Annotated in this window: 190 protein-coding genes and 1 riboswitch (2 of these 191 running past the window's edge); of the genes, 130 read left to right on the plus strand and 60 right to left on the minus strand. The window is 73.8% G+C overall.

Annotated elements, in window-relative coordinates:
• The 4 genes in view from OG767_RS12300 to OG767_RS12315 are tightly spaced (each overlapping or abutting the next) and all read left to right on the plus strand, a layout consistent with a single transcriptional unit that may run on beyond the window.
• Positions 1 to 1,139 carry the 3' portion of a PfkB family carbohydrate kinase gene (locus OG767_RS12300; RefSeq protein WP_405093520.1) on the plus strand. It extends 352 nt beyond the left edge of the window, so the window shows 1,139 of its 1,491 coding nt (coding positions 353-1,491); its start codon lies off the left edge, out of view; its stop codon occupies positions 1,137 to 1,139.
• Positions 1,136 to 1,843: an SDR family oxidoreductase gene (locus OG767_RS12305; RefSeq protein ID WP_405093521.1), complete on the plus strand. Its 708-nt coding sequence runs from the start codon at positions 1,136 to 1,138 to the stop codon at positions 1,841 to 1,843. Before OG767_RS12300 ends, OG767_RS12305 begins: the two co-directional genes overlap by 4 nt.
• Positions 1,840 to 2,799, plus strand: coding sequence for a glycosyltransferase family 9 protein (locus OG767_RS12310; protein WP_405093522.1), 960 nt, complete (start codon positions 1,840 to 1,842; stop codon positions 2,797 to 2,799). Before OG767_RS12305 ends, OG767_RS12310 begins: the two co-directional genes overlap by 4 nt.
• Positions 2,783 to 3,775, plus strand: a complete 993-nt coding sequence (locus tag OG767_RS12315) for a DNA topoisomerase IB (RefSeq protein WP_405093523.1) — start codon at positions 2,783 to 2,785, stop codon at positions 3,773 to 3,775. Before OG767_RS12310 ends, OG767_RS12315 begins: the two co-directional genes overlap by 17 nt.
• Positions 3,776 to 3,949: 174 nt before the next feature.
• Here OG767_RS12315 and OG767_RS12320 read toward each other — a convergent pair whose 3' ends face one another.
• From OG767_RS12320 to OG767_RS12340, 5 genes are all read right to left on the minus strand, one after another.
• Positions 3,950 to 4,981 carry a helix-turn-helix domain-containing protein gene (locus OG767_RS12320; protein WP_405093524.1) on the minus strand — a complete coding sequence of 344 codons (1,032 nt, stop codon included), beginning with the start codon at positions 4,979 to 4,981 and terminating at the stop codon, positions 3,950 to 3,952.
• Between the two features lie 136 nt (positions 4,982 to 5,117).
• On the minus strand, positions 5,118 to 5,621 hold the full coding sequence (locus OG767_RS12325) for a hypothetical protein (RefSeq protein ID WP_405093525.1): 504 nt from the start codon (positions 5,619 to 5,621) through the stop codon (positions 5,118 to 5,120).
• Between the two features lie 63 nt (positions 5,622 to 5,684).
• Complete coding sequence (locus tag OG767_RS12330; RefSeq protein WP_405093526.1) at positions 5,685 to 7,316, minus strand: RecQ family ATP-dependent DNA helicase; 1,632 nt, start codon at positions 7,314 to 7,316, stop codon at positions 5,685 to 5,687.
• Positions 7,317 to 7,366: 50 nt separating this feature from the next.
• Positions 7,367 to 8,317, minus strand: coding sequence for a TIGR03557 family F420-dependent LLM class oxidoreductase (locus OG767_RS12335; protein WP_405093527.1), 951 nt, complete (start codon positions 8,315 to 8,317; stop codon positions 7,367 to 7,369).
• A 66-nt stretch (positions 8,318 to 8,383) separates the two neighbouring features.
• A complete protein-coding gene (locus OG767_RS12340) occupies positions 8,384 to 8,506 on the minus strand; it encodes a hypothetical protein (RefSeq protein WP_255563043.1) in 123 nt (40 codons plus the stop codon).
• A 137-nt stretch (positions 8,507 to 8,643) separates the two neighbouring features.
• Between OG767_RS12340 and OG767_RS12345 the strand changes: the two genes are divergently transcribed.
• Positions 8,644 to 10,143: a glycoside hydrolase family 3 protein gene (locus OG767_RS12345; RefSeq protein WP_405093528.1), complete on the plus strand. Its 1,500-nt coding sequence runs from the start codon at positions 8,644 to 8,646 to the stop codon at positions 10,141 to 10,143.
• A 46-nt stretch (positions 10,144 to 10,189) separates the two neighbouring features.
• Here OG767_RS12345 and OG767_RS12350 read toward each other — a convergent pair whose 3' ends face one another.
• Together OG767_RS12350 and OG767_RS12355 are read right to left on the minus strand one after the other, a co-directional pair.
• Positions 10,190 to 10,477, minus strand: a complete 288-nt coding sequence (locus OG767_RS12350; protein ID WP_281939550.1) for a GNAT family N-acetyltransferase — start codon at positions 10,475 to 10,477, stop codon at positions 10,190 to 10,192.
• Positions 10,474 to 11,700: a cysteine desulfurase-like protein gene (locus OG767_RS12355; protein ID WP_405093529.1), complete on the minus strand. Its 1,227-nt coding sequence runs from the start codon at positions 11,698 to 11,700 to the stop codon at positions 10,474 to 10,476. The genes OG767_RS12350 and OG767_RS12355 overlap by 4 nt, the downstream gene beginning before the upstream one ends.
• 130 nt (positions 11,701 to 11,830) lie before the next feature.
• Between OG767_RS12355 and OG767_RS12360 the strand changes: the two genes are divergently transcribed.
• From OG767_RS12360 to OG767_RS12390, 7 genes are all read left to right on the plus strand, one after another.
• Positions 11,831 to 12,196, plus strand: coding sequence for a hypothetical protein (locus tag OG767_RS12360; RefSeq protein WP_396770943.1), 366 nt, complete (start codon positions 11,831 to 11,833; stop codon positions 12,194 to 12,196).
• A 77-nt stretch (positions 12,197 to 12,273) separates the two neighbouring features.
• On the plus strand, positions 12,274 to 13,095 hold the full coding sequence (locus OG767_RS12365; RefSeq protein ID WP_405093530.1) for a DUF1206 domain-containing protein: 822 nt from the start codon (positions 12,274 to 12,276) through the stop codon (positions 13,093 to 13,095).
• A 76-nt stretch (positions 13,096 to 13,171) separates the two neighbouring features.
• The gene (locus OG767_RS12370; RefSeq protein ID WP_405093531.1) at positions 13,172 to 14,368 is read left to right on the plus strand and encodes a mechanosensitive ion channel family protein; all 1,197 of its coding nucleotides are present in this window, start codon (positions 13,172 to 13,174) and stop codon (positions 14,366 to 14,368) included.
• A gap of 275 nt (positions 14,369 to 14,643) precedes the next feature.
• On the plus strand, positions 14,644 to 15,078 hold the full coding sequence (locus tag OG767_RS12375) for a phage holin family protein (RefSeq protein ID WP_405093532.1): 435 nt from the start codon (positions 14,644 to 14,646) through the stop codon (positions 15,076 to 15,078).
• Positions 15,075 to 15,422: a DUF3618 domain-containing protein gene (locus OG767_RS12380; protein ID WP_405093533.1), complete on the plus strand. Its 348-nt coding sequence runs from the start codon at positions 15,075 to 15,077 to the stop codon at positions 15,420 to 15,422. The genes OG767_RS12375 and OG767_RS12380 overlap by 4 nt, the downstream gene beginning before the upstream one ends.
• Positions 15,419 to 15,691 (plus strand): DUF4235 domain-containing protein, encoded by a 273-nt coding sequence (locus OG767_RS12385; RefSeq protein ID WP_107160738.1) that lies wholly within the window; start codon positions 15,419 to 15,421, stop codon positions 15,689 to 15,691. The genes OG767_RS12380 and OG767_RS12385 overlap by 4 nt, the downstream gene beginning before the upstream one ends.
• Positions 15,692 to 15,980: 289 nt before the next feature.
• Complete coding sequence (locus OG767_RS12390) at positions 15,981 to 16,184, plus strand: cold-shock protein (protein ID WP_088962828.1); 204 nt, start codon at positions 15,981 to 15,983, stop codon at positions 16,182 to 16,184.
• Positions 16,185 to 16,286: 102 nt separating this feature from the next.
• Here OG767_RS12390 and OG767_RS12395 read toward each other — a convergent pair whose 3' ends face one another.
• Both OG767_RS12395 and OG767_RS12400 read right to left on the minus strand, forming a co-directional pair.
• Positions 16,287 to 16,478 carry a hypothetical protein gene (locus OG767_RS12395; RefSeq protein ID WP_405093534.1) on the minus strand — a complete coding sequence of 64 codons (192 nt, stop codon included), beginning with the start codon at positions 16,476 to 16,478 and terminating at the stop codon, positions 16,287 to 16,289.
• 91 nt (positions 16,479 to 16,569) lie between these two features.
• Positions 16,570 to 17,553, minus strand: a complete 984-nt coding sequence (locus OG767_RS12400) for an aldo/keto reductase (RefSeq protein WP_405093535.1) — start codon at positions 17,551 to 17,553, stop codon at positions 16,570 to 16,572.
• An 87-nt stretch (positions 17,554 to 17,640) separates the two neighbouring features.
• Between OG767_RS12400 and OG767_RS12405 the strand changes: the two genes are divergently transcribed.
• Positions 17,641 to 18,432 (plus strand): trans-aconitate 2-methyltransferase, encoded by a 792-nt coding sequence (locus tag OG767_RS12405; RefSeq protein ID WP_281939573.1) that lies wholly within the window; start codon positions 17,641 to 17,643, stop codon positions 18,430 to 18,432.
• Complete coding sequence (locus OG767_RS12410; protein WP_405093536.1) at positions 18,429 to 19,454, plus strand: adenosine deaminase; 1,026 nt, start codon at positions 18,429 to 18,431, stop codon at positions 19,452 to 19,454. The genes OG767_RS12405 and OG767_RS12410 overlap by 4 nt, the downstream gene beginning before the upstream one ends.
• Positions 19,455 to 19,666: 212 nt before the next feature.
• On the opposite strand, the gene OG767_RS12415 is transcribed toward OG767_RS12410, so the two are convergent.
• A complete protein-coding gene (locus tag OG767_RS12415; RefSeq protein ID WP_199199906.1) occupies positions 19,667 to 21,055 on the minus strand; it encodes a HAMP domain-containing sensor histidine kinase in 1,389 nt (462 codons plus the stop codon).
• A 29-nt stretch (positions 21,056 to 21,084) separates the two neighbouring features.
• Entirely contained in the window at positions 21,085 to 21,774 is a 690-nt protein-coding gene (locus tag OG767_RS12420; protein ID WP_107160748.1) for a response regulator transcription factor, read from the minus strand.
• Between the two features lie 73 nt (positions 21,775 to 21,847).
• Here OG767_RS12420 and OG767_RS12425 point away from each other — a divergent pair, with 73 nt between their 5' ends.
• Positions 21,848 to 22,777, plus strand: coding sequence for an ADP-ribosylglycohydrolase family protein (locus tag OG767_RS12425; protein WP_405093537.1), 930 nt, complete (start codon positions 21,848 to 21,850; stop codon positions 22,775 to 22,777).
• Positions 22,778 to 23,073: 296 nt separating this feature from the next.
• On the opposite strand, the gene OG767_RS12430 is transcribed toward OG767_RS12425, so the two are convergent.
• Positions 23,074 to 23,961, minus strand: a complete 888-nt coding sequence (locus OG767_RS12430) for a DUF1775 domain-containing protein (RefSeq protein WP_405093538.1) — start codon at positions 23,959 to 23,961, stop codon at positions 23,074 to 23,076.
• Positions 23,962 to 24,161: 200 nt separating this feature from the next.
• Here OG767_RS12430 and thrS point away from each other — a divergent pair, with 200 nt between their 5' ends.
• Complete coding sequence (thrS, locus tag OG767_RS12435; protein WP_405093539.1) at positions 24,162 to 26,171, plus strand: threonine--tRNA ligase; 2,010 nt, start codon at positions 24,162 to 24,164, stop codon at positions 26,169 to 26,171.
• 50 nt (positions 26,172 to 26,221) lie between these two features.
• A complete protein-coding gene (locus OG767_RS12440; RefSeq protein WP_281939582.1) occupies positions 26,222 to 26,767 on the plus strand; it encodes an HIT domain-containing protein in 546 nt (181 codons plus the stop codon).
• 61 nt (positions 26,768 to 26,828) lie between these two features.
• Here OG767_RS12440 and OG767_RS12445 read toward each other — a convergent pair whose 3' ends face one another.
• Positions 26,829 to 27,365 carry a hypothetical protein gene (locus OG767_RS12445; RefSeq protein ID WP_281939584.1) on the minus strand — a complete coding sequence of 179 codons (537 nt, stop codon included), beginning with the start codon at positions 27,363 to 27,365 and terminating at the stop codon, positions 26,829 to 26,831.
• Between the two features lie 81 nt (positions 27,366 to 27,446).
• On the opposite strand from OG767_RS12445, the gene OG767_RS12450 reads away from it, so the two are divergent.
• Together OG767_RS12450 and OG767_RS12455 are read left to right on the plus strand one after the other, a co-directional pair.
• Positions 27,447 to 28,079: a CG0192-related protein gene (locus OG767_RS12450; RefSeq protein ID WP_405093540.1), complete on the plus strand. Its 633-nt coding sequence runs from the start codon at positions 27,447 to 27,449 to the stop codon at positions 28,077 to 28,079.
• Between the two features lie 271 nt (positions 28,080 to 28,350).
• Entirely contained in the window at positions 28,351 to 29,409 is a 1,059-nt protein-coding gene (locus OG767_RS12455) for an aldo/keto reductase (RefSeq protein WP_405093541.1), read from the plus strand.
• A gap of 109 nt (positions 29,410 to 29,518) precedes the next feature.
• Here OG767_RS12455 and OG767_RS12460 read toward each other — a convergent pair whose 3' ends face one another.
• Positions 29,519 to 31,681: an elongation factor G-like protein EF-G2 gene (locus OG767_RS12460; protein WP_405093542.1), complete on the minus strand. Its 2,163-nt coding sequence runs from the start codon at positions 31,679 to 31,681 to the stop codon at positions 29,519 to 29,521.
• Positions 31,682 to 31,932: 251 nt separating this feature from the next.
• On the opposite strand from OG767_RS12460, the gene pgsA reads away from it, so the two are divergent.
• From pgsA to pdxT, 6 genes are all read left to right on the plus strand, one after another.
• Positions 31,933 to 32,553: a phosphatidylinositol phosphate synthase gene (gene pgsA, locus OG767_RS12465; RefSeq protein ID WP_405093543.1), complete on the plus strand. Its 621-nt coding sequence runs from the start codon at positions 31,933 to 31,935 to the stop codon at positions 32,551 to 32,553.
• The gene (locus tag OG767_RS12470) at positions 32,550 to 33,482 is read left to right on the plus strand and encodes a phosphatidylinositol mannoside acyltransferase (protein WP_405093544.1); all 933 of its coding nucleotides are present in this window, start codon (positions 32,550 to 32,552) and stop codon (positions 33,480 to 33,482) included. The genes pgsA and OG767_RS12470 overlap by 4 nt, the downstream gene beginning before the upstream one ends.
• 9 nt (positions 33,483 to 33,491) lie before the next feature.
• Positions 33,492 to 34,652: a glycosyltransferase family 4 protein gene (locus tag OG767_RS12475; protein ID WP_405093545.1), complete on the plus strand. Its 1,161-nt coding sequence runs from the start codon at positions 33,492 to 33,494 to the stop codon at positions 34,650 to 34,652.
• A gap of 82 nt (positions 34,653 to 34,734) precedes the next feature.
• Positions 34,735 to 35,238, plus strand: coding sequence for a hypothetical protein (locus OG767_RS12480; RefSeq protein WP_405093546.1), 504 nt, complete (start codon positions 34,735 to 34,737; stop codon positions 35,236 to 35,238).
• Between the two features lie 128 nt (positions 35,239 to 35,366).
• Complete coding sequence (pdxS, locus tag OG767_RS12485; protein WP_107161185.1) at positions 35,367 to 36,284, plus strand: pyridoxal 5'-phosphate synthase lyase subunit PdxS; 918 nt, start codon at positions 35,367 to 35,369, stop codon at positions 36,282 to 36,284.
• A gap of 78 nt (positions 36,285 to 36,362) precedes the next feature.
• Positions 36,363 to 36,968, plus strand: coding sequence for a pyridoxal 5'-phosphate synthase glutaminase subunit PdxT (gene pdxT / locus OG767_RS12490; protein ID WP_405093547.1), 606 nt, complete (start codon positions 36,363 to 36,365; stop codon positions 36,966 to 36,968).
• A 17-nt stretch (positions 36,969 to 36,985) separates the two neighbouring features.
• Here the strand turns inward: pdxT and OG767_RS12495 are convergent, their stop codons facing one another.
• Genes OG767_RS12495 through OG767_RS12505 form a run of 3 tightly spaced genes read right to left on the minus strand, consistent with a single transcriptional unit; the run spans position 36,986 to position 39,841 of the window.
• Entirely contained in the window at positions 36,986 to 38,368 is a 1,383-nt protein-coding gene (locus tag OG767_RS12495) for a type IV secretory system conjugative DNA transfer family protein (RefSeq protein WP_405093548.1), read from the minus strand.
• A 10-nt stretch (positions 38,369 to 38,378) separates the two neighbouring features.
• Entirely contained in the window at positions 38,379 to 38,918 is a 540-nt protein-coding gene (locus OG767_RS12500) for a hypothetical protein (RefSeq protein WP_405093549.1), read from the minus strand.
• Positions 38,915 to 39,841: a hypothetical protein gene (locus OG767_RS12505; protein WP_396770993.1), complete on the minus strand. Its 927-nt coding sequence runs from the start codon at positions 39,839 to 39,841 to the stop codon at positions 38,915 to 38,917. The genes OG767_RS12500 and OG767_RS12505 overlap by 4 nt, the downstream gene beginning before the upstream one ends.
• A 478-nt stretch (positions 39,842 to 40,319) precedes the next feature.
• Between OG767_RS12505 and OG767_RS12510 the strand changes: the two genes are divergently transcribed.
• Positions 40,320 to 41,069, plus strand: coding sequence for a YebC/PmpR family DNA-binding transcriptional regulator (locus OG767_RS12510; protein WP_107161195.1), 750 nt, complete (start codon positions 40,320 to 40,322; stop codon positions 41,067 to 41,069).
• Positions 41,070 to 41,131: 62 nt separating this feature from the next.
• Here OG767_RS12510 and OG767_RS12515 read toward each other — a convergent pair whose 3' ends face one another.
• The 3 genes from OG767_RS12515 to OG767_RS12525 are packed head-to-tail and all read right to left on the minus strand — an operon-like array spanning position 41,132 to position 41,753.
• Positions 41,132 to 41,395, minus strand: a complete 264-nt coding sequence (locus tag OG767_RS12515; RefSeq protein ID WP_405094205.1) for a hypothetical protein — start codon at positions 41,393 to 41,395, stop codon at positions 41,132 to 41,134.
• A complete protein-coding gene (locus OG767_RS12520; protein WP_158273891.1) occupies positions 41,392 to 41,568 on the minus strand; it encodes a hypothetical protein in 177 nt (58 codons plus the stop codon). Before OG767_RS12520 ends, OG767_RS12515 begins: the two co-directional genes overlap by 4 nt.
• Positions 41,565 to 41,753 (minus strand): hypothetical protein, encoded by a 189-nt coding sequence (locus OG767_RS12525; RefSeq protein ID WP_405093550.1) that lies wholly within the window; start codon positions 41,751 to 41,753, stop codon positions 41,565 to 41,567. Before OG767_RS12525 ends, OG767_RS12520 begins: the two co-directional genes overlap by 4 nt.
• Positions 41,754 to 41,948: 195 nt before the next feature.
• Here OG767_RS12525 and OG767_RS12530 point away from each other — a divergent pair, with 195 nt between their 5' ends.
• The 3 genes from OG767_RS12530 (at position 41,949) to OG767_RS12540 (ending at position 43,668) form a co-directional block, all read left to right on the plus strand.
• Positions 41,949 to 42,746, plus strand: coding sequence for a helix-turn-helix transcriptional regulator (locus OG767_RS12530; protein ID WP_405094206.1), 798 nt, complete (start codon positions 41,949 to 41,951; stop codon positions 42,744 to 42,746).
• Positions 42,737 to 42,928, plus strand: coding sequence for a DUF397 domain-containing protein (locus OG767_RS12535; RefSeq protein WP_405093551.1), 192 nt, complete (start codon positions 42,737 to 42,739; stop codon positions 42,926 to 42,928). The genes OG767_RS12530 and OG767_RS12535 overlap by 10 nt, the downstream gene beginning before the upstream one ends.
• Before the next feature lie 65 nt (positions 42,929 to 42,993).
• A complete protein-coding gene (locus OG767_RS12540; protein WP_405093552.1) occupies positions 42,994 to 43,668 on the plus strand; it encodes a GNAT family N-acetyltransferase in 675 nt (224 codons plus the stop codon).
• On the opposite strand, the gene OG767_RS12545 is transcribed toward OG767_RS12540, so the two are convergent.
• Complete coding sequence (locus OG767_RS12545) at positions 43,608 to 44,192, minus strand: hypothetical protein (protein WP_405093553.1); 585 nt, start codon at positions 44,190 to 44,192, stop codon at positions 43,608 to 43,610. The genes OG767_RS12540 and OG767_RS12545 overlap by 61 nt on opposite strands.
• Before the next feature lie 155 nt (positions 44,193 to 44,347).
• Here OG767_RS12545 and OG767_RS12550 point away from each other — a divergent pair, with 155 nt between their 5' ends.
• Positions 44,348 to 45,724 carry a serine/threonine-protein kinase gene (locus tag OG767_RS12550; RefSeq protein ID WP_405093554.1) on the plus strand — a complete coding sequence of 459 codons (1,377 nt, stop codon included), beginning with the start codon at positions 44,348 to 44,350 and terminating at the stop codon, positions 45,722 to 45,724.
• 8 nt (positions 45,725 to 45,732) lie between these two features.
• On the opposite strand, the gene OG767_RS12555 is transcribed toward OG767_RS12550, so the two are convergent.
• The 4 genes from OG767_RS12555 to OG767_RS12570 all read right to left on the minus strand — a co-directional run bounded on the left by OG767_RS12555 (position 45,733) and on the right by OG767_RS12570 (position 48,244).
• The gene (locus tag OG767_RS12555; RefSeq protein WP_405093555.1) at positions 45,733 to 46,293 is read right to left on the minus strand and encodes a hypothetical protein; all 561 of its coding nucleotides are present in this window, start codon (positions 46,291 to 46,293) and stop codon (positions 45,733 to 45,735) included.
• Complete coding sequence (locus OG767_RS12560) at positions 46,286 to 46,825, minus strand: RNA polymerase sigma factor (RefSeq protein ID WP_405093556.1); 540 nt, start codon at positions 46,823 to 46,825, stop codon at positions 46,286 to 46,288. The genes OG767_RS12555 and OG767_RS12560 overlap by 8 nt, the downstream gene beginning before the upstream one ends.
• A gap of 136 nt (positions 46,826 to 46,961) precedes the next feature.
• Entirely contained in the window at positions 46,962 to 47,906 is a 945-nt protein-coding gene (locus OG767_RS12565) for a permease prefix domain 1-containing protein (RefSeq protein ID WP_405093557.1), read from the minus strand.
• Positions 47,903 to 48,244: a PadR family transcriptional regulator gene (locus tag OG767_RS12570; RefSeq protein ID WP_405093558.1), complete on the minus strand. Its 342-nt coding sequence runs from the start codon at positions 48,242 to 48,244 to the stop codon at positions 47,903 to 47,905. The genes OG767_RS12565 and OG767_RS12570 overlap by 4 nt, the downstream gene beginning before the upstream one ends.
• 189 nt (positions 48,245 to 48,433) lie before the next feature.
• Here OG767_RS12570 and dnaE point away from each other — a divergent pair, with 189 nt between their 5' ends.
• The 3 genes from dnaE to OG767_RS12585 all read left to right on the plus strand — a co-directional run bounded on the left by dnaE (position 48,434) and on the right by OG767_RS12585 (position 54,368).
• On the plus strand, positions 48,434 to 51,967 hold the full coding sequence (gene dnaE / locus OG767_RS12575) for a DNA polymerase III subunit alpha (protein WP_405093559.1): 3,534 nt from the start codon (positions 48,434 to 48,436) through the stop codon (positions 51,965 to 51,967).
• Between the two features lie 38 nt (positions 51,968 to 52,005).
• On the plus strand, positions 52,006 to 52,911 hold the full coding sequence (locus tag OG767_RS12580) for a hypothetical protein (RefSeq protein ID WP_405093560.1): 906 nt from the start codon (positions 52,006 to 52,008) through the stop codon (positions 52,909 to 52,911).
• Positions 52,912 to 53,330: 419 nt separating this feature from the next.
• Complete coding sequence (locus OG767_RS12585; protein ID WP_405093561.1) at positions 53,331 to 54,368, plus strand: aminotransferase class V-fold PLP-dependent enzyme; 1,038 nt, start codon at positions 53,331 to 53,333, stop codon at positions 54,366 to 54,368.
• 54 nt (positions 54,369 to 54,422) lie between these two features.
• On the opposite strand, the gene OG767_RS12590 is transcribed toward OG767_RS12585, so the two are convergent.
• Both OG767_RS12590 and OG767_RS12595 read right to left on the minus strand, forming a co-directional pair.
• Positions 54,423 to 54,932 carry a peptidoglycan-binding protein gene (locus tag OG767_RS12590; protein WP_405093562.1) on the minus strand — a complete coding sequence of 170 codons (510 nt, stop codon included), beginning with the start codon at positions 54,930 to 54,932 and terminating at the stop codon, positions 54,423 to 54,425.
• Between the two features lie 90 nt (positions 54,933 to 55,022).
• Entirely contained in the window at positions 55,023 to 56,195 is a 1,173-nt protein-coding gene (locus OG767_RS12595; RefSeq protein WP_405093563.1) for an acyl-CoA dehydrogenase family protein, read from the minus strand.
• Between the two features lie 139 nt (positions 56,196 to 56,334).
• Here OG767_RS12595 and OG767_RS12600 point away from each other — a divergent pair, with 139 nt between their 5' ends.
• Entirely contained in the window at positions 56,335 to 57,411 is a 1,077-nt protein-coding gene (locus tag OG767_RS12600; RefSeq protein WP_405093564.1) for an alcohol dehydrogenase catalytic domain-containing protein, read from the plus strand.
• Here OG767_RS12600 and OG767_RS12605 read toward each other — a convergent pair.
• Positions 57,395 to 58,330: a TetR/AcrR family transcriptional regulator C-terminal domain-containing protein gene (locus OG767_RS12605; protein WP_405093565.1), complete on the minus strand. Its 936-nt coding sequence runs from the start codon at positions 58,328 to 58,330 to the stop codon at positions 57,395 to 57,397. The two genes, OG767_RS12600 and OG767_RS12605, sit on opposite strands and share 17 nt — an antisense overlap.
• 145 nt (positions 58,331 to 58,475) lie before the next feature.
• Between OG767_RS12605 and OG767_RS12610 the strand changes: the two genes are divergently transcribed.
• The 7 genes from OG767_RS12610 (at position 58,476) to OG767_RS12640 (ending at position 65,297) form a co-directional block, all read left to right on the plus strand.
• A complete protein-coding gene (locus tag OG767_RS12610) occupies positions 58,476 to 59,675 on the plus strand; it encodes an FAD-dependent monooxygenase (protein ID WP_405093566.1) in 1,200 nt (399 codons plus the stop codon).
• Between the two features lie 265 nt (positions 59,676 to 59,940).
• A complete protein-coding gene (locus OG767_RS12615) occupies positions 59,941 to 60,702 on the plus strand; it encodes an ABC transporter ATP-binding protein (protein WP_405093567.1) in 762 nt (253 codons plus the stop codon).
• A complete protein-coding gene (locus tag OG767_RS12620; RefSeq protein WP_107161231.1) occupies positions 60,689 to 61,381 on the plus strand; it encodes an ABC transporter ATP-binding protein in 693 nt (230 codons plus the stop codon). Before OG767_RS12615 ends, OG767_RS12620 begins: the two co-directional genes overlap by 14 nt.
• 43 nt (positions 61,382 to 61,424) lie before the next feature.
• Positions 61,425 to 62,681, plus strand: coding sequence for an ABC transporter substrate-binding protein (locus tag OG767_RS12625; RefSeq protein ID WP_405093568.1), 1,257 nt, complete (start codon positions 61,425 to 61,427; stop codon positions 62,679 to 62,681).
• Position 62,682: 1 nt separating this feature from the next.
• The gene (locus OG767_RS12630) at positions 62,683 to 63,564 is read left to right on the plus strand and encodes a branched-chain amino acid ABC transporter permease (RefSeq protein ID WP_281939640.1); all 882 of its coding nucleotides are present in this window, start codon (positions 62,683 to 62,685) and stop codon (positions 63,562 to 63,564) included.
• Positions 63,561 to 64,580: a branched-chain amino acid ABC transporter permease gene (locus OG767_RS12635; protein WP_405093569.1), complete on the plus strand. Its 1,020-nt coding sequence runs from the start codon at positions 63,561 to 63,563 to the stop codon at positions 64,578 to 64,580. Before OG767_RS12630 ends, OG767_RS12635 begins: the two co-directional genes overlap by 4 nt.
• A gap of 75 nt (positions 64,581 to 64,655) precedes the next feature.
• Entirely contained in the window at positions 64,656 to 65,297 is a 642-nt protein-coding gene (locus OG767_RS12640; RefSeq protein ID WP_405093570.1) for a transcriptional regulator, read from the plus strand.
• 128 nt (positions 65,298 to 65,425) lie between these two features.
• On the opposite strand, the gene OG767_RS12645 is transcribed toward OG767_RS12640, so the two are convergent.
• Positions 65,426 to 65,983, minus strand: a complete 558-nt coding sequence (locus OG767_RS12645; RefSeq protein WP_405093571.1) for a TetR/AcrR family transcriptional regulator — start codon at positions 65,981 to 65,983, stop codon at positions 65,426 to 65,428.
• Between the two features lie 55 nt (positions 65,984 to 66,038).
• Here OG767_RS12645 and OG767_RS12650 point away from each other — a divergent pair, with 55 nt between their 5' ends.
• The 3 genes from OG767_RS12650 to OG767_RS12660 all read left to right on the plus strand — a co-directional run bounded on the left by OG767_RS12650 (position 66,039) and on the right by OG767_RS12660 (position 69,611).
• Positions 66,039 to 67,100: an FAD-dependent monooxygenase gene (locus OG767_RS12650; protein ID WP_405093572.1), complete on the plus strand. Its 1,062-nt coding sequence runs from the start codon at positions 66,039 to 66,041 to the stop codon at positions 67,098 to 67,100.
• Between the two features lie 325 nt (positions 67,101 to 67,425).
• Positions 67,426 to 68,991: an MFS transporter gene (locus OG767_RS12655; RefSeq protein WP_405093573.1), complete on the plus strand. Its 1,566-nt coding sequence runs from the start codon at positions 67,426 to 67,428 to the stop codon at positions 68,989 to 68,991.
• An 11-nt stretch (positions 68,992 to 69,002) separates the two neighbouring features.
• Positions 69,003 to 69,611, plus strand: a complete 609-nt coding sequence (locus OG767_RS12660) for a TetR/AcrR family transcriptional regulator (protein WP_405093574.1) — start codon at positions 69,003 to 69,005, stop codon at positions 69,609 to 69,611.
• A gap of 66 nt (positions 69,612 to 69,677) precedes the next feature.
• Here OG767_RS12660 and OG767_RS12665 read toward each other — a convergent pair whose 3' ends face one another.
• Positions 69,678 to 71,597, minus strand: coding sequence for a helix-turn-helix domain-containing protein (locus OG767_RS12665; protein ID WP_405093575.1), 1,920 nt, complete (start codon positions 71,595 to 71,597; stop codon positions 69,678 to 69,680).
• Between the two features lie 14 nt (positions 71,598 to 71,611).
• The gene (locus tag OG767_RS12670) at positions 71,612 to 72,394 is read right to left on the minus strand and encodes a 3-hydroxybutyrate dehydrogenase (protein WP_281939652.1); all 783 of its coding nucleotides are present in this window, start codon (positions 72,392 to 72,394) and stop codon (positions 71,612 to 71,614) included.
• Between the two features lie 184 nt (positions 72,395 to 72,578).
• Here OG767_RS12670 and ruvC point away from each other — a divergent pair, with 184 nt between their 5' ends.
• The 8 genes from ruvC to OG767_RS12710 all read left to right on the plus strand — a co-directional run bounded on the left by ruvC (position 72,579) and on the right by OG767_RS12710 (position 81,943).
• Entirely contained in the window at positions 72,579 to 73,109 is a 531-nt protein-coding gene (gene ruvC, locus OG767_RS12675; RefSeq protein WP_405093576.1) for a crossover junction endodeoxyribonuclease RuvC, read from the plus strand.
• Positions 73,106 to 73,708 (plus strand): Holliday junction branch migration protein RuvA, encoded by a 603-nt coding sequence (gene ruvA, locus OG767_RS12680; RefSeq protein WP_357300388.1) that lies wholly within the window; start codon positions 73,106 to 73,108, stop codon positions 73,706 to 73,708. The genes ruvC and ruvA overlap by 4 nt, the downstream gene beginning before the upstream one ends.
• Positions 73,705 to 74,769: a Holliday junction branch migration DNA helicase RuvB gene (ruvB, locus tag OG767_RS12685; RefSeq protein WP_405093577.1), complete on the plus strand. Its 1,065-nt coding sequence runs from the start codon at positions 73,705 to 73,707 to the stop codon at positions 74,767 to 74,769. Before ruvA ends, ruvB begins: the two co-directional genes overlap by 4 nt.
• 138 nt (positions 74,770 to 74,907) lie before the next feature.
• A complete protein-coding gene (gene yajC, locus OG767_RS12690) occupies positions 74,908 to 75,252 on the plus strand; it encodes a preprotein translocase subunit YajC (RefSeq protein WP_278106464.1) in 345 nt (114 codons plus the stop codon).
• A gap of 224 nt (positions 75,253 to 75,476) precedes the next feature.
• The gene (gene secD, locus OG767_RS12695; protein ID WP_405093578.1) at positions 75,477 to 77,387 is read left to right on the plus strand and encodes a protein translocase subunit SecD; all 1,911 of its coding nucleotides are present in this window, start codon (positions 75,477 to 75,479) and stop codon (positions 77,385 to 77,387) included.
• A 1-nt stretch (position 77,388) separates the two neighbouring features.
• On the plus strand, positions 77,389 to 78,576 hold the full coding sequence (gene secF / locus OG767_RS12700; RefSeq protein ID WP_405093579.1) for a protein translocase subunit SecF: 1,188 nt from the start codon (positions 77,389 to 77,391) through the stop codon (positions 78,574 to 78,576).
• 97 nt (positions 78,577 to 78,673) lie between these two features.
• Complete coding sequence (locus OG767_RS12705; protein WP_405093580.1) at positions 78,674 to 79,240, plus strand: adenine phosphoribosyltransferase; 567 nt, start codon at positions 78,674 to 78,676, stop codon at positions 79,238 to 79,240.
• Positions 79,241 to 79,471: 231 nt separating this feature from the next.
• Complete coding sequence (locus tag OG767_RS12710) at positions 79,472 to 81,943, plus strand: RelA/SpoT family protein (protein WP_405093581.1); 2,472 nt, start codon at positions 79,472 to 79,474, stop codon at positions 81,941 to 81,943.
• 1,308 nt (positions 81,944 to 83,251) lie between these two features.
• Here OG767_RS12710 and OG767_RS12715 read toward each other — a convergent pair.
• Together OG767_RS12715 and OG767_RS12720 are read right to left on the minus strand one after the other, a co-directional pair.
• Positions 83,252 to 84,088, minus strand: a complete 837-nt coding sequence (locus OG767_RS12715) for a peptidylprolyl isomerase (protein ID WP_405093582.1) — start codon at positions 84,086 to 84,088, stop codon at positions 83,252 to 83,254.
• A gap of 83 nt (positions 84,089 to 84,171) precedes the next feature.
• Positions 84,172 to 85,023 carry a peptidylprolyl isomerase gene (locus tag OG767_RS12720; protein ID WP_405093583.1) on the minus strand — a complete coding sequence of 284 codons (852 nt, stop codon included), beginning with the start codon at positions 85,021 to 85,023 and terminating at the stop codon, positions 84,172 to 84,174.
• 259 nt (positions 85,024 to 85,282) lie between these two features.
• Here OG767_RS12720 and OG767_RS12725 point away from each other — a divergent pair, with 259 nt between their 5' ends.
• Genes OG767_RS12725 through OG767_RS12735 form a run of 3 tightly spaced genes read left to right on the plus strand, consistent with a single transcriptional unit; the run spans position 85,283 to position 88,359 of the window.
• Positions 85,283 to 85,996, plus strand: a complete 714-nt coding sequence (locus tag OG767_RS12725; RefSeq protein ID WP_405093584.1) for an MBL fold metallo-hydrolase — start codon at positions 85,283 to 85,285, stop codon at positions 85,994 to 85,996.
• 41 nt (positions 85,997 to 86,037) lie between these two features.
• Entirely contained in the window at positions 86,038 to 87,372 is a 1,335-nt protein-coding gene (hisS, locus tag OG767_RS12730) for a histidine--tRNA ligase (RefSeq protein WP_405093585.1), read from the plus strand.
• Between the two features lie 51 nt (positions 87,373 to 87,423).
• Complete coding sequence (locus OG767_RS12735) at positions 87,424 to 88,359, plus strand: acyl-ACP desaturase (protein ID WP_405093586.1); 936 nt, start codon at positions 87,424 to 87,426, stop codon at positions 88,357 to 88,359.
• Positions 88,360 to 88,495: 136 nt separating this feature from the next.
• On the opposite strand, the gene OG767_RS12740 is transcribed toward OG767_RS12735, so the two are convergent.
• On the minus strand, positions 88,496 to 89,002 hold the full coding sequence (locus OG767_RS12740; RefSeq protein WP_405093587.1) for a PaaI family thioesterase: 507 nt from the start codon (positions 89,000 to 89,002) through the stop codon (positions 88,496 to 88,498).
• 56 nt (positions 89,003 to 89,058) lie between these two features.
• On the opposite strand from OG767_RS12740, the gene OG767_RS12745 reads away from it, so the two are divergent.
• From OG767_RS12745 to OG767_RS12775, 7 genes are all read left to right on the plus strand, one after another.
• The gene (locus OG767_RS12745) at positions 89,059 to 89,532 is read left to right on the plus strand and encodes a winged helix-turn-helix transcriptional regulator (RefSeq protein ID WP_405093588.1); all 474 of its coding nucleotides are present in this window, start codon (positions 89,059 to 89,061) and stop codon (positions 89,530 to 89,532) included.
• A gap of 213 nt (positions 89,533 to 89,745) precedes the next feature.
• Positions 89,746 to 90,792, plus strand: a complete 1,047-nt coding sequence (locus tag OG767_RS12750) for a S1 family peptidase (protein WP_405093589.1) — start codon at positions 89,746 to 89,748, stop codon at positions 90,790 to 90,792.
• Positions 90,793 to 90,981: 189 nt separating this feature from the next.
• Positions 90,982 to 92,595 carry an MFS transporter gene (locus OG767_RS12755; protein ID WP_405093590.1) on the plus strand — a complete coding sequence of 538 codons (1,614 nt, stop codon included), beginning with the start codon at positions 90,982 to 90,984 and terminating at the stop codon, positions 92,593 to 92,595.
• An 81-nt stretch (positions 92,596 to 92,676) separates the two neighbouring features.
• Entirely contained in the window at positions 92,677 to 94,482 is a 1,806-nt protein-coding gene (gene aspS / locus OG767_RS12760; RefSeq protein ID WP_405093591.1) for an aspartate--tRNA ligase, read from the plus strand.
• 96 nt (positions 94,483 to 94,578) lie between these two features.
• On the plus strand, positions 94,579 to 95,406 hold the full coding sequence (locus tag OG767_RS12765) for an SDR family oxidoreductase (protein ID WP_405093592.1): 828 nt from the start codon (positions 94,579 to 94,581) through the stop codon (positions 95,404 to 95,406).
• A 73-nt stretch (positions 95,407 to 95,479) separates the two neighbouring features.
• The gene (locus OG767_RS12770) at positions 95,480 to 96,091 is read left to right on the plus strand and encodes an ArsR/SmtB family transcription factor (RefSeq protein WP_405093593.1); all 612 of its coding nucleotides are present in this window, start codon (positions 95,480 to 95,482) and stop codon (positions 96,089 to 96,091) included.
• Positions 96,088 to 97,461 carry an MFS transporter gene (locus tag OG767_RS12775; protein WP_405093594.1) on the plus strand — a complete coding sequence of 458 codons (1,374 nt, stop codon included), beginning with the start codon at positions 96,088 to 96,090 and terminating at the stop codon, positions 97,459 to 97,461. Before OG767_RS12770 ends, OG767_RS12775 begins: the two co-directional genes overlap by 4 nt.
• Here OG767_RS12775 and OG767_RS12780 read toward each other — a convergent pair.
• Positions 97,458 to 98,198 (minus strand): GNAT family N-acetyltransferase, encoded by a 741-nt coding sequence (locus OG767_RS12780; protein WP_405093595.1) that lies wholly within the window; start codon positions 98,196 to 98,198, stop codon positions 97,458 to 97,460. The two genes, OG767_RS12775 and OG767_RS12780, sit on opposite strands and share 4 nt — an antisense overlap.
• A gap of 26 nt (positions 98,199 to 98,224) precedes the next feature.
• On the opposite strand from OG767_RS12780, the gene OG767_RS12785 reads away from it, so the two are divergent.
• The 12 genes from OG767_RS12785 to OG767_RS12840 all read left to right on the plus strand — a co-directional run bounded on the left by OG767_RS12785 (position 98,225) and on the right by OG767_RS12840 (position 112,477).
• Complete coding sequence (locus OG767_RS12785) at positions 98,225 to 98,794, plus strand: GNAT family N-acetyltransferase (protein ID WP_405093596.1); 570 nt, start codon at positions 98,225 to 98,227, stop codon at positions 98,792 to 98,794.
• A 63-nt stretch (positions 98,795 to 98,857) separates the two neighbouring features.
• On the plus strand, positions 98,858 to 99,070 hold the full coding sequence (locus OG767_RS12790) for a hypothetical protein (RefSeq protein WP_018785054.1): 213 nt from the start codon (positions 98,858 to 98,860) through the stop codon (positions 99,068 to 99,070).
• A 74-nt stretch (positions 99,071 to 99,144) separates the two neighbouring features.
• The gene (locus tag OG767_RS12795) at positions 99,145 to 100,647 is read left to right on the plus strand and encodes a replication-associated recombination protein A (protein WP_405093597.1); all 1,503 of its coding nucleotides are present in this window, start codon (positions 99,145 to 99,147) and stop codon (positions 100,645 to 100,647) included.
• Between the two features lie 1,118 nt (positions 100,648 to 101,765).
• Complete coding sequence (locus tag OG767_RS12800; RefSeq protein WP_405093598.1) at positions 101,766 to 104,150, plus strand: hypothetical protein; 2,385 nt, start codon at positions 101,766 to 101,768, stop codon at positions 104,148 to 104,150.
• Between the two features lie 158 nt (positions 104,151 to 104,308).
• Positions 104,309 to 104,770 carry a DUF948 domain-containing protein gene (locus OG767_RS12805; protein WP_107160180.1) on the plus strand — a complete coding sequence of 154 codons (462 nt, stop codon included), beginning with the start codon at positions 104,309 to 104,311 and terminating at the stop codon, positions 104,768 to 104,770.
• A gap of 31 nt (positions 104,771 to 104,801) precedes the next feature.
• Entirely contained in the window at positions 104,802 to 105,107 is a 306-nt protein-coding gene (locus tag OG767_RS12810; RefSeq protein WP_107160014.1) for a hypothetical protein, read from the plus strand.
• Positions 105,104 to 107,785: an alanine--tRNA ligase gene (alaS, locus tag OG767_RS12815; RefSeq protein WP_405093599.1), complete on the plus strand. Its 2,682-nt coding sequence runs from the start codon at positions 105,104 to 105,106 to the stop codon at positions 107,783 to 107,785. The genes OG767_RS12810 and alaS overlap by 4 nt, the downstream gene beginning before the upstream one ends.
• 247 nt (positions 107,786 to 108,032) lie before the next feature.
• On the plus strand, positions 108,033 to 108,506 hold the full coding sequence (gene ruvX / locus OG767_RS12820) for a Holliday junction resolvase RuvX (RefSeq protein WP_405093600.1): 474 nt from the start codon (positions 108,033 to 108,035) through the stop codon (positions 108,504 to 108,506).
• Positions 108,490 to 109,689: an endolytic transglycosylase MltG gene (gene mltG / locus OG767_RS12825; protein ID WP_405093601.1), complete on the plus strand. Its 1,200-nt coding sequence runs from the start codon at positions 108,490 to 108,492 to the stop codon at positions 109,687 to 109,689. The genes ruvX and mltG overlap by 17 nt, the downstream gene beginning before the upstream one ends.
• Positions 109,689 to 110,501 carry a shikimate dehydrogenase gene (locus OG767_RS12830; protein ID WP_405093602.1) on the plus strand — a complete coding sequence of 271 codons (813 nt, stop codon included), beginning with the start codon at positions 109,689 to 109,691 and terminating at the stop codon, positions 110,499 to 110,501. The genes mltG and OG767_RS12830 overlap by 1 nt, the downstream gene beginning before the upstream one ends.
• A 173-nt stretch (positions 110,502 to 110,674) precedes the next feature.
• A complete protein-coding gene (aroC, locus tag OG767_RS12835; protein WP_405093603.1) occupies positions 110,675 to 111,853 on the plus strand; it encodes a chorismate synthase in 1,179 nt (392 codons plus the stop codon).
• A gap of 114 nt (positions 111,854 to 111,967) precedes the next feature.
• A complete protein-coding gene (locus OG767_RS12840) occupies positions 111,968 to 112,477 on the plus strand; it encodes a shikimate kinase (RefSeq protein ID WP_405093604.1) in 510 nt (169 codons plus the stop codon).
• Here the strand turns inward: OG767_RS12840 and OG767_RS12845 are convergent.
• Positions 112,467 to 113,270, minus strand: a complete 804-nt coding sequence (locus OG767_RS12845) for a cytochrome c oxidase assembly protein (RefSeq protein ID WP_405093605.1) — start codon at positions 113,268 to 113,270, stop codon at positions 112,467 to 112,469. The two genes, OG767_RS12840 and OG767_RS12845, sit on opposite strands and share 11 nt — an antisense overlap.
• Positions 113,249 to 113,749 carry a DUF2243 domain-containing protein gene (locus OG767_RS12850; protein WP_405093606.1) on the minus strand — a complete coding sequence of 167 codons (501 nt, stop codon included), beginning with the start codon at positions 113,747 to 113,749 and terminating at the stop codon, positions 113,249 to 113,251. The genes OG767_RS12845 and OG767_RS12850 overlap by 22 nt, the downstream gene beginning before the upstream one ends.
• Before the next feature lie 92 nt (positions 113,750 to 113,841).
• Here OG767_RS12850 and aroB point away from each other — a divergent pair, with 92 nt between their 5' ends.
• Genes aroB through nusB form a run of 4 tightly spaced genes read left to right on the plus strand, consistent with a single transcriptional unit; the run spans position 113,842 to position 116,397 of the window.
• Entirely contained in the window at positions 113,842 to 114,918 is a 1,077-nt protein-coding gene (gene aroB, locus OG767_RS12855) for a 3-dehydroquinate synthase (protein ID WP_405093607.1), read from the plus strand.
• Positions 114,915 to 115,361, plus strand: a complete 447-nt coding sequence (aroQ, locus tag OG767_RS12860) for a type II 3-dehydroquinate dehydratase (RefSeq protein WP_405093608.1) — start codon at positions 114,915 to 114,917, stop codon at positions 115,359 to 115,361. Before aroB ends, aroQ begins: the two co-directional genes overlap by 4 nt.
• Positions 115,362 to 115,405: 44 nt before the next feature.
• A complete protein-coding gene (efp, locus tag OG767_RS12865; RefSeq protein ID WP_281939722.1) occupies positions 115,406 to 115,963 on the plus strand; it encodes an elongation factor P in 558 nt (185 codons plus the stop codon).
• Between the two features lie 23 nt (positions 115,964 to 115,986).
• On the plus strand, positions 115,987 to 116,397 hold the full coding sequence (gene nusB / locus OG767_RS12870; RefSeq protein WP_405094207.1) for a transcription antitermination factor NusB: 411 nt from the start codon (positions 115,987 to 115,989) through the stop codon (positions 116,395 to 116,397).
• Positions 116,398 to 116,462: 65 nt separating this feature from the next.
• On the opposite strand, the gene OG767_RS12875 is transcribed toward nusB, so the two are convergent.
• Positions 116,463 to 116,951 carry a transcriptional regulator gene (locus OG767_RS12875; protein WP_013285505.1) on the minus strand — a complete coding sequence of 163 codons (489 nt, stop codon included), beginning with the start codon at positions 116,949 to 116,951 and terminating at the stop codon, positions 116,463 to 116,465.
• Between the two features lie 286 nt (positions 116,952 to 117,237).
• On the opposite strand from OG767_RS12875, the gene pyrR reads away from it, so the two are divergent.
• From pyrR to pyrF, 8 genes are all read left to right on the plus strand, one after another.
• A complete protein-coding gene (gene pyrR, locus OG767_RS12880) occupies positions 117,238 to 117,822 on the plus strand; it encodes a bifunctional pyr operon transcriptional regulator/uracil phosphoribosyltransferase PyrR (protein WP_405093609.1) in 585 nt (194 codons plus the stop codon).
• Positions 117,819 to 118,745, plus strand: a complete 927-nt coding sequence (locus OG767_RS12885; RefSeq protein WP_107160042.1) for an aspartate carbamoyltransferase catalytic subunit — start codon at positions 117,819 to 117,821, stop codon at positions 118,743 to 118,745. The genes pyrR and OG767_RS12885 overlap by 4 nt, the downstream gene beginning before the upstream one ends.
• Positions 118,742 to 120,019 (plus strand): dihydroorotase, encoded by a 1,278-nt coding sequence (locus tag OG767_RS12890; RefSeq protein WP_405093610.1) that lies wholly within the window; start codon positions 118,742 to 118,744, stop codon positions 120,017 to 120,019. Before OG767_RS12885 ends, OG767_RS12890 begins: the two co-directional genes overlap by 4 nt.
• Positions 120,016 to 121,164, plus strand: coding sequence for a glutamine-hydrolyzing carbamoyl-phosphate synthase small subunit (gene carA, locus OG767_RS12895; RefSeq protein WP_405093611.1), 1,149 nt, complete (start codon positions 120,016 to 120,018; stop codon positions 121,162 to 121,164). Before OG767_RS12890 ends, carA begins: the two co-directional genes overlap by 4 nt.
• On the plus strand, positions 121,157 to 124,504 hold the full coding sequence (gene carB, locus OG767_RS12900; protein WP_405093612.1) for a carbamoyl-phosphate synthase large subunit: 3,348 nt from the start codon (positions 121,157 to 121,159) through the stop codon (positions 124,502 to 124,504). The genes carA and carB overlap by 8 nt, the downstream gene beginning before the upstream one ends.
• Before the next feature lie 94 nt (positions 124,505 to 124,598).
• Positions 124,599 to 125,612, plus strand: coding sequence for a quinone-dependent dihydroorotate dehydrogenase (locus tag OG767_RS12905; protein WP_405093613.1), 1,014 nt, complete (start codon positions 124,599 to 124,601; stop codon positions 125,610 to 125,612).
• 176 nt (positions 125,613 to 125,788) lie between these two features.
• Positions 125,789 to 127,063, plus strand: coding sequence for an adenosylmethionine--8-amino-7-oxononanoate transaminase (locus OG767_RS12910; protein ID WP_405093614.1), 1,275 nt, complete (start codon positions 125,789 to 125,791; stop codon positions 127,061 to 127,063).
• Between the two features lie 154 nt (positions 127,064 to 127,217).
• The gene (pyrF, locus tag OG767_RS12915) at positions 127,218 to 128,084 is read left to right on the plus strand and encodes an orotidine-5'-phosphate decarboxylase (RefSeq protein ID WP_405093615.1); all 867 of its coding nucleotides are present in this window, start codon (positions 127,218 to 127,220) and stop codon (positions 128,082 to 128,084) included.
• A 126-nt stretch (positions 128,085 to 128,210) separates the two neighbouring features.
• Here pyrF and OG767_RS12920 read toward each other — a convergent pair whose 3' ends face one another.
• Positions 128,211 to 129,209, minus strand: coding sequence for an IS481 family transposase (locus tag OG767_RS12920; protein ID WP_405094185.1), 999 nt, complete (start codon positions 129,207 to 129,209; stop codon positions 128,211 to 128,213).
• 145 nt (positions 129,210 to 129,354) lie between these two features.
• Here OG767_RS12920 and mihF point away from each other — a divergent pair, with 145 nt between their 5' ends.
• From mihF to OG767_RS12980, 12 genes are all read left to right on the plus strand, one after another.
• A complete protein-coding gene (gene mihF / locus OG767_RS12925) occupies positions 129,355 to 129,672 on the plus strand; it encodes an integration host factor, actinobacterial type (protein WP_018785079.1) in 318 nt (105 codons plus the stop codon).
• A gap of 25 nt (positions 129,673 to 129,697) precedes the next feature.
• The gene (locus OG767_RS12930; protein WP_405093616.1) at positions 129,698 to 130,231 is read left to right on the plus strand and encodes a guanylate kinase; all 534 of its coding nucleotides are present in this window, start codon (positions 129,698 to 129,700) and stop codon (positions 130,229 to 130,231) included.
• A gap of 39 nt (positions 130,232 to 130,270) precedes the next feature.
• A complete protein-coding gene (rpoZ, locus tag OG767_RS12935) occupies positions 130,271 to 130,537 on the plus strand; it encodes a DNA-directed RNA polymerase subunit omega (protein WP_405093617.1) in 267 nt (88 codons plus the stop codon).
• Positions 130,538 to 130,551: 14 nt separating this feature from the next.
• Positions 130,552 to 131,760 carry a bifunctional phosphopantothenoylcysteine decarboxylase/phosphopantothenate--cysteine ligase CoaBC gene (gene coaBC, locus OG767_RS12940; RefSeq protein ID WP_405093618.1) on the plus strand — a complete coding sequence of 403 codons (1,209 nt, stop codon included), beginning with the start codon at positions 130,552 to 130,554 and terminating at the stop codon, positions 131,758 to 131,760.
• 80 nt (positions 131,761 to 131,840) lie between these two features.
• Positions 131,841 to 133,046 (plus strand): methionine adenosyltransferase, encoded by a 1,206-nt coding sequence (gene metK / locus OG767_RS12945; protein WP_405093619.1) that lies wholly within the window; start codon positions 131,841 to 131,843, stop codon positions 133,044 to 133,046.
• A gap of 59 nt (positions 133,047 to 133,105) precedes the next feature.
• Positions 133,106 to 135,154, plus strand: a complete 2,049-nt coding sequence (locus tag OG767_RS12950; protein ID WP_405093620.1) for a primosomal protein N' — start codon at positions 133,106 to 133,108, stop codon at positions 135,152 to 135,154.
• A 229-nt stretch (positions 135,155 to 135,383) separates the two neighbouring features.
• Entirely contained in the window at positions 135,384 to 136,349 is a 966-nt protein-coding gene (locus OG767_RS12955; protein ID WP_405093621.1) for an AAA family ATPase, read from the plus strand.
• 50 nt (positions 136,350 to 136,399) lie between these two features.
• Positions 136,400 to 137,692 (plus strand): cytochrome P450, encoded by a 1,293-nt coding sequence (locus OG767_RS12960; protein ID WP_405093622.1) that lies wholly within the window; start codon positions 136,400 to 136,402, stop codon positions 137,690 to 137,692.
• 42 nt (positions 137,693 to 137,734) lie between these two features.
• On the plus strand, positions 137,735 to 138,295 hold the full coding sequence (gene def / locus OG767_RS12965; RefSeq protein WP_107160071.1) for a peptide deformylase: 561 nt from the start codon (positions 137,735 to 137,737) through the stop codon (positions 138,293 to 138,295).
• Between the two features lie 5 nt (positions 138,296 to 138,300).
• Entirely contained in the window at positions 138,301 to 139,227 is a 927-nt protein-coding gene (gene fmt, locus OG767_RS12970) for a methionyl-tRNA formyltransferase (protein ID WP_405093623.1), read from the plus strand.
• A gap of 182 nt (positions 139,228 to 139,409) precedes the next feature.
• On the plus strand, positions 139,410 to 140,924 hold the full coding sequence (locus tag OG767_RS12975) for an RsmB/NOP family class I SAM-dependent RNA methyltransferase (RefSeq protein WP_405093624.1): 1,515 nt from the start codon (positions 139,410 to 139,412) through the stop codon (positions 140,922 to 140,924).
• A gap of 272 nt (positions 140,925 to 141,196) precedes the next feature.
• Positions 141,197 to 142,948 (plus strand): M28 family metallopeptidase, encoded by a 1,752-nt coding sequence (locus OG767_RS12980; protein ID WP_405093625.1) that lies wholly within the window; start codon positions 141,197 to 141,199, stop codon positions 142,946 to 142,948.
• A gap of 42 nt (positions 142,949 to 142,990) precedes the next feature.
• Here the strand turns inward: OG767_RS12980 and OG767_RS12985 are convergent, their stop codons facing one another.
• Positions 142,991 to 143,881 (minus strand): septum formation family protein, encoded by an 891-nt coding sequence (locus tag OG767_RS12985; protein WP_405093626.1) that lies wholly within the window; start codon positions 143,879 to 143,881, stop codon positions 142,991 to 142,993.
• Positions 143,882 to 144,002: 121 nt separating this feature from the next.
• Positions 144,003 to 144,890, minus strand: a complete 888-nt coding sequence (locus OG767_RS12990; RefSeq protein ID WP_405093627.1) for a septum formation family protein — start codon at positions 144,888 to 144,890, stop codon at positions 144,003 to 144,005.
• Positions 144,891 to 145,151: 261 nt separating this feature from the next.
• Here OG767_RS12990 and rpe point away from each other — a divergent pair, with 261 nt between their 5' ends.
• From rpe to pheT, 17 genes are all read left to right on the plus strand, one after another.
• Entirely contained in the window at positions 145,152 to 145,832 is a 681-nt protein-coding gene (gene rpe, locus OG767_RS12995) for a ribulose-phosphate 3-epimerase (RefSeq protein WP_107160083.1), read from the plus strand.
• 1 nt (position 145,833) lies between these two features.
• Complete coding sequence (locus OG767_RS13000; RefSeq protein WP_405093628.1) at positions 145,834 to 146,790, plus strand: response regulator; 957 nt, start codon at positions 145,834 to 145,836, stop codon at positions 146,788 to 146,790.
• 79 nt (positions 146,791 to 146,869) lie between these two features.
• A riboswitch (FMN riboswitch) is annotated at positions 146,870 to 147,043 on the plus strand.
• A gap of 171 nt (positions 147,044 to 147,214) precedes the next feature.
• Positions 147,215 to 148,276, plus strand: coding sequence for a bifunctional diaminohydroxyphosphoribosylaminopyrimidine deaminase/5-amino-6-(5-phosphoribosylamino)uracil reductase RibD (gene ribD / locus OG767_RS13005; RefSeq protein WP_405093629.1), 1,062 nt, complete (start codon positions 147,215 to 147,217; stop codon positions 148,274 to 148,276).
• A 1-nt stretch (position 148,277) separates the two neighbouring features.
• Positions 148,278 to 148,874, plus strand: coding sequence for a riboflavin synthase (locus tag OG767_RS13010; protein ID WP_405093630.1), 597 nt, complete (start codon positions 148,278 to 148,280; stop codon positions 148,872 to 148,874).
• Positions 148,871 to 149,563: a nicotinamide riboside transporter PnuC gene (gene pnuC / locus OG767_RS13015; RefSeq protein ID WP_405093631.1), complete on the plus strand. Its 693-nt coding sequence runs from the start codon at positions 148,871 to 148,873 to the stop codon at positions 149,561 to 149,563. The genes OG767_RS13010 and pnuC overlap by 4 nt, the downstream gene beginning before the upstream one ends.
• A complete protein-coding gene (locus OG767_RS13020; RefSeq protein ID WP_405093632.1) occupies positions 149,560 to 150,825 on the plus strand; it encodes a bifunctional 3,4-dihydroxy-2-butanone-4-phosphate synthase/GTP cyclohydrolase II in 1,266 nt (421 codons plus the stop codon). The genes pnuC and OG767_RS13020 overlap by 4 nt, the downstream gene beginning before the upstream one ends.
• Before the next feature lie 5 nt (positions 150,826 to 150,830).
• Complete coding sequence (gene ribH, locus OG767_RS13025) at positions 150,831 to 151,328, plus strand: 6,7-dimethyl-8-ribityllumazine synthase (protein WP_405093633.1); 498 nt, start codon at positions 150,831 to 150,833, stop codon at positions 151,326 to 151,328.
• A 505-nt stretch (positions 151,329 to 151,833) separates the two neighbouring features.
• Positions 151,834 to 152,115, plus strand: a complete 282-nt coding sequence (locus OG767_RS13030; RefSeq protein WP_396771233.1) for a phosphoribosyl-ATP diphosphatase — start codon at positions 151,834 to 151,836, stop codon at positions 152,113 to 152,115.
• A 43-nt stretch (positions 152,116 to 152,158) separates the two neighbouring features.
• On the plus strand, positions 152,159 to 153,004 hold the full coding sequence (hisG, locus tag OG767_RS13035) for an ATP phosphoribosyltransferase (protein ID WP_405093634.1): 846 nt from the start codon (positions 152,159 to 152,161) through the stop codon (positions 153,002 to 153,004).
• Positions 153,001 to 153,963, plus strand: coding sequence for a DMT family transporter (locus tag OG767_RS13040; RefSeq protein ID WP_405093635.1), 963 nt, complete (start codon positions 153,001 to 153,003; stop codon positions 153,961 to 153,963). Before hisG ends, OG767_RS13040 begins: the two co-directional genes overlap by 4 nt.
• Positions 153,960 to 154,433 carry a PH domain-containing protein gene (locus tag OG767_RS13045; protein WP_405093636.1) on the plus strand — a complete coding sequence of 158 codons (474 nt, stop codon included), beginning with the start codon at positions 153,960 to 153,962 and terminating at the stop codon, positions 154,431 to 154,433. The genes OG767_RS13040 and OG767_RS13045 overlap by 4 nt, the downstream gene beginning before the upstream one ends.
• 326 nt (positions 154,434 to 154,759) lie before the next feature.
• Positions 154,760 to 155,410, plus strand: a complete 651-nt coding sequence (gene infC, locus OG767_RS13050; RefSeq protein WP_405093637.1) for a translation initiation factor IF-3 — start codon at positions 154,760 to 154,762, stop codon at positions 155,408 to 155,410.
• Between the two features lie 18 nt (positions 155,411 to 155,428).
• Positions 155,429 to 155,623: a 50S ribosomal protein L35 gene (gene rpmI, locus OG767_RS13055; RefSeq protein WP_107160101.1), complete on the plus strand. Its 195-nt coding sequence runs from the start codon at positions 155,429 to 155,431 to the stop codon at positions 155,621 to 155,623.
• Positions 155,624 to 155,655: 32 nt separating this feature from the next.
• A complete protein-coding gene (rplT, locus tag OG767_RS13060) occupies positions 155,656 to 156,048 on the plus strand; it encodes a 50S ribosomal protein L20 (protein WP_222957518.1) in 393 nt (130 codons plus the stop codon).
• 31 nt (positions 156,049 to 156,079) lie between these two features.
• Entirely contained in the window at positions 156,080 to 156,961 is an 882-nt protein-coding gene (locus OG767_RS13065) for a TrmH family RNA methyltransferase (protein ID WP_405093638.1), read from the plus strand.
• Positions 156,962 to 157,134: 173 nt separating this feature from the next.
• Positions 157,135 to 158,196 carry a phenylalanine--tRNA ligase subunit alpha gene (gene pheS, locus OG767_RS13070; RefSeq protein ID WP_405093639.1) on the plus strand — a complete coding sequence of 354 codons (1,062 nt, stop codon included), beginning with the start codon at positions 157,135 to 157,137 and terminating at the stop codon, positions 158,194 to 158,196.
• Positions 158,197 to 158,222: 26 nt separating this feature from the next.
• Positions 158,223 to 160,805 (plus strand): phenylalanine--tRNA ligase subunit beta, encoded by a 2,583-nt coding sequence (pheT, locus tag OG767_RS13075; protein WP_405093640.1) that lies wholly within the window; start codon positions 158,223 to 158,225, stop codon positions 160,803 to 160,805.
• 74 nt (positions 160,806 to 160,879) lie between these two features.
• Here the strand turns inward: pheT and OG767_RS13080 are convergent, their stop codons facing one another.
• Positions 160,880 to 162,727 (minus strand): beta-1,3-glucanase family protein, encoded by a 1,848-nt coding sequence (locus OG767_RS13080; protein ID WP_405093641.1) that lies wholly within the window; start codon positions 162,725 to 162,727, stop codon positions 160,880 to 160,882.
• A gap of 206 nt (positions 162,728 to 162,933) precedes the next feature.
• Here OG767_RS13080 and argC point away from each other — a divergent pair, with 206 nt between their 5' ends.
• From argC to argH, 8 genes are read left to right on the plus strand one after another with little or no spacing between them, the layout of a single operon-like run.
• Positions 162,934 to 163,935, plus strand: a complete 1,002-nt coding sequence (argC, locus tag OG767_RS13085) for an N-acetyl-gamma-glutamyl-phosphate reductase (RefSeq protein ID WP_405093642.1) — start codon at positions 162,934 to 162,936, stop codon at positions 163,933 to 163,935.
• Positions 163,932 to 165,101 carry a bifunctional glutamate N-acetyltransferase/amino-acid acetyltransferase ArgJ gene (gene argJ, locus OG767_RS13090; protein ID WP_405093643.1) on the plus strand — a complete coding sequence of 390 codons (1,170 nt, stop codon included), beginning with the start codon at positions 163,932 to 163,934 and terminating at the stop codon, positions 165,099 to 165,101. Before argC ends, argJ begins: the two co-directional genes overlap by 4 nt.
• Complete coding sequence (argB, locus tag OG767_RS13095) at positions 165,098 to 166,036, plus strand: acetylglutamate kinase (protein ID WP_405093644.1); 939 nt, start codon at positions 165,098 to 165,100, stop codon at positions 166,034 to 166,036. The genes argJ and argB overlap by 4 nt, the downstream gene beginning before the upstream one ends.
• Positions 166,033 to 167,340 (plus strand): acetylornithine transaminase, encoded by a 1,308-nt coding sequence (locus OG767_RS13100; protein WP_405093645.1) that lies wholly within the window; start codon positions 166,033 to 166,035, stop codon positions 167,338 to 167,340. The genes argB and OG767_RS13100 overlap by 4 nt, the downstream gene beginning before the upstream one ends.
• Positions 167,337 to 168,263: an ornithine carbamoyltransferase gene (argF, locus tag OG767_RS13105; RefSeq protein ID WP_405093646.1), complete on the plus strand. Its 927-nt coding sequence runs from the start codon at positions 167,337 to 167,339 to the stop codon at positions 168,261 to 168,263. The genes OG767_RS13100 and argF overlap by 4 nt, the downstream gene beginning before the upstream one ends.
• Entirely contained in the window at positions 168,260 to 168,775 is a 516-nt protein-coding gene (locus OG767_RS13110) for an arginine repressor (RefSeq protein ID WP_281939801.1), read from the plus strand. The genes argF and OG767_RS13110 overlap by 4 nt, the downstream gene beginning before the upstream one ends.
• Positions 168,772 to 169,983 (plus strand): argininosuccinate synthase, encoded by a 1,212-nt coding sequence (locus tag OG767_RS13115; protein ID WP_405093647.1) that lies wholly within the window; start codon positions 168,772 to 168,774, stop codon positions 169,981 to 169,983. Before OG767_RS13110 ends, OG767_RS13115 begins: the two co-directional genes overlap by 4 nt.
• Before the next feature lie 8 nt (positions 169,984 to 169,991).
• The gene (gene argH / locus OG767_RS13120) at positions 169,992 to 171,455 is read left to right on the plus strand and encodes an argininosuccinate lyase (protein ID WP_405094208.1); all 1,464 of its coding nucleotides are present in this window, start codon (positions 169,992 to 169,994) and stop codon (positions 171,453 to 171,455) included.
• A 40-nt stretch (positions 171,456 to 171,495) separates the two neighbouring features.
• Here the strand turns inward: argH and OG767_RS13125 are convergent, their stop codons facing one another.
• From OG767_RS13125 to OG767_RS13145, 5 genes are all read right to left on the minus strand, one after another.
• On the minus strand, positions 171,496 to 171,849 hold the full coding sequence (locus OG767_RS13125) for an MmcQ/YjbR family DNA-binding protein (RefSeq protein WP_405093648.1): 354 nt from the start codon (positions 171,847 to 171,849) through the stop codon (positions 171,496 to 171,498).
• A gap of 63 nt (positions 171,850 to 171,912) precedes the next feature.
• Positions 171,913 to 172,347, minus strand: coding sequence for a DNA-binding protein (locus tag OG767_RS13130; RefSeq protein ID WP_405093649.1), 435 nt, complete (start codon positions 172,345 to 172,347; stop codon positions 171,913 to 171,915).
• A gap of 143 nt (positions 172,348 to 172,490) precedes the next feature.
• Complete coding sequence (locus OG767_RS13135) at positions 172,491 to 173,108, minus strand: DNA-3-methyladenine glycosylase (RefSeq protein WP_405093650.1); 618 nt, start codon at positions 173,106 to 173,108, stop codon at positions 172,491 to 172,493.
• An 86-nt stretch (positions 173,109 to 173,194) separates the two neighbouring features.
• Positions 173,195 to 173,368, minus strand: coding sequence for a type II toxin-antitoxin system HicA family toxin (locus tag OG767_RS13140; protein WP_405093651.1), 174 nt, complete (start codon positions 173,366 to 173,368; stop codon positions 173,195 to 173,197).
• Complete coding sequence (locus tag OG767_RS13145; RefSeq protein WP_405093652.1) at positions 173,365 to 173,577, minus strand: type II toxin-antitoxin system HicB family antitoxin; 213 nt, start codon at positions 173,575 to 173,577, stop codon at positions 173,365 to 173,367. The genes OG767_RS13140 and OG767_RS13145 overlap by 4 nt, the downstream gene beginning before the upstream one ends.
• 143 nt (positions 173,578 to 173,720) lie before the next feature.
• Between OG767_RS13145 and OG767_RS13150 the strand changes: the two genes are divergently transcribed.
• Both OG767_RS13150 and OG767_RS13155 read left to right on the plus strand, forming a co-directional pair.
• Entirely contained in the window at positions 173,721 to 174,821 is a 1,101-nt protein-coding gene (locus OG767_RS13150; protein WP_405093653.1) for an LLM class flavin-dependent oxidoreductase, read from the plus strand.
• Entirely contained in the window at positions 174,818 to 175,444 is a 627-nt protein-coding gene (locus tag OG767_RS13155) for a CE1759 family FMN reductase (protein ID WP_405093654.1), read from the plus strand. The genes OG767_RS13150 and OG767_RS13155 overlap by 4 nt, the downstream gene beginning before the upstream one ends.
• A 30-nt stretch (positions 175,445 to 175,474) precedes the next feature.
• On the opposite strand, the gene OG767_RS13160 is transcribed toward OG767_RS13155, so the two are convergent.
• Both OG767_RS13160 and OG767_RS13165 read right to left on the minus strand, forming a co-directional pair.
• Complete coding sequence (locus tag OG767_RS13160) at positions 175,475 to 176,353, minus strand: universal stress protein (protein WP_405093655.1); 879 nt, start codon at positions 176,351 to 176,353, stop codon at positions 175,475 to 175,477.
• 145 nt (positions 176,354 to 176,498) lie between these two features.
• Positions 176,499 to 177,398, minus strand: coding sequence for a universal stress protein (locus OG767_RS13165; RefSeq protein ID WP_405093656.1), 900 nt, complete (start codon positions 177,396 to 177,398; stop codon positions 176,499 to 176,501).
• 154 nt (positions 177,399 to 177,552) lie between these two features.
• On the opposite strand from OG767_RS13165, the gene OG767_RS13170 reads away from it, so the two are divergent.
• Entirely contained in the window at positions 177,553 to 178,023 is a 471-nt protein-coding gene (locus tag OG767_RS13170) for a cyclic nucleotide-binding domain-containing protein (protein ID WP_107160149.1), read from the plus strand.
• A gap of 1 nt (position 178,024) precedes the next feature.
• Here the strand turns inward: OG767_RS13170 and OG767_RS13175 are convergent, their stop codons facing one another.
• The 5 genes from OG767_RS13175 to ppdK all read right to left on the minus strand — a co-directional run bounded on the left by OG767_RS13175 (position 178,025) and on the right by ppdK (position 184,759).
• Positions 178,025 to 178,291: a hypothetical protein gene (locus OG767_RS13175; protein WP_405093657.1), complete on the minus strand. Its 267-nt coding sequence runs from the start codon at positions 178,289 to 178,291 to the stop codon at positions 178,025 to 178,027.
• Positions 178,292 to 178,344: 53 nt separating this feature from the next.
• On the minus strand, positions 178,345 to 179,118 hold the full coding sequence (gene pflA, locus OG767_RS13180; protein WP_405093658.1) for a pyruvate formate-lyase-activating protein: 774 nt from the start codon (positions 179,116 to 179,118) through the stop codon (positions 178,345 to 178,347).
• Positions 179,115 to 181,361, minus strand: coding sequence for a formate C-acetyltransferase (gene pflB / locus OG767_RS13185; protein WP_405093659.1), 2,247 nt, complete (start codon positions 181,359 to 181,361; stop codon positions 179,115 to 179,117). The genes pflA and pflB overlap by 4 nt, the downstream gene beginning before the upstream one ends.
• A gap of 180 nt (positions 181,362 to 181,541) precedes the next feature.
• Positions 181,542 to 182,084: a hypothetical protein gene (locus OG767_RS13190; RefSeq protein ID WP_405093660.1), complete on the minus strand. Its 543-nt coding sequence runs from the start codon at positions 182,082 to 182,084 to the stop codon at positions 181,542 to 181,544.
• 11 nt (positions 182,085 to 182,095) lie between these two features.
• On the minus strand, positions 182,096 to 184,759 hold the full coding sequence (gene ppdK, locus OG767_RS13195) for a pyruvate, phosphate dikinase (RefSeq protein WP_405093661.1): 2,664 nt from the start codon (positions 184,757 to 184,759) through the stop codon (positions 182,096 to 182,098).
• 135 nt (positions 184,760 to 184,894) lie between these two features.
• Between ppdK and OG767_RS13200 the strand changes: the two genes are divergently transcribed.
• Positions 184,895 to 185,398: a GNAT family N-acetyltransferase gene (locus OG767_RS13200; protein WP_405093662.1), complete on the plus strand. Its 504-nt coding sequence runs from the start codon at positions 184,895 to 184,897 to the stop codon at positions 185,396 to 185,398.
• A 10-nt stretch (positions 185,399 to 185,408) separates the two neighbouring features.
• Positions 185,409 to 186,035, plus strand: a complete 627-nt coding sequence (locus OG767_RS13205; protein WP_281939815.1) for a hypothetical protein — start codon at positions 185,409 to 185,411, stop codon at positions 186,033 to 186,035.
• Between the two features lie 7 nt (positions 186,036 to 186,042).
• Here OG767_RS13205 and OG767_RS13210 read toward each other — a convergent pair whose 3' ends face one another.
• Positions 186,043 to 187,581: an FAD-dependent monooxygenase gene (locus OG767_RS13210; protein ID WP_405093663.1), complete on the minus strand. Its 1,539-nt coding sequence runs from the start codon at positions 187,579 to 187,581 to the stop codon at positions 186,043 to 186,045.
• 83 nt (positions 187,582 to 187,664) lie between these two features.
• A complete protein-coding gene (locus OG767_RS13215; protein WP_405093664.1) occupies positions 187,665 to 188,279 on the minus strand; it encodes a TetR family transcriptional regulator in 615 nt (204 codons plus the stop codon).
• A gap of 186 nt (positions 188,280 to 188,465) precedes the next feature.
• Between OG767_RS13215 and OG767_RS13220 the strand changes: the two genes are divergently transcribed.
• Complete coding sequence (locus tag OG767_RS13220) at positions 188,466 to 189,833, plus strand: hemolysin family protein (protein ID WP_405093665.1); 1,368 nt, start codon at positions 188,466 to 188,468, stop codon at positions 189,831 to 189,833.
• A gap of 70 nt (positions 189,834 to 189,903) precedes the next feature.
• On the opposite strand, the gene OG767_RS13225 is transcribed toward OG767_RS13220, so the two are convergent.
• The 4 genes from OG767_RS13225 to OG767_RS13240 all read right to left on the minus strand — a co-directional run bounded on the left by OG767_RS13225 (position 189,904) and on the right by OG767_RS13240 (position 192,284).
• A complete protein-coding gene (locus tag OG767_RS13225; protein WP_405093666.1) occupies positions 189,904 to 190,221 on the minus strand; it encodes a PRC-barrel domain containing protein in 318 nt (105 codons plus the stop codon).
• Positions 190,208 to 190,588 carry a hypothetical protein gene (locus tag OG767_RS13230; protein WP_405093667.1) on the minus strand — a complete coding sequence of 127 codons (381 nt, stop codon included), beginning with the start codon at positions 190,586 to 190,588 and terminating at the stop codon, positions 190,208 to 190,210. Before OG767_RS13230 ends, OG767_RS13225 begins: the two co-directional genes overlap by 14 nt.
• The gene (locus OG767_RS13235) at positions 190,585 to 191,811 is read right to left on the minus strand and encodes an NRAMP family divalent metal transporter (protein ID WP_107160173.1); all 1,227 of its coding nucleotides are present in this window, start codon (positions 191,809 to 191,811) and stop codon (positions 190,585 to 190,587) included. The genes OG767_RS13230 and OG767_RS13235 overlap by 4 nt, the downstream gene beginning before the upstream one ends.
• A gap of 83 nt (positions 191,812 to 191,894) precedes the next feature.
• Positions 191,895 to 192,284, minus strand: a complete 390-nt coding sequence (locus OG767_RS13240) for a PaaI family thioesterase (RefSeq protein WP_405093668.1) — start codon at positions 192,282 to 192,284, stop codon at positions 191,895 to 191,897.
• 102 nt (positions 192,285 to 192,386) lie between these two features.
• On the opposite strand from OG767_RS13240, the gene tyrS reads away from it, so the two are divergent.
• Positions 192,387 to 192,912, plus strand: the start of a protein-coding gene (tyrS, locus tag OG767_RS13245) for a tyrosine--tRNA ligase (protein ID WP_405094209.1). Its footprint extends 758 nt past the window's final position; 526 of the gene's 1,284 nt are visible here — the first part of the coding sequence; its start codon is at positions 192,387 to 192,389; its stop codon lies off the right edge, out of view.

The raw sequence follows: 192,912 nt of genomic DNA on the forward strand, positions 1-192,912 counted from the left end.
TGCCGGGGGAGCCGGGCGAGGCCGTGCGGCGGCTGCTCGCCGGCGCGTCCGCGGTGCTGGTCAGCGACTACGGCCGGGGCGTCGCCGGGCAGCCCGCGTTGCGGGCCGCGCTGGCCGCCACCCGGGCGCCGGTGGTGTGGGACCCGCACCCGCGCGGCCCGGCGGCCGTGCCCGGGGTGCACCTGGCCACCCCGAACGAGCCGGAGGCCCGGGACCTGGCCAAGACGCCGCCGGGCGGGTCCCGCCTGGCGAACGCGTCCCGGAGCGCGCAGGCGCTGCGCCGGCGCTGGCAGGCCGGCGCGGTCGCGGTCACGTTGGGCGGGGATGGCGCGTTGCTCTGCCACGCCGGCTCCACCCCGCTGGTGGTCCCGGCGCCGCCCGCCGAGGGGGACACCTGCGGCGCGGGGGACCGGTTCGCCGCCGCGGCCACGTTGGCGCTGGCCCGGGGCGCGCTGGTGTCCGAGGCGGTGCAGGAGGCGGTCGCCGAGGCGTCCGCGTACGTGGCCGGCGGGGGCGTGACCACGGCGTTGCCGGCGCCGGTCCGGGCGGTCGCCCCGACGGTGGTCACCGCCGGCGGGGACCGGATCGGCGCGGTCGCCGCCGGCGAGGTGCTGGCCCGGGTACGCGCCGCCGGCGGCACCGTGGTGGCCACCGGCGGCTGCTTCGACCTGCTGCACGCCGGGCACGTGGCGACGCTCCAGGCGGCCCGGCAGCTCGGCGACTGCCTGGTGGTCTGCCTCAACTCCGACGCGAGCGTGGCCGGGCTCAAGGGGCCGGAGCGCCCGGTGGTGCCGCAGGGCGACCGCGGCCGGCTGCTCGCGGCGCTCGGCTGCGTCGACGCGGTGCTGATCTTCGACGAGCCGACCCCGCACGCGGCGTTGTCCTGGGTGCGTCCGGACATCTGGGTCAAGGGCGGTGACTACGCCAGCGGCGGCGGCGCGGAGACGCTGCCGGAGTCGGCGATCCTGGCCCGCTGGGGCGGCCACACGGTGGTGGTGCCGTACCTGGCCGGGCGGTCCACCACCGACATGATCGCCGCGGCCCGCGCCGGCCGCGGCAGCGCCGGCTGGCCGGCCGGCCCGGTCGCGGAGACCGGTTCGGAGCCGGTCGTCCGGTCCACGGCGAAGGGAGCACGATGAACGCGCCACGCAACCGGCCCGGAGCCGGGCCGACCGTGCTGGTCACCGGCGGGTCCAGCGGCCTCGGCGCGGCGGTGGTCGCGGCCGTGGCCGGCGCCGGCGGCCGGCCGCTCGTGCTGGACCGGCAGCGGCCCGCCGACGGGGTGCCGTGGGCCGAGTGCGACCTGGCCGACACCCGGGCCGCCGAGGCCGCCACCCGGGACCTCGCGGAGCGTGCCGGCGGCCTGGACGCGGTGGTCACCGCCGCCGGCCTGGACGTGCCCGGAAAACTGGCCGACGTGCCGGCGGAGACCTGGGAACGGATCGTCACGGTGGATCTGCTCGCCACCGCGGCGGTGATCCGGGCCGCGCTGCCCTTCCTGGAGGAGTCCCGGGGCACCATCGTCACGGTCGCCTCCACGCTCGGCGTCAAGGCGGTCGGCGACGCGACCGCCTACTGCGCGGCGAAGTTCGGGGTCGTCGGGTTCACCCGGGCGCTCGCCGCCGAACTGGCCGGCGCGGTCGGGGTGACGCTGCTGATCCCCGGCGGCATGCGCACCGCGTTCTTCGACGAACGCGACGAGCAGTACCGGCCCGGGCCGGACGCCGTGCTCAACGAGCCGGCCGACACCGCCGCCGCGGTGCTGTTCGCGCTCTCCCAGCCCGCCGGCTGCGCGGTCCGCGAGCTGGTGGTCTGCGCCGAGCGGGAGTCGTCGTACCCGTGATCCTGGTGCTGCGCGCGCTCGGGGTCGGTGACCTGGCCACCGCGGTCCCGGCGCTGCGCGGTCTGCGCGCCGGGCTGCCCGGCCGGGAGGTGGTGCTGGCGGCCCCGGCCTGGCTGGCGCCGCTGGCGGCGCTGACCGGGGCGGTCGACCGGGTGCTGCCCACCACGGGACCGGACCGGATCCGGTGGACCGGGCCGCCGCCCGAGGTGGCGGTGAACCTGCACGGCCGGGGACCGGAGTCGCACCGGGCACTGGCCGCCGTCCGGCCGGGCCGGCTGCTCGCCTTCCGGAACCCGTCGGCCGGCCACCTCGACGGTCCGGCCTGGGACGCCGACGAGCACGAGGTGCGTCGCTGGTGCCGGCTGCTGCACGCGTACGGCCTGCCGGCGCATGCCGGGGACCTGGCGCTGCGGCGGCCGGCCACGGTCGGCGTACCGGCCGGGGTGACGGTGCTGCACCCGGGCAGCAAGGTGCCGGCGAAGCGCTGGCCGGCGGACCGCTTCGCGGGGCTGGCGCGGGCGCTCACCGCGCGCGGCCACCGGGTGGTGTTGACCGGTTCGGCCGACGAGCGGGCGCTGGCCGCCCGGGTGGCCCGTGACGCCGGCCTGCCGCCGACGGCGGTGCTGGCCGGGCGGACCGGCCTGACCGAGCTGGCCGCGCTGGTGGCCGACGCCCGCGTGGTGGTGAGCGGCGACACCGGGGTGGCGCACCTGGCCACCGGGTACCGGACCGCCTCGGTGGTGCTGTTCGGCCCGGTGCCGGCGGCCCGCTGGGGTCCACCGCCGGACCGGCTCCGGCACCTGGTGCTCGGCCGCGTCGAGGCCGCCGGATCCGACCCGGATTCGACCGGTTCCGGCGGGGTGGGAACGCATCCGACATTGGATGCCATCGGGGTCGACGAGGTGGTGGCGGCGGTGGCCGAGGTGGAACGGGTCTCCGGTGCGGTTGCGGCGTAGCGACCCGGGCCGGCCGGGGTACGCCCGGCGGCGGCGCGGCAAGGGCTGGCTCTTCCTGGACGCGACTGGCCAACCGGTGCGCGATGCCGACGAGCTGGCCCGCCTGCGCGAGCTGGTGGTCCCGCCCGCGTGGCGGGACGTGTGGCTCTCGCCGCACCCGAACGGGCACATCCAGGCCACCGGCATCGACGCGGCCGGCCGCAAGCAGTACCTCTACCACCCGCAGTGGCGGCGCAAGCGGGACGAGGCGAAGTTCGACCACGTGCGGGAGGTGGCCCGCCGGCTGCCGGCGCTGCGGGACCGGGTCGCGCACGACCTGGCGCTGCGGGGTCTGCGGCGGGAGCGGGTGCTGGCCACCGTGGCCCGGCTGCTCGACATGGGCGCGTTCCGGGTGGGCAGCGACCAGTACGCGACCGGCGACGACCCCACGTTCGGCGTGGCGACGCTGCGACCGGAGCACGCCCGCTCCCGCGGCGGGTGCGTGGTGTTCGAGTTCCCGGCCAAGGGCGGCATCGACCAGGTCCGCCGCGTCGAGGACGCGGAGCTGTGCCAGGTGCTGCTCAACCTGCGCCGGCGGCGTCGCGCCCAGGAGCGGCTGTTCGGCTACTGGGACGGTCGCGGGTGGCGCGACGTGCGCAGCGACGAGGTGAACGACTACCTGCGCGACGCCAGCGGTGGGGAGATGACCGCGAAGGACTTCCGCACCTGGCATGCCACCGTGCTGGCCGCCGCCGAGCTGGCCTCGGTGGGCCCGCAGCGGTCCGTCACCGCGCGCCGCCGGGCGGTGGCGGCGGTGATGCGCTCGGTCGCCGAGCTGCTCGGCAACACGCCGACGGTGGCCCGCACGTCGTACGTGGACCCGCGCGTGGTCGACCTGTACCACGACGGGGTGCTGGCGCCGGTGCAGCCGGAGATGCCGCGCGAGGCGGTGGAGAAGTCGGTGCTGGCGCTGCTGGAGGAGGAGGCGGCCGACTGACCCCGACCGGCCCCGTCGGTCCTGGGGGGAAAGCGACGGGGCCGGAATCCGGGTGCCGTCCGATGCGGCGCGAGGGGGTCACCGGGCGTCCGCCCGCGGCTGGACCGCCGCGGGCGCCACGCCACGGCCCCCCGTTACCAGCGGGTCGTCACCGTCGCCGGTGCCGGCCCGGGTTCATTGTGTCCGGGTCGAGTTGACTTCGGATGCCGGGCTGTTGACGATCCGTGCCTGTTCCAGGTGACGCGCCCGGAACGCCTGCGGTGTCTCCGCCTGGGTGGCCCGGAAGGCGCGGCTGAAGTGGGCCTTGTCCCGGAACCCCCAGCGGCCGGCGATGACCTGGATCGACCGGTCGGCCAGCGCCGGGTCGGCGAGGTCGCGCCGGCACCGGGCCAGCCGCTCGTCCCGGATGTACGCCGCGACGGTGGTCTCCTCGTCCTCGAAGAGCCGGTGCAGGGACCGTACCGACAGGTGGTGGGCGTCGGCGATCGTGCCGGGGCCCAGCGTCACGTCGCCGAGGTGCTGCCGGACGTACGCGTGCACCTGGGCGAGCAGCGCGCGGCGCCGGACCTCGGTCGGCACCGCCTCCTCGGAGACCAGGTGGCGACCGAGCAGCGTGGCGATCAGGTCGAGCGCGACGCCGCCCAGCCGGTCCGCGTCGACCGCGTGGTACTGGTCCGGATGGCTGGTGATCCGGATGAGGTAGTCGGCCAACAGTGCGCCGATCCCCTCGGCGCCGGACATCCGGCTGGCGAACAGCGGGGTGAGCCGGCGGTGCGGCAGCGGCAGCGCGTCGTGCGGGATGAGCGCCACGATCGACGCGGCGGACCGGTCGTCGGCACGGTCGGTGTGGTGGCTGAGTTCCTGGGGCCGGGCGCAGTCGTAGAAGGTGAGGTCGCCCGGTGGGCAGATGCCCCGCTGCCCGTCCTGGTCGGCGATGCCGGTGCCGTTGAGCGTCAGCGCCAGCAGGTAGCAGTCGGCGTCGGACCGGCTGATCAGCTTGCGGGTCCGGATCCCGTGCAGCGGCGGGTAGCGGTGCCGGATGAGCTGGATCGGCCCCAGTTCGAGGAACTCGGCCCGCGCCTCGAAGTTGTCGGCGTGCTCGGTGCGGATCCGCATCAGCGTGGGCGTCTGGGCGAGCATCTCCAGCCAGAGCCCGAAGCGGTCGGCCGCGGGTATCTGCGCCGTGTCGAAGATCTGCGGTTGCATCGGTGTGTCCATGAACGACCCCCGTGGTCTGTCGACATCCCTCCACAAACACGACGCCCCACGGGGCCGAAATGCGGCACCCGTGGGGCGTGACGTCCGTCATTGACGAACGTGGAAGCCTCTGTTAAGTCTGCGTTCAGTCGTTGAGCACCTGGGACAGTCGGTCCCGGAACCGGCGCTCGGAGTCGCTCACCACGTCGCCGCCGATGCCCAGGATGCCGCCGGTGGAGGCGGCGCCCACCACCTGCTCGGCGATCTCCACCAGCCAGTGCCGGTACGCTCCGGCCTGCCCCTCGTCCACCTTGCCGGTGAGCAGGGCGGAGGCCTGGCCGGCCCGGGCGAGCACGTCCTCGATCATCGCGGTCGGGTCGTCCGGCGTGATGACCGGCAGCTCCGCGCCGGTCTCCGGGTCGCCGACCCGGGAGACGATCTCGCCGGCCACGGCGGCCACCAGCGGGCTGGCCGACTCCCGGCCGGCGGCGATGGTCTCCAGCCCGGCGGCGTTCTCGGCCATGGTGCGCCGGGTGCCGTCGGACTCGGCGGCCGCCGCCGCGGTGAGCACCGACTGCGGCAGCCCCACCAGCAGCCCCCACTCCTCGTCCGAGACGCCGAACCGGGTGTACGCCGGCTGCTCGATCACGATCAGGTTCCTTTCGCCGCGGTCGTCGTTGTCGACGGGCACCGTCGCGGTGCCCGGATCAGGCTAGTCCAGCTCCAGCAGGCCCTGTTCGGACACCACGCGCACGGACAGCGTCTTGTAGCCCACCTCGTCGAAGAGCACCGTCATCCGGCCCTCCTCGTAGCTGAGCACCAGGCCCGAACCCCACTCGGCGTGGCGGACCTGGCTGTGCACCGGGAACGGCCCGACCGCGCCGTCGTTGGCCACGCTGGTGCCGGCGTGGCAGTTGTCGCAGTGGCCGCAGACCTCGCTCATCTGCTCACCGAAGTAGGCCAGCAGCGCCTGCCCGCGGCAGCCGGTGGTCTCGGCGAACGCGCGCATCATGTCGGTCCGCGACCGGGTCACGGTCTGCTGCCGTTCGGCCTCGGCGCGCGCGGCCCGGCCGGCCTCGGCGGCGTCCGGCGCGTAGCGGGGCGCCCCGACGCGTTGCCGGGCGCGGGGCTCGGCGGCGCCGATCTGCTCCAGCAGGGAGAGGTACTGGCCGAGCTTGCGCGGGCCCAGCCCGGTCAGCTCGCGCAGTTCCTTGCGGGTGCGGGCCTTGCTCCGCAGCACCGCGGCCAGGTCGGACAGTTCCTTCTCGTCCGGCAGCCCGCCGCTGAAGTAGCGCTGGAGGCCGACGTCCTCGGAGCGCCACAGCAGCAGCACCCGGGACGGGGAGCCGTCCCGGCCGGCGCGGCCGATCTCCTGGAAGTAGCTGTCCGGCGAGTCGGGCAGCGCCATGTGCACCACCCAGGCGATGTTCGGCTTGTCGATGCCCATGCCGAACGCCGAGGTGGCCACCATGATGGGCACCCGGTCGGCGAGGAACGCCTCGTGCAGCTCGTGCCGCGCCGCGGTGGGCATGCCGCCGTGGTAGAACTCGGACGGGAAGCCCGCCTTGGTCAGTCGCTCGGCCAGCTCCTCGGCCGCGCGCCGGGTCGGCACGTAGATGATGCCGGGCCGCTCGTCGTCGCGCAGCAGCGCGATCAGCCGCCGCCACCGGTAGTCGTCGGTCGGGCAGTGGGCCACCTCGAGGAACAGGTTCGGCCGGTCCAGCCCGGAGACCACCACCTCGGGCTCGCGCAGCCGCAGCCGGGCGATGATGTCGTCGCGCACCGGGGGCGAGGCGGTGGCGGTCAGCGCCACCACCGGCGGCCGGCCGAGCCCGTCGATCAGGTGGCCGAGCGCGAGGTAGTCCGGCCGGAAGTCGTGGCCCCAGGACGAGATGCAGTGCGCCTCGTCGATCGCGACCAGCGCCGGGGACAGCGAGCGGACCTCGGCCAGCCGGTCCGGGTTGCTCAGCGCCTCGGGCGTGATGAACAGGAACTCGGCCCGGCCGGCCCGGATGTCCTCGATCGCCTCGGCCTGCTGCGCGGCGCTCTCGTCCGAGCTGATCCGGACCGCGCGCAGCTCGGGCCGTTGCCGCTCGTTGAGCGCGGCGATCTGGTCCTGCTGGAGCGCGAGCAGCGGGGAGATGACCACGGTCGGGCCGGGGATCAGGCTGGCCGGGATCTGGTAGATCGCCGACTTGCCGGCGCCGGTGGGGAGCACCACCAGGGCGTCGTGGCGCTGCATGACGGCGCGCATGGCGGCCAGCTGGTTGGGCCGCAACGCGGTCCAGCCGAACAGGTTCTTCGCCGCGCGGCGCAGAGTGGTGGCGTGCCTGGTCAGTTTCATCAAGCGCCTCAGCTACCCCCGGAGTCCGACCCCGAAACCGGCTGCCCTGATCACCGCAGTCGGGGCAGCACGTCGCGCTGGTAGAGGTCGAACAGGCCCTGCCAGTGCGGGCCGGTGTTGGCCACGTAGACCTCGTCGAACCCGGCCTTGGCGTACCTGTCGATCATCTCCAGGTGGGCGTCGGCGTCCGGGCCGCAGACGAACGCCTCCCGCACCTGCTCCGGGCGGACCAGCTCGGCGGCCTGCTCGAAGTGGCGCGGCGAGGGGAGCACCTGGGACAGCTCGCCGGGCACGCCCGCGTTGGGCCAGCGCTCGTACGCGATCCGGGCGCCCTCGTCGGCGGTGTCGGCGTACGCGGCCTTGAAGCCGCCCTGGCACGGCTTGTCGCCGCCGCCGGCGTCGCGGAACCGGCGCACCATGTCGGCGTCGGGCATCATGCTGACGTACCCGTCGCCGATCCGGGCGGCCAGCTCGATCGCCTTCGGGCCGAAACCGGAGACGTGGATCGACGGCGGCGTCTCCGGGCGGGTGTAGATCCGGGCGTGCTCCACGGTGTAGTGCCTGCCGTGGTGGTTGACGAAGTCGCCGCGCCACAGCTCGCGGATCACCTCGACCGCCTCCGCCAGCATCTCCAGCCGCACGTCGGTCTGCGGCCAGGCGTCGCCGAGGATGTGCTCGTTCAGCGCCTCGCCGGTGCCCACCCCGAGCACGAACCGCCCCTCGTGCAGCACCGCGCTGGTGGCCGCCGCCTGGGCGACGACCGCCGGGTGGATGCGCATGGTGGGGCAGGTGACGGCCGTGGTCACCGGCAGCCGGCAGACCTGGCTGAGCGCGCCGATGGTCGACCAGACGAACGGGCTCTGGCCCTGCGCGTCGACCCACGGGTGGTAGTGGTCGGAGATCCACAGTGCCTCGAAGCCGGCCTGCTCGGCGCCGCGCGCCTGGGCCAGCAGCTCGGCCGGGGTGTACTCCTCACTGGACAGGAAGTAACCGATCTTCATGCGCCTCACCTCCGCCGTGTCGGGACACCGACACCCCTACCCCGGCGGCCCCTGTCGAACCAGGTGTCAGCGGCGGAACATCGCGCGGATCGCGATCAGCAGGAAGAGCGCGCCGACCACCAGGCCGAGCAGGCGTACGCCGGGGATGTCGGCGGCGCCGGTGGCGTCCGCGAGCGGCAGGGCGGGCATGGACGAACTCTCCCACGGGGCGGGGCGGGGCGCCAGCAGCTAACAGTAAGGATTGTTGACTATTTAGCTGCGCGGTGTGACCATGTCAGCACCCGTCGATCCCCGGCGGGACCGTGGGGATACGGGGGTAGCACAGCGTGAGGGAACGGATCGTGGGCGCCAGCGGAGACCTGGCGGCGCTCGCCGCCGCCGTCCTGCAACCCGGGTTCGTCGGCACCACCCCGCCGCCCTGGGTCTGCCGCTGGCTCGGCGAGGGGCTCGGCGGGGTGGTCCTGTTCGCCCGCAACGTCGTCGACCACGAGCAGGTCGCGACGCTGACGGCGAACCTGCGGGCGGAGCGGCCGGACGTGATCGTGGCGATCGACGAGGAGGCCGGCGACGTCACCCGGATCGAGTCGGCCCGGGGCAGCTCGCGGCCCGGCAACTTCGCGCTCGGCGCGGTGGACGACGCGGCGCTGACCGAGGACGTCGCCCGCGACCTGGGCGCCGAGTTGGCCGCGGTCGGCATCACGCTCGACTACGCCCCGGACGCCGACGTCAACTCCAACCCGGCCAACCCGGTCATCGGGGTGCGCTCGTTCGGCGCCGACCCCGAGCTGGTCGCCCGGCACACCGCCGCCTGGGTCCGCGGGCTCCAGGCCGGCGGTGTCGCCGCCTGCGCCAAGCACTTCCCCGGGCACGGCGACACCCGGGTCGACTCGCACCTCGACCTGCCCCGCATCGGCGGCGACCGGGCCCGGCTGGACGCGGTCGAACTGGCCCCGTTCCGCGCCGCGGTGGCGGCCGGGGTCCAGGCGGTGATGACCGGCCACCTGCTGGTGCCGGCGCTCGACGAGGAACTGCCGGCCACGCTCAGCGCGCGCATCCTGGGCGGGCTGCTCCGCGAGGAGCTGGGCTTCAACGGCGTGGTGGTGACCGACGCGGTGGAGATGCGCGCGGTGTCCGACCGGTACGGCTTCGCCGGGGCGGCGGTGCGGGCGCTCGCCGCCGGCGCGGACGCGATCTGCGTGGGCGGGGAACGGGCCACCGAGGCCGACGCCCGTGAGCTGCGCGACGCGATCGTGGCCGCGGTGGTGCGCGGCGAACTGCCGGAGGAGCGGCTGGCCGAGGCGGCGAAGCGGGTCGGTCAGCTCGCCGCGTGGAGCGTCGCCGCCCGCGCCCACCGCAGCGGTGGCCGGCCGGCCGCCGACGGGTCGCCGATCGGGCTGGCCGCCGCCCGCCGGGCCGTCCGGGTCACCGGTGACGCCGGGCTGCTGCCGCTGGCCGGGCCGGCGCACGTGGTGGAGTTCGCGCCGCCCCGCAACATCGCCATCGGCGAGGAGACCCCGTGGGGGATCGCCGCGCCGCTGGCCCACCTGACGCCGGGCACCACCACCGCCCGGTACGCCGCCGACGCCGTCCCGGCCGACCCGGCCACCGGCCCGGCCGACCGGCCGCTGGTGCTCGTGGTCCGCGACCTGCACCGGCACGGCTGGATGCGGGACGCGGTGACCCGGGCGCTGGCGTCCCGCCCGGACGCGGTGGTGGTCGAGCTGGGCGTGCCCGAGCTGGCCGCCGGTCGGGTGCACCTGGCCACCCACGGCGCCACCGCGGCGGCGGCCCGGGCCGCCGCCGAGCTGCTGGCCGGCGTCCGCTGAACTCCCGGCCCGGCCGGGTGGGGAGGTCCCCCGGTCGGGCCGGGCCTCAGGGCGCGTCGACCACCAGGTCGGCGTAGTCCGGGTGCCGTTCGATGAACGCGGCCATGAACGGGCAGCGGGGCACCACCCGGCCACCGTTGGCGCGCACCTGGTCCAGCGTGCCCCGGATCAGCGCGGCGCCCACGCCCTGCCCCTGGTAGCGGTCCTCGACCTCGGTGTGCGTGAAGACCAGCACCTCACCGCGCGGCAGGTACGCGGTGAAGCCGGCCAGCGCGTCGTCGACCAGGATCTCGAAGCGGTGCTTGGCGGGGTTCTCCTCGACCAGGAAGCTCACCGGACCATTGTCCCCTCGCCGTCGGCCAGCCGGTCGAGTTCGGCCAGCAGCCGGTCCACCTCGGCGATGGTGTTGTAGTGGTAGACGCTGGCCCGCACCGCGCCGCCGCTGTCGCGCAGGCCCATGGCCTGGAAGAACTCGTAGGCGTAGTAGTCGCCGGAGGAGAGGCAGAGGCCCGCCTCGCCGAGCGCCGCGGCGGTCTCCGCCGGGGTCCGCCCGGCCACCCGGAACGACACCGTGGGGCAGCGCCGGGCGGGCGCGCCGTACACCGTGACGAAGGGGCGGGCCGCCAGCCCGGCGAGCAGCCGGTCGAAGACCGCCTCCTCGTGCGCCTGGGCGGCGGCCAGGCCGGCATGGACCCGTGCCCGGCGGTCGCCGGTCGCGGCCGGGTCGAGCGACGCCAGGTGGTCCACCGCGGCGGTCACGCCGGCCAGCAGCGGGAAGCTGGGCGTGCCGTACTCGAAGCGGTCCGGGACCGTGTCGGCGGAGGGCAGCAGCTTCGCCGGGCGCAGCGTCGCCCACCACGCCGGGTCGGCGACCATCGCCGCCAGGTGCGGGCCGGACCACTTGTACGCGCTGGTGACCAGCACGTCCGCGCCCAGTGCGGCCAGGTCGGTGGGGCCGTGCGGCACCGAGTGCACCCCGTCCACGCAGACCAGCGCGCCGACCGCGTGCGCGGTCTTGGCGATCGCCGACACGTCCGGCGCGGTGCCGATCGCGTTGCTGCCGGCGGTCACCGCGACCAGCCGGGTGCGCTCGCCGACCAGGTCGGCGTACTGGCCGGCGGGCAGCTCACCGGTGGCCCGGTCGAACTCGGCCCAGCGCACCGTCGCGCCGGCCGCCTCGGCGGCCTGCACCCAGGGCCGGACGTTGGCGTCGTGGTCCAGCCGGGAGACCACCACCTCGTCGCCCGGTCGCCAGCCGGCGCCCAGCGTCCGGGCCAACGTGTAGGTCAGCGCGGTGGCGCTCGGCCCGAGCACCACGCCCGACGGGTCCGCGCCGAGCAGGTCGGCGACCGCGGCCCGGGCGTCGGCGACCAGCTCCAGCGCGCGCCGGCCGGGCCGGAAGGCGGTGCTGCGGTTGCCCATGGCGGCGCGCATGGCGTCGGCCACCGCCTCGATCACCCCGGTCGGGGTCTGGGTGCCACCGGCGCCGTCGAAGTGGGCGAAGCCCTCGCCCAGCGCGGGATACGCCCCCCGCACCCGCCCCACATCAAAAGCCATCCCCGCACCCTAGCGTGAAAGGACGGGCCCCTTCTTAACGCCTTCGGTAGAGGTGGGGCCCCTTCTCAACGCCCCACCTCGGCGCGCCCGCCGCCCGGGAGCGTGGCCGGCGGGCGGTACCGTTGGGGAGGTGACGAACCGACGTGCCACCTTCCCCCCGACCCCCACCCGTCGTGCCGCCGGGCTGCTCGCCGGTCTCGCCCTCGGCGCCGCGTTGCTCGCCGGGTGCAGCTCCAACGGCGCCGACACCGACTGCGGCCTGGACGCCTGCACCATCACGTTCGACCGTGGCGTGGACGCCAGCGCCACCGTCCTCGGCGTCGAGGCCAAGCTCATCGGCGCCCAGGACGACCAGGTCACCGTCGAGGTGGCCGGGGAGCAGCTCTCGCTCACCACCGGCCAGCAGGCCACCGAGGTCGGCGGCTTCCAGGTCAGCCTGGACAGCGTCACCGACCAGAACGTCACGCTGCGGGTGGCCCGCAACCCCAACAACTGATCGGATTCGGCCGGGCGGCGGTCGGCGGCGGCGGGCGGTGACGTTTGGAAAACTGCACGTCGGGAGATTGAGGGCCCATGTCTCTCACCCGGAACGCCGGAGCCACCGCCGCCCAGGCCAAGAACAGCCGGTGGCTCGAACTGCTGACTCGCGCCGGTTTCATCGGCTACGGAATCGTCCACCTCCTGTTCGCCTGGCTGGCGCTACAGATCGCCTTCGGGAATTCCGGGGAGGAGGGCAACCAGAACGGCGCGCTGCGCACGCTCGGCGAGCAGCCGCTCGGCAAGTTCGTGTTGGTGGTGATCGCCGTCGGCCTCTTCGCCATGGCCCTCTGGCAGGCCAGCGAGGCGCTTGTCGGTCACCAGTCCAGGACCGGCAAGGAGCGCACCTTCGAGCGGATCGCCTCGGTCGTCCGGGTGATCATCTTCGTCTGGCTGGGCTGGACCGCGATCAAGGTCGTCCAGGACGCCAGCTCCAACTCCTCGGACCAGCAGCAGCAGCTCACCGAGAAGCTGATGGCCTCCGACGGCGGCCGGTGGCTGGTCGGGCTGGCCGGCCTGGTGCTCGCCGCGGTCGGCATCGGCATGGTGATCTACGGCCTGAAGAAGAAGTTCGAGCGCAACCTGAAGACCGGCGAGATGAGCCCGAAGACCCGCCAGCTCACCCGCCGCCTCGGCATGGCCGGGTACGCCGCCCGCGGCGCCGTCTTCGCCATCGCCGGCCTGCTGATCGTGGTCGCCGCCGTCAAGTACGACCCGGAGAAGGCGCGCGGTCTGGACGCCGCCCTGCGGACGCTGCGCGACCAGGCGTACGGGCCGTGGCTGCTGGCGCTGATGGCGCTCGGCATCGCCGCGTTCGGCGTCTACTGCTTCTTCCAGTCCCGGTACCGCAAGGTCTGATCCTGGTCGATATCCGGACCGCCGGGCACCATTGGGCCTTTGCCCGATTCCGCCCGGGCCGGAGGGAGAGAATGTCGTGCAGAGCTATCTGGTGACGGTCGCCGCCGCGCTCGCCGCGGCGGCGGTCGCGTTGGTGCTGGTCGAGGTGGTGCACCGGGTCACCCGCCGGCTGGGCCGTCGCTCGCTGCTGATGACCGAGCTGACCGAGCACTCGCACCGCGCGTTCCAGGTCGCCGCCACCGTGGTCGGCGTCCAGCTCGCGGTCCGGTTCACCACGCTCTACGCGGTGGGCAGCCCGTGGCGGCAGTTCGTGCTGCACACGCTGGTGCTGGCGATGATCGCCGCGGCGGCCTGGCTGGTGGCCTCGTTGCTGGTGGTGGCGGAGGACACCGCGCTGGCCCGGTTCCGGGTGGACGTGCCGAACAACCGGCACGCGCGCCGGGTACGGACCCAGGTGGTGCTGCTGCGCCGGTTGACCATCGCGGTGATCGTGATCCTCGCCGTCGGCGTGATGCTGATGACGTTCCCGGCCGTACGCGGCGTCGGCGCCGGCGTGCTCACCTCCGCCGGTGTGGTCGGTGTCGTCGCCGCGCTCGCCGCGCAGAGCCTGCTGGGCAACGTCTTCGCCGGCCTCCAGCTCGCCTTCAGCGACGCGGTACGCCTCGACGACGTGGTGGTGGTCGAGGGGGAGTGGGGCCGGATCGAGGAGCTGACGCTCAGCTACGTGGTGGTGCAGATCTGGGACGACCGCCGGTTGATCCTGCCCACCTCGTACTTCACCAGCAAGCCGTTCCAGAACTGGACCCGCACCGAGGCGGCGGTGCTCGGCACCGCCGAGTTCGACCTCGACTGGGCCATCCCGGTGCAGGCCATGCGGGAGGAGCTGCGTCGGCTCTGCGAGGGCACCGAGCTGTGGGACGGCCGGGTCTGCGTGCTCCAGGTGACCGACGCGACCGGTGGGATGGTCAAGGTCCGCGCGCTGGTCAGCGCCGCCGACGCCGGCAGCCTCTGGGACCTGCGCTGCCTGGTCCGCGAGCACCTGGTGACCTGGGTACGCGACCACCGCCCGACCGCCCTGCCCCGGCTGCGTGCCGAGGTGGGCGACGCGACCGGCCCGCTGCCCTGGCAGGTGGTGCAGCCGCGCCGGACGGCCCGTCGGCCGGCCGACACCGAGGCGCACGACGACGCGCGGGTCTTCGGCGGCAGCGACGACGGGGACGCCCGCAGCGAGGTGTTCGTGGGCCGCGAGGACCACGCCGAGGCCCGCCGCTGAGCCGTCGTACCCCGATCGGAGCCCCCGGCCGCCCGCGCGGCGCCGGGGGCTCTCCGTGCGTGCCGAGCCTGGGGCCGGACGTCCGGGGTTCGTAGCGGGCCGGGCCGGACGGGTTTGCCCGGCGGAGTTCCGGGGACCTGCTGCGCACGCCCCGGATTCCGGCTGGTCGACGCCGGGCGCCGGTGGCGCGCGGCCGGGCCGACCGGCCGCCCCGCGCAGGATTGACGGGCGGCGACTCCGGGCATACAGCGCGGTGATGAAGAAAGGAGGACAGCATGGCTGACGTCGCGAGTCACAGTACGTCCCGGACCGGGCACGAGCCGTCCACCGCGGAACTGGTGCAGCGGGCCACCGAACAGGTCACCCGTCTGGTACGGGACGAGTTGACGCTGGCCCGGGCGGAGCTGACCCAGAAGGGCAAGCACGCCGGGATCGGGATCGGTCTGTTCGGCGGCGGCGGGGTGATGGCCCTCTACGGCGCGGGCGCGCTGGTCGCCACCGTGATCCTGCTGCTGGCACTGGTCATGCCGGCGTGGCTGGCCGCCCTGATCGTGGCGGTGGTGTTGTTCCTGCTCGCCGGGATCCTGGCGCTGGTGGGCAAGAAGCAGGTCAGCCGTGCCGTCCCGCCGGTGCCGGAGGCGACGGTCCGCAGTGTCCGGGCGGATGTCGAGACGGTCACCGCCGCGGTGAAGGACGGGAGGCGGGCATGACCGGGAACGGGAACGGGACCGGGGACGTGGCGGCGCTCCGGGAGGAGATCCGCCGGACCCGGGTGGAACTCGGTGAGACGATGGAGCTGCTGGCGGCCCGGGCCGACCCGAAGGCGCTGGTGCGGCACTCCGCCGAGCAGGCCAAGGCGCGGCTGCGTCAGGAGGCGGCGCTGACCGTCGCCCGGGTGCGCACGCGGGCCACGGAGCGGGCCCGGCAGGTCCGGGCGCAGGCGTACGAGTCGGGTGAGGCGGTCGGGCGCAACCCGTTGCCGTGGGCGGCCGTCGCGGCCGGCGCGGTGGTGACCGTGGTGGTGCTGTTGGTGGTCCGAGGGAGGCGCAGGTGAGCGGCAGGATCGGCAAGGCGGCCTACAAGCCGGTGGGGGTGCTGCTCGGCCTGGCCGCCGGCACGGTCGCCGGAATGATCTTCCGGCAGGTCTGGAAGCTGACGGCGGGCGACGGCGACGCGCCGAGCGCCACCGACGAGGACCGCGGGTGGGGCGAGGTCCTGGCCGCCGCGGCGCTCCAGGGCGCGATCTTCTCGGCGGTGCGCGCCGCCGTGGACCGGGGCGGCGCGGTCGGCGTACGCCGGCTGACCGGGCACTGGCCGGACTGAACCAGCTCGATCGAAGGCCCCTTTCCCGTTGCGTGGGAGAGGGGCCCTTCGCGTTTCCGGACCCCGGCCATCCGTCGATCTCCGGACAACTTTCAGGTCACATGTCGGAGAACTTCGTCCGGTAGGCTGTGCGAAGTTTTTGCGTACGTGGTTTGCTGTCTCACGCTGTTGCGAGACGCGTGGGTTGAGGGACGTTCCCCTGCACGGGGGCCGCCTCAGGCGCCGCTGCTCGAAAACGGCCAATCGGCCGCACGGCGTGCTCGGCCGCCAGTTTTAGAAGGAGTTGCACATGGCGCAGGGAACCGTGAAGTGGTTCAACGCTGACAAGGGCTTCGGCTTCATCACCGTCGACGGCGGGGGTGCTGACGTGTTCGTCCACTTCTCGGCCATCCAGTCCAGCGGCTACCGCTCGCTGGAGGAGAACCAGCGGGTGGAGTTCGAGATCGCCCAGGGTCAGAAGGGTCCGCAGGCCGAGCAGGTCCGCCCCATCTGAGCTGACACCGTGCCGGCCCCGCCGGCCGGTGCGCGAAGCCCCGCATCCCGCACGGGAGGCGGGGCTTCTCCGTGTCCCACCCGGCAGGCGCGCCGGTGCGCCTCAGTGGCGTCGGGCCCGCATGCCGAGCCAGAGCGCCACGAACCCGGCCACGACGACCACCGGGCCGACCAGTGCCCAGATCCGCCGGTCGGTCAGCACGCTGCCCTCGACGTAGCCGAGCCCCAGCACGGTCCAGAGCGCGCCGATCACCACCGCCAGCAGACCTACGGTGAGCCGGAACCAACCCCTCATCGCGCCCCCTCCGACGACGTCCGCCCCGCCCCAGCATGCCCGCCGACGCCGGTCGTGGGCGACGCCGCGCCGGCGGGCCGAATCGGTGCGGTCACCACCGGTCGTGCACCTGCGGCCGGATCAGCTCGTCGTAGGTGGCCCGCACGGAGGCCAGCTCCACCTCGGTCAGCGGCGGCTGGCCGGCCGCCTCGGCGTTGCGCCGGGCCTGCTCGGCGGAGCGGGCGCCGGGGATCACCACGGTCACGCCGGGCTGGTCGAGGATCCAGCGCAGCGCAAACTGCGCCATGGTGCGGGCGTCGCCGACCAGTGGCGCGAGCCGGCGTACCGCGGCCAGGCCGAGGTCGTAGTCGACGCCGGAGAACGTCTCGCCGACGTCGAACGACTCGCCGTGCCGGTTGAAGGTGCGGTGGTCGTCCGCCGGGAACGTGGTGTGCTCGTCGTAGCGGCCGGAGAGCAGGCCGCTGGCGAGCGGGACCCGGGCGATGACGCCCACCCCGGCCGCGGCGGCGGCCGGCAGCACCCGCTCCAGCGGCTTGTGCCGGACCGCGTTGAGGATGATCTGCACGCTGGCCACGCCGGGCCGGGCGATGGCGGTGAGCGCCTGGTCGCAGGTCTCCACGCTGACGCCGTACCCGGCGATGCGCTTCTCGGCGACCAGCGTGTCCAGGGCGTCGAAGACGCGGTCGTCGGCGAAGACCGCGGTGGGCGGGCAGTGCAGCTGCACCAGGTCGAGCGTGTCGACGCCGAGGTTGGCCCGGGACCGGTCGGTCCAGGCCCGGAAGTTGTCGAGCGTGTATGCCTCCGGCGTCTGCGGCACCCGCCGGCCCATCTTGGTGGCCACGGTCAGCCCGTGACCCGGGTGGGCCCGCAGGAACCGCCCGATGAGCTGTTCGCTGCGGCCGTCGCCGTACACGTCGGCGGTGTCCAGGAAGGTGACGCCGGCGTCGACGGCGGCGGTCAGCACGTCGAGCGCCGCGTCCTCACTGACCTCGCCCCAGTCCGCGCCGAGCTGCCAGGCGCCGAGTCCGATGATGCCCACGTGCCGGCCGAGCCGGTCGAAGTTGCGCTGTTCCATCCGGTCGAGCCTAGTGAGCGGGTTGCCGTGGCGCTCGTCGGGCCGTACGGTCGTTAGCAAGACGTACGTACGGTTTGGAGGCTTGTCATGTGGGATCCGAGCACCTACCTGCGCTACTCCGACGAGCGCTCCCGGCCCTTCCACGACCTGCTGGCCCGCGTCGGCGCCGAGCGCCCGCGCGCGGTGGTCGACCTCGGCTGCGGGCCCGGCACGCTCACCGCCGGGCTCGCCGAGCGCTGGCCCGGCAGCCGGATCACCGGCCTCGACTCCTCGCCCGAGATGATCGGCCGGGCCGCCGCCCTGGCCGCCCCGGTCACGTTCGCCGTCGGCGACGCCCGGGACTGGCGGCCGGCGCCGGACGTCGACGTGCTGGTCGCCAACGCGGTGCTCCAGTGGGTGCCCGGCCACCGCGAGCTGCTCACCCGCTGGGCCGTCGAGCTGCCGCCGGACGCCTGGCTGGCGTTCCAGGTCCCCGGCAACTTCGCCGCGCCGTCGCACCGCGCGCTGCGCGAGGTCGCCGGCCGGGACCGGTGGCGCCAGCCGCTCGCCGGGCTGCTGCGCGAGGCCCCGGTCGGCGAACCCGTCGACTACGCCACGCTGCTGACCGGAGCGGGCTGCGCGGTGGACGCCTGGGAGACTACCTACGTGCACCTGCTCCCGGTCGCCGGCGCGGACCACCCGGTGCTGACCTGGATGGAAGGCACCGCGCTGCGCCCCGTCCGGGCCGCGCTGGACGCCGCCGGCTGGGCCGACTTCCGGGCCGAGCTGGGGGCCCGCCTCGCCGAGGCGTACCCGGTGCGGCAGGGTCAGGTGTGTTTCCCGTTCCGCCGGATCTTCGTGGTGGCCCGCACCGGCGCCCGCGCAGAGGAGAACCCGTGACCGACCTGTCCACCTTCATCGCCGGCCTGCCCAAGGTGGAGCTGCACGTGCACCACGTCGGCTCCGCCTCACCCCGGATCGTCGCCGAACTGGCCGCCCGACACGAGGGGCGCACTCCCGTCCCGGCCGACCCGGAGGCGCTCGCCGACTACTTCGCGTTCCGCGACTTCGCCCACTTCATCGACGTCTACCTGAGCGTGGTGGACCTGATCCGGGACGCCGACGACGTCTGGCTGCTCACCCACGAGGTGGCCCGCGAGCTGGCCCGCCAGCAGGTCCGCTACGCCGAGCTGACCGTCACCCCGTACTCGCACGTGCGCCGGGGCATCCCCGCGCCGGCGTTCTGCGAGGCGATCGAGGACGCCCGCAAGCGCGCCGAGGCCGACTTCGGCATCGCGCTGCGCTGGTGCTTCGACATCCCCGGCGAGGCCGGGCTGCCGGCCGCCGAGCAGACGCTGCGCATCGCGCTGGACCAGCGGCCGGACGGGCTGATCAGCTTCGGTCTCGGCGGCCCCGAGATCGGCGTGCCCCGGCCCCAGTTCAAGCCCTGGTTCGACCAGGCCCGCGCGGCCGGGCTCCGGTCGGTGCCGCACGCCGGTGAGACCACCGGGCCGGAGACCATCTGGGACGCGCTGCGCGAGCTGGGCGCCGAGCGGATCGGCCACGGCATCTCCGCCGTGCTCGACCCGGCGCTGCTGGCCCACCTGGCGGAGCGCCGGATCCCGCTGGAGGTCTGCCCCACCTCGAACGTCCGCACCCGGGCGGTGGCCAGCCTGGACGAGCACCCGCTGCCGCAGCTCGTCGAGGCCGGCGTGCCGGTCAGCATCAACTCCGACGACCCGCCGATGTTCGGCACCACGCTCGACGAGGAGTACGCGGTCGCCGCCCGGCTGCTGAAACTCGACCCGCACGGGGTGGCCGCGCTGGCCCGCGCCGCGGTGGACGCCGCGTTCCTGGCGCCGGCCGAGGCGACCCGGATCAAGGCCGAGATCGACGCGTACGTGGCGGGCGCGGCCCGCTGACCGACCGGACGGAGAGCGGCGCGCGACGGGAGCGAGGTGTGGGGGGACCGGACTCCCGCCGCGCGCACGGATCCGCCGGCCGGAAGGTGTTACGGGGCGTCCCGGCCGACGGAACTGATGGGTTCTGTCAGAGATCCTGGCATTTCGCGGCGGTGTCGGGGCGGTCGTTAAACCACTCCTAAGGAGAACTTGCGCCGGCCCACAACCAGGGGTCAGCGCGGGCGCGGCCAGCGCCGTCCGGCGCGGGGCTCCCGGGCCTCCCGGGTCATCCGACCGACCAGCCCGAACCGGTTGACCTGCCGGGGCGCCGCGTCCGGATCGGCCAGCAACATCACCACGCTGGCCCCGCCGAGCCGGGCCCGGTCGATGCTCACCGAACCGTTGGCCTGCAACGCGACCCGCTTGGCGATGTCCAGCCCGAGCCCGGTGGAGCCCTTGTCGCTCTCGCCCCGGCGCAGTGCCCGGTCCGGGTTGGCGATGCCCGGCCCGGCGTCGTCGATCCGGATCGCCACCCAGCCGTCCCGGCGGCTCACCGCCACCTCGAACGCGGTGCCCTGCGGCGTGTAGCGGAACACGTTGCCGATCACCGCGTCGAGCGCGGCGGCCAGCTCGGCCCGGGGCACCGGCGCGGGGATGCGCAGTTGCGCCCCGACCACCCGGTGCGGCCGGTTCTGGTCGCCGGCCAGCGCCGACCAGAAGACCATCCGGTCCCGCACCACCTCGCTGACGTCGCAGGACGCCGGGGCGGTCTCCTGGCTCACCGCCTTGCGGGTCGTCTTGATGAGCTGGTCGACCTCGCCCTCCAGCGTGACGATGGCCTGCCGGATCCGCCGGATGCCGCGTCGCCGGTCCAGCTCCGCCTCGCTGAACGTGCCGATGCTGGTGTCGTCGGACTCCAGGGCCTCCGCGTCCAGCCGCAGCGCGGTCAGCGGGGTGCGCAGCCGGTGCGACAGGTCGGCGACGAGTTCGTGCTCGTCGGCGCGGAGCGCCACCAGCCGCTCCGCCATCCGGTTGAACGCGTGCCCCGCCTCGGCCAGCTCCCGGGGACCGGCCGGCTCGACCCGTACGCCCAGCTCGCCGTCGCCCACCGCGAGCGCCGCCTTGACCAGGTCGCCGGTGGCGTCCACGGCCCGGGCCGCCACCCGGTCGACCACGATCACCGCGGCGCCGACCAGCGCCAGCGCCACCGCGAGCAGCAGCAGCCACCGCCCACCGCTGCCCGCGTCGAGCACCTCGTCGGGGACGAAGACCTCCACCACGGCCACCCGGTCACCGAGCACCACCGGGTCCAGCCGCAGCACGCCACCGTCCACCTCGGTCACCACCGAGCGCCGCTGCGCGGCGGCGTCGGCCAGCGCGGCGGAGTCGGCCCGGCCGGCGGACTCGTCGGCGCCGACGCCGTGCACGACCGGCCGCAGCGCCGGGTCGTCCCCGCTGGCCGCCACCGCCCGCCGGACCACCTCCGGGTCGGTGCTGACCGCCAGCGCGCCGGTGACCAGCGCGCCGCGCCGGGCGGCGTCGGCCAGCTTCTCCTCGCGGGACTGGTCCGACAGGGTGATCCCGAGCGGGACGAGGAAGGCGAGCGCGACCAGGCTGCACATGCCGGCGGTGAGCCAGGCCAGCGCCGTCCTCAGTCCGGTGCCACCAGCCGGAAGCCGACCCCCCGCACGGTGCGCAGGTAGCGTGGCTTCGCCGCGGACTCGCCCATTTTGCGGCGGAGCCAGTACAGGTGAACGTCGATGGTCTGGTCCTCGCCGACCGATGGCTGCCGCCATACCTCCTCCAAGAGTTCCCGCCGGGACACTACCCGGCCGGGACGCGCGGCGAGATACGCCAGCAGGTCGAATTCCTTGCGGGTCAGCGCCAGCGCCTCCCCGTCCAGCACCGCGCTGCGCTCGCCCACGTCCACCCGCAGGCCGCCGACCGTGTGCACGGCCGGTTGCACGGTACGGCTGGCCCGGCCGGCCCGGCGCAGCACGGTGGTGATCCGGGCGTCCAGGTGCGCGCCGGTGAACGGCTTGACCATGTAGTCGTCCGCGCCGGCCCGCAGCAGCCGGACCACCGACTGCTCGTCGTCGCGGGCGGTGGCGATGATGATCGGCACGTCCGTGATGCCGCGCAGCATCCGCAGCGCGTCCGAGCCGTCCAGGTCCGGCAGGCCCAGGTCGAGCACCACCAGGTCGGGCGTCTCCGCGGCGACCCGGCGCAACGCGTCCAGCGCCGTGCCGACCGCGTGCACCGCGTGGCCCCGGTCGGTCAGCGACCGCAGCATCGCGCCGCGGACGACGTGGTCGTCTTCGACCAGCAGGACGGTTGCCACGTCAGCACCGTACTCGGCGTGGCAAGTCGGTCGCGTTGCGGCAGGCCGGGGAACCGGGCAAGCTGGAACGGCGATGACGTTCACCCTCTTCCCCGACGCCCGCCTCACGCTCGCCCGCGACGCGCTGGCCGGCCTGTCGGTCGGCGACGCGCTCGGCTCCCAGTTCTTCGTGCCCGGTCGGCACCCGGCCGACCTCGCCGAGGGCCGGCTGCCCGCGCCGCCGTGGGAGTGGACCGACGACACCGAGATGGCCTGTTCCGTGGTGGCCGAGCTGGCCTCCGCCGGGCGGATCGACCGGGACCGGCTGGCGCTGGCGTTCGCCGAGCGCTGCGAGCCGTACCGGGGTTACGGCCCGGGCGCGGTGACCGTCCTGCGGCTGATCCGCACCGGCACGCCGTGGCCGGTGGCCGCCGCGTCGGCGTTCGACGGGCAGGGCTCCTGCGGCAACGGCGCGGCGATGCGGGTGGCCCCGCTCGGCGCCTGGCACGCCGACTCCATCCGGCGCGCCGCGGACCAGGCCCGGGCCTGCGCCGAGGTGACCCACGCGCACCCCGAGGGGATCGCCGGCGCGGTGGCGGTGGCGGTGGCCGCCTCGCTGGCCGCCCGGGCCCGCCTCGACGGCGACCGGCCCGAACCGGCCCGCCTGCTCACCGCCGTGGCCGGCGCGCTCGACCCGGCCGGCGAGGTGCACCGGGGCGTACGCCGGGCCGTCGCGCTGCTCGGTCACCCGGCCGCCGAGGTGGTCGACGCGGTGGGCAACGGCTCGCGGGTCACCGCGCAGGACACCGTCCCGTTCACACTCTGGGTCGCCGCCACGACGCTGGCCGACTACCCGGCCGCGATCCGCGCCTGCGTGGAGGCGGGCGGCGACGTGGACACCACGGCCGCGATCGTCGGCGGCGTCGTCGCCGCGTACGCCGGGGTCGGCACGCCCGGCGGCGTCCCGGAGGGCTGGCTGACAGCGCGCGAGCCGCTGCCCGGCTGGCTCACCGCCCCGGCCTGACCCCGCCCCGTCGGCGCTCCGGCGGGGCGCGCCCGGCGCCGATCCGCGCCCGTCACGCTCCTCGCATCCGCTGTGCCGCCCGTGCCCGTCACGTCCGCTGTGTCGCCCGCGCGTGGTGCCGCCGGCGGCTGCCGCCAGCCCCATCATCACCGTCAGTGACGGGCCGGTGAGGCATGGTGCGACGAAGCGATATACCTCAGCGTCATAATTATGACGCTGAGGTATATCGCTTGGCGGACTCACTATCCCCGCGGCGCGACACGCCGACGAAGTGCCGTCCCGACACGCCCGCGCGTTCACGCGGGCGGGCGCGCGCCGCCGACGGGGACGGGCTCGACCATGGTCACGCCGTCGCCGTCGGCCGTCGCGCTCCGGTGCGTGGTGAGGGAGTCGGGTCCGGGCGACAGGGTCATGGTGCCGCGCCGGCGGCGGCTGAGCAGCCAGCCGATCACCCCGCCGCCGGCCAGGCCGGCGAGCAGGCCACCGCCGAGCAGCAGGTCCGCGCTCGGCCCGTCGTCGGCCGCCGGCGCCGCGGCGGTCACGTCGGCCGGCGCCGGGTCGCCCGGCGCGCCGTGGCCGCCGTGCGCGCCACCGACCGCACCGGCGCCACCGACCGCACCGGCGTCGCCGCCGTGCGGGGCGGCGCCCGACAACGGCGGCAGCAACGCGACAGTCGGCGCCGGGTGCGCGCCACCGGCCGGGTCCGCCCAGCGGACCACCGTGCCGTCGGCGTACGTCTGCACCACGGTGAAGGTCAGCCGGTCGGTGGCCGGCATCGGGCCCATGCCCAGCGGCAGCCGGACCGCCCCGCCGCCGCCGCCGGGCACCCGCAGCCAGGTCACCGCATGCGTCACCTGGTTCAGCTCGGCGGCGTGGATGCCGGCCACCGGCTGGTCCAGGGTGCGGGTGGTGATGCTCGGCGCCCAGTCCGGCACGGACAGCGGATAGACCTCGCCGATCGGCGCGTCCGCCGGCATGGTCAGCTCGATCTTGCTGGTCCGGGTGCCGGGGCGGTCGGCGGGCACCACCACCGACAGCTCGATCGCGTCGCCCTGGCGCACCTCGCCGGGAGAGGTCGTGACGGTCACGCCGGCGGCGGCGGCCGGGCCCGGCCAGCTCACCGCGCCGGCCAGCGCGGCGGCCAGCAGCGACGCCGCCCACCGGCCCTGACGGGTCATCCTCATGGTCGTCCCCATCCTCGTCGACTGGGGCCGGTTCCGGCTCCGGCCCCACCCGGTAGTTCGGCCGGGAGGACGGAAAGGTTCAACGCGGCGGGGAAGTCGTGACCGGCGGGCCGGCGTCGGCGTCGGCGTGGTCGGGGTGACCGATAGCATCGCAGGGGCCGGTCCCCGGCAGATCCGTACCGTCGACGACAGGAGTCACCGTGTCCGCACCCCGTACCCCCGCCGTGGCCGACCCCGTCGTCGTCGCCGCCGGGACCACGGCGGCCGACGCGGTGGCCGCGGCCGGCCTGCCCACGACCGGGCCCAAGGCCGTCGTGGTGGTCCGCGACCCGCGCGGTCAGCTCCGCGACCTGGACTGGGTGCCGGCCGAGGAGACCACCGTCGAGCCGGTGGCGCTGAACAGCCCGGCCGGCCTGGAGGTGCTGCGGCACTCCACCGCGCACGTGCTCGCGCAGGCCGTTCAGGACGTCTTCCCCGAGGCGAAGCTCGGCATCGGCCCGCCGATCGAGAACGGCTTCTACTACGACTTCGGCGTCGACAAGCCGTTCCAGCCGGACGACCTGGCGAAGCTCGAGAAGCGGATGCAGGAGATCGTCAAGTCCGGCCAGCGGTTCCGCCGGCGGCGCTTCGCCAGCCTGGACGAGGCCCGGGCCGAGCTGGCCGCCGAGCCGTTCAAGCTGGAGCTGATCGAGGTCAAGGGCGAAGGGCTGGACTCCTCCGAGGTGATGGAGGTGGGCGGCGGCGAGCTGACCATCTACGACAACCTCGCCGCGAACGAGGAGAAGGTCTGCTGGTCGGACCTGTGCCGGGGGCCGCACCTGCCGAACACCCGGCTGATCGGCGCGTTCAAGCTGATGCGCTCCGCCGCCGCGTACTGGCGAGGCTCGGAGAAGAACCCGCAGCTCCAGCGCGTCTACGGCACCGCGTGGCCGACCCGGGACGAGCTGAAGGCGTACCTGAAGCTGTTGGAGGAGGCCGCCCGGCGCGACCACCGCAAGCTCGGCGCGGACCTCGACCTGTTCAGCTTCCCCGACGAGATCGGCTCCGGCCTGCCGGTCTTCCACCCCAAGGGTGGCGTGCTCAAGCGGGTGATGGAGGACTACGTCCGCACCCGCCACATCGAGGAGGGCTTCCAGTACGTCGGAACGCCGCACATCTCCAAGGAGGGTCTCTTCCACACCTCGGGACACCTGCCCTACTACAAGGACACGATGTTCCCGCCGATGGAGATGGAGGGCAGCGACTACTACCTCAAGGCGATGAACTGCCCGATGCACAACCTGATCTACCGGTCGCGCGGGCGGTCCTACCGGCAGCTCCCGATCCGGCTGTTCGAGTTCGGGTCGGTCTACCGGTACGAGAAGTCGGGCGTCATCCACGGGCTGACCCGGGTGCGCGGCTTCACCCAGGACGACTCGCACTCCTACTGCACCCGCGAGCAGGCGCCGGCGGAGATCAAGCACCTGCTGGGCTTCGTGCTCAGCCTGCTGCGTGACTTCGGCATCGACGACTTCTACCTGGAGCTGTCCACCCGCGACGACACCCGGCCGGACAAGTTCGTCGGCACCGACTCCGACTGGGCCACCGCCACCGCCGTGCTGGAGGAGTGCGCCCGGGAGACCGGCCTGGACCTGGTGCCCGACCCGGGCGGCGCGGCGTTCTACGGCCCGAAGATCTCCGTGCAGGCCAAGGACGCCATCGGCCGGACCTGGCAGATGTCGACGATCCAGTACGACTTCAACCAGCCGGAGGGCTTCGGGCTGGAGTACCAGGCCGCCGACGGCACCCGGCAGCAGCCGGTGATGATCCACTGCGCGAAGTTCGGCTCGATCGAGCGGTTCATCGGCGTGCTCACCGAGCACTACGCGGGCGCGTTCCCGGCCTGGCTCGCGCCGGTGCAGGTGGTCGGCATCCCGATCCGCGACGACCACGGCGACTACCTGGAGGAGTTCGCGGCGACGCTGCGGCGGCACGGGATCCGGGCCGAGGTCGACCTGGGCGACGACCGGATGCAGAAGAAGATCCGCAACGCGCAGCAGCAGAAGATCCCGTTCATGGTGATCGCCGGCGACGACGACGTGGCCGCCGGCACCGTCTCGTTCCGCTACCGGGACGGCTCGCAGCGCAACGGGGTGCCGTTGGCCGAGGCGGTGGCGCACGTCCGTGAGGTGACGGAGTCCCGCACCAACAGCGGCCCCAGCGCCGCCTGAGCGGCGGCGCGGTTCAGCGGAGGTGGGGCGCGGATCGTAGGATCGCCGGTGTGACAGGGGTGGAGCGGCACACGGACAGTGGCCTGGCGGACGGGCTGGACCGGCTCTGGACGCCGCACCGGATGACCTACATCTCCGGCGACGACCGGCCCGAGGGCGGGTACGAGAAGCCGACCGGCTGCCCGTTCTGCCTGGCCCCGGGCCGGCCGCCGGAGGAGAGCCTGGTGGTCGCCCGGGGCGAGCACGTCTTCGCGGTGCTCAACCTCTATCCCTACAACCCGGGCCACCTGCTGATCTGCCCCTACCGGCACGTGGCCGACTACACCGAGCTGGACGCGCCGGAGACGACCGAGCTGGCCGCGTTCACCAAGGACGCCATGCGGGTGGTCCGGCGCACCTCCAGCGCGCACGGGTTCAACCTGGGCATGAACCAGGGTGGCGTGGCCGGTGCGGGCATCGCCGCGCACCTGCACCAGCACGTGGTGCCGCGCTGGGGCGGCGACGCCAACTTCATGCCGGTCATCGGCCGCACCAAGGTGCTGCCGCAGTTGCTCGCCGACACCCGCGCCCTGCTCGCCGAGGCGTGGCCCGCCTGACTCGACGCGGCCGGCCCCGCACCGACCCGAATCGGCGCGGCCGGCCCCGCACCGGCCCGACTCAGCGCAGCCGGCCCCGCACCCGGGCGAGTCGGCGGCGGGCCCCGGTGGCGGTCCGCTGGGCCGCCGCGGCCCGGTCCGCGGCCAGTTCCGCGCGGACCGCGAGCTGACGCAGCCGACGCTGCACCATCCGGTCGCCGTGCCGCGCGATCCACAGGCAGACCCCGGCCAACGGCAGCTCGACCAGCACCGCCAGCACCACCGACACCACCAGGTCCGGCCCGGGCGGCGTGGTCGTCACGTCGAACCAGGCGTCCACCGCGAGCATGGTCGCGGTGGCGGCGGCCGCGAGCACCACCTGCCGGTTTCCCCGGTACGCGTGCCAGGCGGTCAGCCCGAGCAGCGCCACCAGGCCCAGGTCGAAGCCGACCCAGGCGGCCCGGTAGTGCACCGTGACCTGGTGCCGGGGCAGGGTGAACGCCAGGTAGCCGATCCAGGGCAGGGTGAGCACGGCCAGCGCCACGAACGTGGGCGCCACCCAGCGGGGCGCCGGGCGTACCCGCGCCGCCTCGTCGACCTGATCCACCGACGTCTCCATGCGCGCCTCCCGGCCCGGTGGTGCCCGCGCCACCGGGCTCGGCAAACCCGATGGTCACCCCTCGACAGTACGATCTTGCGCATGGCCCTGCTGCACCGCGCGGAACTGCGCCCCTCGAAGTTGGAGCTGCTCGCCGGGTGGCTGCCCGGCCGGCCCTGGTTCACCGGCGGCGCCGACGGGCCGGTGACCCGGGTGGCGGCCTACCGGTTCGACGATCCGGCCGGCGAGGTCGGCATGGAGACGCTGCTCGTGCGCGCCGGCGACGGGCCGGTGCTCCAGGTGCCGCTGACCTACCGGGGCGCCCCGCTGCCCGGCGCGGAGCGGTTCCTGGTCGGCGTGGTCGAGCACTCGGTGCTCGGCCGCCGCTGGGTGTACGACGCCTGCGGTGACCCGGTCTACCCGCCGGCGTTGGCCGCCGCGGTGCTCGCCGACGCGGGTCAGGCGGAGGAGCACTTCGAGGTCGACGGCGAGCGGGAGGTACGGGCCCCGAGCATGACCGTGTCGGGCAGCCGCACCGACCGCGCGCTGCCGGCCGGCCCGGCCGACGAGGTGGTGGACGGCGATCCCACGGTGATCCGCGTCGACGGCGTGGAGCTGGCCCTGGTCCGCCGGCCCGCCCCGGCCGACACGCCGGCCGACACGCCGGCGGCGGGCCGGCTCACCGGCGCGTGGCCGGGCCGGGACGCGTCGGTGCTGCTGGCCTACGCCCGCTGACTCCCGGCCGTTGCGGGCCCACGGTTCGCGGCCGGGCGCCGGGCGCCGAGTGCCGGCGTTCCGGCCCGCTTCGACGTGCGGTGCTCGACGGTGTGGCGCTCGACGAACGATCGCTCCGGAGCGATATGACGAGGAGTCATAATTATGACTCTGCGGTATGCGTCGTTCACCCGGCGATGCTTCCCCGCTGGCGTCACGGAGAGTGACGATATTCCGGTACGCCCGGTGACGAACGGGCCCGCGCGTGCCGGGAAGGTGACAGGATTCGGCGATGGCAGTCAGCACGCGGCCGCTCGGCCGCAGCGGCATCGAGGTGAGCGCGCTCGGCATGGGGTGCTGGGCGATCGGCGGCCCGTGGGCCGAGGGCGCCCGCCCGTTGGGCTGGGGCGCGGTCGACGACGACGAGTCGGTCCGGGCCGTCCGCCGTGCGCTCGACCTCGGGGTGACGCTCTTCGACACCGCCGACACGTACGGGGCCGGGCACAGCGAGCGGGTCCTCGGGCGGGCCCTCGCGGGCCGGCGCGACGAGGCGGTGATCGCCACCAAGTGGGGCTACACGTTCGACGAGCGCACCCGGCAGGCCACCGGCGAGAACGCCTCGCCGCAGTACCTGCGCCGGGCGGTGGTCGACTCGCTGCGCCGGCTGGGCACCGACCGGATCGACCTCTATCAGCTCCACCTCGGCGACCTGCCGCTGCCCCGGGCCGAGGCGCTTGTCGGCACGCTGGACGAGTTGGTCGCCGCCGGCCTGATCCGCGCGTACGGCTGGAGCACCGACCGGGCCGACCGGGCCGGCGCCTTCGCCCAGGTGGCCCACGGTGCCGCCGCCGTGCAGCACGCGCTGTCGGTGCTGCGGGACGCCCCCGCCATGCTGGCCGCCTGCGACAAGCACGACCTGGCCAGCCTGGCCCGGGGGCCGCTCGGGATGGGACTGCTCACCGGCAAGTACACGCCGGAGTCCACACTGCCCCGCGACGACGTGCGCGGCCTCGGGCCGACCTGGCTGGAGTGGTTCCGCAGCGGCCGGCCCGCCCCGGAGTGGCTGCGCCGGGTGGCCGCGGTCCGGGACGCGCTCACCGCCGACGGCCGCACCCTGGCCCAGGGCGCGCTCGGCTGGATCTGGGCGCGCAGCGACCGGGCGGTGCCGATCCCCGGCGCCCGTACGGTCGCCCAGGTGGAGGAGAACGCCGCCGCGCTGGCCCGGGGCCCGCTCGCCCCGGACCACTTCGCCGAGGTCGAGCGCCAACTCGCGGCGGTCAGGTCGGCCGCCCGCCGCGACGCCGACCGCCCGCACTGGCCGATGCCCCCCATCCCCACCGTCCGCCCCTGACCCACCCCCACCCCAGCGGACCACCGCGCAGATTCACGGAAAGCGTGGCCATCCGACCCGGAATGGCCACGCTTTCCGTGAATCTGCGTCCCTGAAAGGGGGGTGGGGGTTAGGGGTGGGGGGTGGACTCCTTGAGGGTCTGGTCGGCCAGGTGCGGGGGCATGGGGTCGTGGCGGGCGAACTCGCGGCGGAACGTGCCGGTGCCGGCGGTCATCGCGCGCAGCTCGACCGCGTACCGCAGCAGTTCGGTGGCGGGCACCTCGGCGCGCACCAGCGTCCGGCCCTCGGCGTCCGGATCGGGCTCGGTGCCGAGCACCCGGCCGCGCCGGCCGGACAGGTCGCCCATGACCGCGCCGACCGAGGAGTCGGGCACCCGGACGACGATCTCGTCGACCGGCTCCAGCAGCGTCGGCCGGCCCTTCTCGGCGGCGTCGCGCAGCGCCAGCGCACCCGCGGTCTGGAACGCGGCGTCGGACGAGTCGACGCTGTGCGCCTTGCCGTCGACGAGCGTCACCCGCAGGTCCACCACCGGGAAGCCGGCGACCAGGCCGCGTTCCATCTGCGCCCGGACGCCCTTCTCCACCGACGGGATGTAGTTGTGCGGGACCGCGCCGCCGACCACCCGGTCGACGAACTCGAAGCCGGCGCCCCGGGGCAGCGGCTCCACCTCGAGGTCGCAGACCGCGTACTGGCCGTGGCCGCCGGACTGCTTGACGTGCCGGCCGTGCCCCCGGGAGGCCGCGGTGAACGTCTCCCGCAGCGACACCCGGACCGGCTCGGTGTCCAGCTCGACGCCGCCGCCGCGCAGCCGGTCGAGCACCACGTCGGCGTGCGCCTCGCCCATGCACCAGAGCACCAACTGGTGAGTCTCCGGGTTGCGCTCCAGGCGCAGCGTCGGGTCGCCGGCGACCAGCCGGGACAGGTTGCGGGCCAGCGCGTCCTCGTCGGCCCGGCTGCGCGCCACGATCGCCACCGGCAGCAGCGGCTCGGGCATCTCCCAGGGCGCGATCAGCAGCGGATCGTCCTTGGCGGACACCGTGTCGCCGGTCTCCGCGCTGCCCGACTTGGTGATCGCGCAGAGGTCACCGGCGACGCACACCGGCACCTCGCGCAGCGTCGCGCCGAGCGGGCTGTAGACGTGCCCGACCCGCTCGTCGGCGTCGTGGTCCGGGTGGCCGCGCTCGGCCAGGCCGTGCCCGGACACGTGGACCACCTGGTCGGGGCGGAGCGTGCCGGAGAAGACCCGGACCAGCGAGACGCGCCCGACGTGCCGGTCCACCGTCGTCTTGACCACCTCGGCGACCAGCGGGCCGTCCGGGTCGCAGGTCAGCGGCGGGCGGGGCGAGCCGTCCAGCCCGGTGACCGCCGGCAGGTCGTGCTCCAGCGGCGACGGGAACGCCGAGACCAGGCCGTCGAGCAGCGCGTCCAGGCCGACGCCGGTCTCCGCGCAGACCGGCACCACCGGGTAGAAGTGGCCGCGGGCGACCGCCGTCTCCAGGTCGGCGATGAGCACCTCGGGGTCGATCTGCTCGCCGCCGAGGTAGCGGTCCATCAGGGTCTCGTCCTCGCTCTCCGCGATGATCCCCTCGATCAGCTCGTCGCGGGCCTCCTGGATGGCCGGCAGGTGCTCCGGGTCCGGCTCGCGCACCGCCGGCGGCAGCCCGCCGGAGTAGTCGAACACCCGGCGGGTGATCAGGCCCATCAGCCCGGCCACCGACTCGCCGTCGTCGCCCAGCATCGGCAGGTAGAGCGGGAGCACGTTGTCGCCGAAGACGCGCTGGCAGAGCGCCACTGCCTCGTCGAAGTCGGCACGCGGGTGGTCCAGCCGGGAGACCGCCACCGCGCGCGGCATGTCCACCGCGGCGCACTCCTCCCAGAGGGCGGCGGTGGCGGCGTCCATCCCGTCGACCGCGGAGACCACGAACAGCGCGGCGTCGGCGGCGCGCAGGCCGGCGCGCAGTTCGCCGACGAAGTCGCCGTAGCCGGGCGTGTCCAGCAGGTTGACCTTGACGTCGCGGTGGACCAGCGGGGCGCAGGCCAGGCTCACCGAGCGTTGCTGGCGGACCGCCGCCGGGTCGTGGTCGCAGACCGTGGTGCCCTCGGTGACGGCGCCGGCCCGGCCGATCGTGCCGCTGGCCGCGAGCAGCGCCTCGACCAGCGTGGTCTTGCCCGCGCCGGAGTGCCCGACGAGCACCACGTTGCGAACCCTGCCGGGCTCGGTCACCACCGGCGCGCCGCCGGTGACACCCTTCTCGTGACTCTTCTGCGCCATCGCGGCGCACCTCCCTCAACCGGTGGTGGTGGCGACCGCCGCGGGCGACGGGAGCGGACCCCGGGGTGGGCGCCGCGGCGATATCTTCCGGTGGACTTCTGCGGGACGGGAACGCCGACCGTGATCCGGTGAACTGGCTCACCTCCCACGCTCGATCTCACACCCGCGCCGGTGCCCGCACAAGGTCCGCCGCGCGGGTCGTCCGCCCGGCTGTGTCCCCGGTCCCGGCCGGCCGTTATCGTGGGACCGCCATGGCGAAGATCTTCCAAGTGACGGCCCGAGCGGGCATGACCCGCGTCGTGGAGCCGATCGCGCGCGGACTGCTCCGCGCGGGCGTGTCCCCCAATGCGGTCACCGTGACCGGCACCGTCGGCGTGCTCGTCGGCGCGCTCGGCTTCGGCGCGCGCGGCCAGCTGGTCGCCGGCGCGCTGATCGTCACGGTCTTCGCCCTCACCGACCTGCTCGACGGCACGATGGCGCGGATGAGCGGCGGCTCCACCCGGTTCGGGGCGTTCCTCGACTCGAGCATGGACCGGGTCGCCGACAGCGCGGTGTTCGGCGCGGTCGCCTACTGGCTGGCCACCCAGCAGCAGTATTCGGGCGTGGCCGCCGCGCTGGTCTGCCTGGCCGCCGGCGGCCTGGTCTCCTACGTCAAGGCCCGCGCCGAGGGGCTCGGCATGACCTGCAACGTGGGCATCGCCGAACGAACCGAACGGCTGCTCATCGTGGGCGTCGGCGGCGTGCTCACCGGCGTCGGCCTGGACCGGGCCCTGGAGGTCGCGCTCTGGCTGCTCGCCGCCGTCTCGATCTTCACGGTGGGGCAGCGGATGGCGCACGTGTACCGCCAGGCCCAGCGGGTCGGCGCGGAGTGAACCTCACCGAAATGGGCTTCGTCGCCGGCTGGCGCCTGGTCCGGGCGCTGCCCCGGCCCGTCGCGGCCGCGGCCTTCCGGGCGGGCGCCGACCGCGCCCACCGCAAGGACGGCGGGGGTACACGTCGACTGCGCGCCAACCTGCGCCGGGTGGTCGGCCCGGAACTCCCCGAGGCGGAGCTGGACGCGCTGGTCCGCGCCGGCCTGCGCTCGTACGCCCGCTACTGGCTGGAGGCGTTCCGGTTGCCCGGCCTGAGCCGGGCGGAGATCCTCGCCAGGTTCCGCCTGGACGGCGCGGAGAAGCTCGCCGCGGACGTGGCGGCCGGGCGGGGCGCGGTGGTGGCGCTGCCGCACGCCGGCAACTGGGACGCGGCCGGCGCCTGGGTGGCGGCCACCGGCTGGCCGATGACCACGGTGGCCGAGCGGCTGCCGGACGGCGTCTACGAGCGGTTCGTCACGTTCCGGGAGGGCCTGGGGATGGAGATCCTGCCCAACCGCGGTGGCCCGCGCCCGGCGTTCGACGTCCTGGTGGACCGGCTGCGCGCCGGTTACGTGGTGCCGCTGCTCGCCGACCGGGACCTCTCCGCCCGGGGCGTGGAGGTGGACTTCTTCGGCGGCCGGACCCGGATGCCGGCCGGCCCGGCGCTGCTGGCGCTGCGCACCGGCGCCCCGCTCTACGTGGCCTCGATGTGGTACGAGCCGGACGCCGCCTGCGCCTCGATCGAGGGCCCGCTGGCGCTGCCGGAGCCGGACAGCGCCCCGCTGGACGCCCGGGTCACGCTGGTGACCCAGCGGATAGCCGACGGTCTGGCGGCGGGCATCGCCCGGCATCCGCAAGACTGGCACATGTTGCAGCGGATGTGGCTGGACCAGGGACCGGCCGGGGCACCGACGTCGGCGCAGCCGCCGGCCACCACCGGGACGGTCTAGGGGGACGCCATGCGGATCGGCATCGTCTGCCCGTACTCCTTCGACGTCCCGGGCGGCGTGCAGAACCATGTCATGGACCTGGCCGAGGCGCTGCTCGGGCTGGGCCACGAGGTGAGCGTGCTGGCCCCGGCCGACGAGGACGCGACGCTGCCGCCGTACGTGGTGTCGGCGGGGCGGGCGGTGCCGCTGCCGTACAACGGGTCGGTGGCCCGGATCGCGTTCGGCCCGGTCTCCACCGCCCGGGTGCGCCGCTGGATCAACCGGGGCGACTTCGACGTGCTGCACGTGCACGAGCCGCTCACGCCGAGCCTGTCGATGCTGGCGGTGCTCTGCGCCCGGGGCCCGGTGGTGGCCACGTTCCACACCGCGATGACCCGGTCCCGGGTGCTCTCCGCGGCGCAGGGCGTGCTCCAGATCCTGCTGGAACGGATCACCGCCCGGATCGCGGTCAGCGCGCTCGCCCGCAAGGTGCAGGTCGAGCACATGGACGGCGGCGCGGTGGAGATCCCGAACGGCGTGGCGGTGGCGAAGTTCGCCGGCGTCGAGCCGCTGCCCGGCTGGCCGGGGGAGTGCGCGCCGGGCGCCGGCGGCACGCTCGGCTTCCTGGGCCGGTTCACCGAGCCGCGCAAGGGTTTCCCGATCCTGCGGGACGCGTTCGTGGCGCTCGCCCCGGACCGTCCGGGGCTGCGCCTGCTGGTGGCCGGGCCGGGTGACGCCGACGAGCTGTACGGCCGGTTCCCGGCCGAGGTGCGTGACCGGGTCACGTTCCTCGGTCTGGTCTCCGAGGCGGACAAGGCGCGCATGCTGCGCAGCGTGCACCTCTACGTCGCACCGAACACCGGCGGGGAGTCGTTCGGGATGATCCTCACCGAGGCGCTCGCCGCCGGGACCACGGTGGTCGCCAGCGACCTGGACGCGTTCCGCCGGGTGCTGGACGGCGGGCGGGCCGGGCGGCTCTTCCCGACCGGGGACGCGGCCGGCCTGCGGGCCGCGCTGACCGAGCTGCTCGACGACGCCGGTGGACGGGCCGCGCTGACCGGCCGGGGCGACCAGGTGGTGGCGAATTTCGACTGGCCCGTGGTTGCCCGCCGCGTTCTGGAGGTATACGCAGCGGCGATCGAGGCCACCGACGGTCGGGTCATGGACCAGGAGTGGGCGGGGCTGGGCTGACCACGGTGGCCGGTGGGGCCGCTGTGACGAGCGCGTCGACCGGTGCCCACGCCGGCCGGCCGGGATGAGGGGCAGCACTACGATGCCGGGCATGTGGTGGGTGGTGGGCACGGCACTGGTGCTCGGGCTGGTCTCGGCGTACCTGATCTGGACCGCCGGCCGGGTGCAGCGGCTCCAGGTCCGCGCGGAGTCGGCGGCCCGCGCGCTGGACGCGCACCTGCTGCGCCGCGCGGCCGCCGCCGCGGTCCTGGCCGAGCAGCGGTACGGCGTGGAGCTGTACGCCGCCGCCCGGATCGCGCTGGACGCGCTCCCGGAGGAGCGTGAGGCGGCCGAGAACGACCTGACCCGGCAGTTGCGCGCGGTGCGGCTGGCCCCGGACGACCCGGCCTGCGGCGCGGTGATCGCGGCGAGCCGGCGGCTGGCGCTGGCCCGGCAGGTGCACACCGATCTGGTCCGGGACGCCCGCTCGGCGCGGGGCCGTCCGGTGGTGCGCCTGTTCCGGATGGGGCGGGGGCGCGAGTGGCCCCGCTACTTCGACATCGACGACCCGACGCTGGTCCCGCGCGCGGACGTCACCACCGGCTGAGGCGGCGCCGGGCAGGGCCGTGACGGCGGCCACAGGGCAGGCCACCAGGGGTGCGATTGGCTGTCGGAGCGGCGTCGTGGCGGCCGTAGCATTTCCGCGCAGCCACCCTGACCGCCTGCCGAGGAGCGATGACCGTGTCCGAACCCACCGCACCGACCACCGACCCCACCGTCGGCACCGCCCGCGTGAAGCGGGGCATGGCCGAGATGCTCAAGGGCGGCGTGATCATGGACGTGGTCACCCCCGAGCAGGCGAAGATCGCCGAGGACGCCGGCGCGGTGGCCGTGATGGCGCTGGAGCGGGTGCCGGCGGACATCCGCGCCCAGGGCGGCGTGTCCCGGATGAGCGACCCGGACATGATCGACGGCATCATCTCCGCCGTCTCGATCCCGGTGATGGCCAAGGCCCGGATCGGGCACTTCGTCGAGGCGCAGGTCCTCCAGGCGCTCGGCGTGGACTACGTCGACGAGTCCGAGGTGCTGACCCCGGCCGACTACGCCAACCACATCGACAAGTGGGCGTTCACGGTGCCGTTCGTGTGCGGCGCGACCAACCTGGGCGAGGCGCTGCGCCGGATCACCGAGGGCGCCGCCATGATCCGCTCGAAGGGTGAGGCGGGCACCGGGGACGTCTCCAACGCCACCACCCACATGCGGAAGATCCGGCAGGAGATCCGCCGGCTCCAGAACCTGCCGGCCGACGAGCTGTTCGTCGCGGCGAAGGAGCTTCAGGCCCCGTACGAGCTGGTCAAGGAGGTCGCCGAGCGCGGCAAGCTGCCGGTCGTGCTGTTCACCGCCGGCGGCATCGCCACTCCGGCGGACGCGGCCATGATGATGCAGCTCGGCGCCGAGGGCGTCTTCGTCGGCTCGGGCATCTTCAAGTCCGGCAACCCGGCCCAGCGGGCCGCCGCCATCGTCAAGGCGACCACGTTCCACGACGACCCGGACGTGCTGGCGAAGGTGTCCCGGGGTCTGGGCGAGGCGATGGTCGGCATCAACGTCGACGACATCCCCGTCCCGCACCGCCTCGCCGACCGCGGCTGGTGAGCTTGTAAGGAGGGGCCCCCTCTTAACGTTTCCGGTAGAGAAGGGGCCCCCTCTAACGCCTGTGAGAGGAGCGACCGGGTGCGCGTACCCGTGATCGGGGTGTTGGCCCTCCAGGGCGACGTGCGTGAGCATGTCGCGGCGCTGGCCGGTGCGGGCGCCGACGCCCGGACGGTTCGCCGGCCGGGCGAGCTGGACGCGGTCGACGGCCTGGTGGTGCCCGGCGGCGAGTCCACCACGATCAGCAAGCTGGTGGACATCTTCGAGATGCGCGAGCCGATCGACAAGCGGATCGCCGGCGGCATGCCGGTCTACGGCTCCTGCGCCGGCATGATCATGCTGGCCGCCGAGGTGCTGGACGGCCGCCCCGACCAGCGCGGCTTCGCCGGTATCGAGATGACCGTGCGGCGCAACGCGTTCGGCCGCCAGGTCGACTCGTTCGAGGCCCCGGTGACGATCACCGGGGTCGACGGCGAGCCGTTCCACGCGGTGTTCATCCGCGCGCCCTGGGTGGAGCGGGTCGGCGCGGGCGTGGAGGTGCTCGGCCGGGTCACCGACGGCCCGGCCGCCGACCGGATCGTCGCGGTCCGGCAGGGAAACCTGCTGGCCACCTCGTTCCATCCCGAGCTGACCGGGGACCTGCGCCTGCACCGCCTCTTCGTGGACCTGGCCCGGGCCGCGTCCTGACGCGCCCCCGACGTCGGTCAGTGGTGTCGCGGATTGGGCGCGGCCCACTCCCGGAGCACCGGGTCGGTGAGGTGGTTGAAGCGTTGTATCCGGGTCGGCTGCTCGCTCTTGAAGGCGACCACCTGCTCTCCGGGGGACAACTGCAACAGCTCGCCCACGTTGACGCCGAGCCGTCGGGACAACTCGGCGGCGGCGCCGAAGTTCGCCGGGCTGAACACCTGGAGTACGCCGGAGTTGTTGATCATCGTTTCGCCGACGCCCCGGTAGATGCTGGTGAGCTGCGCCAGGTCCTGCCAGAACGTCCAGGTGCGCAGCCCGTAGCCGCGCAGGAGGGTGATCGCGTCCTGGAGCAGGGAGAACCGGCCCAGTTGCGCCGCCTCGTCGATGAGGAACAGCAGGCGCGACTGGTTGATCGTCCGGCTGTTCATGACGTAGTAGAGCAGGCAGCCGATCCATGCCCGGAGCAGGCGCTGGTGGGTGCGGAGCTTGTGCGGCGGTACGACCACGTAGATCGAGATCCGGCGGTCCGGGTCCACCAGGTGGGCGAGCGGAAAGCTCGTGCGGTCGGTGGCCTCCACCGTCCGCCGGGAACTGAACGGCGCGAGCTGCTGGGCCGCCGTGACCACGATGCTGGGAAAGGTCTTCTGCTGATCGACGCCGAGCAGCATCTGGAACTCCTGCCGGGTGCCGGCCGGCATCCGGCCGTCCCGGTCGTTGTCCAACGCCTCGGCCAGATACATCACCAGGTCGCTCTGGAACAGCCGACTGCGCAGCTTCTGGAGGGTCAGCGAGGAGGCGCCCGTCGGTTCGGCCTCCGCCTCCGCGGTGATCAGGTGGGTGGTCAGGCCCGCGATCAGGAGCTGGGCCATCTCGTCCCAGAACGGCTCGACCGTCGACTTCTCGCCCCCCATCAGCAGGTCGGACAGGAGCCGCCCGAAGTCCTCCGGCTCCTCGGCGTCCTCGTTGTCCCGACCGAGTTCGGCGAACACGTCGAAGGGGTTCAGGGCGCCGCGGTCGGCTCGGCTGCCGTTGCTGGCCCCGAACGGGTCGAGCAGCACGATCTCGTGCCCCAGCGCGTCGCGCCGGTGGGCGTGGGTGACGTCGTAGTTCTCCCCCTTCGGATCGAGCACCACCACCGAGCCCTCGTAGCTGAGCAGGTTCGGGATGATCACGTCGCGGCCCTTGCCGGCGCCGGTGGGCGCGATGGTCATGAGATGGCTGTCGTCGTCCGAGGCGACCACCGGGCCCAGCGCGTCGTCCGCGATGATGTGTTCCTCGCGCAGGCCGAGCCGGATCCGGGCGTCGGTGACGCTCGCTCGACGCGGCGCGAACTGGCTCCTCGACTTCGACTCCGGATCGAGGTGGCGGGCCAGGAAGCGTCCGATGATCAGCTTGGACACCGGGATCCCCTCACGCTCGACGACGGGTGATGTGGGCGGGCGTGAAACCGGTCATCGTGCCGCTGCCGGACCCGGCTGAGATACGGAGGTTGAGGGGTTTGTCGTGTTCGTTGCCGAGCACGTCGAAGTAGCGGATCCGGAGCACCAGCGAGCCCAGCTCGGGGATGCGCGGCGGGTCGCTGAACCGCAGCCGCTGTTCGATGTCCGTCATCGGTTGCACCGCGTCCGCCTTCGGCTCGCCCAACGGCACGAACTCCAGCGCCGACTGGTCCAGCGTGATCTGGTCGATCCGCAGGCCGAGCAGCGGGCCGGCGCCGACGTTGCGCAGCCGGACGGAGAGCACCACCAGCTCCTGCCCGCGCCAGGTGAGCCGGGAGTCCTGAATCATGGCGACCGGCACCACCGACGCCTCGAGTTGTTCGCCGGCGATCCGCGCCTCCCGGGCCGTGGCGCGGTTGTTCTGCCAGGACAGGATCAGGGCGATGACACTCAGGGTGAGCGTGACGGCCAACCCGACGACCTGGAGCGTGTTGAGCGATTCCTGACTCATGGCATCGTGCCGACGGCGCAGGAGAAGTTCCACTCCCGGAAGAAATCCGCCATGAAACCCTTCACCACCCGGTCGCGGAAGAAGTCGCGGTACGGCACCTCGTAGTTCTCCAGCAAAAAATCCGGACGGGGCGCGATGCGGGCACCCGGCTCCGCGTTGTCCGAGCCGATCGTCTCGGCGATGGAGTGGAAGTCCAGCCAGATGCCCCGGTAACCCTGATTGGCCGGCGCCTGGATGTCGTAGACCTCCCGCAGGTGCACGCCGGGGGCGGCCTCCCGGAAATTGGAGATCTTGATGTCGAGCCGACCGGTGCGCAGCGAGCTGGCCGCGTCCTGACCGGTCGGCACCGGCCGGAACCGGCCGTCCTCGTCGGGCCGACGGGACAGCAGCGGTCCGATCAGTTCATGGCTGCTGACCGGTTTCTGCCGGTGCACCGGAATGAAGTCGTAGACGATCATCGAGAAGCGGTAGGCGGCGCGCAGGGGTTGCAGATCGAAGTCCGAGTGCAGCACCTCGGACAGGTCGATCGCGATTCGGGAGACGAGCCCCCGGAGGTACGGCATCAGGAGCCGGTACCAGTTGTGGAACAACCGCAGCGACGAGCCCGAACGGCTCAGGGTGATGCGCAGGTCCCGCCGGATGTCGATGCGGAAACCGAACGAGGGCTCCTTGTAGACCACGCCGACGTCGCCGTCGCTCCAGTCCAGCCGCAGCGTGTCCACCTCGTGCAGCTCGCTGGCCTCCAGCACCTCCGCCACCGCCCGGTAGAGTCGCGCGCCCAGTTCGCGTCGCAACGCGTCCAGTCCTTGGAGGTCCCGCGCCGCGGGCAGTTCGACGATCAGGGAGAAACCATTCAGGGCGTCCACACCGTGCGGCCCCAGCATGTCGATTCCGGCGGAGAATTCGTCGAACGTCTCGAGCACGTTTCCTCCGCTCATCGCTTTCGGGGATTCGCAGGCTAGCCGGAATGCCGATCAGCTCCTAAGGACCGGACAAGGCAGGAGAGACTGACCCGTCGTTGGGCCCGGATGGCTGTTCGGTTGAGCGTGTCCCGTAGGTCGACCCAAAGACGCAGGTCGACGCGAATACGCGAGCCGACCGCCATCCGACGCGGGGCGGGACGCCGGTCGGGCGCGGCAGCCCGGGGCGTACCCGAATGATTGTCGGATCTCCGTCATCCGCCCGGCGCGGCGGCCACTCCGGCCCGGATGCCGCCTCCGGCCGGCGGGTGTGCGACGCCCGGGGTGCGACCTCGGTAGGATTGCCGACGGTTCGGCAGGGCCGTCACCGCCCCAGCCCGTCACGCGGAGCCGTCGGGGTGCTGCGGCTCGCGGCGCCCGGGCGGTGGGGTGCCGGCGCGAGCAGTCGACGCAGGCGTGGGTCAACAGACGGAGGTATCAGATGTCCGGCCACTCAAAGTGGGCGACCACCAAGCACAAGAAGGCCGTGATCGACGCCAAGCGCGGCAAGATGTTCGCCAAGCTGATCAAGAACGTCGAGGTGGCGGCCCGCACCGGCGGCGGCGACCCGGCCGGTAACCCGACGCTCTTCGACGCCATCCAGAAGGCCAAGAAGAACTCCGTCCCGAACGACAACATCGACCGCGCGGTCAAGCGGGGCTCCGGCCTGGAGGCCGGCGGCGCCGACTGGCAGACGATCATGTACGAGGGGTACGGCCCGAACGGCGTGGCGATGCTGATCGAGTGCCTGACCGACAACCGCAACCGCGCCGCCACCGAGGTCCGCACCGCGCTGACCCGCAACGGCGGCTCGCTGGCCGACGCCGGCTCGGTGTCCTACATGTTCTCCCGCAAGGGCGTGGTGATCGTGCCGAAGACCGGCACCTCCGAGGACGACGTGATGATGGCGGTCCTCGACGCCGGCGCCGAGGAGGTCAACGACCTCGACGAGGCGTTCGAGGTGATCTCCGAGCCGGGTGACCTGATCGCGGTCCGGACCGCGTTGCAGGACGCCGGCATCGAGTACGAGTCGGCCGAGTCCTCCCTGATCCCCAGCGTGAACGTGCCGCTGGACGAGGACGGCGCCCGCAAGATCTTCAAGCTGATCGACGTGCTGGAGGACTGCGACGACGTGCAGAACGTCTACGCCAACTTCGACGTCTCCGACGAGGTCATGGCCGCGGTCGGCTGACCCTCTTCCTGATCGACACCAGTTCGGCGTAGTGGCGGTATCCCAGGCCCGGGATACCGCCACTACGCCGTACCGGTGCGTCGCCGCGTTCGTTGGTGCGCTGGTGGGCTGGTCGGCGACAGTCGGCGCAGGCCCGCCGGCTGGACGAAGACGGTCCGGCGGGCGATAGCGTCGCCTGCGGCGTCCAGTTCGTAACCCTCCAGCCAGGCCCACCCGTCGTACGTGGTCCAGTCCAGCGTCCGGATGACGCGGAACATGATCGGCCGGACGAACTGGACCGACGCCGTCCGGCTGATCTCCAGCAGCTCCCCGGCGCGCGGCGTCACCCGCGCTTCCGGTCCCGCCACGCCCGGAGCGTCTCCCCGGCCCGGGCGAGCCGTTCGCAGCCGCCGTCCGGCCGGCACCGGGAACACGCGTCCCGATGGTGCAGGTCGACGACGTAGCCGGCCAGGACGACGGCGAACGGCGGCTCGGGCAGCCGCTGCTCCGCCCCCGTCACGACGCGCTCCGCGAGCACCCGGTGTCGTTGTCGGACCGCCCGTCCCGGGGCCGGTCCGTCGGCCGGTCGTCGGTCGACGCCTCCGGACCGTGCGTGCCGTAGGCGCCGCCCCGGTGCCCGTACGCCGGGCGCCGCACCACGTCGACGGGTTCGTCCTGCCGCTGGAACCACCTCCACCGACCCATGTCCACCTCCGATGAGGTTGCTAGCCGGGAGCCGGCCTTCACTGTTGGTTCTCGGTATGAAACTCTGCGTGTTGACAGGTTGGTCGCGGAAGGAATCCGGTGCTTGTGGAGTGACGCTGGCGGGAGCCTTCTCCATTGGTGAGAGGCGCTGAGGAGATGAGGCTGCGGATTGGGGAAGGGTTGGGGATCGTGACCATGACTGCGGCGGAGATCCTGCTCGACGAGCTGCGCCGTCTCCGGACGACGCGAGGGCTCAACCAGGAGGAGTTCGGTCGACTGATCAGCTACTCCGGCACGCATGTCAGTGCCGTGGAGACTGGAAGCAGGCCGCCCACCACCGACTATGCGGCGGCTATCGACAAGGCGTTGCAGACGGGTGGCATCTTCGGACGGTTGCTCGATCGGCTGTCAGTTCTGGACCTGGCCCCGCCTTGGCTCCGCGAATGGATCAGTGTCGAGGAGCAGGCAACGGCCCTGCGCTGGTACGAACCCGCGTTCGTGCCGGGACTGCTGCAGACCGAGGGATACGCACGGGCGATCCTGCACGCTGGCGGCCACCTCACCCCTGAGCAGATCGACCAGCGGGTTCGCTCCCGTATCGACCGTCAGTCGATTCTGAATCGGGAGAATCCGCCTCGCCTCGTGGTGGTGCTCGACGTGGCTGTCCTGCGGCGCACCGTCAATGACAGCCGAATGATCATGCGGGAACAGTCGGAACACCTGGCTGCGGCGGCTGAGCTGCCGCACGTCCGAATACATGTCGTGCCCGAGGAGACCGGGCTCTACCCTGGGCTGCAAGGCGGCTTCATCCTGGCGACCCTGCCCGATGATTCCGCCCTCGGCCATATCGACAACCAGGTCCGATCGGAGACGGTAAGCGGTTCGGCCGAGATTGCTGAGCTTCACCGCACCTGGGAGAGCATCGTCCGGGACGCCCTTCCCCGGAAGCTTTCCCTGGCACTGATCAAGGAGGCGGCACTGACATGGACCTGACCAACGCCCGGTGGCGTACGTCGACGAAGTCCGGGACGAACGGCGGGAACTGCGTCGAGGTCGCCGACAACCTCCCCGGTGTGGTCGCCGTTCGGGACAGCAAGGATCGGCAGGGCCCGGTCCTGGCCTTCACGCCACGCTCCTGGCAGGCGTTCGTCTCCCACGCGAAGTCGGTCGCCTGACCCGCTGGCGTCACGCCCGCCGAAACCGGGCTGACCGGGGCGCTGGCAGCCCGTAGCCTGCCGGGGTGCTCGTACCCGATCTGCCGTTGCGGACCGCGCGCCTGGTGCTGCGTGCCTTCACCGCCGACGACCTCGCCGTGGTCCGGGACTACCGGGGCCGCCCGGAGGTCACCCGGTTCCTCTACCACCAGCCGTACGACGACGCCGCCGCCCGCGCGGCGATCGACCGGCTGGTCCGGCGCACCGCGTTACGCGCGCCGGGCGACGTGCTCAACCTGGCCGTGACGCTGGCGGACACCGGCGTGTTCGTCGGTGACGTGCTGCTGACCTGGACCAGCGCGGAGCACCGGCAGGGCGAGATCGGTTACGTGGCCCATCCCGACCACACCGGCCACGGCTACGTGACCGAGGCGGCCCGGGAGTTGTTGCGGCTGGGCTTCGAGGGCCTGGGCCTGCACCGGATCGTCGGCCGGTTGGACGCCCGCAACACCGCCTCGGCCCGGGTGCTGGAACGGCTGGGCATGCGTCGCGAGGCGCACCTGCGGGAGAACGAGTTCGTCAAGGGCGAGTGGACCGACGAGGCGGTCCACGCCCTGCTGGCGCGGGAGTGGCGGGAGGCGGCCGGAGCGCCGCGCCGGGCGACCGGGTCGCCCGGCGCGATGCCGTCCCAGGGCGGGGATCAGCAGGGGGACCCCCGACGGAAGCCCGCCTCGACGAAGGACGCCGGTCCGGCCTCGTAGTAGCCGACTCCGGGCCGGATCGGGTGGCCGGTGAACAGCTCCACCCGGGACCCGAACCGGACCAGGTACGCCTCGGCGTCACCCGCGTCGTTGCGGATCAGGCTCCCGCGCGTGCCGTAGATGTCCTCCAGGGCGGCGAAGGACATCCCCACCGACGCGCCGGCCGGGGAACGTGGGGGGACGGTGGCGGTGCCGACCGACGTCAGTCGCCCGTCACGGAAGCCCAGCATTATCTTGCCGGCCCACGCTCCGGTCACCCCGGCGTACGTCACGCCGGGGCAGCCGGGCGCCGTCCAGTCGATCAGACCGGCGGCGACGAGCCGGTCCAGCCGGGCCCCGATCCGGTACGGGCCCGCGCCGCCGACGCTGAGCACCTCCACCTCGGAGGCCGGACCGGGTGCCGGCGCGGTGTCGCCGATCGCCCGGGACGTCGACGCGGCGGCGGCCGGTGCGGCGACCTGCATCGGGGCCAGCGTTGCGAGCGTCAGCAACCCGGCGAGGACGGTGGACGAGAGACGGTTCATGGCGTTCTCCTTCGGTCGGGACTCCCTGTCCTGTTGGTCTCCGGCCGGCCCGGTTCGGTTCACCGCTGGCCGATGACAAGTGGCCGACGGCTGGTCGGGGGTGCCGGCTACCGTCGGAAGGGCGGTCGACGGGGTGGCGACCCGGAGGTGATGCGATGGCCACACCGATGCGGATCGGGGCGTACCGGGTGGAGCGGCTGCTCGGGACGGGGTCCTTCGCCACGGTCTGGCTCGCGTACGACCCGGCGCTTGAGGACCGGGTGGCGATCAAGGTGCTGGCCGAGAACTGGAGCCACGACCTGCGGGTGCGGGAGCGGTTTCTCGACGAGGCGCGGCTGCTGCGGCGGCTGGACCACGACCGTGTGGTCCGGGTGCACACCGTCGGCGAGCTGCCCGACGGCCGCCCGTACGCGGTGCTGGCCTGGGCGGACGGTGGCAGCCTCCGGGACCGCCTGGCACGCGGACCGCTGCCGGTGGCCGAGGCGGTGACGCTGCTCGACGAGATCGCGGCGGGGGTGGCGGTGCTGCACCGGCATCGGGTGGTGCACCGCGACCTGACCCCGAGCAACGTCCTCTTCCACTCGGGACCGGGCCGTGAGCGGGTGCTCATCGCCGACCTGGGGCTGGCCAAGGCGCTCGCCTCCGCTTCCGGACTGACCGCCCGGGCGGGGACACCCGGCTACATGGCGCCGGAGCAGGACCACCCGCTCGCGGTCGTCGACACCCGCGCCGACGTGTACGGGCTGGGCCGCCTCGGGCTGCGGCTACTCGGCGAGGTGCCGGCGCCGGTCGGTCCGGCCGACGACCGGAGGGCCGCCCGGGTACGGCTGCGGGCCGGGGTGCCGCCCGCGGTGGGCCCGGTGCTCCGCACGGCCACCGCCGCGCGGCCGGCCGACCGGTACCCGGACGCGGCCGCGTTCCGGGTGGCGCTCCGGGGTGCCGCCGCCGGCCGGCCCGCCGGTCCCGTCGGCCACGTCCCGCCGCCGCGCCGCCGCCTCGCCACCTCGGCGGCGGCCGTCGCGGTGATGTTCGTCGCCGGGGGAGCGGTCGCCGGGGACACCGCTCGCCCCGGCCCGGGCGTCGCGGTGGGCCGCAGCGGGCCGTTGACCGTGGTCCTGCCGACCGGATGGCGGGCCGAGGGCACCGGCTGGGCCGGGCAGTACGGTGCCGACGGTGAGCTGGAACCAGCGTTGGTGCTGTCCCCGGATCCCCGGCACTGGGCGGCGGACCCGGGTCTGCCCGGCGCCTTCGTCGGTCTCTCCGCCGGCACGGCCCGCCGTACCGGTCCGGCCGGCTTTCTCGCCGAGCGACCGCACGCCGACTGCGTCGCGGCTCCGCTGCGCAGGACCGGGCAGGGTGGCATCGAGTGGCTGGTCGCCACCTTCGCCTGCCCCACCGGACGGCCGGTGATCGTCGAGGCCGCCGGGCTCGCCGCGGGCTCGTCCGGCCTGCTCTACGTGCAGCTCACCCCGCCGGGGGACGGCGGCCCGGCGTTCGTCGACGCGCTGCTCGCCGGGGTGCGGGCCCGGTAGGCCACCGGTCAGACCACCACCACGGTGATCGGGTACGTCCGATCGTGCTGGGGGACGGTGACCACGACGGTGCCGGCGCGGACGAACCTGATGTCCACCACGCCGGCCTCGTAGCTGCGCGAGACCAGGTCCTCCCGGTCGACGGTGACCTGACCCGGTCCGATGCCCAGGATGCGCAACACCCCGCCGGCGGCGAAGCAGAGCGACCGCACCAGCGCCAGCTCGGTCTCGGCGAGGTCCAGGTCGTGGCGGACAGCACCGAAACACGCGGTGGGCGCCGTGGTGCCGGATGGTGGGGTGGGACGGGCCGCCGGAGTGCGGGCCGGCGTACGCGCACCGCGACGCGGGTCCGGCGCGTCGGTCCTCGACGGTGTCGGAACGGGCGCGGTGACGGTGGACGGCGGGGCGGCGACGCCGGGTGGCGTGGTGGCGACGGTGCTGGCCACCGGCGGCCGTACCGGCAGCGGTGCGACCGGATGGTCGAAGGAGCAGGCCGAGGCGCCGGCGAGGAGCACCAGCGCGCCGAGGGCGGCACCGTGCCGCCGGGCCGTGCCGGCCGGCTCAACCATCGGACAGCCGCTGCCGGAGCTGCCGGCGGGCCCCGTGGACCCGGGACTTGACCGTCCCTTCCGGCACGTCGAGCAGGCCGGCGATCTCCCGGTAGCCCAGTCCCAGCACGTCCCGCAGGGTCACCGCCTCGGCCAGGTCGGGCGGGATCGCGTCGAGGGCGTCGAGCAGGTCGAGCCGGGTGCCGGCGACCACGCTGGTCCGGCGGGGGTCGGGCGGATCGGGCAGGGGCACGCCGCCGGCCTCCACCTGCCACCGTCGCCGCAGCGAGCGGTAGGTGGAACGGGCCCGGTTGGCGGTGATCCGGTAGAGCCAGGTGCGGAAGGACGACCGCTCCTCGAACCCGGTGATGCCGTGGGCGAGCGCGAGCAGTGCGTCCTGGCAGGCCTCCTCGGCGTCCTGCCGGTGGGGCAGCAGGCGAGCGCACTGCCGGAGCACCTCGGGCCGCACGGCGACCAGCAACGCGTCGAGTGCTCTCCGGTCGCCGCGGGCCGCCGACCGGGCCAGTTCGTCGGTGCCGTCCGGGAGGGGCATCAGCTCGTCCAGTGCTCGCCGGTGGGCCGGGATCCCAGGCTATGCCCGTGGTCGCCGGGCCGTCCCGGACGAGTCGGGCAGCCGACGGTGCCGGCCCCGGCCCGACGCAGACGGTGCGTCGGGCCGGGGCCGGGTCTCAGCGGGCGGCCCGCCGCGCCTTGACCATGCTGTCGATCACGTCCCAGACCGCGATGACCACGGTGACCACGACGGCGACGCGGGCCACGTCGTCGGCCCCGCCGTCGCGCAGCCAGGTGAACCGTTCGATCAGCTCCGGGTTGAGCAGCCGGTCGGTGAGCAGCAGCCAGACCACCGGACCCGCGAACGCCAGGTTGAGCAGCGCGTTGACCGCCACCAGCGGCCAGGTCCAGCGGCCGGCCCGGTACTTCGCGACCTCCAGGCCGACGGTGGCCAGCAGCACCACGATCAGGGCGGGGAGCCAGAAGCTCCACAGTGCCGGGTCGAGCACCGGCAGCCGGGAGCCGTCGCCGCTGGCCCAGTGCTGGAAGTGCTGCCCGACCAGGACCGCGACGGTGCCGAGCAGGAAGACGGCCGAGGCCACGCTGTCCGGCTGGCTGATCTGCCGGTCGCGGGTGTCCTCGGGGAGCTGGTCGACGGTCCACTCGGGCAGGCCGAGCGGCGCCCGGGTGCGCTCCAGGACGGCGAAGCTCAGCGTCACCCAGAACGCGACCTGCACCGCGGTCTGGAGCGCGACCGAGATCGCCGCGCCGATGGCCCGGCCCGGCTCGTCGCCGACGGTGGCCGTGACGAGACCGGTGATCACGCCGACCGCCGCCGGGATCCAGGTGAGCAGGGTGCGCAGCACCCGCCACCAGAGCAGGTAGTAGCGCGGGCCGATGAGCTGGAGCGTGCGGTCGCTGTAGCGGGCGGCGAGCTGCTCGGGGCGGCCCATCTCGGTGAGCACCTCGCGCTCGGCGGCGGCGTGGTCCTGCCCGCCGGCGGTCCGGTCGTCGATCATGTCGGCGATGGAGGCGCGCAGCTCCTCGGCGAGCTCGGCGCGGCGCGGCGCGGGCACGGTCCGCAGCGTGGCCGCCAGGTAACGGTCGGTCAGGGAACTCATCGCCCTACTCCTTCGATCAACTGGGTGACGGACGTCCGCACCGCGGTCAGGTCGTCGAGCAGGCGGCCCAGCACCGTCTCGCCGTCGTCGCTGGTGCGGTAGAACTTGCGCGGCCGGCTCTCCTCGGTGTTCCACGCGCTGGTGAGCAGGCCCTGTTCCTCGAGCCGGCGCAGCAGTGGGTAGAGCGTGTTGGCGTCGACCGCGAAGCCGTGCGCGGCCAATCGTTGCAGCAGGGCGTAGCCGTAGTCGGGGCGGCGCAGGGCGACCAGGCTGGCCACCACGACCGTGCCGCGTCGCAGCTCCTGGAGATGGGTCCGGAGGACCTCGTCGCTGACCATGCGTCACACGATACTGTGTGCCACACACTATGGCAACCGGATACAGCATCGTGTGGCGTACCTGCCGGGTCGTCGGAGAGACGACCACCACCACCGTCCGCGTGGCCAATGGAGCCGCCGAGATCACCTCGGTAGGGTGGGTCGGTCGACTCCGACGCAGCTTGATCCACAACCCGGGGGGCGCCACGCATGGGCGATTCGTTCGCGCATCTGCACGTACACACCGAGTACTCGATGCTCGACGGTGCGGCCCGCCTCAAGGACCTGTTCGCCGAGGCGGCGCGGCTCGGCATGCCGGCCGTGGCGATCACCGACCACGGCAACATGCACGGCGCGAACGACTTCTACAAGCAGGCCATGGCCGCCGGCGTCAAGCCCATCCTCGGCGTCGAGGCGTACGTGGCGCCGGAGTCGCGCTTCCACAAGGCGCGGGTCAAGTGGGGGCGGCCCGAGCAGAAGAGCGACGATGTCTCCGGCAACGGCGCCATCACCCACATGACCATGTGGGCGGCGAACCGCACCGGCCTGCACAACATGTTCCGGCTCAACTCCCGCGCCTCGATGGAGGGCCACTACGTCAAATGGCCCCGGATGGACATGGAGCTGATCGCCGAGCACGCCGAGGGCATCATGGCCACCACCGGCTGCCCCTCCGGCGCGGTGCAGACCCGGCTGCGGCTCGGTCAGTTCGACGAGGCGCTCAAGGTCGCCGCCGCGTACCAGGACATCTTCGGCAAGGAGAACTACTTCCTGGAGATCATGGACCACGGCCTCGACATCGAGCGCCGGGTCCGCGACGGGCTCACCGAGATCGCCCACAAGCTCGACATCCCGCCGGTGGTCACCAACGACTCGCACTACACGCACGAGGCGCAGGCCGAGGCGCACGACGTGCTGCTCTGCGTGCAGACCGGCAGCAACGTCGCCGACCCCAACCGGTTCCGCTTCGAGGGCGGCGGCTACTTCGTCAAGTCCGCCGACCAGATGCGCGCGGTCGACTCGTCCGAGCTGTGGCAGCAGGGCTGCCGCAACACGCTGCTGGTGGCCGAGAAGGTCGACCCGACCGGCATGTTCACGTTCCACAACCTGATGCCGCGGTTCCCGATCCCGGACGGCGAGACCGAGGAGTCCTGGTTCCGCAAGGAGACGTTCGCCGGGCTCAAGCGCCGCTTCCCGAACGGCATCCCGGAGGGCCACGTCGTCCAGGCGGAGTACGAGCTGGGCGTCATCATCCAGATGGGCTTCCCGTCCTACTTCCTCGTGGTCGCCGACTTCATCCAGTGGGCGAAGAGCCAGGGCATCGCGGTCGGCCCCGGCCGTGGCTCGGCGGCCGGCTCGCTCGTCGCGTACGCGCTGGGCATCACCGACCTGGACCCGATCCCGCACGGCCTGATCTTCGAGCGGTTCCTCAACCCCGAGCGCGTCTCGATGCCGGATGTCGACATCGACTTCGACGAGCGTCGGCGCGGCGAGGTGATCAAGTACGTGACCGACAAGTGGGGTGAGGACAAGGTCGCGCAGATCGCCACGTTCGGCACGATCAAGGCGAAGGCCGCGATCAAGGACTCGGCCCGGGTCCTCGGCTTCCCGTACGCGGTCGGCGACCGGATCACCAAGGCCATGCCCCCGGCGGTGATGGGCAAGGACATCCCGCTCTCCGGCATCTTCGACCCGAAGCACCCGCGCTACGCCGAGGCGGGTGAGATCCGCGGCCTCTACGAGACCGACCCGGACGTCAAGAAGGTCATCGAGACCGCGAAGGGCATCGAGGGCCTGATCCGGCAGACCGGTGTGCACGCGGCCGGCGTCATCATGTCCGCCGAGCCGATCATCGAGCACATCCCGCTGATGCGGCGCGACGCCGACGGCGTCATCATCACGCAGTTCGACTACCCGACCTGCGAGTCGCTCGGGCTGCTGAAGATGGACTTCCTCGGCCTGCGCAACCTGACCATCATCGACGACGCGGTGAAGAACATCCAGCTCAACCACGGCAAGGAGCTGGACCTGCTCGGCCTGCCGCTGGACGACAAGCCGGCGTACGAGCTGCTCGCGCGCGGCGACACGCTGGGCGTGTTCCAGCTCGACGGCGGGCCGATGCGCTCGCTGCTGCGGATGATGAAGCCGGACAACTTCGAGGACATCTCCGCCGTGCTGGCGCTCTACCGGCCCGGCCCGATGGGCGTCGACTCGCACACGAACTACGCGCTGCGCAAGAACGGCCTCCAGGAGATCACCCCGATCCACCCGGCGCTGGAGGAGCCGCTGCGCGAGATCCTCGCCCCCACCTACGGCCTGATCGTCTACCAGGAGCAGGTGCAGCGTGCCGCGCAGATCCTCGCCGGCTACACGCTCGGCCAGGCCGACCTGCTGCGCCGCGCGATGGGCAAGAAGAAGAAGGAGATCCTGGACAAGGAGTTCGTCCCGTTCCGGGACGGCTGCCGCGCGAACGGCTATCCCGACGACGCCATCCAGGCGGTGTGGGACGTGCTGGTCCCGTTCGCCGGCTACGCGTTCAACAAGGCCCACTCCGCCGCGTACGGCCTGGTCTCCTACTGGACCGCCTACCTGAAGGCGCACTACCCGGCCGAGTACATGGCGGCGCTGCTCACCTCCGTCGGCGACGACAAGGACAAGATGGCGCTCTACCTGTCCGAGTGCCGCCGGATGCGGATCCAGGTCCTGCCACCGGACGTGAACACCTCCGCCGGCCCGTTCACCCCGGTCGGCAAGGAGATCCGCTTCGGCCTCGGCGCGGTCCGCAACGTCGGCGCGAACGTGGTCGCCTCGATCATGCGCTGCCGCGAGGAGAAGGGCGAGTACGCCGACTTCTACGACTTCCTGTCCAAGGTCGACGCGGTGGCCTGCAACAAGAAGACCATCGAATCGCTGATCAAGGCCGGCGCGTTCGACTCGCTGAAGCACCCGCGCAAGGCCCTGCTCGCCGTGCACGCCGACGCCATCGACGCGTACGCCGACGTCAAGCGCAAGGAGGCGGTCGGCCAGTACGACCTGTTCGGCGCCGGGTTCGGCGACGCGGACGCCGGCGGCAGCACCACCGTCATGCCGGTCATCGCGGACAGTGAGTGGGACAAGCGCGACAAGCTGGCGTTCGAGCGCGAGATGCTCGGCCTGTACGTCTCCGACCACCCGCTGTTCGGCCTGGAACACGTGCTCGGCGCGGCGGCCGACACCACCATCGCCGCGCTGTCCGAGGAGGGCACCGTGCCCGACGGCGCGGTGGTCACCCTCGCCGGCATCCTCTCCGGCGTGCAGCGCCGGGTCACCAAGCAGGGCCGGGCCTGGGCCTCAGCCACGCTCGAAGACCTCGCCGGCGGCGTCGAGACGCTGTTCTTCCCCAACACCTACGAGGTGATCGGGCAGTACATCGCCGAGGACGCGATCGTGGTGGTCAAGGGCCGGGTGGACCGCCGCGACGACACCCCCCGGATCATGGCGATGGACATGTCCATGCCGGACGTCACCAGCAACCCGGCGAACAAGCCGGTCACGCTGACCATCCCGGTGCACCGCTGCACGCCGCCGCTCGTCGAGCGGCTGAAGGAGACACTGGTGCTGCACCCCGGCGACACCGAGGTGCACGTCAAGCTGCTCAACGGCGGCAAGGTCACCACGCTGCGTCTCGGGCCGTTCCGGGTCGCCGCGACCACCGCGCTGATGGGTGACCTGAAGAGCGTCCTGGGCCCGGCCAACGTGAGCTGACCGAGCGGCCCGGGCGGTGATCGGGCAGCATCGAAGGGATGCCGCCCGATCATCTGCTGCACGTCCGTGACCTCGTGCCCGACGCGCTGGCCTGCCTGCGCGAATGCCGGTCCGCGCCGGCCGACCGCTGGCCGCGGCACTGGCGGTCCGGCTACCTGGACCGGCACCCGGACGTGTTCCGGGTGCTCGACCGTGACGGCGACTGGTCCGAACCGGCGTCCGTGACCGCCGCCGTGGCCGGGCTCCGCGACCGGGTCGCCGACCTGGCCGCCCGCGCCGAGGCGGTACGCGGACTGCTGCCCGCCGGCGTCGCGGACGCGGCCGGCGCGCTGGGCTGGTCCGGTCAGGGTGGACCGGTCGAGTGCGTGGTGCTGGTCGGGCTGCACCAGGCCAACGGCTGGGCCGACGACCTGGGCGGTCGCTACGCGCTCTTCCTCGCCGTCGAGCGCCTCGGCCCACCGGACGACGACGGGCTGCTGGTGCGGCACGAGGCCGCGCACGTGGTGCACGACCGGCGGGCCGGGATCCGCCGCTGGCCCGAGCACGGGGTGGCGACCCATCTCTTCGCCGAGGGACTGGCCACCCAGGTCACCGCCGAACTCGACCCGGGCCGGCCGCCGGAGGCGTACCTCTGGTTCGGTCGTCCCGGCCACCGGGCCTGGCTGGACGAGTGTCGCCACCGCTGGCCGGAGATCCTGGGCCGGGTCCGGGCCGACCTGGACGCCACCGACCCGGACCACCACGCCGCCTACTTCCTCAAACGGGACTCGCCGCTGCGCGGCGACCTGCCCGCGCGCTGCGGCTACCTGGTCGGCCTGGCGGCGGTGCGGCGACTGCGGGCGCGGCACGGCCTGCCCGAACTGGCCGCCTGGCCGCTGGACCGGGTCCGGGCGGAGCTGGCGACCGCGCTCGCGGACCTGCCCGCCCCTAGGGCGGGGAGGTGACCAGCACGAAGTGTCTGCTGGTGCGCATGTCTCCACTTTCGGCCATAGATCAACAGGTACGGTTTTTTCGTGCAGCTCGGGTACCAGTTCCGGCAACGCGGTGGCGACCGTGCTGGTCGGCACCTGGACCGGAGAGTTCGATCGGGAGCAGGCCCGCGCCGTGCTCTCCGGCGACCGCCCGTTCGACGAGACCAGCACCCCCTGACCCCACCCCACCCCACCCCACCCTCGCCCCACCCCACCCCTCACGCGATCTTGCACCTTGTGCCCCCGCAAAACGGACGAAGCGCCCACCGAGGGGGCCGAAACCGCAAGATCGGCGAGGGAGTGGGGGAGGGGAGGGAGGGACGGGGTGGGGTGGGCCACGGGGGTGGGATTGGCGGTTTTGGGTGGGGGGTGGGGTGGTTAGCGTCGGTGACATGGAGCTGGAGCAGGCACGGAAGTTGTGGCAACCGGAGCCGGGCTGGTTGAACACCGCCACCTACGGGCTGCCGCCCGATCCGGTGTGGACGGCGATGCAGCAGGTGCTCGCCGACTGGCGTACCGGACGGGTGTCGTTCGAGGTGTGGGACGAGTCGGTCGGGCGCTCCCGGGCCGCGTTCGCCCGGCTGGTCGGCGTGGACGCGGCCGACGTGAGCATCGGCGCGGCCGTCTCCCAGTTGGCGGCGCCGATCGCGGCGTCGCTGCCGCCGGGCGCCACGGTGGTGGTGCCCGAGGTCGAGTTCACCTCGATCCTGTTCCCCTGGTTGGTGCAGGAGGAGCGCGGCGTGCGGGTGCGCACCGTCCCGCTCGACGGCCTGGTCGACGCCATCGACGCCGGGACCGACCTGGTGGCGTTCAGCCTGGTGCAGTCCGCCGACGGCACGGTCGCCCCGTACGACGAGATCGTCGCGGCGGCCCGGGCACACGACGCGCTCGTGGTTGTCGACGCCACCCAGGCCTGCGGGTGGCTGCCGTTCGCGGCGGACCGGGCGGACGCGGTGCTGGTGGGGGCGTACAAGTGGCTGATGGCGCCGCGTGGTGCGGCCTTCGCCTACCTGGCGCCGGCGCTGCGCGAGCGGATGCGTGCCGACGCCGCCGGCTGGTACGCCGGCCGCGACCCGAGCGCCTCGTTCTACGGCCTGCCGCTGCGGCTGGCCGACGACGCCCGCCGGTTCGACATCTCCCCGTCCTGGCTCTGCTACGCCGGCGCGGCTCCGGTGCTGGAGCTGCTCACCGAACTCGACCCGGTGGCGGTGCGCGACCACGACGTGGCGCTGGCCAACCGGTTCCTGGCCGGGCTGGGGCGACCGCCCGGCGACAGCGCGATCGTCACCGTCGAGGTGCCGGACGCGCAGGAGAAGCTGGCCCGGGCCGGGGTGCGGGCGGCGGTGCGGGCCGGCCGGGTGCGCGCCTCGTTCCACCTCTACACCACCGAGGCGGACGTGGACCGGGCGATCGAGGCGCTGACCGACTGACCAGGCGGAGCGGCCGGCGTGCCCGGAGTGGGCCGCCGGCCGCTCCGCCCACGTTCAGGAGCAGATGTTCGCCGACGTGTAGGAGAGCAGCCGCCACTCGAGGTCGGGACCGAGGGTCATGTCCCACCTGCCGTCCGCCTGGCGTCCGAGGTAGATGAATCTGCTGCCGACGCCGTCGTAGTAGAACCAGCTCTCGTAGACGCTGAGGCGGGTCGCCGCCCTGGCCAGCGTCCTGGAGCCGACGACGCCGTCGCTGACGAGACCTCGGGCGCTCTGCCACTGCTTGGTGGCGGCCGTCGTCGCCGGCCCGAACCGGCAGTCGACGCCGGAGCGGGCGAGATACCCGTCGGCCCACAGGATCATCTGCCACATGGCGACGACGTTGCTGTGCGAGCGCGTCGACGCGGAGACGGGACCCTCGTCCCCCCAGTCGTCGGTCCAGGTGCCGGAGCCCGCGACGTACCCCTGGCTGACGTTGGCCGACGCCGGTCCGGCCGACATCGCGAGAGTGCCGAACGTGACGACGGCCATCGCCGCCACGACGGCTCTGGTTCGAGTGCGCATGAGCGTCCCTTCTGCCTGACGGTGGTTGTGCCGGAGACACGTGTCGCGAGCGGCTCCGGTTGCTCTCCGTCAGGGTTCGGACACCCCGATTCAGGCCAGGTGGCCGCCGATCCTCGTGTAGCCGCGCAGCAGGTCCCGCGCGATGATCAGCCGTTGCATCTCGTCGGTGCCCTCGAAGATGCGGTACAGGCGCACCTGCCGGTACCAGCGCTCGATCGGCAGCTCCCGGGTGTAGCCCATGCCGCCGTGGATCTGGAGCACCCGGTCCACCACCCGGTTGACCATGCCGGCGCCGTAGAGCTTGCCCATCGAGGAGGCGTGCCGGGGGTCCAGCCCCTGGTCGACGGTCCAGGCCGAGCGCAGGATCAGCCAGCGGGCGGCCTCCAGCTCGGTCTCCGAGTCGGCGATCATCCACTGGATGGCCTGGTTGGTGGCGATCGGCGCGCCGAACGTCTCCCGGGTGTTGGCATGGTCGATCGCCATCTGGAGGGCCCGCTCGGCGATGCCGATCGCGTGCGAGGGGATGGTGTAGCGGCCCTTGCCGATCCACTCCATGCCGAGCGTGAAGCCCTGCCCGATCTCGCCGAGGATGTTTCGGTGCGGCACCCGTACGCCGTCGAAGACCAGCGCGGCGGGGCCGCCCTCGCCCATCGTCGGGATGAACTCCGACCGCCAGCCCATCGCGCGGTCGACCAGGAACGCGGTGGCGCCGCCGCGCCGGGCGCCCTTCTCCGGGTCGGTGACCGCCACCACGATGGCGAAGTCGGCGTCGTCGCCGTTGGTGATGAACGTCTTCTCGCCGTCGAGGATCCAGTCGTCCCCGTCGCGGCGGGCGCGCAGCTTGATGTTCGCCGCGTCCGAGCCGGCCCCCGGCTCGGTGATGGCGAAGCAGGAGATCCGGTCCCCGGCGATGGTGGGGAGCAGGAACTCGCGCTTCTGCGCCTCGGTGGCGTGGAACAGGATGTTGTCGGCCTCGCCGCCGAAGCGGAACGGCACGAAGCTGCGCCCCAGCTCGGTCCAGATCAGCGACTGCGTGACCGCCGGCAGCGCCATCCCGCCGTACTCCTCCGGGGTGGCCAGCCCCCAGAAGCCGAACGTCTTCGCCTTGAGCTGGAGTTCGCGCAGCTCGGTGCGGTCCAGGCCGGGGCGGTGGGCGCGTTCGCGACGCAGCAGCTCCGCCTCCAGCGGCATCACCTCGCGGGTGACGAACGCGCGGACGGTGTCGCGGATCGCGCGTTCCTCGTCGGACAGGGCGAAGTCCACGGTGCCTCCTCGGGTCGGCGTCGGCTCCAAACTAGTCGGGGGTAGCGTCGAGGACCCACCGCCGATCTCCGCCCCCGAAGGACGCCATGGATCCCGTCGCCACACCGCCCGTCCCGCGCCCGCTGCCGGCGGTCCGGCGATGAGGGCGCTCGTGGTACGCGGCCGGGGCGCGACCCCGGCCGTCGAGGAGGTGCGCCTGCCCGCCCCGGGCCCGGGTGAGCTGCGGGTCCGGATCCGCGCGGCCGGCCTGTGCCACTCCGATCTGGCCATGGTGCAGGGCACGTTGACGCCCGGGTACCCGCTGGTGCTGGGGCACGAGGCGACCGGCGTGGTGGCCGAGGTCGGGCCGGGCACCGCGTTGCCCGTGGGCACGCCGGTGGTGCTCAACTGGGCGCCCGCCTGCCGCGACTGCTGGCACTGCCGGCACGGCGAGCCCTGGCTGTGTGTCGCGAACAGCGCCGCCTCGGTGCCGCGCGGCGAGACCGCCGACGGGGAGCCGGTGCAGGTCACGCTCGGGCTCGGCGCGCTCGCCGAGGAGGTGGTGGTGCCGGAGCGGGCGGCCGTGCCGGTGCCGGCCGGGCTGCCGCCGGCGCAGGCGGCGCTGCTGGGCTGCGCGGTGCTCACCGGCACCGGCGCGGTCCGCAACACCGCCCGGGTCGCCGCCGGCGAGTCGGTCGCGGTGATCGGGCTGGGCGGCGTCGGGCTGGCCGTGCTCACCGCCGCGCGTCGGGCCGGCGCGGCGCCGATCCTCGCCGTCGACGTGGTGGCGGCCAAGCGGGAGCTGGCCCTGGCCGCCGGCGCGACCGACTTCCTGCCCGCCGACGACGCGCTGAGCCGGGAGATCCGGGCCCGCACCGACGGGCGCGGGGTGGACCACGCGTTCGAGTGCGTCGGCCGGGCCGCCACCATCCGCGCCGCCTGGCGGGCCACCCGGCGCGGGGGCGCGGTCACCGTGGTCGGCATGGGCGGCCGGGACGACCTGCTCAGCCTCTCCGCGATGGAGATCTTCCACTCGGCGCGTACGCTGCGCTCCTCGGTCTACGGCTCGACCGACCCGGACCGCGAGGTGCCGGAGTTGGCCGCCGCGCTCGCCGCCGGTGACCTCGACCTGGCGCCGCTGGTCAGCGGCACGGTGTCACTGGCCGAGGCGCCCGCCGCGCTGGACCGGCTGGCCCGGGGCGAGGGCGCCCGCTGGGTGGTCACGTTCCCGGACTGAGCCCGCCGTCGACCAGGACCGCGACGCCGTCGAGCAGCCGTCGCAGGCCGAAGTCGAAGACCGTCTCCAGGTCCAGGTCGACGCCGCCGGCGGTCAGCGCGTCCATGGTGGCCAGTCGGCCGCCGGTCATCAGCCGGTGGAACGTGTCCTGCTGCCGGTCCACCCACTCCTCGTCGGTGAGCCCGGTGTCCTGCACCGCCTGCGCGCCGGCCTCCAGGTTGACCGCGACGCCCTTCACGTACGCCATCAGCGTGATCGCCACGTGCCAGCGCGCGTGGCGGTCCAGGCCCAGGCCGGCGGTGGCCCGCAGCGCCCGGTCGGTGTGCGCCATGCCGTGCGGCAGCGGCTGCGGCCGGGCGATGGTGATGACGTGCGGCACCCAGCGGTGCCGCCGGTAGACCGCCCACTGCGCCCGGGCCAGCGCCTCCAGCCGGGCCCGCCAGCCGGCCGGCTCGACCGCCGGCAGCGGCGCCTCGGCCAGCGCCGCGTCGGCCATCGCCAGGATCAGCTCGTCCCGGTTGCGCACGTGCCGGTGCAGTGCCAGCGTGGCCACGCCCAGCTCGGCGGCGACCGACCGCAGCGAGACCGCGCCGAGCCCGCCGGCGTCGGCCAGCGCGACCGCGGTCCGCAGCACCCGGTCGCGGCTCAGCTCGGGTCGTGACCGCGCCGGCCGGGCCGGGCCGGCGGGCTCGGCCACCACCGTGCCGGCGCCGGGCCGGGTGAGCACCAGGCCGTCGTCGCGCAGGCGGGCCAGCACCCGGGTCGCGGTGGCGATGGCGATGCCGTGTTCGCGGGTGAGCTGCCGGGCCGAGGGCACCCGGTCGCCCGGTCGCAGCTCGCCCCGCTCGATCCGGTGCCGGATCTCGGTGGCGATCCGCTGGTACGGCGGCTGCGGCCGCGGTCCGCGCTGCGCTGGCATCCCGGCACCTCCGCGCCGAAGCGTACTAGTGCGGTGGGTGGCCCGGGGGGCCGTGCGCGGGCGGCGTACTAGGTCGCGGCGCGTCCCGCCGGCCGGGCGGACCTAGCGTCCGACCCGACCGACGGGTGCGAACAGGGGAGACCCGATGAACGAACCGACAGTGCTCATCTCCGGGGCCGGCGTGGCCGGCCCGGCGCTCGCCTTCTGGCTGGCCCGGCACGGCTGGGCGGTGACCGTGGTGGAACGCGCGCCGGGGCTGCGTCCCGGCGGGCAGGCGGTCGACGTGCGGGGGACCGCCCGGACCGTGCTCGACCGGATGGGACTGACCGACCGGGTCCGGGCCGTCGGCGTCCGCGAACACGGCATGGCGTACGTGGACGCGCGCGGCCGGACCCGGGCCCGGCTGCCGGTGGCGGCGTTCGGCGGGGAGGGGATCGTCGCCGACCTGGAGATCCAGCGCGGTGACCTGGCCCGGCTGCTGTACGAGGCGACCCGCGACCACGTCGAGTACGTCCTCGACGACTCGATCGAGACGCTGGCGCAGGACGCCGACGGGGTGCGGCTCACCTTCGACCGCTCCGCCCCGCGCACCGTCGACCTGGTGGTCGGCGCGGACGGCTCGCACTCCCGCACCCGGGCGTTGGCGTTCGGCCCGGAGTCGGCGTACGTCCGGCCGCTCGGGGCGTACCTGGCGTACTTCTCCACCCCGTGTCCGGACGCCGACGGGTGGTTCCGGATGCACAACGCGCCCGGCGGTCGGGTGGTCGGCGTCCGGCCGACCCGGGACGGCCGCACCGCGGCGCTGTTCAGCTTCCGCTCCGACGCGCTCGACGTGGACCGGCGGGACCGGGCGGCCCAGCAACGGTTGCTGGCCGAGCGGTTCGCCGACGTGGGCTGGCGCGCGGCCGAGTTGCTGGCCGCCGCGCCCGCCGCCACCGACTTCTACTTCGACAGGTACGCCCAGGTGCGGATGGAGTCGTGGCACGCGGGCCGGGTCGGGTTGCTCGGCGACGCGGCCTGGTGCCCGTCCCCGTTGACCGGGCAGGGCACCAGCCTCGCGCTGGTCGGCGCGTACCTGCTGGCCGGCGAGCTGGCCGCCGCCGGGGGCGACCACCGGGCCGGTTACCGGCGTTTCGAGGAGCGGCTGCGGGCGCACGTGGCGAAGGGGCAGGAGATCCCGGGCGGTGGGCTCGCCGGGTTCCTGCCGGCCGGCCGGGCCGCGATCCGGATGCGGGACGCGTCGATGCGGGTGTTGGCGTCCCGGCCGATGCGCGGGCTCGCCACCCGGCTGTTCTTCAGCCAGGCCGACGGGCTCGACCTGCCGGAGTACGCCGTCGGCCGGTGAGCCCCCTACCCGGTCACCGGGCCGGGTCCGCTACCCGGTCGCGGGAGCCGGCCCGGTCACGGTGCCGGGCCACATGTCGACGGCTGCCGATGGGTAGACGGTGCCCGGCGCCTGTGGCGGTCCGCCCCGTGCCGGGCGGGGGGAATGTGTGGCGCATCGACATGGCTCGACCCGTTCGACGCCCCGTAGGTTTCCTGCACGCGACGGCCCTGTGACCCCGGTCACCGACCCGGCCGTGGCGGACGGACCTGCGGAGGGTGAGGCGATGGCCGGGCAAGCGATCCTGTCGGCCCGTGGGCTGACCCGGGACTTCCGGGGTTTCCGGGCCGTCGATCGCGTCGACCTGGACGTGGCGTCGGGCACCGTGCACGCCCTGGTGGGCCCGAACGGCGCCGGCAAGACCACGCTGTTCAACCTGCTCACCGGCTTCCTGCCGCCCAGCGGCGGCCGGATCGAGCTGGACGGCCGGGACGTCACCGGACTGCCCCCGGAGCGGGTGGCCCGGCTCGGCGTGGCCCGGTCGTTCCAGATCACCAGCCTCTTCCCGCAGCTCGGCGCGCGCGAGCACGTCGAGTTGGCGCTCCAGTCGTCCAGCGGGCTGGGCTGGCGGTTCTGGCGGTCGGCGAAGCTGATGCGCCGCTACCGGGACCGGGCCGACGAGCTGCTGGCCATGGTCGGTCTCGCCGACCTCGCCGAGGCCCCGGCCGAGGCGCTCGCGTACGGGCGCAAGCGGGCCCTGGAGCTGGCCATCGCGCTCGCCCTGGACCCGAAGGTGCTGCTGCTCGACGAGCCGACCGCCGGGATGGGCCTGGAGGACGTCGACCGCACCGTCGAGCTGATCGCCACCGTCCGCACCGGACGGACCGTGGTCATGGTCGAGCACAACATGAGCGTGGTGGGCCGCCTCGCCGACACGGTCACCGTCCTGCAGGCCGGCACCGTGCTGGTCGAGGGGCCGTACGAGCAGGTCCGCGCCGACGAGCGGGTCATCACCGCCTACCTGGGAGCCAGCGATGCTGCGCATTGAGAACCTGTCCGCCTGGTACGGCGAGGCCCAGGTGCTGCGCGAGGTGAGCCTGGAGGTGGCCGCCGGCGAGGTGGTCACGCTGGTCGGGCGCAACGGCGCCGGCAAGTCCACGCTGCTGCGGTCCGTGATGGGGCTGCACCCCGGCCAGCGCGGCACGGTGCACCTCGACGGGCGGGACATCTCCCGGCTGCCGGCGTACAAGCGGGCGCGGGCCGGGCTCGGCTGGGTCCCCGACGACCGGGGCGCGTACGCCACGCTCACGGTCACCGAGAACCTGACGCTGCCACCCCGGGTCGGCCCGGACCCGTGGCCGCTGGCGCGGGTGTACGAGGCGTTCCCCGCGCTGCACGCCCGGCGCGACTCGGCCGCGACCATGCTCTCCGGCGGCGAGCAGCAGATGCTCGCGCTGGCCCGGGTGCTGCGCATGGGCGCCCGGCTGCTGCTCTGCGACGAGCCCACCGAGGGGCTGTCGCCGCTGCTCGTGCAGCAGGTCGGCGACCTGCTGCGGGAGGCCAAGCGGCACGGCGTGACCGTGCTGCTGGTGGAACAGAACCTGCACTTCGCCACCGGCGTCGCCGACCGGCACTACCTGCTGGCCGAGGGCCGGATCGCGGAGGCGATGGAGAACACGGAGGTGCGCTCGCGGGAACGCGAGCTGCTGGCGTACCTCGGGATCTGACAGTCGACGGCCGAACCGCGCGGACCGCGCGGCGATGAAGGGGATGACCATGCGTAGGAGCGTGGGTGTGGCCGCCGCCTCGGCGGCGGCGCTGCTGGTGGCCGGCTGCGGCGGCGGTGGCCCGCAGTCCGGCGGCGACTCGAAGTTGACCGGCGACAAGATCGTGCTGGGCGTGCTCAACGACCAGTCGGGGGCCTACTCGGAGCTGTCCGGGCGCAACTCGGTCAAGGCCGTGGAGATGGCCATCGCCGACTTCAAGGCCAAGCACGGCGACGACGCGGTCACGAAGAACATCAGCGTGGAGACCGCCGACCACCAGAACAAGCCGGACGTGGCCAACAGCAAGGCCCAGGAGATGGTCGACCGCAAGGGCGTCGACGCGATCCTGGACGTGCCGACCTCGTCGGCCGCGCTGAAGGTCGCCGACGTGGCCAAGGAGAAGAAGAAGGTCTACTTCAACATCGGCGCGGCGACCACGGACCTGACCGGCAAGAGCTGCAACAAGTACACGTTCCACTACGCGTACGACACCTACATGCTGGCGCACGGCACCGGCACGGTGACCACCGAGCAGGTCGGCAAGAACTGGTACATCCTCTACCCGAACTACGCGTTCGGGCAGGACATGGAGAAGAGCTTCACGGCCGCCATCGGCGCGGCCGGCGGGCAGGTCGTCGGCTCCGACGGCGCGCCGTTCCCGAACACCAGCGGCGACTACTCGTCGTTCCTGCTCAAGGCGCCGACGCTGAACCCGAAGCCGCAGGTGCTCGGCACCATGCAGGCCGGCGCGGAACTGGTCAACGTGGTCAAGCAGTACAACGAGTTCAAGCTGCGGGAGAAGGGCGTCGGGCTGGCCGTCGGCCTGATGTTCATCACCGACATCCACTCGCTCACCCCGGCCGCGCTGGCCGGCACCACCTACACCGACGCCTGGTACTGGAACTTCGACAAGCAGAACCGGGAGTGGGCGGACCGGTTCCAGAAGGAGACCGGCACCCGGCCGTCGTTCGCGCACGCGGCCAACTACTCCGCCGCCATGCAGTACCTGGAGGCGGTGCAGGCCGCCGGCACCGACGACGCCGACGCCGTGGTCAAGGAACTGGAGGGCAAGGAGATCAACGACCTGTTCCTGCGCAACGGCAAGATCCGCGCGGAGGACCACCGGGTCGTCCACGACGCCTACCTGGCGCAGGTGAAGCCGCAGGCCGAGGTCAAGGAGCCGTGGGACTACGTGAAGATCCTCAAGACCATCCCGGCGGCCGAGGCCTTCCGCGCCCCGTCGGCCGACTGCAAGCTCTGACATGTCCGGCTTCCTGCAGAACACGTTCAACGGGCTGGTGGGCGGGGCGTTCTACGCCCTGCTCGCCCTCGGGCTCGCGGTCATCTTCGGCATGCTCCGGGTGGTGAACTTCGCCCACGGCGCGTTCTACATGCTCGGCGCGTTCGGGGCGTACGTGCTGCTGGCCGAGGCGGGCGTGCCGTTCTGGGCCGCGTTGGTGATCATGCCGCTGGCGCTGGGCCTGCTCGGCATGGCGCTGGAACGGGCGGTGATCCACCGGCTCACCCGGCTCGACCCGCTCTACAACTTCCTGCTCACCTTCGGCCTGACGCTGATCCTGCAGGACCTGGTCAAGTCCCGGTACGGCGTGCAGTCCAGCCCGTACGCCACGCCCGCCGAGCTGAGCGGGACCGTCGACTTCGGGCTCTTCGACTTCCCGACGTACCGGGTGTTCATCCTCGGCTTCACCGTGCTGCTCTGCGTGGCGGTCTGGTGGGTGCTCGGGCGGACCCGGATCGGCATGGTGGTCCGGGCCGCCACCGAGCGGCCGGAGCTGACCCGGGCGTTCGGCATCGACGTGGGGAGGTGGGTCACCCCGGTCTTCGGCTTCGGCATCGCGCTCGCCGGGCTGGCCGGGGTGCTCGCCGCCCCGATGCGGGCGGTCAACCCGCTGATGGGCGCCGACCTGATCATCGTGGTCTTCGCGGTGGTGGTGATCGGCGGGCTCGGCTCGATCTTCGGCTCGGTCGCCGCCGGCTTCGGCATCGGCCTGATCCAGGCGTGGGGCGAGGCATACCTGTCCGACTACCCGCTCGTGTCGCAGACCGTCGTGTTCGTGGTGATGGCCGCCGTGCTGCTGTGGCGCCCGGCCGGCCTGTTCGGCCGTGAGGAGGCACCCGCGTGAGCAGTACGGTGGACACCCCCACCGAGGAATCGGCCCGTCCGGCTGCCCGGTCCGGGCTGCTCGCCGTCGCGCGGGCGCCCGGCTGGGTCCGGTACGCGCTGCTGGCCGCCGGCCTGCTGGTGGCGCTCTGGCTGCCCAACGGGCTCTACCCGGCGGTCGCGGTGGACATCCTGTGCTGGGCGCTGTTCGCCGTCTCGGTGGACCTGCTGCTCGGCTTCACCGGGCTGATGTCGTTCGGGCACGCCGCGTTCTGGGGCACCTCGGCGTACGTCACCGGGCTGGTCGCGATCCACGCCGGCCTGCCGTTCCCGGCCGCGGTGCTGGCCGGGGCGCTGGCCGCGGCGCTGCTCGCGCTACCGATCGGCTACCTGGCGGTGAAGCGCACCGGGATCTACTTCGCGATGGTCACGCTGGCGTTCGCGCAGATGGTCTACTACGTGGCCAACGAGTGGCGCTCGGTGACCCAGGGCGAGAACGGCCTCCAGGGCGTGCCGCGCGCGTTCTTCGGCGCCGACCTCACCGACGACTACTACTTCTACTACGCGATCCTGCCGATCGTGCTGCTCGGGCTGCTCGCGGCGTGGCGGATCGTGCACTCGCCGTTCGGCCGGGTCCTGGTCGGCATCCGGGACAACCCGGCGCGGGCCCGCGCGCTGGGCTACCCGGTGCACCGTTACAAGCTGACCGCGTTCGTGCTCTCCGGGTTCCTCGCCGGGCTCGGCGGCGGGCTGTTCGCGGTCGGCCACCGGTTCGTCTCGCTGGACGTGCTGCACTGGACCACGTCCGGCAAGGCGGTCATCGTGGTGGTGCTCGGCGGCATCGGCACGCTGTGGGGCGGCGTGCTCGGCGCGGCGCTGGTGGTCCGACTGGAGGACTGGCTGTCGTTCTCCGGGTTCGAGGCCATCGGGCTGGTCACCGGCGGCATCTTCGTGCTGGTCGTGCTGCTGTTCCGGCGGGGCGTCTGGGGCACTGTCGCGCACCTGGCCCGGCGTCGGGGAGCCGCCCGGCGCGAATGAACCTCCCGGTGGCGCATCCGGATCGGGCCGCCCGGACGAACCCCCAGGTAGAAGAGCTACCCGGGGGTACGTCCGTTGCTGACCGAGAACATGCCGGCCGGGGCCGCCGAGTCGGCCCGTAAACGGCTCATCACCGCCGCCGAGGACCTGGACGACAACCAGGTCGCCGGGCTGGTGCTCGACCTCGCCGCCGAGGTCGGGGTCGCGCCCTTCTGGGAGCAGATCTGCCTGCCGCTGCTGGGCGCGCTGCGCGGGCACAGCGCCGCCGAGATCGCGGTCGAGCACGCCCTGTCCGAGGGCGTCCGGGTCGGGCTGGACGTGTTCCGCCGGGAACCGACCCGACCGCTGCCGGTCGAGGGGGTGCTGCTCGCCGGCGCCGAGCACGAGACGCACTGCCTGGGGCTGCACGCCCTGGCGGCGGCGCTGCGCGAGCACGGTCGGGGCTGCCTGCATCTGGGCCCGGCCCTGCCCTGGTCCGCGCTGGCCAGCGCGGTGGCCCGGGTCCGGCCCCGGGTGGTGGTGGTCTGGTCGCAGACTCCGGTGACCGGTCGGGCGTACCGCCTGGTCCGGCTCCGGCGGGACGTCCCGGACGTCCGCCTGCTCGCCGCCGGGCCGGGCTGGATCGAGCCGTTCCCGCCCGGCCCCGCCGCCCCGCGCCGCCTCACCACCCTCGCCGAGGCCACCGCCGCCTGCCTGGAAGGCGGGGCCCCCGCTTAACGCCTCCGGTAGAGATGGGCGCCCCGCTTGGCGGGCACCCGCTTGGCGGGAGCGCCGTCGGCGGGCGGGCCGTCGGCGGGCGGGCCGTCGGCGGGCGGGCCGTCGGTGGGTGCGCCGTCGGCGGGCGTTCAGCCGGTGCGGAAGCCGTGCAGCAGGGCGGCCACCGCCGACTCCGGCTCGAACGCCTCCTCGGGGGCGGCGAGCTGGTTGCCGAGGAGCCCGTCGACGAGCGCGAGCAGGCTCCGGAAGTGGGTCGCCGGATCGGTGGAGCCGAGCGCCGCGACCAGCGGCACCCCCCACTCGGCCAGCCGTGCCCGCCCGGCCTCGATGGCGGGCCGTAGTTCGGGCCGCACGGCCGCCTCCACGAACAGCGCGTACCGGGCCAGCGTGACCACCCGCTCCTCCTCGGTGAACCGGCGGATCAGCCGGCCGAGCACGCGGGTGAAGCCGGCGACGTCCCCGGGCGGCAGATCGACGGCGAGCCGCTGCCAGGCCAGCGTCTCCACCTCGACCAGCCGGGCGAAGACGCCGTCGACGAGCGCCTCCCGGGTGCGGAACCGGTTGGACGCGGAGCCCTCGGGCAGGCCCGCCTCGGCGTCCACCGCCCGGTGGGTGAGCTGCCGCGGACCCCGGGTGCCGAGCACCCGGATGGCGGCGTCGAGCAGGAGCTGCCGGCGATCGGTCACCGGATCAGACTACAGGTGTAGTGAAGGCGACTACATCTGTAGTACGGTGGCCGGCATGGCGGGTCGGGCGGTGGTGGTCGGTGGCGGCATCGGAGGGCTGGCGGCGGGCATCGGGTTACGCGCCGCCGGCTGGGAGGTCACGGTCCTGGAGCGGTCCGCCGGGCTGCCGGAGACCGGGACCGGCCTCGGCATCTGGCCCACGGCGATGCGCGCGTTGGACACGCTCGGCGTGGGCGACGAGGTGCGTCGGCGGGCCCGCCGGCAGGCCGGCGGGTCGATCCGGCGACCGGACGGACGCCGCATCGCCACCATCGACGTCGACCGGCTGGAACGCCGCCACGGCGAGCCGGTCCACCTCGTCACCCGGCCGGCGCTGCTCGCGGTGCTGGCCGGCGCGCTGCCCGGACCGGCGCTGCGGTTCGCCACGCCGGTCGTCGACCCGGGCGCGCTCATCGACGCGTACGACCTGGTGGTCGGCGCGGACGGGATCAACAGCGTGGTCCGCGTCGCGCTGCACGGGCAGCGCTGTCCGCTGCGCTACGCCGGCGCGGTGGCCTGGCGCGGGGTGGCCGACGTGGAACTGTCCGAGGGGGGTGAGACCTGGGGGCGGGGCCGCCGGTTCGGCCTCACGCCGATCGGCGACGGGCGGACCAACTGGTACGCCTCGGTGCGCCTCCCGAAAGGGCATCCCGCACCGGTGGACGACGTCGCCGAGCTGCGCCGCCTCTTCGGCGACTGGCACCCGCCGGTGCGCCGGGTGCTGGACGCCCTCACCCCGGCCGGCGTCCTGCGGCACGAGATCCGCGACCTGACGCCGCTGCCGTCCTACGTGGCCGGCCGGACGGCACTGCTCGGCGACGCCGCCCACGCCATGACCCCCGACCTCGGGCAGGGCGCCTGCCAGGCGCTGATCGACGCGGTCGCGCTGGCCGACTGCGTCCGCGACGCCGACGACCTGCCGGCCGCGCTGCGGGCGTACGACAGGCGCCGTCGCCGGCCCACCCAGCGGATCGCGGCCGGCGCGCGGTGGGCGGGGCGGCTCGCCCAGGCCCGGCGGCTGCTGCCGGTGCGGGACGCGGTGCTCCGGCTGGCGCTGGCCGCAGGCCCACCGGCCTGAGGCCCCCCCGCCCCCGCCCCGCCCCCGCCCCCGCCCCCGGGGCCGCGACGCCCCGGCATCCTGTTTCACGGAAAGAGTGGCTAACTGGGCCCCGAAGGCCACTCTTTCCGTGAAACAGGCGCATGGGGGGCGGCGCGTGGCGGCGGGGCGGGGCGCCTGAGGTCTGGTGCGGGCTCGCGTTTGGGGGTGGGGTCGCACCGGCGTGACCTGGCACACATTCGATACGGACCTGTTCCGTATCGAAACTCGCTCACCTACGCTCGGCAGCGTTACGAGTCTGCCCCGTATCGTATTCGGACGCGGGTGAGCCGGGGGGAGAACCCAGATGGAAGCGCACGAAAACACCGGACACCCGAGGAGGTGGGCGATCCTGGGCGTGCTGGTGATCAGCCTGCTCGTGGTCGTCCTCGACAACACCATCCTCAACGTCGCCCTGCGCACGCTCGCCGACCCGGTGCACGGCCTCGGCGCCAGCCAGGGCGACCTGGAGTGGGCGATCAACTCCTACACCCTCGTCTTCGCCGGCCTGCTCTTCACGTTCGGCGTGCTCGGCGACCGGTTCGGCCGCCGGCGCTTCCTGATCCTCGGGCTGGTGCTGTTCGGGCTGGCCTCGCTGCTCTCCGCGTACGCGCAGGACCCGGCGCAGCTCATCGGCGCGCGGGCCCTGATGGGCGTCGGCGGCGCCGCCATCATGCCGGTGACGCTCTCGATCATCTCCAATGTCTTCGACCCGCGCGAGCGCGCCCGCGCGATCGGCGTCTGGGCCGGCGCGGTCGGTCTCGCCGTGGCCATCGGCCCGGTGCTCGGCGGCGCCCTGCTGGAGCACTTCTGGTGGGGCTCGGTCTTCCTGATCAACGTGCCGGTGGTGGTGGTCGGCGTGGCGCTGGTGGCGATGCTGGTCCCCGAGTCCCGGGACCCCGCTCCCGGCCGGGTGGACGTGCTCGGCGTGCTGCTCTCCGTGGTCGGCCTGGTCGCCCTCACCTACGGCATCATCGACGGTGGCGAGCACGGCTTCGGCCGGCCGCAGGTCTGGGCCGCGATCGTCGGCGGGCTCGCGGTGCTCGGCTGGTTCGTCGCCCACGAGCTGCGCAGTGACCACCCGTCGCTGGACGTGCGACTGTTCCGGGTGCCCCGGTTCGCCGCCCCGGTGGCGTTGGTCGGGCTGGTCTTCTTCGCCGCCATGGGCGTGATGTTCTTCGGCGCGTTCTACCTCCAGCTCGTGCGTGGCTACAGCCCGCTGGAGAGCGGCCTGCTCTTCCTGCCCTTCGCGGCCGCCCAGCTGATCTTCGCGCCGCGCAGCGCCGCGATGGTCCGTCGCTACGGCGGCCGGGCGGTCGCCGCGGTCGGGCTGCTGCTGACCACGATCGCGCTCGCCGCGTTCGTGTTCATCGACGCGGACACGCCCATCTGGATCTTCTCGGCGGTGGGTTTCGTGCAGGGCGCCGGAATGGCCAACATCATGCCGCCGGCCACCGAGTCGATCATGTCGGCGCTGCCCCGGGAGAAGGCCGGCGTGGGCTCGGCGGTCAGCAACACGGTCCGCCAGGTGGCCGGCGCGCTCGGCGTGGCGGTGCTCGGCTCGGTGCTCTCCGCGGTCTACCGCGACCAGGTCGGCCCCGCGGTGGCCGCGCTGCCCGCGCCGGTCCGCGACGCCGCCCGGGAGTCGGTCTCCGGCGCGTACGCGGTCGCCGACCGCCTCGGCCCGGCTGCGCCGCGACTGATCGACGCCGCCAACGACTCCTTCGTCTCCGCGATGCACTGGGCCGCCGGCATCTCCGCGCTGGTGGCCGCGCTCGGCATCGTGATCGTGGTGCGGTGGATGCCGGGGCGGGCGGTCGTCGCGCCCGACGCCGCCCCGGCCACCGAGCCGGAGTTGGCCGGGACCGCGTAGGTTCGTGGACAATGTCTGACATGACGTCCACGACGGGTGCTCCGCGATCGCCGGGTCGACCGCGGAGCACCCGCGCCGACGAGGCGATCGTGGAAGCCACCCTCGACCTGCTCGCCGAGGGCAGCACGATCGAGGCGCTCTCCATCGAGGCGATCGCGGCCCGGGCCGGGGTCGGCAAGGCCACCATCTACCGCCGCTGGTCGGGCAAGGAGGCGCTGCTGCTGGACGCGCTGCGCCGGCTCAAGGGCGTCCCGCCCCGCCCCGGTGGGCGTTCCGTCCGGGACGACCTGGTGCTGCTGGTCGGCGCCGTCGGCCAGCACACCGACCCCCGGGCCCGCAAGATCATGCCCTGCCTGGTGCCCGAGGTGAGCCGCAGCTCCGCCCACCGGCAGGCCTACGAGGCGATCATCGAGCCCCGGCGGCAGGCCATGCGCGACGTGCTGCGCCGCGCGATGGACAGCGGCGAGCTGCGCGCCGACCTCGACATCGAGGTGGCCATGGCGTTGCTCACCGCGCCGATGCTCACCCAGCGCATGCTGCACTGGCACCCCGAGCTGGACGAACGCATCCTGCCCGAGCGGATCGTGGACGCCGTCCTGGACGGCCTGCGCGTCCGCTGACGCCCGGCCCGCGCGCCGGCCGGCCGGGTGCGCGCCGACGTCAGCCGGCCGGGGTGCGCGCCGACGTCAGCCGGCCGGGGTGCGCAGCCGGTGCAGGCGCAGCGCGAGCTGCACCTCCAGCGCCCGCTCCGGCTTCTGCCAGTCGGCGCCGAGCAACTGCCCGACCCGCTCCAGCCGCTGGGTCACGGTGTTGACGTGCACGTGCAGCTGCTCGGCCGCCCGGGCCAGGCTGCCGCCCACCCCGAAGTACGCCTCCAGCGTCCGCACCAGCGCGGTGCCCCGCCGGGCGTCGTAGTCGACCACCGGCCCCACCGTGGCGGTGAGGAACCGGGCCACGTCCCGGTCGCCGGCGTCGCCGACCGCCCCGAGCAGCAGCCCGACGAAGCCCAGCTCCGCGGTGCTCGCGCCCTGCCCGGCCCGGCCCAACGCGCCGAGCGCGGTCAGGCAACGCTCCGCCTCGGCGAACGCGACCGCCAGCGACGCCGGACCGGTCGACGGCCCGCTCGCCCCGGCGGTCACCGGCCGGCCGGTCACCCGGGACAGGTCCCGGGCCACCGCGCGGGCCGCGCCGCCGGCGTCCCGGCCGGGCAGCATCAGCACCACCCGGCCGTCCCGCGCCGCGGCCAGCCCGCCCCGCGTCGAGGCGTACGTGGTGGCCCAGGAGAGCACCCGCTGCCGGGCCGAACCGGTCTCGGCGAACGCGTCGTCACCGACCGCCACCAGCACGTGCGGGGCGTCCAGGTCCACCCCGATCCGGCGGGCCCGGCCGCGCAGCGCGTCGGCGTCCCGCAACGGGCGGGCGATCAGGTCGTCCAGCAGCTCGCCCCGGACCCGCCCCTCCGCCTCGGCCACCGTGCGGCGGAACAGCAGCAGCAACGCGGTCACCAGCGCGGCCCGCTCCAGGATGCGCTGGTCGGCGTCGACCAGCTCGTCGTCCGGGCGCAGCACCAGCGCGCCCAGGTTCTCGGTGCCGGCCACCACCGCGGCGTACCAGAGCGGGCCCCGGCGTACGCTGCGCCCCTCGGTGCGCGACGCGGCGACCGCCTCCACGATGTCCGCCCGGTCCGGCTCGTCGATCTCACCGACCCGGGCCAGCCGCCGCCCCTCGGCGTCCAACGCCAGCAGCGCGCCGCCGAGCACCTCGGTCACCGCGGCCGCCACGTCCTCCATCCCGCCGCCGCGTACCACCAGCGCGGTCATCCGGTCGTGCGCGGCGGCGGCCCGCTCCACCGAGCTGCTGTGCGCCTGGATCGTGCCGTTCGCCGCCGACAACTCCGCCAACGCGGCCCGCGTCTCGGCCAGCAGCCGCGCGGTGTCGATCGCCACCGCGGCGTGCGCCCCCAGCGAGACCAGCAGCGACACCTCCTCCCGGGCGAACGGGCGCGCCGAGCGGTTGGCCGCGTAGAGCACGCCGATCACGCTGGAGCCCAGTCGCAGCGGCACCCCCAGGATGGCCACCAGGCCCTCCTCGCCCACCCCGCCGTCGATCTCCCCGGTGTGCCGGAACCGCTCGTCCTCCTGGTAGTTCGAGGTGACGTACGGGGTGCCGGTCTGCGCCACCAGACCGCCCAGCCCGTCGCCCATCTCCAGCCGCAGCCGCTGGAACCGGGCCGAGATCGACCCGTCGGTGACCCGCATGTACGTGTCGCCGCGCTCGTCGTCGTTGAGCGTCATGTACGCCACGTCGGTGCCGAGCAGGATCCGGGCCCGGTGCACGATCGCGCGCAGCACGTCGTCCAGGTCCCGCAGGCCGGCCAGGTCGCTGGCGGTGTCGTACAGGCCGGACAGCTCGGTCTCCCGGCGCCGGCGGCGCCCCAGCAGCGCCCGCACCCGCAGCGCCACCACCTTCGCCTGCTCCAGCTCGGCCAGCCGGTCGGCGGGCAGGCCGGCGGCGCGCGCGGCGACCAGCGGACCCTCGAACTCGACCGCGGCGGCCTCGCGCGCCAGCAGCTCCAGGAACTCCACCGGCGACGACATGACCGACATTGTGCGCGGCGCCACTAGTTGGCCGTCCAGCCCCCGTCGAGGGCGATCGAGGCGCCGGTGAGGAACGCGGCCGGCGGCGCGCACAGGTACGCCACCAACTCCGCCACCTCCTCCGGCTCGATCAGCCGCTTGATCGCCGCCCGCGCCAGCATGATCTTCTCGATCACCTCGTCCTCGCCGATGCCGTGACTGGCCGCCTGGTCGGCGATCTGGCTCTCCACCAGCGCGGTCCGCACGTACGCCGGGTTGATGCAGTTGGCCGTCACGCCGTGCGCGGCGCCCTCCAGCGCGACCACCTTGGACAGCCCTTCGAGGGCGTGCTTCGCCGAGACGTACGCCGCCTTGAACGGCGAGGCGCGCAGCCCGTGCACCGAGGAGATGTTGACGATCCGGCCCCAGCCGTTCGCGTACATCCGGGGCAGCGCCCGGCGGATCAACAGGAACGGCGCCTCGACCATCACCCGCTGGATGTACTCGAACCGCTCGACCGGGAACTCCTGCACCGGCGCGACGTGCTGCAGGCCGGCGTTGTTCACCACGATGTCGGCGTCCACCTCGAGCCGGCCGACCGCCTCCGGGTCGGCCAGGTCGACGCCCTCGGCCCGGCCCCCGGCCTCGGCGGCGACCGCCTTGGCCGCCTCCACGTTGCGGTCCAGCACCACGACCGAGGCGCCGGCCGCCGCCAGCCGCAGGGCGCAGGCCCGTCCGATGCCGCTGCCACCACCGGTCACCAGCGCGTTGCGACCGGAGAGGTCGACGTGTACGACGTGGGGGACCGCCACGGGTTCTGCCGTCATGGCGCAAGAAGTTACGAGGCGTGTGGCCCCGGGCACATGGGGCGGCGACACATACTCGACCGCTTCGGTGTGTGGTGCGTTCCGCCCCGTTCCGCCCCCGGCGTGTCCGCCCGTCCGCTGGTCGGACCCGACCAGTAGGGTGTGTCGAACACACGTACTGCTGACGGCTCGGGGAGGAGGCGGCGTGCGCGTGCTGGGCGTCGACCCGGGGCTGACCCGGTGCGGGGTCGGCGTGGTCGAGGGCTTCCCCGGGCGCGCCTGCACGCTTGTCGCCTACTACGTCGTCCACACCGATCCCGGGGACGACCTGCCGCTGCGCCTGCTGCACCTGGACCGGTCGCTCACCGACCTGGTCGCCGAGCACCGGCCGGACGCGGTCGCCGTGGAACGCGTGTTCAGCCAGCACAACGTGCGCACCGTGATGGGCACCGCCCAGGCGAGCGGCATCGCGGTGCTCGCCGGCGCGCGGGCCGGGCTGCCGGTGACGACCTACACCCCGAGCGAGGTGAAGGCGGCGGTGACCGGTTCCGGTCAGGCCGACAAGAAGCAGATGACCACCATGGTCACCCGCCTGCTGCGGCTGGCGGAGCCGCCGAAACCGGCCGACGCCGCCGACGCGCTGGCGCTGGCCATCTGTCACGTCTGGCGGGGCGGCACCCGGTCCAAGCTGGCCGCGGCCGCCGACGAGGCCCGACGAGGAGGGGCGCGACGATGATCGCGAGTGTGCGCGGCACCGTGACCGCGACCGGTCCGGATCACGCGGTGGTGGAGGTGGGCGGCATCGGCCTGGCCGTGCAGTGCGCCCCCGGCACGCTCGCCGACCTGCGGGTCGGCCAGCCGGCCCGGCTGGCCACCAGCCTGGTGGTCCGGGAGGACTCGCTCACCCTCTACGGCTTCGCCGACGACGACGCCAAGCAGCTGTTCGAGCTGCTCCAGACCGCCAGCGGGGTCGGCCCGCGGTTGGCCCAGGCGGTGCTCGCCGTGCACACCCCGGACGCGGTCCGCAAGGCCATCGCCAACGCCGACACCGCGGCGCTGACCCGGGTGCCGGGGATCGGCAAGAAGGGCGCCGAGCGGCTGGTGCTGGAGTTGCGCGACCGGATCGGTCCGGTGGCGATCGGCCCGGACGGCGCGGCCGGGGTGACCGCCGGCGCCTGGCCGGAGCAGGTGCGTCAGGCGCTTGTCGGGCTCGGCTGGTCGGCGGCCCAGGCCGAGCAGGCGGTGGCCGCGGTCGCGGAGACCGTCGACGGTGCGACCCCGCCGGTGCCGGTCCTGCTCAAGCAGGCCATCCGCCTGCTGGGCCGCACCCGATGAGCAACGAGAACCTGGTCTCGGCGTACGTCAGCGACGCGGAGCTGGACGCGGAGGCCAGCGTCCGGCCGAAGCGGCTCGCCGAGTTCATCGCCCAGGACCGGGTCCGCGACCAGCTCGACCTGCTGTTGCAGGGCGCGATGCGGCGCGGTTCCCCGCCGGACCACATCCTGCTCTCGGGCCCGCCCGGGCTCGGGAAGACCAGCCTGGCCAACATCGTGGCGGCCGAGCTGGGCGCCGGCATCCGGGTGACCAGCGGGCCGGCGATCGAGCGGTCCGGCGACCTGGCCGCGATCCTGACCAGCCTCGCCGAGGGCGACGTGCTGTTCATCGACGAGATTCACCGGATCGCCAAGCCTGCCGAGGAACTGCTCTACAGCGCCATGGAGGACTTCCGGGTCGACGTGGTGGTGGGCAAGGGGCCCGGCGCGACCGCCATCCCGCTGGACGTGGAACCGTTCACGCTGGTCGGCGCCACCACCCGGTCGGGCCTGCTGACCGGCCCGATGCGCGACCGGTTCGGCTTCGTCGCGCACCTGGACTTCTACTCCCCGGCCGACCTCAAGACGCTGCTGCACCGGTCCGCCCGGATCCTCGGCGTGCCGATCACGCCGGAGGGCGCGGCGGAGATCGCCGGCCGGTCCCGGGGCACGCCACGGATCGCCAACCGGCTGCTGCGCCGGGTCCGGGACTACGCCGAGGTCCGCGCCGACGGCGTGGTCACGGTGGAGACCGCCCGGTCCGCGCTGACCGTCTACGACGTGGACGCGCTCGGCCTGGACCGGCTCGACCGGGCGGTGCTCAAGGCGCTGGTGGACTCGTTCCGGGGCGGCCCGGTCGGGGTCTCCACCCTCGCGGTGGCGGTGGGGGAGCAGCCGGACACGGTCGAGGAGGTCTGCGAGCCGTTCCTGGTGCGGGCCGGGCTGCTGGCCCGGACGCCCCGGGGCCGGGTGGCGACCGAGGCGGCCTGGCGGCACCTGGGGCGCAACCCCCCGAATGGTACATTTGGCATGGAAGCCCCTTCGGGGCCCGATCTGTTCTCGACGCAGACCGATCGGCCGTGATCCTAACGTGATCTGTGCCGCATTCGGTCTTCTCAGGAGCAGGGACTAGACTTCGCCGCGGTCTGTACAGGACGTGAGAATCCGCCTCCGCTGCGGTGCCCCCCGGGGCCGGCGGGGGCCAACCGGAAGGTCGACACCGTGCTTTACGCAGCAGCGAGTGGCGGGGGAGCCGGCGGTCTGACGCCGATCCTCATGATCGCTCTGCTCTTCGTCGTCATGTACTTCATGATGATCCGTCCGCAGCAGAAGCGCCGCCGGGAGGCGGAGCAGATGCAGTCCGCTCTCGCCCCGGGCGACGAGGTGGTCACCATCGGCGGCCTGCACGGCACGGTCACCGTGGTCGAGGACGAGACGGTCCTGCTCGAGGTCGCCCCCGGCGTGCAGACCCGGTACGCGCGTCCCGCCGTGGCCCGGGTGGTCAAGCGGGCCGAGGCGCCCGAGGCCGAGACCATCAGCGAGGAAGCCGAGTCGGTCAAGGAGTGACCAGTCGCCCCGGACGGGGCAGCGGAAACACCCCCACAAGTGGATAGTTGGGTCGGCGTCCGTCGTCGGCACGCGGCCGGACCCGCGCGACGCCCCCGCGTCGCGCCGGGGTCTGCGTGCCGGTCGCCGGTGCCGGCCAGCCGGAGCAGTCGGGCGGACACCCCCGGCCCGACAGTTGTCGCCGCCGTGGAAGCGGCGCGACCGTACAGGGAGACAGGACAGCCGTGGCACCACCTCAGGGACAGATGCGCCCCGGACGGCAACTCGCCGTGCTCGGGTTCATCTTCGTCGTCCTCTATCTTTTGGTGTTCTTCTCGGGCGGCGCCAGCGGTGGCTGGAAGGACCGGCTGGAGCCCCGGCTCGGCCTGGACCTCATCGGCGGCACCCGGCTGACGCTCGAGGCCACCAACACGGTGGACGGCAAGCCGCCGACCGCCGAGAACCTCGAAGAGGCGCGCCAGATCATCGAGAGTCGGGTCAACGCCTACGGCGTGGCCGAGGCGGAGGTGGTCACCGAGGGCAACCGGAACATCGTCATCTCCCTGCCCGGCGAGAACCGTGACCTGACCGACGTGGGCAGCGCCGCCGAGCTGCGCTTCCGCAAGGTGCTCAAGGCCACCGACGGCAGCGGCGCGGCCGCCGCCCCGGCGCCGAGCCCCAGCGCCTCGGCGGCCCCGTCCGGCAGCGCCAAGCCCTCGGGCAGCGCCTCGCCGAAGCCGTCCGGCAGCGCGTCGCCGAAGCCGAGCGCCAGCGCCAAGGTCACCGCGTCGCCGAGCGCCGGCGGGCAGGGCGGCATGGCCCCCGCGCCGAGCGCCAGCGCCACGCCGACGCCGTCGGCCCCGGCGAGCGCCGCGCCGAGCGCCAGCGCCGCGCCGGTGCCGCAGAGCATCGAGCAGCAGCGCAAGGCCGTCGAGCAGAAGGTGGGCGCGGCCGCCTGGGCCGCCGCCTCCGGGCTCCAGGCCCCGGCCGATCCGGCGCAGGCCGCCGCGTTCAAGCCGTTCGGCACGCTCTCCCCGCAGGAGACCGCGGTGCTCCCGGTCGAGATGCAGTTCAACGTCCCGACCATCACCTGTGCCCAGCTCGACAAGCGGCCGGCCGGCTCGATCAACGACCCGAAGCAGAAGGCGGTGGCGTGCGAGTCCGGCGCGAAGTACCTGCTCGACGTGGCCAAGGTGGAGGGCACCGACGTCAAGAACGCCTCCGCCCAGCTCGACCAGACCAGTGCCTGGGTGGTCAGCCTCACCTTCAAGGGTGACGGTCAGGAGAAGTGGACCGCGCTGACCCGCGAGGCGTTCAACAACGAGGGCCAGGCCTGCGACCAGACCGCGCTCGGCCAGGACGGCAAGTGCCGGGTCGCCGTGGTGCTGGACAACGAGATCGTCTCCTCGCCGGAGATCCAGGGCGTGCTCACCGGCGACTCGCAGATCACCGGCAGCTTCGACAACAAGTCGGCGAACGCGCTGGCCAGCCAGCTCCGCTACGGCGCGCTGCCGGTCACGTTCGAGCCGCAGGAGAGCCAGAACGTCACCGCGACGCTCGGTGACAGCCACCTGCGGGCCGGCCTGCTGGCCGCCGGCATCGGCATGCTGCTGGTCATCATCTACTCGTTCTTCTACTACCGGCTGCTGGGCTCGGTCATCTTCCTCAGCCTGGTGCTCTCCGCGCTGCTGGTCTTCGGCGCGCTGGTGGTGCTGGGCCGGTCGATCGGCTTCACGCTCACGCTCGCCGGCATCGCCGGCATGATCGTCTCACTCGGTGTGGCGGCGGACTCGTTCGTCATCTACTTCGAACGCCTCAAGGACGAGATCCGCGAGGGCCGCAGCCCGCGCAGTGCGGTGCCCCGCGCCTGGATCCGGGCCCGCCGGACGATCATCTCGGCGAACGCCATCACGCTGATGTCGGCCGTGGTGCTCTACATCGTGTCGGTCGGCGCGGTGAAGGGCTTCGCCTTCGCGCTCGGCCTGGCGACCGTGCTCGACCTGGTCGTCGTGTTCCTCTTCCGTCACCCGATCATGACGATGTTCGCCCGCACCCGGGCGTTCCTGTCCCCGCGGGTCAGCGGTCTGGGCCGGGCGCTGCCGGCCCGGTCGGCCGAGCCGGGCACCGCCCGCAACCCGCGCGTCAAGGAGGCCTGAGATGGCTAAGAGTGGTCTGGCCGCCCGGCTCTACCGGGGCGAGGCCGATCTCAACATCGTCGGCAAGCGCAAGCTGTGGTTCGGCGTGGCCGGCGCGCTGGTGCTGATCGCGGTGCTGAGCTTCGCGATCAACGGGTTCAAGCTCGGCATCGAGTTCGCCGGCGGCAACTCGTTCCAGGTGCCGGCCAGCGTCGGCACGCTCGACCAGGCCGAGCGCACCATCGACGACGTGCTGGCCAAGGAGGCCCCCGGCGTCGAGGTGGTCACCGCGCAGAAGGTCGGCGGGGCCGGCGGCGAGACCTACGAGATGCGCACCGGGCAGCTCAGCCAGGAGCAGGCCAACGCGGCCAAGACCGCGATGGCGCAGGAGTTCGGCATCCCGGCCGACCAGATCAGCGGCAGCCAGGTCTCCGAGGCCTGGGGCAGCCAGGTCACCTCCCGCGCGTTCCTCGGCCTGCTGATCTTCCTCGCCGTGGTGTCGATCTACCTGGTGCTGCGCTTCGAGTGGCGGATGGCGGTCGCCGCGATCATCTCGCTGCTCACCAACCTGGTCCTCACCTCCGGCATCTACTCGCTTGTCGGCTTCGAGGTCACCCCGTCGACGATCATCGGCTTCCTCACCATCCTGGGCTTCGCGCTCTACGACGTGGTGGTGGTCTTCGACAAGGTGCAGGAGAACACGCGGGGCATCACCGCGAACAACAACCTCACCTACGGCGAGGCGTCGAACCTGGCGCTCAACCAGAGCCTCATGCGTTCGCTGAACACGTCGGTGGTGGCGCTGCTCCCCGTCGGCGGCCTGCTGTTCATCGGCGCCGGCCTGCTCGGCGCCGGCACCCTGAAGGACCTGGGCCTGGTGCTCTTCGTCGGCATGGCGGTGGCGTTCCTGACCTCGATCCTGCTGGCCACCCCGCTGCTGGTGCTGCTGAAGAACCAGGACCCGCGGATCAGCGCGCACAACAAGCGGGTGCTCTCCCGCCGGGCGGCCATCGCCCGGGGCGAGATCACGCCGAAGGGCGCCCCGCGTCCCGCGTCGACCGGTGACCAGCCGATCGAGGCGGACGCGGCGCTGGCCGGCGCCGCCCCCAAGGTCGGCTCCCGGCCGACCGGCAAGCGCCCCAGCGGCGCCCGGGGCGGTCGGCCCAGCGGCGGCGGAGGCAACCGGCCGGGCGGCGCGAAGCGCCGCTGACCGCAGGACCCGAGAAGATCGACCGGACGGCGTCCGTCATGCTGTTACCACGGCATGACGGACGCCGTCGTCGTTTCGAGAGGACATGGGACGCATCGTGACGGAGACGCACACCACCGGCGTACGGGGAGACAGCGGTCCCGAGGCTGCCCGGCTGGTCGCCAGCCGGCTGCTGGACGTGCCGGACTTCCCCAAGCCGGGGGTCATGTTCAAGGATCTGATGCCACTCTTCGCCGACGGCGTGGCGTTCCGTGAGGTGATCGACCGGATCATCGCGTACCACGGTCCGGAGTCCTTCGACGTGGTCGCCGGCATCGAGGCGCGCGGGTTCGTGCTGGCCGCCGCCGTCGCGTACGCCACCGGCGTCGGCGTGGTGCCGGTCCGCAAGGCCGGCAAGCTGCCCCGCGCCACCCACTCGGCCTCGTACGCGCTGGAGTACGGCGAGGCGACGCTGGAGGTGCACCAGGACGCGTTCACCGCCGGGCACCGGGTGCTGGTGCTGGACGACGTGCTGGCCACCGGCGGCACCGCCGAGGCCACGCTCGACCTGGTGGAGCGGGCCGGCGGCACGGTCGCCGGCTTCACCGTCCTGCTGGAGCTGGGCTTCCTCCAGGGGCGGGAGCGCCTCGCTCCGCGCCCGATCCATGCCCTGCTGACCGTTTGACAGTGCTCGTCCCGCGCAGCCCGCCGGCACCGACCGTCCGGGGGAGCGGCGGTCTGCCCTGCCTACGGGTAGCATTGCCCTTTGCCTGACCGGGCGGGCGACCGTCCGCAGGCGGCAGAGCCGCCGGGGCGGAGCCCCGGTGACCGGCGCGGAACAACACCGGCCCCCGGGTCGGTTGGATCAGACGTCGGCCGGACGGCCGGCGCATCCCGGCGAACGGTGAGGAGGCCGGTGTCCCACGATGTCGTCCCTCCGGTGGAGGGCACGGTGCACCCGACAGGCGACGCGGACGGCTCGGTGACCGAGCGCGACGGCAACCCACCGGTCGGGGCTATCGACGCCACCGACGGCACGCCGGACGCACCTGCCGACGGCGGTGGGGTCGTGGTGCCGTTCCCGACCGACGGCCCCGATGACCCGGTGTCCAGCGGCGGCTTCGCGCTGTCCAACGCGCCGACCGGCCGGCGGGTCCGCGCCCGGCTGGCACGGTTCAACGCGCCCTGGCAGACCTCCCAGGTCAGCGAGGTGCTGGAGCCGCTGATCGCGACGCACCGGGTGAACCATCCCAAGGCCGACGCGCGGCTGTTGCAGCGCGCCTTCGACACCGCCGCCCGGTGGCACTCGGGGCAGTACCGCAAATCCGGCGACCCGTACATCACGCACCCGCTCGCGGTGGCGACGATCCTCGGCAACCTGGGCATGGACACCACGACGCTGGTGGCGGCGCTGCTGCACGACACGATCGAGGACACCGAGTACACCCTCGATGCGATGCGCGCCGACTTCGGCGGTGAGGTCGCGCTGCTCGTCGACGGCGTCACCAAGCTCGACAAGGTCAAGCTGGGCGACGCGGCCAAGGCGGAGACGATCCGCAAGATGGTCGTGGCGATGGCCAAGGACCCGCGGGTCCTGGTGATCAAGCTGGCCGACCGGCTGCACAACATGCGGACGCTGACCTTCCTGCCCCGCCCCAAGCAGGAGCAGAAGGCCAAGGAGACGCTGGAGATCCTCGCCCCGCTGGCGCACCGCCTCGGTATGAACACCATCAAGTGGGAGTTGGAGGACCTGGCCTTCGGCACGCTGTTCCCGAAGCGGTTCGAGGAGATCAACCGGCTGATCGGGGAGCACCAGCCGCAGCGCGAGGCGCTGCTGCGCCAGGTGACGCAGAAGGTGCAGACCGACCTGAAGGCCGCCAAGATCAAGGCGGAGACCACCGGGCGGCCGAAGCACCTCTACTCGATCTACCAGAAGATGATCGTGCGGGGGCGCGACTTCAACGACATCTACGACCTGGTCGGTGTGCGGATCCTGGTCGACACGGTGCGCGACTGCTACGCGGCGCTGGGCGTCATCCACGCCAACTGGCAGCCGGTGCCGGGCCGGTTCAAGGACTACATCGCCATGCCCAAGTTCAACATGTACCAGTCGTTGCACACGACTGTCATCGGGCCCACCGGCAAGCCGGTGGAGATGCAGATCCGCACCTACGCGATGCACCGCACGGCCGAGTTCGGCATCGCCGCGCACTGGAAGTACAAGGAGCACAAGGGCACCCAGGTGGTCGGCCCGCCGGCGCACATCGACGAGATGACCTGGCTGCGGCAGCTCCTGGACTGGCAACGGGAGGCGGCCGACCCGAGCGAGTTCCTGGACGCGCTGCGGTTCGACCTGTCCAGCCAGGAGGTGTACGTCTTCACGCCGAAGGGCGACGTCATCCCGCTGCCCACCGGGTCGACGCCTGTCGACTTCGCGTACGCGGTGCACACCGAGGTCGGGCACAAGTGCATCGGGGCGCGGGTCAACGGCAAGCTGGTGCCGCTGGAGTCGACGCTCTCCAACGGCGACGTGATCGAGATCTTCACGTCGAAGTCCGACACGGCCGGCCCGACGCAGGACTGGCTCGGCTTCGTCAAGAGCCCGCGCGCCCGCACGAAGATCCGACAATATTTCAACAAGGAGCGGCGCGAGGAGGCGATCGAGGCCGGCAAGGACTCGATCGTCAAGGCGATGCGCAAGCAGGGCATGCCGTTGCAGCGGATGCTCACCTCGGACGCGCTGATGGCGATCGCCCGGGACCTGCACCTCGCGGACGTGGCCTCGCTCTACGCGGCGGTCGGCGACAGTCAGGTCTCCGCGCAGTCGGTGGTGCAGAAGCTGATGGCGTCCTACGGCGGCGAGGAGGGCGCGGCGGAGGACATCGCCGAGACCGCCGTCGCCACCCGGCCGCCGCGCAGCCGGCAGAGCAGCGCCGACCCGGGCGTGGTGGTGCGCGGCGTCAGCGACGTCTGGATCAAACTGGCCCGCTGCTGCACGCCGGTGCCGCCGGACTCGGTGTTCGGCTTCGTCACCCGCTCCGGCGGGGTCAGCGTGCACCGGGACGACTGCGCCAACGCCGAGGACCTGCGGGCCCAGCCCGAGCGGGTGGTCGAGGTGAGTTGGAAGCTCACCTCGGCGTCCACGTTCCTGGTCGCCATCCAGGTGGAGGCGCTGGACCGGCACAAGCTGCTCGCCGACGTCACCCGGGTGCTCTCCGAGGAGCGGGTGAACATCCTCTCCGCGACGGTCACCACCACCCGGGACCGGGTGGCGGTCAGCCGGTTCAGCTTCGAGATGGCCGACCCGAAGCACCTCGGGCACCTGCTGGCCGCGGTGCGCAAGGTCGACGGCGTGTTCGACGCGTACCGGGTCACCTCCGGGGCCTGAACTTGGATGCGGTTACATAGATGGTTGCCGCAGGGCGTTGCGGGCGGTCCCGGTAGTCCACTCGGGGGTGGATCTTCCTGAGCTGCAGCCCGCCAGATCCGCGAGTCGTCAGGCTGCTCACCGACCGCGGCGGTGACGTGGTTTCGATTGCGACTGGACGGCAGGGGTGATCCCTCAGCCCTCGCCGATATCTTGCTGCTGTCGCGATCTACTGGCGCAGGAGCCCGACGAGGCAGCCATCAGCCTGCTAGTCGGAGTGTGGTACTTCCCGCGTATCGGATCATCGACGCTCTCGACCCTCCGCTCGCCTTGGCCCCACCACTTGGCCTCGGGTTGAGCCCGTCGCTGGTGTTGACAGCGCCTTGATCCCGAGCTCGTGCGCACCGTCTCCTGGGACATCGATCAGAAAATGGCTGGATGACCGGTCATTCCGACGGCCTATACCACGGCTGCCTCGACTCAACAAGCACCACTGACCCATCCGGCCAGCGGCGGCTGAGTAACCGTAACGAGATCGCGATCTGAGGTATCGCTGCATGTGGATCAGTGATAGTTTGATTTCGGGGAGTAATCCTCAAATCGGGGCTCCGCACCCTGCGGGATCCAGGCTGCGAGAAAGGTGCTTCAATGCGAAAAGGAACCAAGCGGGCTCTCATTGCTTCAGTTGCGATGGGGCTCACTACGCTGGCTCTGCCAAGCACGCCGGCGTTCGCCATCTCGAAGGTGCCGTGCACTAGTTCGACCGTGGAACTAATCAATGCCCTTAACGTTCGCTCCTGCTTCTCGGGCAACGGAACTACTGCCCTCATCGGCAGCTTTGTAAGTTTCAAGGCTGGGAACAACGATGCTTCGGTCAAGTTCTCGAACGGGAATAGCCTTGGTCTCATGCCGGGCCAGAGTGCGCGCTGGTCGCTTCCCGGTGCGAGCTTGACGGCTGTCTCAATTTTCAACTAGCCAAGTTCGTCGCCGCTCGTGGCTGAGGTGGTTCTCCAGTGAGCTAGTCGGCGGCCTGGGCTGCTTCGAATAAATCCCGCGAATCTCGGCACAGGACGCTCTGAGTGCTATAGCGGCAGAACAGAGCTCCCTGCGTGTTTCCTCGAAATTATGTGGTCGTTAGGCACTGATAGCGGCGGGGCGTACCCAACGGTGGCACCGATGCTGGGTTGCATGTCTCAGGAGGAAGGCACCATCGCAGCCTTGATCTCGATGTCGTAATCCGGGTTGACCGCCAGACGTCCGGGGCCTGAGAACCCACGCATGAGAAACGCCCGCCGGTCGCACCGGCGGGCGTTTCTCGTCGAGCCTGGGTCAGCCCTGGATGTCGCTCAGGCTCACCTTGGTCATGACGATCTCCTTCTTCGGGTGACCGCCGCCGGCCTGCTTCGCGAACGCCCCGTCGTCCCCGGCCGCGGCGACCTGCTTCACCACGTCCATGCCGCCGGTGATGGTGCCCAGCACCGTGTAGTTCGGGTCGAGCGGGGAGTCGCCGTACACGATGAAGAACTGGCTGCCGGTGCTGCCCGGCGCAGTGGATTTGGCCATCGCGATGACGCCCTCCGGGTACGGCGGGCGCTTGTTGGTGGGCAGGTTCTCCTCGGCCAGGTTGTAGCTCGGGCCGCCGGTGCCGTCGGTGTCCCGCCAGCCCTTCCCGGTCGCGCTCGGGTCGCCGCACTGGAGCACCTTGATGCCTTCGGTGACCAGGCGGTGGCACTTGGTGTTGTCGAAGAAGCCCTTGCTGGCCAGGTGCGTGAAGCTGCCGGCGGTGCAGGGCACCAGGCTCCGGTCCAGCGTCGCGGTGATCGGCCCCAGGTTGGTGTCGATCGTCATCGTCTGGGTGCCCTTGCTCGCCTGCTGCGCCGGGGGTAGCCCGACGTCCTTGATCTGCGCCGGCCGGCCCTCCTTGGGCACCTCGTTGTAGGTGCACTGGGCGAAGCCGGCCGAGGTGCCGGCCTGCTCCTTGTCGTCGTCGTCGCCGAGCGACGTGGCCAGCCAGACGGTGCCGGCCACCACGAGCACCAGCACGGCTGCGGCGCCGGCGATCGCCTGCGTCTGCCGGCGCTTGCGGGCCTTGCCGGTCCGTTCGGCCATCTCCCGCTCGAGCCGGGCCCGCGCCGCCGCCCGCTGGCGGTCTCTGGTGGACGTCACGGTCACTCCTCACCTGCTGTGCATCGGGGGGACGGCGTCGCGCGCCGTCGAGTCAGGGTGGGTCGGGGCCGACCCGAGGTGGATCAACCGGCGCTGGGGCTGCTCGCCGGCGCGGCGTTCGGCTCGCCGACGGTGAGGCTCTGGATCACCACGTCCGTCTTCGGCTTGACCTTCGCCCCGCTGCCATTGTCCACGGTCGGGAGCTTGCCGATCTTCTCCACCACGTCCAGCCCGCCGGTGACCTTGCCGACGACGCTGTAGGCCGGCTTCGCCGGGTTGAAGTCCTTGAAGAAGATCAGGAACTGGCTGCCGTTGGTGCCCGGCGGGTTGCCGACCAGGGCGACCGTGCCCTTCGGGTAGGCCGGCGGCTGCCCCGGCGCGGGGGAGGCCGACGGGCTCGCCTCGGGCGCGGTGGGGACGTTCTCGTCGTAGAACGAGTAGGTCGGCCCGCCGATCCCGGTGCCGCTCGGGTCACCGCAGCGCAACGCGCCCTCGGTGGTGATCTCGTGGCACTTGGTGGTGTCGTAGAACTTCCGGCTCGCCAGGTGGGCGAGGCTCGCGCCGCCGCAGGGCGCGGCGGCCAGGTCCAGGTCGACGGTGATCGGCCCGCCCTGGTTGGTGGTCACCGTCATCGGCCGCGTGCCCGAGGTCGGCAGGTTCCTGGTGGCCGGCGTGCCGACGTCCTTGAGGTTGGCGTTCGCGGCGGCATCCTGCGGGGTCCAGAGGCAGGTGTCCTCGGCGGCCTGCTTCTTCGGCTCCGAGTCGAACGCGCCGAGCGCCCAGGCCGAGCCGGCCACGATCAGCGCGAGCACCACCGCGGCGCCCACGCCGGCCTGGATCTGCCGGCGGCGCTTCGCGACCGCGGCCCGCCGGGCGAGTTGCCGGTCGAGCTTGGCCCGCGCCAGTTTGCGCTGCCGGTCCCTGCTGGAAGCCACAGGTGCTCCCCTTCCTCTGCCTGATCGTCGCCGGCGTCCGGGCGCCGCCCGCCGTCCTCGGTAGGGGTGCGCCACGCCACACGCCCGCCAGAGTGTACGGCTACCGACTGGGAAAGTGGTGTACGAGGTCCGGCCTCGCCTTATCGGGCGTTGTCACTGGGGCCCGTGAGGCTGCCGGGCACGGTGGCGGGCGAAACCCGTTCGCCGGTACGACTAGGCTGCTGAACGAGGACGACGACCGGACGGAGAGGGGACGGACGTGCTCGTGGCCGGCTTTCCCGCGGACGCCTTCGGCACCAACTGCTACGTGGTGGCGACCGCGCCGGGGGAGCAGTGCGTGGTGGTCGATCCCGGCATCGGGGTGCTCGACCGGCTCGACGCCGTGCTCGCGGAGCACCGCCTGCACCCGGCCGCCGTGCTGCTCACCCACGGCCACCTCGACCACACCTTCTCGGTGGCGCCGGTCTGTGGCGCGCGCGGCATCGCCGCCTACGTCCACCCCGAGGACCGCGAGTTGCTGGCCGACCCGTCCAAGGCGCTGTCCATGGACCTCACCGCGCTCTTCGGCGGGCGGCTGCCGTACGCCGAGCCGGACGACGTGGCCGAGCTGACCGACGGCGCGACGCTGGCGCTGGCCGGGCTGGAGATCACCGTCGACCACGCCCCCGGCCATACCGGCGGGTCGGTGCTGTTCCGGATGCCCGGCGCCGGCTCGCCCTGGGAGGCCGACGAGATCTGCCTCTCCGGTGACGTGCTCTTCGCCGGCTCGATCGGCCGCACCGACCTGCCGGGCGGCAGCATGCCCCGCATGCTGGCCAGCCTCCGGGAGAAGGTTCTCCCGCTGGCCGACGACACCGTCGTCCTGCCCGGCCACGGCCCCGCGACCACCATCGGCCGCGAGCGCGCGAGCAACCCGTACCTCGTCGAGGTGTCCGGGTCCGCGCGCCCGGCCGCGCCCACCCGAGGCCTCTAGACCCTCGCCCGCGCCCCGCGCGGGTGCCCAAGGAGTACGCCATGAGCAAGCCCACGCCCCTGTCCGGTTTCCCCGAGTGGACGCCGTCGCAGCGGATGATCGAGCAGTTCGTGCTGGACCGGATCCGCGCCACGTTCGAGTTGTACGGCTTCGCGCCGCTGGAGACCCGGTCGGTCGAGCCGCTGGACCAGTTGCTGCGCAAGGGGGAGACCTCGAAGGAGGTCTACCTGCTGCGCCGGTTGCAGGCCGACGTCGACGGCCCGGCCGGCGACGACGCGCTCGGCCTGCACTTCGACCTGACCGTGCCGTTCGCCCGCTACGTGCTGGAGAACGCCGGCAAGCTCCAGTTCCCGTTCCGCCGCTACCAGATCCAGAAGGTGTGGCGGGGCGAGCGCCCGCAGGAGGGCCGCTACCGCGAGTTCCTCCAGGCCGACATCGACATCGTCGACCGGGACACGCTGCCGGCGCACTACGAGGCCGAGATGCCGCTGGTCATCGGCGACGCGCTGCGGTCGCTGCCCATCCCGCCGGTGCGCATCCAGGTCAACAACCGCAAGATCTGCGAGGGCTTCTACCGGGGCGTCGGGCTGACCGACCCGGAGGCGGCGCTGCGGGCGGTGGACAAGCTCGACAAGATCGGTCCGGCGCGGGTGACCGAGCTGCTGGCCGAGACCGCCGGGGCGAGCGAGGCGCAGGCCAAGGCGGCCCTGGCGCTGGCCGAGATCTCCGCGCCGGACGCCTCGTTCGCCGACGCGGTGCGAGCCCTCGGCGTCGACGACCCGCTGCTCGACGAGGGCGTCGCGGAGCTGACCGCCGTGGTGGAGACCGCCGCCGCGCACGCACCCGGCCTCTGCGTCGCCGACCTGCGCATCGCCCGTGGGCTCGACTACTACACCGGCACCGTCTACGAGACCCAGATGATCGGGTACGAACGGTTCGGCTCGATCTGCTCCGGCGGCCGGTACGACAACCTGGCCAGCGCCGGCAACGTCCGGTTCCCCGGGGTGGGCATCTCGATCGGGGTGACCCGGATGCTCGGTCTGCTCTTCGGCGCCGGGGCGCTGACCGCGTCCCGGTCGGTGCCGACGTGCGTGCTGGTCGCGGTCACCGCCGAGGAGGACCGGTCGGCCAGCGACGCGGTCGCGGCGGCGCTGCGCTCCCGGGGCGTCCCCACCGAGGTGTCGCCGTCCGCGGCGAAGTTCGGCAAGCAGATCCGGTACGCCGAGCGGCGGGGCATCCCGTACGTCTGGTTCCCGGGGGCGGACGGCGACGAGGTGAAGGACATCCGGTCCGGCGACCAGGTGGCCGCGGCGGCGGGCGAGTGGACCCCGCCCCGGGCGGACCTGAAGCCGCTGGTCGGCGGCGCTGGCGTCTGACGACGATTCGACCTACGGTGGCGTAAGTTACGCCACCGTAGGGAGAACGTCGTGTCCGTGCTCAGTCAGACCGCTCTGCTCACCGAACTCGAACCGGTCGTGGAGAAGAACCTCGACCGGCATCTGTCGCTGGCCAAGGAGTGGTTCCCGCACGAGTACGTGCCGTGGAGCGACGGGCGCACGTTCGACGGCCCGCTCGGCGGCGAGGCGTGGTCGGAGGCCGACTCGACGCTGCCCGAGGCCGCCCGCACCGCGCTGATCGTCAACCTGCTCACCGAGGACAACCTGCCCTCCTACCACCACGAGATCGCCAGCCTGTTCGGGCGGGACGGCGCGTGGGGCACCTGGGTGCACCGGTGGACCGCGGAGGAGGGGCGGCACGGCACCGCGATCCGCGACTACCTCACGGTGAGCCGGGCGGTCGACCCGGTGGCGCTGGAGCGGGCCCGGATGGTGCACATGTCCGCCGGCTACCACAACGTCCACGACGACGAGGTGCTGCACTCGCTGGCGTACGTGTCGTTCCAGGAACTGGCCACCCGCATCTCGCACCGCAACACCGGCCGGGCCACCGGCGACCCGGTCTGCGAGGCGCTGCTGTCCCGGGTGGCGGCGGACGAGAACCTGCACATGGTCTTCTACCGCAACCTGCTCGCGGCGGCGTTCGAGCTGGCGCCGGACCAGGCCATGCGGGCGGTCGCCGACGTGCTGGCCGACTTCCAGATGCCGGGGGTGGGCATCGACGGCTTCGCCCGCAAGTCGGTGGCGATCGCGCTGGCCGGCATCTACGACCTGCGCCAGCACCGCGACGAGGTGGTGGTGCCGGTGCTGCGCCAGTGGAACCTGTTCGAGGTCACCGGCCTGACCGGCGACGGCGAGGCCGCCCGCGAGCAGATCGCCGCCCACCTGGACATGCTGGAGACCCAGGCGGCCCGCTTCGAGGAGCGCCGCGCCGCCCGCGCCGCCCGCCTGACCGCACCCCGCTGACCCCCTCCCCCGGCACCTTCGCCCCACCCCGCTGATTCACGGAAAGAGTGGCTGTTCGCGGCCGGATAGCCACTCTTTCCGTGAAACTGCGCGGGGCGTGGGGCGGGGGTGGGGGTGGGGGAGGGGGAGGGGGAGGTCAGGGGGTTTCGAGGGGGAAGAGGAGGCAGGTGGAGGTGGCGTGGGCGACCAGGCGGTCCGTCGGGTCGGTCAGGCGGGCCTCGGCCAGCGCGGTGCGGCGGCCCCGTTGCAGCACGGTGCCCTCGCAGCGCAGCATGCCGCTGGTCACGGTGACCGGGCGGAGGAACTTCACGTTGAGGTCGAGCGAGGTGTAGCCGACGCCGGCCGGCAGCGTCGTGTGCACGGCGCAGCCGGCGGCGGTGTCGAGCAGGGTGGAGAGGACGCCACCGTGCACCGTGCCGAGCGGGTTGTAGTGGAACTCCTGCGGCAGCAGCTCGACGACGACGCGCCCCTCGTCGGCCTCCATCCGGGAGATGTCGATCAGGTTGCTGATCGGCGGGGCGGCCAGCTCGCCGGCGATCATGGCGCGGATCAGGTCGAGGCCGCTGCGTCGGCCGAGGTGGGCGACGCCGGTGGCCGGGTCGGACCAGGTGAACGTGCGGCTGCGCTCCTGCGTCTGGCTCATGGACCCAGCCTCGCAGCGCGTTGCTGAGTCTGTCAATCAGACCTAGCCTGGTCGGCATGAGACCCGCGGCACTGGACTGGTCGGTGGAGAACTGCACCATCGCGCGCGCCATGGAGATCCTCGGCGAGCGGTGGACCGTGGTCGTGCTCCGCGAGGTGTTCAACGGCGTACGCCGCTTCGACGACATGCGGGTACGCACCGGCATCCCGCGTCAGGTGCTGACCAGCCGGCTGTCCATGCTGGTGGAGCGCGGCGTGCTGCGGCGGGAGCCGTACCGCGAGCCGGGCAGCCGGCCGCGGCACGAGTACCGGCTCACCGAGATGGGGCTGGACCTGTGGCCGGTGCTGGTGGCGGTGCTCGGGTGGGGCGACCGGTACCTGGCCGACCCGGAGGGCCCGCCGCTGACCGTGACGCACCGCGACTGCGGCGCCGAGGTGCGGGTGGCGCTGCGCTGCGCCGAGGGGCACGACGTGGTCGAGCCACGGGACGTCCTGCCCGTCCCCGGCCCGGGCGCGCGTCGTCGCGGCTGAGCAGGGCCGCGTCGGGTCTGACACCTGGTGACGATGTTGTTGCCACGGCGTTACATGCGGCGGCGGTGCGAATCCGGTCAAACGCATGTCTTGTTTACGATCTTAAATGTGTGAATACTTTGGTCAGCCCGGACGGTTTCCCCAGGTCGCCCGGGTTGTCCTCGGGCGTTTCCGCATGACAGCGCCCGTTCACCCCCATCCGGAGGTTGTTACATGCGACCCACGAGGTCCACGCTCCGTCGCGCCGCCGCCGTCGCCGTCGCCGGTACCCTGGTCACCGGCTCGCTCCTCGGCGCACCCGCTCAGGCCGCCCCCTCGCCCGCCTCGCCCGACGCCGCCGCCTCCCTCGTCGCCAAGCTCGGCGACCGCGCCGCCGGCACGTACGCCGACGCCAGCGGCAAGATGGTCGTCACCGTGACCGACGCCGCCGCCGCCCGCCAGGTGCACGCCGCCGGCGCCGTGCCGAAGCTCGTCACCCGCGGCGCCAACCAGCTCAAGGCCGCCACCAGCGAGCTGGAGCGCTCCGCCAAGATCCCGGGCACCGCCTGGTGGACCGACGCGGCCACCAACCAGGTCGTCGTCTCCGTCGACAGCACCGTCACCGGCGCCAAGCTGGAGCGGGTCAAGGCCGCCGCCGCCCGCACCGGTGGCGCGGTCCGCATCGAGGCCGAGGCCGGCACGCTGACCACCCGGATCTCCGGCGGCCAGGCCATCTACACCGGTGGCTACCGCTGCTCGCTCGGCTTCAACGTGCGCAGCGGCTCGACGTACTACTTCCTGACCGCCGGGCACTGCACCAACCTGGGCTCGACCTGGTACTCGAACTCCGGTCAGACCAGCGTCCTCGGCACCCGGGCCGGCACCAGCTTCCCGGGCAACGACTACGGCATCGTCCGGCACAGCAACTCGGCCAACGCGGCCGGCAACGTCTACCTGTACAACGGCAGCTACCAGGACATCACCTCGGCCGGCAACGCGTACGTGGGCCAGTCCGTCCGCCGTTCCGGCAGCACCACCGGCCTGCGCAGCGGCAGCGTCTCCGCCACCAACGCGACGGTCAACTACGCCGAGGGCAGCGTCTCCGGCCTGATCCGCACCAACGTCTGCGCCGAGGGTGGCGACAGCGGTGGCTCGCTCTTCGCCGGCAGCACCGCGCTCGGCCTCACCTCCGGCGGCAGCGGCAACTGCTCCTCCGGCGGCACCACCTACTTCCAGCCGGTCACCGAGCCGCTCAGCGTCTACGGCGTGAGCGTCTTCTGATCCGCACCGCGCGAACGGGCCGCCGGGTGACCGGCGGCCCGTTCCGCGTGCACCGGCTTCGGCCTCGTGCGCCGGGTTCGTTCGGTGCGCCGCGTTCGGCCGCGCGCGCCGCGTTCGGCGGCGTGCAGCGGCTTCGGCCGGTCGGCGGGGCGGGGAGTGCCGGGCTCCGGACCGGGTAGGTATCGGCCGGTGAGCGCCTCCCCGACCGACGTGACCGACGTGACCGACCGGCAGCCGTCCGCCTGGGCGCCGCTGCGGTCGGCCGCGTTCCGCAGCCTCTGGCTGGCGGTGCTGGCCAGCAACATCGGCACCTGGATGCAGACCGTCGGCGCGCAGTGGCTGCTGGTCGACGCTCCGGGCGCCGCGACCCTGGTCTCGCTGGTGCAGACCGCCAGCATGCTGCCGGTGCTGATGCTGGCGCTGCCGGCCGGCGCGCTCGCCGACACGTTCGACAGGCGGCGGCTGCTGATCGCCGTGCAGTGCTTCCTGGCCGCCGTCGGCGTGCTGCTCACCGTGCTGACCGCGGCCGGCCGGATGCCGCCGGCGTTGCTGCTCACGCTCACCTTCGGCCTTGGCGTCGGACAGGCGCTCACGCTGCCCGCCTGGCAGGCGGTGATCCCGGAGCTGGTGCCCCGCTCGCAGCTCGTCTCCGCCTCCGCGCTCGGCTCGATCAGCGTCAACCTGGCCCGTTCGGTCGGTCCGGCGGTCGCCGGCGTACTGGTGGCCCAGGCCGGCGTGGCGGTGGTCTTCGCGGTCAACGCGGTCTCGTTCGCGATCTTCGCGGTGACGCTGGTGCGGTGGCGCCCGGCACGCCGGGAGCAGGACGCCGCGCCGGAGCGGTTCACCGCGGCGCTGCGCGCCGGCGGTCGGTACGTGCGGCACTCGCCGGTGGTCCGCCGGATCCTGCTGCGCGCCGCCCTGTTCGTGGTGCCCGGCAGCGCGTTGTGGGCGCTGCTGCCGCTGGTCGCCAGCCGCCGGCTCGGCCTCGGCGCGGGCGGCTACGGCGTGCTGCTCGGCGCGCTCGGCGTCGGCGCGGTGGCCGGCGCGCTGGTGCTGCCCCGGGTACGCCGGGTGCTCTCCAGCAACCACCTGCTGCTCCTGGCCGGACTGCTGTACGCGGTGGTGCTGGCGACGCTCGCGCTGGTGCCGGTGCCGGCGGTGGCGGTGGTCGCGCTGGTGCCCGCCGGGCTGGCCTGGATGACGGTGCTGTCCAGCGTCAACGCCGCCATGCAGCTCTTCCTGCCCGGCTGGGTACGCGCCCGCGGCCTGTCGGTCTACCAGATGGTGTTCGCCGGCGGTCAGGCGCTCGGGGCGGTCGCCTGGGGCGCGCTCGGCGAGTTCACCGGCCTGGTCGGCGCGCTCACCGTGGCCGCCGCGCTGATGGCGGTCGGCGCGCTGAGCGTGCTGCTCTGGCCGTTGCGGGAGACCCGGGGCGTGGACCGCGATCCGGCCGTGTACTGGCCCGAGCCGCACCTGACGCTGGAGCCGCCGGCGCGGGGCGGTCCGGTGCTGGTCACCGTCTCGTACACGGTCCGCCCCGAGCGGCAGGCCGAGTTCGTCGAGGCGATGCGCGCGGTCGGCCGGTCCCGCCGGCGTACCGGCGCAATGCGGTGGGGGCTGTTCCGGGCCGGCGAGCGGGCCGACGGTTTCGTCGAGGTGTACCAGGTGCCGACCTGGGAGGAGCACCTGCGCCAGCACGGCGGCCGGCTCACCGGCGCGGACCGGGTGGTCGAGGAACGGGCCCGGGCGCTGGCCGAGGACGACGTCCGGGTCAACCACCTGCTGCCGGCCGAGCCGGAGTGACAGCCGGGTGCCCGGGAGCCGGCCCGCCCGCCCTGACAGAATGCGGGAAGCAGTCGTGGACCAGATGAGGAGACGCCAGCCGTGATCCGTACCCACAATGCCGGAAGCCTGCGCGCCGCGGACGCCGGCTCGACGGTGACGCTCGCCGGGTGGGTGGCCCGCCGGCGCGACCACGGCGGGGTCATCTTCGTCGACCTGCGCGACGCCTCCGGCGTCGTGCAGGTGGTGTTCCGCGAGGAGGACGCGCACGCGCTGCGCAACGAGTTCTGCGTCAAGGTCGTCGGCGAGGTGACCCGGCGTCCCGAGGGCAACGAGAACCCGGACCTGCCGACCGGCGAGGTCGAGGTGACCGCCACCGCGCTGGAGGTGCTCTCCGAGGCCGCGCCGCTGCCGCTGCCGGTGGACGACCAGGTCGAGGCCGGCGACGACATCCGGCTGAAGTACCGCTACCTCGACCTGCGTCGCGGCGGCCCGGCGAAGGCGATGCGGCTGCGCTCGAAGGCCAACCAGCTCGCCCGCACGGTGCTGCACGAGCGGGACTTCCTGGAGATCGAGACGCCCACGCTGACCCGCTCCACGCCGGAGGGCGCGCGCGACTTCCTGGTCCCGGTGCGCCTCCAGCCGGGGAGCTGGTACGCGCTGCCGCAGTCGCCGCAGCTGTTCAAGCAGCTGCTCATGGTCGGCGGCATGGAGCGGTACTACCAGATCGCCCGCTGCTACCGCGACGAGGACTTCCGCGCCGACCGGCAGCCGGAGTTCACCCAGCTCGACATCGAGATGTCCTTCGTCACCGAGGACGACGTGATCGACCTCGGCGAGGCGATCGTGGCGAAGCTCTGGTCCGAGCTGGCCGGTCACGAGATCGCCCGGCCGATCCCGCGGATCACCTGGCACGACGCGATGGCCCGCTACGGTTCCGACAAGCCGGACCTGCGCTACGGCGTGGAGCTGACCGAGTTGACCGACTACCTGCGCGGCACCGCGTTCCGGGTGTTCGCCGGCGCGATCGACGCGGGTGGCTACGTCGGCGCGGTGGTCATGCCGGGCGGCGCGAGCCAGACCCGCAAGGAGCTGGACGGCTGGCAGGACTGGGCCAAGGCGCGCGGCGCGCGCGGCCTGGCGTACGTGGTGCTGGACGCGGAGACCGGCGAGGCGCGCGGCCCGGTGGCGAAGAACCTGTCCGAGGCGCACCTGTCCGGCCTGGCCGACGCGGTCGGCGCGAAGCCCGGCGACGCGATCTTCTTCGCCGCGAGCGCGGAGACCCGCGAGGCCCAGGAGCTGCTCGGCGCCGCCCGGATCGAGATCGCCAAGCGGGCCGGCCTGGTCGACGAGAGCGCCTGGGCGTTCTGCTGGGTGGTCGACGCGCCGATGTTCGAGAAGACGGACGACGGCGGCTGGACCGCCGTGCACCACCCGTTCACCTCGCCGAACGCGGAGTGGGTGGACCGCTTCGAGGAGGCGCCGGACCGGGCGTTGGCGTACGCGTACGACATCGTCTGCAACGGCAACGAGATCGGCGGCGGCTCGATCCGTATCCACCGCGGCGACGTGCAGCAGCGGGTGTTCGACCTGCTCGGCATCACTGCCGAGGAGGCGCAGGACAAGTTCGGCTTCCTGCTGGAGGCGTTCAAGTACGGTGCCCCGCCGCACGGCGGCATCGCGTTCGGCTGGGACCGGGTCTGCATGCTGCTGGCCGGCGCGGACTCGATCCGCGAGGTGATCGCGTTCCCCAAGACGCGCGGCGGCTTCGACCCGCTGACCGGCGCGCCGACGCCGATCACCGGGCAGCAGCGCACCGAGGCCGGCATCGACGCCAAGCCGAAGGCGCCCGCCGCGCCGCACGCCGGCACCGCCGGTCCCGCCGCCCCGGTCGCCGACCCCACCTGAGCCCCGCACTTCCGGTCGCCGGCCCGGCGTCCGGGCTGTCGATCACGAGGTTGGCGGGACGCCGTCGCGGCGGGTCGCCCCGCTAACCTCGTGATCGTGGCGCAGCGGGGCGGGACGAGGCTGCTGGTGGTGGGCGGCAGCGGATTTCTGGGCGGCGAGGTGTGCCGGCAGGCGGTCACCGCCGGCTGGCGGGTGGTGGCGACCTGCCACGCGGGCGGCGTCCGGGTGCCGGGCGTCACGGTCCGCCGGCTCGACGTCACCGACCGGGCCGCGGTGCGCGCGCTGCTGACCGAGGTACGCCCGGATGCCGTGGTCGGCACCCCGTACCGCGTCGACGACTGGGCGGTCACCGCCGACGGGGCGGCTTACGTGGCGTCCGCCGCCGCCGAGGTGGGCGCGCGGCTGGTGCACCTGTCCAGCGACGCGCTGCACGCCGGGCGTCCCGCGCCGTACGCCGACGACGAGCCGCCCACGCCGGTGTATCCGTACGGGGCGGCCAAGGCGGCGGCCGAGACGGCGGTGCGGGCGGTGGACCCGGGGGCGTTGCTGGTGCGGACCTCGCTGATCCTGGGGGAGGGGAGCAAGCAGCTCCAGCGCTGCCGGGACGCGCTCGCCGGCCGGGCCACGCTGTTCAGCGACGAGATCCGCTGCCCGATCGACGTCACCGACCTCGCCGCGGCGGTGCTGGAGCTGCTCCCGACCGACCTGGCCGGCCCGCTGAACGTGGCCGGCCCGGACCAGGTGAGCCGCGCCGACGTCGGTCGCCTGCTGGCCCGCCGGCTCGGCGTCGACCCGGCCGGGTTGCGGACCATCACCACGGCCGCCGCCGGTCTGCACCGCCCGATCGAGGTACGCCTCGACTCCGCCCGCGCCACCGGCCTGCTCCGGACCCGCCTGCGCGGCGTCGCCGAGCTGTTCGCCTGACCGTCCGCACGGATGCACACTTTCTTTGCATGAGTCTTGTGCACAGAAAGTGTGCACAGATATTGTGCATCGCATGGAGAGCGAACAGACCCGCCCTGAGCCGCGCCGGGTCCGGCTGGACCACCAGCAGGTGCGCGTGCTGGCCCACCCGCTGCGGATGCGCCTGGTCGGCGCGCTGCGGGTGAACGGGCCGGCCACCGCCACCCGGCTCGCCGAGCTGCTCGGCACCAACACCGGCGCGACCAGCTACCACCTGCGGCAGCTCGCCGAGGTGGGCATGGTGGTCGAGGACCCGGAGATGGGCACCGGGCGGCAGCGGTTCTGGCGGGCCGCGCACGACGTCACCCAGTGGGAGGCCAGCGACTACGACGACGACCCGGACGCCCGCGCCGCCATCGAGTGGATCGAGGCGGACTACATCCGCTTCTTCACCGAGCACGCCGAACGGTGGGCCGCCCAGCGTCACGAGTGGTCGCCGGCCTGGCGCGACGCGTTCGGCATGGGCGACTTCTTCATGCGGATCCCGGCCACCCGCCTGGAGGCGATCAAGGCGGAGGTGTTCGCGGTCTTCGAACGGCACCGGGACGAGACCGACCCCGCCGACCCCGACGGCGAGCTGGTGCAGCTCTACCTCGCCGCGTTCCCGCTGAGCCCGGTCCTGCCACCCGCCGAGGAGAAGCCGTGAGCGCCCTGTCCGTACGCCAGGTCCGGTTCCGCTACCTCACGTTGTACGGTCTGCGTTGGCTGCCCAGCGGCCTGCTGATGACCGTGATGATCCTGCTGATGCAGGAGCGCGGCCTGTCGCTGTCCCAGATCGGCCTGGTCGCCACCGCGCAGGGCCTGGTGGTGCTGGCGCTGGAGCTGCCCACCGGCGGGTTCGCCGACGCGCTCGGCCGCAGACCGGTGCTGCTGGTCGCCTGGGTGGTCGCCCTGGCGTCCCTGGCGCTGATGGCGGTGGCCGACTCGTTCTGGATGTTCTTCCTGGTCTGGGCGTTGCAGGGCGTCTACCGGGCGCTCGACAGCGGCCCGCTGGAATCCTGGTACGTCGACGCCACGCTGGCCGCCGACCCGGACGCCGAGTACGAACGCGGCCTCGGCTGGGCCGGCACCGTCATCGGCGTCGCCATCGGCGCCGGCGCGCTGCTCGGCGGCGGCCTGGTCGCGCTCGGCCCGCTCGGGCCGGTCAGCGCGTTGACCGGCCCGGTGCTGGTCGCCGCCGCGCTCCAGGCCGTCTCGATCGTGGCGTTGCTGACGCTGATGAGGGAGCAGCGCCCCACGTCCGGCCCGGCCACGGTGCGGGCCTCGATGGCGCAGGCGCCCCGGATGGTCGGGCAGGCCGTCGGCCTGCTGCGCCGCAACCGGGTGCTGCTGGCCCTGGTCTCCGTCGAGCTGTTCTGGGGCTTCGGCATGGTCACGTTCGAGTCGCTGCTGCCGATCCGGCTGTCCGAGGTGGTCGGTGGCGCCGACCGGGCGGCGGCGCTGCTCGGCCCCGCCGGCTCGGCCGCCTGGCTGGCCAACGCGGCAGGCGCCGCGCTCACCCCGGTCCTGCTGCGTCGCCTCGGCGCCGCGCCGGCCGCCGCGCTGATGCGGGTGCTCCAGGGCGGGACCGTGGTCGGCATGGGCCTGCTCGCCGGCCCGGTCGGCGTGCTGATCGCCTACCTGGCCTGCTACACCGTGCACGGCGCGTCGAACCCGCTGCACATGGGGCTGCTGCACCGGCAGGTCGACGGGCCTTACCGGACCAGTGTGCTGTCGCTGAACTCCATGATGGCCCAGCCGGCCGGCGCGCTCGGCGCGGTGGTGCTCACCGCGCTGGCGGACGCCACCAGCGTCCGCGTCGCGATGCTTGTCGGCGCCGTGGTGCTGGCCGTTGCCGCCCCGCTCTACCTGCCGGCCTGGCGCGCCAACCGGGCCGCCGCGCGGTCCGGGGCCGCGCAGCCCCTGGTGGGCCCGGTCCCGGCGACCGGCCCCGACGGAAGTCCCGCCGGCCCCGGGCCGGCGGCCGTGCCGGTGTCGGCACCATCGGTCGGGGCCGCGACCGTGGGCCGCTCCTAGCCCAGGTGGACCGTGGTACGCGGCGCGGTGCCGGCGAAGCCCAGCCGGCGGTAGAGCCGGAGCGCGCCGACGTTGACGGTGTAGACCCCGAGCGCCACGTGGTCGTACCGGGTGAACAGGGCGCACGTCATGCCGGCGGTCAACGCCCCGCCCAGCCCCCGACCGCGATGCCCGGGCGCCACGGTCAGCCCGGCCAGGAAACCGATGTCGCCCCGGCTGCGGTCGGCGCCGCAGGCGATCAGGCGGTCCCCGTCCCGGATGCCGTACCAGTCGACGATGCCCGGGTCGCCCGGCCGGGACGTGGTGCTCGGAAAGGCCTCGTCGACGAGCGCCGCCAACGCGGGGTGGTCGGCCTCGGTGAGCCGTACCACCCGCTCCTGCTCCGGCTGGTGCGGTGGCGGCCCGGTGGTCCAGAGGAAGTCCCAGTCGCTGGAGCGGGCCGCCGGCAGGCACGCGCCCAGCGCGTCCGGCGCGACCCGGGACAGGTTCACCGACTGGCCGGCCCGGAGCGTCCCGTCCGCCCGCTGGGCGGCGAGCACCTCCAGCGCCGGGCCGGGCGCGCCGATCGCGGCGCCGGCCGACCACTCGCCCGGCGGCAGCAGCCACCCGACCGTGTCCCCGCGTCGCCACCCCCGCGCGGGCTGGTCGCGGCGCAACGCGTGCCGGGCGTACGGGTGGTGCCCGGTCGCGGCGAGCACCGCCGCCCGCCCGGTCAGCACCTCGTCGACCGTGATCATGTCGCCAGCCTACGAGAGGACCAGCCGTGACCCCCATCCGCTCCGTCCGTACGGTCCGCCTGCCCGGTTCACGCTGCACGCTGCGCGAGTGGACCGACGCGGACGCCCCGGTCCTGCACGAGTTCCTGACCGAGCCCACCGTGGTCGACGGCGTGCTGGACGAGGAGATCCCGACCCCGGAGGTGGTGCGCGAGGCGATACCGGCCTGGCGGGAGACCGCCGGCGGGGAGCCGCGCCCGGAGTACCGGCTCGCGGCGGTCGACGGTGACCTCCTGCTCGGGCTGGGAGTGCTCACGGTGACGTCGGTGGCGCACCGGCGCGGGGAGGTCGGCTACGCGGTGCGGAGCGCGCACCGGGGCACCGGGATCGGCACCGAGATCACCCGGTTGCTGCTGGACCTCGCGTTCGCCGGGGTGGGGCTGCACCGGGTGGAGGCGACCGTCCAGCCGGACCATGTCGCGTCCCGCCGCGTCCTGGAAAAGGCCGGCCTGCACGCGGAGGGAGTGAGCCGCGACCACCTGCTCGTCCGCGGCGTCTGGCGGGACTCCGCGCGGTACGCGGTGCTCGCCACCGACCATCTCCACGGTGGAGATTGACGAACAGACCGATCGGGTACATCCGTCGCCGACCTACTGGGAACCCCCACCGGAGGAAACGACATGCTCGCCATTCTCGCGGCCATCGTGTTCGGCTTCGCGCTGCTTCTCGACTTCATGAACACCGACCTCGGCGCCCCCGACCTGTTCAGCACCTCGACGCTCATGCTGATCGGCTTCCTGCTGCTCTCGCTCTACCTGGCCGGGGTCGGCTCCGGCCCGCGCGGCGGCGGGGGCGGCCGGTGGTACCGGGGCCGGCGGCCGGGTCGCGGCTGACCGGAAAAGACCACAGGGGTCGGGTCGGCGGCGCGATTCCGGCGCCGTCGGCCCGGCCCGGTACTGTTCCCGTGATGGAATCCGACGCCCTCTTCACCCTCGGCGAGCCCGCCGGAGCGCCCGGCGCACCCGCGGCCTCCGGCGGCGTCGACAGTTTCACCGACACCCGCGCGGATTCACCGCTGCCGGTCCGGATGCGGCCGGCCGGCCTGGACGAGCTGATCGGGCAGGACCACCTGCTCGCCCCCGGCGCACCGCTGCGCCAGTTGGTCGAGGGGGCCGCGCCGATGTCGGTCATCCTCTGGGGTCCCCCCGGCAGCGGCAAGACCACGATCGCCCACCTGGTGGCCCGCACCACCGACCGGCGCTTCGTGGCGATGTCCGCGCTGACCGCCGGCGTGAAGGACGTCCGCGCCGTCATCGAGACCGCTCGACGGCAACGCCGCTCCGGTGGCCCGCCGACCGTGCTCTTCATCGACGAGGTGCACCGGTTCAGCAAGACCCAGCAGGATTCGCTGCTCGCCGCCGTCGAGGACCGCACGGTCACGCTGCTCGCGGCGACCACGGAGAATCCGTACTTCTCAGTCATCTCGCCGCTGCTGTCCCGCTGCGTGCTGCTCACCCTCCAGGCGCTCGACGACGACGCCGTGCGCGGGCTGCTGCGCCGCGCGGTGGCCGACGAGCGCGGGCTCGGCGGCGCGCTGGTCCTGGCCGAGGACGCGGAGGACCATCTGGTCCGGCTCGCCGGCGGCGACGTGCGCAAGGCGCTCACCGCGCTGGAGGCGGCGGCGGCCACCGCGACCGCCACCGGCGCGGCGCGGATCGACCTCGCCGTGGCCGAGCAGGCGGTCGACGTGGCGGCCGTGCGCTACGACCGGGACGGCGACGCGCACTACGACGTGACAAGCGCCTTCATCAAGAGCATGCGGGGCTCGGACGTGGACGCGGCACTGCACTGGCTGGCCCGGATGCTGGTGGCCGGCGAGGACGCCCGGTTCATCGCCCGCCGGATGGTCATCTTCGCCAGCGAGGACGTCGGCATGGCCGATCCCACCGCGCTGACCGTGGCCACCGCCGCGGCGCACGCCGTGGAGTACGTCGGCCTGCCCGAAGCCCAGCTCAACCTCGCGCAGGCGGTCATCCACCTCGCCACCGCCCCGAAGTCGAACTCGGCCACGACCGCCATCGGGGCCGCCGTCGCCGACGTGCGCGCCGGTCGCGGCGGCTCGGTTCCGCGCGGGCTGCGGGACGCCCACTACTCCGGGGCGCGCGGGCTCGGCCACGGGGCCGGCTACCGGTACCCGCACGACGACCACCGGGGGGTGGTCACCCAGCAGTACGCTCCGGACGACCTCGTCGGGAGCGACTACTACCGACCCAGCGGGCACGGCGCGGAGCGGGCGGTGGCCACCCGGCTGCCGGTGCTGCGTCGGATCGTCCGCGGGTTGCCCGCACCGGTGACGCGGGGGGAGGCCGGTACGCCGGTCGCCGCGTCCGGGGTCCGGGCAAGCGGCACCGAGCAGGTCGGCGGGGCGAGTGAGGGTGGCGGCGACGCCACCGAGGGGGGTCAACAGTGATGGCGCGTGGTCCGGATCGGCCGGCGGACGGCCCTGACGAGCGGCGCGATCCGAAGGCCAAGGGCCGCCGGTGGGGACGCGGCCGGTCCGCCGAGGCCGAGCCGGACCAGGCGGTCGCCGGCGAGGAGTTCGGCTGGATCGACGACCTGCGTAGCGCCAAGCAGCAGCGCGGCGAACTCGGCCCGGAGGGGGAGACGCCACCGGGCCCGGCTCGGCGACCCGGTGCCGCCCGCGCCCCCGAGCCGGATCGGCCGCCCCGCCCGGGCGCGGCGCCCCCACCCGGTCCCGGCGGCCCCGGCCCCGGTGCGCCGTCGGCGCCCGGCGGAGCGGCCCCGCAACCTCCGGCCCCCGGCCGGGCGACTCCACCAACTCCACCAGCCGGCCGGTCCGCTCCGCCGCCTCCCGCACCGGGACGACCGGGCGCGTACGCCCCGGGACCCGGTGGTCCGGCCGCACCTCCTTCGGGCACCGGTGGACCCGGCCCGCAGCCCTCGATGCCCGGCCGTCCTGGCAGCCCGCCCACGGCCCCCGGTCGTGCCGCCGCGCCGGCTCCCGAGCCCGGTCGCCCCGGCCCGCAGCCCCCGACGCCCGGTCGCCCCGGCCTGCCGCCTCCGTCACCCGGTCGGTCCGGTCCGCAGCCTCCGACGTCCGGTCGGCCCGGCCCGGCGCCGGCCGCCGGCCAGCCGGGTCGCGCCCCGCAGGCACCCGGTGGACCCCACCCGACCGGCGCCGGTGCAGCCGATCGGACCGACGCGACGATGCCGCCGGTGACGAGTCGCTCCGGCGCGGCGGCGCCCCCGGGCCCCGGTGGTCCCGCCCCGGCGCCGCCGGTACCCGGCCGCGCCGGTGGTCCCGCCCCGGCGCCGCCGATACCCGGCCGCTCCGGTCCGGACCGTCCTTCGGGCGCCGGCCGTCCCGGCCCGGACCTGCCTCCGGGTGCCGGCCGTCCCGGCCCGGACCTGCCTCCGGGCACCGTCCGTCCCGGCCCGGCAGCGCCCCCCGGCGGCCCCGGTCCCCGTCCGCAGGCGGCCCGGCGTGGTCCCGACACGACCGGGTCCGGGCCGGCGGTGCCGCCGGCCCGTCCCGCCGGCCCCGAGCCGGTCACGCCGCGCCGTCCCGTGGAGGGGCCCTGGCCCGGTGTGCCCGAGGCGCCCCGGCCGGACGGCCCGCCGCACCGTCGCGGCACGGACGGCCCCACCGGTCGGCAGCCGGCGGTCGCCGGCCGGCCGGCCGGTCCTCCGGTCGCACCTCCGACCGGCCCGCCCACCGGACGAACCGGACCCGACCGCGCCGCGGCCGAGCAGGGTCCGGCATGGCCGTCCCCCGGTGACGGCGGCGCCTCCCGGACGGCGACGCCTCCCACCCCGCTCGGCCGGCACGGCGTCGAGACGCCCGGCTCCCACGCCGCGGGCCTGGACACCGGAACCCGGCCCGCCGCCACCGGTCGCCGCGCGTCGCCCGACGACCCGGGCGCGGTCCGGCCGGTCTCCGGCGCGGGCCGCCGGGCGCGACCCGACGACGAGCCGACCGGCGCGACGCCGGCCACCGGCGGTGGACGACGCTCCCGCCACGAGGCGACCCCGCCCGGCTCCCGCCACGAGGCGACCCCGCCCGGCTCCCGCCACGAGGCGACCCCGCCCGGCTCCCGCCACGAGGCGACCCCGCCCGCCGGTGGCCACCGCTCGCCGGAGGGTGCGGTCGACCCCGCCGCCCGACCGGTCTCGGGTGCCGGCCGGCGGGCCGCCGCCGAGCCGGACCGGCCGACCGCCGTGCCCCGCAGCGGGAACGCCCCGGAGCTTCCCGGTGCCACCGCGCCCGTCTCCGGCGCCCCGGCGGAGGGGGCGGGCCCGCCCGCTTCCCGCCGCGCCCCCGCCCGTGGCCGGCGGGCCGCTCCCGACGCTCCCGGTGCCGCCAACGCTCCCGGTCCCGCAGGTGCCGCCGCCCCGCCGGCCCGGGCGCCGCGCCCGGCGGCCGACGAGGCGGGTGAGCCACGCGCGCAGCGCCCGGAGCGGCCCGCCGACTGGCTGCGCCAGGCCGGCCGTGCGTCGCACACCGACCCCGCCATGCCGGCCGCCCGTCGGCCGGCCGGCCCGCCGGTCGACGAACCGGCCGGCGGCCCGGAGCGCGCGCCGACCGGCCGCGCCGTGGCCGGGCCGCCCGTTCGACCCGAGCCGGCCGGCCGATCCCAGCCGCCGGGGCCGCCGGCTCGCGAGCATCCCGTCCGGCCCGAGCCGGCTGGCCGATCCCAGCCGCCCGGGGCACCCGTTCGACCCGAGCATCCCGTCCGGTCCGAGCCGCCCGTCCGGCCCGAGCCGCTCGGCCCGGCCCGGGGCGCGGCCCGAGCCGGGGTACCACCGGTGGCCGGAGACCGCGGCGCGGCCGGTCCGGCCCGCGCGGGCGTGCCGCCGACGGGGCCGGGCGGTCCCGGCCCGCAGGGCGACCCCGAGCGCACCGGTGGCCTGACGGCGCGGGGAGGCCGTCCGGACGGGCGCGGTCCGGTCCGTCCCGACGACTCCGTCGCGCCGGGCGGCGCGCCCCGTCCGGCGGGAGCGCCCGAGCCACGACCGGCCGGCGGACCGACGGTGGCCCGGGCCGCCGCCGGGGTGGCCCGACCGACCGGGCCGGCCGAGCGGACCGCTGACCGGACCGCTGGGCGGGCTGTCCCGCCCACCCCGGAACCGGTCCGGGCCGCGGCCGCCGCGCCCGTCGGCGGGGTGCCGGGGGTGCCGGCGGTGGCGCGGGCGGCTGCGGTCGTACCGCCGGGGGAGGCCGCGGGGCCGCGGCCCGGCGCGGGCGACGAGCCCGTGCCGCGACCGGCCGGCCCCGGTGCGGACGGGGCGGAGGCCGGTGGCCTGCGCGGCGCCCGCTCCGAGCTGCGTCGGCAGATGCGCGAACGGCGCCGGCTACGGATGGGCCTCCTCGCGCTGGTCAGTCTCGTGCTGCTGGGCGCGGTCCCGCTCTACTTCGGGATGCGGACGCTCAGCCGGGACCCGGTCTTCGACACGCTCGACGCCCTCGACGTGCCGTCCTGGGCGGCGACGAAGACGGTCGACAACGTCAGCGGCAGCCGCTGGTGCCTCCAGGACTGCCGGCTGCGGGAACGCGCGGTCGAGTCCGACCAGGGGTGGAAGCAGACCGTGGCCGTCTACGAGCAGGCCCTGGCCAAGGACGGTTGGCGGCGTTGGAAGGTCGACCGCTGCCCGGAGGAGCAGGTCGAGGGCAGCTACACCTGCTGGCGGCGGGACGAGCTCACGCTCGACCTGTGGGTTCGCGACCCCGCCTGCACGCCACCGCCGGTGGACGGGGAGCCGGCGCCGTCCGCGCCGCCAGCGCCCGCAGCGGCGACGTGCACCGGCTCGTTGGTGTCGGTGAAGGTGCGCAACGCGATCGACGACGAGCGCACCGGCCCGACGCCGACCACCGATCCGTCACTCACCGGTGAGGATCCGTTCCCCACCCTCACCGACGACCCGCTCGGCGAGCCGACCCCCTCACCGTCGTGAGCCGACTTCCCTCACGGACGGTAGGGTCTGGGGCTGGCGCGCCCGCCCGTGCCCGGTGACCACCGGGCCGCCGGGGTGCGACGTGGGCAGGTTGGGCAGGTACGGTCGCGCGTTCCGGGGCGTCGGGTCCCGGGACAATGCTTGAGGAGGACATGCGCGTGAGTGGTGGAGAGATCGCTGCGCTGATCGCGGCCGGTGCGTTCCTGATGCTGGTGCTCGTACTGGCGGTGCCGATCCTGCGGCTGCGGCACACCGTCGACGCGACGACCCGCATGATCGGCGACCTGAACGAGCGCACCGGGCCGCTGCTGGGGGACGTGAACACCACGGTGAAGAACGTCAACGTGGCGCTGGAGCAGGTGCAGACCTCGCTCGACGGGGTGAACCTCCAGCTCGCCAAGGTGGACACCATGACCAGCCACGCGCAGAACGTCACCGCGAACGTGGCGAACCTGGCCACCGTGGTCTCCGCGGCGGCGGCCAACCCGCTGGTGAAGGTGGCCGCGTTCGGTTACGGCGTGCGCAAGGCCGCCTCCGCCCGCCGGCACGCCGAGACCGAGCGCGAGGTGCGCGACACCATCAAGCAGCAGCGTCGGGCCGCCAAGCGCGGCAACCGCTGACCCCACCGGCGTACGCGGGAAGGATGAGAGCATGAGGCGGTTGTTCTGGCTGGGCATCGGGCTGGCCGTGGGCGTCCTGGTGGTGCGTAAGGCCACCCGGACCGCGCAGGCGTACACCCCGGCGGGCATCGCCAACGGGCTGTCCGAGTCCGCCGGTGGGCTGGTCGAGTCGGTGCGCGCCTTCGTGGACGACGTCCGGGTCTCGATGGCCGAGCGCGAGCAGGAGATCCACGAGGCCTTCGCCCGCGGCGAGGCGTACGACGACGAGTTCGCCGAGCTGCGGGAGGACCCGCGGATCGGCGATCGGCAGATTTTCCCGGAGGAGCACCAGCGATGAAGACGGCGGAGATCAAGCGGCGGTTCCTCGCCCACTTCGAGGCGAACGGGCACGCCGTGGTGCCGTCCGCTCCGCTGCCCGCCATCAGCGACCCGAACCTGCTGTTCATCAACGCGGGCATGGTGCAGTTCGTGCCCTACTTCCTCGGGCAGCAGTCCCCGCCGTTCGACCGGGCGGCCAGTGTGCAGAAGTGCATCCGGACGCCGGACATCGACGAGGTCGGCAAGACCAGCCGGCACGGCACGTTCTTCCAGATGAACGGCAACTTCTCGTTCGGTGACTACTTCAAGGACGGGGCGATCCCGCTCGCCTGGGACCTGGCCACCAAGTCGGTCGAGGCGGGCGGCTTCGGGCTGGACCCGGAGCGGATCTGGGCGACGGTCTACCTCGACGACGACGAGGCGTACGACATCTGGCGCGCCACCGGCGTGCCGGCCGAGCGGATCGTGCGCCGCGGCAAGGCCGACAACTTCTGGTCGATGGGCATCCCCGGGCCGTGCGGCCCGTGTTCGGAGCTGTACTACGACCGCGGTCCGGAGTACGGCCGCGAGGGTGGTCCGGAGGTCGACGAGGACCGCTACCTGGAGTTCTGGAACCTCGTCTTCATGCAGTTCGAGCGCGGTCCGGGCGTCGGCAAGGAGGACTTCCCGATCCTCGGCGACCTGCCGGCGAAGAACATCGACACCGGCATGGGCCTGGAGCGGATGGCCTCGCTGCTACAGGGCGTGGACAACCTCTACGAGATCGACGAGGTCAAGCCGATCCTGGACCGGGCGGCCGAGCTGACCGGCAAGCGGTACGGCGCGCACTCCGGGCACGCGGCCCACCAGTCGCACCCGGACGACGTGCGGCTGCGGGTGATCGCCGACCACGTGCGCACCGCGCTGATGCTGATCGGCGACGGCGTCACGCCGTCGAACGAGGGTCGCGGCTACGTGCTGCGCCGGATCATGCGCCGGGCGATCCGCTCGGTGCGGCTGCTGGGCTACCAGGACCGGGCGCTGCCGGAGCTGCTTCCGGTGGCCCGGGACTGCATGGCCCCGTCGTACCCGGAGCTGGCCGAGGAGTTCGGCCGGATCTCCCAGTACGCGTACGCCGAGGAGGACGCGTTCCTCGCCACGCTGCGCGCCGGCACCACCATCCTGGACACCGCGATCGCGGAGACGAAGTCGGCCGGCAAGCCGGCGCTCTCCGGTGACAAGGCGTTCCAGTTGCACGACACGTACGGCTTCCCGATCGACCTGACCCTGGAGATCGCCGCGGAACAGGGCCTCCAGGTGGACGCGGACGGTTTCCGCCGGCTGATGGCCGACCAGCGCAGCCGCGCCAAGGCGGACGCGCAGGCCCGCAAGACCGGGCACACCGACGTGTCGGCGTACCGGTCGGTGCTCGACGGCGGCGGGCCGGTGGAGTTCACCGGCTACACCGAGCTGAACCGGGAGTCCCGGGTGCGCGCGCTGCTGGCCGGCGGCGCCTCGGTGGCCGCCGCGGCCGAGGGGGACACGATCGAGCTGGTGCTCGACACCACCCCGTTCTACGCCGAGGGCGGCGGGCAGCAGCCCGACCAGGGTCTGATCACGGTCGGCGGCGGGCAGGTCGAGGTCTTCGACGTGCAGCAGCCGGTGCCCGGCCTGATCGTGCACCGGGCCCGGGTGGTGCGCGGCGAGGTCCGGGCCGGGGAGACCGGGTACGCGGAGATCGACGCGTCCCGCCGGCGGGCCATCTCCCGTTCGCACACCGCGACGCACCTGGTGCACCAGACCATGCGGAACTTCCTCGGCGAGTCGGCGACCCAGGCGGGTTCGCTGAACGCGCCGGGCCGGCTGCGGTTCGACTTCAACACCCCGACCGGGGTGGCGCCGAGCGTGCTGCACGACGTGGAGCAGCAGGTCAACGAGGTGCTCCTGGCCGACCTGGAGGTGCACGCGTTCGTCACCAGCCAGGAGGAGGCCCGCCGGATCGGCGCGATGGCGTTGTTCGGCGAGAAGTACGGCGAGCGGGTCCGGGTGGTCGAGGTCGGTGACTACGCCCGGGAGCTGTGCGGTGGCACGCACGTGGCCCGCTCGGCCCAGCTCGGCCTGGTCAAGATCCTCTCCGAGGCGTCGGTCGGTTCCGGTGTGCGCCGGATCGAGGCGCTCGTCGGCATGGACGCGTTCGGCTTCCTGGCCCGCGAGCACCTGCTGGTGTCCCGGCTGGCCGAGCTGTTCCGGGTGCCGGGCGAGCAGGTCGCCGACCGGGTGGAGCAGACCGTCACCCAGTTGCGGGACGCGGAGAAGGAGCTGGAGAAGCTCCGCGCCCAGCTCGTGCTCGGTGGGGCGGGCGCGCTCGCGGCGCAGGCGAAGGACGTGCGCGGCGTCGCGTACGTGGGCACCGAGGCGCCCGAGGGCGCGGCGGCCAACGACGTGCGGACCCTCGCGCAGGAGATCCGTGGCCGGATCGACGCGGCCCGCCCGGCGGTGGTCGCGGTGGCGGCCCGGGCGAACGGCAAGGCGTCCCTGGTGGTGGCCGTCAACGCCGCCGCCCGGAGTCGGGGCCTGATCGCGAAGGACCTGGTCAAGGCCGCGTTCTCCGGTCGGGGCGGCGGCAGCGACGACCTGGCCCAGGGCGGCGGCCTGCCCGCCACGGAGGCGCCGAGCCTGCTGGCCACCGTGGAGAAGGCGATCGCCGACGCGGCATGAGCGAACGCACCGAGCGAAGCGAGGGCCGTGGGCGCATGCCCGGTCGGCACGGCATGAGCGAACGCACCGAGCGAAGCGAGGGCCGTGGGCGCATGCCCGGTCGGCACGGCATGAGCGAACGCACCGAGCGAAGCGAGGGCCGTGAGCGCATGCCCGGCTGTGCGGCATGAGCGAACGCACCGAGCGATGCCAGGGCGGACCGGATGGTCCGCCCTGGCCCGTACCGGCTGAAGGAGGTGCCCGGCAAATGGCTGAATTCGACCGTGGTGTCCGGTTGGGGGTGGACGTCGGCCAGGTCCGGGTCGGGGTGTCCCGGTCCGACCCGCACGGCATCCTGGCCACCCCGCTTGTCACGCTGGCCCGGGACCTGACCGCCGAACCGGACGCGGTGCCCGCCGACATGGCCGAGCTGGTCCGGCTGGCGGCCGAGCACGAGGCGGTCGGGATCGTCGTCGGCCTCCCGGTCAACCTCGCCGGAAAGCACGGGCCGGCGGCGGTGAACGTATCGGCCTATGCCACCCGTTTGGCTGATGTAATGAGGCCGATTCCGGTGACGTTGACGGACGAGAGGATGTCGACCGTCGTCGCGAGTCGTAGGCTGGCCGAGCGGGGCGTCCGGGGAAAGCGTCAACGAGCGGTGGTCGACCAGGCCGCCGCGGTGGAGATTCTGCAGAGCTGGTTGGACGCACAGCGGAGGCGGACGGATGATCGACGATCTTGATCTGGGGTTCGACGAGCAGGACAGGGGGGAGAAGGGCCGGCACCGGCGCGGCGCGGTGCGCCGCCGCCAGGGCAAGTCCGGCGGCAGCCGGGGCAAGACCCTCCTCGCGCTCGCGCTCGCGCTGATCCTGCTCGGCGGCATCGGCGGGGGTGCCTACTACGGCTTCGACCGCGTCCAGAACTACTTCGTCACCCCGGACTACGACGGCTCCGGCACCGGTGAGGCGATCGTCGAGATCAAGCAGGGCGCGCTGATCGCCGACATGGCCGACGCGCTGGTGGCCGCCGACGTGGTGAAGAGCACCAAGGCGTTCATCGAGGCCGCCGAGGAGAACGCGCGCAGCAAGAACATCCAGCCCGGCACGTACAAGCTGCGCAAGCAGATGAGCGGCGACGCGGCGGTCACGGCCATGCTGGACCTGAAGAACAAGATCGTCAACGGGCTCACCATCCCCGAGGGTCGCACCGCGAAGAACGTCTACAAGCTGCTCTCCGAGAAGACCGACATCCCGGTCAAGGAGTTCGAGACCGCGGCGAAGGACCCGGAGGCGCTGGGCGTACCGGACTGGTGGTTCAAGCGCTCCGACGGCAAGAAGATCAAGCCCTCGATCGAGGGCTTCCTCTTCCCCGACACCTACGAGATCCCACCGAAGGCCACCGCCGAGACGGTGCTCAAGCTGATGGTGGAGAACTTCCTCACGGTCACCGGCGAGATGAAGTTCGCCGACCGGGTGCAGGCGGAACGCGGCGGGGTCAGCCCGTACGAGGCGCTTGTCGTCGCGTCGCTGGCGCAGGCCGAGGCGGGCAACAAGGACGACCTGGGCAAGGTCGCCCGGGTCGCCTACAACCGGGTGTACGGCGAGTTCGACTGCAACTGCCTGGAGATGGACGTCACGGTCAACTACTACCTGGAGCTGACCGGGCAGAAGACCAAGGCGTCCAAGGACATGACGCCGGCCGAGCTGGACAATCCGAAGAACCCGTACAACCGCAAGCTGCGCGGTCTGGTGCCCACGCCGATCAACAACCCCGGCAAGCAGGCCCTGGAGGGTGCGATGGCACCCCCGCCGGGCAAGTGGCTCTTCTTCGTGGCGATCGACAAGGAAGGCCACTCGGCTTTCGCCGAGACCTACGAGGAGCAGCGCCGCAACGAGCAGAAGGCCAGGGAGGCCGGGATCATCTGATGGCCGCCCCACACCGCGCGGCGGTGGTCGGCCGTCCGATCGCCCACTCGCTCTCCCCGGCGATCCACAGCGCCGGGTACGCGGCGGCCGGGTTGACCGGCTGGTCGTACACGACGATCGAGGCCGGCGCGGACGAGCTGCCCGGCCTGGTCGCGGGCCTCGGCCCGGAGTGGGCCGGGCTGTCGGTGACCATGCCCGGCAAGGAGGCGGCGCTCGCGCTGGCCGACGAGGTCTCGCCGGTCGCCGCCGCGGTCGGCGCCGCCAACACGCTGGTACGCCGACCCGACGGCACCTGGTACGCGGACAACACCGACGTGACCGGCATGGTCGAGGTGCTCACCGGTGCCGGCTGCGTGACCGGCGCGGTGGTGACCGTGCTCGGGGCCGGGGGCACCGCCCGGGCGGCGATCGCGGCGGCGGCGCGGATCGGGGCCGCCGAGGTGACCGTGGTGGCCCGCCGGCCCGAGGCGGTCGACGAACTGCGCCCGGTGGCGACGGCGGTCGGGGTGCCGCTGGCCGGCGCCATGTGGGACGGCGCGCCCGCGCACGCCCGCGCCGACCTGGTGATCTCCACCGTGCCGAAGGGCGTCGCCGACCCGCTCGCCGACAACTTCGACTGGCGCCCGGAGACGGTGCTGTTCGACGCGTTGTACGACCCGTGGCCGACGCCCCTGGCCGCGGCGGCGCTGGCCGCCGGTTGCCGGGTGATCTCCGGCCTCGATCTGCTGCTGGCCCAGGCGGTCGGCCAGTTCGAACACTTCACCGGCGTCTCCGCCCCGCGTGCCGCGATGCGCGCCGCGCTGGCGGGGTAAGGACGGGCCCCCGCTTAACGCCTCCGGTAGAGGTAGGGCCCCCGCTTGATCGCGCCCGGCCGGCGCGCACGTGGCGGCGGGGAGTGGCCGGGCGTGCGGGCGGGCGAGTCCGCAAGGCGGGACACCGGCGGCACCGCGCGGGGCCGAACCGGGGGCGTGACAGACTGTCCGCTGTGTTGCGCTGGCTGACTGCAGGTGAATCGCACGGACCCGCCCTCGTCGCGCTGATGGAGGGGGTGCCCGCCGGCATCGAGGTGACCACCACCGAGATCGGCGACGAGCTGGCCCGCCGCCGGCTCGGCTACGGTCGGGGTGCCCGGATGGCGTTCGAGCAGGATGAGATCGAGATCATCGGCGGGCTCCGGCACGGCGTGACGCTGGGCAGCCCGGTGGCGATCCGGGTGGGCAACTCCGAGTGGCCCAAGTGGCAGACCGTGATGGCCGCCGACCCGGTCGACCCGGCGGAGCTGGCCGCGCAGGCCCGCAACGCGCCGCTGACCCGTCCCCGCCCGGGCCACGCCGACCTGGCCGGCATGCAGAAGTACGGGCACACCGACGCCCGGCCGATCCTGGAGCGGGCCAGCGCCCGGGAGACCGCCGCCCGGGTCGCCGTGGGCACGGTCGCCAAGGCGCTGGTGCGGCAGGCGCTCGGTGTGGAGATCGTCTCGCACGTGGTGGAGCTGGGGCCGGTGGCGGCGAAGCCGGGCCTGCGGCCCACCCCGTCCGACGCCGCGCGGATCGACGCGGACCCGCTGCGCTGCCTCGACGCCGAGGCGAGCGCCCGGATGGTCGCCGAGGTCGACGCCGCGAAGAAGGACGCCGACACGCTCGGCGGCGTGGTCGAGGTGCTCGCGTACGGCGTGCCGCCGGGCCTGGGCAGTCACGTGCAGTGGGACCGCAAGCTCGACGCCCGGCTGGCCACCGCGCTGATGTCGATCCAGGCGATCAAGGGCGTCGAGATCGGCGACGGGTGGCAGCAGGCGCGTTCCCGTGGCTCGGAGGCGCACGACGAGATCATCCCCACCGCCACCGGCGTGCGTCGGGTCACCGACCGGGCCGGTGGCCTGGAGGGCGGCATCACGACCGGCGAGCCGTTGCGGGTGAAGGCGGCGATGAAGCCGATCTCGTCGCTGAACCGCGCGCTCGCGACGATCGACGTGACCACCGGCGAGCCGGCCACCGCGATCAACCAGCGCTCCGACGTGTGCGCGGTGCCGGCGGCGGCGGTGGTCGCCGAGGCCATGGTGGCGCTCGTGCTGGCCGAGGCCGCGGTGGAGAAGTTCGGCGGCGACTCGGTCGCCGAGATGCGCCGCAACCTGGCGAGCTACCTCGACAGCCTGGTCGTTCGGTGAGCGCGAGGAACGCAGCGCAGCGGAGTCCCGCAGTCGCGAACGGAAGGTCAGCGCGGTGAGCGCGAGGAACGCAGCGAAGCGGAGTCCCGCAGTCGCGAACGGAAGGCCGGCACAGTGAGCACCCGGCCGGTCTGCGTGCTGGTCGGGGCGCCCGGCTCCGGCAAGACCACGGTGGGCACGGCGCTCGCCGCCGCGCTCGGCGTCGACTTCCGGGACACCGACACGGACATCGAGCGGCTGGCCGGCAAGCCGATCCCGGAGATCTTCGTCGACGAGGGCGAGGACCACTTCCGTACGCTGGAGCGGGCCGCCGTGGCGGCGGCGCTGGCCTCGCACGCCGGTGTGCTCGCGCTCGGCGGCGGCGCGGTCCTGGCCGAGGAGAACCGGGCCGCGCTGATCGGCCACACGGTGGTGCACCTGTCGGTGGAGCTGCCGGACGCGATCCGGCGGGTCGGGCTGGGCGCCGGCCGGCCGCTGTTGGCGTTGAACCCGCGGGCCACCCTCAAGCACCTGCTGGACCAGCGCCGCCCGCTGTACGCCGAGGTGGCGACCGCGACCGTGGTGACCGACGGCCGCGCGCCGGAGGACCTGGCCGCCGAGATCGCCGCCCTGCTCAAGCCCTGACCGGCGCGGCGGCGGGCCGGGTGGCCGGGCGGCCGGTGGGGCGCTCCGGCCGCCAGGTGGCGAGCAACGCGAGCGCGAGGGCGATCTCGGCCAGGTCACCGAGGTAGTACATGAGCGTGGCGCCGGCCCGCAGCTCGGCGCCGGTGGCCGGCACGTCGACGAGCACGCCGGCGTAGAGCAGTTGGGCGATCGTGGCGTGGGCGGCGACGCCGGCGCCGAGCACCACGAGGCGTACCGGCACCCGGGGGCGGTGCGGGCCGGGGTCCCGTCCGGCGACGGACCAGGTGAACAGGAAGCCGCTGAGCAGGAAGTGCGCCTGTGTCAGCGTGTGCAGCAGCGGGTTCTCCAGCGTCGCCCGGTACAGCGGGGTGAGGTGGAGCAGCCACAGCCCGCCGGCGGTGAGCAGCAGGCCGGTCACCGGGTGACCGAGCACCCGCGCGGCCGGGTGCCGCAGCAGGTGGACCAGCCGTCGTGCGGTGCGCCGGTCCAGGGTGCGCAGCAGCAGGGTGACCGGCGCGCCGAGCACCAGCGCCAGCGGCGCCAGCATGCCGATCAGCAGGTGCTGCCACATGTGCCCGACGAAGTCGTCGCCGGGCGCGAGCAGCCCCGCCGCCACGAGCAGCGTGCCCAGCCCGAAGCTGACGGTCCGCCGGTGCGCCCAGCCGGGGCCGCCCGGGTCGCGCAGCCGCAGCGCGGCGGCCAGGTAGGCCCAGAACATGACCGCCGGGAGCAGCGCGGTCGCCGGGAAGCCGCCGGCGTGCCCGGCGTGGCTCACCGCGTCCGCGGCGCGCACAGGTCGATCGCGGCGGCCCGCCGCTGGATCGCCCAGCCGACCGCGACCAGGAGTACGCCGAGCGCCAGGAAACCGAGATCCCACCAGGTCTGGTACGGGCCGCCACGGACGTGGTGGATGCCGAGCAGGTGGTGGTCGACGACGCCCTCCACCAGGTTGAACAGGCCCCAGCCGACGAGCACCCAGCCCCAGAGCATTCCGGAGCGCCAGAGCCGGCCCCGGGACCGGGTCACCCGGGCGTAGAGCAGGGCCAGCCCGGTCAGCACCGCCACCCAGGTGACGACGTGGAACAGGCCGTCCCACAGCGTGTTCATCTGGAGGCCGGGCACGGTGTCGACCGGGTAGTCCCGGATCCCGACCCGGTCGGTCGCGGTGCTGCTGAGCATGTGGTGCCACTGGAGGACCTGGTGCAACGCGATGCCGTCGACGAAGCCACCGAGGCCGACGCCGAGGATCGTGGCGGGAAGACGGATGCTCATCCCGCCGCCCTACCCGGGGCGCGGCCGGACAAACGCCCCACGGAGTGGACAGTCGCCGCGCCGGGGGCGGGCGCTGGACTAGGCTGCCGGCGATGGACGAGGTGACCCGGATCCCGGTCGGCGGCGAACGGCCGTACGACGTGCTGGTGGGACGCGACCTGCTCGACCCGCCGCCCGAGCTGCTGCCCGGCGCGGAGCGGGTGGCCTACCTGTACGCTCCGCCGCTCAAGGCGCTGGCCGAGCGGCTCGCCGAGCGGGCCCGCGCCGACGGCGTCACGCCGCTTCTGGTGGAGGTGCCGGACGCCGAGGCGGGCAAGCACGTCGACGTGGCCGCGGCCTGCTGGGACCGGCTCGGCGCGGCCGGTTTCACCCGGACCGACGCGGTGGTCGGGGTGGGCGGCGGCGCGGTGACCGACCTGGCCGGCTTCGTCGCGGCCAGTTGGCTGCGCGGGGTGCGCTGGGTGCCGGTGGCGACCTCGCTGCTCGGCATGGTCGACGCGGCGGTCGGCGGCAAGACCGGGATCAACACGGCTGCCGGCAAGAACCTGGTCGGCGCGTTCCACCCGCCGGCCGGCGTGCTCTGCGACCTCGCGACGCTGGACGCGCTGCCCCCGGCCGACCTGGCCGCCGGGATGGCCGAGGTGGTCAAGTGCGGCTTCATCGCCGACCCGGTGATCCTCGACCTCATCGAGCGGGGCCCGACGGCCGCACTGGACCCGACCGGCCCGGTGGTCCGTGAGCTGGTCGAGCGGGCGGTGCGGGTCAAGGCCGACGTGGTCGGCGGTGACCTGCGCGAGTCCGGGGTCCGCGAGGTGCTCAACTACGGGCACACGCTCGCCCACGCGATCGAGAAGGTGGAGGGGTACCGCTGGCGGCACGGTCACGCGGTCGCCGTCGGGCTGGTCTACGCCGCCACCCTCGCCCGGCTCGCCGGCCGGCTCGACGAGGCCACCGCGCGCCGGCACCGGGACGTGCTGACCGCGCTCGACCTGCCCACCGGCTACCGGGCGGACGCCTGGCCGGAGCTGCTCGCCGCGATGCGGGTGGACAAGAAGGCCCGGGGGAGCCGACTGCGGTTCGTGGTGCTGGACGGCCTGGCCCGCCCGGCCATCCTGGAGGCCCCGCCGGACGAGCTGCTGGCCGCGGCCTACCGGGAGATCAGCTCGTGAGGGCGTACGTGCTCAACGGGCCGAACCTGGGCCGGCTCGGCACCCGCCAGGTCGACGTGTACGGCGTGACCAGCTACGCCGACCTGGTCGCCATGTGCGAGCGGACCGGGCGGGAGCTGGGGCTGGACGTGGTGGTCCGGCAGACCGACGCCGAGCACGAGCTGCTGGGCTGGCTGCACCAGGCGGCGGACGAGGAGGCGGCGGTGGTGTTGAACCCGGCCGCCTGGTCGCACTACTCGATAGCGGTCCGGGACGCCTGCGCCATGCTGCGGGGCCCGCTGGTCGAGGTGCACATCTCCAACATCCACGCCCGGGAGGAGTTCCGGCACCACTCGGTGGTCTCGGCGGTGGCCACCGGCGTGATCTGCGGCCTGGGCGTGGACGGCTACCGCCTGGCCCTGCACCACCTCGCGCAGCGCGCGAGTCCGATTCGACACAGCTAGTAGACTTGGTGGGTCTGTCCGCCAATTGATGATCAAGGCAGGAAATGGCCACCACCAACGACCTGAAGAACGGCCTGGTACTCAACCTGGACGGCGAGCTGTGGGCCGTCGTCGAGTTCCAGCACGTCAAGCCCGGTAAGGGTGGTGCGTTCGTGCGTACCACGCTGAAGAACGTGCTGTCCGGCAAGGTGGTCGACAAGACCTTCAACGCGGGCACCAAGGTCGAGACCGCCACCGTCGACAAGCGCACCATGCAGTACCTGTACGCCGACGGCGAGGACTACGTCTTCATGGATCTGGAGACGTTCGACCAGATCACCGTGATGGGCGGCACCGTCGGCGAGGCCGCCAACTACCTCCTCCCGGAGGCCGAGGCGACCGTCGCCACCCACGAGGGCGTCCCGCTCTACATCGAGCTGCCGACCTCGGTCGTGCTCGAGGTCACCTACACCGAGCCGGGCCTGCAGGGCGACCGGTCCACCGGTGGCAACAAGCCGGCCACGGTCGAGACCGGCGCCACCGTCCAGGTGCCGCTGTTCATCACCACCGGCGAGAAGATCAAGGTCGACACCCGCGACGGCCGTTACCTCGGCCGAGCCTGATGGCCGAGGGTCCGAAGCAGCAGATGCCGGCGCGCCGCAAGGCGCGCAAGCGGGCGCTGGACGTGCTCTTCGAGGCCGACCTGCGGGACCGGCCCCCGGTCGAGGTGCTCGCCGGCTACCTGGAGCGGATCGAGCAGCCCCGCCCCGACCACCTCGGCTACGCGGTCGGGCTGGTCGAGGGCGTCGCGGCGCACCTCGACCGGATCGACGAGATCATCGCCAGTTACGCCGAGGGGTGGACGCTGGAGCGGATGCCGGTGGTCGACCGCAACCTGGCCCGGATCGCCGTGTACGAGTTGCTCTACGTCGACGAGATCGACGACGCGGTGGCGATCAGCGAGGCCGTCGAGCTGGCCCGGCAGATGTCGACCGACGACTCGCCCCGCTTCCTCAACGGCATTCTCGGCCGGATCGCCGAGTACGCCAGCCGCTGAGGCTCCGCACCTGGTGACGACGAAGGGCCCGTGCCGGACGGCACGGGCCCTTCGTGGTGCGTGGCTCAGGAGGCGAAGAACGCCCGCGGGTCGGCGACCAGCACACCGTGCTCGGTGAGCCGCTCGATCAGGCCCGACGGTGAGGCGTCGTAGACGATCGCGAGGGCCCGCAGGTCGTCGGCGCGGATGGAGAGCACCCGGCCGTTGTAGTCGCCGCGCTGCTGCTGGATGGCGCGGGCGTACCGGGCGACGTAGGCCAGGTCCTCGGAGGCCTCGTCGTAGAGCCGCTCCAGGTCCAGCACGATCTTGCTGGTGGGCTCGTGACGCACCCCGCTGCCGTCGGGCAGCAGCTCCGAGACGGGAACGCGGTAGAAGTCGGCCAGCTCCGCCAGGCGGGACACGGTGACGGCGCGGTCGCCGCGCTCGTACGAGCCGACCACCACGGCCTTCCACCGCCCGTTCGACTTCTCCTCCACCCCCTGCAGGGACAGGCCCTGCTGCTGGCGGATGGAGCGCAGGCGGGCGCCCAGCGACTTGGCGTATTCAGAGGGCATTCGGACACTCCCAGTGCTGCTCGGGGTTCTCCCAGCTATCGCTACGGAGCGTGACGGTACGGGGATTGCGACAACTGGTCAAGTGGTGGTGTCGGGGACGTTCGACAGGCCGGTGTGGCTTGTCCACATTTCGCCGGGCTGACCGGCAGGTCAGGACCGGCGGCAGCGGGGCCGGTGACCGCTGGTAACGTGGCGTGGAGCCCCGGTCCGGGCCCCGCGCGGGCCCACCGGAGTCGATAGACGTCCTTTAACGACCCGTCCCGTGAGGCGGGGAAGGAGGTCCGCCGTGGCCTACCCATCGGCTGCCCATTCGTCGCCGCCGCGACAACCCTCGGTGAAGGTGATCCTCGCCGCAGCGGACGTCTCGCGGGTGGTCGACCGCATCGCCCACCAGATCCTGGAGAAGACCCAGGGCGCCGCCGACACCGTGCTGCTCGGCATCCCCACCCGGGGTGTGCCCCTGGCCCGCCGCCTCGCGGCCCGGATCAGCACGTTCGAGGACGTGACCGTTCCGGTGGGCGTGCTCGACATCACGCTCTACCGCGACGACCTGCGCCGGCACGCCACCCGCGCGGTCGGCCCGACCGACCTGCCGCCGGGCGGGATCGACGGCCGGCGGGTCGTGCTCGTCGACGACGTGCTCTTCTCCGGCCGCACCGTGCGGGCCGCGCTGGACGCGCTCAGCGACGTCGGCCGCCCGGCCTCCGTGCAACTCGCCGTCCTGGTCGACCGCGGCCACCGCCAACTGCCGATCCGCGCCGACTACGTGGGCAAGAACATCCCCACCGCGTTGGCCGAGAACGTCAAGGTCACCCTCGCCGAGACCGACGGCGCCGACGAGGTCAAGTTGTACGGGGGGAATCCCGCATGATCCGGCACCTGCTCTCCGGCGCCGACCTGGACGCCGACACCGCCACCCTGGTCCTGGACACCGCCGCCGAGATGGCGACCGTGGCCGGCCGGGAGGTCAAGAAGCTGCCCGCGCTGCGCGGGCGCACCGTGGTCAACCTGTTCTACGAGGACTCCACCCGGACCCGGATCTCGTTCGAGGCCGCCGCCAAGCGGCTCAGCGCCGACGTGATCAACTTTTCCGCCAAGGGGTCCAGCGTGGCCAAGGGCGAGAGCCTGAAGGACACCGCGCTCACCCTCCAGGCGATGGGCGCCGACGCGGTGGTGGTCCGGCACCCCGCCTCCGGCGCGCCGCACCGGCTGGCCGACTGGGTGGACGGGTCGGTGGTCAACGCCGGCGACGGCACCCACGAGCACCCCACCCAGGCGCTGCTGGACGCGTACACGATGCGGTCCCGGCTGGGCCGGCTCGCCGGCCTGCACGTGGCGATCGTCGGCGACGTGCTGCACTCCCGGGTGGCCCGCTCCAACGTGCTGCTGCTCACCACGCTCGGCGCCAAGGTCACGCTGGTCGGCCCGCCGACGCTCATCCCGGTCGACATCGCGACCGCGCTCGCCCCCGGCATCGACGTCTCCTACGACCTCGACACCGTTGCACCCGGTGTGGACGTGGTGATGATGCTGCGCGTGCAGCGGGAGCGGATGAGTGACTCCTACTTCCCGTCGGCCCGCGAGTACGCCCGGCGCTACGGGCTGGACGGGCCGCGCATGCGCCGGCTGCCCGAGCACGCGATCGTCATGCATCCCGGCCCGATGAACCGGGGGATGGAGATCACGCCCGAGGTCGCCGACTCACCCCGCTCCACCATCGTCGAACAGGTCGCCAACGGGGTCTCCGTGCGGATGGCCGTCCTCTACCTGCTGCTCGGAGGGAACAACCGGTGACCGCGTACCTCATCACCAACGTCAGCGTCGTCGGCGGCGAGCCGACCGACCTGCTCATCCGCGACGGCGTGGTGGCCGAGACGGGCCACGGGCTCGCCGCGGACGACGCCACCGTCATCGACGCGACCGGCCTGGTCGCGCTGCCCGGCCTGGTCGACCTGCACACCCACCTGCGCGAACCCGGCCGGGAGGACGCCGAGACGGTCGAGTCCGGCTCCCGGGCGGCGGCGCTCGGCGGCTACACGGCGGTCTGCGCGATGGCGAACACCTCGCCCGTCGCGGACACCGCCGGCGTGGTCGAGCAGGTCTGGCGGCTGGGCCGGGAGGCCGGCCTGGTCGACGTGCAGCCGATCGGCGCGGTCACCGTCGGGCTGGCCGGCGAGCGGCTGGCCGAGTTGGGCGCGATGGCCGACTCCGCGGCCCGGGTGCGGATCTTCTCCGACGACGGGCACTGCGTCGCCGACCCGCGGCTGATGCGCCGCGCGCTGGAGTACGTCAAGGCGTTCGACGGGGTGATCGCCCAGCACGCCGAGGAGCCCCGCCTCACCGAGGGCGCGCAGATGCACGAGGGTGAGGTCTCCACCCGCCTCGGCCTGACCGGGTGGCCGGCCGTGGCCGAGGAGGCCATCATCGCCCGGGACGTGCTGCTCGCCGAGCACGTGGGCAGCCGGCTGCACGTCTGCCACGTCTCCACCGCCGGCAGCGTCGAGGTGCTGCGCCAGGCCAAGGCGCGCGGCGTGCGGGTGACCGCCGAGGTGACCCCGCACCACCTGCTGCTGACCGACGAACGCGCGGAGAGCTACGACCCGGTCTTCAAGGTCAACCCGCCGCTGCGCACCGCCGCCGACATCGCCGCGCTGCGCGCCGCGCTGGCCGAGGGCGTGATCGACATCATCGCCACCGACCACGCGCCGCACGCCGTGGAGGACAAGGAGTGCGAGTGGGCGTACGCCCGGCCGGGCATGCTCGGCCTGGAGACCGCGCTCTCCATCGCGCTCGACGTGCTCGGCCCGCGGTGGGACCTGATCGCCGAGCGCATGTCGCGGGTCCCGGCCCGGATCGCCGGGCTGGCCGGGCACGGCCTCGACCCGGCCCCCGGCGTGCCGGCCAACCTGACAGTGGTCGACCCGGCGGCCCGACGCGTGATCGAGCCGGCCGAGCTGGCCAGTCGCAGTCGCAACACCCCGTACGCCCGCATGACGCTGCCGGGTCGCATCGTGGCGACCTTCCTGCGCGGCGAGCCGACGGTCCTGGACGGAAAGGCTGTCAAGTGAGCAGTAGGCGGAGAAGCGCGATCCTCGTCCTGGAGGACGGGCGCACGTTCCACGGCGAGGCGTACGGCAGCGTCGGGGAAACCTTCGGCGAGGCGGTCTTCAACACCGGCATGACCGGCTACCAGGAGACGCTCACCGACCCCTCCTACCACCGTCAGGTGGTGGTGCAGACCGCGCCGCACATCGGCAACACCGGCGTGAACGGCGAGGACGACGAGTCCGGCCGGATCTGGGTGGCCGGGTACGTGGTGCGCGACCCGGCCCGGATCGGCTCGAACTGGCGCGCCACCGGCGGGCTGGAGGACCGGCTCGCCGCCGAGGGCGTGGTCGGGATCAGCGGGATCGACACCCGGGCGCTCACCCGGCACCTGCGTGAACGCGGCGCGATGCGGGTCGGTGTCTCCAGCGTCGACGACGACCCGGCCGCCCTGCTCGATCGGGTCCGCCGCGCGCCGTCGATGGTCGGCGCGGACCTGTCCGCCGAGGTGACCACCGCCAAGCCGTACGTGGTGGAGGCCGTCGGCGAGCACCGGTTCACGGTGGCCGCGCTGGACCTGGGCATCAAGCGCAACGTGCCACGCCGGCTCGCCGCCCGCGGCGTCACCACCCACGTGCTGCCGGCCGGCTCGACGATCGAGGACCTGCTCGCCACCGGCGCGGACGCGGTGTTCCTCTCACCCGGCCCGGGTGACCCGGCGACCGCCGACGGGCCGGTGGCGCTGGCCCGCGAGGTGCTCACCCGCCGGATCCCGCTGTTCGGCATCTGCTTCGGCAGCCAGATCCTCGGCCGGGCGCTCGGCTTCGGCACCTACAAGCTGGGGTACGGCCACCGCGGCATCAACCAGCCGGTGCTCGACCGGGCCACCGGCAAGGTCGAGGTGACCAGCCACAACCACGGCTTCGCGGTCCAGGTGCCCGGGGTCTCCTCCGGCGCGGTCGTCCCCGATGAGGTGGTCGACACCGCGTTCGGTGGCGTCCGGGTCTCCCATGTCTGCCTCAATGACAACGTGGTCGAGGGGCTGCGGGCCGAGGACGTGCCCGCCTTCACCGTCCAGTACCACCCGGAGGCGGCGGCCGGCCCGCACGACGCGGACTACCTGTTCGACCGCTTCGCGGAACTCATCGAAGGCGGCAAGCATGCCTAAGCGGACCGACCTGAAGCACGTCCTGGTGATCGGCTCCGGGCCGATCGTGATCGGACAGGCCTGCGAGTTCGACTACTCCGGCACCCAGGCCTGCCGGGTGCTGCGCAGCGAGGGGATCCGGGTCAGCCTGGTCAACTCCAACCCGGCCACGATCATGACGGACCCGGAGTTCGCCGACGCCACGTACGTCGAGCCGATCACCCCGGAGTTCGTCGAGCTGGTCATCGCCAAGGAGCGCCCGGACGCGCTGCTGCCCACGCTGGGCGGGCAGACCGCGCTGAACACCGCGGTCGCGCTGCACTCCGCCGGCGTCCTGGAGAAGTACGGCGTCGAGCTGATCGGCGCCAACATCGAGGCGATCAACCGGGGCGAGGACCGCCAGCTCTTCAAGGACATCGTGGCCAAGGCCGGCGTACGCCTGGGTCTGGACGACCCGTCCACGCTGACCCCGCGCTCGCGGGTCTGCCACTCCATGGACGAGGTCCGCGACACCGTCGCCGACCTGGGCCTGCCGGTGGTCATCCGGCCGTCGTTCACCATGGGTGGTCTCGGCTCCGGGATGGCGCACACCGACGAGGACCTGGAGCGCATCGCCGGGGCGGGCCTGGCGGCCAGCCCGGTGCACGAGGTGCTCATCGAGGAGAGCGTCCTCGGCTGGAAGGAGTACGAGCTCGAACTGATGCGGGACCGCCACGACAACGTGGTGGTGGTCTGCTCGATCGAGAACGTCGACCCGATGGGCGTGCACACCGGCGACAGCGTCACCGTCGCCCCGTCGATGACGCTCACCGACCGGGAGTACCAGCGACTGCGCGACCTCGGCATCGCGGTGCTGCGTGAGGTCGGGGTGGACACCGGCGGCTGCAACATCCAGTTCGCGGTGAACCCGGCCGACGGCCGGATCGTCGTGATCGAGATGAACCCGCGGGTGTCCCGCTCCTCGGCGCTGGCGTCCAAGGCGACCGGCTTCCCGATCGCGAAGATCGCCGCGAAGCTCGCCATCGGCTACACGCTCGACGAGATCCCCAACGACATCACGCTCAAGACGCCGGCCGCGTTCGAGCCGACGCTCGACTACGTGGTGGTGAAGATCCCCCGGTTCGCGTTCGAGAAGTTCCCCGGCGCCGACCCGGAGCTGACCACCACCATGAAGTCCGTGGGCGAGGCGATGAGCCTGGGCCGCAACTTCACCGAGGCGCTGAACAAGGCGATGCGCTCGATGGAAACCAGGGCGGCCGGCTTCTGGACCGTCCCCGACCCGGCGGGCGCCACGAAGGAAAACACGCTGGCGGCGCTGCGGATGCCGCACGACGGCCGGCTCTACACCGTCGAGCGGGCGCTGCGCCTCGGCGCGTCGATCGCCGAGGTGGCCGAGGCGTCCGGCGGCATGGACCCGTGGTTCCTGGACCAGATCGCCGCGCTTGTCGAGCTGCGCGCCGAGATCGTCGACGCCCCGGTGCTCGACGCCGCGCTGCTGCGTCGCGCCAAGCGCGCCGGCCTGTCCGACCGGCAGCTCGCCGCGCTCCGCCCCGAGCTGGCCGCCGAGGACGGCGTCCGGACGCTGCGCCACCGGCTCGGGATCCGGCCGGTCTACAAGACGGTGGACACCTGCGCGGCCGAGTTCGAGGCGACCACGCCCTACCACTACTCGACGTACGACTCGGAGACCGAGGTGGCGCCCTCGGCCCGGCCCAAGGTGCTCATCCTCGGCTCCGGGCCGAACCGGATCGGGCAGGGCATCGAGTTCGACTACTCGTGCGTGCACGCCGTCCAGGCGCTCAGGGGGGTGGACTACGAGACGGTCATGGTCAACTGCAACCCGGAGACCGTGTCCACCGACTACGACACCGCCGACCGGCTCTACTTCGAGCCGCTGACGTTCGAGGACGTGCTGGAGGCGTGGCACGCCGAGGACTCGTCCGGCAAGGCGGCCGGCGGCCCCGGTGTGGTCGGGGTGATCGTGCAGCTCGGCGGTCAGACCCCGCTCGGCCTCGCCCAGCGGCTCAAGGACGCCGGCGTGCCGATCGTGGGCACCTCGCCGGAGTCGATCCACCTGGCCGAGGAGCGGGGCGCGTTCGGCGCGGTGCTGGACCGGGCCGGGCTGCGCGCGCCCGCGCACGGCATGGCCACCTCGTACGACGAGGCGAAGGCGATCGCGGACGAGATCGGGTACCCGGTGCTGGTCCGCCCGTCGTACGTGCTCGGCGGCCGGGGCATGGAGATCGTCTACGACGACGCCACGCTGCGCGACTACATCGGCCGGGCCACCGACATCTCACCGGACCACCCGGTGCTGGTGGACCGTTTCCTCGACGACGCCATCGAGATCGACGTCGACGCGCTCGTCGACGCGGACGGCGACGTCTACCTGGGCGGCGTGATGGAGCACATCGAGGAGGCCGGCATCCACTCCGGCGACTCGTCCTGCGCGCTGCCGCCGATCACGCTGGCCGGCTCGCACCTGACCCAGGTGCGCCGCTACACCGAGGAGATCGCCCGCGGCGTGGGGGTGCGCGGCCTGCTCAACGTCCAGTACGCGTTGCAGGGCGACACGCTCTACGTGCTGGAGGCCAACCCGCGCGCCTCCCGGACCGTGCCGTTCGTGTCGAAGGCGACGGCGGTGCCGCTGGCCAAGGCGGCGGCCCGGATCGCGTTGGGCGCCACGATCGCGCAGTTGCGGGCCGAGGGGATGCTGCCGCCGACCGGGGACGGCGGCACCATGCCGCCGAACGCGCCGATCGCGGTCAAGGAGGCGGTGCTGCCGTTCAAGCGGTTCCGCACGCCGTCCGGCAAGGGCATCGACGTGCTGCTCGGCCCGGAGATGCGCTCCACCGGCGAGGTGATGGGCATCGACACCGGCTTCGGCCAGGCGTTCGCCAAGTCGCAGGCCGCCGCGTACGGGTCGCTGCCCACCGCCGGGAAGATCTTCGTCTCGGTGGCCAACCGGGACAAGCGCGGCATGATCTTCCCGATCAAGCGCCTGGCCGACCTGGGCTTCGAGATCGTCGCCACCACCGGGACGGCCGAGGTGCTGCGCCGGCACGGCATCGCCTGCGAGCAGATCCGCAAGCACTACGAGTCGGGCGAGGGCGCGGACGCGGTCTCGCTGATCCTCGGCGGCGACGTCGCGCTGGTGGTGAACACGCCGCAGGGCTCGGGCGCGAGCGCCCGCTCGGACGGCTACGAGATCCGCAGCGCCGCCGTGACGGCGGACATCCCGTGCGTCACCACGGTTCCGGGCGCGGCGGCGGCGGTGATGGGCATCGAGGCGCGCATCAACGGCGACCTCCAGGTCCGCCCGCTCCAGGACCTGCACGCCGCGCTCCGGGCCAACGAGTGACCACCCCGACACCCGCGTCGATCATGAGGTTGGCGGCGGTGGAGGAGATCCACATCGCCGCCAACCTCATGGTCACCGATTCGGAGGGCGAACGGTGATCTTCGAGAAGGTGGTGCGGCCCCGGCTGTTCGCGCTCGGGGGCGGGGACGCGGAGGCGGCGCACGAGTGGACGCTGGCGCGGCTCGCCGGGCTGTCGCGACGGCCGGCGGCACTTGCGGCGCTGCGTCGGGCGTACTTCCGGGCCGCGCCGCGCACCGTGTTCGGCGTGCGGTTCCCGAACCCGGTCGGACTGGCGGCCGGGATGGACAAGAACGGCGTCGCGTTGCCGGCCTGGCCGGCGCTGGGCTTCGGCTTCGTCGAGGTCGGCACCGTGACCGCGCACGCCCAACCGGGCAATCCCCGGCCGCGACTGTTCCGGCTGCGCGACAGCGAGGCCGTGGTCAACCGGATGGGCTTCAACAACGCCGGCGCCGAGGCGCTCGCCGCCCGGCTGGCGGCGTTGCCGCGCCCGCTCGGCGTCCCGCTGGGCATCTCGCTGGGCAAGTCCAAGGTGACCCCGCTGGACGAGGCGGTCGAGGACTACCTCGCCTCCTACCGGGCGCTCAAGGGCCACGGCGACTACTTCGCGGTCAACGTGTCCTCGCCGAACACCCCGGGCCTACGGTCGTTGCAGGACCGGTCCCACCTGGACGCGCTGCTCGCCGCGCTGGTCGGCGAGAAACCGGTGCTGGTGAAGATCGCCCCGGACCTGACCGAGCCGGCCGTGGCGGAGCTGCTGGAGGTGTGCCTCGACCGGGGCGCGGCCGGCGTCATCGCCACCAACACCACGCTCGGCCGGGACGGGCTCGCCCCGGCCGACCGGGCGCGCGGCGCCGAGACCGGCGGCCTGTCCGGCCGCCCGCTGACCGCCCGCGCCCGCGAGGTGGTCGCCTTCGTGCACCGGGAGACCGGCGGACGACTGCCGGTCATCGGCGTCGGCGGCATCCTCGACCCGGACGACGCGACCCGCATGTTCGACGCCGGCGCCGCCCTGGTGCAGCTCTACACCGGCTTCATCTACCGCGGCCCCGCCCTCACCCGAGCCATCACCACCCGCACCACCCCCTGACCCCCCACCCACCCACCCACCCCACCCCACCCCACCCCCCGCCCCCCCACCCCACCCCCGCGCCCTGACCCCCGATCTCCCGCGCGATCTTGCAGTTCCCGCCCCAGCAAACCGAACATTTCGGGCGCAACGCGGGCCGAAAGTGCAAGATCGTGCGAGAGAGCGAAGGAGGAGCTGTGACGCCCGAGGAGATCCTCGCCCTGGACCGGCGGCACGTGTGGCACCCGTACGCGGCGTTGCCGCCGGCCGGCCCGCCGCTCGTGGTGGAGAGCGCGTCGGGGGTGCGGCTGCGGCTGGCCGACGGCCGGGAGCTGGTCGACGGGATGTCGTCGTGGTGGGCGGCGATCCACGGCTACCGCCACCCGGTGCTGGACGCGGCCGTGACCGACCAGCTCGGCCGGATGAGCCACGTGATGTTCGGCGGGCTCACCCACGAGCCCGCGGCACGCCTCGCGCGCACCCTGGTCGAGCTGGCCCCGGACGGCCTGGAGCACGTCTTCCTGGCCGACTCCGGCTCGGTGAGCGTCGAGGTCGCGGTGAAGATGGCCCTCCAGTACCAGCGCGCCGTGGGGCGCCCGGAGCGCCGCCGGCTGGGCACCTGGCGGGGCGGCTACCACGGCGACACGTTCCATCCGATGAGCGTCTGCGACCCGGAGGGCGGCATGCACCACCTCTGGGGCGACGTGTTGCCCCGGCAGGTGTTCGCGCCGCTGCCGCCGGCCGGCTTCGACGCCCCGCCCGACCCGGCGTACGAGGCGGCGCTGGTGGACGCCGTCGAGCGGCACGCCGCCGAGCTGGCCGCGGTGATCGTGGAGCCGGTGGTCCAGGGCGCAGGCGGGATGCGGTTCCACCATCCGCACTACCTGCGGGTGCTGCGCGAGGTGACCCGGGCACACGGCATTCTGCTGATCTTCGACGAGATCGCCACCGGCTTCGGCCGGACCGGGCGGATGTTCGCCGCCGAGCACGCCGGCGTCACGCCGGACGTGCTCTGTGTCGGCAAGGCGCTCACCGGCGGCTACCTGACGTTGGCGGCGGCGCTCTGCACCCCGGCGGTGGCCGGCGCGATCTCGGCCGCCGGCGTGCTGGCGCACGGGCCGACGTTCATGGGCAACCCGCTCGCCTGCGCGGTCGCGAACGCCTCGCTGGGCCTGCTGCGCGGCGGGGACTGGGCCGGGCGGGTGGCGGGGATCGCCGCCGGGCTGCGGGACGGCCTGGCGCCGTTGCGCGACACGCCCGGGGTGGCCGACGTGCGGGTGCTCGGCGCGATCGGGGTGGTGCAACTGGACCACGAGGTGGACCTGCCCCGGGCCACCGCCGCGGCGGTCGCCGAGGGGGTGTGGCTGCGCCCGTTCCGCGACCTCGTCTACACCATGCCGCCGTACGTCTGCGACGCCGCGGACGTGGCACGGATCGCCGCCGGCGTGGCGGCGGCGGTCAAGGCCGGTTGAGCCCCGATCGGGGCTGACGGGGCCGGTCGAGCCCGGCGGGGGCGGGTTCGGGGCCGACCGGCCGGCTGGGGCGGCCGGAGCGAGCTGACGCGACGGAAGGGCCGTCGCGGGACATCGGAGGCGGCCCGGAGCCGTCGGGAGAGGGAGAGACGCGATGGAGACGTTCGGCGCGCGCCTGCACCGGGCCGTGACGGAGCGGGGACCGCTCTGCGTGGGAATCGACCCGCACCCGGGTCTGCTGGCCGACTGGGGGCTGCCCGACGACGTCGACGGGCTGGAGCGGTTCAGCCGGACCGTGGTGGAGGCCATCGGCGACCGGGTCGCGGTGGTCAAGCCGCAGTCGGCGTTCTTCGAGCGCTTCGGCTCGCGCGGCGTGGCGGTGCTTGAGTCAACTATCCGACAGTTGCGTAATGTGGGTGCGCTCGTTCTCCTCGACGTCAAGCGCGGAGACATCGGCTCGACGGTCCGCGCGTACGCCTCGGCGTACCTCGATCCATCCAGCCCGCTGTATGTCGACGCGATCACCGCGAGCCCCTACCTGGGAGTAGGTTCGCTCGCGCCGATGGTTGAGACGGCCGCCGCGCACGGGGGCGGGGTCTTCGTCCTGGCGCTCACCTCCAATCCGGAGGGGGCCGCCGTGCAGCGCGCGGTGGGGCCCGACGGACGCACCGTCGCGCAGGCCGTCATCGACGAGATTTCCCAGCTCAACCGGGGTGCGGAGCCGCTCGGCAGCTTCGGTCTGGTGGTCGGCGCGACGATCGGCGAGACCGGCCACGACTTCGGCGGGCTGAACGGTCCGCTGCTCGCGCCGGGGCTGGGCGCGCAGGGCGGCACCCCCGCCGGGTTGCGTGCCGTCTTCGGCGCCGCGCTGCCGTCGGTGCTGCCGTCGTACTCCCGGGAGGTGTTGGGCGCGGGGCCGGACCCGACCGCCCTGCGGGCCGCCACGGAGCGGGCGCTGGCCGAGTGCCGGGCCGCCCTGACCACCGCCGGACTGACTGACGGCTCGGTCACTTTACGTTGATCATCGCGCGTCCACGTTGCCGAAAGCTCCGTTGACCGCTAGTTTTCCCCGCGCTGGGAACCACGGACCCCTTTGGTTGCCAGCGACACCACGTTTCACAGCTGCGGTGGGGCTCCGCCCGCCGTACTAGGTGTACTGCCCAGGGAGGTTGGTCAACCTGGTGACGGGCGGTTTGCCGTCGGTTGCGGTGTGGGGGCGGTGGTGATTGTAGTGATGGAGCCAGGCGGGTAGGGCCTTGCGGCGGGCGGCTTCGGATGTGTAGCACCGGCCGAAGGCCCAGCCGTCGGTCAGGGTTCGGTGGAAGCGCTCGACCTTGCCGTTGGTCTGGGGCCGGTAAGGACGGGTCTTCTTCGGGGTGATGCCGAGTTCCGTGCAGGCGTTGCGCCAGGCGTGGGACCTGTAGGCGGAGCCGTTGTCGGTCAACACTCGCTCGACGGTGACGCCCCTGGTGGTGAACCAGGCGACCGCGCGGTGGAGCACGGCGGTGGCGGTGGCGGCTTTCTCGTCCTGGTGGATCTCGGCGTAGGCGACCCGTGAGTGGTCATCGACGACGGTGTGCACGAACGCGGTCCCGATCCGCGGATCCCGATGGTGGTTGCGGGCGCCGGTGCGGCGGGCGGTGGCCTGCCTGTTGTGTTTGCCCTGGGCGCGGCCGACATAGCGCCACCCGCCGCCGTCGGGGATCTGGCCGAGCTTCTTGACGTCGATGTGCAGCATGGCGCCGGGGTGGTCGTGTTCGTAGCGGCGCACGGGCTCCCCGGTGCGCCGGTCGAGGTGCGACAGCCGGTTGATCCGGCAACGGGTCAGGACGGCGTGCACGGTCGAGGCGGGCATGCCGAGACGGCCGGCGATCTGCACCGGCCCCAGCCGCTGCTTACACCGCAGGTGCACCACTTTGCGCACCAGCGGCTGGCAGGTGCGGTTCGGGCTGTGACTCGGCCGGGATGACCGGTCGGCCATGCCATCGGCGCCGAGTTCGGCGTAGCGTGCCGCCCACCGTTTCGCCGTTGGCCAGGACACGTCATAGCGTTCCGCGGCCCGGGCGACCGGCCACCCCTGGTCCACGATCAGACGCGCCAGGCGAAGACGTGCACGCGGGGTCAAAGCGGCGTTAGCGTGGGACACGAAGGCCTCCTGGTTGGCGGAGCGGTTCCTAGACAGCTCCACTCCACAACCGGAGGCCTTCGTCATCACGTCTATCTACGTCGTGTCGTCACACAACCTCAACCAACGTCCCTGGGCAGTACAACTAGGGACCTGAGGAGAACTGGTGCCGCTCCCGTCACTGACCCCCGAGCAGCGCGCTGCCGCGCTGGAGAAGGCTGCGGAGATCCGCAAGGCCCGCGCTGAGCTGAAGGAGCAGCTCAAGCAGGGCAAGACCACCCTCGCCACCGTCCTCGCGCGGGCCGAGTCCGACGACGTCGTGGGCAAGCTGAAGGTTTCGGCAGTGCTCCAGGCGATGCCGGGCATCGGTAAGATCCGGGCCACCCAGATCATGGAGAAGCTCAAGATCGCCGACAGCCGTCGCCTTCGCGGCCTCGGCGAGCAGCAGCGCAAGGCGCTGCTGGGAGAGTTCGCCGCCAACTGAGCGGACCACCGTGTAGAAACAAGCGGTGAGCACGGATGACGAGGCGCGCTCGGCGGCTCGGCTCACTGTCCTGTCCGGTCCTTCCGGGGCCGGTCGGGGCAGTGTCGTCGAGCAGGTCCGGGCGCGCCTTGCGTCCGTGCGGGTGCCGGTGGTCGCCACCACCCGGCCGCCGCGACCGGGCGAGCGGGACGGCGTGGACCGGCTCTTCCTCGACCCGGTCGGCTTCGACCGGCTGATCGCCGCCGACGAGCTGCTGGAGTGGTGCCGGATCGGGCCGTACCGCCGGGGGGTGCCCCGGGCGCACGTGCGGTCCCCCCTGGCGCAGGGCCGGCCGGTGCTGCTGCCGCTGGACCTGGCCGGCGCGCTCGCCGTCCGCGCCGTCGTGCCGGAGGCCCGGCTGGTGCTGCTCACGCCGCCGGCGTACCGGGCCGACCCGCTCGTGGCGGCCGCGTTCGCACATGCCGTGGCGCACGACCGGACCGAGCGTGCCGCGGCCGAGCTGGTAGGATTGCTCGGTTCGTCATTCCTGGCACCGGCCCGACCGCCACCGCGCGGTTGAGCGACGGCCGCCGCCGAGCGAGACGCAGAGGTCAAATTCGTGGGATCCATCGCCACCAACCCCGAGGGCATCACCAACCCGCCGATCGACGAGCTGCTCGAGAAGACCACCTCGAAGTACGCGCTGGTCATCTTCGCCGCCAAGCGGGCGCGTCAGATCAACGCCTACTACAGCCAGCTCGGTGAGGGCCTCCTGGAGTACGTCGGCCCGCTGGTGGAGACCACTCCGCAGGAGAAGCCGCTCTCCATCGCCATGCGTGAGATCAACTCGGGCCTGCTCACCGCCGAGCCGACCGACCAGCCGTAACTCCGCCCGCGCCGATGCCCGCCGAGATCGTCCTCGGGGTCGGCGGCGGCATCGCCGCCTACAAGGCGTGTGAGCTGCTCCGGCTCTTCACCGAGTCGGGTCACCGGGTCCGGGTCGTGCCGACCGCGTCGGCGCTCCGCTTCGTCGGGGCGCCGACCTGGGCGGCGCTCTCCGGCCAGCCGGTCGCCGACGACGTCTGGTCCGACGTGCACGAGGTGCCGCACGTGCGCCTCGGGCAGCGCGCCGACCTGGTCGTGGTCGCGCCCGCCACCGCCGACCTGCTCGCCAAGGCCGCCCACGGCCTCGCCGACGACCTGCTCACCAACACGCTGCTGACCGCGCGGTGCCCGGTGTTGCTGGCGCCGGCCATGCACACCGAGATGTGGGAGCACCCGGCGACCGTCGCGAACGTGGCCACGCTGCGGTCCCGGGGCGTCCGGGTGATCGAGCCGGCCGTGGGTCGGCTCACCGGTCGGGACACCGGCAAGGGCCGGCTGCCCGACCCGGCGGAGATCTTCGCGGTCGCCCGCCGGGCGCTGGCCCGTGGCGTCGCCGCGCCGGCCGACCTGGCCGGCCGGCACGTGGTGGTCACCGCCGGCGGCACCCGCGAGCCGCTCGACCCGGTCCGGTTCCTGGGCAACCGGTCCTCCGGCAAGCAGGGGTACGCGTTCGCCCGCGCCGCGGTCGCCCGGGGCGCCCGGGTGACGCTGGTCTCGGCCAACGTGGCGCTCGCCGACCCGGCCGGGGTGGACCTGGTGCGGGTCGGCACCACCGAGGAGCTGCGCGCGGCGACGCTGGCCGCCGCCGCCGACGCGGACGCCGTGGTGATGGCCGCCGCGCCGGCCGACTTCCGCCCGGCCAGCTACGCCACCGGCAAGATCAAGAAGTCCGAGGGTGGCCCCGCGCCGACCATCGAGCTGGTCACCAATCCGGACATCGCCGCCGAGCTGGGCCGGAACCGTCGGCCCGGCCAGGTGCTCGTGGTGTTCGCCGCGGAGACCCACGACGCGGAGGCCAACGGCCGGGCCAAGCTGGCCCGCAAGCGCGCCGACCTGATCGTGGTCAATGAGGTCGGCGTCGACAAGGTGTTCGGCGCGGAGACCAACGCCGCCGTCGTGATCGGCGCCGACGGGGCCGTGCACCGGTTCCCCGAGCAGCTCAAGGAGGCCCTGGCCGACGCCGTCTGGGACCTCGTGGCCGGCCGCCTGGACGGCCCGTCCTGACCCTTGGTCTCCGCACGTTTGCGAATGACGCCGGACACCCGGCGACTAAACTGTCGCGAGCGACCTTCAAACGTTTTTACATGCTTAGGAGTGCCGTGACACGTCTCTTCACGTCCGAATCGGTCACGGAAGGCCACCCGGACAAGATCGCCGACCAGATCAGCGACGGCATCCTCGACGCGTTGCTCGCACAGGACCCGCACAGCCGGGTCGCGGTGGAGACGCTGATCACCACGGGCCAGGTGCACGTCGCCGGCGAGGTGACCACCAAGGCGTACGCCGACATCCCGACCATCGTGCGGGAAACCATCCTCAGCATCGGCTACGACTCGTCGAAGAAGGGCTTCGACGGCGCGTCCTGCGGCGTGAGCGTCTCCATCGGCGCCCAGTCGCCGGACATCGCCCAGGGCGTGGACAACGCGTTCGAGCTGCGTACCGGCGGGTCGGAGAGCGCGCTCGACGCGCAGGGCGCGGGCGACCAGGGCATGATGTTCGGCTTCGCCTGCTCCGAGACGCCCGAGCTGATGCCGCTGCCGATCGCGCTGGCGCACCGGCTGGCCCGCCGGCTGGCGCAGGTCCGCAAGGACGGCACGATCCCGTACCTGCGCCCGGACGGCAAGACCCAGGTGACCATCGAGTACGACGGGCTGCGACCGGTCCGCCTGAACACGGTGGTGGTGTCCAGCCAGCACGCGGCGGACATCTCGCTGGAGTCGCTGCTCACCCCGGACGTGCGCGAGCACGTGATCACCCCGGAGCTGGAGGGCCTGGAGCTGGACACCGAGGGGTACCGCCTCCTGGTGAACCCGACCGGGCGGTTCGAGATCGGTGGCCCGATGGGCGACGCCGGGCTGACCGGCCGGAAGATCATCGTGGACACCTACGGCGGGTACGCCCGCCACGGTGGCGGCGCGTTCTCCGGCAAGGACCCGTCGAAGGTCGACCGGTCGGCCGCGTACGCGATGCGGTGGGTGGCCAAGAACGTGGTCGCCGCCGGGCTGGCCGAGCGGTGCGAGGCGCAGGTCGCGTACGCGATCGGCAAGGCGCACCCGGTGAGCCTGTTCGTCGAGACCTTCGGCACCGAGACCGTGCCGGTGGCCGCGATCGAGAAGGCCGTCGCCGAGGTGTTCGACCTGCGCCCGGCCGCCATCATCCGGGACCTGAACCTGCTGCGCCCGATCTACCGGCAGACCGCCGCGTACGGCCACTTCGGCCGGGATCTGGCGGACCTGACCTGGGAGGGCACCGACCGGGCCGCCGACCTCAAGTCGGCCGCGGGAGCCTGACCGCCGACACGCGCCGCGACCGGCGACCCGCTGCGGGGTCGCCGGTCGCTCGCGTCTGCGTGGACGTGCCGCTGCCGCACCTCGACCGCCCGTTCGACTACCTGGTCCCGGAGGCGCTGGACGCCGACGCCCGGCCCGGGGTGCGGGTGAAGGTCCGCTTCGCCGGCCAACTCGTCGACGGCTGGCTGCTGGAGCGCGTCGCCGAGTCCGACCACCCGAAGCTGGCGTACCTGGAGAAGGTCGTCTCCCCGGTGCCGGTGCTCTCCCCGGAGGTGGCCCGGCTGGCGCGGGCGGTCGCCGACCGGTACGCCGGCAGCCTGGCCGACGTGCTCCGGCTCGCCGTGCCGCCCCGGCACGCCCGCGCCGAGAAGACCGCGACCGCCGCCGAGGTCGCCGCCGCGCCCGCGACCGGCTCCGCGCCTGAGCCCGCCGCCGGGCCCGTGAGCGGACCCCCGGTCGCCGCCGGGCCCGTGAGCGAGCCCCCGGTCGCCGCCGTCGTCGAGGGCGTCGGTGAGAGCGCCGACGCGGCCGTCGCCGGCGCCGCCGGCGTGTCGGTCGACCCGCGCGGCTGGCGGGACTACCCGGCCGGACCGGCGCTGCTGCGCACGCTCGCCGAGGGCCGGCCGGCCCGCGCGGTCTGGTCGGCGCTGCCGGGGGAGGACTGGGCCGACCGGTACGCGGACGCGGTGGCCGCCACCGTGGCCGGCGGCCGGGGCGCCGTGGTGGTGGTCGCGGACGGCCGGGACCTGGACCGGCTCGACGCCGCCCTGACCGCCGTGCTGGGCCCGGGCCGGCACGTCCGCCTCACCGCCGCCGACGGGCCGGCGCGTCGCTACCGCGCGTTCCTCGCCGCCCGCCGCGGTGAGGCGCCGGTGGTGATCGGCACCCGCGCGGCCATGTTCGCCCCGGTGGAGCGGCTCGGCCTGGTGGCGGTCTGGGACGACGGCGACGACCTGCACGCCGAGCCCCGGGCGCCCTACCCGCACGCCCGCGAGGTGCTGCTCACCCGGGCGCACCTCACCGGCGCGGGCGCGCTGGTCGGCGGGTACGCGCGGACCGCCGAGGCGCAGTTGCTGGTGGAGACCGGCTGGGCGCGGGAGGTGGTCGCCGACCGGGCCACGGTGCGGGCGCGGATGCCGGCGATGGCGCCCACCGGCGACGACCCGCAGTTGGCCCGGGACCCGGGCGCGGCCTCCGCCCGGCTGCCCAGCCTGGCCTGGACCACCGCCCGGGACGCGCTCCGCGCCGACCTGCCGGTGCTGGTGCAGGTACCCCGACGCGGTTACCTGCCCTCGGTCGCCTGCGCCGAGTGCCGGGCCCCGGCCCGCTGCCCGCACTGCGCCGGCCCGCTCGCCCTGCCGTCGGCGCAGGGCACGCCCGCCTGTCGCTGGTGCGGCCGGGTCGCCGCCGCGTACGCCTGCCCGGAGTGCGGTGGGCGGCGGCTGCGCGCCTCGGTCACCGGCGCCCGGCGGACCGCCGAGGAGCTGGGCCGGGCGTTCCCGGGCGTGCCGGTGCGGACCTCGGGGCGGGAGGAGGTGCTGGCCACGGTGCCCGGCGGCGCCGGCCTGGTGATCGCCACGCCGGGCGCCGAGCCGGTCGCCGAGGGCGGCTACGGCGCGGTGCTGCTGCTCGACTCGTGGGCCCTGCTCACCCGGGCCGACCTGCGGGCCGGGGAGGAGGCGCTGCGGCGCTGGCTGGCCGGCGCCGCGCTGGCCCGGGCCGGCGCGGCGGGCGGCCGGGTGGTGGTGGTCGCGGACGGCGCGCTGGCGCCGGTGCAGGCGTTGCTGCGGTGGGACGCGGCCTGGTTCGCCGCCCGGGAGCTGGCCGAGCGCCGGGAGTTGGGCTTCCCGCCGGCGGTACGGATGGCCAGCGTCACCGGCGTGGCCGAGGCGGTGGCCGACCTGCTGGCCGGCGCCCGGCTGCCGGACGGCGCCGAGGTGCTCGGCCCGGTGCCGGCCGAGGAGGGCCGGGAGCGGATGCTGGTCCGTGTCCCGCGGTCCCGGGCGGGCGCGCTGGCCGGCGCGTTGCACGCCGCGGCCGGGCAGCGCAGCGCCCGCAAGGCCGCCGAACCGGTCCGGCTCCAGGTCGACCCGCTGAGCCTGTTCTGAGCGGGCCGCCGGGCGTGACGGAACGCACCCGGCCCCTCGCGTACGGTCGTGACCTGGGGTTTGTCGCACACCTGGTCCGGCAATTGGATAGCGGGCGGTGATAGCATCGCCCGTCATGCCCAGGCGCGCGGGATTTCCGCGCGGTACGCGGCGCGGCGGCTGCTCCGAGCACGTCGGGCCACACGGATTCGATGTCGTCAGTCAGCCGGTGAGCAGGGGTGGACCAGTCGTGACCGTTCGTCAGTCGATCGTCTTCAACGGTGATCTCGGCAGCGGCAAGAGCACCGTTTCCGTCGAGATCGCCAAGCGGCTGGGGCTGCGCCGGGTCAGCGTCGGCGACCTCTACCGGCAGATGGCGCAGGAGCGGCAGATGACCGCGCTCCAGCTCAACCTGCACGCCGAGCTGGACCAGGCGGTCGACGGCTACGTCGACCAGCTCCAGCGGGACATCGCCGCCTCCGGCGAGTCGCTGGTCATGGACTCCCGCCTGGCCTGGCACTTCTTCACCGACGCGCTCAAGGTGCACATGATCACCGAGCCGACCGAGGCGGCCCGGCGGGTGCTGGCCCGCCCGTCCGGCCCGGCGGAGAGCTACACCTCGCTGGAGGAGGCCCGGGCCAAGCTGCGGGAACGCAGCGAGAGCGAGCGCAACCGCTTCATCGTCCGGTACGGCGTCGACAAGGCCCGGCTGCGCAACTACGACCTGGTCTGCGACACCACCCGGGCCACGCCGGAGCAGGTGATCGCGCACGTCGTCGACGTGTACGAGGGCCGGCTCGGCGCCGACGTGCTGCGTGCCGGCCAGCCGCTGCTGCTGCTCGACCCGACCCGGGTCTACCCGACCGAGGACGTCGCCACGCTGCGCGGTCTCTGGGACGCGGAGCCGGCCGGCGACGAGGCGGTGGAGCCGCTGAGCATCGGCTACACCGGTGAGTACTTCTTCGTGGTCGACGGGCACCGGCGGCTCAGCGCCGCGGTGCGCGGCGGCCTCCCGATGGTCCCGGCCCGGCTGGTCGCCGAGGTCGACGAGCCGGTGGTCGGCGGGCTGAGCGCCGTCGACTTCTTCGCCGCGCAGGCCCGGCCGGCCCTGATCCACGACTGGGAGGACGCGCACGGCATCGCGCTGCCGCTGCCCGAGCACGCGCTGCTGGGCGGCGGCCCGGTGCTGGCCGGGGAGCCGGGCGCCGGCGCCTGACCGGCGGGGTCGCCCGAACCGGGCGAACCGGGGGATGATGGGGTCCTTCGATGCCTGGGAGGCCGCCCGTGGATCCTGCCGACGCCCTCGCGCTGCTGATGTCCCCCGCGGGCCGGGTCGATCCCTACCCGACGTACGAACGGCTGCGGGCGCACGGCCCGGTGGTCCAGGCCGGCCCGGTCTTCTACGTGGTGACCGGGTACGCGGAGGCCGACGCGATCCTGCGGGACGCCCGGTTCGGGGTGATGGACGACGCCCTGCGGGACCAGTTCATGCCCGGCTGGCGGGAGAGCCCGGCGGTGCTGTCGATCTCCCGGTCGATGCTGCGCACCAACCCGCCCGACCACAGCCGGATGCGGCGGCTGGCCGCCGGCGCGTTCACCCCGCGCCGGATCGCCGCCATGCGCGGTGTGGTCGAGGCGCAGGCGGACGCGCTGATCGACGCCATGCTGGCCGCCGGGCGGGGCGGGGCGCCTGTCGACTTCATGGCCGCGTTCGCGTACCCGTTGCCGGTGGGGGTGATCTGCGCGCTGCTCGGCGTGCCGGCGGCGGACCGGCCGCTGTTCCGGCGCTGGGCCACCGACCTGACCGGCGTGCTGGAGCCGGAGATCACCCCGGACGAGCTGGCCGTCGCCGACCGGGGCGCGGCGGAGCTGCGCGCCTACTTCTCCGAGCTGGTCGCGGCCCGCCGCCGGGTCCCCGCCGACGACCTGACCACCGCGCTGGTGCAGGCGCACGACGCCGACGGCGAGCGGCTGTCGGGCGACGAGCTGCTGGCCAACCTGATCGTGCTGCTGGTGGCCGGCTTCGAGACCACCACCAACCTGCTCGGCAACGGCCTGGTGGCGCTGCTGGGCCACCCGGCCGCGGCGGCGGCGCTGCGCGAGCACCCGGAGTTCGCCCCCGGTCACGTCGACGAGCTGCTGCGCTACGACTCGCCGGTGCAGCTCACCTCCCGGATGAGCACCGCGCCGTCCCGGCACGGCGGCGTCGACCTGCCGCCGGAGAGCTGGATCATCGTGATGCTCGGCGCGGCGAACCGGGACCCCGGCCGGTTCCCCGAGCCGGCCCGCTTCGACCCCTGGCGCCCGCAGGTCCATCCGCTGTCCTTCGGCGCCGGGCCGCACTACTGCCTCGGCGCGGCGCTGGCCCGGCTGGAGGCGCAGGTGGCGTTCCCGCTGCTGCTGCGCCGGCTGCCCGAGCTGGCCCTGGCCGGCCGGCCCGAACGGCGGGTCCGGCTCACCCTGCGCGGCTTCGCCACGCTGCCGGTCGCGCCGGGGCGGGAGGCGGTCCCGGTCACCGTTGCCGGTCCGCCGCCGGGGGCGGCCGGGCCGACTCCGTAGACTGGGGGCGCACCACCCGTCCCAGACAAGGAGCCCCGCCGCGTGACCGTTCAGCCCATCCGTCTGTTCGGCGATCCGGTGCTGCGCACGCCGGCCGACCCGGTGGTCGACTTCGACGCCGAGCTGCGCAAGCTGGTCGCCGACCTGACCGACACGATGCGTGAGCAGAACGGCGCCGGCCTGGCCGCGCCGCAGCTCGGAGTGAGCCTGCGGGTGTTCACCTTCGACGTCGACGACATGCTCGGCCACCTGGTCAATCCGGTGCTGGAGTTCCCCGACGAGGAGGAGCAGGACGGCCCCGAGGGCTGCCTCTCCATCCCCGGGCTCTACTTCGACACGAAGCGCCGGCAGAACGTGATCGCCAAGGGCTTCAGCGCCCACGGTGACCCGATGCAGATCGTCGGCACCGGCCTGATGGCCCGCTGCGTGCAGCACGAGACCGACCACCTCGACGGGGTGCTCTTCGTCGACCGGCTCGACGCGGCCGGCCGCAAGGAGGCCATGAAGGCGATCCGTCAGGCCGACTGGTACGACCAGGGCGCCCCGCCCACGGTCAAGCTCAGCCCGCACCCCGTCAGCAACCCGTTCGGCCTGGGACGGTGACCGGGATGCGCCTGGTCTTCGCCGGCACGCCGGCGGTCGCCGTACCGGCCCTGGACGCGATCGCCGCCTCCGGCCACGAGCTGCTCGCCGTGGTCACCCGCCCCGACGCCCCGGCCGGCCGGGGTCGGGGGCTGCACCGCTCGCCGGTCGGCGCGTGGGCCGACGCGCACGGCGTGGAGGTGCTCACCCCGGCCCGGCCGCGCGAGCCGGAGTTCCTCGACCGGCTGCGCGCGCTCGCGCCGGACTGCGTGCCCGTGGTCGCCTACGGCGCGCTGGTGCCGCCGGTGGCCCTGGAGATCCCCCGGCACGGCTGGATCAACCTGCACTTCTCGCTGCTGCCCGCCTGGCGGGGCGCGGCTCCGGTGCAGCACGCCGTGCTGCACGGCGACGAGCTGACCGGGGCCAGCGTGTTCCAGCTGGAGGCAGGGCTGGACACCGGGCCGGTCTTCGGCACGGTCACCGACGAGATCCGGCCCGTCGACACGTCCGGCGACCTGCTGGAGCGGCTGGCCCGGTCCGGCGCGGGGCTGCTGGTCGCGGTGCTGGACGCGATCGGCGCCGGCACCGCCCGGGCCGAGCCGCAGCCGGCCGACGGGGTCTCGCTGGCGCCGAAGCTGACCGTGGACGACGCCCGGGTCCGCTGGACCGACCCGGCGTTCGCGGTGGACCGGCGGGTGCGGGCCTGCACGCCGGCGCCCGGCCCGTGGACCACGTTCCGTGACGACCGGGTCAAGCTCGGCCCGGTCACCCCGCTGGCGAACGGCCCCGAGCTGAAGCCGGGCGAGCTGCTGGTGGAGAAGTCCCAGGTGCTGGTGGGCACCGCGACCGGGCCGGTGCGGCTCGGCGAGGTGCGCGCGGCCGGCAAGAAGGCCATGTCGGCCGGCGACTGGGCGCGCGGCGTCCGGGTCGCCACGGGTGAGGTGTTCGCGTGAGCGCGAGGAGTGAGCCGGTGTTGCGAGCCCCGCAGTCGCGAACGAAGGGTGGCTCGGCGTGAGCGCGAGGAGTGAGCCGGTGTTGCGAGCCCCGCAGTCGCGAACGAAGGGTGGCTCGGCGTGAGTGCGAGGAGTGAGCCGGTGTTGCGAGCCCCGCAGTCGCGAACGAAGGGTGGCTCCGCGTGACGGGGCCCTCGGGCCCGGAGCGGCCCGTCGAGGGTGAGCGCCCGCGGGGGTACGACCGCGGGGCCGGCGACCGGCCGCGTGGCCCGGGTCGCGGCGGTGACCGGCCGTACCGGGGCGGCGCCGACCGGCGGGGCGGGCAGCGTCCGGTCCGGCCGACCGTGGACCTGCCCCGGCACGTCGCGTACGAGGCGCTGGCGGCCGTGCACCGCGACGACGCGTACGCCAACCTGGTGCTCCCGGCGATGCTGCGCGAGGCGGGGCTGAGCGGGCGGGACGCCGCGTTCGCCACCGAGCTGACCTACGGCACGCTGCGGCACATCGGCACGTTGGACGCGATCGTCACCGACGCGGCCGGCCGGGACGTGCAGCGGATCGACCCGCCGGTGCGGGACGCGCTGCGGCTCGGGGCGTACCAGTTGCTGCACACCCGGGTGCCGGCGCACGCCGCGGTGTCGTCCACGGTGGACCTGGTCCGCATGGTGGGGCCGGGCGCGACCGGGTTCGCCAACGCGGTGCTGCGGGAGATCGCCGGCCGGGACGCCGACGCCTGGGTGGCGAAGCTCGCCCCGGCCGAGGGCGTCGATCCGATCGGCCATCTCGCGCTGGCGTACAGCCATCCGCAGTGGATCGTGCGGTCGTTCGCCGAGGCGCTCGGCGGTGATCTGGGGGAGACCACCCGGCTGCTGATCGAGGACAACGAGCGCCCGCCGGTGCACCTGTGCGCCCGGCCGGGGCGGGCCGACGCGGTGGCGCTGGCCGACGAGGTCGGCGGCGCGCCCGGCGCGTTCTCGCCGTACGCGGTCTACCTGCCCGGCGGCGCGCCGGGTGACCTGGCGGCGGTGGTCGACGGGCGGGCCCACGTGCAGGACGAGGGCTCCCAACTGGTGGCGGACGCCCTGGCGAACGCGCCGGTGGACGGCCCGGACGGCCGTTGGCTGGACCTGTGCGCCGGTCCGGGCGGCAAGTCCGGCCTGCTCGGCGCGCTGGCCGCGCAGCGCGGGGCGCGGCTGACCGCGGTCGAGGTGGCGGAGCACCGGGCCCGGCTGGTCGAGCAGGCGACCCGGGGCCTGCCGGTCACGGTGCTGCACCTCGACGGGCGGGACGTCGGCGGTGACCCGAAGCTGCCGGAGGGGCACTTCGACCGGGTGCTGGTGGACGCGCCGTGCACCGGCCTGGGGGCGTTGCGTCGCCGGCCGGAGTCCCGCTGGCGCCGGCAGCCGGCGGACCTGCCGCCGCTGACCCGGTTGCAGCGCGAGCTGCTCACCGCCGCGCTGCGCGCGGTCCGTCCGGGCGGCGTGGTGGCGTACGTGACCTGCTCGCCGCACGTGGTGGAGACGCACGTGACGGTGACCGAGGCGTCCCGGCGGTGCGGTTTCCCGGTCGACTTCGTGGACGCCCGCCCGCTGCTGCCGGCCGGCATGCCCGGCCTGGGTGACGGCCCGACGGTGCAGCTCTGGCCGCACCGGCACGGCACCGACGCCATGTTCCTGGCGGTGCTCCGCCGCGGCTGACCCGCGCCCACCCCACCCCCTCCCCCCGTTTCCCGGTGCTGATTCACGGAAAGTGGTGGCATTTCGCGCGCCATGCCCACTCTTTCCGTGAATCAGCGGGGGGAGACGGCGGGGGTGAGGGTGGGGAGACCCCGCGTCGGGTGCATCTCGGGCGGGGGAGGGGGGTGGTGGGATGTGACGGGCCGTTGACTAAGTGATCGATGCATGTAACTGTTCCGATCACCGGTCCTCGGCCGTCACCCCCGCCCGCACGACCCCCACGAGGAGTCTCCATGAGACGCAGTACGCCGACCACGAGCCTCGCGCTCGCCCTCGTCGCCACCCTGACGACGGCGAGCCTGGCCGGCACCGCCTCCGCCTCCGCCGCACCCGCTCCGGCCGCCCCCGCCCCGGCCGTCGCCGCGCTCGCCGCACCGGACGTCTCGCTGACCAACGTCCAGGCCCACCTCACCCAGCTCAACTCCATCGCCAGCAGCAACGGCGGCAACCGTCGGGCCGGCTCGGCCGGCTACGCCGCCTCGGTCAGCTACGTCAAGGGCAAGCTCCAGGCCGCCGGCTACACGGTCACCGAGCAGAACTGCACCACCTGCACGTACCCGGGCAGCAACCTGATCGCCGAGTGGCCGCAGGGCCCGACCGACCAGGTCGTCATGTTCGGCGCGCACCTGGACAGCGTCTCCGCCGGCCCGGGCATCAACGACAACGGCTCCGGCTCGGCCACGCTGCTGGAGAACGCACTGGTGCTGGCCGCGCAGAACCCGACCATGACCAAGCGGGTCCGGTTCGCCTGGTGGAACGGCGAGGAGCAGGGCCTCCAGGGCTCGAAGCACTACGTCAACCAGCTCAGCACCACCCAGCGGGGCTACATCAAGGGCTACTACAACTTCGACATGGTGGGCTCGCCCAACGGCGGCTACTTCATCAACCGGATCACCTCGGCCACCGCGGCGCCGCTGAAGGCGTACTGGGACTCGTTCGGCATCCAGCCGGAGGAGAACACCGAGGGGCAGGGCCGCTCGGACGACTACTCGTTCGCCAACGCCGGCATCCAGACCTCCGGCTACGCGGCCGGCGCCAGCTACACCAAGACCGCCGCCCAGGCCGCCAAGTGGGGCGGCACCTCCGGCGCGGCGTACGACGGCTGCTACCACCGCTCCTGCGACACCACCAGCAACATCAACACGACGGTGCTCAACCGCAGCGCCGACGGCGTGGCGTACGCGATCTGGGCGCTCGCGGTCGGCGGCGGCACCCCGGCCAACGACTTCTCCGTCGCGGTCAGCCCCACCTCCGGCAGCGTCGCCCGGGGCGGCTCCACCACCGCCACCGTCAGCACCGCCACCACCAGCGGCAGCGCCCAGACGGTGACGTTGTCGGCCAGCGGCGCCCCGAGCGGCGTCACGGTCGGCTTCAGCCCGTCGTCGGTCACCTCCGGCGGCTCCGCCACCATGACGGTCAGCGCCTCGTCCACGGCGACCACCGGCACGTTCACGCTCACCGTCACCGGCACCGGCTCGGCCACCCGCACCGCCAGCTACACGATCACGGTGACCGGCGGCAGCGGCGGCTGCACCGCCGGGCAGCTCATCGGCAACAGCAGCTTCGAGTCCGGCACCACGCCGTGGACGACCAGTTCCGGCGTGATCACCAACGACTCCGGCCAGGCGGCCCGGACCGGGTCGTACAAGGCGTGGCTGAACGGGTACGGCTCCTCGCACACCGACACGCTCTCCCAGTCGGTGACGCTGCCGACCGGCTGCACCAGCTACACGCTGGCGTTCTGGCTGCACATCGACTCGGCCGAGACCACCGGATCGACCGCGTACGACAAGCTGACCGTGCAGGTCGGCTCCACCACGCTGGCGACCTACTCGAACCTGAACAAGGCCACCGGCTACACCCAGCGCAGCTTCAACCTCGCCGGGTACGCCGGCCAGACGGTGACGCTCAAGTGGACCGGCGTCGAGGACGCCTCGCTCCAGACCAGCTTCGTCGTCGACGACGTGACGCTCCAGGTCGGCTGAGCGCGTGGGGCGGGGTGGGCCGACGCCCGCCCCGCCCGCGGCTCAGGTGATCGGCAGCGCCGAACCGCCGGCGCCCCGCACCGAGCGGGTCAGCGTCCGGTCGGAGACCCAGAGGAAGCACTGCACACCCCGGTCGCCGTCACGCCACTGCTGCTCGTACGGGTGGTAGACGATGGTGCCGGCCCGGTACTGCATCTTCCCGTCGTTCGGCACCTTGGCGTACGTCGCGATCAGCCCCCGGCACGCCTTGTGCGCCCGCAGCGAGGTGCGCTGGAACTCGGCGTAGCTGATGTCGGGCGCCTGGTAGATCCCGACGAACTCGGCGTGGTGCTTCGCGGTGCAGGCCACCGGCCGCATGGCCTGCACCTCGTCCTTGCCCAGCCTGGGGTTGAAGCAGCCCAGCGCCAGCGGTGAGCCGGGCTTGAGCGCGCCGCGCAGGCTGCCGGTGCGGGCGGCCACGTTGCCCTCGTCCAGGTCGGTCACCTCGGCGACGTCGCAGCGGTACCAGCGGGCCCCGCCGGACCAGGCCAGCGCGGACGGGAAGACCACGGAGAGCTGCAACCGCCCGGACCGCCAGTCCGCGCCGACGGCCCGGGTGACCTGCCGGGCACAGTCGGCGTGCGCGGAGCGGATGCCGGCCGAGCCGGCGCGCGGCGGCGCGGAGCGACCGGCGTCCGGGCCGCCCAGCGTGCCCACGTGCAGCGTCTCGGCGCGGTGCGAGGCGGCGCAGTCGACCGGCTGGTAGCCGCTGAGGTAGCCGACGTCGGCGACGGTCGGGTGGCAGACGTCGGCCGCGGGCACGAAGCCGACCGGGGCGGCGAAGGCCGGCCACTCGTCGGTGAGGTCGCGGTCCACCCCGGCCGGCGCGCTGCACCCGCCGACCGCCAGCACCGCCACCGCGCCCGCGGCGACCGCCGCCCACCATCGCCGCATCGCGCCCGACCTCCCGCCGTCCGGAGCCGCCCGGCCGACCGGTACGCCTCGGCGACGCAGCATACGGCAACCGGGCCGGCGGCCGGTCGCACGAGGCGGCCGGCTCCCGGCGGAACGGCGGTCAGATGACCGGTAGTCCCTCCGGGCCGGCGCCCCGCATCGAACGGGTCAGTTTGCGGTCGTCACTCCACAGGAAACAGCGCACCCCCCGGTCGCCCTCCTCCCACTCCCGCTGCGACGGCGGGTAGAAGATGGACCCGGCCCGGTACGGAAGCTCGGCATTGTCCGGCACGTTGGCGAACGCGGCGATCAGCGTCATGCAGCGGCGGTGCGCGGCCGGCGCGCGCCGGGCGAACTCCGCCCAGCTCATGTCGCGTTCGGAGTAGACGCCGACGAACTCGGCCCGGTGCGGTTCGGTGCACAGCACCGGGGCCATGTAGTTGAGGTTCGCGCCGATCAGCTTCGGGTCGAAGCAGCGGTGCACCAGCGGATTGTCGCCGACCAGCGCGCCGCGCAGGCTGCCCACCCGGTTGACCGGCCGGGTGTTGTCGATGCTGTCGGTCTCGGCCAGGTCGCAGCGGAACCAGCGCGCGCCGGCCATCCAGGCGGTCGCCGGTGGCAGCGCGATGTTCAGGGTGAGCCGGGCGGCGTGCCAGTCCCCGCCGATCATTTCCCGGGCCCGCTGGTCGCACTCGGCCCGGGCGCCGCGCAGCTCCGGGGAGCCGGGTTCGGGGCGGGCGCCCTCGGCGGCCGAGTCGGTGAACGTGCCGACGTGCACCGCCTCGGCCAGGTGGCTGCCGGCGCAGTCCACCGTCTCGTACGTGGCCGCCTGCACCACCGCGGTGAGCCGCGGCAGACAGGCGTCGGTGGCCGGGACGAACAGTTGGGGCGCCGGCAGCGCCGCCCAGTCGTCGACGAGGTCCCCGTCGGCCCGGTGCGTCGGGGCGCAGCCGGCGAGCACCGCCGTCACGGCGCCGGCCAGCGTGAGGGCGTGGAGCCACCGTCGCATCGTCCGCTCCTTCGCCGGAGAGATGGCAACCGGTCGCCGCGGCCCGTGCGGCGTCCCCCGCGCCCGGGCGTGCAGCATATGTGACCGTCCCTGTAGGAGTTTCGTCATCTTTCAATCGATCGGCCAGTCACCGGCGACTATTCGTGTCGATTTCCGCCCCGGACGGCGGAATTCTGCACCGAAAGTGACGGGAGGGTCACCGTAGGTCCTTCGTGGTGCCGCGCCGCAGCCGGGGGATGACCGCGTTCGTACACTGGCCCCGTGACCGTACCGCCGCCCGTCGTCGCGCCCAGCATCCTGGCCGCCGATTTCGCCCGCCTCGCCGACGAGGTCCGCGCCGTGGAGTCCGCCGCCGACTGGCTGCACGTGGACGTCATGGACAACCACTTCGTGCCCAACCTGACCATCGGCCTGCCGGTGGTGCAGAGCCTGCGCGCCGTCACCGAGATCCCGTTCGACGTGCACCTCATGATCGAGGATCCGCGCCGCTGGGCCCCCGGGTACGCCGACGCCGGCGCGTACAACGTGACGTTCCACGCCGAGGCGTGCGACGACCCGGTGGCGTTGGCCAAGGACCTGCGCTCGGCCGGGGCCAAGGCGGGGCTGGCGATCGACCGGGACACCCCGATCGAGCCGTACCTGGACCTGCTGCCCAGCTTCGACACGCTGCTGATCATGACGATCAAGGCCGGCTTCGGCGGCCAACGGTTCCTGCCGGCGCTGCTGGACAAGGTGCGCGCCGCCCGCCGCCACGTCGACAGCGGCCACCTGGAGCTGCGCATCGAGGTCGACGGCGGCATCGCCGCGGACACCATCGAGCAGGCCGCCGCCGCCGGCGCCGACGCGTTCGTCGCCGGCACCGCGGTCTACGGCGCCGACGACCCGGCCGAGGCGGTACGCCGCCTGCGGGGCCTGGCGGAACGTGCGATGACCGGGGCCTGAGATGGACACGGCCGGCGACCGACCCGACGTCATCCTGGTCGTCGACGACGACGAGGACATCGCCCGCTTCGTCGAGTTCAACCTGCGCCTGCACGGCTTCGAGGTGCTGCACGCCGCCGACGGCCAGGAGGCGCTGGAGGTGATCGAGCGGCAACGGCCGGACCTGGCCGTGGTCGACCTCATGATGCCCCGCGTGGACGGGCTGGAACTGACCCGCCGGCTGCGCGCCGACCCGATGACCTCGGCCCTGCCGGTGATCATGCTGACCGCCAAGGGGATGACCTCCGACAAGGTCAACGGCCTCAGCGCCGGCGCGGACGACTACCTGGTCAAGCCGTTCGACACCGCCGAGCTGGTCGCCCGGGTCAGCTCCACGCTGCGTCGCAACAAGGAGTTCCGGGAGGTCTCCCCGCTGACCGGCCTGCCCGGCAACAGCCGCATCCGGCGGGAGATCAGTGACCGGGTGCGCAGCGGCGTGGACTACGCCGTCGGCTACGTCGACATCGACCGGTTCAAGAGCGTCAACGACCGCTACGGCTTCGTCCGGGGCGACGAGTTCATCTCCGCGCTGGCCCGCAGCCTGCACCGCGCGGTGGTGTCGATCGGGCTGCCGCCGGCCTTCCTCGGCCACGTCGGCGGCGACGACTTCGTCATCGTCTGCGCCCCGACCCAGGTCCGGCCGCTGACCAGCCGGGCGGTGGTCGACTTCGAGAACGCCGCCGACACGCTCTACGACCCCAGCGACCGGGAACGCGGCTTCGTCGAGCTGAAGGACCGGCGGGGCAACATCCGCCGGGCCGCGCTGGTCACGCTCTCCATCGGGGTGTCGCTGTCCGACAGCGGCAAGCGGTTCACCGATCCGCTGGAGGCCATCGCCGTGGCCTCGGAGATGAAGACGGTGGCCAAGAGTCAACCCGGGTCGTACGTCGCGGTCGACCGCCGCCGCGGAGTTACGTGATCGTGCGGTCTGTTGTGAGGTAGCTCGCCTGGATGGCGCGCGCCGCCGTGGAACGTGTAAGACTTCCGGAGTACCCACCACGCGCTGGCGGGGCTCGGTGAAATTCCGAACCGGCGGTGATCCACGGTCCGACCGTGGTAAGCCCGCGACCCGGACGGCTTCGGCCGGACGGTGGACCTGGTGAGAATCCGGGGCCGACGGTTGGGGTGCGGCTCGTCCGCTCCCCAGAAAGTCCGGATGGGAGACAGCGCGCGGAACGGGGGAGGCCCTGCCGGCCGCTGAGCACCCTCAGCCGCGCCCGTGGGCTCCCCGGGGTCGGCCGACGCCGTCCCCGGGTTCTCCGCCGCCGCGTGTCCGCGGCCCTCGTGCCGTCGCTCCCCACCCCGCCCGCGCGTGACCGGCGAGCGGAAGGGCAGGGCGGGCCATGGCGAGCGTCTCCGTCGACGAGGCGATGCGTCGCGCCGTCGCGCTGGCCGCCCGCGGCCTCGGCACCACCAGCCCCAACCCGGTCGTCGGCTGCGTGCTGCTCGATCCCGACGGCGAGGTCGTCGGCGAGGGCTTCCACGCGTACGCCGGCGGACCGCACGCCGAGATCGTCGCGCTGGCGCAGGCCGGCACCCGGGCCCGTGGCGGCACCGCGGTGGTCACGCTGGAACCGTGCGACCACACCGGTCGCACCGGCCCGTGCAGCCACGCGCTCATCGCCGCCGGCGTCACCCGCGTGGTGATCGCCGTGCCCGACCCGAACCCGGTGGCCTCCGGCGGCGCGGCCACGCTGCGCGCCGCCGGGGTCCAGGTCGCGTTCGGGGTACGCGCCGAGGAGGCCGAGGCCGGCAACGTCGCCTGGCTCACCTCGATGCGCCGCGGCTGGCCGTACCTGATCTGGAAGTACGCGGCCACGCTCGACGGGCGCTCCGCCGCTGCCGACGGCACCAGCATGTGGATCACCTCGGAGGCGGCCCGCACCGACGTGCACGCGCTGCGCGGCACCGTCGACGCGGTGCTCGCCGGGGTGGGCACCGTGCTCACCGACGACCCCCGGCTCACCGCCCGCAACCTGCGCGACGGCACGCTCGCCATCCGGCAGCCGCTGCGGGTGGTGGTGGACAGCTCGGGGCGTACCCCGGTCGACGCCCGGGTCCGCGACGGCGCGGCCCGGACCTGGGTGGCCACCGCCGCGGAGGTCGGGGCCGGCCCGGACGGCCGGGTCGACCTGGCGGCGCTCCTGGCTGAGCTGCACCACCGCGGCGTGCGGGCCGCACTGCTGGAGGGCGGTCCCACGCTGGCCGGCGCGTTCCTCGCCGCCGGCCTGATCGACAAGATCGTCGGCTACGTCGCGCCGAAGCTGCTCGGCGCCGGCCCGACCGCGCTGGGCCACGCCGGCGTGACGTCCATCGCCGACGCCGTCGACCTGGAGATCACCGACGTTACGCAGGTCGGTCCCGACCTGCGGATCACCGCGCTGCCCCGGAAGAGGGAGGCCTGACATGTTCACCGGCATCGTCGAGGAGCTGGGCGAGATCGTCCGGAGCACCGAGACCGGCGACGACTCGGCGCTGGTCGCCATCCGCGGCCCGCTCGTCACCTCGGACGCCCGGCACGGCGACTCCATCGCGGTCAACGGGGTCTGCCTGACCGTGGTCGACGTCGACGGCGGCATCTTCACCGCCGACGTGATGGGTGAGACGCTGCGTCGCACCGCGCTCGGGGCGCTGCGCCCCGGCGACGCGGTCAACCTGGAACGGGCCGCCGCGCTGAACAGCCGGCTCGGCGGGCACCTGGTGCAGGGGCACGTCGACGGCGTCGGCGAGGTCATCGGCCGGGAGCCGGCCGCGCAGTGGGAGACGGTCCGGTTCCGGCTGCCCGCCGAGCTGGCCCGCTACGTGGTGGAGAAGGGCTCGATCACCGTCGACGGCGTGTCGCTGACCGTCGCGGAGGTGGGCGACGACTGGTTCTCGGTCGGCCTGATCCCCACCACGCTCAAACTCACCGTGCTCGGCGGCAGACAGGTCGGCGACCCGGTCAACCTGGAGGTGGACGTGCTGGCCAAGTACGTCGAGCGACTGCTGGGCGGTGCCCGGTGACCGGCCCGCTCGGCTGGCTGCTCGACGCCCAGGTGCACGTCGTCGGCTCGCCGGTGCTGGTCCGGGAGATCGTCGGCAACGTCTTCGGGCTCGTCTCGGCGCTGCTCGGGCTGCGCCGGGTGGTCTGGGCCTGGCCGGTCGGCATGATCGGCAACGGGCTGCTGTTCACCGTGTTCCTCGGTGGCGTCTTCGCCACCCCGCAGGCGCACGACCTCTACGGCCAGGCCGGCCGGCAGGTCTTCTTCTTCGCGGTGAGCGTCTACGGCTGGTGGCGCTGGTCGCGCAACCGCCGGTCCGGCGACGGCGCGGAGCCGGCCGTGGTGCCGCGCTGGGCGACCCGCCGGGAACGGCTGGCCCTGCTCGTCGCCGCCGCCGTGGGCACCGCCGCCGCCTATCCGGTGCTGGCCGCGCTCGGCTCGTGGGGGCCGCTGCCGGACGCCTGGATCCTGGTCGGCAGCCTGCTCGCCACGTACGGCATGGCCCGTGGCTGGGTGGAGTTCTGGCTGGTCTGGATCGCCGTCGACGCGGTCGGCGTGCCGCTGCTGCTGCGCGGTGGCTTCTACCCGTCGGCCGCCATGTACCTGGTCTACGGCGCGTTCTGCGCGGCCGGCTTCTACGCCTGGTGGCGCACGTCGCGGACCGTCACGCGGACCCGGATCCCGGCGACGTACTCGGAGGTCGTGGCATGAGCAGCTTCGGTTCGATCGAGCAGGCGGTGGCGGACGTCGCCGCCGGCCGGCCGGTGGTCGTGGTCGACGACGAGGGCCGGGAGAACGAGGGTGACCTGATCTTCGCGGCCGAGCTGGCCACCCCGGAGCTGGTCGCGTTCATGGTCCGCCACACCTCGGGCTACATCTGCGTGCCGTTGACCGAAGCCGAGTGCGACCGGCTGGACCTGCCGCCGATGCACCACACCAACCAGGACCGGCGCGGCACCGCGTACACGGTGACGGTGGACGCCCGCGAGGGTGTCAGCACCGGCATCTCGGCCGCCGACCGGTCGCACACCATCCGGCTGCTCGCCGACGCCGGCACCGACCCGACCGACCTGGCCCGCCCCGGCCACGTGGTGCCGCTGCGCGCCCGCGCCGGCGGGGTGCTGCGCCGGCCCGGGCACACCGAGGCGGCGGTGGACCTGACCCGGCTGGCCGGGTTGCGTCCGGCCGGGGTGCTCTGCGAGCTGGTCAACGACGACGGCACCATGATGCGCGTGCCGGACCTGGAGAAGTTCTGCGCCGAGCACGGGCTGACGCTGATCACCATCGCCGACCTGATCGCGTACCGGCGGCGGACCGAGAAGCAGGTGGAGCTGGCCGCCGAGGCGCGGATGCCCACGCCGTACGGCGTCTTCACGGCGCTCGGCTACCGGGCCGAGCACGACCCGGCCGAGCACGTCGCGCTGGTCTTCGGCGACCTCGGCGACGGCCGGGACGTGCTGGTCCGGGTGCACTCCGAGTGCCTCACCGGGGACGTGTTCGGCTCGCTGCGCTGCGACTGCGGCCCGCAGTTGCAGGCCGCGCTGGCCCGGGTCGCCCGGGAGGGCCGCGGGGTGGTGCTCTACGTGCGCGGGCACGAGGGGCGCGGCATCGGCCTGCTGCACAAGCTCCAGGCGTACCAGTTGCAGGACCAGGGGCGTGACACCGTGGACGCGAACCTCGACCTGGGGCTGCCGGCCGACGCGCGGGACTACGGCACCGGCGCGCAGATCCTCTACGACCTCGGCGTCCGCTCGATGCGGCTGCTGACCAACAACCCGGCCAAGCGGGCCGGCCTGGAGGGGTACGGCCTGACCGTGACCGGCCGGGAGGGGCTGCCCGTGTCGTCGAACCCGGAGAACGTGCGCTACCTGCGCACCAAGCGGGACCGGATGGGCCACCTGCTGGACGGGCTGGACGAGGTGACCGAGGCGCCGATGGGCCGCCCGGTCGCCGGTGACGAGATCGGAGCGTAGGGACGATGGCGGGTTTCGGGGAGCCGGGCGTCACCGCGGTGGACGCCGCCGGGCTGACCGTCGGCGTGGTGGCCGCGCGCTGGCACGGCGAGCTGACCGATCACATGGTGGAGCGCGCGGTGGCCGCCGCGCAGGCGTGCGGCGCGCGGGCCGTGGTGGCCCGGGTGGCCGGCTCGGTGGAGCTGCCGGTGGTGGCGCAGGCGATGGCCCGCCGCCACGACGTGGTGGTCGCGCTCGGCGTGGTGGTACGCGGCGCGACCGCCCACTTCGACTACGTCTGCCAGTCCGTCACCGAGGGCCTGACCCGGGTGGCCCTGGACGAGGGCAAGCCGGTGGCACACGGGGTGCTCACGGTGGACACCATCGACCAGGCTCGGGACCGGGCCGGGCTGCCCGGCTCGGCCGAGGACAAGGGCTGGGCCGCCACCGTGGCCGCGCTGGACGCCGCCCTGGCCATCCGCGCCCTGGACGCCGCCAACGCCCATCGCGTGGGCTTCGCCTGACCGCCTGACCGCGCTCGGTGGCGGGCCGGCGTCCGACCTGGCGCACCGCTCAGGCTACGAACTTGATGGCGTGGATGAGTCGCCCGAGGCCGCCTCGGGCCTTGGGCCTCGGGCCGGGGCCCGGGCCTCGGGCCGGGACTCGGGGCCCGGGCCTCGGGCCGGGCCTCGGGCCTTGGCCCGGGAAACCCCGGCCCCGCCGCCGGGTGGGCGCTTCGGCCGCTGCCGCTGTTCACCGCCCCCGGTGACTCGTCCGTGCCATCAAGTTCGTAGCAGACCGCCCGCGTCATCCGGCCCGCCACCAAGGCCCGCATGGGCCTGCCCCAGCACCGGCTCGGACCGACGTCGTCGGGAGCCGCGAACGCGTCGCCCGTCAGCCGTCCGGTGGGGACCCGGACATCAACCCGGACGGGCCGGCGGGGTGGGCCACCATCGGGTCCTGCCGGACGGTCAGGGGTGAGAGCCAGGCGACGCGGGCGGACCCGGTGCGCGTGCTTCCCGGGGACGGCTGGAAGAATCGCGTTCCGTGAAGACGTTCGAGGAGTTGTTCGCCGAGCTGCAGGCCAAGGCCGCCGCCGGCACCCCGGGCTCGGGCACGGTCGACGCGCTCGCCAAGGGCGTGCACTTCATCGGCAAGAAGGTCGTCGAGGAGGCGGCCGAGTCGTGGATGGCGGCCGAGCACGAGGGTCCGGAACGGGCCGCCGAGGAGATCTCCCAGCTGCTCTACCAGGCGCAGGTGCTGATGCTGGCCACCGGCCTGGAGCTGAAGGACGTCTACCGACATCTGTGAGTGCCCGTCCGCTGATCATCCGATCGAACGAAGGAGCACTCCCATGCTGCGTGTCGCCGTACCCAACAAGGGCGCCCTGGCCGAGTCGGCCGCCGGGATGCTGCGCGAGGCGGGCTACCGCCAGCGCACCGACCCGAAGGACCTGGTCTGCCGGGACGAGCCCAACGACATCGAGTTCTTCTACCTGCGCCCCAAGGACATCGCCACCTACGTCGGCTCCGGCGACCTGGACGTCGGCATCACCGGGCGGGACCTGCTGATCGACTCCGGCGCGCCGGCCGAGGAGGTGCTGGACCTCAACTTCGGGCGGGCCACCTTCCGGTTCGCCGCCCGCCCCGACGACGTCGCCTCCGTCCAGCAGCTCGGCGGGCACCGGATCGCCACCGCGTACCCGGGTCTGGTCGAGCGGCACCTGGCCGAGCTGGACGTCAAGGCCGAGGTGATCCGGCTCGACGGGGCGGTGGAGAACGCCATCCGCCTCGGCGTGGCCGACGTGGTCGCCGACGTGGTGGAGACCGGCGCCACGCTGCGCCAGGCCGGCCTGGTGGTGTTCGGCGAGCCGCTGCTGCGTTCCTCGGCGGTGCTGGTGCGGCGGGCCGGCGCGTCCGGCAGCGCCCAGCAGGAGCAGCTCGAACGCCGGCTGCACGGCGTGCTGGTCGCCCGCCGCTACGTGATGCTCGCCTACGACGTGCCGGCCGGGCTGCTCGACCGGGCCAGCTCGCTCACCCCGGGCATCGAGTCGCCGACCGTCTCGCCGCTGCACCGGGAGGGCTGGGTCGCGGTGCAGGCGATGGTGCTCCGCGACGACGTCCACCGGATCATGGACGAGCTGTACGAGCTGGGCGCCCGGGCGATCCTGGTCACCAACATCCACGCCTGCCGGCTGTGAGGCCGCTGCCGCTCCCGGCCGCGTTGACCGTCGTCGTGCTGGCCGGGGTGGCCTCGGCCGCCCAGGGCGTGGTCAACGCCGAGTTGGGGGAGCGGACCGGCGACCCGGTGCTCGGCGCGGTGGCGAACAACGTGGTCGGCTGCCTGGTCGTGCTGGTCGGGTTGGCGGTGGTGCCGTCGATGCGGACCGGGCTGGCCGCGCTGCGCCGGGCCGGCCTGCCCTGGTGGTCGTACCTGGGCGGGGTGGGCGGCGCGGTGATCGTGCTGACCGCCCCGGTGGTGGTGCCGGTGCTCGGGGTGGCCGTGTTCACCATCGCCCAGGTGGCCGGCGGCAGCCTCGGCGGCCTGGCCGTGGACCGGGCCGGGCTGGCCGCGGCCGGCCGGCTGCGGCTCACCGCGCCCCGGGTGGCCGGCGCGCTGCTCGGCATCGGCGCGGTGGCGCTCGCGCAGCTCGGCCGGCCGGTGGGGGACCTGGCGATCGGTCTGGTGCTGCTCTCCGTGGTGGGCGGGTTGGCGGTGGCGTTCCAGTCCGCGCTCAACGGGCGGATCGCGGCCGGGGTCGGGCCGGCCGCCGGGCTCGCGGTCAACTTCGTGGTCAGCACGTCGGTGATCGGCGCGGTGGCGCTGCTGGTCGGCGCGTTCGCCGGCCCGCCGCGCTGGCCGACCGAGTGGTGGCTCTACACGGGCGGCCTGTTCGGTGTCGGCATCGTGCTCGCGCTGCTGGTCGGGGTGCGGGCCGCCGGGGTGCTGCGGACCGGCCTGGCGCTGGTGGCCGGGCAGCTCGGCGGCGCGCTGCTGCTGGATCTGGCGCTGCCCGACGGCCCCGGCGTCCGGCTGCCGGTGCTGGCCGGTGCCGTGCTCACGCTGCTGGCGCTGCTGGTGGCGGGCGTCCGGCGGCGCGGTCCGGCCCGTGTGGCGGCCGAACGCGAGCGCGAGCCGGATGGCAGACTGGTCGGGTGAGCGATTCCGTGGTGACCGTGCGGCCCCGCCGCGTCCGGGTGGTCTGCTGGGCGGCGGCCGTCACGCTGCTGGTGGTGTTCAGCCTCGTCGCGACGTCCCTGACCGGCGCGACCGGCGACGGTTACGGCTCGTTCCAGCGCGGCGACCAGTTCGCCATGATCGGCCTGGGCGTCTTCGGCGCGCTCGGCTTCCTGCTGTTCACCCGTCCCCGCGTGGTCGCCGACGCCAAGGGCGTCCGGGTGCGCAACGTGGTCGGCTCCTACGAGCTGCCGTGGGAGGTGATCCGCGGGGTCCGGTTCGACCGGGGCGCCCCGTGGGCCAGCCTGGAGCTGCACGACGACGACCTGCTGCCGATGGTGGCGCTCCAGGCCGCCGACAAGGAGAGCGCGGTCGAGGCGGTCCGCGCGCTGCGCCGCCTGCACCAGGCGCACCTGGCCACGCTGGCCGCCGGGCAGTCCGCGCCCCGCTGACCTGCGGGCCCGGTTTGGGTGGGCCTGGGTCGAGGGTGTAGTGTTGCGGGGTCGACCAGACTGCCCCCGTCCCTGACGTGCGGGCGGTCGCTGAAGCGGAGCGCCCGCTCCCACCCGAGTCGCCGTCCAGGTGTCCGGGTCCGGTCCCCGGTTTCGGGCACGTCCCGATCCCGGATGCGCGATCCTGTGATCGTGCCGACCGGTCGAGTGGGCCCTGGCATACGCCGGGGCCTTCTGCTTTCCGGGTCGGCTCCCGCCCGGGAGCCCACGGAGTCGGCACCGTAGGACACTCGACTCGAGGAGGCCCCATCAGCGTCGAACCACGCGTGAACGAGCAGATCCGGGCACGTGAGGTCCGACTGGTCGGCCCTGAGGGTGAGCAGGTGGGCATCGTCCCGCTGGAGCGCGCCCTGCAGCTGGCCGCGGACGTCGACCTGGACCTGGTCGAGGTTGCGCCGATGGCGCGCCCGCCGGTGTGCAAGCTCATGGACTTCGGCAAGTTCAAGTACGAGAGCGCACTCAAGGCGCGCGAAGCGCGGCGTAACCAGCAGCAGACCGTCATCAAGGAAATGAAGCTCCGGCCGAAGATCGACCCGCACGACTACGAGACCAAGAAGGGTCACGTGGTGCGGTTCCTCAAGGCGGGCGACAAGGTCAAGGTGACGATCATGTTCCGCGGTCGCGAGCAGAGCCGCCCGGAGCTGGGTTACCGGCTCCTGCGCCGGCTCGAGTCCGAGATCACGGACCTGGGATACGTCGAGGCCGCCCCGAAGCAGGACGGCCGAAACATGATCATGGTTCTCGCTCCGCACCGGGCCGTCAAGGCCTCCGCGGTCGCCGCCACGGCGTCCCGCGGTGGGCCCCGCGACCGGGGCGCGGAGGAGTCGGCAGCCCCGGCAGGTGGCGAGACCCCGGCGGCCGGCGAGACCGCAGCAGCCGGTGAGACCGGCCCGACCGCTGACACCAGCGGCCAGTAACAGGGAGAGACGTTCCACATGCCGAAGATGAAGAGCCACACGGGTACGGGCAAGCGGGTCAAGGTGACCGGCTCGGGCAAGATCGTTGCCCAGCAGGCCGGCCTCCGCCACAAGCTGGAGAAGAAGCCCTCCACCCAGACCCGCCGGCTGACCGGCACCGTCGAGCTGGCCAAGGCCGACGTGAAGCGCATCAAGAAGCTGCTCGGCCGCTGACGCGCGCCACCTGAACCGAAGAAGGAGTTGAGATGGCACGCGTCAAGCGGGCTGTGAACGCCCAGAAGAAGCGTCGTACCCTGCTGGAGACCGCGAGCGGTTACCGCGGTCAGCGCTCCCGGCTCTACCGCAAGGCCAAGGAGCAGGTGCTGCACTCGATGCAGTACTCCTACCGGGACCGTCGCGACCGCAAGGGCGACTTCCGGCAGCTCTGGATCCAGCGGATCAACGCCGGCGCCCGGGCCAACGGCCTGACCTACAACCGGCTGATCCAGGGCATGCGCCTGGCCGGCATCGAGGTCGACCGCAAGATCCTGGCCGACCTGGCCGTCAACGACGCCGCCGCGTTCGCGGCGATCGTCGAGCTGGCCCGCGCCGCCGTGGCGGCCGAGGGCACCGGTGGCGCCGCGGCCCAGGCCGCCTGACCCACCCGTACGGCAGATCGAGGCGTCTCCCATGCAGTCACCGTCGCCTGGGAGACGCCTCGACGCCGTCTCCGGCCCGTTCACCCCGCGTACCCCGAGGGTCGTGGCGGCCCGCCGGCTGCACCGCCGGCGCGACCGCGAGCAGGCCGGCCGCTTCCTCGCCGAGGGGCCGCAGGCCGTCCGCGAGGCGCTCGCCCGCGCCGGCACGGTGGTCGAACTGTTCGGCACCCCGACCGCGCTGGACCGGCACGCCGACCTCGCCGCCGTCGCCGCCCGCGCCGACGTGCCGGTCTCCGAGGTCACCGACGAGGCCCTCGCCGCGCTCACCGAGACCGTGGCCCCGCAGGGCCTGGTGGCGGTCTGCCGGCACCTCGACGTGCCGCTGGCCGAGGCCGTCGCGGGCGGGCCGCGCCTGGTCGCGGTGCTCGCCGGGATCCGTGACCCGGGCAACGCCGGGACGGTGCTGCGGACCGCGGACGCGGCCGGCGCCGGCGCGGTGGTCTTCGCCGGCGAGGCGGTCGACCCGTACAACGGCAAGTGCGTGCGGGCGTCCGCCGGCAGCCTGTTCCACGTCGACGTGGTGCGCGCCGCCGACCCGCTCGCGGCCGTCGCGGCGCTGCGGGCCGCCGGTCTGACGATCCTGGCCACCACCGGGTACGGCGACAGCGACCTCGACGACCTCGCGGACGCCGGCCGGCTCGCCGCGCCCACCGCGTGGTTGTTCGGCTCGGAGGCGCACGGCCTGCCCGAGGAGTTGACCGCGGTCGCCGACGCCCGGGTCCGGGTGCCGCTGCACGGGCGCGCCGAGAGTCTCAATCTGGCTGCGGCGGCGGCCGTCTGCCTGTATTCTTCGGCCAGAGCACTGCGTGCCCCCAGGGCCACGCGGCACACCGCAGGGGAGTCCACCTCGTGAGGAACGCGCCACGGCGCTCGTTTAGCCAGCCCGCCGGTGTCGGCGGGCGGCAGGTCTGACCCTTCCCCCTGCACGACTCCCACCGGCGGGCTGCGGCGAAGCCGCGCGTCCGTAGACTCGCCTGGCCGCCTGTAGTCGGGCCGGCGCCGCCCTTGAGGGAGTGCCCGTTCACCATGAGTTACCGCAACGATCCGTACGACCCGAAGCAGGTCGCCCTGCTCGACCCGGACGCCCTGGCCGGGGCCGTGGCCGACGCCGAGAAGGCGTTCGCCGCCGCCACCGACCCGGACGCGTTGACCGCGCTGCGCCCGGCGCATCTGGGGGACCGGTCCCCGGTGTCGCTGGCCCGCCGGGAGATCGGCGCGCTGCCGCCGGCCGCGAAGTCCGACGCCGGCAAGCGGGTCAACGAGGCCCGCCGGGCCATCGAGTCCGCGTACGCCGCCCGCCAGGAGATCCTGGACCGCGCGCAGGCCGAGCGGGTGCTGGTCGAGGAGCGGGTCGACGTGACCCTGCCCCACGACCGCCGGCCGCGCGGCGCCCGCCACCCGCTGACCGTGCTGATGGAGCAGATCAGCGACCTGTTCATCGGCATGGGCTACGAGGTGGCCGAGGGGCCCGAGGTCGAGTTGGAGTGGACCAACTTCGACGCGCTCAACATCCCGGCCGACCACCCGGCGCGCGGGCTGATGGACACGTTCCACATCGCCCCCCAGGGGTCGGGCCTGGTGCTGCGCACCCACACCTCGCCGGTGCAGGCGCGCACCATGCTCAGCCGCAAGCCGCCGATCTACGTGGTGGTGCCCGGCCGGGTCTACCGCACCGACGAGCTGGACGCCACCCACGCGCCGGTCTTCCACCAGGTCGAGGGCCTGGTGGTGGACAAGGGCATCACCATGGCGCACCTGCGCGGCACGCTCGACCACTTCGCGCGCGCCATGTTCGGCGAGGGCGCGAAGACGCGCTGGCGTCCGCACTACTTCCCGTTCACCGAGCCGTCGGCCGAGTTCGACGTCTGGTTCCCGGAGCACCGGGACGGGCCGCAGTGGGTCGAGTGGGGCGGCTGCGGCATGGTCAACCCGCGGGTGCTGCGCGCCTGCGGGATCGACCCGGAGGTCTACTCCGGATTCGCGTTCGGCATGGGCATCGACCGGACCGTGATGGTCCGGCACGGCGTCAGCGACATGCGGGACATGGCCGAGGGCGACGTGCGGTTCACCCGCGCGTTCGGCGCCTGAGCTACGGGAACGGTGGTTAAACAGTCATGCGAGTTTCAGTCAGTTGGCTGCGGGAGTACGTCGATCTCCCCGCCGACCTGCCCGCCGGTGACCTGGAGCAGGCGCTCGTCGACCTCGGCATCGAGGTCGAGTCGATCGTGGACCTGCGGGCGACCGTCACCGGCCCGCTGGTCGTGGGCGAGGTCCTCCAGATCGAGGAGCTGACCGGTTTCAAGAAGCCGATCCGCTTCTGCCGGGTGGACGTCGGCGGCGCGAACGGCACCGGCGAGCCGCAGGAGATCGTCTGCGGGGCGCGCAACTTCGCCCCCGGCGACAAGGTCGTGGTGATCCTGCCGGGCGGCGTGCTGCCGGGCAACTTCGCCATCGGCGCGCGCAAGACGTACGGGCGCAACTCCCACGGGATGATCTGCTCGGCGCGGGAGCTGGGCCTGGGCGACGACCACTCCGGCATCATCGTGCTGCCCGCGGACGTCAAGGCCCAGCCCGGCGACGACGCGCGCCCGGTCGTCGGCCTGGACGACGTGGTGGTCGAGATGGAGATCACCCCGGACCGCGGGTACGCGCTCAGCGTCCGCGGCATCGCCCGGGAGCTGTCGCACGCGCTCGGCGTGCCGTTCCGTGACCCGGCCGACGCGCCGGCGACGGGCGGGACCGCCGAGCCGGCGTACCCGGTGGAGGTTCGTGACCCGGTCGGCTGCGACCGGTTCGCGGCCCGGATGGTGCGCGGCGTCGACCCGACCGTGGAGACGCCCGGCTGGATGCGGCAGCGGCTGACCGCGGCCGGCGTGCGCAGCATCTCGCTGCCGGTCGACATCACCAACTACCTGATGCTCGAACTCGGCCAGCCGATGCACGCGTTCGACGCGGACCGGATCGCCGGGCCGCTCGTGGTGCGCCGGGCCGAGCCGGGGGAGAAGCTGACCACGCTGGACGGGGTGAGCCGCAGCCTGGTCGCCGAGGACATGGTGATCTGCGACGCTGGGCTGCCCAACGCCCTCGCGGGCGAGGACGCCGGTGTCCCGATCTCGCTGGCCGCGGTGATGGGCGGCGAGACCAGCGAGGTGCTCGCCTCCACCACGAACGTGCTGTTCGAGGCCGCGCACTGGGACCCGGCGATGGTGGGCCGCACCGCCCGGCGGCACAAGCTGTTCAGCGAGGCCGCGAAGCGCTGGGAGCGGGGCGTCGACCCGACGCTGCCGCTCGTCGCGCTGGAGAAGGCGGTCCGGTTGCTCACCGACCTGGCCGGCGGCACGCCCGGTGCGGAGGTGCTCGACCTCGACCACGTCCGCCCGCCGTCGCCGGTGACGCTGCCGGTGGACCTGCCGACCCGCCGGGTGGGTGTGTCGTACCCGGCGGACCGGGTGGTGGAGCTGCTGGAGCAGGTCGGCTGCGCGGTCAGCCGCGGCGCCGACCGGCTCGGCGAGGACCCGGGCACGGTCGGGGTGGCCACCGGCGGGGCCGCCGAGGTGCTGACCGTGACGCCGCCGAGCTGGCGGCCCGACCTGACCGACCCGGCCGACCTGGTGGAGGAGGTGGTTCGCCTCGACGGGTACGACCGGGTGCCGTCGGTGCTGCCCACCGCGCGGCCCGGCCGGGGCCTCACCCCGGCGCAGCAGCGTCGCCGCGCGGTGGCCCGCTCGCTCGCCGAGCGCGGCTGGGTCGAGGTGCTGGCGCAGCCGTTCGTCGCCCCGGAGCTGGCCGACCAGCTCGGCCTGCCGGCCGACGACCCGCGCCGCCCCGCGGTGCGGGTGGCCAACCCGCTGTCCGAGGAGGAGCCGCTGCTGCGCACCACGCTGCTCGGCCCGCTGCTCGGCATCGTCCGGCGCAACGTCGGCCGGGGACAGCGGGACGTGGCGATCTACGAGATCGGCGCGGTCTTCCGTCCCCGTCCGGGCGTCGGCGCCCCGCCCGCCATGGGCGTGGACCGGCGGCCCACCGACGAGGAGTTCGCCGCCGCCGACGCGGTGGTGCCGGCGCAGCCGCGACACGTCGCGGTGGCGCTCTGCGGCGAGATCGAGCCGGCCGGCTGGTGGGGCGCGGGTCGCGCGGCAAGCTGGGCGGACGCCGTCGAGGCCGGCCGGGCGGTGCTCGCCGCCGCCGGCATCCCGGCCGACCGGGTGACCGTGCGGGCCGGTGAGTACGCCCCCTGGCACCCGGGCCGCTGCGCCGAGCTGCTCGTCGACGACACCGTGGTCGGGCACGCCGGCGAGCTGCACCCGGCCGTGGTGACGGCGCTGGAACTGCCCCGGCGCACCAGCGCCATGGAGCTGGACCTGGACGCGCTGCCCGCCGCGCCGCTGGTGGCCGGGCCGGCCATCTCCACGTTCCCACCGGCGCTGATCGACGTGGCGCTGGTGGTGGACGAGGCGGTGCCGGCGGCCGAGGTCCGGGCGGCGCTCGTCGAGGGTGCCGGCGCGCTGCTGGAGGACGTCCGGCTCTTCGACGTCTACGCCTCGGCGCAGCTCGGCGCCGGGCGGAAGTCGTTGGCGTACAAGCTGACGTTCCGCGCCCCGGACCGGACCCTCGCCGGCGAGGAGGCGGTGGCCGCCCGGGACGCCGCGGTGGCGCTCGCCGCGCAGCGCTTCGGCGCCACCCTCCGCGGCGCCTGAGGTGTAAGGAGGGGCCCCCGCTTAACGCCTACGGTAGAGGCGGGGGCCCCTCTCCACACACGCACCACCGTGGCTCAGCCCGCGTACGGCAGCACGATCCGGGAGAGGTCGCCGGTCCCGAGGGTGGTCGAGGCCGCCCCGATGGCGTTCCAGACCTCGACGCGTACGCTGCCCCGCACCAGGTCGCCGGGCGTGCCCGAGGTGGTGCGCACGCCCTGGGTCGGGCGGTAGTGCTCCCAACCGGGCACCGGGTCGGTGGCGAAGTAGTGGTACGTCTGCACCCAGTCGGTGTCGCCGTCGCCGGTCAGGTCGTACGAGATCCGCACCTGCACGCCGTTGCCGACCGCGGTCCCGGCGTCGACGAACAGGTCGAAGTCGGTGTTGCCGCCCTGGTAGCGGGCGTCGATCCCGCAGGCGGTGAGCACCAGCGCGGCGGTGGGAACGCCGTCGTGGTTGCCACCGGCCGACGCCAGCCGTACCGCGTCGGTCTGCCCGGCGACGGCGGTGAGCGAGCCGTCGGAGCGCACCAGCCGGGCGGGCTGGGCGAGACGCCCCTCGGGCTGGGCGCACCCGGGCCCGGGCGTCCCGGTCGGGCTCGTCGAGGGTTGCGGACCGGTCGGGCTGGTGGAGGGTTGCGGACCGGTCGGGCTGGTGGAGGGTTGCGGACCGGTCGGGCTCGTCGAGGGCTGCGGGTCGGTCGGTGTCGGGCTCGGGCTCGGCCCGCCGCCGGGGCCGAACGGGCTCAGGTCGATGCGCGCGGCGCGCGGGTCGCCGTCGTGCACCAGCGACTCCTGGTTGAGCACGTCGTCGAAGGCGAAGCCGTACGCCTTCCCGTCGACCATGTTGGCGTGCACGATCCGGGAGTAGTGGTTGGTGAGCGCGCCCCGGTAGAAGTCGGCCGGGCCGCCGGAGGGCTGCACGTCGCGGACGCCCAGGGTGGAGCGGTGCAGCGCGGCGCAGAGCGTCCGGGCGATCGGGCCGACCACGAGGTCGTTCGGGGCGGCGAGCGCGCCGTCGCAGTCCCACACGTCGGAGCTGGTGGGCCTGGTGAAGCTGGCGACCCGCTGGCCCGAGCCGTCGGTGAAGGTCATGACGTCGCCGCTGGTGCGCCCGGTGTACCTGATCCCGGGCTGGTCGAGGAAGGGCGTCACGGTCAGCGCCCGGGTGGCGTACGCCTGCCAGGCCGAGGCGATGTACGGGTCGAGGTAGCCGGCGTCGAGCTGGCCGGCGTCGGCGGCCTTGCCGGGGGAGAGCACCCGCAGCACGGTGCCGTCGGCCCTGGTCTGCACCGTGCCGTCCCAGCCGGCCTGGGCGCGGATCGCGTCGATGACCCGGTTCCGGCCGTCGTCGACGAGCCGGCCGGTCTCCCGGGACGCGCCGTCGGCGCCGGTCACGCCGACCACGTGCGGGATGGCGAACATGTCGACCTGTGAGCTGTTCAGCCAGAGCCCGGCGTCGTTGTAGGTGAACTCGGACCAGTCGAACAGGACGTCCCGGTTGGGGTCGCCGGGGGCCCAGGGCGCGGGCTGGACCAGGCCGTCCGGGGTGAGGCGGAACGTCAGTTTCGCGCCGAACGCGAAGTAGACCCGGCCGGAGATGTTGCGGGGGACCTTGAGCGTGGTGGCGCCGCCGTTGGCCGGGCCGGGGATGGCCACGTCGGGGGCGGGGGTGGGCGGCAGGCCGCCGGCCGGCCAGGGGGTGAACGCGCCGGCGGCGTCGACGTGTCCGAGCCGGCCGGTGGTGAGGTCGGTGCCGAGCACGTAGAGCCAGGTGGCGTCGGCCCGGCCGGTGTGGTTGGTGACGGTGAGGGGCAGCAGGTTCGGGCCGGTGGCCCGGGCCAGCGAGGCGGCCGCGACGACCGAGCCGGCGGTGGTGACCAGGAGCGCGAGCAGGGCGCGCAGGATTTTCGTACGGGTGGGCAAGGACGACTCCGAGGGTGGTGGGGGCGCGGTGCGGTGGTCGCGCGGCACGGCGGAACGGATCCGTGAGAGCGCTCTCTCAGCATCGGCGCGGAATGGGCGACTGTCAATGCGAAGCACGCCGATGCAGCTTCATGCGTCACACTGCATGACCTTGCAGGCACCTGGACCGACTGCTAACCTTTCTGCATAGTCATGCGGAGGTTGGTATGGGCATTCGAGTAGCGGTGGCCGGCGCGAGTGGATACGCGGGCGGCGAACTGCTGCGCCTGCTCGCCGGCCACCCCGAGTTCGAGCTGGTCGCCGCCACCGCGCACCGCCAGGCCGGCCAGCCCGTCGCCGCCGTACACCCGCAGCTCACCGGCCTGGACCTGGTGTTCGGGGCGACCGAGGCGGAAACCCTGGCCGACGCGGACCTGGTCTTCCTGGCGTTGCCGCACGGCCAGTCGGCGGCGCTCGCCGCGGCGCTGCCCGACGCGGTCATGGTGGTCGACCTCGGCGCCGACCACCGGCTGCGCGACGCCGACGCCTGGACCCGCTACTACGGCGGCGCGCACGCCGGAGCCTGGACCTACGGGCTGCCGGAACTGCCCGGCCAGCGGGCCGAGATCGCGGCCGCCCGGCGGGTGGCCAGCACCGGCTGCTACGCGGTGGCCACCACGCTGGCGCTGGCCCCGCTGATCGCCGCCGGCGCGGTACGCCCCGACGACGTGGTGGTGGTCGCCGCCTCCGGCACCTCCGGCGCCGGCCGGGCCGCCAAGGCCCACCTGCTCGGCAGCGAGGTGATGGGCGACCTCTCCCCCTACAAGGTGGGCGCCCACCAGCACGTGCCGGAGATCAAGCAGGCCACCGGCGCGACCTCGCTGTCGTTCACGCCGGTGCTGGCCCCGATGCCCCGGGGCATCCTGGCCACCGTCACCGCGGTGCCGGCCGGCGACGCCGACCCCCGCGCGGTGCTGGCCGACGCCTACGCCGACGCGCCCTTCGTGCGCCTGCTGCCCGAGGGGGCGTGGCCGCACACCGCCGCCACCGCCGGCGGGAACTCCTGTCACCTCCAGGCGACGGTGGACACCGACTCGGGACGGGTCGTCGTGGTCAGCGCCATCGACAACCTGGGCAAGGGCGCGGCCGGTCAGGCCGTGCAGAACGCCAACCTGATGGCCGGGCTCCCCGAGACCACCGGCCTGTCCGCCTACGGAGTGTCCCCATGACCGTCACCACCCCCCGCGGCTTCCGCGCCGCCGGTGTCGCCGCCGGCCTCAAGACGTCCGGCGCCGACGTCGCCCTCGTCGTCAACGACGGACCGGACGCCGGCGTCGCCGGGGTCTTCACCGCCAACCGGGTGAAGGCCGCCCCGGTGCTCTGGACCCAGCGGGTCGTGCACGGCGGCGTGGTCCGGGCGGTGGTGCTCAACTCCGGCGGCGCGAACGCCTGCACCGGCCCGGCCGGCTTCCAGGACACCCACGCCACCGCCGAGCACACCGCCGCCGTGCTCACCGGCAGCAGCGCCCGGCTGATCGTCGGGGCCGGCGAGGTCGCGGTCTGCTCCACCGGCCTGATCGGCGAGCGGCTGCCGATGCCGAAGCTGCTGCCCGGCGTCCGGAACGCGGTGCGCGCCCTGTCCCGCGACGGCGGCCGGCCGGCCGCCGAGGCGATCATGACCACCGACACCCGGCCGAAGACCACGGTGGTCCCCGGCAGCGGCTGGACCGTCGGCGGGATGGCCAAGGGCGCCGGCATGCTGGCCCCGGCCATGGCCACCATGCTCTGCGTGCTCACCACCGACGCGGTGGCCGGGCCGGACGTGCTGGACGCCGCGCTACGGGTCGCCACCCGGGTCACCTTCGACCGGGTCGACTCCGACGGCTGCATGTCCACCAACGACACCGTGCTGCTGCTGGCCAGCGGCGCCTCCGGCATCGAGCCCACCCTCGCCGAGTTGACCGACGCGGTGACCGCCGCCTGTCACGACCTGGCCCGGCAGTTGATCGCCGACGCCGAGGGCGCCACCAAGCAGGTCGCGATCGAGGTGGTCGGCGCGGCGAGCGAGGACGACGCGGTCGAGGTGGGGCGCGCGGTGGCCCGCAACAACCTGGTCAAGACCGCGCTGTTCGGCAACGACCCGAACTGGGGCCGGATCCTCGCCGCGGTCGGGACCACCGCCGCCGCGTTCGAACCGGACGAGGTCGACGTGGCGGTCAACGGCGTCTGGGTGTGCCGGAGCGGAGCCGCCGCCGAGGACCGGGCCAAGGTGGACCTCGCCGGCCGCGACGTCGCCATCCGCATCGACCTGCACGTCGGCGACGCCGCCGCGACCATCTGGACCAACGACCTGTCGCACGGGTACGTGCACGAGAACTCGGCGTACTCCACATGATGAGTGACAACCTCACCCGCGCCCAGGCCAAGGCCGCCACGCTGATCGAGGCGCTGCCCTGGCTGGCCCGGTTCGCCGGCGCCACCGTGGTGGTCAAGTACGGCGGCAACGCGATGACCGATCCCGAGCTGCGGCGGGCGTTCGCCGCGGACATGGTCTTCCTCCGGTACGCCGGCCTCAAGCCGGTCGTGGTGCACGGCGGCGGCCCGCAGATCTCCGCCATGCTCGACCGGCTCGGCATCGCCAGCGAGTTCCGGGGCGGCCTGCGGGTCACCACCCCGGACGCCATGGACGTGGTGCGGATGGTGCTCGTCGGGCAGGTCGGCCGGGAACTGGTCGGGCTGGTCAACGCGCACGGCCCGTTCGCGGTCGGGCTCTCCGGCGAGGACGGCGGGCTGCTCACCGCGGTGCGCCGACCGGCGTACGTGGACGGGCAACCGGTCGACGTCGGGCAGGTCGGCGACGTGGCGTCGGTGGACGTCTCCGCGGTCACCGACCTGATCGCGGCCGGGCGGATCCCGGTCATCTCCACGGTCGCGCCGGACGTCGACGGGGTGCTGCACAACCTCAACGCGGACACCGCCGCCGCCGCGCTCGCGGTCGCGCTGCAGGCGCGCAAGCTGGTCGTCCTCACCGACGTCGCCGGCCTCTACGCGGACTGGCCGGACACGACGAGCCTGGTCAGCGAGATCACCGCGGACGATTTGGCGACGCTGCTGCCGTCCCTGGAGTCGGGCATGGTGCCGAAGATGGAGGCCTGCCTGCGGGCGGTGCGCGGGGGAGTGCCCGCCGCGCACGTCGTCGACGGCCGGGTCGCCCACTCCACGCTGCTGGAGGTCTTCACCTCGGAAGGGTTCGGAACGATGGTCGTGAGCGCGAGGAGCGAGCTTGCGAGCCCCGCAGTCGCGAACAGGGAAGGCACGGTCGATTCATGAGCACGCTGGTGCGTCGCTGGGGCGCGACCATGATGGACAACTACGGCACGCCGCCGCTGGCGCTCGTCTCGGGCGCCGGCGCCGTCGTGGTCGACGAGACCGGCCGGGAGTACGTCGACCTGCTCGGCGGCATCGCGGTCAACGCGCTCGGCCACGCCCACCCGGCGGTGGTGGCCGCCGTGTCGAAGCAGGTCGCCACGCTCGGCCACGTGTCGAACCTGTTCGTCGCCGAGCCGCCGGTCGCGCTCGCCGAGCTGCTGCTGGCGCTGGCCGGCCGACCCGGCCGGGTCTTCCTCGCGAACTCCGGCGCGGAGGCCAACGAGGCCGCGTTCAAGCTCTCCCGGCTCACCGGGCGACGGCACGTGGTGGCCACCCAGGGCGGTTTCCACGGCCGGACCATGGGCGCGCTGGCGCTCACCGGCCAGCCGGCCAAGGCCGACCCGTTCCGCCCGCTGCCCGGCGACGTCACCCACGTGCCGTACGGCGACGTCGACGCGCTCGCCGAGGCGGTCACCGACGCCACCGCCATGGTGATCGTCGAGCCGATCCAGGGCGAGAACGGCGTGGTCGTGCCGCCGCCCGGCTACCTCACCGCGGCCCGGCGGATCACCGCCGCACACGGCACGCTGCTGGTGCTCGACGAGGTGCAGACCGGCGTCGGCCGCACCGGGCACTGGTTCGCCCACCAGGCCGAGGGCGTCGAGCCGGACGTGGTCACGCTGGCCAAGGGGCTCGGCGGCGGCCTGCCGCTCGGCGCCTGCCTGGCCTTCGGCCCGGCCGCCGACCTGCTCACCCCCGGCTCGCACGGCACCACGTTCGGCGGCAACCCGGTCAGTTGCGCCGCCGCGCTCGCGGTGATCGCCACGATCGCCAACGAGGGGCTGCTCGACCACGTCACGCGCATCGGTGCGCGGCTGCGGCGCGGCGTCGAGGCGCTCGGGCACCCGCTGGTACGCGAGGTGCGCGGCACCGGCCTGCTGCTCGGCGTCGTGCTCGACCGGCCGGTGGCCGGCGCGGTGTCGACCGCGCTGCGGGAGGCCGGTTTCCTGGTCAACCCGGTGCAGCCGGGCGTGCTCCGGCTCGCCCCGCCGCTGATCCTCACCGCCGCGCAGGCCGACGCGTTCCTCGCCGCGCTCCCCGCCGCGCTCGACGCCGCCCCCGCGGACACGACCGTGCCCGCCGGGGCGACCGCGACCCTCCCCGGTGAGGCGGCCCGCCCCGCCGAGGCGACCGCGACCGTCCCCGCCGAGGCGGCAACCGTCTCCGCGCCCACTCCCGTAAGCCGCACGGAGGCCCCCGCATGATCCGGCACTTCCTGCGCGACGACGACCTCACGCCGGCCGAGCAGGCCGCCGTGCTGGACCTCGCCGCCCGGATGAAGATCGACCGTTACACCCACCGGCCGCTGGCCGGCCCTCGATCGGTGGCGGTGCTGTTCGACAAGCAGAGCCTGCGCACCCGGATCTCGTTCGACGTCGGCATCGCCGAGCTGGGCGGTCATCCCCTCGTGGTGGACACCCAGGTCACCCACTTCGGCCGGGGCGAGACGCTCGGCGACGCCGGCCGGGTGCTGTCCCGCTACGTCGCCGCGATCGTGCTGCGTACCCACGGCGACGACCGGATCGCCGAGGTCGCGGCGCACGCCGCCGTGCCGGTGGTCAACGCGCTCACCGACACGTTCCACCCCTGCCAGTTGCTGGCCGATCTGCTCACCGTGCGGGAGCGGTTCGGCGCCACCGCCGGGCGGGTCCTGGCGTACGTCGGTGACGCGGCGAACAACATGGCCCACTCGTACCTGCTGGCCGGCGCGACCGCCGGGATGCACGTCCGGGTCGCCGGCCCGGCCGGGTTCCAGCCGGACCCGGAGATCGTGGCCCGGGCGGAGAAGATCGCCGCCAGCACCGGCGGCTCGGTCGAGGTGCACACCGACCCGGTCGAGGCGGTACGCGGGGCGCACGTGGTCGCCACCGACACCTGGACGTCGATGGGGCAGGAGGCCGACGGGCAGGACCGGGTCACCCCGTTCCGGCCGTACCAGGTGAGCGACGCCCTGCTCGACCACGCCGCGGCGGACGTGATCGTGCTGCACTGTCTGCCCGCCCACCGGGGCGAGGAGATCACCGACGAGGTGCTCGACGGGCCGCGCAGCGCGGTGTTCGACCAGGCGGAGAATCGCCTGCACGCCCAGAAGGCGCTGCTGACCTTTCTCCTGGAGGCATCCACATGACCGCCCCGCTGACCCGCGCCGCCCGCCACGCCCGCATCGTCGAGCTGATCCGCGACGGCGCCGTCCACTCGCAGACCGAGCTGGCCGACCTGCTCGCCGGCGACGGCATCCAGGTCACCCAGGCCACGCTCTCCCGTGACCTGAAGGAGTTGGGCGCGGTGACCGCGCGCGGCGGCGACGGGCGGGGGGTCTACCTGATCCCCGAGGACGGCCACCGGCCGCTGCGCGACGCCGAGGGGGCACCCGCCCGGCTGGTGCGGCTGCTGCGCGAGCTGCTCAACGGCGTCGACGCCAGCGGCAACATCGCCGTGCTGCGCACCCCGCCGGGCGCCGCGCACTACCTGGCCAGCGCGTTGGACCGGGCCGGCCTGTCCGAGATCGTCGGCACCATCGCCGGCGACGACACCATCCTCGTGGTGGCCCGCGAGGCCGACGGCGGCGCCGCGCTGGGCGACCGGCTCGCCGCGTGGGCCCGCCGGGACGAGACCGTGGAAGGGAACACCACACCATGACCGAGCGGGTCGTCCTGGCGTACTCCGGGGGTCTCGACACCTCCGTCGCCATCCCGTACCTGGCCGAGCAGACCGGCGCCGAGGTGATCGCGGTCGCGGTCGACGTCGGCCAGGGCGGCGAGGACATGGACGTCATCCGGCAGCGCGCGCTGGACTGCGGCGCCGCCGAGTCCGAGGTGATCGACGCGCGCGACGAGTTCGCCGCCGACCACTGCCTGCCGGCCGTGCGGGCCAACGCGCTCTACATGGACCGCTACCCGCTGGTCTCCGCGCTGTCCCGGCCGCTGATCGTCAGGCACCTGGTGGCCGCCGCGCGCCGGCACGGCGGCACGATCGTGTCGCACGGCTGCACCGGCAAGGGCAACGACCAGGTCCGGTTCGAGGTCGGCCTGCAGGCGCTCGCGCCCGACCTGAAGGTCGTCGCGCCGGCCCGGGACTACGCCTGGACCCGGGACAAGGCGATCGCGTTCGCCGAGGAGAAGGGGCTGCCGATCGACGTCACGGCCCGGTCCCCGTACTCGATCGACCAGAACCTGTGGGGCCGGGCCGTGGAGACCGGCTTCCTGGAGGACATCTGGCACGCGCCGGTCGAGGACCTGTACGCGTACACCGCCGACCCGGCCGAGGAACGCGACGCCGACGAGGTGGTGATCACGTTCGACGCCGGCGTCCCGGTCGCCCTCGACGGCGAGACGGTCACCCCGTACCAGGCGATCCTGGAGCTGAACCGCCGCGCGGGGGCGCAGGGCGTGGGGCGGCTCGACATGGTCGAGGACCGGCTGGTCGGCATCAAGAGCCGTGAGGTGTACGAGGCGCCCGGCGCGATCGCCCTGATCACCGCGCACCAGGAGCTGGAGGCGGTCACCGTCGAACGGGACCTGGCCCGGTTCAAGCGCGGTGTCGACCAACGCTGGGGCGAGCTGGTCTACGACGGACTCTGGTTCTCCCCGCTCAAGCGGGCGCTGGACGCGTTCGTCGAGGAGACCCAGCGGCACGTCAGCGGCGAGGTGCGGCTGACGTTGCACGGCGGCCGGGCGGTGGTGACCGGCCGGCGTTCCGAGGTCGGCCTCTACGACTTCGGCCTGGCCACCTACGACACCGGCGACACGTTCGACCAGTCGCTCGCGACGGGCTTCGTGCGGCTCTGGGGGCTGCCCAGCGCGATGGCCGCCGCACGGGACGCCCGGTGGGACGGGGCGCGGTCGTGACCACCAGAATGGGAGGGGTGGACGACAAGAGCCTGACCGAGAACAGTGCCGCCGCCAACCGGACGAGCCTCTGGGGAGGCCGGTTCGCCGGCGGTCCCGCCGAGGCGCTCGCGCGGCTGTCGGTGAGCGTCCAGTTCGACTGGCGCCTCGCCCCGTACGACATCGCCGGTTCCCGGGCGCACGCCCGGGTCCTCGCGGGCGCCGGGCTGCTCGACCCGGACGAGTTGGGGCGGATGCTGGCCGCGCTGGACGACCTGGAGGCGGCCTGCGCCTCCGGGGCGTTCCGCCCCACTGTGGACGACGAGGATGTGCACACCGCCCTGGAGCGCGGCCTGCTGGAGCGGCTGGGCAGCCTCGGCGGCAAGCTGCGCGCCGGCCGCTCCCGCAACGACCAGGTCGCCACCGACCTTCGGCTCTATCTGCGCGACCACGCCCGCGGGGTGGCCGCCCGGCTGGTCGAGCTGGCCGAGGCGCTCCTCGAGCAGGCGGAGCGGCACGTGGACACCGCCGCTCCCGGCATGACGCATCTCCAGCACGCCCAGCCGGTGACGTTCGGGCACTGGCTGCTCGCCCACGTGCAGCCGCTGCTGCGGGACCTGGACCGGCTGCGCGACTGGGACGAGCGGGCCGCGGTCAGCCCGCTCGGCGCCGGCGCGCTGGCCGGCTCCGGGCTGCCGCTGGACCCGATGGCGGTCGCCAAGGAGCTGGGTTTCCGCACCTCGTTCGCCAACTCGATGGACGCGGTCGGGGACCGGGACTTCGTGGCCGAGTTCCTCTTCGTCACCGCGATGGTCGGCGTGCACCTGTCCCGCCTCGGCGAGGAGGTGGTGCTCTGGACGTCGCAGGAGTTCGGCTGGGTCGAGCTGGACGACTCGTTCGCCACCGGTTCGTCGATCATGCCGCAGAAGAAGAACGCGGACATCGCCGAGCTGGCCCGGGGCAAGTCCGGCCGGCTGGTCGGCGGCCTGATGAGCGTGCTCACCATGCTCAAGGGCCTGCCGATGACCTACGACCGGGACATGCAGGAGGACAAGGAGCCGGCGTTCGACGCGGTCGACACGCTGGAGCTGCTGCTGCCCGCGCTGGCCGGGATGATCTCCACGATGACGGTCCGGGTGGACCGGCTCGTGGCCACCGCGCCGTCGGGTTTCTCGCTGGCCACCGAGGTCGCCGACTGGCTGGTCCGCCGGCACGTGCCGTTCCGCGACGCGCACGAGATCACCGGGAGGCTGGTGGCGCTCTGCGCGGCCCGGGACTGCGCGCTGGACGAGGTCTCCGACGCCGACCTGACCGCGGTGAGCGAGCACCTGGACCCCTCGGTGCGTGACGTGCTCTCGGTGCGTTCGGCGCTCGCCGCCCGCACCACCCCCGGCTCCACCGGCCCCGGGCCGGTCGCCGACCAGCTCGCCACCGCCGCCGACAAGCTGGCCGGCTGGCGCGACTGGGCGGCCGAGCAGGTCGTGCCCCGCTGACCCGGACGCCCCGCGTGGTGGGCCGGCCACCGCGCGGGGCTCAGGCCGTCGGCCGCTCCCGCTTCGGCAGCTTGGCCACCACCGCGTCGTACGACCCGTCGGCCGCCTCGATCAGCTCGTCGTCGGGGATGCCGCCGTCCAGCCGTAACGTGTTCCACCCGGACCGGCCGATGTAGGGCGAGGGCCGGGCGTCGGCCGGGAACCGGTGCAGCCACTCGTCGGCCACCTCCCGGGACGGCCCGCACCTCACCCCGAGCCGGGCCGCACCGTCGGGCGAGCCGAGGAACGCGAAGATCCGGCTGCCCACCTTCACCACCTCGTCGGCCTCCCACGGCCGGTCGAGCCAGGCTCCCGGCTTGGCCAGGCAGTAGGCCAGCATCTCCTCGCGCGTCATCGCGTCCTCCCGTGCCGTCGTCGTCCGGCACAGTCTCGCCCGAAGCTGTGACAGCGGGCGGAATCAGTCGCCGGTGCCGGTGCGGACGGTGAGCCGCTCGTAGCGCTGCCGGGCCGCCTGGGCGCTGCCCAGCCCCAGCCCGAACGCGATCGCCTGCCAGGTCATGCCCCGGCCGCGGGCCACCTGCAACAGCCCGGCCTCCAACACGTCCACCTCGGCGCGCACGTGCGGGATCAGGGTCAGCGCGGCCATCAGGTCGGCCTGGTCGACCGGCTCCTCGCCCGCGTCCAGCTCCGCGCCGCCGGCCAGCGCCATCACCAGCGTGGCCGCCTCGTAGGCGTCGGGCACGTCGGGGTGGGAGTAGCGCCGGCGGCGGGCGTTCGTGCCGGCGTGCCGTTCGGCGATCCGCAGCAGCGCCGCGTAGTTGCGGTGGGCCCGGGCCTGGGCAGCATCCGGGGCGGTGAACGGGTCGTTGTCCACGGTGACCATGTCGTCCATCCCACACCCAAGAATGGCTTGTTGTCAACACCTCGTTGAAAGTCATTCGTGCGCAACACCATGCCCTCCCGGTTCAGACGCGCCCGGAGCGCCACGGGTTGCGAAAACCGCCCCACCGGTGAGACGGGGTGGGTGGGGTGCTGCTACGGGGTCGCCGGGTGGCGGCGGCGTGGGATGTGCCGGCGGTAGACGCTCACGCTCGGCTCGTCGGCCAGCCAGAACCGCCACGGCAGGTCGTGTGCGGCGGCCACGCCGACCCGGGGGCCGGCGACGATCCGCGCCGGGTCGACCGGGCTCTCCGGCGGGGCCAGCAGCAGCGGCCCGGTGCCGTCGACCGCGCTGGTGCCGTTGGCGTCCCGACCGAGGCCCAGCGCGGTCACCAGCCGGGCCGGGCCCCGGGCCAGGTCCCGGTCCGAGGCGCGGGGGCGGCGCTCCCGGGCTTTCGCAACGCCGTCGACCACCTCGCCGGCGCGCAGCAGCACCGCCGCCGCCTCGCCGTCGCGACCGCAGACGATGTTGGCGCACCAGTGCATGCCGAACACGAAGTACACGTACACGTGTCCGGCCGGGCCGAACATGACCCGGTTGCGCGGGGTCGGCCCCCGGTGGGCGTGCGACGCGGGATCCTCACCGGTGCCGGCGTACGCCTCCACCTCGGTCAGCCGCACACGGACGCCGTTCGCCGACACGGTCCAGCCGAGCAGGGTCCGCGCGGTCGCCGCGACGTCCGCGGCCGGCGCTTCGAGCCAGGGGTACGTCATGGCCGGCAAGGGTAGTCGCCGAACCGGACGTGGACCCGGTCGAGCTGCGCCGGTTCAGCGCAGCAGATCGAGGAACTCCGACGGGGTCAGGTTCGCCTGCCGCCGCGCTTGATCGTGGGATGCTGGGGCACCACCACGACCAGGCCGTTCGCATCGCGGTAAACCGCGTGGCTGCCTTTGGCGCGGACATGCTCGAAACCGGCCTTGCTCAACCCGGTGAGCACCTTGCGCAGCGGCAGGTCGGCCAGGGCTGGGCTCACGCCGCTCGTCCGGCCTGGAAGGACGTCACCAGCGGCGTGGTTTCGATCTCCGGGTTCTCGACCTCCTCCAGATACGCCTCGACGGCTTCACGAAGGTTGGTCAGTGCCTCGTCGACGGTCTCGCCCTGGCTGGCGACCTCGATCTCCAGGCACCGGGCGACGTACCAGTCGTCCTCCTGGTGCACGGCGGCGGTGAACGTGCGGGCCATCGATCTCCTCCAGGGCGTAGCCGGTCGGTACGTGACCCCGGCCACGCCGGAGCGGCCGCGCGCCGGAATAGTTGACGCGTCAAATAGGTTGTGCGGGACGATGCCGGGCCGGCCGGTCCGGATCTCACCCCGAGGAGCTGGTCATGCAGTTCGGAATCTTCACCGTCGGTGACGTCACCGTCGACCCGACCACCGGGCGGCTGCCGTCCGAGCATGACCGGATCAAGGCCATGACCACCATCGCGCTCAAGGCCGAAGAGGTCGGTCTGGACGTCTTCGCCACCGGTGAGCACCACAACCCGCCGTTCGTGCCGTCGTCGCCGACCACCATGCTCGGCTGGATCGCGGCCCGCACCGAGCGGCTGATCCTGTCCACCTCGACCACGTTGATCACCACAAACGACCCGGTCAAGATCGCCGAGGACTACGCGATGCTCCAGCACCTGGCCGACGGCCGGGTGGACCTGATGATGGGTCGCGGCAACACCGGCCCGGTCTACCCGTGGTTCGGGCAGGACATCCGCAACGGCATCCCCCTCGCGATCGAGAACTACGACCTGCTGCACCGGCTGTGGCGCGAGGACGTGGTCGACTGGAAGGGCCGGTTCCGCACCCCGCTCCAGTCGTTCACCTCGACCCCGCGTCCGCTCGACGGCGTACCGCCGTTCGTCTGGCACGGCTCGATCCGCAGCCCGGAGATCGCCGAGCAGGCCGCGTACTACGGCGACGGCTTCTTCGCCAACCACATCTTCTGGCCCAAGGAGCACACCGAGCGGATGGTCGGCCTCTACCGGGAGCGGTTCGCGCACTACGGCCACGGCTCGCCGGACCAGGCGATCGTCGGCCTCGGCGGGCAGGTCTTCATGCGCCGCAACTCGCAGGACGCGGTGCGCGAGTTCCGGCCGTACTTCGACAACGCACCGGTCTACGGGCACGGCCCGTCGCTGGAGGAGTTCACCCGGGAGACGCCGCTGACCGTCGGCAGCCCGCAGCAGGTCATCGACCGCACGCTGGGCTTCCGCGAGTACGTCGGCGACTACCAGCGGCAGCTCTTCCTGATGGACCACGCCGGCCTGCCGCTGAAGACGGTGCTGGAGCAGCTCGACCTGCTGGGCGAGGAGGTGGTCCCGGTGCTGCGCAAGGAGTTCGACTCGATGCGTCCGGTGCACGTGCCGGAGGCGCCCACCCACGCCGCCCTGCTGGCCGCCCGGGACGCCGCGACGAGCCCGGAGGAGGCGCGATGACCCGGCGTACCCTCGCGGTCGTCTCGGCCGGTCTCGGTCAGCCCTCGTCCACCCGCCTGCTCGCCGACCAGCTCGCCGCGGCCGCCCGCGACGAGCTGGTCGGCCGGGGGGCCGACGTGGAGCTGCGCCCGGTGGACCTGCGCGAGCACGCCCACGACGTGGTGAACCACCTGCTGACCGGCTTCGCGCCCACCGCCCTGCGCCGCACGCTGGACGCCGTCGCGGCGGCGGACGGGCTGATCGCCGTCACCCCGATCTTCAACGCGTCCTACAACGGGTTGTTCAAGTCCTTCTTCGACGTGGTGGACCGGGACGCGCTGGCCGGCACGCCGGTGCTGGTCGGGGCGACCGGCGGCACCGCGCGGCACTCGCTCGCGCTGGAGCACGCGGTCCGGCCGATGTTCGCCTACCTGCGGGCGGTGGTGCTGCCGACGGCGGTCTTCGCCGCGCCCGAGGACTGGGCCGGCGACGACGGCGACAGCGCGTTGCGGGCCCGGATCCGGCGTGCCGCGGCCGAGCTGGCCGAGCAGGTGGACCGCCGCCCGGCCGCGTCCGGGCCGGCCGACCCGTTCGCCCTCACCACCGACTTCGCCGCGCTGCTGGCCGGCCACGACCCGACCTGATCGGGCCCGCCCGGCGTCCGCCGGCCGGCGTCAGTCGTCGGCCGGCTCCGGACGGTGGGCGATCAGCACCGGGCAGTGGGCGTGCTGCACCAGGGCCTGGCTGACCGAGCCGAGCAGCAACCCGGTGAAGCCACCCCGGCCCCGGGACCCGACCACCACCAGCGACGCGTCGGCGCTCGCGTCCCGCAGCGCGGTCTCCGGGGAGGCGGCGACGACAAGGCGTTCGGTCACCCGCAGTTCCGGGTGCGCCACCCGGATCCGAGCGGCAGCCGCGCCGAGCAGCTCGGCCGCCTCGGCCCGCTCCGCGGTGGTCGCCTCGGCCGCGACCTCCGGCGCGCCGCGCTCCGGCGCGCGCACGTGGGTCAGCACCAGCTCCGCGTCCCGGCGGTCGGCCTCGTCCGCGGCGAGTTCGACGGCGTACGCCGCGGACTCGGAGCCGTCCACCCCGACCAGCACCGGACCGCCGACCGGGATCGGCTGCTCCGCCGGCCGCACGACCAGCACCGGACAGTGCCCGTGCTGGGCTAGCTGCGCTCCGACCGAGCCGAGCAGCAGCCCGGCGAAGCCGCCCACCCCCCGGCTGCCCACCACCACCAGCTCCGCCCGGCGGGACTCCTCGACCAGCGTCGCGCCGGGCCCGCCGGCGACCTGGCGCACCTCCACCCGCAGCCCGGGGTGCCGGTCGGCCAGCTCGGCGGCGACCCGTTCGAGCATCCGCTCCGCCTCCTCGGTGGGCGCGGGCACCCCGAGGTCGTACGGGTTGAGCGGCACGCCGTAGCCGAGCGGGTGCAGGTAGCCGTGCACCAGCAGCAGCGGCCGGGCGCGTGCGACGGCGGCCACGGCGGCCTGGTCGGCGGCGGTCAGGCTGGACGGAGACCCGTCCACCCCCGCCACGACGGGTCGGTTCATCGGATGATCCCTCCAGTCGGCTCAGGCCATTGTGGCCGTCAGCCGTCCCGTGAGCGGGCGCCGCCACGCCCGGCCCGGTCAGGCGGGCCCGCCCGCCGCGTTCGCGGCGGGCGGACCTGGCTGTCCCGCGGCCGGGGCGGCCACGTCAGCCCCGGGGGTGCCGGACCACGGCCAGCGGGCTGCGGCAGTGGTGCAGCACCGCGTGGCTGACCGAGCCGAGCAGCAGCCCGCCCAGGCTGCCCCGGCCGTGCGCGCCGACCACGGTGAGCTGCGCCGCGCCGGATTCCTCGACCAGCACCCCGGCCGGCGACGCGGCGGCCACCAGCCTCGGCCGCACGGTGACCTCCGGGTAGCGCTCGGACCAGCCGGCCACCGCCTCCGCGAGCACCCGCTCCTCGTCGGCGCGGAGCTGCCGCGGGTCGTACCGCAGGGGCATGACGTCGCCGTACGCCTCGCGGAGGCCGACCGGCGGCGGGTACAGCCAGGCGTGCACGACGACCAGCTCGGCGCCGCGCCGCGCCGCCTCGGCGAAGGCGAAGCCCACCGCCTCGTCCGACACCGGCGAGCCGTCCACGCCGACCACCACCGGGCCGGTGGCGCGGGCCTCGCCCCGGCTGACCAGCACCGGACAGTCGGCGCGGGCGGAGAGCTGCACCGCCGCGGAGCCGACCAGCAGCTCGGCGAAGCCGCCCAGACCGCGGTGGCCCAGCACGAGCAGTGCCGCGTCGCGGCTCTCCCGCAGCAGCACCGCGACCGGGCCGCCGTCGGTCACCGTGCCGGTCACCGCGAGGTCCGCGTCGATCTTGCGAGCCTCCTCGACCGCCTCGGCGACCAGCTTCCCGGCCTCCTGCCGCACCTCGTCGTCGGGGAGCACGACGGCGACCGGGCCGAGCGCGGTACCGACCGGCTGCCACCGGAACGCGTGCACCACCCGCAACGGCCGGTGCCGCGACGCCGCCTCCCGCGCGGCCAGCCGGACCGCGTCCAGCGCCGACGGGGAACCATCCACGCCCACCACGACGGGGGCGCCGGATCTGTCGGTCATCACGTCCTCCTTCGTCCACCTCCAGCCTGGACCGGACCGTCGCGGCGGGGCAGAGGCGACCGCCCGCGCCGCACGGGACCATCGGCCCTGCCGGATCGCGGCGCGGTGGGGTGCAATGGAGTTCCGGCTCCCACCTGTCGATCGTGGAGGCGCGATGACCCCGCTGGAGATGCTCCGCGTGCACCCGTTCCTGGCCGGGCTGCCGGACGAGTGGCTGCCGCCGCTCACCGGCTACGCCCGCCCGGTGGCCTGGCACCCGGGGCACCGGCTGTTCCGGGCCGGGCAGCCGGCCGAGCGGTTCTGGCTGGTCCGGGACGGCCAGGTGGCGCTGGACTTCCCGGTGCCCGGTCGCGGCGACGTGGGGATCGAGACGATCGGCGCGGGCGGGGTGCTCGGCTGGTCCTGGCTGTTCCCGCCCTACCGCTGGCAGTTCGGCGCGGTGGCCACCCGGCGCAGCACGGCGGTGGAGTTCTCCGCCGAGGGGGTACGCCGGCTGATGGGGTCCGACGACACGCTGGGCCGGCAGCTCACCGCCCGGTTCATGAGCGTCGTGGTGGACCGGCTCCAGGCGTCCCGGGTGCGCCTGCTCGACCTGTACGGCTATCCGACGGCCGCGGCGGGCTGACTCACCCGGCGGCGGAGTCGCGCCGGATCACCAGCTCATCCACCTCGAGTCGACCGATGCGCAGCTCGCGGACCACCGCGCGGCGCACCACCAGCCGGCCGATCACGAGCGCGCCCACCGACACGGCGCCGAGCGCCAGCGCGCCCACCGCCAGCGCGCCCACGGCCGTACCGCCGAGGGCCCGCGCCCCGGTCGCCTGGGCGCCGGTGGCCTGCGCGCCGGTCGCGACCAGGCCCCGGAGACGCGAGACGCGAGGTGCGGTCGACATGCCGCCATCGTAGTGCGGGCCGGGACCGTCGCGCGGCCCCGCGCCACCGGAGGTCAGGTGACGGTGAGGCCGCGCGCGGCGAACTGACCGCGGACCCGGGCCAGCAGCTCCGGGTCCGGCGGCGCGGTGTCGGCGAGCGGGAAGGCGAGGCCCAGCTCGGCGTACTTGTGCGCGCCGAGCCGGTGGAACGGCAGCACCTCGACGCGTTCCACACCGGTCAGCCCGGCGGCCAGTTCCGCCACCCGGGCCACCTCGTCGACCGCGTCGGTCAGGCCCGGCACCAGCACGTACCGGATCCACATCGGCGTGCCCCGGTCGGCCAGCCGCCGGGCGAAGCGCAGCGTCGGCGCGAGCCGGCCGGTGCCGGTGACCCGGCGATACGTCTCCGGGCGCCCGGCCTTGACGTCCAGCAGCACCAGGTCGGTGGCGTCCAGCAGCGCGTCGTCGGCCCGGTCGCCGAGGAAGCCGGACGTGTCCAGCGCGGTGTGCAGGCCGAGCGCGTGGCAGCGGCGCAGCAGCTCCCCGGTGAAGCGGGGCTGCAACAGCGGCTCGCCGCCGCTGACCGTGACGCCGCCGCCGGCCACCTGGACGAACCGGCGGTACCGGGCGATGGTGGCGACCATCTCGTCCACCGTGCGCCACCGGCCGCTGCGCCCGTACCAGGTGTCCGGGCTGTGGCAGTACCGGCAGCGCAGCGGGCAGCCGGCGAGGAAGACCACGAAGCGGGTCCCCGGCCCGTCCACCCCGATCGAGGTGTCCCAGGAGTGCACCGCCCCGTGGAGGACCGGTGGCGCCGCGCCCGGCGCCACCGGCGGCCGGCCGGTCACAGCGACCCGTGGAACGTCCGGGACACCACGTCCCGCTGCTGCTCCGGCGTGAGCCGGACGAAGTTCACCGCGTACCCGGAGACCCGGACGGTGAGCTGCGGGTACCGCTCCGGGTGGGCCATCGCGTCGAGCAGCGTGGCGCGGTCCAGCACGTTCACGTTGAGGTGGAACCCGCCGGCGTCGGCGTACCCGTCGAGCACCCCGGCCAGGTTGGTGATCCGCTCCTCGCGGGTGTGCCCGAGGCCGTCCGGGGTGACCGTGCCGGTCAGCGAGATGCCGTCGCGGGCCGCGTCGTACGGCAGCTTCGCCACCGACAGCGCGGCGGCGACCAGGCCGTGGGTGTCCCGGCCGTTCATCGGGTTCGCGCCCGGCGCGAACGGCTCGCCGGCCCGCCGCCCGTCCGGCGTGTTGCCGGTGTGCCTGCCGTAGACCACGTTGGACGTGATGGTGAGCACCGACATGGTCAGCTCGGCGTCGCGGTAGGCGCGCTGCCGGCGCAGCTTCGCCGCGAACGTCTCGACCAGCCACACCGCGATCTCGTCGGCCCGGTCGTCGTCGTTGCCGTAGGTCGGGAACTCGCCCTCGACCGCGTAGTCGACGGCCAGTCCGGTCTCGTCGCGCAGCACCTTGACCCGGCCGTACCGGATGGCCGACAGGCTGTCCACGGCGACCGAGAGGCCGGCGACGCCGGTGGCCATGAAGCGGCGCACCGGGTGGTCGTGCAGCGCCATCTCCAGCCGCTCGTACGCGTACCTGTCGTGCTGGTGGTGGATCACGTTCAGCGCGTCCACGTACGTCTGCGCCAGCCAGTCCAACGTCCGGTCGTACGCGGCCAGCACCTCGTCGTGGTCGAGCGTCTCGCCGCCGACCGGCGGGGTGGGCGGGGCGACCTGCTCCCCGGTCAGCTCGTCCCGGCCGCCGTTGATCGCGTACAGCAGCGCCTTGGCGAGGTTCGCCCGGGCGCCGAAGAACTGCATGTCCCGGCCGACCCGCATGGCCGACACGCAGCAGGCGATCGCGGTGTCGTCGTCGTACGCCGGACGGATCAGCTCGTCGTTCTCGTACTGGATGGCGCTGGTGTCCAGCGACACCTGCGCGCAGAACCGCTTGAAGCCGTCCGGCAGCCGGGGCGACCAGAGCACGGTCAGGTTCGGCTCGGGCGCCGGACCGAGGTTGTCGAGCGTCTGGAGGTAGCGGAACGTGGTGCGGCTGACCAGCGGCCGACCGTCCGCGCCCATCCCGCCGAGCGACTCGGTGACCCAGGTCGGGTCGCCGGAGAAGAGCTGGTCGTACTCGGGGGTGCGGAGGAAGCGGATGATCCGCAGCTTGATCACGAAGTCGTCGACCAGCTCCTGCGCGCCGGTCTCGTCCAGCCGCCCCTCGGCGATGTCCCGCCGCAGGTAGACGTCGACGAAGCCGGCGGTGCGGCCGAGCGACATGGCGGCGCCGTTCTGCTCCTTCGTGGCGGCCAGGTAGGCGAAGTAGAGCCACTGGATCGCCTGCTGGCCGGTGGCGGCGGGTCGGGAGATGTCGAAGCCGTACCCGGCGGCCATCTCCTTCAGCTCGCCGAGCGCCCGGATCTGCTCGGCCAGCTCCTCCCGGTCCCGGATCACGTCGTCGGTGCTGCGCCGGGCGTCCAGCGCCGCCTTGTGGGCGCGGCGTTCCTCGATCAGCCGGTCCACCCCGTACAGCGCCACCCGGCGGTAGTCGCCGATGATCCGGCCCCGCCCGTACGCGTCGGGCAGCCCGGTGACGACGTGCGAGCGCCGGGCGGCGAGCACCGCCTCCGGGTACGCGTCGAAGACCGCGTCGTTGTGCGTGCGGCGGTACCGGGTGAAGATCTCGTGCACCCGCGGGTCGGGTTCCCGCCCGTACGCCCTCAGCGCGGTCTCCACCATCCGCAGCCCGCCGGCCGGCATGATCGCCCGGCGCAGCGGCGCGTCGGTCTGGAGCCCGACGATCAGCTCCCGCTCCCGGTCCACGTAGCCGGGCGCGTGCGCGGTGATGGTGGACGGGGTGGCCGCGTCGATGTCGTACACGCCGCGCCGTCGCTCCTCGGGGAACAGGGCGCGCAGCCGGTCCCAGACCGCGAGCGTCCGCTCGGTCGGTCCGGTCAGGAACGACGCGTCCCCGAGGTAGGGCTCGTGGTTGCGGCGGACGAAGTCGGCGACGTCGATGGTCTCGCGCCACGGCCCGTCCCGGAAGCCCCGCCACGGGTCCACGGTGCGCTGGTTGCCGTTCATGCTCACTCCCTCGGTTCCGCCCGACCTTCCACCTCCACCCTTCCGCCGCGCGCCCCGGCCCGGCAGAGCCCTCGGTCCCCACCCTCGGGACCTACGCCCCGCTCGCACGATCATGAAGTTGGCGGCCGGATCGGAGATCCACATCGCCGCCAACTTCATGATCGTGCGAGCGGGGGTGGGTCAGCGGGGGAGGGGGTGGGCCCGCAGCAGGCGGGCCCACCAGGGGCGGGTGTCGGGGCGGGGGCGGGGGAGGGACGCGCCGCGCAGGCTGAGCCAGCCGCCGGGGCCCATGGTGACCGTGTGCACCGCCGGTGGGCGGCGCCGGGACCAGACGGCCACGGCGGCGGTGAGCGCGGCCACCGCGAACGCGCCGGTGGCGGCCGCGACGAGTTGGTCCGGGTCGGTCACGCGCCGGTAGCGGACCCGGCCGTCGGTCAGGACGAACGCGCCGACCGGGCGGCCGGCGTGGGTCACCGGCACCAGCGCCGTACCCGGCGTGCCGGGCAGTTCCAGCACCGGCCCCACCGACCCGGAGCCCACCGACCCGGAGCCCACCGACGTCGGGCCCGGAGCCGGAGCCGGAGCCGTGGACGGGGACGGGGACGGGGCGGGCGTCGGGACCGGGGGCGGGCCGAGGGCCGGGTCGGGGGCCGGCGCCGGCGGCGCGGGCCTGGGGACCGGCGGAACCGTGCTCAGGCCGGTCGGGTTGAAGATGGCGGTCATGGCGCTGCCTCCTAGCGGGAGTCGGACGAGTCGGTGCCGGCCGCGACGGCGACCCGGCCGGCGGCCAGCCGCGCCACCGGCACCCGGTACGGCGAGCAGGAGACGTAGTCGAGCCCGGCGGCGGCGAAGAACGCGATCGAGTCCGGGTCGCCGCCGTGCTCGCCGCAGACGCCGACGGTCAACCCGGGGCGGGCCGCCCGGCCCTCGGCGACGGCGAGCCGGACCAGCCGCCCCACGCCGCTGACGTCGAGGCGCTCGAACGGCGAGACCGGGAAGATCCCCCGGGCCAGGTACGCGGGGAAGAACGACCCTTCCACGTCGTCCCGGGAGAACGCCCAGGTGGTCTGCGTCAGGTCGTTGGTGCCCAGCGAGAAGAAGTGCGCCTCGGCGGCGATCTCCCCGGCGGTCAGCGCGGCGCGGGGCGTCTCGACCATGGTGCCGATCGGGATCTCCGGCGCGCCGTCCACCTCGGCCAGCACGCGTCGTGCCTCGTCGGCCACCGCGGCGAGCTCGCGGACGTCCCCGACCAGCGGCACCATGATCTCCGGGCGCGGGTCGCCGCCGGCCCGCAGCCGCTGCGCGGCGGCCTCGGCCAGCGCCCGCACCTGCACGGCGAACAGCCCCGGCACCACCAACCCGAGGCGGACGCCGCGCAGCCCCAGCATCGGGTTCGCCTCGTGCATCCGGCGCACCGCGGCCAGCAGCGTCGCGTCCCGGCCCGGGTCCTCGCCACGCGCCTGCGCGCGGGCCACCCGGGCGGTCAGCTCCGCCAGCGGGGGCAGGAACTCGTGCAGCGGCGGATCGAGCAACCGGACCGTGACCGGCAGCCCGTCCATCGCGGCGAGCAGCCCCACGAAGTCGGCCCGCTGCAACGGCAGCAGCGCGTCCAGCGCCGCGTCCCGTTCCGCCGGCTCGTCGGCGAGGATCAGCCGCTCGACGAGGGCCCGGCGCTCGCCGAGGAACATGTGCTCGGTCCGGCACAGCCCGATGCCGGCGGCGCCGAGCCGGCGGGCCCGGCGGGCGTCCTCCGGGGTGTCCGCGTTGGCCCGGACACCCAGCGTCCGTACCGCGTCGGCGTGCCCGAGCAGGCGGTGCACGGCGGCCACCAGCGGGTCGCTCTCCGGGCGCAGCTCGCCGGCCAGGTACCGGGCCACCGGCGACGGCTGCACCGGCACCTCGCCGAGCCAGATCCGCCCGGAGGTGCCGTCGATCGAGATCAGCTCGCCGGCCCGCACCACCCGGTCGCCGACCGTGAACTCGCCGCGGTCGACGTCGATGCGCAGCGCCTCCGCCCCGCACACACAGGTCCGGCCCATGCCGCGGGCCACCACGGCGGCGTGCGACGTCTTCCCGCCGCGCGAGGTGAGCACGCCGGCGGCGGCGATCATGCCGGGCAGGTCGTCCGGGTTGGTCTCCGGGCGGACCAGGATCACCGGCCCGTCGGCCGCCGCCGCGGCGGCGGCGGAGTCGAAGACCACCCGGCCGACCGCCGCGCCCGGCGAGGCGCCCACCCCGACCGCCAGCGGCGGGGCCGCCCCGTCGATGTCGAACGCGGGGAACATGAGCTGGGCGAGCTGCGCCCCGGTCACCCGGGTCAGCGCCTCGTCCGCGGTGATCAGCCCCTCGTCGGCGAGCTGCGTGGCGATCACGAACGCGGCGGCGGCGGTGCGCTTGCCGACCCGGGTCTGCAACATCCACAGCCGTCCGCGTTCGATGGTGAACTCCACGTCGCACAGGTCGCGGTAGTGCCGTTCCAGCGTCGTCATGATCTGCCGCAGCCGGTGGAAGCTCGCCGGGTCCAGCCGTTCCAGCTCGGTCAGCGGCACCGTGTTGCGGATGCCGGCCACCACGTCCTCGCCCTGCGCGTCGGTCAGGTAGTCGCCGTACACGCCGGGCGCGCCGGTGGCCGGGTCGCGGGTGAACGCCACCCCGGTGCCGGAGTCCGGGCCGAGGTTGCCGAAGACCATGGCCATCACGTTGACGGCGGTGCCCAGGTCGTCCGGGATCCGCTCCTGCCGCCGGTAGACCCGGGCCCGCTCCGAGCGCCAGGAGGAGAACACCGCGCCGACGGCGAGGAAGAGCTGTTCGTGCGGGGCCTGCGGGAAGTCGTGCCCGACGTGCCGGGTGAAGATCTTCTTGTACGTGTCGACCAGGTCGCGGAGCTGCTCGGCGTTCGGCCCGCCCGGCCCGGCGGTGGCCCGCACCGCGGCCAGCTCGTGCGCGAACTCCTCGGCCGGGATGCCGTGCACGGTGTGCCCGAACATCTGGATCAACCGCCGGTAGGAGTCCCAGGCGAACCGCTCGTCGCCGGCGTGGGCGGCCAGCCCGGCCACCGTGACGTCGTTGAGCCCGATGTCGAGGATCGTCTCCATCATGCCCGGCATCGAGTACCGGCCGCCGGAGCGGACCGCCAGCAGCAGCGGGTCGTCCGGGTCGCCGAGCCGCCGGTCCAACCGCGCCTCGACCTGGCGCAGGTGCGTGTTGATCTCCTCGTACAGCCCGTCCGGGGGCGTGCCGGTGGCCAGGTAGGCGCGGCACGCGTCGGTGGTGACGGTGAACCCGGGCGGCACCGGCAACCCGAGCCGGGTCATCTCGGCCAGGTTGGCGCCCTTGCCGCCGAGCAGGTCGGCCCGGCTCCGGTCACCCTCGATGAAGTCGTAGACGTACTTCCGCATGGTCCGGCCTCCTCGACTGCGTGGTTCCTCCTCCTTGGTAGCGGTCCGGCCGGCCGCCCCGGCAGGGCCGGACGGGACCCGGGACGGGCCGGAGGTCCCGAACGGTGTCGGTGGGTCCGCGTATCGTTCCCGGCCGTGACCCCCGCTGTGGAAATCCGTCCGGTCCGGGACGACGACCTGCCCGCGTTCTTCGCCCACGAGCAGGACCCGCAGGCCAACTGGATGGCCGCGTTCGGTCCGAAGGACCCGGCGGACCGGGCCGCGTTCGACGCGCACTGGGCGCGGATCCGCGCCGACGAGCGCATCGTCAACCGCACGATCGTCGCCGGCGGCGAGGTGGTCGGCCACGTGGCGGCGTTCCCGGTCGACGACCGGACCGAGGTCAGCTACTGGATCAACCCGGAGCGCTGGGGGCGCGGCCACGCCACCGCCGGGCTCACCGCGCTGCTGCGGGAGCTGCCGCAGCGGCCGGTGCGGGCCCGCGCCGCGAAGGACAACGCCGCCTCGCTCGCGGTGCTGCGCAAGTGCGGCTTCGTCGTGGTCGGCGAGGACGCGGGATACGCTCCCGGCCGCGGCGTCGAGGTCGAGGAGTGGGTGCTGGAGCTGCCCGCCGAGGCACCTGACCAGCGCGACCACTAGTGTCCCCGGGGTGAACTGGCTGGAACTCGTCGGCTGGGCCGGCTCCGCGCTGCTGGTCTGGTCCCTGCTGCAGACGCGCATCCTGCGGCTGCGCGCGCTCAACCTGGTCGGCTGCCTGATCCTGATCGGCTACAACGCCGCCCTGCACGTGTGGCCGATGGTCGGGCTGAACGTGGTGCTCACCGTGATCAACCTCTGGTACCTGCGCAAGCTGCTGGCCACCCGGCACGACGAGCAGACCTACCAGGTGGTGGAGGTGGGCACCGGCGACGCGTTCCTGGCCCACACGCTGCGGGTGCACGCCACCGACATCGCCCGGTTCAACCCGGCGTTCCGCTGGGACCCGGCCGCCGCCGACCGCTCGGCGTTCCTGGTGGTCCGCGCCGACGAGGTGGTCGGCGTGATGGTGTCGCACGCCGAGGCCGGCGGGGTGGCCCAGATCGACCTGGACTACGTGACCCCGCCGTTCCGCGACTTCACCCCCGGCGAGTTCGTCTACCGGCGCAGCCGGCTGTTCACCGACCGGGGGTTCCGCCGGGTGGTCAGCCCGCCGGGCATGGTCGCCCCCTACTACCACCGGCTCGGTTTCCGCCCGGAGGGCGGCGCGTACGTGCTGGACCTGCCCGCCCCGGCCTGAGCCGAGGTCAGGCCGGCGTGCTCGCGTGGTCGCGGGGCCGGCCGAACCAGCGGGTCAGCGCGGCGCGCAGCCCGTCCCGGTCCGGTGCCGCCGCCTCGGACGCCCAGGCCAGGTAGCAGTCCGGGCGCAGCAGCAGCGCGGTCGAGGCGGTGCCCGCCAGCCGGCCGTCGACCACGTCGACCCGGTCCCGCCACGGGCCGGCGGTCCCGCCCAGCATGCCGGTGCCGTCGAGCAGCAGCGGGCGCGCGTCCCGGGTCAGCTCGGCCAGCCGCACCGGCCCGGTGTCGCGGTGCACCACCAGGTCCGGCGCCCAGGTGCCGACCGGCGGCCCGTCCGGTCCCGGGTCGTAGCGGATGTCCGCGCCGGCCATCAGCGCGGCCACGTGCCCGGCGTTCCCCGGCCGGGCGAGCAGCTCACCGACGAGTTCGCGCAGCGCGGTGACCTCGGCGCCCGGCGCGATCAGTGCGGACTGGGCCTGGGTCGACATGGTGACCCGCCGGGCCGCCGGTCGGCGTTCGGCCTCGTACGTGTCGAGCAACCCGTCCGGGGCCCAGCCGTGCAGCCGCGCGGCCAGCTTCCAGCCGAGGTTCACCGCGTCCTGGAGGCCGAGGTTCAGCCCCGGCCCGCCGATCGCGGAGTGGACGTGGGCGGCGTCGCCGAGCAGCAGCACCCGGCCGGCCCGGTAGCGCTCGGCGAGCCGGGTGTTGCCGCCGGCCAGGCGGCGCAGCAGGTGCGGACCGGGCCCGGCCGGCGGGCCGAGCGGCACCTCGACCCCGAGCACCCGGGCCACGCTGGCCCGCATCCCGTCGAACGTCAGCGGCGCGTCCGCCTCCGGGGTCGCCGGCCACTCGACGGTGCTGACCAGGGGCGCCCGGTCGGGAAACGGCGCCCAGACGATCAGCCCGTGCTCGGTGCGGGTGTGCTGGAACGGCGGCACGACCCCGTACCCGGGCACGACGAGACCGCCGGTGGCCGGGTCGACCAGTTCCGGCGGCACGCCGACCTGGGCGGTACGCGAGACGGACCGGTCCGTGGTGACGCCGGGGAAGCCGATGCCGGCCAGCTTCCGCACCGTGCTGCGTCCGCCGTCCGCCCCCACCAGGTAGCGGCAGTCGAGCGTGGCGCCGTCGGCAAAGTCGACCTCCACCGCGTCGGAGCGTTGTCGCAGCCCGGTCACCTCGCACCCACGGCGGACCGGCACGCCCAGTTCGGCGACCCGTTCGGCGAGCACCCGCTCGACCTCCCGCTGGGGCACCGCGAGCCCGTACATCGGGTTGTCCGCGACGGCGGCCAGGTCCAACGGCAACGCGCCGAAGACGAACCCGGGCGTCGGTCGTGGCGGCGCGGCGGAGCCGGCGAGGCGCTCGTGCAGGCCGCGCCGGTCGAGCATCCGGACGACCTGGCCGACCAGCCCGTTCGCCCGGTTCTCGGTGGTCGGCGCGGTCAGCCGGTCGCACACCACGGGCTGGACCCCCGCCAACGCCAACTCAACCGCGAGCATGAGCCCATTGGGCCCCGCCCCCACCACAACCACATCAATCACCACAGTTCCTCCCAGGGATGAAAGGCCGGGCCCCCGGTTAACGCCTCCGGTCGAGAAGGGGCCCCTTCTCACGGGGGGCGGGGTGGTCAGCGCGGCGGGGGCAGCCCGGCGGCGAGCTGGGCCAGCGCGTCGGAGAGCAGCCGCTCCATCGGCTCGGGACGCTCGGCGCGCAGGTAGTGCCGCATGGCCGCGCCGACGCCCGCGTTGACCGCGGCGGCCACCAGGTGCGGGTAGAGATCGCGGCCGGCGTCGGTGCCGGTGCGCTGCGCGACGGCCTCGGCCAGTTCGGCGGCGGCGACCGCGCCGGCCCGCAGCATCTCGCCCTGCAACGCCGGCTCGGCGAGCATCACCCGCAGCCCGGCGACCCACTCCTCGTGGGCGCCCGGTGGTGACTGCTCGACCTCCGGCCCGGGCGCCCAGGAGGTGAGGAACGCCGCCTCGATCGCGCGCCAGAGCGGCTCGCCGGCCGGCCGGGCGCGGAGCGCATCCACCACCCGGCGGCTGCGGTCCAGGTGTCGGGCGGAGATCGCCTCGGCCTTGCTGGCGAAATAGTTGTTGAACGTCCGTGGGGACACGCCGGCGGCCTGGGCGATGTCCTCCACCAGCACGGCGTCGTAGCCGCGCGCCACGGTCAGGCGGATGGCCGCCCAGCTCAGCGCCGCTCTGGTCGCGGCCTTCTTGCGTTCCCGCAGTCCGCTCACGCACCGACCGTAGCAAAAGATGCGTGGCACGCAAATATGCGGAGCCCGCAAGATTCTGTCAGGTCAGGAGAAGCACAGGATTCAGGCACGAGCCGGCGGGGCACAGAGGGGCCACGCCGACCGGGTCTGCCGGCCGGCGAGTCGGCCATCGGCCGACCCGGATCGGGTCGAGGGAGACAACCGGTCGTGCAGAGCTACTGGAGCCAGTTGGCCCTGGTCGGGGTGCTGGTCATCGTCAACGCGGCCTTCGCCGGCAGCGAGATGGCACTGGTGTCGCTACGGGACAGCCAACTGCAACGGCTGGAGCGCAGCAGCCGCGCCGGCCGCACCCTCGCCCGGCTGGCCAAGGACCCGAACCGGTTCCTCGCCACCATCCAGATCGGGATCACCCTCGCCGGCTTCCTCGCCTCCGCCGCCGCGGCCGTCTCCCTGGCCCGCCCGCTGGTGCCGCTGCTCGGCGTCTTCGGCGACGCCGCCGAGACGGTCGCCATCGTCGCGGTCACCCTGGTGCTCACGTTCGTCACGCTGGTCTTCGGCGAGCTGGCGCCCAAGCGCATCGCCATGCAGTCCGCCGAGCGCTGGGCGCTGGTGGTGGCCCGACCGCTGGACGTGCTGGCCAGCCTCACCCGGCCGGCGGTCTGGCTGCTCGGCGCCACCAGCGACATGGTGGTCCGCCTGTTCGGCCTCGACCCGAAGCACGAGCCGGAGGAGATCGGCCCGGACGAGCTGCGCGACATCGTGGCCGGCAACCACGGCTTCACCAAGGAGCAGCGCACCATCATCGCCGGCGCGGTGGAGATCGCCGACCGGCAGTTGCGGGCCGTCCTCGTACCCCGGTTGCAGGTCTTCACGCTCGACAGCGGGACCACCGCGGAGGCCGCGCGGCTGGTCCTGGCGGCGACCGGGCACTCCCGGGCGCCGGTGGTCCGGCACGGCGGCCTGGACGACGCGGTCGGTGTCATCCACCTGCGCGACCTGGTCGGCGTCCCCGACGACCGGCCGGTCGACGACATCGCCCGCCCGCCGATGCTGCTGCCCGACTCGCTGTCCGTGGTCGACGCGCTGCGCCAGTTCAAGGCCGAGCGCCAACACATCGCGCTGGTGGTGGACGAACGCGGCGCGGTCGACGGGATCGTCACGCTGGAGGACATCCTCGAGGAGATCGTCGGCGAGATCTACGACGAGACCGACCGCGACCTCCAGGCGGTCCACACCGAGGCGGACGGCACGCTGGTGCTGCCCGGCACCTTCCCCGTGCACGACCTCACCGATCTCGGGGTCGACCTGCCCAACCGGCCCGCCGGCGACTACACCACGATCGCCGGGCTGGTGCTGATCTGCCTCGGGCACATCCCGACCGTGGCGGGGGAGCAGGTCGCCGTGGACGGCTGGGAGCTGACCGTGGCCGGCGTGGACCAGCGCGCCATCGTCGAGGTGCACCTCCGGCGCCGTCCCCGGCGCGAGCGGGACAACGGCGACGACGCGGACGGCACCGAGCCGGCCGACGACGCCGACCCGGCGGACACCCCGGAACTCGACGAGGCACGCCGCTGACGGTCCCGCCGCCCCGCGCCGGTCACCCGGCGCGGGGACCAGCCCTGCGGCGTCCGGCGCAGGGGTCGGCTCAGCGCCGGTCGGCGGGTGGGCCGAACGGGAAGCCGGCCACCGGCGGATGCAGCCGCACCGCGTCGGCCGGCACCTGGTGGGTGCTGCGCCCCACCAGCCGGGCGACCGCCCGCAGCAGCCACGGCCCGGCCGGGTGCAGCTCCGGCCCGATCAGCCGACTGGTCACCCGGGTCCACCAGTGCCCGGCCACGATCACGTCGGCGATCCGCAGCCGCTCCGGCGGCCAGCCCCCGCGCACCACCACGTCCACCACCCGGCCCAACCGCCGCCCGTGCAGGTCGTACGCGGTACGCCCGAGCAGCTCACCCGCTCGCACGGTACGCCCCCGGGATCCGCTCGATCAGGTGGCGGCGCAGCCACGACTCCACCGGTGAGGACGGCAGGTCCGCGGCCCGGCAGCGCAGCCGAACCGCGCTGTCCACCCGGGCCACCACCGCCAGCGGCACCCGCAACGGCGGCACCGGCGGATCGTCGGTGAACCGGTCGGCGACCGCCACCAGCAGCCGTCCGACCCGCCCGCCGATCCGCTCCCCGAGCGCGCCCTGGCCGGTGAGCAGGCTGTCCACGTACGGGTAGCCCGCCCCGTCCACCGCGAACGCGATGTCGTCCACGCGCCCCACCAGTCGGCCCTCGGCGTCGACGATCTGCCGGTCGATCAGTTGCCTGGCGAGCTGGACCCTCATCGCCCCATCCCCGTCATGATCGCCAGTGGGATCGCCGCCACCGAGGCGGCGACGATGAGCAGCAGGAACACGGCGCCGAGCAGGTTCGACCACCACCCGTTGACCCGGTCCCCGAGGTAGGTGCGGTCGTTGGCCACCACCAGGATCGGCAGGTAGGTCAGCGGCAGCACCACCGCGCTCAGCACCAGCATGTACTCGGTCAGCCGGACCGGGTCCACGGTCGTCATCAGCATCACCACACCGAGCAGCAACCCGAGCAGCAGCACGCTGTGGAACCGGGCCGCCTCCCGCGGGCTGACCCGCTTGCCCCACTGCCAGCCGAAGTACTGCGCCGCCGCGTACGCCGCCGACAGGCCGGTCTCCAGCGCCGCGCCGAACGTCACCGCGAAGAACGCCAGCACCGCGGCGACCAGACCGGCGCCGCCGAGCGCGGTCGCCACCGGCCGCGCCACCTGGTCGAGCGAGGTCAGGGACGCGTCGGACGGGTGGTAGGCCACCGTCGCCACGGCGATCAGCGACAACGCCAGGAAGCCGCCCACCGGGAAGCCGATCAGCACGTTCGACCGGGCGCGCGCCAGGTCGGCCGGGCTCCACCGCTCCTCCACCCCGCCGGAGGAGAAGAAGAAGACCTCGTACGGGCTGACCGTGGACGCGAACAGCGCCACCGCCACGAACCAGTACAGCGGCCAACCGTGACCGGCCGAGCTGACCCGCCACGCCCCCTGCCCGAGTTCCGCCCAGTCGGTCGGCAACGCCACCAGCGCGACCGCGAAGACCAGCAGCGCCAACCCGGCCAGACCGAAGATCCGCTCCATCAGCTCGAAGCGCATCCGCCACAGCACCAGCCAGACCGCCAGCGCGGCCAGCGGCACCCAGAGCAGGTGGCTGAGCCCGGTGGCCAGCGTGAGCGCCAGTGCCACCCCACCCAGCTCCGCGGCCAGCGTCACGACCGTGACCAGCCACGACGCCACCAGGTTGAGCAACGCGACCCGGGGCCCGAGCCGCTCCCGGACCAGGTCGAACACCGCCCGGCCGCTCACCGCCGCGATCCGGCCGGCCATGTCCGCGTACGCGCAGATGCCCACCACCCCGACCAGCAGCACCCAGGCGTGGGCCATGCCGAACAGCGCACCGGCCTGGCTGGCTGCCACCAGGTCGCCGATGTCGACGAAGCCGCCGATGGCCGAGAGCACGCCCAGCGTGGCGGCGAGCAGTTTCCTCACGTCGGGTCGAGGGCGGCTGGTCTCATCGACGCGACGATATCGGCGTCAGTGCCCCGTTATCGGGGGAATCGGGTAGTCCGGCGTCAGTCGGTGGTCAGGTTCTGCAACCGCACCTGCCCACGGGCGACCAGCCGGGCATCGCCGTCGGTGATCTCCACCAGCCACAGTTGCTGACTGCGACCCCGGTGCACCGGCGTGCCGACCGCGGTCAACTCGCCGTCGCGGACCGCGCGCAGGAAGTCGGTCTGGTTCGACACCCCGACCACCCGGCCCCGGTCGCCCAGCCAGAGCGAGCCGCCGACGCTGGCCGCGGTCTCCACCACCGAGCAGTAGACGCCACCGTGCTGGATCCCGTGCGGCTGGTGCAGCTCCGGGCGCACCCGCCAGCGGATCACCACCCGGTCGGCGCTGACCTCGTCCAACTCCAGCCCCAGCAGGGCCACGAAGCCCCCGGTCAGGTCCGGTGTCTCCACCCTGGTTCCTCCTCGCGCTCGACGGCGCCGCCAGCCTAGTCGCCGCCGCCGTCGGCAAACCCGGTACGGCCCCGGGCCGGGGATGGGGGAGAATCGGTGACCGTGACCGACAGCAACCTCCCGCCGGGGCGGGACTCCCTGACCGAAGACCTGCTGTGGCGGGGCCTGATCCAGGACTCGACCGGCCCCGACGAGCTGCGTGCGCTGCTCGACGGCCCGAGCGCCACGTTCTATGTGGGCTTCGACCCGACCGCCCCCAGCCTGCACGTCGGCAACCTCATGCAGGTCGTCACCGCCCGCCGGCTCCAGCTCGCCGGGCACCGGCCGCTGCTGCTGGTCGGCGGCGCCACCGGTCAGATCGGTGACCCCAAGGAGAGCGCCGAGCGGACGCTCAACCCGCCGGAGGTCATCGCCGGCTGGGTCCAGCGCATCCGGGACCAGCTCGCGCCGTTCGTCACGTACACCGGCGACAACGCGGCGCGCCTGGTCAACAACCTGGAGTGGACCGGCGAGATGTCGGTGGTGGAGTTCCTGCGGGACGTCGGCAAGCACTTCCCGGTGAACAAGATGCTGGCCCGCGAGGTGGTCAAGGCCCGGCTGGAGAGCGGCATCAGCTACACCGAGTTCA

Origin of the sequence: Micromonospora sp. NBC_01392 (assembly GCF_045040125.1) — a bacterium.
Taxonomy (GTDB): Bacteria; Actinomycetota; Actinomycetes; order Mycobacteriales; family Micromonosporaceae; genus Micromonospora.

Bases quoted from the DNA above. Each gene is read 5' to 3' on its own strand.
- OG767_RS12605 (WP_405093565.1), bottom strand. From the start codon at position 58,330: ATGCCAGCGCAGCGCGGACCGCGGCCGCAGCCGCCGTACCAGCGGATC.
- pdxS (WP_107161185.1), top strand. From the start codon at position 35,367: ATGACCGTGTCCGAACCCACCGCACCGACCACCGACCCCACCGTCGGC.
- OG767_RS12615 (WP_405093567.1), top strand. From the start codon at position 59,941: ATGGCCGGGCAAGCGATCCTGTCGGCCCGTGGGCTGACCCGGGACTTC.
- OG767_RS13145 (WP_405093652.1), bottom strand. From the start codon at position 173,577: ATGGCCCGCACGTTCACCGCCGCCGTGCACCAGGAGGACGACTGGTAC.
- pflB (WP_405093659.1), bottom strand. From the start codon at position 181,361: ATGAACGGCAACCAGCGCACCGTGGACCCGTGGCGGGGCTTCCGGGAC.
- OG767_RS13065 (WP_405093638.1), top strand. From the start codon at position 156,080: ATGCAGTCACCGTCGCCTGGGAGACGCCTCGACGCCGTCTCCGGCCCG.
- OG767_RS12500 (WP_405093549.1), bottom strand. From the start codon at position 38,918: ATGAGTCAGGAATCGCTCAACACGCTCCAGGTCGTCGGGTTGGCCGTC.
- pgsA (WP_405093543.1), top strand. From the start codon at position 31,933: ATGGCGAAGATCTTCCAAGTGACGGCCCGAGCGGGCATGACCCGCGTC.
- ppdK (WP_405093661.1), bottom strand. From the start codon at position 184,759: ATGCGGAAGTACGTCTACGACTTCATCGAGGGTGACCGGAGCCGGGCC.
- OG767_RS12980 (WP_405093625.1), top strand. From the start codon at position 141,197: ATGAGACGCAGTACGCCGACCACGAGCCTCGCGCTCGCCCTCGTCGCC.
- OG767_RS12585 (WP_405093561.1), top strand. From the start codon at position 53,331: ATGGAGCTGGAGCAGGCACGGAAGTTGTGGCAACCGGAGCCGGGCTGG.
- ruvA (WP_357300388.1), top strand. From the start codon at position 73,106: ATGATCGCGAGTGTGCGCGGCACCGTGACCGCGACCGGTCCGGATCAC.
- OG767_RS12740 (WP_405093587.1), bottom strand. From the start codon at position 89,002: ATGAGCCAGACGCAGGAGCGCAGCCGCACGTTCACCTGGTCCGACCCG.
- OG767_RS13010 (WP_405093630.1), top strand. From the start codon at position 148,278: ATGTTCACCGGCATCGTCGAGGAGCTGGGCGAGATCGTCCGGAGCACC.
- argB (WP_405093644.1), top strand. From the start codon at position 165,098: ATGATGAGTGACAACCTCACCCGCGCCCAGGCCAAGGCCGCCACGCTG.
- mltG (WP_405093601.1), top strand. From the start codon at position 108,490: ATGATCGACGATCTTGATCTGGGGTTCGACGAGCAGGACAGGGGGGAG.
- OG767_RS12375 (WP_405093532.1), top strand. From the start codon at position 14,644: ATGGCTGACGTCGCGAGTCACAGTACGTCCCGGACCGGGCACGAGCCG.
- OG767_RS12750 (WP_405093589.1), top strand. From the start codon at position 89,746: ATGCGACCCACGAGGTCCACGCTCCGTCGCGCCGCCGCCGTCGCCGTC.
- OG767_RS12745 (WP_405093588.1), top strand. From the start codon at position 89,059: ATGAGACCCGCGGCACTGGACTGGTCGGTGGAGAACTGCACCATCGCG.
- OG767_RS12455 (WP_405093541.1), top strand. From the start codon at position 28,351: ATGGCAGTCAGCACGCGGCCGCTCGGCCGCAGCGGCATCGAGGTGAGC.
- carB (WP_405093612.1), top strand. From the start codon at position 121,157: ATGCCTAAGCGGACCGACCTGAAGCACGTCCTGGTGATCGGCTCCGGG.
- OG767_RS12830 (WP_405093602.1), top strand. From the start codon at position 109,689: ATGGCCGCCCCACACCGCGCGGCGGTGGTCGGCCGTCCGATCGCCCAC.
- dnaE (WP_405093559.1), top strand. From the start codon at position 48,434: ATGGGCGATTCGTTCGCGCATCTGCACGTACACACCGAGTACTCGATG.
- OG767_RS12960 (WP_405093622.1), top strand. From the start codon at position 136,400: ATGCCTGGGAGGCCGCCCGTGGATCCTGCCGACGCCCTCGCGCTGCTG.
- OG767_RS13100 (WP_405093645.1), top strand. From the start codon at position 166,033: ATGAGCACGCTGGTGCGTCGCTGGGGCGCGACCATGATGGACAACTAC.
- OG767_RS13110 (WP_281939801.1), top strand. From the start codon at position 168,260: ATGACCGCCCCGCTGACCCGCGCCGCCCGCCACGCCCGCATCGTCGAG.
- OG767_RS12330 (WP_405093526.1), bottom strand. From the start codon at position 7,316: ATGAAACTGACCAGGCACGCCACCACTCTGCGCCGCGCGGCGAAGAAC.
- OG767_RS13170 (WP_107160149.1), top strand. From the start codon at position 177,553: ATGACCCCGCTGGAGATGCTCCGCGTGCACCCGTTCCTGGCCGGGCTG.
- metK (WP_405093619.1), top strand. From the start codon at position 131,841: ATGCTTAGGAGTGCCGTGACACGTCTCTTCACGTCCGAATCGGTCACG.
- OG767_RS13175 (WP_405093657.1), bottom strand. From the start codon at position 178,291: ATGTCGACCGCACCTCGCGTCTCGCGTCTCCGGGGCCTGGTCGCGACC.
- argJ (WP_405093643.1), top strand. From the start codon at position 163,932: ATGACCGTCACCACCCCCCGCGGCTTCCGCGCCGCCGGTGTCGCCGCC.
- OG767_RS12425 (WP_405093537.1), top strand. From the start codon at position 21,848: ATGACGTTCACCCTCTTCCCCGACGCCCGCCTCACGCTCGCCCGCGAC.
- OG767_RS12530 (WP_405094206.1), top strand. From the start codon at position 41,949: ATGACTGCGGCGGAGATCCTGCTCGACGAGCTGCGCCGTCTCCGGACG.
- pheT (WP_405093640.1), top strand. From the start codon at position 158,223: ATGCGAGTTTCAGTCAGTTGGCTGCGGGAGTACGTCGATCTCCCCGCC.
- OG767_RS13150 (WP_405093653.1), top strand. From the start codon at position 173,721: ATGCAGTTCGGAATCTTCACCGTCGGTGACGTCACCGTCGACCCGACC.
- OG767_RS12990 (WP_405093627.1), bottom strand. From the start codon at position 144,890: ATGCGACGGTGGCTCCACGCCCTCACGCTGGCCGGCGCCGTGACGGCG.
- OG767_RS12655 (WP_405093573.1), top strand. From the start codon at position 67,426: ATGGAAGCGCACGAAAACACCGGACACCCGAGGAGGTGGGCGATCCTG.
- pyrF (WP_405093615.1), top strand. From the start codon at position 127,218: ATGGAGACGTTCGGCGCGCGCCTGCACCGGGCCGTGACGGAGCGGGGA.
- OG767_RS12535 (WP_405093551.1), top strand. From the start codon at position 42,737: ATGGACCTGACCAACGCCCGGTGGCGTACGTCGACGAAGTCCGGGACG.
- pheS (WP_405093639.1), top strand. From the start codon at position 157,135: ATGAGTTACCGCAACGATCCGTACGACCCGAAGCAGGTCGCCCTGCTC.
- OG767_RS13230 (WP_405093667.1), bottom strand. From the start codon at position 190,588: ATGAGGGTCCAGCTCGCCAGGCAACTGATCGACCGGCAGATCGTCGAC.
- fmt (WP_405093623.1), top strand. From the start codon at position 138,301: ATGCGCCTGGTCTTCGCCGGCACGCCGGCGGTCGCCGTACCGGCCCTG.
- secF (WP_405093579.1), top strand. From the start codon at position 77,389: ATGGCTAAGAGTGGTCTGGCCGCCCGGCTCTACCGGGGCGAGGCCGAT.
- aroB (WP_405093607.1), top strand. From the start codon at position 113,842: ATGGACGAGGTGACCCGGATCCCGGTCGGCGGCGAACGGCCGTACGAC.
- OG767_RS12625 (WP_405093568.1), top strand. From the start codon at position 61,425: ATGACCATGCGTAGGAGCGTGGGTGTGGCCGCCGCCTCGGCGGCGGCG.
- OG767_RS12770 (WP_405093593.1), top strand. From the start codon at position 95,480: ATGGAGAGCGAACAGACCCGCCCTGAGCCGCGCCGGGTCCGGCTGGAC.
- OG767_RS12600 (WP_405093564.1), top strand. From the start codon at position 56,335: ATGAGGGCGCTCGTGGTACGCGGCCGGGGCGCGACCCCGGCCGTCGAG.
- OG767_RS12380 (WP_405093533.1), top strand. From the start codon at position 15,075: ATGACCGGGAACGGGAACGGGACCGGGGACGTGGCGGCGCTCCGGGAG.
- OG767_RS12660 (WP_405093574.1), top strand. From the start codon at position 69,003: ATGTCTGACATGACGTCCACGACGGGTGCTCCGCGATCGCCGGGTCGA.
- OG767_RS13190 (WP_405093660.1), bottom strand. From the start codon at position 182,084: ATGACCGCCATCTTCAACCCGACCGGCCTGAGCACGGTTCCGCCGGTC.
- OG767_RS12355 (WP_405093529.1), bottom strand. From the start codon at position 11,700: ATGGCTTTTGATGTGGGGCGGGTGCGGGGGGCGTATCCCGCGCTGGGC.
- alaS (WP_405093599.1), top strand. From the start codon at position 105,104: ATGAAGACGGCGGAGATCAAGCGGCGGTTCCTCGCCCACTTCGAGGCG.
- OG767_RS13130 (WP_405093649.1), bottom strand. From the start codon at position 172,347: ATGGACGACATGGTCACCGTGGACAACGACCCGTTCACCGCCCCGGAT.
- OG767_RS12650 (WP_405093572.1), top strand. From the start codon at position 66,039: ATGGCGGGTCGGGCGGTGGTGGTCGGTGGCGGCATCGGAGGGCTGGCG.
- OG767_RS12780 (WP_405093595.1), bottom strand. From the start codon at position 98,198: ATGATCACGGTCGACGAGGTGCTGACCGGGCGGGCGGCGGTGCTCGCC.
- OG767_RS12365 (WP_405093530.1), top strand. From the start codon at position 12,274: ATGTCTCTCACCCGGAACGCCGGAGCCACCGCCGCCCAGGCCAAGAAC.
- argF (WP_405093646.1), top strand. From the start codon at position 167,337: ATGATCCGGCACTTCCTGCGCGACGACGACCTCACGCCGGCCGAGCAG.
- OG767_RS12390 (WP_088962828.1), top strand. From the start codon at position 15,981: ATGGCGCAGGGAACCGTGAAGTGGTTCAACGCTGACAAGGGCTTCGGC.
- rpmI (WP_107160101.1), top strand. From the start codon at position 155,429: ATGCCGAAGATGAAGAGCCACACGGGTACGGGCAAGCGGGTCAAGGTG.
- OG767_RS12545 (WP_405093553.1), bottom strand. From the start codon at position 44,192: ATGAACCGTCTCTCGTCCACCGTCCTCGCCGGGTTGCTGACGCTCGCA.
- OG767_RS12555 (WP_405093555.1), bottom strand. From the start codon at position 46,293: ATGGTTGAGCCGGCCGGCACGGCCCGGCGGCACGGTGCCGCCCTCGGC.
- OG767_RS12620 (WP_107161231.1), top strand. From the start codon at position 60,689: ATGCTGCGCATTGAGAACCTGTCCGCCTGGTACGGCGAGGCCCAGGTG.
- OG767_RS12670 (WP_281939652.1), bottom strand. From the start codon at position 72,394: ATGACGGCAGAACCCGTGGCGGTCCCCCACGTCGTACACGTCGACCTC.
- OG767_RS12810 (WP_107160014.1), top strand. From the start codon at position 104,802: ATGAGGCGGTTGTTCTGGCTGGGCATCGGGCTGGCCGTGGGCGTCCTG.
- OG767_RS12480 (WP_405093546.1), top strand. From the start codon at position 34,735: ATGCCGGGCATGTGGTGGGTGGTGGGCACGGCACTGGTGCTCGGGCTG.
- OG767_RS12550 (WP_405093554.1), top strand. From the start codon at position 44,348: ATGGCCACACCGATGCGGATCGGGGCGTACCGGGTGGAGCGGCTGCTC.
- OG767_RS12335 (WP_405093527.1), bottom strand. From the start codon at position 8,317: ATGAAGATCGGTTACTTCCTGTCCAGTGAGGAGTACACCCCGGCCGAG.
- OG767_RS12475 (WP_405093545.1), top strand. From the start codon at position 33,492: ATGCGGATCGGCATCGTCTGCCCGTACTCCTTCGACGTCCCGGGCGGC.
- ruvB (WP_405093577.1), top strand. From the start codon at position 73,705: ATGAGCAACGAGAACCTGGTCTCGGCGTACGTCAGCGACGCGGAGCTG.
- OG767_RS12400 (WP_405093535.1), bottom strand. From the start codon at position 17,553: ATGGAACAGCGCAACTTCGACCGGCTCGGCCGGCACGTGGGCATCATC.
- argH (WP_405094208.1), top strand. From the start codon at position 169,992: ATGGGAGGGGTGGACGACAAGAGCCTGACCGAGAACAGTGCCGCCGCC.
- OG767_RS12560 (WP_405093556.1), bottom strand. From the start codon at position 46,825: ATGCCCCTCCCGGACGGCACCGACGAACTGGCCCGGTCGGCGGCCCGC.
- OG767_RS12580 (WP_405093560.1), top strand. From the start codon at position 52,006: ATGCCGCCCGATCATCTGCTGCACGTCCGTGACCTCGTGCCCGACGCG.
- OG767_RS13115 (WP_405093647.1), top strand. From the start codon at position 168,772: ATGACCGAGCGGGTCGTCCTGGCGTACTCCGGGGGTCTCGACACCTCC.
- OG767_RS12320 (WP_405093524.1), bottom strand. From the start codon at position 4,981: ATGCAACCGCAGATCTTCGACACGGCGCAGATACCCGCGGCCGACCGC.
- OG767_RS13165 (WP_405093656.1), bottom strand. From the start codon at position 177,398: ATGACCGACAGATCCGGCGCCCCCGTCGTGGTGGGCGTGGATGGTTCC.
- OG767_RS13160 (WP_405093655.1), bottom strand. From the start codon at position 176,353: ATGAACCGACCCGTCGTGGCGGGGGTGGACGGGTCTCCGTCCAGCCTG.
- ribD (WP_405093629.1), top strand. From the start codon at position 147,215: ATGGCGAGCGTCTCCGTCGACGAGGCGATGCGTCGCGCCGTCGCGCTG.
- OG767_RS12510 (WP_107161195.1), top strand. From the start codon at position 40,320: ATGTCCGGCCACTCAAAGTGGGCGACCACCAAGCACAAGAAGGCCGTG.
- OG767_RS12405 (WP_281939573.1), top strand. From the start codon at position 17,641: ATGTGGGATCCGAGCACCTACCTGCGCTACTCCGACGAGCGCTCCCGG.
- coaBC (WP_405093618.1), top strand. From the start codon at position 130,552: ATGCCCGCCGAGATCGTCCTCGGGGTCGGCGGCGGCATCGCCGCCTAC.
- OG767_RS12885 (WP_107160042.1), top strand. From the start codon at position 117,819: ATGATCCGGCACCTGCTCTCCGGCGCCGACCTGGACGCCGACACCGCC.
- OG767_RS12985 (WP_405093626.1), bottom strand. From the start codon at position 143,881: ATGCGGCGATGGTGGGCGGCGGTCGCCGCGGGCGCGGTGGCGGTGCTG.
- OG767_RS12525 (WP_405093550.1), bottom strand. From the start codon at position 41,753: ATGGGTCGGTGGAGGTGGTTCCAGCGGCAGGACGAACCCGTCGACGTG.
- OG767_RS12450 (WP_405093540.1), top strand. From the start codon at position 27,447: ATGGCCCTGCTGCACCGCGCGGAACTGCGCCCCTCGAAGTTGGAGCTG.
- OG767_RS13000 (WP_405093628.1), top strand. From the start codon at position 145,834: ATGGACACGGCCGGCGACCGACCCGACGTCATCCTGGTCGTCGACGAC.
- OG767_RS12665 (WP_405093575.1), bottom strand. From the start codon at position 71,597: ATGTCGGTCATGTCGTCGCCGGTGGAGTTCCTGGAGCTGCTGGCGCGC.
- OG767_RS12875 (WP_013285505.1), bottom strand. From the start codon at position 116,951: ATGCCCTCTGAATACGCCAAGTCGCTGGGCGCCCGCCTGCGCTCCATC.
- OG767_RS12610 (WP_405093566.1), top strand. From the start codon at position 58,476: ATGAACGAACCGACAGTGCTCATCTCCGGGGCCGGCGTGGCCGGCCCG.
- OG767_RS12630 (WP_281939640.1), top strand. From the start codon at position 62,683: ATGTCCGGCTTCCTGCAGAACACGTTCAACGGGCTGGTGGGCGGGGCG.
- nusB (WP_405094207.1), top strand. From the start codon at position 115,987: ATGCCGGCGCGCCGCAAGGCGCGCAAGCGGGCGCTGGACGTGCTCTTC.
- efp (WP_281939722.1), top strand. From the start codon at position 115,406: ATGGCCACCACCAACGACCTGAAGAACGGCCTGGTACTCAACCTGGAC.
- ribH (WP_405093633.1), top strand. From the start codon at position 150,831: ATGGCGGGTTTCGGGGAGCCGGGCGTCACCGCGGTGGACGCCGCCGGG.
- OG767_RS12790 (WP_018785054.1), top strand. From the start codon at position 98,858: ATGCTCGCCATTCTCGCGGCCATCGTGTTCGGCTTCGCGCTGCTTCTC.
- argC (WP_405093642.1), top strand. From the start codon at position 162,934: ATGGGCATTCGAGTAGCGGTGGCCGGCGCGAGTGGATACGCGGGCGGC.
- hisG (WP_405093634.1), top strand. From the start codon at position 152,159: ATGCTGCGTGTCGCCGTACCCAACAAGGGCGCCCTGGCCGAGTCGGCC.
- OG767_RS12850 (WP_405093606.1), bottom strand. From the start codon at position 113,749: ATGAGCATCCGTCTTCCCGCCACGATCCTCGGCGTCGGCCTCGGTGGC.
- hisS (WP_405093585.1), top strand. From the start codon at position 86,038: ATGAGCAAGCCCACGCCCCTGTCCGGTTTCCCCGAGTGGACGCCGTCG.
- OG767_RS12430 (WP_405093538.1), bottom strand. From the start codon at position 23,961: ATGAGGATGACCCGTCAGGGCCGGTGGGCGGCGTCGCTGCTGGCCGCC.
- OG767_RS12415 (WP_199199906.1), bottom strand. From the start codon at position 21,055: ATGTGCAGCCTGGTCGCGCTCGCCTTCCTCGTCCCGCTCGGGATCACC.
- OG767_RS12395 (WP_405093534.1), bottom strand. From the start codon at position 16,478: ATGAGGGGTTGGTTCCGGCTCACCGTAGGTCTGCTGGCGGTGGTGATC.
- OG767_RS12570 (WP_405093558.1), bottom strand. From the start codon at position 48,244: ATGGTCAGCGACGAGGTCCTCCGGACCCATCTCCAGGAGCTGCGACGC.
- OG767_RS12565 (WP_405093557.1), bottom strand. From the start codon at position 47,906: ATGAGTTCCCTGACCGACCGTTACCTGGCGGCCACGCTGCGGACCGTG.
- OG767_RS12340 (WP_255563043.1), bottom strand. From the start codon at position 8,506: ATGCCCGCCCTGCCGCTCGCGGACGCCACCGGCGCCGCCGACATCCCC.
- rplT (WP_222957518.1), top strand. From the start codon at position 155,656: ATGGCACGCGTCAAGCGGGCTGTGAACGCCCAGAAGAAGCGTCGTACC.
- OG767_RS12795 (WP_405093597.1), top strand. From the start codon at position 99,145: ATGGAATCCGACGCCCTCTTCACCCTCGGCGAGCCCGCCGGAGCGCCC.
- OG767_RS13125 (WP_405093648.1), bottom strand. From the start codon at position 171,849: ATGACGCGCGAGGAGATGCTGGCCTACTGCCTGGCCAAGCCGGGAGCC.
- OG767_RS12305 (WP_405093521.1), top strand. From the start codon at position 1,136: ATGAACGCGCCACGCAACCGGCCCGGAGCCGGGCCGACCGTGCTGGTC.
- OG767_RS13155 (WP_405093654.1), top strand. From the start codon at position 174,818: ATGACCCGGCGTACCCTCGCGGTCGTCTCGGCCGGTCTCGGTCAGCCC.
- OG767_RS13135 (WP_405093650.1), bottom strand. From the start codon at position 173,108: ATGACGTACCCCTGGCTCGAAGCGCCGGCCGCGGACGTCGCGGCGACC.
- OG767_RS13020 (WP_405093632.1), top strand. From the start codon at position 149,560: ATGAGCAGCTTCGGTTCGATCGAGCAGGCGGTGGCGGACGTCGCCGCC.
- ruvX (WP_405093600.1), top strand. From the start codon at position 108,033: ATGGCTGAATTCGACCGTGGTGTCCGGTTGGGGGTGGACGTCGGCCAG.
- OG767_RS12460 (WP_405093542.1), bottom strand. From the start codon at position 31,681: ATGGCGCAGAAGAGTCACGAGAAGGGTGTCACCGGCGGCGCGCCGGTG.
- OG767_RS12590 (WP_405093562.1), bottom strand. From the start codon at position 54,932: ATGCGCACTCGAACCAGAGCCGTCGTGGCGGCGATGGCCGTCGTCACG.
- OG767_RS12445 (WP_281939584.1), bottom strand. From the start codon at position 27,365: ATGGAGACGTCGGTGGATCAGGTCGACGAGGCGGCGCGGGTACGCCCG.